A 176850-nucleotide genomic window follows, 5' to 3' on the forward strand; every position below is an offset into this window, starting at 1 on the left:
CCAGCAGCAACAAATTCGAACTGCTGCTGTTCCGTCTGGGCAGCGCAACCGGCGACGGTCCCGGCGAGCTGTTCGGCATCAACGTGTTCAAGATCCGCGAGATCGTGCCGATGATGCCGATCACCACGGCGGCCGGCACCAAGTCGCCGATGCTGGGCATGGTCAATATCCGCGGCCAGGTGATTTCGGTGATCGACTTGCCGGCGGTGACCGGCTGCACGCCCAAGACCGGGCTGAACATTTTGCTGATCACCGAATATGCACGCAACACGCAAGCCTTCGCCGTGGAATCGGTGGAAGAGATCGTGCGCCTCGACTGGAGCCAGGTGCTGTCGGCGGAGTCCAGCGCCGGCGGCGACATGGTGACCAGCATTGCGCGCCTGGACTCCGCCACCGACGGCGGCCGGCTGGTGCAGGTGCTCGACGTGGAGCAGATCCTGGACATGACCTCGCCGGTCAGGCACTCGCTCGACCGCGACCACAGCAACGAACTCAAGGATCTGATCAAGCCCGGCGCCATCGTGCTGGCGGCCGACGACTCCAAGGTGGCGCGCGCCCTGATTGAAAACGGCCTGTCGACGCTGGGCGTGCCCTATGTGATGACCAAGAGCGGCAAGGAAGCCTGGGAAAAATTGCAGTCGCTGGCCGCCGAGGCGCAACGCGAAGGCAAGCAGATCGGCGACAAGATCGCGCTCATGCTGACCGACCTGGAAATGCCGGAGATGGATGGTTTCACACTCACGCGCAACATCAAGAGCGACCAGCGCTACAAGAGCATCCCGGTGGTCATCCATTCGTCGCTGTCGGGTTCCGCCAACGAAGATCACGTCAAGAGCGTCGGCGCCAACGGCTATGTCGCCAAGTTCGCCATTGAAGAACTTGCGGCGACGCTGAAGAAGACTTTGCTGCACTGATGCCGGTTTGCGGGGTGGGATGCCGCTTGTGCGCCGGCTGCATGACGTGCATTCCACACCACCAATAAGGAATTCCCCGATACCGTACGCTCGCTCTTTTTTTTATCATTTAAACATCAGCTCAGCCCTGCCGAAGCCCACGCTGATATCTCTCCCGGGCCCCGGCGCACCACTTAGCGAGTAGCCTACACATGAAATTCCTAGCCGATCTATTGCAACAAGACATGTTCGTCGCCGTGGTGTCCTACCTCAGCATCGGACTGGTCTTCCTGGTCTTTTTCTACTATCGGGAGCGAAAGTGGGAAAGCGATCTGGCGCAATATCAGATCACTGAAATGGCGAAGATCGTCAAGGACGTGCAAGGAAAGAACAATATTTATCCCTTCAATCGCGCCATGGACGGCAGGTCGTTCCCTGCGATGCCGGCCAGCGATGAAATGCAGGTGATCGAAGGCGAAACCATCGAACCCGCCGCCGAGCCTGTCGTCGCCGAAAAATCGGCCGACAAATCGACCGGGAAAGCAGCCGGTCGCAACTGAACCCCGCAAGTCAGACTTCAACCCGATCACGACCGCCGGCCTTGGCGCGATACAGCGCCTGGTCTGCGGCCCCCACCAAACCCGCGGTTGTCGCACCGCGCCTGGCCTGATTGAATGAGCCGATGCCGAGACTGATCGTGACGATGCCGTCGGGATTGGAAGCATGCGGAATCGCTTGCCGGCGTACTTCCTGCCGGATGTATTCCGCCACAACCAAGGCGCCCGCCTCGTCGCAGTTGGGCAGGATCATGGCAAACTCTTCGCCGCCGTAACGCGCCGCCAGATCGCCGGGACGGCGCTCGCCGCTCAGGATGGACTGGCCGACCTTGCGCAGGCACTCGTCGCCGGACAAATGACCGTACATGTCGTTGTAGAGCTTGAAGTGATCGACATCGATCATGATGAGCGACAGGCTTTCGCCCTTTCTCATCGCGCGGCTCAGTTCACGCGCCAGTGCGCCGTCGAAATGGCGGCGATTGGCAAGTCCGGTCAGGCCGTCCTGCATGGCCAGCCGCTCCAGCGTGTGGTTGAGCTCCTCCACCTGCGCCCTGGCTTCATTGGCCTCGCCTTCGGCAATCGCGCGCTTGTCGATCTGCCGCACCATGCGCTGCCCGACGCCGACAAAACAGGTCACCAGAATCAGCACCCCGGCCATGTGCATGTAGGCATCGGCACGCCATTCCGCCAACACTTCATCCTTGGACAAGGCCACCGACACGAACATCGGATAGGTTTGCAGATGCGTGTAACCGTTGATGCGCAGCACACCGTCCTGCGACGATTTGATCAGCGCCACGCCGCTGGCGCGCTGCGAGGCGTGTTCGCGGTAGATCGACGCCGACGCCATGCTCTTGCCGATCGAGTCTTCGCGCAACGGCCGCCGGAACATCATGGTGGCGTCGTTGAGCGCAAGCAGAATCGCGCCCGACTTGCCGACATTGAAACTTTCATAAAAACGCTGGAAATAATCCATGTCGACTGTGGCCAGCACCACGCCGCCAAAACTGCCGTCGGCATTATCGATGCGCCGCGTGACGGTGGCGATCCACTTGCCGCTGGAACGGCTCTTGATCGGTGCGCCGATGTGCACGCCCGGGCCGGCGTGATCGCGGTGGTAGATGAAATAGTCGCGATCGGCATTGTTGAGGCTGGTATCGATCACCGGCTGCGAATTGACGATCCAGCGCCCGGTCTGGTCATAGACAAAAATGCCGCCCAGTTGCGGCAACTCTTTCACTTGCAGCATCAACAGGCGATGCAGGCGCTCCAGCGCTGCCGGCCCGGTGCCGTCATGACGGATGCGTTCGAGCAGGCCGATCAGCACGGTGTCGGCTTCCTTGAACGTATCGTCGGCGTGCTGCGCCAGCGCCCGCGCCATATTGGTCACGGCAACGCCGGCATCGCGCTCCTCCACGGCACGCGCCTGCCAGGTGCGCCAGGCGTCCAGTCCGATCAGCGAAATGCAGGCCAGCAGCACAAAGGCCGCCGCCAGGATTGCCGTGGAAGAGCGCTTGTATCCGGCATATTGGGCCATAGGTCTCCGTCTTTATTGTTCGTGCGATGAATGAACATAAATGAAGGTCATCGGGTTGCGGCAGGGCTCTTGATAAGAGTTGTGATGGCGCCTCTGCCTGCGGCTGACTGGCCGCGCAACCGGTATGTTTTTCATTTATAACATTCTTGCCGGCGGACGCCTAGTCCAGCCGATGAAAGCATCGCTCCGGAGCGCGGCAGGCACGCTAAAATGGCGGCTTGCCTGATTGGAGTCCTTCTTGTTCATCCCATTTCTCACATCATGACCGATCGCATCGATTGCGTCGTCATCGGCGCCGGCGTCGTCGGCCTGGCTATCGCGCGCACGTTTGCACTGGCCGGGCGCGAAGTCGTCATCGTCGAAGCCGACAACGGCATCGGCAACGGCATCAGCTCGCGCAACAGCGAGGTCATCCACGCCGGGATCTACTACCGGCCCGGCTCGCTCAAGGCCAGGCTGTGCGTCGAAGGCCGCGCGCTGTTGTATCGCTATTGCGAAGAACGCCACGTCGCCCATCAGCGCTGCGGCAAGCTGCTGGTCGCCACCAGCGCGGAGCAGGCCGGGCGCATGCAGGCCATCGCAGCGCACGCGGCGCAGAACGGCGTGCACGACCTGCGCGCCATCGATGCCGCCCATGCAAAGGAACTGGAACCGGCGCTGGCATGCGTCGGCGCCCTGCTTTCGCCTTCCACCGGGATCGTCGACAGCCACGGACTGATGCAGCAACTGCTGGCCGACGCCGAGGCGCACGGCGCCATGCTGGCGCTGCAAAGCCGGGTGGTCGCAGCGCGCCGCAGCGGCGACGGCATCACGCTGGATGTGGTCACGACCGACGGCGATCAGATGCAGTTGTCGGCCGGCCTGGTGATCAATGCCGCCGGCCTGGCAGCCCCGCGGCTGGCGCGCTGTTTCGAGGGACTGGCGCCGGAGCATATTCCGGCCGCCTGGTTCGCCAAGGGCAATTATTTTTCATTGAGCGGCAAGACGCCGTTTTCACGCCTGATTTATCCATTGCCTGAAGACGGCGGGCTCGGCGTCCACCTGACGCTGGATCTGGCCGGCCAGGCGCGCTTCGGCCCCGATGTGGAATGGCTGGACGTCAAGGACGACCGCGAACTGGACTACGCCGTCGACCTGCGCCGCTCGGAGCGTTTTTACGCAGCCATCCGCCACTACTGGCCGGGCTTGCCGGATGCCGCCCTGCAGGCCAGCTATGCCGGCGTGCGCCCCAAGCTCACCGGCACCGCCAGGGAAGAGGATTTCCTCATCAGCGGACCGGACCGGCACGGCTATGCCGGGCTGATCAATCTGTTCGGGATCGAGTCGCCGGGGCTGACGTCTTCGCTGGCGATTGCGCAGTACGTGCTTGAACAAAGCGAACAGGCCTGACGCCGGGACCGACTTGCCCAACGTTTCCACCAAGACAACGCGCGGTCTGACTACGCCCGGCCAGACTCTATGAACGGCCGGCAACATCGCGTTTTTCCAACACCGGAACAAGCGCCGCTTGATTTTTAAGACGACTGGTCATATTATTCGGCCATGGCTAAGCTAAACACCCGTGACCAGATCTTCGACGCCGCTCTGAAATTATTGTCAGAGCGCGGCTACAACGCCTGCAGCGTGCAGGACATCACGACCGAAGCGGGCGTGCCCAAGGGGTCGTTTTACAACCACTTCGAGAGCAAGGAAGCGCTCGGTGCGGAGATCGTTGCGTATTACGCCAGCCGCAGCAAGATGCGCGAAATCCTGGTGGACGACAGCGTGCCGGCGCTGGAGCGTTTGCACCGTTATTTCACGGCGCTCAACGACAGGCTGGTCGATCGCGGCTTTCAGCACGGCTGCATGATCGGCAACATGAGTGCCGAAATGTCGGAGCAAAGCGCGCTGATCCGCGAAGAACTGGTGAAAATTTACTCGAACTGGTCGGGCAAGCTGGCTTATGCCATCGCCGCCGGCCAGAAAGACGGTTCGATTCCGACGCAGCTGAGCCCCGAGGCGCTGGCCGGTTTTCTGCTCAATGCCTGGGAAGGCGCGGCCTTGCGCACCCGTGTGGAACGCAACAAGAACGCCTTCGATCAGTTCATGGATTTGGCCTTCAACAAGATGCTGAAGTAAGACAAAGAATTTGCAGTAAAGCCGCCTGGATGAGAACGACAAGAGGCGGCATTTTTTTCATCCGATTTAAGACGACTGGTCATTTTAAAATCCGATTGCAACTTATCAACATTTACTTTGCGAGAACGCCATGAGCACATCTTCCATTTCACCCCCTGCCCCCGCGAGCACGCAGGGTAGCAGCAACGCCCCGCTGTACTGGCTGGCGCTCGGCACCTTTGCCGTCGGCGCCGAAGGTTTCATGATTGCGGGCATTCTGCCGACCGTCGCCCGCGATCTGGGCGTCAGCGTCGCCGTGGCCGGGCAACTGGTGGTGGCCTTCACTGCCGCCTACGCCCTCAGCTCGCCGATCCTGACGGCGCTGACCGGCGCCATCAACCGCCGCGGTTTGCTGATCGGCGCGATGACCGCATTCACGCTGGCCAACCTGCTGGCCTGGCAAGCCACCGGCTACTGGTCGCTGATGACGGCGCGCATCCTGCTGGCGTTTGCCGCCGGCCTCTACGTACCCAACGCCATGGCGCTGGCCGGCGCACTGGTCGCACCGGAACGCCGCGGCAGCGCGCTGGCGCTGGTCAGCGGCGGCATCACCGTGGCAGTCGCATTGGCCGCCCCGCTGGGCACCGTGATTGCCGACAAGCTCAGCTGGCGCATGACGTTTGCCGGCGTGGCGATCCTCGCGGCGCTAGCGACCATCGGCCTGTTGCGCGGACTGCCGCGCGGCATCGGCGCCAACCTGCCGGTCGCCAGCCTGCGCGAACGCGTAATGGCGGCGCGTGACCCTGCCGTGCTGCGCGCCTTGCTGACCACGCTGCTGTGGGCCACCGGCGCTTACACCATGTACACCTATGTTGCGCTGTACCTGAATCAGGTCACCGGCATCCACGGCACCCACGTCGGTTATGTCTTGTTCGCCTGGGGCATCTCGGCCGCCATCGGCGTCATGGCCGGCGGCAAGGTCGCTGACCGCATCGGCTTCCAGCGCGTGACCGGTCCGGCGCTGATATTCCTGATCGCGGCTTTCCTGACATTGGTGGCGATTGCGTATCTGTTGCCTGTGGACTTGGCCGTGCTGCCGGTGTTCGTCTCGGTGATCGTCTGGGGCATTGCGGGATGGGCGTTTTATCCGGCGCAGCAAACCAACCTGATCCACATCGCCGGCATCAAACTCGCGCCAATCGCCTTGTCGCTGAATGCTTCGTTCATGTATCTGGGCTTTTCGCTGGGCGCCAGCGCAGGCGCGATCACGGTCGCGGACGGTTCGGTGCGCAATCTGGGACTGGTTGCAGCAGCCTTTGTAGCCGGCGCACTGCTGATGAAGCGCAGCGCCGCACGCCGCACCGCGGCGCGGGCTTCGGCGGCATAAGTCCGACGCAGGACGACAACACCGCGCTGCCGTGATTGTCCGGCAGCGCGGTTCGAGACTTTACGCCGATAGTTTCTGCATTTGCTGATACAGGTCGGCCTTGCCTTCAAACCCGATGCCCGGCAAATCGGGCATGGTGATGTAGCCGTTCTGCACCTTGACGCCATCCGGAAAACCGCCGTAAGGCTGGAACAGATCCGGATAGGATTCATTGCCGCCAAGGCCGAGACCGGCGGCGATGTTGAGCGACATCTGATGGCCGCCGTGCGGGATGCAGCGGCTGGCCGACCAGCCGTGTTGCTTGAGCATGTCGAGCGTGCGCAGGTATTCCACCAGACCGTAGCTCAATGCACAGTCGAACTGCAACCAGTCGCGATCGGCGCGCATGCCGCCGTGGCGGATCAGGTTGCGCGCATCTTGCATGGAGAACAGGTTCTCGCCGGTCGCCATCGGATTCTTGTAGTAGTTGCGCAGCGTCGCCTGCAACTCGTAATCGAGCGGATCGCCCGCCTCTTCGTACCAGAACAGATCGTATTGCGAGAGCGCTTTGGCGTATTGGATCGCGGTGTCCAGATCGAAACGACCATTGGCGTCCACGGCGAGTTTCTGGCCGTCCTGCAGCACGCTCAGGATGGAATCGATGCGGCGCAGATCTTCATCGAGCGACGCGCCGCCGATCTTCTTCTTGACCACGGTATAACCGCGATCGATGTAGCTGCGCATCTCGTCCTTGAGCTTGCCGTGATCCTGATTCGGGTAGTAGTAACCGCCCGCCGCATAGACGAACACCTTGCGGTCCGGCACGCCGTTGCCGTAACGGTCGGCCAGCAACTGGAACAGCGGCTTGCCTTCGATCTTGGCGACGGCGTCCCACACCGCCATGTCGATGGTGCCGATGGCGACCGAGCGCTCGCCGTGGCCGCCCGGCTTTTCATTGGTGAACATCGTGGCCCAGATCTTGTGCGGGTCGAGGTTGTCGCCGGCGTCGTTGACCAGCGTTGCCGGATCGGCTTCCATCAGGCGCGGGATGAAGCGCTCGCGCATCAGCTTGCCCTGGCCGTAGCGACCATTGGAGTTGAAGCCGTAGCCGACCACCGGCTTGCCGTCGCGGACGACGTCGGTGATGACGGCCACCAGGCTCAGCGTCATCTTGCTGAAATCGATATAGGCGTTGCGGATCGGCGAGCTGATCGGCATGGTTTGTTCGCGGATTTCGACGATTCTCATGAAGTTCTCCTAAGCACCGTTCGGGCGATGCATGTTGTATGGAAGCGCTAGCTTATTCGCGGAAGAGCGGCCTATACTTCACCCAAAATCAGATGATTATTAACTTTCGGTGAAAAACGACCTCGCTGCAGAACTGGAGTTTTTTGTCCTGATTGCCCGTCACGGCAATCTGTCCGCCGCTGCGCGCGCACTCGACATCACCCCGCCCGCGGCCACCAAACGCCTGTCGCAGATGGAAAGCCGGCTCGGCGTGCGGCTCGTCAACCGCACCACACGACGCATCAGCCTGACCAGCGAAGGCGAAACCTATCTCTCGCACGCGACGCGCATTCTTGCCCAATTGCGCGAAATGGAAGACGCCGTCTCCAGCAGCAGCAGCGAATTGCGCGGTCCCTTGCGCGTCAACGCCACGCTGGGCTTCGGCCGCACCACCATTGCTCCGCTGGTGTCGGAGTTCGCCAGACTGCACCCGCATGTCGAGGTGCAGGTGGAACTCACCGACCGGCCGGTCGACCTGGTTGACGGCGGTTTCGACATGGCGATCCGCTTCGGCGCCCTGCCCGACCAGCGCCTCAACGCGCGCTGCCTGATGAGCAACCGCCGTTTCCTGTGCGCCTCGCCCTTGTATCTGGCGCAATACGGCACCCCGGCCACGCTGGCGGACCTCGCCCATCACCGCTGCATCCTGCACCGCCAAAACGACGACGCCTACGGCATTTGGCGCTTCATGCACGAGCAGCACAATGAAGTCATGAAAGTACAGGGAACGCTGTCCAGCAATGACGGCGACATCGTGCTGGGCTGGGCGCTGGACGGTCACGGCATCCTGATCCGCTCGGAATGGGATCTGGCCAAATACCTGGAAAGCGGGCGCCTGAAGGTGGTGTTGCCGGAATTCAATCTGCCGTCGGCGGATTTGTTCGTCTACTACGCCGGCCGCCTCAACCAGACGGCCCGGGCGCGGGCGTTTATCGATTTTCTGGTGGAACGTTTTCGCCGGGAGAATCTCTCAGAGCAGACCACAGGTTAAGACAACGACTCAACTGTTCGCGAGCAGCAGTCTTGCCAGCGGCAGCACCCAACCTCCAGAGACAGTATTACTGGAATAACCAGCAGATCAGGACACGTAAATGTTTTCAAAAAGCTATGAAGTAGAACAAAGCCATATTGATTTTCAGGGCGTTGTCGACGGCCTTTACTATCCCTTTTACATGGAGTGGACAAGGCACGCGTTTATGAAAGAAGCCTTGAACATTGATATTGAAGAGGAGTTCAGCCAGGGGAAAATCTACATGGTGCTTGAATACTCCATACGCTTTCGTAAAAGCCTGAAAAAAGATGACCGATTGGAGGTTACCTGTCAGCTTGAGAAGAACGAAAAACGCAATCGCGTCAATTTCTTTCAGCAAATTAAAGTGGATGGGGTGACATATGCAGAGGCGACCTTTATCGCCACATGCCTCGTCAACGGCCGCCCCTCCATGCCCGACGCAGTAATGAATGCGCTGGCGCTTTAAGCAATGGGAGCCAAAAGCCGGCACCCGCACCCGGCAAGCTCAGGCTTAAGCGCATTCCGACAACACAGCCGGCCAACGATTAAATCAACCCGCTCTTGAAAAACCCCCACTCCGCCCCTATACTTAGCACTCGTTAGGGGAGAGTGCTAACAACTCCCTCTGACCTACCCACTTTTCCGATGTGGCACGGATTTCTTGCTGCAGGGCTTAAGTACACTTTGCAGCCAATGCCGCAATTTATTTATAACTTATTGAATTTTAAGGAGTTTTCATGAGCCTTCGTCCTTTGCACGATCGCGTTATCGTCAAGCGTCTCGACCAAGAAACCAAGACCGCATCCGGTATCGTGCTGCCTGACGCAGCAACTGAAAAGCCAGATCAAGGCGAAATCCTGGCAGTCGGCAACGGCAAGATCCTGGATGACGGCAAGGTCCGTCCGCTGGCAGTCAAGGTCGGCGACCGCGTTCTGTTCGGCAAGTACTCCGGCCAGGCCGTGAAGATCGACGGCCAGGAACTGCTGGTCATGCGCGAAGAAGACCTGTTCGCCGTCGTCGAAAAATAATCGACGTCCTCTGCATTGGCGCGATGTAAAGCACATTGCGCCGGCAGCGAACCAGTCGGATCGAAGCTGATCAAGCCGATTCAATCGCACTACAAACGAATTTTGGAGAATCCAACATGGCAGCAAAACAAGTAATTTTCGGCGATGACGCACGTGCAAAAATCGTCAATGGCGTCAACATCCTGGCGAACGCAGTCAAGGTAACTCTGGGTCCTAAGGGCCGCAACGTGGTTCTGGAGCGCAGCTTCGGCGCCCCGACCGTCACCAAGGACGGCGTTTCGGTTGCCAAAGAAATCGAACTGAAAGACAAGCTGGAAAACATGGGCGCGCAACTGGTTAAAGAAGTTGCTTCCAAGACTTCCGACAACGCAGGCGACGGTACCACTACCGCTACCGTGCTGGCACAAGCGATCGTTCGCGAAGGCTTCAAGTACGTTGCAGCAGGCTTCAACCCAACCGACCTGAAGCGCGGCATCGACAAGGCTGTCACCGCCATCGTCGCTGAAGTCAAGCTGCTGGCAAAGCCAACCACAACCAGCAAGGAAATCGCCCAAGTCGGTTCGATCTCCGCTAACTCCGATTCCGATATCGGCGACATCATTGCCAAGGCAATGGACAAAGTCGGCAAAGAAGGCGTCATCACCGTGGAAGACGGCAAGTCGCTGGAAAACGAACTGGACATCGTCGAAGGTATGCAATTCGACCGCGGCTACCTGTCGCCTTACTTCATCAACAACCAAGAGAAGCAAGTTGTTGCCCTGGAAAACCCGTTCGTCCTGCTGTTCGACAAGAAGGTTTCGAACATCCGTGACCTGCTGCCTATCCTGGAACAAGTCGCCAAGGCCGGCCGCCCACTGCTGATCATCGCTGAAGATGTCGAAGGCGAAGCACTGGCAACGCTGGTTGTGAACAACATCCGCGGCATCCTGAAGACTGCAGCTGTCAAGGCTCCTGGCTTCGGCGACCGTCGCAAGGCAATGCTGGAAGACATCGCTATCCTGACCGGCGGCCAAGTGATCGCTGAAGAAGTCGGCCTGACTCTGGAAAAAGCCACTCTGGCTGAACTGGGCCAAGCCAAGCGTATCGAAATCGGCAAGGAAAACACCACCATCATCGACGGTAACGGCGAAGCCATCGCTATCGAAGCACGCGTCAAGCAAATCCGCGCGCAAATCGAAGAAGCGACTTCCGACTACGATCGCGAAAAGCTGCAAGAACGCGTTGCCAAGCTGGCAGGCGGCGTTGCTCTGATCAAGGTTGGCGCAGCCACCGAAGTCGAAATGAAGGAAAAGAAAGCACGCGTTGAAGATGCTCTGCACGCTACTCGCGCAGCTGTTGAAGAAGGCGTTGTGCCAGGCGGCGGCGTTGCCCTGCTGCGCGCTCGCGCCAACGTCAAGAACCTGAAGGGTGACAACGCCGATCAGGAAGCCGGCATCAAGATCGTTCTGCGCGCTGTCGAAGAGCCACTGCGTCAGATCGTATTCAACGCAGGCGACGAACCTTCGGTCGTGATCAACGCTGTGCTGGCAGGCACCGGTAACTACGGTTACAACGCTGCCAACGGCACCTACGGCGACCTGGTTGAACTGGGCGTGCTGGATCCAGCCAAGGTCACCCGCTCCGCTCTGCAAAACGCAGCATCGGTTGCCGGCCTGATCCTGACAACCGACGCACTGGTTGCCGAGCTGCCGGAAGACAAGTCGGCTGGCGGCATGCCAGGCGGCATGGGTGGTATGGGCGGCATGGGCGGTATGGACGGCATGATGTAATTCGGCTGCGCCCGCATTCTGCGGAATGCAGGCGCACCGGAAGGCACCGCTTTCCACACCAGCTTCACGTTGTACAAAAAAAGGCCTCGAGCAATCGAGGCCTTTTTTATTGTCGCGGGTTTCTCAGCTTGCCGCCTCAGCGGTACAAGCCCTTCTCTTTCAGCCAGTTGTTGATCACGTCTGCAATCTGCTGGTTGTTCTTCTCCATCATCATCATGTGGCCATTGCCGTGAATGCCGATCTCGGGCAGGTTGATGACTTCCGGATGGCCGCCGGCCGCGCGCAGCGTTTCGTAGAACTTCATGTTGTTGGCCTTGATGGTCGGCCAGCGTGCGTCCTGCGCAATGAAGTCGCCGTAGATGGACACCAGCGGCATATCCCTGAGCGCGCCTGCCAGTTGCGGATCGCCTTGCGCCGAAGGCTCGACCAGCACCAGCGCCTTGATCTTGTCGGGGCGCGCCTGGGCCGCGCGATAGCCGAACTGACCAGCCTGCGAATGCGCCAGCACCACGCACGGGCAAACCTTGTCCACCAGCGCGATGTAGGCTTTCAGGATCGCCGCGTCGGTCGTGGTCCAGCGCGGCACGATTTGTTTGGTGAAGTTGTCGTAACCCTCCAGCGGGAACTGGCTGCCGGGCAGCAGCCTGGCCTTGGCCGGATCCTTGTTATAAGATCCCGGTCCGGCGCCGATGCGGAAACGCTCGAACGGATCGCCCTTGGTGACGAACACCGGATCGCTGGTGAAAATATCAGGATACATCGCCCAGCCGGCGCGGCCGCGCTCGACGGCATCGGCGTTGTAGACGGCCCAGCCGTGCCGGACGAACCAGTTCAGCCAGCCTTCGCGACCATCGGGCGTGGTCTCGTATTCCGCCCCGGTCAGCGCGCCGCCGTGCCAGAGCAGCAAAGGCAGCTGTCCGCGCTGCTGCGCGGGAATGAAATACTGCACATAAGCCTGCTCGACCTGATACGTGCCGTTGGGATTGACCTTGACCGGCGCGCCGCCGGGCGTGAGCAGCATTTCCTTGACCGGCTTGCCGCTGACCTCGGCTTCGCGTCCGCCGACAAAGAATGATCCCATCGATTGCAGACGTATTTCATCGGTGGTGCTGCAGCCTGCAAGGCTCGCAAAGACGCCCGCAACCAGAAAGCCGGCGGCCAGTTGCCGGACATACCCGTTTTGCAGTCGCGTCGGGCGATACGGTACCTGTTCCATGTTGTCTCCTCGATTGATGCCCTCTTGAAAAATGCCCCGGCGACCGGGGCTTTTTCTTTTACTTTGAATAGCGTTACAAGCCCTCGCTGAACAACATGCCCTGATTCGGATCCGGCTGCTTGCTGCGACGCTTTTGCGGTACACCTGTGCCGGGCTTGTTGTGCAAGGCGTGCGCGCCTTCCAGCGTGAGCAGCAATTCCTTGGCCTTGAGGCCGCCGGCGAAACCGGTCAGCTCGCCCGAGGCGCCGATCACGCGATGGCATGGCGCGATGATGGAGATCGGATTCTTGCCGTTGGCGGCGCCTACCGCGCGCACCGCCTTGATGTCGCCGAGCTGGCGGGCGATGTCGCCGTAGGAGCGGGTCTCGCCGAAGGGGATGGTCAGCAAGGCGGCCCACACGCGCTTCTGGAAATCGGTGCCGGTGAAATCCAGTTCCACCTCGAAGCGCTGGCGCTTGCCGGCAAAGTATTCGTTCAGTTGGCGCTCCGTCTCCAGCAAGACGGCGGTGCCGGTGCCGGATTCAGGCGTCAGTTCGCCGAGCTTCACCCGGGTCGGCTTGTCGTTTTCCCACAGGATGGCGGCCAGCTTCTCGCCCCGCCCGACCAGGGTCAACTGCCCGACCGGCGACTCCATCGTTTTATATACGTATGCCATGCTTCTCCCAGAATCCAGTGCGCAACACCGCTCGCGATGCCCGCCATCTTAGCGTGTGAAGACATAATTTTCAGCGCAAGGGTTCAATGGCATCGGCTTGGATAGCGGGAAACAGTATTGCTTTCTTGACAAAATCATCAAAAATCGGCCGGAAAGTCTGCCGCATTTTCGTCTTTCGCCCACAAAACCGCGTGGTTATGCCTTTTTCTCATTAGGGAATATGCAAAATGTAGTTCCTCGTGTAACGAAATCCTCATAAAATCACGCTTCTATATAAAAAATATAGGCAGCAGGTGGCCCACGAGGCCGGCCTGCTGCCTTTTTCATTGCAACATGATCGAAAGCAATATGATTGAAATACGGGGGGTCACCCAGCGCTTCCAAAGCGACAACGGTACGGTGGACGCGGTACGCGACGTCAACCTGTCCATCCGCAAGGGAGAAGTCTTCGGCATCATCGGCCGCAGCGGCGCCGGCAAGAGCACGCTGGTGCGCACCATCAACCTGCTGAACCGTCCCACCACCGGCAACATCGTCATCGACGGCAAGGACCTGACCACGCTGTCGGCCGACGACCTGCGCGATGCGCGTCGCCACATCGGCATGATCTTCCAGCACTTCAACCTGCTGTCCTCGCGCACGGTGTACGACAACATCGCCCTGCCGCTGGAACTGGCCGGCCTGTCCAAGGCCGAGATCGCCAGGAAGGTGGAACCGCTGCTGGAACTGGTCGGCCTGACCGCATTGAAGAACCGCTATCCGGCGCAAATTTCCGGCGGCCAGAAACAGCGCGTCGGCATCGCCCGCGCCCTGGCCAACGAGCCGAAAGTATTGCTGTCGGACGAAGCCACCTCGGCGCTCGATCCGGAAACCACGCGTTCCATCCTGGAGCTGCTGCGCAAGATCAACAAGGAACTCGGCCTGACGATCGTGCTGATCACGCACCAGATGGAAGTCATCAAGGTGATCTGCGACCGCGTCGCCGTGATGGAAGCCGGCCAGGTCATCGAACAGGGCGAAGTGCTGGACGTGTTCCGCGAACCGAAGCACGAAGTCACGCGCGCCCTGATCGGCGACGTGATCGCGCATGAGCTGCCCAAGGGCGTGCTGGCGCGCCTGCGTGAGCGTCTGGCCAATAGCAAGGATGGCGCAGGCACCGACCACCTGTTCCGCTTCGCCTTCACCGGCTCGGGCGTGGACCAGCCGCATCTGTCGGAAGCGGTGCGCCGCTACGACCTGGACTTCAACATCCTGCACGGCCAGATCGACGAAATCCAAGGGCAGGCGTTCGGCTCGCTGGCGATCCTCGCCAACGGCACCCCTGAGAACATTACCAATGCAATGAATTACCTGCGTGCGCAAGGCGTCGTGGTGGAGGAGCTGAACCATGTCATCTGAACTGATTGATCTCTTTATCAGCTCCTTCGGCGAAACGCTGATGATGGTCGGCATCTCCGGCCTGCTGGGCGCCGTGTTCGGCGTACCGCTGGGCATCGCCCTGCACCTGACCGAACGCAAGGGCATCCTGCCCAACCTCGCCTTCAACCGCATCGCCGGCCTGCTGGTCAATGCCGTGCGTTCGACGCCGTTCATCATCTTGCTGGTGGCGGTGATCCCGTTCACGCGCTTCTTCGTCGGCACCTCGATCGGCACTGCCGCCGCCATCGTGCCGCTGACGATTGCCTCGGCGCCGTTCATCGCACGCCTGGTGGAAACCGCGCTGCGCGAAGTAGATCACGGCCTGGTCGAAGCGGCGCAGGCCATGGGCGCAACCACCTGGCAAATCATTTATAAAGTATTGGTGCCGGAAGCGTTTGCTGGTATCGTCGCGGGTCTCACGATCACCTTCGTCAGCCTGGTCGGCTACTCGGCCATGGCCGGCGCGATCGGCGGCGGCGGCCTGGGCGACCTCGGCATCCGCTACGGCTATCAGCGCTTCCTGCCGGAAGTGATGCTGGCGGTGGTGCTGATCCTGATCGTATTTGTACAATTGGTGCAGACGCTGGGGGATGTCCTGGTGCGGCGCCTGAGCCACCGTTAGAACCTGTTCGCGATCTTACTGCGAGGCCATCAGCCGGCGTCGGGCGGTGCTCGGAATCCTCATGTACTCAAGTACATTCCGGTTCCTGTGCTCCGGCCGCCACCGGCTGATGGCCTCTCGCTACAGATCGCAAACAGGTTCAAAAATAATTAAAGCAGCTATCCGCTGTCATCTTTGAAGAGTGAAAGGGAAACAATGAATCGTCGTCAATTAATCCAGTTTTTCGCAGGCCTTGGCGTTGCTGCCAGCCTTGTCTCCGCTCCGGTCCTGGCGCAGGACAAGCCGATCAAGATCGGCGCCACCGGCGGCCCGCACGCTGAAATCCTGGAACAAGTGAAAAAGCTCGCCGAGAAAGACGGCCTGAAGCTGCAAATCGTTGAATTCAGCGACTACATCCAGCCGAACGCCGCACTGTCCGCCGGCGACCTGGATGCCAACAGCTACCAGCACCAGCCGTACCTCGATGCACAAGTCAAAGACCGCGGCTACAAGCTGGTCAGCGTCGGCACCACCATCACTTTCCCGATGGGCGTGTACTCCAAGAAGATCAAGTCGCTGAAGGATCTGAAGAACGGCGCCCGCATCGGCGTGCCTAACGATCCGACCAACGGCGGCCGTGCGCTGCTGCTGCTGCAAGCGCAAGGCGTGATCAAGCTGAAGCCGGACGCAGGCCTGAAGGCAACGCCGCTGGACATCATCGACAACCCGAAGAAGGTCAAGATCGTCGAACTGGACGCGGCCCAGCTGCCACGCTCGCTGGATGACTTCGACGCTGCCGCCATCAACGGCAACTTCGCCGAATCCGCCGGCCTGTCGCCAACCAAGGACGGCATCGCCATCGAAGCGCCCAAGGGCCCTTACGTCAACGTGATCGCCGTGCGCGTCGAAGACAAGGACAAGCCATGGGTCGCCAAGCTGATCAAGGCTTACCACAGCCCGGAAATCAAGAAATTCGTGACCGAGAAGTACAAGAACTCGGTCGTGACTTCCTGGTAATCAGGACGCTGAGCAAAAAAGCCGCCTAAGGGCGGCTTTTTTTATAGGCATTTATTGGCATCGCCTCACGCCAATTAACGCCAATGCCCCGGCTGCTCGCGGTCGAACTTGTCCTCCGCCTCGCGCAGATGCCGGATCAGGATGTGCGAAATTACATTGGTGCCGACGCCGCCCAGAAAGGCCGGCAGCAGATACAGGCACAGCGACATTTCCGAATTGAAGAAACCGTCGTCGAGCGAGGACAGCGAAGTTCGCGCCAGCCACGCCAGCTTCTTCAGCAGCACGATATCGATCCCCGCCAGCACCAGCAGCAACATGCCGAACAGCAGCACGATGGAACGCGCCAGCGCCCGCTTCAGCAGCATCGTGGCGAAGATGGCCGCCGGCACCACCAGCGAGAAAAAGATAAGAAGATAAAACTCGATCTTGAGAAAAACGCTATCGGCCATGGTTATCTCGTGTACGCGCAGTCGTTGCATGCCGGGGATATAGCCGGCAACACTGCAGATGCATCGGTTCCTGTATCGAGGGTTCGAATTCCTCCGTCACAGCAATAAGACTATCCACACCCGTTTTACCGGTAAAGAATGGAATGTTGAGTACGCCGTAATGTAAAACCGAAACATGCTCGGCGACCACGTTTTTACAACTCATTACGGCCACGCGCTATCTGATACATAGCAACAATAAAAAAAAGCCCGCCTGAGCGAGCTTTCGTCCCTGCCGAAACACGGCGCCGTTACTCCGGGCGGCCGCGGTTCCTTTCCGCTTCTTCCGCCTCGGCAGCGGCGAGTTCGGCAGCCTCTTCTGCTGCTGCAATCGCCAGTTCTTCCTTGTACGCCGCCAAGAGTTCGGCGCGTGTCTGCGGGGTTTCCAGCGTGATGCGTCCGAGCGCGCCGGTGCGGTAATCCTGCAGGAAAGTATGCGCCGCCTTTTCATAGTCGAAGTCGCCGCCCTTGAGACGGAAGCCGCGCTTGGCCGCCACACCCTCCACCACCGCCACGCCGTCCATGCCTTCGGTCTTGAAACCGTAACGCGCCGCCAGCAGTTGCGGATAACGCTTGAGCAGTTCATCGGCGAGGAAGGTCGCGACCTCTTCTTCGATCAGCGCATTGCTGCCGACCGCATGGCTGGCGGCCAGCATCAGGCCGTCGCTGGGATGCATGATCTTCGGCCAGAGCATGCCGGGCGTATCGATCAGGACCATATTGTTGCCCAGGTAAAGGCGCTGCTGGGTCTTGGTCACGGCCGGTTCGTCGCCGACGGCGGCCACGCGCTTCTTGAGCAGCGCGTTCATCAGCGTCGATTTGCCGACGTTGGGAATCCCCATGATCATCATGCGCAACGGCTTGAGCGGGGTGCCGCGATGCGAGGCCAGCGCCAGCGCCAGTTTGGGCACCTTGGCGACGTCGCTGGGCTTCTTGCAGCTCAGGGCGACGGCGTTGACGTTCTTCTGGCTGTTGTAATGCGCGATCCAGGCTTGCGTGACGGCCGGGTCGGCCAGGTCGCTCTTGTTGAGGATCTTCAGGCAGGGACGCTGACGAAACAGACGAATCTGCTCGATCATCGGGTTGCAGCTGGCCTGTGGCAGGCGCGCGTCGAGCACCTCGATGACCAGGTCGACCTTTTCCATTGCTTCCGCCGCCTTCTTGCGGGCGGCGTTCATGTGACCTGGGAACCATTGAATAGACATGCGGAATTCTTCTTTTTGCAAAATAAGCCGCTATTTTACGGCCTGCGGCCTATTTACCCTGCATTTGCTCTTAAAAAGAAGTCAATCCGACGCCTATTTCGTTGCTGACACCGCTGCCGCAGAAGTCGCCGCCGAGCGCGCGTTGACGTAACGCAACACCAGCACCAGCGCCAGTACATAGACGACGGCAATCACGCCATAGGCCAGCGCGATGCGGGTGGTCCAGCCGGTAAAGGTGTGCAGGATCGCCCCCATCAACGCCACGCCGACCAGCGCGCCGATCTGGCGATTCGCGTTGAGCGCAGCGGCAGCGCTGTTGGAATTGACCTTGCCCGCCACTTGCATCACCGCAGTGGTCATGGCCGGGATCGCCGTGCTGATACCCAGATTGGCCAGCGCGCCGGCCACGGCCACCATCCAGTAAGGCGTCTCGGGTGTCAGCGCCATCTGCAATGCCGAAAACACCGCGCCGACCGTCAGGCCAAGGCGCAACGGCAGACGCGGGCCCCAACGCGCCGTCATGCGTCCAGAATTCAGATTGCCTATGAAAATCACCGCCATCATCGGCACCATCTGCAAACCGGTTTGCAAAGCGTCCGCCCCACGCGCCTGCTGCAGGAACAGCGCCAGGAAAAAGAACTGGCCGTACACGCCGAAATTGATCAGGAAGCCGATGCCGTTGGCCGCCGCGAACTGCGGCGTGGCGAACAAGGCCCGCGGCAACAATGGCGCCGAACCGCTGCGTTCACGCTGCACCAAAGTACCCAGCGCCAGCAACACCACGATGACGGCGGTGACGATGGGCATCGAGGTCCAGCCGTAGACCGGGCCCTGGATCAGCACGAAGCTCAGCGCCGCCAACATCAGCACGCCGAGGAAATGGCTGGTGATGGTCAGCGCACGCATGTGCTTCTCCACCGCAGGAATCATCTTGACCGCCATGAACAAACCCAACAGGCCGACCGGCACGTTGATCAGGAACACGCTGCGCCAGCCGAAAGAGTGAATCAGGATGCCGCCCACCAGCGGGCCGACTGCGGCTGCACCGCCGACTGTCGCCGACCACACGCCCAGCATGCGGGCGCGCACGCGGTCGTCTTCGTAGACATGGGTCAGCAGGCTGAGCGAGCTCGGCATGAAGAACGCCGCACCGAGGCCTTGCAGCAGACGCGCCGCCACCAGCATGCCGCCGTTGGGCGCAGCACCGCACAGCAGCGAGGCGACCACGAATAGCACCAAACCGAGCAGGTAGATATTCTTGGCGCCGTAGCGATCCGCCAGTGCGCCGCCGACCAGCAGCATGGCGGCAAAGCTCAGCGTATAGCCGTCGACGATCCACACCAGCATGCTGAGCGGCGTAGCGAGGCTTTTCTCAATCGACGACAGGCCGACATTGACGACGGTCACGTCCAGCATGGCCATGACGAAGCCGATGGCGAGCGTGACCAGGGGCAGCAAACCGGTATGCGCATGCGGTTTGGCTGCAGCGGGCGCGGGTGCAGGCATCGCTGCAACGGCTGCAGTGACAGTGGCAGAGGCCGCCTGCGAGGGGCATTGTGTTGACATGGGGCACTTCTCTTTCTGTAGAGGTTGCCGGCGATATCGCTTGTGACGACAGTCCGGGCAACCGGGAATGCGAGCAAGGATGCCATTCTATGCTTCTTGCGCAATGCAATAAATAAGCATAATCTCATGACTCTGATGCAAAAATGCATCATACAATCCTCCCTCTACTCCCCTGGAGACAAGCATGGACTGGAATCATGGACTGGGATAACGCCCGTATTTTCCTGGCGATCCAGCGCGCCGGCACACTGCGCGGCGCCGCTGAACAATTGCAGATCGACCAGGCCACCGTCGGTCGCCGGCTCAATGCGATGGAAAAATCGCTGGGAGCACGGCTGTTCCTGCGCACGCCGGCAGGCTATGTCGCCACGCCGGCCGGCGATCTGGCGATTGCCGCCGTGGAAAAGATGGAGCAAGCCGCCGACCAGCTGCAGCGCCAGATGCAGGGCATCGACGAGCGCCTGTGTGGCGTGGTGCGCGTGGCGGCGACCGATACCATGGCCAAGCACATCCTGATACCCGCCATGCAACAACTGGCGGCCGAGCATCCGGCGATCCGCGTGGTGCTGACGACTTCCACCCAAGTCTCCAACCTGACCCGCCGAGAAGCCGACCTGGCGGTGCGCAGCCTGCGCCCGACCAGCCCGGATCTGATCTCGCGCCATCTGAAACGGCTGTCCCTCGGCCTGTACGCCTCAAAAGCCTACGTAAAAAAACGCGGCGTGCCGCAACCGGGAACGGCTCTGGCAGGACATGACGTCGTCATCTATCAGCGTGCCGTGTATGCCTCGCAATTCGAAAGTATCTGCGGCGAATCGACCGCCAATGCGCGCGTGGCGATGGAAGTCAGTTCGGGATTGATGCTGATGGAAGCAGTGACAGCTGGATTGGGGATCGGCGAGTTGCCGGCCTATATGGCTGACGCCTCGCCGCAACTGGTGCGGATCTGGCCGGAACGTTCCGAGCCCTATGACATGTGGCTGGTGCTGCATGACGATCTCAACCGCACCGCCCGCGTACGCGCCGTGGCGGACGCCATCGTCGCTGCCTACGAAAGACTGGAAGCGTCGTAAGGAATCGCCCCGAACCGGACTCCGGACCTCAGTCGAGATCGGCCAGCACCTTGAGATGCGCCACCACGCTGCGACCCAGCGCCGACAGGTTGTAACCGCCTTCCAGGCAACTGACGATGCGGCCGCGCGCATATTGCCGGGCGACGTCCATGATCTGTTTCGTCATCCAGGCGTAATCGGCCTCGACCAGCGCCATCTGCCCCATGTCGTCCTCGCGGTGGGCATCGAAACCGGCCGAGATGAAGATCATCTGCGGCTGATGCGCGTGCAGCGCCGGCAGCCATTTTTCCGTCACCAGCTTGCGCACCACATCGCCCGCCGTATACGCCGGCAAGGGCTCATTCAGAATATGCGGCTCGGCCGGATCGGCGCCGCTGAACGGGTAAAACGGATGCTGGAAGAAACTCACCATCAGCACCCGCGGATCGTGTTTGAAGGCTTCTTCCGTGCCGTTGCCGTGATGCACGTCGAAGTCGACCACGGCGACGCGCTCCAGCCCGTGCATGTCGATGGCGTGGCGCGCCGCTATGGCGACATTATTGAACAGGCAAAAACCCATTGGCGTGGTCGGTGTGGCGTGATGCCCCGGCGGACGCACCGAGCAAAAGGCGTTTTCCAGCTCGCCAGCGATCACCGCATCGGTCGCCGCCACCGCCGCACCGGCGGCGCGCAGGGCGGCTTTCCAGCTATGCTTGTTGATGGAAGTGTCGCCATCGAGCGGATAGTGCGCCGTGCCGCTTTCAGCCAACGCCGCGGCATTGTCCCGGATCAGCGATACCGCATTGGCGGTGTGGATGCGTTCGATGTCGGCGACTTCGGCCAGCGGGGCTTCGCGGCGCTCGATAAACTGGTCGATGCGACTGGTGATCAGTTGGTCTTCAATCGCCTGCAGGCGCAACGGCGTCTCGGGATGCCACTCGCCCATCTCGTGGCGCTGGCACTCGGCATGGGTATAGAAAGCGGTAGTCATTGTTGTCTTTTTGAATATCTGCCCGTCAGCAGGTCTCGCTCATTGTCATCTCCATCGCTTCAGGCTCTTCGCAGAACGCTGGGTGCCTGAATGTCGACCGTTTCGACTCTAGTGTACATCCACAAGGCGGGCGCGGCGTGGGCCGCCCGGTCGATCATCGCAGTGGTCATGTATACTGGCTGACTTGCCTGTCAGCCAGCTTACGAGCAGCGGCGCGATGGTGCATTCCGATTTCTCTGATTTTCTCTGACCTTGCGCTTCCTATCCATGTCGATGAAACATAGCTTCCGCTTCCGTTCACCCTCTTCCCTGCTTGGCTTGTTCGCACTTTCCCTGGCCTTCCTGAGCCCGGTGGCCGTTCATGCAGAGTCGACGACGGCCAAGGCCAAGAGCAAGGCCAGCAGCAAAACTGCCAAACAAAAAGCCAAGCCGAAGAAAAAAGCAGCAGAAACCGACGACGGCGAATTCGCCAACTTCAGCCAATGGAAGGAAGTCAACGCCTTCATCGACGAGATGGTCGAGCGCAACGGCTTCGACAAGGCTGCGCTGCAAGCGGTCTTCAGCAAGGCGCGCTATCTCGACACCGCCATCCAGCTGATCAAACCCGCGCCCAGCGGCAAGCCGAAAAACTGGCAAGCCTACCGAGCCCGTTTCGTCGAACCGAAACGCATCAACGCCGGCGTCGATTTCTGGAATGAGCACGAACTGGCGCTGTCGCGCGCCGAAGCGCAATACGGCGTGCCGGCCGAAATCATCGTCGGCATCATCGGCGTGGAAACCGTATACGGCCGCAATACCGGCAACTTCCGCGTGATGGACGCGATCACCACGCTGACCTTCGATTATCCCAAGACCGCCAACCGCGACGCACGCATGGCCTTCTTCCGCGGCGAGCTGGAAAGCACACTGCTGTTTGCGCGCGAGTCGAACATCGATCCGTTCTCATTGCTGGGCTCGTACGCCGGCGCCATCGGCTGGCCGCAATTCATGCCAAGCAGCATCCGCCAGTACGCCGTCGACTTCGACGGCAACGGCAAAATCGATCTGCGCAGCTCGCCGGTGGACGCCATCGGCAGCGTCGCCAATTTCCTCAAGATCCATGGCTGGCAGCGCGGCGAACCGACCGTGTTCCCGGCCACCGTCACCGATGCCGCCAAGGCGGAAGACCTGATCAACCAGGGCCTCGAAGCCAAGTTCTCGCCGGATGAGCTGAAAGCCGCCGGCGTGGTGCCGGGCGCGGAATTGCCGGCCGGTCTGCGCTACGGCGTGGTCGATCTGCAAAACGGCGCGGCGCCGACCGAGCACTGGCTGGCGACCAACAACTTCTTCGCCATCACCCAGTACAACCGCAGCTATTTCTACGCCATGTCGGTCATCGATCTGGCGCGCGCCGTGCGTACCGCACGCGGGCAATAGTCCGGCAGTAGTGAATAGTCAGCGACCTTCCGCTTGTATCGTCTTCAAAAAAGTAAAGCAACACCGATGAAACGTTTTTCTCCTCTCGCCATTTCCCTCACGCTGGCCAGCGCGCCGTGCGTCTTCAGCACCGGCGCCCGCGCCGAAGAGCCGGCTGAAGCCGGCTCGCTGCCGACCGTCAGCGTCACCGCCGAAAGTGCATCCGCTCCGGTATATCGCGCACGCTCGTCGAACATCGCCGGTTTCGGCGACACGCCGCTGCTCGACACGCCCGCTTCGGTCACCGTCGTCACCGAAGCGCAACTGAAAGACCAGCAAGCCCGCCTGCTCAGCGACGTCATCAAGAACGACGCCAGCATCGGTGAAAACTATGCACCGGTCGGCTATTACGAGAACATCAGCGTGCGCGGTTTTCCGCTGGATCTGGCGAGCGGTTATCGCATCAACGGCCTGTCGGTGGTCGGCGAACAGAACATCGCGCTGGAAAACAAGGAACAGGTCGAGATCATCAAAGGCTTGTCCGGCCTGCAAGGCGGCGTCGTCAATGCCGGCGGCCTGGTCAACTACGTGACCAAGCGTCCGGCGGATGTGCGCTCGGTCATGTTCGGCACCGACTCCAACGGCTCGCGCTATGTGTCGACCGACCTCGGCACGCTGTTCGGCGAGCGCAAGCAATTCGGCCTGCGCGTCAACGCCGCGCACGAAGACATCAATTCCTACGTCAACAACAGCAACGGCTATCGCGACTTCGCCTCGGTCGCGGCGAACTGGGACATCACGTCCACAGCACACCTGCAGTTCAACATCGAGTATCAGAAAAAAGCGCAAAAGTCGGTCGCCGGCTACCAACTGCTGGGCGGCAAGACCGTGCCGTCCAACGTATCGCCGAGCACCATGCTGTCGCCGCAATCCTGGGTGCAGCCGGTGCGCATCGATTCGCTCAACATGAATACGCGCTTTGACGTCGAGCTCAATGCCGACTGGAGCGCCTATGTCAACCTCGGCCGCAGCCGCGCCGTCATCGACGACTACCTGGCCTTCCCCTACGGCAGCAACGTGGCGACCAGCTTCTCGCCGACGTTCGCCGCCAACGGCGACTTTGACGTCTACGACTATCGCAGCCCCGACGACACCCGCCGCAACGACGAAGGCCAGGCGGTTTTGCAGGGCAACTTCAACACCAGCTTCGTCAAGCATAGTCTGACCGCGGGCCTGAGCATGTCGCGCCGCGTGGTGGACAAATCGGACGGCATTTCGATTCCGGTCGGCAGCGACAACATCTACAGCGCAACGCCGGCAGTTCTGCCCGCCGCCACCGATCCGATTCCGGCGTCGTACCGCAATCTGGACAGCCGCCAGCAAGCCATCTTCTTCACCGACCGTGTACAGTTCAACGATCGCTGGCAAGTGCTGGCCGGCGGACGCCAGGTCTGGCTGAAAGAAAAAACCTACAACGCAACCGGCCTCACCACGCGCGACACCGACCGCAACCAGTTCCTGCCGCAACTTGCGCTGATCTTCAAACCGCAAGCCAACATGTCGCTGTACGGCAGCTATGCCGAGACGCTGACCATGGGCACGGCGGCTGCGTTCTGGGAAAGCAATTACCCGACCACGCTGCCGCCGTCGGTGGCGCGCCAGCTGGAAGCCGGCTTCAAATACGACTGGAGCAAGGACCTGAGCTTTACCTCGGCTATCTTCCGCATGAAGAAGGCCTATGAATACCCGCAGCCGGATGCCGGCGGCACCAGCTTCACCTACGTCCAGCAAGGCAAGGAAACCCACACCGGCATCGAATTCGGCGCCTCCGGCAACGTCACCCGCCAATTGCGCCTGGCCGCCAGCGTGGCCTTCATCCAGGCGCGCGCCGACGGCACCGGCACGCCGGCCTATGACGGCAAGCAAGCCATCAACGTGCCGCGCGTGCGCAGCGCGGTGTATGCCGACTACGCGCTGGCCGCCCTGCCCGGCCTGAATCTGCAAGGCAGCTGGCTCTACAGCGGCAGCAAGGCCGCCACGCGCGACGGCAGCGCCACCGTGCCGGCTTACCATATCTTCAACGCCGGCTTGCGCTACCAGACCAGCATGAGCGGCCATCCGACCACGGTGCGCCTGACCGTCGACAACCTCTTCGACAAGCGCTACTGGAAAGACACCGGCGAATCGCTGGGCGACAGTTACCTGCACCTCGGTGCGCCGCGTCTGGCGCGCCTGACCGTGCAATACGATTTCTGAGCGGCGAGCGCCTGCATGGAAGCCGCTTCCCATCACCTGACCCGCGTCCTCAGCCACGGCATGAATGCCGACACGGTGATTTCGGACTGGCCGGCGCTGACCTCGGCCGAAGTCACGCGCGTGCTGCAGCACTATCCGCAGGCCGGGATCCCGAAGCGTCTGGTGTGGCATAGCCCGCGCCCGTTCTCGGCCGGCTGCGTGATGACGACGTCAACGATGGAAGTGTTCGTCAAGCGCCACCATAGTTCGGTGCGCGACGTCGACGGACTGAGCGAAGAACACCGCTTCATCAATCACCTGCGCAGCCGCGGCATCGCCGTGAGCGAAGTGCTGACCACCAGCGACGGCGCCACCGCCGTCACCGACGATCACTGGACGTATGAAGTGCATAGCGTCGCCTCAGGCATCGACCTGTACCGCGACGCTGTGTCATGGACGCCGTTCAGCAGCCGCGTGCATGCGCACGAAGCCGGCAAGGCGCTGGCGCGCCTGCATCTGGCGGCAGAAGGCTACGCGGCGCCCGCCCGCAAGGCGCAGGCGCTGGTGTCGAGCTTCACGATTTTTTCGCAGCAAGACCCGATGCCGGCGCTGCAAGACTATGTCGGACAGCGCCCGGCCATCGGCGATTATCTGAAGCATCGCAACTGGCGCGATGAAACCGCGACCACGCTGCTGCCCTTCCACGACCGGCTGCGTCCTTACCTGGACGAGCTCACTCCGCTGTGGACGCACAACGACTGGCATGCCTCGAATCTGCTGTGGACCGACCGCAGTGCGGCGGCCGGCGTGGAAACCATCCTCGACTTCGGCCTCAGCGACCGCACCTGCGCCCTGCACGATCTGGCGACGGCGATCGAGCGCAATATCATCGAGTGGCTGTCGATACAAGATAAGCAAAATGCGCAGGCAGGCAAGCAGAACGTGGTCCATCCCGATCTGCTCGATGCCATGCTGGACGGCTATCACCTGATCCGTCCGCTGAGCGCGCGTCAATGGCAAGCGCTGGCAGCCTTGCTGCCGCTGGTGCATGCGGAATTTGCACTGGCCGAACTGGCCTACTTCCACGGCATCACGCGCTCGGCGAAGAATGCCTCGCTGGCCTACGACACTTACTACCTCGGCCACGCGGCCTGGTTCAACAGCGAAGAAGGACAGCGACTGCTTGAGCAGATCAAGCAGCGCGCCGTCAGTCGTCAGAGCAATTCTTAATCTGGAATAACGGCAGTTGCGTCCACTTCCACCAGGTATTCCGGACGCGCAAACGCCGACACCACGATACCGGTCGATACCGGGAACACACCCTTGAGCCAGCGACCGACCACGCGATACACATCTTCGCGATAGCGTGGATCGGAGATATAAATCGTCACCTTGCAGATATGCTCCAGCTTGCCGCCGGCTTCCTTGAGCAGCATGTCGATGTTGTACATCGCCTGTTCGGTCTGGCCTTTGACGTCGCCGATACAGACGCTTTCCGAGGTGTCCAGGTTCTGCCCGATCTGACCGCGCAGGAATACGGTCGTGCCGCGCGCGACCACCGCCTGGCACAGGTCGTTGTCGATCTTTTGTTCGGGATAGGTATCTTTGGTGTTGAATCTGCGAATGCGCGTATGTTCCATGAGAGCCTCAGTGAAAGTGTGGGGTGAAGTGGTTCGGATTAATTACGCTTTGTTTTTCTTGTCGAAATAACCAGCGCGAATGGTCGCGCCGATCAGGTTGACGATCAGGCGGCCGGCGGTGACGCACGTCAGCTTGCTGGCGTTGTCCTTGACCGGTTGGATCTCGACGATGTCCATGCCGACCACGCGTCCCTTCTTCACCAGCCCGTGAATCAGCTTGCGCGCCTGCACGAAGCTCACGCCGCCCGGCGCCGGGCCGTCGACGGCCGGCATGATGGTCGGATCAAGGCCGTCGGCGTCGATGGTCAGGTAGTAGTTGCCGCCGTCGGGGATGCGCGCCAGCACCGCATCCATGCCGATGTCGTGCAGTTCATACGCCGAGATCAGATCGGCGCCCCAGGCTTTGGCGGCTTCGTAATCGGCCGGACGTCCGCTGCCCTGCGCGCGCAAACCGATCTGCACGATATGCTTCACGAAAGGCAGCTCGGACGCACGGCGGATCACGCTCGACAAACCGTCCTTCACGCCGTTGACCTCGTCGCGCCAGTCCAGGTGCGCATCGATATGCACGATGGTCACCGGCCCGACTTCATCGAAGCCGCGCAAGACCGGATTGGTGATGCCGTGATCGCCGCCCAGCACGACAGGCATGCCGCCGCCGCGCAGGATCTGGCGGATCGCCAGCTCGGCGCGGCGCTGATGATCGCCGGGTACCGCAAGATCAGGCAAGACATCGCCGCAATCGACGAAGCGGATGTCGCTGCGTCCTTGCAGCAAGGGACCGTCGATGTCGAAATCGTAATGTTCCGGCGCGCGCACGATGCGGTCGGTCACGTCGCGGATCGCTTGCGGCGCGTTGCTCTGATCGTTGGTGAATTGGCGCGGCGTGTAGGCCGAACCGAAGGGCACGCCGAGGATGGCGATGTCCGCTTTCAGATCCGTCATGTCGGTGACCAGCTCCGAATACAGCAATGTTTTGTGGCCGGTGCGGGGCGCTACGGTAAGTTGTTCCATGAACTGGGATCCTTTGGGCGGAATGTGGAAATGAGAGATAAAAACCAGGCGACATCCATGCAAGATCAACGCCAGCGCATGTGCCGACACAGCCGAGTGCGTTTGACTCTAGCAAGCAATGCAGATAATAAAAAATGATTGTTTTGCAGGTATAGTCTTGAAATTCAATACCTTTGATTTTTTGTGCTCTACCTATCTACTTACCTTCCCGGCAGGCAACCATGATCCATCTGGACTTCGATGAACGCGACCTGCGCTCCTTGCGGGTGTTTTGCAATGCGGCCCAGGCCGGCGGCTTCGCGGCGGCGGAAAAGCGCCTGCACATGTCCAAGGCCTCCATCAGCCGCCACGTGCGCGAAGTGGAAGAGCGCCTCGGCGTGCGCCTGTGCGAGCGCGGCCCGGCCGGTTTCAAGCTGACGCCCGAGGGTGAAGTGGCGCTCAAGCTGGCGTCGGACGCCTTGCGTTCGCTGGAGCGGATCCGCTCCGAGATCGACGCCGTGCATGGCGTGTTGTCCGGCTCGCTGTCGATCGGCATCGTCGAGCACACGCTGACGCATCCCGACTGCAAGATCCCGGAAGCGCTGGCCATCCTGCGCGAGCGCGCACCCAATGTGCGGCCGGAAATCAGCGTCATGACCTTCCCCGATCTCAACCAGGCTTTGCGCGAACATCGCGTCGACATCGCGATCCGCGGCAAGTATCCGCGCGAAGGGGAATTCAATTACCTGCCGCTCTTCTCGGAAACCCATCGCGTCTATAGCGCCGCAAAGAAACCGAAGCGCAGCACGGGCGATCTGCCACTGGTATACAGACAGCATCCTTACGTCGATCAGGCGCTGGCCACCGAGGGCTACGCGCGCGGGCCGGATGCCGGCGGTCTGGAGGCCATCGGCCTGCTGGTGGCGACCGGCAGCTATCTGGGCATCCTGCCGGTGCACTATGTACAACTGCTCGGCAAGCGGTATGCGCTGAAGGTGAAAAACGGCAGCCCTTCTTATCAGCATCAGATTTGTGCGGTCACCGAATCGTCGCGTCCCTCCACCTATCGCGCCGATCTCTTCCTCGGCATTCTCAGAGAACTGCATTCGGGCAACTAATTCAAACCAGGCTCACCACGTTGCAGCATCGCCGTGTCCATCGTGGCGCATTGTCGATGCTCATGACGGAGTGCGTCACTCCCGCTCCAGACAATTTGATTCACGCGGCCCGCTGTTTTTGAATCATCAAAATCAAATCTCTCCTGCGCAGCGATTTTTTCGGACGCTGAAATGCCCCGCAAAAATGATTCATTTGAATCATTTGTAAAAAATATTGGCACATATGTTGCTTGATGCCCCGCATATCCCGATTGCGGAGCATCAACGTGAATCAAGCCACATCAGCATCGCCAGAGTCACAGAAGCCGTCCGAATCCTTGCGGTCCCAGCAGGCGCTAGTGCTGCACATCAAGCAATGCTTCGACAGCCTGCCGCGCCAGGTGCGTCTGGCCGCCAGCTTCGTGCTCGATCATCCGCATGAAGTTGCCGTGATGTCCATGCGCGAGCAGGCGCGGCTGGCCGGCATCCCGCCGTCGACCATGACGCGCCTGGCCAAGTTTCTCGGCATGGAGGGTTACGACGATATCCGCGAAGTGTTCAAGAACAACCTGCGTTCACGCAGCAACGAATACAGCCAGCGTGCCCACGGCCTGGTCGAGCTGAACCAGAAGATCGGCGAGACCGCACTCGCGCTGGACGTCGCCAACAACGCCATCGCGCACATCCAGGCGCTGTGCAGCGCCGACACCCTGGCCGCCATCGTGCGCGCCGTGAAGATATTGTCGGCGTCGCGCACGATCTATTGCCTGGGACTGCGTTCATCGTTTCCGGTGGCGTTTCAGTTTTCCCACGTCTCGGAATACTTCGCCAGGAACATCACGCTCATCGACGGCGCCGGCGAAAGCGGCATGATGAAAATCATGCATCAGGCCGGCTCCAAGGACGCCTTGTTCGTCTGCTGCATCGCCCCTTATTCTCGTCGCGCGGTGTCGATCGCCGGACATCTGGCCAAGGCCGGCGTCAAGCTGATCGCCATCACCGACAGCGACAGCTCGCCGATTGCGCGCATGGCGGCAGAGACCATTCTGGTCGGCAAGCAAAACGCCTCTTTCTTCGACACGCTGGTGCCCGCCTTCCTCGTCAGTGAAATCCTGGTTGCGCTGATGGCGGCGACCTCCAAGGTCGACGTAAAGGCCTCGGTCTCCGAGACGGAAAAGAATCTGTGGAGCATGGGCGAATGGTGGGGCGCGGAAGACACCGAATTGCCCAGGGTCTCCAGAACACGCGCGCGCAAAAGCGACGACTGACGTTCAAGCACTTTTCAAGACCAAGGCAATGCAAACCGCTTCAACACTACCCGTACTTCACTACTCACTTGTGCACCACGCATATCACTGAAAGGATATCGAAATGAAACGCCACTCTCTCCTGCTTAGCCTGATTGCCGTCTCGATTGCCGCCGCTGTTTCCGGCAACGCCATGGCGGAAGACGCCCTCAGCACCATCCTCGCGCGCAAAGTCATCCGCGTGGCCGTACCGACCGACTATCCGCCCTACGGTTCGGTCGGCACCGACATGACGCCGCGCGGCTACGACATCGACATGGCGGCGCTGGTCGCAAAAAAACTCGGCGTCAAACTGGAACTGATCCCGGTCACCGGCCCGAACCGCGTCGCCTATCTGCAGACAAAGAAATCCGACCTGACCATTTCCTCACTCGGCAAGACGCCTGAGCGCGAAAAGGTCATCGACTACAGCATCGCCTATGCGCCCTTCTTCGACGCCGTCTTCGGCAAGCAGGAAATCCTCGCCAAGAACTACAACGAACTCACCGGCAAGGTGATCGCCGTGACCCGCGGCTCGATGCAGGACGAAGAACTCTCGCGTCTGGCGCCGGGCGCGGTGATCAAGCGTTTTGAAGACAACAACGGCACGGTCTCGGCCTTCCTCGCCGGGCAGGCGCAGATGTTTGCGACCGGCACCGCCGTGGCGGCCACGATCAAGGCCAAGGATCCGTCGGTCAGCATGGACCTGAAGGTCATCCTGTCCAACGCGCCGTGCTACATCGGCGTGCAAAAGGGTGAACCGCAACTGGTCGCCAAACTCAACGAGATCATCCGCGAAGCCAAGAGCAACGGCGCCATCGACGAGATGTCGAAGAAGTGGCTGGGCGCGCCAGCCGGTACGTTGCCGGAATAAGTCTGCGACGCCCTTCCCCGGCGTCCTCATTGCCTGATGCCGTGTTGTCCCGGACCAGCGCCGGCGGCAACATTGCATCGGGCAGGCACTACCTCCGTTTTCTCCTCCATGACACAACGTCACACCATGACTCACCCTACCGCCATTGAACGCCTGGCCGACTGGATCTGCGGCCTGCAGCACAACGATATTCCCGCCGCCGTCCGCAGCATCGCCGCCAACTGCCTGCTCGACACCGTCGGCGTTGCGTTCGCCGGCTCGGCGACGGCGGTGGCCCGCACCGCGCGCGCCATCGCCATGGACGGCGGTTCGCACGGCGATGCCGCCGTCGTCGGCGATCCGCATTTTTTTTCTGCGCCGGCGGCGGCATTCGTCAATGGCGCGTCGGCGCATGCGCTGGATTTTGACGACAATTGCTATGCCGGCTTCGTGCATGGCTCTGCGGTGATCGCGCCGGCCGCCATTGCGGTGGCGCAAAAGCGCAATGCTTCCGGCAGCGATCTGCTGACCGCTTTTATTGTCGGGTCGGAATGTGAATACGCCGTCGGCGCCGCCACCAACAGCATCCTTTACGACCAGGGATGGTGGACCACCGGCGTGCTCGGCCCTGTCGGCGCCTGTGCGGCGGCGGCCTGGCTGCTCAAGCTGGACCGCAAACAAACTGCTTCGGCACTGGGGCTGGCGGTGGCCGGCACGGGCGGCATGAAGGCCTGCTTCGGCACCGACGCCAAACCCCTGATGGCAGGCCGCGCCGCGGAAGCCGGCGTGGTCGCGGCGCTGCTGGCGGCACAGGGCGCCGGCGGGCCGCACGATGCCTTCGAGCATTGGAACGGATTCACCGGCTTGTTCAATCACGGCGAATTCAACGTCGCCATGATCGCGCAGCTCGGCTCACAGTGGTTCATGCAATCGCCCGGCGTCGACCTCAAGCGCATTCCGCTTTGCCTGTCATCGCACGCCGCCGTCGACGCCGCCATGGCCATCGTCGCCCGGCACGGCATTCACGCGGACGAGATTGAAGAGATCGTCTGCGACGTGCCGCAAATCGTTTTTGCCAATCTGATTTACAACAAGCCGGCGACGCGGCAGGAAGCGCAATTCAGCATGCCCTTCGCCGTCGCGGTGTCCTTGCTGTACGGCACGGTAGAGCTGGCGCATCTGGACGGCGCGGTCTTGCAGGAGCAGCGCGTCCTTGCACTGATGCAGCGTGTCAAGATAACCGTCGGTCCGCGCTGGAGCCTGGCTGGCGCCTGCGAAGCGGCGCCTGAGGGAGCGAATGTGCTGGTCAAGGCCGCAGGCCGCGACTGGGTGGAAGGATTTCAGACGTATGCGCGCGGCGCGGCGCAATGCCCGATGCGTCAGGAAGAAATCGAAGACAAGTTCGTGAAATGCGTGGCGGCAGGAAACCCGGGCGGAGGCAACAACGCTGCGCTGTTGCTGTCCCGCCTCACATCGCTCGATACGCTGCCGTCGGTGCGCGACCTGTTTGCCGGCATCTATGCATAGGCCCTAGGGCTTGATCACCTGCGGGTCGATCTGCACCATGTCTTCGTTGCTGCCCAGCCAGATCTGGCCGTCCTGGATCGTGCATTGCAGCTGCATATTTCGCTGCGCCAGCTTTTCCAGCGCCAGGCTGGTTTCGGAGGCGATGTTGACGACGGTCAGGTTCTTGGCGCGTTCGACACGGCTGCCGGTCTGGTTCCACCAGATATTGCTGACGCTGCTGTAGCTGTAGACGATCACGCGCGCGGCGCGGCCGCAGGCTTTGAAGATGCGCTTGTCGTCGGGCTGGCCGACTTCGATCCACAGGTCGATGGCGCCGGTCAGGTCCTTTTGCAAGATGTCCGGCTCTTCCACGTCCGACAAGCCTTTGCCGAAGGTCAGCGATTCGCTGGCGTTGAGCGCGAAAGCCAGCACGCGGATCATCATGCGTTCGTCGGTTTCCGATGGATGACGGGCGATGGTCAGGGTGTGGTTCTGGTAATAGTGCCGGTCCATGTCGGAGATTTGCAGATCGGCTTTGAAGATGGTTGCTTTGAGCGCCATGACGGTCTTGTTTTGTGCGTGTATTAAGTGAGAATGTGCACCGCGGGTGCCACGAGGATGTGAAGCATAGCCGATTTCCGGGCGTTGCCACCGTTTCGCTCCCCGTCTGCGCTGCCTTCTGCACAGACCTCATGAGACAATGCCGCCATGAATACCGCACCACTTCCTTCCGACGACGACGTCATTGCGCTCACGCAAGCCTGGATCAGCGAGGCCGTGATCGGCCTCAATCTTTGTCCTTTTGCCAAATCGGTATATGTCAAAAACCAGATCCGCTATGTCGTCAGCCATGCCGAGACCGAGGCCGATCTCGCGGCGGACTTGTCGCGCGAGTTGCAGCATCTGCAAGACAGCGATCCCGAGGTAATCGATACCACGGTGCTGATCCATCCGCGTGTCTTGCAAGACTTCCTGGACTACAACAGCTTCCTCGATGTTGCCGACGAGGTGCTGGAAGATGCCGGGCTGGAAGGCGAGCTGCAAATCGCCAGTTTCCATCCCGACTATCAATTCGCCGACGCCCTGCCGGACGATATCGACAACTTCACCAACCGCTCCCCCTACCCTGTTTTGCATCTGTTGCGAGAAAGCAGCATCGATCGGGCCGTCCAGGCTTTCCCCGAGGCAAGCGCCATTTTCGAACGAAACATCGCCACCATGCGGGATCTCGGCTTAAACGGCTGGAATCGGCTGTCTTTTGTCGTGTCAAAGAAACAACACCAAATGTAGAAAAAATCCTGTTAATATCTGTTACAAATTGAAGGTGATTTCTCGCAACTATTTTGTAATAGACTTTTCTCACTGAATGTACTGACGTCAACATTGACGTTTTGCCAGTACCGAAGTGAGAAACAAGGAAACGAATAGTGAAGGCTGGCAAGTCAGACCGACTGATCCCGATGGCCTTGGTTCGAGTTGTGTATGTTGCAGTGGGAAAAGAATGGCACCTCAAATGGAAACTGGTTAACCACGTTTTGCAGTTTTACCAAGAACTAATAGCACTTGCACAAACAAGGCCCTTATAAACATCTGCATAATGGAACGTCCGATCATGACTACACCTAATGGCACCAACGATACCTCTCTCTCGGATCAAGTCAACTACGATCCTAACCACCTGCTCGACGCGCTGATCGAGAAGCTGCATCTGAAAAACGATGCCGCCCTGTCCCGCGCGCTGGAAGTGGCTCCGCCGGTGATCAGCAAGATCCGTCATCGTCGCCTGCCGGTAGGTGCATCGCTGCTGATTCGCATGCATGAAGTCAGCGAACTGTCGATCCGCGAACTGCGCGAACTGATGGGCGATCGCCGTGAGAAATTCCGCATCAGCGACAAGCAATTCAAACCGAAGCCGGGTTCGCCTGCGACACCGGGCATGGAATAAAAAAACGGAGCCTCAGGCTCCGTTTTTTTTATGGTGAGCACACACGAACATGCACTCACCGCTTCTTCATCATTTGCACGCTGATGCTCACTGACTCCCGCGCTTAAGCCGGGAACACGCCCGTAGAGAGATAGCGGTCGCCGCGATCGCAGACCACGAACACGATGGTCGCATTCTCCACCTGCTGCGCAACGCGCAAGGCGACTTCACATGCACCCGCGGCGGAGATGCCGCAGAACAAGCCTTCCACCATCGCCAGCTTGCGCGCCATGTTTTCGGCTGCGGCCTGGCTGACATATTCCAGCTGATCGACACGCGGCTTTTCATAGATCTTCGGCAGATAGGCTTCCGGCCATTTGCGGATGCCCGGGATCGATGAACCTTCCTCCGGCTGGGCGCCGATGATCTGGATCTCCGGATTCTGTTCTTTCAGATAGCGCGATACGCCCATGATGGTGCCGGTGGTGCCCATGGCGCTGACGAAATGGGTGATGCGGCCTTCGGTGTCGCGCCACAGTTCGGGACCGGTGGTTTCGTAGTGCGCCAAAGGATTGTCGGCGTTGGCGAACTGGTCGAGGATCAGGCCCTGGCCTTCCTTCTGCATCTGTTCGGCCAGGTCGCGTGCATATTCCATGCCGCCGCTCTTGGGCGTGAGCACAATTTTGGCGCCGTAGGCGGCCATGCTTTGACGACGTTCTTCGCTGAGGTTTTCCGGCATCAGCAAGACCATCTTGTAGCCGCGCATCGCCGCCACCATAGCCAGCGCAATGCCGGTGTTGCCGCTGGTGGCTTCAATCAGCGTATCGCCCGGCTTGATCTGGCCGCGTTCTTCGGCACGGCGGATCATCGACAGCGCGGCGCGGTCCTTGACCGACCCGGCGGGGTTGTTGCCCTCCATCTTGCCGAGGATGATGTTGTTGCGTCGCGCGACTTCTTCGCCGCCGATACGTTGCAATTGAATCAAGGGCGTATTGCCGATGGTATCTTCGATGGTCAGGTAAGGCATGGTCGGAGGAATCCTTTCAGAAGCCTCATTTTAATATGAGTCTTTGTCATGTGCCGGGAGGCCTTAGCGACAAGATACTTATATAGTTATAGCAAATTCACCTGAAGCGCCGTTTTGTTCTCTTTCCCCAGCGGGGAATGCCTTACACTGTCCGCGCCGTCGTCTGCCCACCCGCCCACGTACAGGAGCTGCAATGAAAACGCACGAAGTCACGAATCAGGTTCCCGAGCTGAAAGATGTCAATCTGTACAGCACCGATCTGGCCCTGAACGAAGGCGTGCAGCGCGAGCAGGCCGGCTGGCATGCCGCGCCGCTGTCCAATTACGGCGCCGAACTGGGCAGCGCCGACGTGCTGCAACTGGCCGAACTGGCCAACCGTCACACTCCCGAACTGCAGACCCACGACCGCTTCGGCAACCGCATCGACCGCGTCGACTTCCATCCCAGCTGGCATGCGCTGCTGGCGCTGCTGCGCCGCGAAGCCCTACACGCGCTGCCATGGATGCCGGCTTACGAGGGCACGCCGGGCGCGCATGTGGCGCGCGCTGCGGGCTATTTCCTGCATGCGCAGGTGGAAGCGGGCTCGCTCTGCCCGACCACCATGACCTTCGCCTCGCTGCCGGTGCTGCGCAATGAAGACGCGCTGTTCCCGATGGTGCGCGACAAATTGTTTTCGCGCGAACACGATCCGCGCGACCTGCCGCTGGAGCAAAAGCGTTCGATGCTGATCGGCATGGGCATGACCGAGAAGCAAGGCGGCTCCGACGTGCGCAGCAACACCACCGCCGCGCGCCCGCTCAACGGCAGCGGACGCGGCGCGGCCTATACGCTGATCGGCCACAAATGGTTTTTCTCGGCGCCGATGTGCGATGCGCACATGGTGCTGGCGCGCACCGACAACGGCCTGTCGTGCTTCTTCGTGCCGCGCTGGCGCCCCGACGGGCAAAAGAACGGCGTGCTGATCCAGCGCCTCAAGGACAAGCTCGGCAACCGTTCCAATTCCAGCAGCGAGGTCGAGTTCGACGATGCCTACGGCGTCATGGTCGGCGATGAAGGGCGCGGCATTCCCACCATTATCGAAATGGCCAATCACACGCGCCTGGATTGCGTGATCGGCAGCGCCGGACTGATGCGCCATGCGCTGATCCAGGCGATCCACCACGCGCGCCACCGCAGCGCCTTCGGCAAACTGTTGGCCGAGCAGGCGTTGATGCGCAATGTGCTGTCCGACCTGGCGCTGGAAAGCGAAGCGGCGACGCTGCTGATGCTGCGCCTGGCGCGCGCCTTCGAATCGCCCAACGATCCGCTGCAACGGGCCTGGCGGCGCATCGTCACGCCGGCGGCCAAGTTCTGGATCTGCAAGCGCGCGCTGGAATTTACCGGTGAATGCATGGAGGTCTGGGGCGGCAACGGCTATGTTGAGACGGCGCCGATGGCGCGCATGTACCGCGAAGCGCCGGTCAATTCGATCTGGGAAGGTTCGGGCAATGTGATGTGCCTCGACGTGCTGCGCGCCATGGAGCGCGAACCGGAAGGCTGCATCCTGTTGATTGAAGAGCTGCAGCAAGTCGCCGACGGCCACGAACTCTTGCAGGCGCCGTTGAATGCACTGAAGCAATTGCTGACCACCCCGCCGGAACAACGCGAGATGCTGGCGCGCCGCCTGGTGCAGCAACTGATCCTGACGGTGCAGAGCGCCCTGATGCTGCAGCATGCGCCTGCAGCGATGGCGCAGGCTTTCGTGCTGAGCCGCGGCGATGCCGCCAACGGCCGCGTCTATGGCACGCTGCCGGCCGATTCAAGCTTGCAACAGGCAATTCTGCAGCGTGCCTGGCCCGCATAATTCGGCGGCCGTCGGAATTGGCATCCGGCAATAAGACTCAAACCAGGCGCTCCTCCCTCCAAGCTGACAGAAATGTCATATTTCCGTCAGCATCCGGTTGACCTCCCCCTCGTACAGTAATGGTGTAGAAAGGCGTCGACAGTTATCCTGCCGACGCCCACCGGCAGTTCCTTTTGATCCCATGTCGTCAGCCCATGTACGCCCAACCATGTTTCGGAATCTACCAATGACAGCGACCGCCAAATCGCCACCTCCATACGCATTCAAGCCAGCCCTGGCATTGACCGCAATCACGCTGGCCGCAGCAGCTTTGCTCGGCGGTTGCGCGGTCGGCCCGGATTACGTTCGCCCGCAGATGGATCTGCCCACTGCCTATAAAGAACAGGGGCCGTGGAAAATCGCCGAACCCGGCCAGATCGACAGCAATCACCGCTGGTGGGAAGCCTACAAGGATCCGGTGCTGAACGACCTGCTCGATCAGGCCAACAAGGCCAACCAGAATATCCGCTTCGCCGAGGCGCAATACCGCCAGGCCCAGGCCACCGCCGCCATCGCGCGCGCCAGCCTGTGGCCGACGGTCGGCGTTTCCGGCGGGCCCAGCCGCGCACGCACCAACAGCGCGACGTCAGGCAGCCGGCTGACGGATACCTACGCCGTCGGTCTGAATGCGTCGTGGGAGGCCGACATCTGGGGCCGCGTGCGGCGCTCGGTGGAAGCCGGCGACGCCACCAGCGAAGCCAGCGCAGCCAGCCTCGCGGCGGCGCGCCTGAGCATCCAGGCGACGCTGGCGCAGGATTACCTGCAACTGCGCGTGACCGATCTGCAAAAGGATTTGTATGCGCGCACCGTTGCCGCCTACACCCGCTCGCTGCAACTGACCCAGCATCAATATGACGCCGGCGTCGCCCTGCGCTCCGACGTCGCACAGGCGGAAACGCAATTGCGCTCGGCACAGGCGCAACTGATCGACCTCGACGCCACGCGCAACCAGCTGGAACACGCCATCGCCATCCTCGTCGGCAAGGCGCCTGCGGTATTTACGCTGGCGCCGGTGACCACCGACGGCGCGGCGTTGCAGGCGACCATGCCGCCGACGCCGACCGGTCTGCCGTCCGATCTGCTGGAGCGCCGCCCCGACATCGCCAACGCCGAACGCCTGGCTGCCGCCGCCAACGCCAATATCGGCGTGGCGCGCGCGGCTTACTTCCCGACGCTGACGCTGAGCGCGACCGGCGGCTATAGCGCGGTCGCCTTCTCCCAGTTGTTCGATACGCCAAGCCGGGTCTGGTCGCTGGGCGCTGCGTTGGCGACAACCCTGTTCGACGGCGGCGCCCGCAGCGCACGCAACGATCAGGCCACTGCCGCCTTCGATGCCTCGGTAGCGACGTACAAGCAAACCGTCCTCGGCGGCCTGCAAGAGGTGGAAGACAACCTCTCGACCCTGCGCGTGCTGGATCAGGAAAGCGTGGTGCAGGATCAGGCAGTCAAGGCCGCGCAACTTTCCGAGCGCCTGGCCTTGAGCCAGTATCAGGCCGGCACCACGACCTATCTGTCGGTTGTCACGACACAGGCCGCATCGCTGACCAATCAACGCACCGCAGTGACTTTGCTCGGCCGCCAGCTGGTTGCCAGCGTGGCGCTGATCAAGGCGGTCGGCGGCGGCTGGCGCGTTGGCGACATCAATCAGGCAACGGCGGCAAGCGCACCAGCTGCCGCCAACTAAGAAAAACAATCTTGCGAGTTAACGTATGACTACTTCATTCATTCAAAAACCTTCCACTCTGTTGATTTCCGCTGCGGTTGTCGTTCTCGTGGGGAGCTGCTCCTGGGCCCTGATGCATCGCACCGACGCCGTCGCCGCGCCGAATCCGCAGGCGCAGCAAGGTCCCGCGATTTCCGTGACGACAACCAAGGTAGAGGAACGCGACGTGCCGCTGTACCTGACTGGCGTCGGCACCGTGACCGCCAATGCCAGCGTCACCGTCAAGGCGCGCATCGACGGCCAGCTCGACAAAGTTGCCTTTACCGAAGGCCAGGACGTCAAGGCCGGCCAGTTGCTGGCGCAGATCGATCCGCGCGCATTGCAGGCGCAACTGGCGCAGGTGCAGGCGCAGCAGGCCAAAGATCAGGCGCAGCTGACCAATGCGAAGATCGACCTGCAACGCTACACCACGCTGCGTCAGCAAGACGCCGCCACGCAACAACAGCTCGATACGCAAAAAGCCCTGGTCGCGCAGCTGGAAGCTGCAGTCAAGACCGATGAAGCGCAGATCAACTACGCCAAGGTCCAACTCAGCTACACCACCATTACTGCGCCGATCAGCGGCCGCGTCGGCGCGCGCCTGGTGGATGCCGGCAATATCGTCCATGCCGCCGATGCGAACGGCCTGGTGGTGATCAACCAGATCGATCCGATCACCGTGCAGTTCACCCTGCCGGAAGAGGCGGTCCCGGCCATCAACCGCGCCCAGATGAGCAACCACAAGTCGCTCAAGGTGACCGCCTACGCACGCACCAACAACAAGGATCCGCTGGGCACCGGCAACCTGATTTTGCTGAACAACCAGATCGACACCACCAGCGGCACCGTACAACTGAAGGCCCGTTTCACCAATCAGCAGCACACGCTGTGGCCGGGCCAGTATGTCAACGTCAACCTGCAGATGGACGACCATGGCGTGGCGCTGACGCTGCCGGCCGCCGCCATCCAACGCAATCAGGAAGGCACCTACGTCTACCTCGTCAAGGCCGATGAAACTGCCGCCATCCAGCCGGTTGTCGTAGCACGCATCCAGGACGGCATCGCCGTCATCACCAAGGGTGTGGAGTCGGGGCAACGTGTGGTGCTTGACGGTCAGTACAAGCTGAAACCGGGCAGCCGCATCGTCGAAGGCAAGACCAACGCCGCTGCTGCGAAAGGATCCGCAAAGTGAGTGTTTCCGCTACCTTCATCAAGCGTCCGATCGGCACCACGCTGCTCGCGATCGCTATCCTGCTGGTCGGTATCGCCGTCTGGCCCTTGTTGCCGGTGGCGCCGCTGCCGCAGGTCGACTTTCCTACCATCCAGGTGTCCGCCAGCTTGCCCGGCGGCAGTCCGGAAACCATGGCGTCCAACGTGGCGCAACCGCTGGAGCGGCAGTTCTCGCTGATTGCAGGCCTGACGCAAATGACTTCGCAGAGCGCGCTGGGCAGCACCCAGATCACGCTGCAGTTCGATCTCAACCGCAACATCGACGCTGCCGCGCTGGACGTGCAGGCCGCGATCAATGCGTCTACCGGTCAGTTGCCGGCCAACTTGCCCAATCCGCCGACCTTCCGCAAGGTCAACCCGGCCGATTCGCCGATCATGATCATGTCGGTGCAGTCGGACGCCTTGCCGCTGACCCAGGTCAACGACTACGCCGACAACATCCTGGCGCAGCAGATCTCGCAGATCTCCGGCGTCGGCCTGGTCAGCGTCAACGGCCAGCAAAAGCCGGCCGTGCGCATTCAGGTCGATCCGGCCAAGCTGGCGACGATGGGCCTGAGCCTGGAAGACGTGCGCGGCGTGATCGCCACGACCACGGTCAACCAGCCTAAGGGCACGGTCGACGGTCCGCATCAGAGCTTCACTGTCTATACCAACGACCAGTTGCTGAGCGCCGAACCGTGGAACGACATGGTGCTGGCGTACAAGAACGGCGCACCGATCCGCGTGCGCGATATCGGCACCGCCATCGACGGCCCGGAAAACAACAAGATCGCCGCATGGGCCTTCGCCGGCGCGGCGGCCGCTCCCGACAACACGCTGACCAACGGTCGCTCGATTGTGCTGGCCATCACCAAGCAGCCGGGCGCCAACGTGATCGAAACCGTGGAACGCATCAAGGCAACGATGCCGCGTCTGCGCGCGGCGATTCCTGCCAGCGTGCACATCAACACGCTGATTGATCGCACCCAGACCATCCGCGCTTCGGTGGCAGACGTCGAGTTCACGCTGATCCTGACCATCGGTCTGGTGGTGATGGTGATCTTCGTGTTCCTGCGCAACGTGGCGGCGACGCTGATCCCGAGTATCACCGTGCCGCTGGCGCTGATGGGCACCGCAGGCGTGATGTATCTGGTCGGCTATAGTCTCGACAACCTGTCGCTGATGGCGCTGACGATTGCGGTCGGCTTCGTGGTCGACGATGCGATCGTGATGCTGGAAAATATTTACCGCTACGTCGAGGAAGGTATGTCGCCGATGGAAGCCGCCCTCAAGGGTTCCAGCGAAATCGGCTTCACCATCATCTCGATCTCGGTATCGCTGGTGGCGGTGTTCATCCCGCTGCTGCTGATGGGCGGCATCGTCGGCCGCCTGTTCCGCGAGTTTGCGGTGACCGTGACGCTGACCATCGGCGTGTCGGTGATCATCTCGCTGACGCTCACGCCGATGCTGTGCTCGCGCTTCCTCAAGAACAGCCATGCCGAACAGCACGGCAAGATGTACCAACTGTTCGAACGCTTCTTCGACATCCTGCTGAACGGCTACAAGCGCGGTCTCGATGTCGTGATGCGCCACCAGTTCATCACGCTGCTGACCTTCATAGGCACCGTGGCGTTCACGGCCTTCCTGTTCGTGATCATTCCGAAAGGCTTTTTCCCGCAACAGGACAACGGCGTGATCGTCGGCTTTGCGGAATCGGCGCAGGATATTTCCTCGCAAGCCATGCAGCGCCGCCTGCTGCAAGTGGCCGAGGTGGTGCGCAAGGATCCGGACGTGACCGGTTTTGCGATGAGCGCCGGCTCGACGACGTTCAACACCGGTAACTTCTTCATCGCCTTGAAACCGAAGGATGAAGGCCGTACCGCCGACGCCAGCGAAATCATCACGCGCCTGCGTCCGCAAGTGGCCAAGATCCAGGGCGTGAACCTGTTCATGCAGGCCAGCCAGGACATCAACGTCGGCGGCCGCTTGGCGCGTACGCAGTATCAATACACGCTGACCGATTCCAATCTGGACGAGCTCAATACCTGGGCGCCGAAGGTGGTGGATCGCCTGCGCAAGATGAAGCAACTGACCGACGTCGCCTCCGACCAGCAGAACAACGCGGCCACGGCGACCATCACCATCGACCGCGCACGCGCGTCCAGTTTCGGCATCTCGCCATCGCTGATCGATGCGACGATCTACGACGCGATCGGCCAACGCCAGGTGGCGCAGTACTTCACGCAGATCAACAGCTACCACGTGGTGCTGGAAGTCACGCCTGAGCTGCAGAAAGATCCGGCGCTGTTCAACAAGCTGTATCTGACCTCGCCGCTCACCGGCCAGCAAGTGCCACTGTCGACCTTCATCAAGGTCGACACGACCAAGACCGCGTATCTGTCGATCAGCCATCAGAGCCAGTTCCCGGCGGTGACGATTTCCTTCAACCTGGCGTCGGGTGTGGCGCTGGGCGAAGCGGTCGACGCCATCAATCAGGCGCAGGCGGAAATGGGCGTACCGACCACACTGACCGGCGCCTTCCAGGGTACGGCCAAGGCCTTCGGCGAATCGCTGGCGTCGCAGCCTTACCTGATCGCGGCGGCGCTGATTGCGGTGTATATCGTGCTGGGTCTGCTGTATGAAAGCTACATCCATCCGCTGACGATTCTGTCGACGCTGCCGTCGGCCGGCGTGGGCGCCCTGCTGATCCTGATGGCGGGCGGCTACGACCTCAGCGTGATTGCGCTGATCGGCATTATCTTGCTGATCGGCATCGTCAAGAAGAACGGCATCATGATGATCGACTTCGCCCTGACTGCCGAGCGCCAGCACGGCATGAAGCCGGAAGAAGCGATCTACCAGGCTTGTCTGCTGCGCTTCCGTCCGATCATGATGACCACCATGTGCGCGCTGCTGTCGGGCCTGCCGCTGATGCTGGGCCATGGCGCCGGCTCCGAGCTGCGCCGTCCGCTGGGTTATGCGATGGTCGGCGGGCTGGTGCTGTCGCAGGCGCTGACGCTGTTCACGACGCCGGTGATCTACCTGTATCTGGATCGCGCCCACTACTGGTACATGAACAAGAAAGAAGCGCGCGCAGCACGCAAGGCCGCCAGGAAAGGCGCCACACCTGTAATAGAATCGCACTAATAGCCACATGCCTATGAACGCGGTACCGGGAGCAGGAATGAAAGTTCTGATTGTCGAAGACGAGCACAAGATGGCGGAGTACCTCTGCAAGGGTCTGACCGAGCAGGGCTGCACCGTGGATCTGGCCGCCAACGGCATCGACGGCCAGCATCTGGCGATCCAGCACGATTACGACGTGATCGTGCTGGACGTGATGCTGCCCGGCCTGGACGGCTTCTCGGTGCTGCGCTCGCTGCGCACCGTCAAGCAGACGCCGGTGATCATGCTGACGGCGCGCGACCGTGTGGAAGACCGCATCAAGGGCTTGCACGACGGCGCCGACGATTACCTGATCAAGCCCTTTTCCTTCCTCGAACTGCTGGCGCGCCTGCAGGCGCTGACGCGGCGCGGCCGTGCGCAGGAGCCGGCGCAGTTGCGCATCGGCGATTTGCAGATCGATCTGCTGAGCCGCAAGGCGTTCCGCAACAACGTCCGCATCGACCTGACCGCCAAGGAGTTCGCGTTGCTGGCGATCATGGCGCGGCGCCAGGGCGAGATCCTGTCCAAGACGGCGATTGCCGAACTGGTCTGGGACATGAATTTCGACAGCAATACCAACGTGGTCGAAGTCGCGATCAAACGCCTGCGCGCCAAGATCGACGCGCCGTTCGGACAGAAGCTGCTGCATACGATACGCGGCATGGGCTATGTACTGGAGCCGCGCGCCGTGGTACCGGCACACGATGCACATGAGGCGAATGACGAAGAGGAAGACGGATGAAGCATTCCATTATCACGCGCCTGGTGATGATGTTTGCCGCTTCGGCGCTGATCATTTTTTCGTTGATCGGCGGCGTGCTGTATGCCGTGGTCAAGAACGAGCTGCTGCGCCATGAGCGCGACGGCCTAGTGACGACCTTCAACGATATCGAATACATGGTCTCGCGCATCGGCACGGTCGACCGCTGGGCCCGCGTGCAGGCCAAGCTCGACACGCTGACGCCGGCCGACGGCAAGGTGCGCTTCTGGGTGTTCAGCGACGATCCGCGCTTCAGCTACGGCAAGGATCTGGCCGAGTTGCACGAGTTCGATTACGACCCCAAGAATATCGGCAGGCTGCGCATCAAGGGCAAAGAATTTCCGCTGCATACGCTGACCAAAATCCTGCCCGCCTATCTCGACCGCCCCGCCATCCGCCTCACGGTGGGCGTCGATACCGAACCTTATTTCGAGACCCTGCGCACCTTCGTCGCGGCGATGATCGGCTTGTCGCTGATCGGCGTTTTCCTGGTGATCCTGTTCGGTTACTGGATTGCGCGCACCGGTCTGCAGCCGCTCAAGAAAATGTCGGACAAGGCGCAGACCCTAAGTCCGAAGAACCTGTCCGAACGCCTGACCGTCTCTGCCCTGCCCGATGAATTGTCCGACCTGGCGCAAGCCTTCAACGGTGCGCTGGACCGCATGGAAAATGCCTACAAGCAGCTGGAAGCCTTCAACGCCGATGTGGCGCATGAACTGCGCACGCCGCTGGCCAACCTGATCGGCGAAACCCAGGTTGCCCTGTCGCGCGAGCGCAGTGCGCCCGAATTCGAAACGGTGCTGCAATCGAATCTGGAAGAGCTGGATCGGCTGCGCTCCATCATCAACGACATGCTGTTCCTGGCCCGCTGCGATCAGGGCGAAGCCGCCACCAGCCTGGTGCATACGGTGATCGCGGATGAGGTGCAGAAGACCATCGAGTTCTTCGAGTTCGTGCTCGACGAGATGGAAATGAGCGTCGAAGTGACCGGCGATATCGAGGCAACGTCGATGATCGAAACGGCGCTGTTCCGCCGCGCCCTGACCAATTTATTGCAGAATGCGATCCAGCATTCCCCTGCCGGCGCGCGTATCAAGGTGTCCATCGATGCGCAAAACAAGGATGTGCAGGTTGCCGTCTCCAACCCCGGCGAACCGATCGAGCAACGCCATCTGCCGCGTCTGTTCGACCGCTTCTACCGCGTCGACACGGCGCGCCGCGAAGTCGACGGCATCCACGGCCACGGGCTCGGCCTGGCCATCGTCAAGGCGATTGCCCTGATGCACGGCGGCACCGCTTTCGCCGCGAGCAGAAGCGGCATCACGACGATAGGCTTTACGGTCGGCGGCAAAGCGGCCTGAGCTGACTGACTACGCAGGCTGATTTCTACGCTGCCGGGAAATAATCAAGGGATGTAAAACTGAGATGTCGGCGACGATGCGAACGCGATCGTCTGCGACTTGTTGAATGCTTCCTGAAGAAAACTTCGAAGGAAGAGGCGAGCCTTGTCTGCGGCACTTGCAGGAAATGGCTGTGGCTGCTTCGTTCCCGACCTGACCAGGTTGACCATGCCACAATGCGCAGGGGCCCGCCGGCACGAATTGTACCTCATCTGCGCCGCCGGCGCGAGCGCTGTTCTCTGCGACAGGATAAATTGCAGCCGTCGCAAAGATAGCCGCTGACTTTTGGCGGAGCGCAGCCTGCAATGTCCCGCAGGCGGCACGGCTTCCGATGCCGCCGCTCTTTATATACCGAGCTCGTCCCAGATGCTGTCCACGCGCGTCTTGACGGCATCCGTCATGGTAATGACGGTGCCCCACTCGCGGCTGGTTTCTCCCGGCCACTTGTTGGTGGCGTCGATGCCCATCTTGCTGCCGAGTCCGCTGACGGGTGAAGCGAAGTCGAGATAATCGATCGGCGTGTTGTCGACCATGACCGTGTCGCGCACCGGATCGACGCGTGTGGTAATAGCCCAGATCACTTCTTTCCAGTCGCGGATATCGACGTCCTCGTCAACCACCACGATGAACTTGGTATACATGAACTGGCGCAGGAAACTCCACACGCCGAACATCACGCGCTTGGCGTGGCCGGCGTAGGACTTCTTCATCTGCACCACCGCCATGCGGTAGCTGCAGCCTTCGGGCGGCAGGTAAAAATCGGTGATCTCGCTGAATTGCTTCTGCAGCAGCGGGATGAACACTTCATTGAGCGCCACGCCCAGTACAGCCGGTTCGTCGGGCGGTTTGCCGGTGTAGGTGGAGTGATAGATCGGATCGCGCCGCATGGTGATGCGGTCGATGGTGAAGACCGGAAACCAGTCCTGCTCATTATAGTAACCGGTGTGATCGCCGTACGGACCTTCCAGCGCATGTTCGTAGCCGGAGGGGTGCGATTCATCCGGATAGATATGCCCTTCCAGCACGATCTCGGCCGAGGCCGGCACGCGCAACTCGCTGCCGATGGCCTTGACCAGCTCGGTGCGGCTGCCGCGCAGCAGGCCGGCGAACTGGTATTCGGACAGGCTGTCCGGCACCGGCGTGACTGCTCCTAATATAGTAGCGGGATCGGCGCCGAGCGCGACGGCGATAGGATACGGCTTGCCGGGGTTGGCGATGCAGTGTTCGCGGAAGTCGAGTGCGCCGCCGCGATGCGCCAGCCAGCGCATGATGACCTTGTTGCGGCCGATGACTTGCTGCCGATAGATGCCGAGATTCTGGCGCTTCTTATTGGGGCCTTTGGTGATCACCAGGCCCCATGTAATAAGAGGAGCCACATCGCCGGGCCAGCAGTGCTGAATCGGCAGGCGATCGAGGTCGACGTCGTTGCCTTCCCAGACGATGTCCTGGCACGGCGCCGAATTGCGCTCCTTGGGCGCCATGTCCCACAGCGATTTGACCAGCGTGCCGAGCCCCATGACGTCCTTGAAACCCTTGGGCGGCTCGGGTTCTTTCAGTTTCGCCAACAGATGCCCGATGCGGCGCAATTCGCTGACGTCCTCAGCGCCCATGCCCAGCGCCACGCGGCGCGGCGTGCCGAAAAGATTGGCCAGGACCGGGATATTTTTTCCTTCGACCTTGTCGAAAATCAGCGCCGGCCCGGAAGCGCGCAGGGTGCGATCGCAAATTTCCGTCATTTCGAGGTAGGGCGAGACCGGTACGGAGACGCGTTTTAATTCCCCGGTAAGTTGTAACTGGGAAATAAAATCTCGTAAATCTGTGTATTTCATTTTTTTTCGCTGGTTTTCTTGAGTACAGCCCTTAGATGAGGTAGACCGGGCAAACGGTTGATTCTATTGATTTTTGGCGGGATACCCCCTCAAAAATAAGACTTAAAAGTTATATTAAATCGTTTTAATAGTATTGACTTGATATAAAGTGGCTTCTACAATTCGCGCACCTTGATTAAAGGAGCCGGGTCAGGAACCCGAATCAGCTCGCAAGGTTTCACGGGAACGGGGTCCCACTGGCATTTTTAAGGAGTGTTATCAAAAGGCGTCAGCCTTCTCCCCCGAACTTGGTTGTATTGCACTGCACCGGAGCCGACGGCCCTGCAGTAACCGCAAACAACCTGTAGCTTGCCGTAACGCTTTGCGACGGCAGTGTTTTGATTGTGATGCATGTAGTCCGTAATCCGGTTTTCCACTCTTGGCCGGCTTTGCCCTATGTAAGTTGCAACATTCAGGAGGTTCAATGTTAAACCAACCCATCGAGGCGCAGTTAAGCTCCGCCTCCGATATGGTTGACCATTCTGCACAATGGGCGAAGTCCATTCCAAGCAGGATCGGTCGCTTTTTTACCGCAGCGCACTACGCGCTGACTTTAGCCGGCATCGCTGCTCTGTTCGTTTTGGGCATGATGTTTTTCAATCCCGATTTCGCCGACAAGCTGATGGCTTTGTCGCCTTTCTCGGATGAGCAACCCGAAGAAGTCGTCCCGGAAGCGCCCTCGCTGGCCAATCTGATGGATGTGCCTGCACCGGCCTTGACTGCCGCGGCGCCTGTAGCGGCAGCAGCCGCAGTTCCGATGACCGATGAAGAACGCAAGATCATCGGCACGCCGCGTCAGCAGAAACTGGTGACCAACTGGCTGTCGAAGCGTTACCGCGTTGCGGGCGATGCGACTGACATGCTGGTGTCGGCCGCGTATCTGACTGCACGCGAAATCAAACTCGATCCGCTGCTGATCCTCGCGGTGATGGCCATCGAATCGCGCTTCAATCCGTTCGCGGAAAGCCCGATGGGTGCGCAAGGCCTGATGCAGGTCATGTCCAAGGTTCACCATGACAAGTTCCAGGAACTGGGCGGCGTCAAGGCGGCGCTCAATCCGGTTGCCAATATCAAGGTCGGTTCGCTGATCCTGAAGGAATACGTCACACGCGGCGGTTCGGTCGAAGCCGGCCTGAAGAGCTACGTCGGCGCAGCCGACATGGAGAACGACGGCGGCTATGGCCTGAAGGTATTGTCCGAATATCAGAACCTGAAGGAAGTCGCAGTCGGCAAGAACATCTCGATCTTCACGACCGCGCTGATCAAGGCGCCGGCGCCGATCGTACGCCCTGCCCTGCCGGCGACGCCAGCCAAGCCGACCGCTGTCGGCGACATGGCTGCCGCGGCGCCGAAGAAGCCAGGCGTGACTGCATCTGAAGAAATCGCTGCACTGTAATTCTCAGCATCGTCACTTTTGCAGATGATGAAGCCGGCTAAATAAGCGGGCATAAAAAAAGGAGCCTCCGGGCTCCTTTTTTATTTGCGACGAACTTGCGAAGAGTTTGTGCCGAATTTACGGTGAATGGTCTTCGTCTTCTTGCCGACGCAGACTCAGCCGTAAGCAGGCTTATCGCTCGGCCAGATATTTTTCCAGACGGCGAACCGCTTCCTGCAAATTGTCCATCGACGTCGCATACGACAAGCGGATATAGCGATGCGCCGTGGCCGGGCCGAAATCCAATCCCGGCACCAACACCACGCCCGCCTTGTTGAGCATGTCGATGGTGAACTGATCGGCGTCGTCGCTCAGCGCGCTACAATCCGCATACACGTAGAAGGCGCCGTCCGGCATCACCGGCACCTTGAAGCCTAGCCGTTCGAGTTGCGGCACGATGTAGTCGCGGCGGCGCTTGAATTCGGCTTTGCGTTCTTCGTACAGCGCAATCGATTCCGGCGCGAAGCAGGCGATGCCGGCATGCTGCGCAATCGACGACGCGCAGATGAACAGGTTCTGCGCGAGCTTTTCGACTTGCGGCACAAGGCTCTCCGGCAGCACCAACCAGCCGAGACGCCAGCCGGTCATGTTGAAGTATTTGGAGAAGCTGTTGATGACGATCACGTCCTCGCCCAGCGACAAGGCCGAAAACGGTGCGCCTTCGTACGACAAGCCCTGATAAATTTCATCGACGATGGTGAAGCCTTTTTTCTCGCGCACAACGTCGACGATCTTGCTCAATTCTTCCGGCAGGATCGAAGTGCCGGTCGGATTCGACGGCGAGGCCAGCAACACGCCTTTGGTTGCCGCGGACCAATGTTCCTCCACCATGCCTGCCGACAACTGGAAGCGATGTTCCGGTCCGCTTTCGATCAGTTTGGCCTTGCCTTCAAAGGCGGCGACGAAGTGGCGATTGCATGGATACGACGGATCCGGCATCAGGACTTCAGTGTCTTTTTCCACCAGGGCGGCACAGGCCAGCAACAAGGCTGCTGAGGCGCCCGCTGTGACCACAATTCGGCCCGGTACGATGTCCAACCCATACACACGCCGATAATGTGCTGAGATCGCTTCTCGCAGCGCCGGCAAACCTGTTGCCGAGGTGTATTGCATCTTGCCGTCCGTCATCGCCTGTGTCGCAGCGGCAACAACGGCCGGCGCAGCGGTGAAGTCGGGCTCGCCGATGCCCATGTGGATGATGTGCCGGCCTTGTTGCTCCAGGGCAGCAGCCATCTTGGCCAACTCCATCACATGGAAGGGTGCGATGTTGTCCAGACGTGATGCGAGATCGTGAAAGCTCATGGGGATGTGTAGGAAAGCGGAACTCGCCGCGCTGCGATCATGCCGGCAGCAGCAGCGGATAAATCAAGATCAAAAACGCCGGTGAAAAATCGGTACAGCGAAGCGGCTACGTGATTAGCGACGGCCCGCGCCGACTTCGGTTTCGCGCACCTTGGCGGCGAAACGATCGAGCACGCCGTTGACATACTTGTGACCGTCGATACCGCCGAAGGACTTGGTCAATTCAACCGCTTCGTTGATGACAACCTTGTAGGGAATCTCGATGTTGTTCTTCAACTCGAACGCGCCGATCAGCAGCGCGGCGTGTTCCACCGGCGACAGTTCGGTGATGGGACGGTCGATCAGGGGCGCAAGACCGGCGCGCAAATCGGCGACCTGCTTGATCGCGCCGTACAGCAGCACATCGAAATGCTCGGCGTCGGCCTTGTCGAAACCGTGGGCTTCACGGATATGCGCTTCAATCGCGCCGGCATCTTCGTTGTTGAGCAACCATTGATACAGGCCTTGCAGCGCGAATTCGCGTGCGCGGTGACGCGGCGTGCGATTCTTGCTGGGATTGGCGTGGAGATTTTTATTAGTCATGTTGAATAGGTCAAACCGGTTCGATACAAAATACAAAAATGGAGAGGCGCATCGCCATTTGCACGTTCACGGAACGAGCGCCGCTTCCGGGGTGCTTATTCTTCTTCCGACACTTGCGCCAGTTCATCCAGCGCCAGTGCCAGGTTGGCCATTTCAACGGCGACGCGGGCAGCGTCGGCGCCCTTGACTGCCATGCGCACTTCCGCCTGCTCGTCGTTTTCCGTGGTCAGAACCGCGTTGGCGATCGGGATGCCGGCGTCGAGGCCGACGCGCGTGATGCCTGCGCCGGATTCGTTGGACACCAGTTCGAAGTGATAGGTCTCGCCGCGGATGACGGCGCCCAGCGCGATCAAGGCGTCAAACTGATCGGTCTCGGCCATCTTTTGCAGCGCCAGCGGAATCTCCAGCGCGCCCGGCACGCTCACGTGCAGGATGTCTTCGTCTTGCACGCCCAGGTGCTTCAGCTCCGCCAGGCAAGCTGCCAGCAGACCGTGGCAGACGTCTTCATTGAAACGCGCCTGCACGATGCCGATACGCAAGCCGTCGCCATTCAGATCCGATTCGTAAGTACCTATAGTCATGGCTTTTCCTTATACGCAAACTTGCGCTTCTGTTGAGTGTGAATTGTGTTGCAGCCATCATTGCCACAGCAAGGCGACGACGCATCCGATGGAGCAAGCACAGCGATCTGACGATGCCGCTGCGACACCTTCCATCCGACACGAGCGGCCTTCATGCAACCCATGTTGCCGATGCTGTGCAGGCCCTGCTAAAAATTCTTTGCTGCTTCAGGCTTCCGGCTTGGCGCGATAGCCGGTGACTTCCAGATTGAAACCGGTCATCGACGGCATCTTGCGCGGGCTGGCCAGCAGCTTCATCTTGCAGACGTTCAGATCCTTCAGGATCTGTGCGCCGATACCGTAGGTGCGCAGGTCCATGCGATCGGCGCGCGTCGGCTTGGCCGACTGGGCGCTGTTGAGCGCGGCGAACTGGGCAAACATCTGGTCGGCCGACTCTTCGCAATTGAGCAGCACCACCACGCCGCTCGGCGCCGCCTTGATCGCCGCCATGGCCGAGGCCATGTTCCACGAGTGGGTGGTCGCTTCGGTTTCCAGCAAATCCAGAATCGATACCGGCTGATGCACGCGCACCAGCGTTTCTTCGCCGGGACGGATATCGCCATGCACCAGCGCCAGGTGGGCGCCGCCGCTTGGCTTGTCGCGATAGGCGATGGCCTTGAAGCTGCCGTGCACAGTGTGCATCTCGCGCTCGGCCACACGCTCGATGATGCTTTCGTGCTGGCTGCGATAGTGGATCAGGTCGGCAATGGTGCCGATCTTCAGTTTGTGCTCTTCGGCGAATTCCAGCAAGTCCGGCAGGCGCGCCATGGTGCCGTCGTCCTTGAGGATTTCGCAAATCACGGCGGCCGGCGTCAGGCCGGCCATCTGGGTCAGGTCGCAACCGGCTTCGGTATGGCCGGCGCGCATGAGCACACCGCCCTTTTGCGCGCGCAGCGGAAAGATATGGCCCGGCTGCACGATGTCGGCCGGCGTAGCGTCCTTGGCGGCGGCAACCTGGATCGTGCGTGCGCGGTCGGCGGCGGAGATGCCGGTGGTGACGCCTTCGGCGGCTTCGATCGAGACGGTGAAATTGGTGCCGAACTGGGTGCCGTTGCGGGTCGACATCATCGACAGGTCGAGGCGGTCGCAATGTTCTTCGGTCAGCGTCAGGCATACCAGGCCGCGGGCGTACTTGACCATGAAGTTGATGGCTTCCGGCGTGACGAAATCGGTGGCCAGCACCAGGTCGCCTTCATTTTCACGATCTTCTTCGTCGACCAGGATGACCATGCGTCCGGCGCGCAGTTCGGCGACGATTTCTTCTGTTGTTGCGATAGGCATAAAGAATTCCCTCAGTAGCCCCGTATTTTAAAGGATTTGCGCTCGGCTTATCACCTCATTCGCGCCAGAACAGGCCGGCCGCTCCGTTATTCCAGCGTGACCAGTTGCGTATGCGACAACGCTTCCATCAGCAGGGCCGGATCGCCCAGCGCCAGACGCTTGGAATCGGACAAGGTCTGGCGGAACGCACGCGCGCCGGGCATGCCGGCCATCAGGCCGAGCATGTGCCGCGTGATGCTGTTGAGGCGCAGGCCTTTGCCGCCGTCGCCATGCAATTCCAGCTGGCTGCGCGCATACGCCATCATCGCCTCGATCACTTCGCTGCGGCTGGCCTGCATGCCGCCGTCGAGCCCGGCGTAATAGCGCGCATCGAAACCGGCCATGAGGAAAGGGTTGTGATACGCCTCCCGTCCCAGCATGACGCCGTCCACGTGCCTCAGATGCTCATCGATCTCGGCCACGGTCTTGATGCCGCCGTTGATCAGGATTTCCAGTTCGGGGAAATCGCGCTTCAGGCGGTAAGCGTAGTCGTACTTGAGCGGCGGGATTTCGCGGTTTTCCTTTGGGCTCAGGCCTTTCAGGATCGCGTTGCGAGCGTGAACGATGAAGGTCTTGCTGCCGGCCTCAGCGATCTTGCCGACGAAGTCGCGCACGAAGTCGTAGGATTCGACGTCATCGATGCCGATACGATGCTTCACGGTAACGTCGATGGACACGGCGTCGCGCATGGCCTTCACGCAATCGGCGACCAGCGTCGGCTCGGCCATCAGGCAGGCGCCGAAAGCGCCCTTCTGCACGCGCTCGGAAGGGCAGCCGCAGTTGAGGTTGATCTCGTCGTAACCCCATTGTTCGCCCAGCTTGGCACTCTTGGCCAGATCGGCAGGCTCGCTGCCGCCGAGTTGCAGGGCGACGGGATGTTCTTCTTCATTGAAATTGAGATGACGCCCGACGTCGCCGTACAACAGCGCCCCGGTCGTGACCATTTCGGTGTACAGCCAGGTATGGCGCGTGATCTGGCGATGGAAGACGCGGCAGTGCCGGTCGGTCCAGTCCATCATGGGCGCGACGCTGAGTGTTCTTGGTCCGTAAGACATGCACTTTTCCTAATGAGATCCCAACGTTATGCCGGGAAGCTACACACCATAGTCATTATCGAACTTGCTTGCAGGCTGTAGTGAAAGGTCAGCAAGCGAGTTACAAATAGAAAGCCCGCAACGCTTGCACGTTGCGGGCTGGTGTCCCCTCTATCCTCTTGAGAGATAGGATTTTTATACTGCGGGGGTGATTCTGCACCACAAACCAGCATTAGTCATTTCGCATCGCACAATTTCGGTGCTCAGATAAAAATCCGGCCAAAACTGTAGGGAAATGACATCATTTTTCTACAACGACAATTCGAGAATGGTGGCGTAATGGTGGCATAAGCGCCTGCCTGCAAGAGATCGCCGTAAAAATACCGAGGCAAAAAAAAACCCGCTCACCTTGCGGTTGCGGGCTTAAATCCAATTCTTTAGGAGGAAATTGGAGGAGACAGGTGTAACTATATGGCACTGCATCATAACTGTCTGCTTTATTCTGCTGATATCAGATATTCACAAATCCAATACCAGCACGTCGCAAACTAACCAGACGCTCCTGCCTCCGCCTTTCCAGCCTGAACCGCAGCGAACTGCGTCCAGACTGCCGCACCGCTGGTATTACGCGTCGCGGGATGCCTTCTTGCGCTCGTGCTCCTTCAGGAAACGCTTGCGCAGGCGAATGCTCTTAGGCGTCACTTCAACCAGTTCGTCGTCGTCGATGAATTCAACAGCGTATTCCAGCGACATTTCGATAGGCGGCACCAGGCGCACGGCTTCGTCGGTACCCGACGAGCGGACGTTGGTCAATTGCTTGCCCTTGATCGGGTTCACGACCAGATCGTTGTCGCGCGAGTGGATGCCGATGATCATACCTTCGTAGACCGGATCGTTGTGGCTGACGAACATGCGGCCGCGGTCTTGCAGTTTCCAGATCGCGTAAGCAACGGCAGCGCCGTCGTCTTGCGAAATCAGCACGCCGTTGCGACGGCCGCCGAGTTCGCCCTTGCTGTTGTCCACCGGCGCGTAGTCGTCGAACACGTGGCTCATCAGGCCGGTACCGCGCGTCAGGGTCATGAATTCGCCCTGGAAGCCGATCAGGCCGCGCGCCGGAATGCGGTATTCCAGACGAACGCGACCCTTGCCGTCCGGTTCCATGTTTTGCAGATCGCCGCGACGGCGACCCAGTTCTTCCATGACGCCGCCCTGGCTGGTTTCTTCGACGTCGACGGTCAGGTTTTCATACGGCTCGTGGCGCACGCCATCGACCATCTTGAACACCACGCGCGGACGCGACACGGCCAGCTCGTAGCCTTCGCGACGCATGTTTTCGATCAGGATGGTCAGATGCAATTCGCCGCGACCCGACACTTCATAGGTCGAGTCGTCGTTTTCTGCCTGCACCACGCGCAGCGCCATGTTGGACTTCAGTTCGCGGTCTAGACGGTCGCGAATCTGACGTGTGGTCACGAATTTGCCTTCGCGGCCGGCCAGCGGCGAGCTGTTGACCATGAAGTTCATGGTCAGGGTCGGTTCGTCGATCTTCAACATCGGCAGGCCATCCGGCGTATCCGGTGCGCAGATGGTGGAACCGATGCTGATTTCTTCGATACCGTTGATCAGGACGATGTCGCCGGCCAGCGCTTCTTCAACCTGCACGCGCTCCAGACCGCGGAAAGTCAGCACCTGGTTGATACGCGCCTTGGTCGGCTTGTCGTCGGGACCGTTCATCCAGACCACGTCTTGCAAGCCGCGAACGCGACCGCGCAGGATACGGCCGACACCGATCTTGCCGACGTAGGACGAGTATTCCAGCGATGTGATTTGCAGTTGCAACGGACCGTCCGGGTCATCTTCACGCGCAGGAACGTGTTCCAGGATCGCGTCGAACAGCGGCTCCATGTTGCCGTCGCGGACGGTGTCTTCCAGACCGGCATAACCCTTGAAACCCGATGCGTAGACGATAGGGAAATCCAGTTGCTCGTCGGTCGCGCCGAGCTTGTCGAACAGTTCGAACGTGGCGTTGACAGCCTTTTGCGGATCGGCGTTTTCGCGGTCGATCTTGTTGACCACGACGATAGGCTTCAGGCCCAGCGCCAGCGCCTTGCGCGTCACGAAACGCGTTTGCGGCATCGGACCTTCTTGCGCATCAACCAGCAACAGCACGCTGTCGACCATCGACAGCACGCGCTCCACTTCGCCGCCGAAGTCGGCGTGGCCCGGGGTATCGACGATGTTGATGTGCGTGCCCTTGTATTCCACGGCGCAGTTCTTCGACAGAATGGTGATGCCGCGTTCTTTTTCGATGTCGTTCGAATCCATCACGCGGGCGTCAACCTGCTGGTTCTCGCGGAAAGTACCGGACTGACGCAGCAGTTGGTCGACGAGGGTGGTTTTGCCATGGTCAACGTGGGCGATGATGGCGATGTTGCGAATAGCGCGTTTATTGTTTGACATGATTGAGTTAGTTTGGTCTGCCGAATCCTGAGAGGCGCGCATTATAACATGTTGCGACGCACGAACTTAAAAAGCCTAATAATTTCAAAGAGTTGCTGTACTTTCATTCCAACTGGCGAGTACCGCAATTACTGCTGCTGCGAGCCACTAGTTCGACAAAGTCGAAATCAGCCTTTCCGGCGCCAATATGCCGAATTCCTGCATTAAACCGGTGCCCAGAAGGCGCCCGTTACTTTCCTGATAAACCCTTGCCCGGCCTGATTCTGCCGGCAATGCAATGCCTTCCTTGCCGAGCGCCAGACGCTGACCGTGCAGGAAACGCTCGCTCAGCACATCCGTCAGCATCACCGCCGGAAATGTCGTCAGCAAGCCGTCCACCGGCAGCAAGGCTTGCGTGCGCTGCCCGTCTTCCAGCGCGATGAACCGGTCGAGCGTCACGCTGCCCTCCAGCGTCAACGCACCAACGCCGGTGCGCCGCAACTGATTCAGATGGGCGCCGCAACCGAGCAGCGCGCCGATGTCTTCACCCAGCACGCGGATATAGGTGCCCTTGCTGCACAGCACGCGAATGCGCAAGAACGGCGCTTCGTAGCCCAGCAGTTCCAGCTGATGAATCGTCACCTTGCGCGCTTCGCGTTCCAGCGTGATGCCGGCGCGCGCATATTCGTACAAGGGCTTGCCGTCGCGCTTGAGCGCGGAATGCATAGGCGGCACTTGCGAAATCTCGCCGCGAAACTGCTGCAATGCCGATTCGATTTGTTCGAGACTGACATCAACAGGCTTGGTGCTCAGCACTTCGCCTTCGGTGTCGCCGGTATTGGTGACAATGCCCAGATGGACCAGGGCCTCGTACGTCTTGTCCGCTTCCAGCAAATCCTGCGAAAACTTGGTCGCCTCGCCGAAGCACAGCGGCAGCAAGCCGGTCGCAAACGGATCGAGCGTACCGGTGTGTCCGGCCTTGAGCGCGTTCAGCAAGCGCTTGGCCTTGATCAATGCGTCGTTGCTCGACCAGCCCACCGGCTTGTCCAGCAGCAGCACGCCGTGTACGGGTACGCGCGGAATCCTGGGAGGGCGAGGTTGCGAAGGCGATGAATGCGCCATGGGTGTTAAATCCGGAGAAATCGTCAATCGATGCGGCGACGGCGCGCTTCAGACGTACAGCGTCAGGCCGTCGTGGAAAACTCAGTTTTCGTCGGCATCCTTGGCACGCGTGGCATTGGCCTCGTCGATCAGACGCGACATTTCAATGCCGCGCACGGTCGAGTTATCGTGCACAAAATGTAAATCGGGCAGCGTATGGATGGTCAGACGACGGCCCAACTGGCCGCGCAGGAAACCCGACGCTTTCGACAAGCCGGTCAGCGTATCCTGGATCGCCTGCTTGTCGTCCTTCAGCGTCGTGAAGAAAATCTTGGCATGCGCATAGTCCGGCGTCACTTGCACTTCTGTGATCGTGACCATCCCCACACGCGGGTCTTTCAACTCGAATGCGATGATTTCCGACAGATCGCGCTGAATCTGATCGGCGACGCGCAGACCGCGCCCTGGAATGGATTTGCTGTGTTTTGCCATGCTGGGATACTGACCTCGGCCGCCTCGCCCAAGCGGGACGGCATAAAAATTCTGTGATGCTACTGAATGAAACAAGGCGGGTGTTTGCTGCGCAGACACCCGCCCTTGCTACGACTGTGAATGAATTACAAAGTACGTGCGACTTCCTGTACTTCGAAAATCTCCAGTTGATCGCCTTCCTGGATATCGTTGTAGTTCTTCAACGACAGACCGCACTCGAAGCCGGATTTGACTTCCTTGACGTCGTCCTTGAAGCGCTTGAGTGAATCCAGCTCGCCGGTCCACAGCACCACGTTGTTGCGCAACAGGCGCACCGAGGAACCGCGCTTGACCAGACCTTCGAGCACGTAGCAACCGGCGATCGAACCGACCTTGCTGACCACGAACACCTGGCGAATCTCGACCAGACCCAGGGCCTGTTCGCGCTTCTCCGGCGCCAGCATGCCCGACATCGCGGCCTTCACTTCGTCCACCGCATCGTAAATGATGTTGTAGTAGCGAATGTCGACGCCGTTGGCTTCGGCCAGCTTGCGGGCGGAGGCATCGGCACGGGTGTTGAAGCCGATGATGACCGCCTTCGACGCCACCGCGAGGTTGACGTCGTTTTCGGAAATGCCGCCGACCGCTGCATGCACCACCTGCACACGCACTTCGGCGTTGGACAATTTTTGCAGCGATTGCACCAGCGCTTCTTGCGAACCTTGCACGTCGGTCTTGATGATCATCGGCAGGTTCTTGACCTCGCCTTCGGCCATCTGTTCGAACATGTTTTCCAGCTTCGCAGCCTGCTGCTTGGCCAGCTTGACGTCGCGGAACTTGCCTTGGCGGAACAGACCGATTTCGCGCGCCTTGCGCTCATCGGTCATGACCAGCACTTCTTCACCCGCGCTCGGCACTTCAGTCAAGCCCTGGATTTCAACAGGAATCGACGGACCGGCTTCGGTAATGCTCTTGCCGCTTTCGTCCAGCATCGCACGGACACGGCCGTAGGCCGAACCGGCCAGCACGACGTCGCCGCGACGCAGAGTACCGGACTGCACCAGAATCGTTGCCACCGGACCGCGACCCTTGTCGAGCTTGGCTTCGATGACCAGGCCCTTGGCCGGGACGTCGATGGCGGCTTTCAATTCCAGCACTTCGGCTTGCAGCAGAACGTTTTCCAGCAGGGAGTCGATGCCTTCGCCGGTCTTGGCAGACACGGAGATGAACGGCGACTCGCCGCCGTATTCTTCCGGCACGACGCCTTCAGCGACCAGTTCCTGCTTGACGCGATCCAGATTGGCGCCCTGCTTGTCGATCTTGTTGATCGCCACGACCAGCGGCACGCCGCCGGCCTTCGCGTGAGCGATCGCTTCCTTGGTTTGCGGCATCACGCCGTCGTCGGCCGCCACCACCAGAATAACGATGTCGGTGGCCTTGGCGCCGCGGGCACGCATGGCGGTAAACGCTTCGTGGCCCGGGGTGTCGAGGAAGGTGATCATGCCGCGCGGTGTTTCCACGTGGTATGCGCCGATATGCTGAGTAATGCCGCCGGCTTCGCCGGATGCAACCTTGGCGCGGCGGATGTAATCCAGCAGCGAGGTTTTACCGTGATCGACGTGACCCATGACTGTCACGACCGGTGCACGTGGCAACAGTTCGGCGTCAGGATGTTCAGCGCCTTCTTCCAGCAATGCTTCAGGATCGTCCAGCTTGGCAGGATGAGCGCGATGGCCCATTTCTTCCACCACGATCATGGCGGTTTCCTGATCCAGCACCTGGTTGATGGTGACCATCTGGCCCAGCTTCATCAGATGCTTGATGACTTCGGAAGCCTTGACCGACATCTTGTGCGCGATTTCAGCGACAGTGATGGTTTCCGGAACGTGCACGTCCTTGATGACCGCTTCAGTCGGCGCCTGGAAATTGCTTTCGTGATCGTCGTGATGCGAATTGCGGCGGCCCTTCGGACCTGCGCGCCAGCCGTCACGGCCACCAGTGCCGGTGTTGCCGCGTGTTTTCATGCCGGTGCCGCGCTTCTTGGCAGCATCATCTTGCCAGGTCGACGAAACGTTGGCCGACTTGATCGACTTCTTGTCGACAGCGACCGGTGCTTTCTTGTCGTCCTTCTTCTCGCCAGGCTTCTTGTCAGCCGGCTTGTGCAAGGTGCCTTCGGATGTCTTGGTCGCTACAGGCGCCGGTGCCGGCTCAGGAGCCTTCACCACGCGGCGCGGCGCATTCATCATGGCCTTGATCTGTGCGACTTCGTCTTCCACGGCCTTGCGGGCACGCTCGGCTGCAGCAGCCCGATCCGTTGCTTCCTTGGTGACCTGAGCAGCCTTTTTCTTGGCTTCTTCAGCAGCAGCACGCTTCTTTTCTTCGGCAGCGGCATCTTCAGCCGCTTTGGCCGGCGCCACAGCGCCAGCAGTCGCCTTGGCTTTTTCAGCCGCTTCGGCAGCGGCCTGCCTGGCCTCTTCTTCAGCAGCTTGCTTGGCTTCGCGTTCGGCCTTTTGCGCCTCCAGCTCTGCAGCCTTGGCTTGCGCGAGCTTTTCCGCTTCGAGTTGCGCCAGACGCTCTTGCTTTTCACGCAGATCGGCTTCCTGACGAGCAATCAGCTCGGCGTGGAGACGCACCTCTTCAGCACGGCGCTCAATCTCAGCCGGATCCGATGTCGGCGCGGCGACCGGCGCCGCAGCCGCTTCTTCCGCAGCAGGCTCGTCGCGCTTGATGAAGGTGCGCTTCTTGCGCACTTCCACTTGAATCGTGCGCGACTTGCCGGTGGAATCGGCTTGCTTGATTTCGGTCGTTTCTTTACGGGTCAGCGTAATTTTTTTCTTTTCGCCTTCCGGAGCTGCTCCGCGTACGCGACGCAGATGCTCCAGGAGACGGTCCTTGTCTTCTTTTGACAAAGGATCGGACTCGGAGCTTTTTTCAACTCCGGCAGATCGCAGCTGGGTCAGTAGCAAATCCGCCGGCATTTTCAGCTCGGTGGCAAATTGGGCTACGTTGTTACTTGCCATTCAGTCCTCTTTTCTATGTGGCTCGGCAGATGATGTGGGTACGCGAAAGCTTATTGCTTAGCTTCCACGGTGGCCCATGCTTTGGCTTGCAATGCCTTGGCACGCTCGTCGTATTTAGCATCGATGAGCTTCATTTCATCGTCGGTCACATCTTCAAATTCATTTTCAATCAGTTGGCGCGCACGTTCGGCCGACAACGCCAGGATGGCGCCGAATTCGTCGTACGCCAATGCAGCGAAGGCAGGCACGGTCTTGACGCCGGCCAGGCCGAGCTTGCCGGCGACCACGCGATCCATTCCTTCGAAATTGATCAGCGCTTCGTCCATGCCTTCCAGGCCTTCTTCGGAAGCAATCGCTTCGGTCACCAGTGCATCGCGTGCGCGGTTGCGCAGTTCGTTGACGGTGTCTTCGTCGAAGGACTCGATCTCGAGCATTTCGTTGATCGGCACGTAAGCGATTTCTTCCAGGCTGGCGAAACCTTCTTCCACCAGGATGTCGGCGACTTCCTGGTCGACGTCCAGTTTTTCCATGAACAGGATGCGAATCGCTGCAGTTTCCTGCGCCGACTTATCGGCCGATTCTTCCGCTGTCATGATGTTGATCTGCCAGTTGGTCAGTTCAGCTGCCAGACGCACGTTCTGGCCGCCGCGACCGATGGCGATCGCCAGGTTTTCTTCGTCGACGACGACATCCATGGCGTGCTTTTCTTCATCCACGACGATCGAGGAAACGTTGGCCGGAGCCAATGCGCCGATCACGAATTGCGCCGGGTCTTCCGACCACAGCACGATGTCGACGCGCTCGCCGCCCAACTCGCCGGTCACAGCCTGCACGCGCGAACCGCGCATGCCGACGCAGGTGCCGATAGGGTCGATGCGCTTGTCGCTGGTGAAGACGGCGATCTTGGCGCGCACGCCGGGGTCGCGTGCCGCCGACTTGATTTCCAGTGAGCCTTGTTCGATTTCCGGGACTTCCAGTTCGAACAGCTTCATGATGAATTCAGGAGCCGTACGCGACAGGATCACTTGCGGGCCGCGTGCGTTGCGGTCGATACGCAGGATGTAAGCGCGGACACGGTCGCCGATACGCAGGTTTTCTTTCGGAATCGTCTGGTCGCGCGGCAGGCGGGCTTCGATCTTGCCGGACTCGACGATGGCGTCGCCGCGTTCCATGCGCTTGATCGTGCCGGTCACCAGCGAATCGCCGCGTTCCAGGAAGTCAGCCAGTATCTGTTCGCGCTCGGCGTCGCGGATGCGTTGCAGGACCACTTGCTTGGTGTCTTGCGCAAAGCGACGGCCGAACTCGACCGATTCAATCGGCTCTTCGATGTATTCATCGACGGCGATATCGGGAATCTGCTCTTTGGCTTCGAAGTGCAACACTTCCTGGTCAGGCAGTTGCAGACCGGCTTCGTCAGGCACCACGTGCCAGCGACGGAACGATTCAAATTCGCCGCTTTCGCGGTCGATCGACACACGGATGTCGACTTCGCCTTCGTAGCGCTTCTTGGTAGCTTGCGCGAGCGCATGCTCCAGTGCTCCGAAGACCACATCTTTATCGACGTTCTTTTCGCGCGCCAGCGCATCGACCAATAACAAAACTTCGCGACTCATGCTTTGCGACTCCTAAAATCCACTTTCGGCACCAGGCGTGCCTTATCCACATCGGCGAGTGTGAAATCCAACACCGCTGCCGACCCATCGTTTGCTTCAAATTCCAGTTTTAAGTTCTCACCTTCAGGGGCGCGCAAGATGCCTTGAAACGACTTGCGATTGGCTGCGCTCGCCATCGGCACGCGCAGCTTGATGATGGCCTCCTGATCGGCGAAACGCACATAGTCGCTCAGCTTCTTGAGCGGACGATCCAGTCCCGGCGACGACACTTCCAGTCGCTCGTAATCGACATTCTCGACCGTAAAGACGTGCAGCAACTGATGTGTGACCTTCTCGCAATCCTCGACTGTGATCGGGCCCTTGTCGGCATCTTCGAACGGGAAGTCGATAAACACACGCACCAGTCCGCGCGCCGCCTTCTCGAGGTCGACCAGTTCGTAGCCCATCCCCGACAGGGTGGTTTCAATCAAATCCAGCAATTGCAAGGAAATCTCTCCGCGCTTCTTTTCGTTTGACGCAGTCACGTCAATTTGTTCAGCAAAAAAAAAATGGGCATCTGCCCATCGTTCTTATCGTTTATTCAACTGCAAGCCGTTTCACGATGCATTATTTGCCGTGAATTACCCCGTTAACTTGCGCATTATAACCGATTACGGTATGTCCGGCAATTCAAGATTGCCGGACATACCCCAGACAGCCCGATATTTCATGAAAGAAATTCCCGAGCAATCAAAGACTTACCCGCGTCGACGACGCGGCAGGCCGCCTGCGCCCATGCCCTGACCAGCCATGCCGCCGCTGCGTTGCGGACGATTGTGGCGACGCTGGCCCGCATCCGGGAAGCCCAGTGCAGTCTGCAAAGGATCCGGCTGGCGAGGCTTGTTCTGTTGCGGACGACCGCCCTGACCCTGGCCTTGCCCCTGGCGCGGGCCCTGACCTTGACCCTGCCACGGTTCGCGGCGCGGACCTTTCTGCAGCATCGGGTTGGCGTTGGCGTTGCTGCGCGGCTGGCCGTTACTGTTGCCAGTATTGCCATTCGCATTGCCGTTGCCGCGTCCCTTGCCGTTGCCCGCCGGAGCATCGCCGCCGACCTTTTCCATACCGCAGGCCGCCAGCATGCCGCGCACGGCGTTTTCTTCCAGTTCTTCCCAACGACCGCGCTTGAGGCCTTGCGGCAACATCATCATGCCGTAGCGGGTGCGGATCAGACGCGAAACGGTCAGGCCGATGGCTTCAAACATGCGGCGCACTTCGCGATTGCGGCCTTCGCCGATCGTCACGCGGTACCACTTGTTGACGCCTTCGCCGCCGCCGTCGGCGATCTTGGAGAATTGCGCCATGCCGTCGTCCAGCTCGACGCCGTGCAACAGCTTCTGACGCATGCCCTGCTCCAGCTCGCCCAGCGTACGCACGGCGTATTCACGCTCGATGTTGTAACGCGGATGCATCAGACGGTTGGCCAGATCGCCGGAAGTCGTAAACAGCAACAGACCTTCGGTATTGAAGTCGAGACGGCCAACTGCCAGCCACTTCGCCGCCTTCATGTTCGGCAGACGATCGAAGACCGATGGACGGCCTTCCGGATCGTTGTGGCTGACGATTTCGCCAGCCGGCTTGTGATAGACCAGCACGCGCGGCGGCTTCTTGCTGACTTTGCGTTGCAGCAACTTGCCGTTGATGCGTACCTGGTCGGTCGGCAGAATGCGCTGACCGATATGCGCTGGCTCGCCGTTGACCGACACGCGGCCGGCAACGATCAGCTCTTCCATGTCGCGGCGCGAACCGAGACCGGAGTCGGCCAGTACTTTATGCAGCTTGGGCGCATCGTCCTCGGACGTCAGGTCGCGGCGACCGTTCTTGCCGCGCAGCTGATGTCCGTTGCGCGCGCCGCCCTTGGCGCCGTCTTCCTTGTCGTAAGCATCCGAGGTGACGAACGAGAAAATATCATCGCCGGCGTCATGCGAACGCAAACCCAGTTGCGGCGCCTTTGGCTTGCCGCCCTTGGCGAAAGGCTTCTTGCCCTTTTGCTGGCGATTGCGATCCTGCCCTTGGCCATCGCGACGCGATTCGGCCATCGCCTGATCGGCGACCGGAACCGGCGCATTGGCGTCGCCGGAACCGTGAACTGCAGCCACATCGGCATCAGCCTGGTTGGTCGGAGCAGCTTCACTGCTTTCCGCGGCGCGCTGTGCAGCACGGTTGTTACGCAAGGCGCGCGGACCGCGCACGCCGCGGCGGGCCGGCTTGGCGCGCGCGTTGTCGGTTGGAGCATCCAGCAAAACGGGAGCCGCAGTCACTTCTTCGCCGATGGTGACAATGACCTTCGGCGCTTCCGGCGCAGCGGCAGGCGCAACAGGAGCAGAAGCAACAACAGGCGACGGCGCGGATTCCGGCGCAGCATCGGCGGCCGGCTTCTTGGCCCGGGTGGCGCGTTTCTTCGGCGCAACGGCTTCGCCTGCAGGTGCAGCATCAGGCGCAGCAACGGCGGCCGGCGCTGCGACATCTGCCACAGCTTTCTCGGCAACAGCCTTTTTCGTTACCGTCTTTTTGACGGCGGCCTTTTTGACCGGCGCAGCTTCGGCAACCGGCTCTTCAGCCGCTACCTTTTTGGTTCGCTTGCGCGCAGCCGGCTTGGCGGCAGCGGTATCGGCGTTGTCGGCGGCAGCACCAAAAAGGTCTACCTGCTTCTCATCGTTGGAACTAGATGGTTTCATTATTTGAATCGTGGTTATTCAGACCGGGCGCGGCGTCACTTGCGTGGCCGGAGGCAGGGTCCTTGGTGTGAATTTCTTCAGCAGAAGCAGGGCTTTCGGCCTGCACTTCTTCGTAGTTGGCAACGCTTGGTGCAATCGCATCCACGTCGTTCTCGATGTCTTCCCCGGGAATTTCTTCCGTATTCGTTTCCATGCTGACGGCAGCGACATCCTTCGCCTCGCCCCCAACTTCGCCGTCGATTGTTGCTATGTCGCTTTCGACGCCGGCAAGTTCAACAGATTCCGCATGTTCAGCACTTTGTTCAGCCTGCCCGGCGTCAACAGCGGCATCGTCCTCAGCGGCTGCAACAGCCTCGCCGTCGGCGATCAGGCTGGCCTGCATCCCGGCTTCCAGCGCCTGCAGCTCAAGCAATGCGCCCGGATCGACGACGCCCTCCTTGGTGACGGTGCGCAGCGGCGGCAACTGATCCAGCGAAGTCAGGCCGAGGTCGTCCAGAAAACGCTTGGTCGTGGCAAACAGGGCCGGGCGTCCCGGTACGTCGCGGTGGCCGATGGCTTCAATCCAGCCGCGGTCTTCCAGCAAACGCACGGTTTGCGAACTCACCGTGACGCCGCGAATCTCTTCGATGTCGCCGCGGGTGACCGGCTGGCGATACGCGATGATGGCAAGTGTTTCCAGGGTTGCACGGGTGTACTTCGGCGGCTTTTCCGGATTCAGGCGGTCCAGATAGACCTTCATCTCGGCCCGACTCTGGAAGCGCCAGCCTGTCGACAAACTGACAACTTCAACACCTTTGTCAATCCAGTCTTCACGCAGTTCTTCCAGCATCTGCCGGATGGCATCCGACGTCATTTCGCTTTCGACATCCTCACCGGATACATAAAGCTTCTTCAAATCGTTGATTGATAATGGCTCGTGAGCACATAGCAATGCTGTTTCGAGGACTTTCTTGGCCTCAATAGTATTCATGTACGACTCTTGTGCGACTGTTTAACAAAAGTTTAGGGGCTCGACCAAAACGAAGCGAAGCCTGGCTGCACGGGTTGAGTTTCATCGCAGCGCCAACGGTGCTGTCAGGCTCTTGAACCTGAAATACTGCTTTGATGCTGTTGGTGCTGCTTCCCGGCGCTCGTTTATAGGAGGTTGAAGATGAGCGGGAAAATAAGGCTTGGTTGCGAACACAGAATCTTGAGTTCCCAGATTCTCGCACCATTTCAACTTTTGACCTTGCCAGCGGCGCCGAGCTGAGTTTTCGGGTGGCCGGAAGCAAAATGCAAAATATACTGCGCGGAGTTTAGCACAAAGCCCCGGGCCGATGTCGCTTCGTTGCGGGTGTCATACATTATTTACACGCTGTCGCCTGCCGGATACACCAGCGGGCATTCCGCCGCCGGCAGCCCGCCGCATCACGGCGTGAACTTCTTTTCCAGCTCCAGGCGGCGCGTAAAATCTTCCACCGGCATGGGCTTGCCAAGCAGATAACCCTGCACCTCATCGCAGCCGTTTTCCAGCAGGAAGTTGTATTGCTCCTGATCTTCGACGCCCTCGGCGATGACGCGCAGATTGAGGATATGGCCGAGCGAAATCACGGCCTTGACGATCGCGGCGCTGTCCGTATCGCGTGCAATATCGCGCACAAAGGACTTGTCGATTTTCAGCGCATCCACCGGGAAACGGCGCAGATAGCTCAGACTGGAATAACCGGTGCCGAAGTCGTCCACCGACACCTGCAAGCCCAGCCGCTTGAGCGCATTCAGGGTGGCGACGGTTTTTTCGGCGTCGCGCATGACAACGTTTTCGGTGATCTCCAACTCCAGCCACGCTGCCGCGAGACCGCTTTCCACCAAGACCTGGCGCACGAATTCGGGCAGGTTCTGATCGAGTTGCCGCGGCGACAGATTGACCGCCACCGGAATCGGCGCGAATCCAGCGTCTTGCCACAGCTTGTTTTGCGCGCAGGCCGTGCGCAACACCCATTCGCCGATAGGCACGATCAGGCCGGCCTCTTCCGCGAAGGGAATGAAACTGTCCGGCGGCACCAGGCCCTGGTCCGGCGTAATCCAGCGGATCAGCGCCTCGGCGCCGATGATGCGCCCGCTGGCCAGGCTGATCTTGGGCTGGTAATACAGTTTGAATTCGTCGCGATCCAGCGCGCGCCGCAGACTGACCAGCATCTCCAGCCGGTTGCTGACCTGCGCATCCATCCAGCCGGCAAAATACTGGAAGTTGTTGCGTCCCAACTCCTTGGCCTTGTACATGGCCGAATCGGCGTTCTTGAGCAAGGTTTCAACGTCGCGGCCGTCGGTCGGGCAGCGGCTCACGCCGATGCTGCAGGTCACGTGGAACTCGCGATCGCCGACCACCCATGGCCGCGCCACGGCGGTCAGGATACGCTGCAGGACTTCGGTGATATTGCTTTCGTCCGGCTGGTTCTGCAGCACCAGCACGAACTCGTCGCCGCCCTGCCGCGCCACCATGTCGGTTTCACGCACGCAGGACACCAAGCGCTGCGCCACGGTCTTGAGCAACTCGTCGCCGACCTGATGTCCCAGGCTGTCGTTGATGAACTTGAACTGGTCGAGGTCGACGAACACCACCGCCGTCAGCGAACCTTTCTGCCGGGAATTCTGCACCGCGCGCTGCAGGTGATTGTGCAGCATCGTGCGGTTGGGCAAGCCGGTCAGCGCATCGTGCGTGGCCTGGTGGCGGATTTCCGCCTCATACAATTTGCGCTCGGTGATGGCTTCGACCGTGCCTTCATAAAACATCAGCGTGCCGGCGTCATCATGCACGGCGCGGGCGTTCTCCGAAATCCAGATGATTTCGCCATCGCGGCGATATACGCGCGATTCAAAATTCGACACCGAATCGAACTGCTCCATCATCTTCATGAATTCGGTGCGGCGCTCCGGCTCGACATACAGTTGATGCTTGATGTCGCGCAGGCTGACGATAAGGTCTTCCGGCGACTTGTAGCCATAGATGCGCGCCAGCGCGGGATTCACCGCGATATAGCCGCCGTCCGGCGTGGACTGGAAAACGCCTTCGATGGCGTTTTCGAAGATGCTGCGATAGCGTCGCTCCGCCTCCAGCAAAGCCTGGTCGGCCTCCTTGCGCGCCGTTACGTCCTGCACATAGCCTTCGAGCGCATCGAGCGCGCCGGCCGCGTTGTAGATCCCGACGCCGCGTTCCCACACCCAGCGCACCTCGCCGTCGGCGCGAACGATGCGGTATTCCATTTCAAAACGCTTCCTGGCGAGCAGGCAAGCTTGTATGGTCTGCCGCACCGTGTCGCGATCTTCGGGATGGGTGATGCGGTCGTAGGAAATCCGGTGATTAAAAAGCAAGTCCTGCGGTTGATAGCCGGTCAGCTCAAGACAGCCTTCGCTGACAAATTCCATCGTCCATTCTGCATCGTCGCGGCAGCGATAGACCATGCCGTCCAGGTTCGCCAGCAGCGTCTCCAGCAAACGCGGCGGTCTGGCGATGGAGGTAATTGCAGCGGCATGGTCCGGCGGAATCGAGGAAGCGACAATCTTCATATAGATGGGTTTACGCAATCAATGCCCGGAGGCAATAAAAAGGAAATGCAGAAGGAGAGAAACGGACTACATGACGCCTAGGTAGTGGTGCGTGCTTTTTTGCTGACAACTAGCAATAACAATGCCACTCGACGATTTGGGGGCTGTGGGACAGGCTCGTGCGCGAATGTATCCGCACAGCAATGCAATCTTCATTCCACCCGCCCGGTGCGACGCCGTCCCGCACCGCAACAGTGCAAAACCGAATCGACCGGAATTGAAATAAACACCACTCTTTTCGCCCTATAGACGAGCAACGGCGGCAGTAGAATCCCAACACCGCCTGAGAAACAACAAAAAGGATGCTGGTATGTGGGCAACTCGTTATCTGGTTTTATGGTTTGTGGTCTTTCTGACGCTGGCGCTGAGCATTCTCGCGTCGGGACATATGGTGAGCTGGTGGTGGACCGTCGTACCGCTGGTGTTGAGCGTCATCGGCGTGCGCGACATCGTCCAGCGCCGCCATGCCGTGCTGCGCAACTATCCGCTGATGGGGCATTTCCGTTTCATGTTCGAATCGATACGCCCGGAAATCCGCCAATACTTTTTTGAAGGCGAGAACGACGGCGCGCCCTTCACGCGCAAGAAACGCAGCGTGGTCTACCAACGCGCCAAAGCCGACGTCGACAGCCGCCCTTTCGGCACCGAGCTGGATGTCAAACTCGCCGGCTACGAATGGATAGGCCATTCGCTGTCGCCGACCAAGATTGCCAGCCACGACTTCCGCGTCGTTGTCGGCGAAGGCCTTGCACAACCGTATTCGATGTCAGTCTTCAACGTCTCGGCGATGAGCTTCGGCTCGCTGTCGGCCAACGCCATCCGCGCGCTCAATCAGGGCGCCAAAAAAGGCAATTTTGCGCATGACACCGGCGAGGGATCGATCTCCGCTTATCACCGCGAATTCGGCGGCGATCTGGTGTGGCAAATCGCCTCGGGCTATTTCGGTTGCCGCCATCCGGACGGCAGTTTCGACGAAGAAAAATTCGCCGCGCAAGCCAACGCGCCGCAAGTGAAGATGATAGAAGTGAAGCTGTCGCAAGGCGCCAAACCGGGCCACGGTGGCGTGCTGCCGGCGGCCAAGATCACGCCGGAGATTTCCGCCACGCGCGGCATCCCGATGGGCATCGATTGCATTTCGCCGGCGGTGCATTCCTCGTTCTCGACGCCGATCGGCTTGCTGCAATTCATCGACAAGCTGCGCACGCTGTCGGGCGGCAAACCCACCGGCATCAAGCTCTGCGTCGGCCATCCGTGGGAATTCTTCGGCATCGCCAAGGCCATGCTGGAAACCAACATCGTGCCGGACTTCATCACCGTCGACGGCTCAGAAGGCGGCACCGGCGCCGCGCCGCTGGAATTCGTCGACCACGTCGGCATGCCGCTGCAGGAAGGTTTGCTGATGGTGCACAACACGCTGGTCGGCATCGGCATGCGCGATCGCGTCAAGATCGGCGCCAGCGGCAAGATCATCACCGCCTTCGACGTTGCCCGTACACTGGCCATCGGCGCCGACTGGTGCAACTCGGCGCGCGGCTTCATGTTTGCGCTGGGCTGCATCCAATCGCAAAGCTGCCACACCGACCGTTGCCCGACCGGCGTGGCGACCCAGAACGCGACGCGCGCCCGCGCGCTGGTGGTGCCGGACAAGGCGGAGCGCGTGCATCGCTTCCATCAAAGCACGCTGCATGCGCTGCAGGAACTGGTGCAGGCCGCCGGCTTGCCCCATACCTCGGCGCTGCGCGCCTTCCACATCGTCCATCGCATCAACGATCACGAAATCCAGCTGCTGTCGGAGATGCTGAAATATCTGGAGCCGGGCGACCTGATCACCGGCAATTACCGTTACCAGGTCTACGAAAAGTACTGGCCGATCGCACGTGCCGAGAGTTTCCATCCGGAGATCGGCAGCCGCTTTCACTGAAACGCAAGTACACGCCTTTGCACCAATAAAAAACGCCCGCATCAGCGGGCGTTTTTTTGTATCTTGATCCGGCGACTGCATGACATGCAGCATAGCCGGGAACACTTTCTCGACAATGCGTAAATTATTTACGCTTCATGAAGAAAATGAATTCCTGATTCTCTTGCGATTGCGACAGCAAGTCGTTGCCTGTCTGCTTGGCGAAAGCCTGGAAGTCGCGCACCGAACCGGTGTCCGTGGCTGTCACGCGCAATATCTGTCCGCTCGACATATCGGCCAAAGCCTTCTTGGTCTTCAGTATCGGCAGCGGGCAATTCAGACCCCGCGCATCCAGCTCTCTGTGAAATTCAATAACCATACTGTGAATCTAAAATTCCTAGTGATCGTTCGAGAATTCTACTCCAACATGAACCTTGTTGGTGCGTCGCAACATACTCTGTTGTATTTCGCGCACTAAGCTTGTGCAGGAGAAACTAGCGGCGTCGATGAACCGGCAAATTCGACGAACTGCACCGGCAAATCGTGACGCCGCATCCAGTCCGCCACCGCGTATCCCGTTCCTGCCGGCCAGGGCCGCAAGTCCGGCGGCGCCACCAGGCGGTACTCCAGCAATTCCGGAGACAGCCTGATCTCTCCCGTCGCCTTGACGTGATACGCAATGATCAATTCATTCTTGCGCATGAACTCGTAAACGCCGATCAGGGTAATCTGGTTGGCATCGAGATTGGTTTCTTCTTTGATTTCTCGCGCGATGCCTTGCTCCGGCGTTTCGTCCCGTTCCATGAAGCCGGTAATCAGTGCAAACCGGCCTTCCGCCCACGCCGCATTGCGTGCGAGCAACATCTTACCGTCGATTTCGACCAGGCCCGCCAGCACCGGCAAAGGGTTGTCCCAATGCGTCCAGTGGCCTTCGGGGCAGGCAAGCCGCAGCTTGCCCGCCTCTTGTTCGTCGGCGCGCATCACCAGCGATGCGGCGCAGACGGGACAGAACTTGAAGTCGCTCACGACGCTTATGCCTTGCTGCCGACCCAGGCCGCGACGCCTTCCAGCGCCTTCGGCAAACCGCTCGGATCGGTGCCGCCGGCTTGCGCCATGTCCGGACGTCCGCCGCCCTTGCCGCCGACTTGCTGCGCGACAAAGTTGACCAGCTCGCCCGCCTTGACCTTGGAGGTTGCATCGGCGGTCACGCCGGCGATCAGGCTGACCTTGCCGTCCTTGACCGAAGCCAGCACGATGGCGGCGGTCTTCAGCTTGTCTTTCAGCTTGTCCATGGTTTCGCGCAGCGCGGTAACGTCGGCGCCTTCCAGCGTGGCGGCCAGTACCTTGATGCCGTTGACGTCGACAGCCTGCGTCAGCAACTCATCGCCTTGATTGGCTGCGAGTTTGGACTTCAACGCCGACAATTCCTTTTCCAGCGACTTGACGTGATCTTGCACCTGAGCAATGCGCTGAATCAATTCTTCCGGCTGCGCCTTCAATGCCGCGGCAGCCTCGTTGACGCGGTTGCTGAGCGATTGCACCAACGCCAGCGCGTTTTCGCCTGTCACCGCTTCGACGCGGCGAATGCCCGCGGCAACGCCGCCTTCGGCCACGATCTTGAACAGGCCGATATCGCCGGTGCGCGACACGTGCGTACCGCCGCACAGTTCACGCGAAGAACCGATAGACAGCACGCGCACTTCGTCGCCGTACTTCTCACCGAACAAAGCCATCGCACCTGCCCCGACGGCGTCGTCAAAGCCCATCAGTTTTGCTTCCGTCGCAGCGTTGGCGAGGATTTCGCGATTGACGATTTCTTCGACGCGGCGAATCTCTTCCGCAGTCACCGGTGCATTGTGGCTGAAGTCGAAACGCGTCTTGTCGGCGTCAACCAGCGAACCCTTTTGCGCCACGTGGCTGCCCAGCACTTCACGCAATGCTTTGTGCATCAGGTGAGTCGCCGAGTGGTTGCGCATGGTTTGCGCGCGTTGCTCGGCATCAACCTTGGCTTCCACGGCGTCGCCCACCGACAGCGAGCCCTTGATCAGGTTGCCGTGATGGCCGAATACTTCCGGCTGGATTTTTTGCGTGTCGGCGACGGCAAACAGCGCGCCCGACGATTCCAGTGCGCCGGCGTCACCCGCCTGGCCGCCGGATTCAGCATAGAACGGCGTCGTGTCGAGCACGACGATGGCGTCCTGCCCGGACTCGATCTTGGTGACGGCGCTGCCGTCGACGTACAGGGCAACCACCTTGGATTGCTGCGCCAGCGCGTCGTAACCGACGAACCTGGTCTTGTCGCCGCTGTATTCGATACCGGCAGCCATCTTGAACTTGCCGGCGGCACGTGCCGTCGATTTCTGGCGTTCCATGGCGGTGGTGAAACCGGCTTCGTCCAGCTCGACATTGCGCTCGCGGCAAATGTCGGCGGTCAGGTCCAGCGGGAAGCCGTAGGTGTCGTACAGCGTAAAGGCAGTTTCGCCGTCGAGCTTGGTGGCGTTCTTTGCCAGCGCCGCTTCGAGGATCTTCATACCGTGTTCCAGCGTTTCGCCGAAACGTTCTTCTTCCTGTTTCAGGACTTGCTCGACACGCGACGCGGCTTCCGGCAGTTCCGGATAGGCGGCGCCCATTTCGGCGACCAGGTCCTTGACCAGCTTGTAGAAGAACGGCTGGGTCTGGCCCAGCTTGTGGCCGTGGCGCAGCGCGCGGCGGATGATACGGCGCAGCACATAGCCGCGGCCTTCATTGCCGGGGATCACGCCGTCGACGATCAGGAAGGACGTCGCGCGGATGTGATCGGCGATGACCTTCAGGGAATTGTTTTCCAGATCGGCGACATTGGTTTCGCGTGCAGCGGCCTTGATCAGGCGCTGGAACAGGTCGATCTCGTAGTTGCTGTGCACGTGCTGCAGGATCGCAGCCAGGCGCTCCAGGCCCATGCCGGTATCGACGCAAGGCGCCGGCAGCGGCGTCAGTGTGTACTCACCGGTTTTCGGGTCGATCTGGCGGTCGAACTGCATGAACACGTTGTTCCAGATTTCGATGTAGCGGTCGCCGTCCTGCTCAGGGCTGCCCGGAGGACCGCCCCAGACGTCGGGACCGTGGTCGTAGAAGATTTCCGAGCAAGGGCCGCACGGGCCGGTGTCGGCCATCTGCCAGAAGTTGTCGGAGGCGTAAGGCGCGCCCTTGTTGTCGCCGATGCGCACGATGCGCTCTTTCGGCAGGCCGATGACCTTGTGCCAGATATCGTAGGCTTCGTCGTCGGTTTCATAGACGGTCGCCCACAGCTTTTCAGCCGGCAGGCCGTAGACCTTGGTCAACAGCTCCCAGGCCCAGACCAGCGAGTCGTGCTTGAAATAGTCGCCGAAGGACCAGTTGCCCAGCATTTCGAAGAAAGTGTGGTGACGCGCGGTGTAGCCGACGTTTTCCAGGTCGTTGTGCTTGCCGCCGGCGCGCAGGCAGCGCTGCACGGAGGTGGCGCGCACGTAGTTGCGCTTGTCGGTGCCGAGGAACACGTCCTTGAACTGCACCATGCCGGAATTGGTAAATAACAAGGTCGGGTCGTTGCCCGGCACCAGGCTGGACGATCGGACGACGGTATGTCCCTTGGATTCAAAGAATTTCAAAAACTTGTCGCGGATTTCGGCTGAGTTCATGTTCGAGGACTGTAAAGAAAACGGTGCAAAAAAGATGTTGCAGGAAAAGCGCTTGCGAACCCGTGATTATACGTGATAAGCCCTATCACAATCATGGTCTGCAGCGCGCCTGCGGCATGTCTCCATGTGTAAACGCAAATACGGACGCAAAAAAACCCGTTCGGATTGCTCCAAACGGGTTAATGGTGATGTCAACCTGCAACCTGAATCAGACCGGCCTCATTGCCTTCCGACCTTGTCCCATCATGGCTTGCGTGGCTAAAACCCCCTCCGGTAAATCAGGCGCCTTGATACAGCTTGCTGTTCTTGTTCTTCTTGGCGTGTTTCTTGTGCTTTTTGTGCTTCTTGGCGTGTTTCTTGTGCTTGGCATGCGCCGGCTTTGCGGCCGGAGCGGGTGCGGTTGCTGCCGGAGCCCCCGGAGCTGCTGCAGGAGCGTTCTGAGCCAGAACAGGCATTGCGAAAGCTGCGACCAGGACTGCTGCCAGTAATTTATTCAGTTTCATCTTTTTCCTCTTAAGTTGGTTCTTACAAGTGCGCTGACGATTTGTTATCCAGAATTCGCCACGTCATTTCGGCGAATCCGTTCTGACATACGACCACCTGTGCGTGTTTAACGCTGTGCTTTCGATTCGCGTTGACACATTTTAAGCGCGGCACAGGCGACGTCTATTCAGGAATTACCTGATGTATTTCACTGCAGTTTTGCGGACTGGCTCCGGCTTCTTGGTGGCAGTCTTGTCTTTCTCGGACTTGCCCTTCTTCTTTGCCGGCTTGGCAGGTTTAGCCGGTTCGCCCGTCGTCGCATGATGCGACTGGGTTTTGGCCTTGCTTTTTGCGGCGTGCTGATCAGCCTTGCCGTGTTTGGCGTGCGGAGCGGTCAGATGCCTGACGGGCGCCTTGCCCGGCTTTTTGGCGCCCTTTGCAGCTTTTCCCGGCTTGGCGGCATGCGCCTTCTTTGCGGTCGATTTTGGTGCATTGGCAGACGCAGCGGCTGCCGGCACGGTCTTTGCCGCGGCACGGTCGTTACGCTCCTGCAGGATTTGGGCTTCGCGCACGGTCAGCTTGCCGGCTTTCAGATCGCGGACGATGGCGTCGTCGGTATATTTATGCTGGGTGTTTCCCTGCTGAGCGCTGGCGTTGCCGGTAATGGCAATGGTGATGGCGGCCACAGCCGCCAGCATGCTGAGCATGCTCTTGATTTTCATGATTACTGCTTCCCTCTATGTTTCGTCTTTTTGCTTATTTCGGTGTGTCGCGCTTCTTTTCATGCCGGACCGATCAGGTCGATGCGATCCGTGCAGAATCCATCCACGCCCCAGCCCAGAATTTCTTCCGCGCGCGCCGGGTCGTTGACGGTGTAGCAGAATAAACCATATCCAGCCTGTTTCACCGCCTGCGCCAGTTCCGGCGTCAAATTCTTGTGGCTGGTATGCAGCGCCACCGCGTCCAGCGCCTGCAAGCGTTGTTCCCAGTCGGCGGGAATCTTGTCGACCAGGAAGCCGCGCGGGATACCCGGCGCAGTCCGCCTGGCGGCCATCAGCGCATCGAAGGAGAACGAGGAAAACAGCGGCAAGCTGCGATCGTTCCGGCCCGGCACATGCGCCGCGATTTCATCGGCAAAAAAGCGCGCGACCGCCTCTCCCGCCACTTCGCCGGTACGCACCGCCTGGGCTTCGCCGGCCGGCTTGATTTCGATGTTCATCCAGATGCCGTTGCTGCGGCAAAACGCCAGCACCTGCGCCAGCGTGCAAACCGGCTCGCCGGCGTATTTCGGGCTGTGCCAGCTGCCGGCATCGAGCTTCTGCAACTCCTGCAGCGTGTGTTCCGCGATCTTGCCTTCGCCGGGCAAGGTACGGCCGAACACCGGGTCGTGCATCAGGATGGCTTGCTCGTCGCCGGTCAGCATGACGTCGAATTCGACCGCCCTGAAACCGTATTCCATACCGCAGCGAAACGCCGCCAGCGTGTTTTCCGGCGCGAGCGTTCCGCCGCCGCGGTGTGCTGCAACTTTGGGATAAGGCCACATGTTTTTCTCCATGCAAAAAATTGAGTGCCGCCATTCTATGCCGAGGCGCGCAGCTTGACAGCACTTCGTCCGCCAATTTCGACGCTTCGTCGCAAACTGCTGTCGTCGTCGACATCGGCAGCGGCATCATGTCGCTACACCCGCAACGAGGAAATCATCATGCCTGCATCCCCATTATCGTCCGACGCCGACCTGATCAGCGCCACCCGCCGCGTCGAGCGCAAACTCGGTTTCTTCGCCCATCTGGGCATCTATCTGCTGGTCAACGCCGGCCTGATCGCCCTGAATCTGCTGCAGACGCACAAGCCGTTCTGGGCGGCCGGGCCGTTACTGGGTTGGGGAATCGGGTTACTATTTCACGGCTTGAAAGTATTCATGCAGCTGCCTCCGGCATGGAAGCAAGGCATGATCGAACAGGAATTGAAAAATCACCGGCAATGACCACAAACGCAACAACCGTCGCTTCACGCTTACCTCTCATCGCACCGGAACTGCTACGCGGCCTGGTGCCGACCATGGTCATCAACCTGCTGTGCGCGGTGGTGGTCACCTATCTCATGCGCATCGGCGCCGGCTTTGTCGAGAACCTGGTGTTCTCGATGTGCATCGGCACCACCGCCATGCTGCTGATCGACTGCGGCCGCATTTTGTTATGGGGCAAGGATGAGCCGAACAAACCCGGCTTCTTCCTCATACTGCTGATCTTTGCGCCCTTGTCGTTTTTCATCGGCAACGTGATCGCCAGCGCACTGATCGGACGCCCGATCGAATTATTCACGCTGAGCCAGGCCAACAACACCATCGGCATCATCGTGCTGATCTTGCTGGTCTGCGTCGGCGCGACGCTGTTTTATTGGAATCGCGAAAAAATGGCCGCGCTGGAAGCCCGCAACGTCGTCATCGAAAAACAGGCCGTCCAGGCCCAGTTGCAAATGCTGCAGGCTCAGATCGAGCCGCACATGCTGTTCAACACACTGGCGACGCTGCAAACCCTCATTTCCACCGAACCCATCCGCGCCCAGCAAATGCTGGATCAGCTGATCCACTACCTGCGCGCCACCCTGTCGACCTCGCGCAGCACCCAGACTTCGCTCGGACAGGAGTTCGAACTGACCAAGGCCTACCTCGGCCTGATGTCGCTGCGCATGGGCTTGCGCCTGACCTACAGCCTGCAGCTGCCGGATCAGCTCCGGTCCACGCCGATTGCGCCGATGCTGCTGCAGCCGCTGGTCGAGAACGCGATTCGCCACGGCCTCGAACCCAAGGTGGAAGGTGGCGACTGCACCGTGCGCGTCACCATCCACGACGGCATGCTGATCGTGAGCGTGTTCGACACCGGCATGGGGCTCAGCACCACCACCAGCTACAACAAGCCGGAAAGCATACACCTGGGCCTGGAAAACATCCGCGCCCGCCTCGATGCGCTGTACGGCCCGCTGGCCGAGCTGACCCTGACGCACAATATCCCCGAAGGCACCGTGGCGCAGATTACGATTCCGCTGGCGGCGCTTGATCCCAACCCGACACGATAGAGGAAGACGCCGCGCATGACCGCCACACTTGCCGCCCGCGCCCTGATTGCCGAAGACGAAGCCCTGCTGGCTGCCGCCTTGTCAGCCGGCCTGCAGCGGCTGTGGCCGGAACTGGCGATCGTCGGCGTCGCCGCCAACGGCATCGAAGCAGTCGAGCAGGCGCTGGCAACGCTGCCGGATATCCTCTTCTTCGATATCAAGATGCCGGGAAACAGCGGACTGGAAGCCGCGCGTGAGCTGGCTGACGAATGGCCGGATCAGCGCCCGTTTCCGCTGCTGGTGTTCGTGACGGCTTATGACGATTACGCTGTACAGGCGTTCGAACAGGCCGCCATCGACTACGTGCTCAAACCCGCCAACGACGAGCGGCTGGCAAAAACCGTGGAACGCCTGCAGGCCCGGCTGGCGCAAAACAGCAGGAGCGGCAATCCCGACAGCAACATGGAACGCGTGCTGCAGCAGTTGCGCGGTATTTCAGCCAACCTCGCCCCCACCCTCGCGCCCGCAGCACAGGAACGACTGCGCACGATACGCGCCGCCGTCGGCAACCAGATCAAGCTGATTCCGATTGAAGAAGTGATTTATTTTGAAGCCACCGACAAGTATGTCAACGTCGTCACGGCCGACAGCGAATCCCTGATCCGCACCAGCCTCAAGGAACTGATTCCGCAGCTCGATCCGGATCAGTTCTGGCAGATCCATCGCGGCACCGTCGTCCGTATTGCGCAGGTGCAGTCGGCCCAGCGTGACGAAGCCGGAAAATGGTCGCTGCGGCTGCGCACGCGTCCGGAAACGCTCACCGTCAGCCGCCTGTTCGCCCATCTGTTCAGGCAAATGTAAGCGTCGACATCACACCGGTTTGACCGTCATCAGATAAAGAATCGCCAGCGGCAACAAGGTCGCCAGCGAGCCGGCCACCGCCCAGATCGCCGACAAGCGCCAATAGCGCGCCGGAATCTGCGCCTCGCGCGGCAAGGGATACAGCAGGCGCGCCTGCGCCCTCTGCACCGGAATCAGAATGCCCATCCACAACACCCCCGTCGCAATGAACAGAACGTAGGCCCAGTGCAGCCAGCCGGCTTGCATCAGGCCGCCTTCCAGCGCGGCCATGGCGTGTCCGGCAGCGGCCAGCAACACGATGCCGCCGAGAGTGAAAACGACGTCGGCCCAATTGGTTGCACGCACGGCAAAGCGAATCACGGCCAGATCGCGCGTGCGATCCGCCATGATTTTCCAGAAGGCGGTGACGATGATATTGCCGAGAAAGAGAACAACGCCGAGCAGGTGCAAGGTCTTGAGCAGGCTGAGTGACATGACTATCCTCGTGGACGAAAACAAGAGGCCAGTATCTTCAGCAGCTCTTGCGAGGCCAAGCGGAATGCGACAAAACGCATGACAGGCGGATGAAGCGGCGTTACGGCAGGACGTGCGGCAGCTGAACAAAAAAAGAAAACCCGCCGGTCGACTCACGGCGGGCGCTGCACATGTTTGCTGGCAGTTTAGTAACCGGCGTCGCGGATCGCATTCCTGGTTGCGTGCAAGGCGATGTCGACATGGCGCAAGGCATCGCGCTGCAAGCCGCGCACGCGCGGGTCGTCTTCTTCATGCGCCAGATCCTGATGCGCCTTTTCCAGCGTCGCCATCGCATCGTGCAGGCGGCCGCGGCGGTCAGGATGCACGTCGGCGCGTTCGGGGCGGAACATGTCCTTGCCGACATCCAAGCCCAGTTGCGTCACATCGCGCGCGGCCAGATCGATCTCTCTCAGGGCGACCTGCTCGCTGCGCCCCATTTGCCAGTTGTCGCCGGGACGATGATCGATCAGCCAGCGGGCCTGATCCAGATCAGCCTTGGCGTGCGCGTAGAAAGGATGGCGGCCGGGTTCGTCGGCATGCGCCGCGACCGCGGCAAACGCCGATGTGGTCATGGCCAAGGCCACCAGTGTATTTTTGATGCTCATTTTCATTATTGACTCCCTGCTGTGATTAAGCTGCCGCATTGCCGGGCATTGTCCCTGCCGGCGCCGCAACCTTGCGATTAACGACCGTAATAAGGATCGTGACGATAGTATCCGCCATGCGGCGGACCAACCGGCACGACGATGCAGGCAGACAGGGTGGTGGCTACCAGCACGCCGGCGATGGCGAGTTTAATCAGTTTTTTCATGATGTCCTCCTAGGACTTGGGAAACTTGACGATGAAGCACAGCTTGCCCCCAAAGTGAAAAACCAGGTAATTCCCATCCGTATCAGGTGTAATCAATTATTTCTGCCCCGATTTGGGCTGATTGCCCCGACGCCTGCGTCCCCGGCCGCCGGGAAACCCGTCAATGTCGGCGCGCTGCGGTAAAATGTCTGTCTATATAAATATATGTCTCCCTCAAAGCATCCATGAGCAACGAACTGAAAAACGGTCACACGCCAGCACCATCCACCAATTTCCTGCGCGGCATCATCGAAGCCGACCTGGCTTCCGGCGCCTATGCCGATCGCAGCGACAAGCAGGGCCAGGCCCTGCCGCAGGTAGTGACCCGCTTTCCGCCCGAACCCAACGGTTATCTGCACATCGGCCATGCCAAGTCGATCTGCCTGAACTTCGGCCTGGCGCGCGACTACAACGGCCGCTGCCACCTGCGCTTCGACGACACCAATCCGGAGAAGGAAGACCAGGAATACGTCGACACCATCATCGACTCGGTCAAATGGCTGGGCTTCGACTGGGACCACAGCGGCCAGCCGCACCTGTATTACGCCAGCAATTATTTCGACGTCATGTACGCCGGCGCGCAGGCGCTGATCCGCAAGGGCCTGGCCTACGTCGATGAACAAAACGCCGAGCAGATGCGCGAAACCCGCGGCACGCTGACCGAACCCGGCACCGATTCGCCATGGCGCAACCGCGCTGCCGACGAATCGCTGCGCCTGTTCGAAGAAATGCGCGACGGCAAACACGCCGACGGCACGCTGATCCTGCGCGCCAAGATCGACATGGCCAGCCCCAACATGAACCTGCGCGATCCGGCCATCTACCGCATCCGCCACGCCACCCACCACAACACCGGCGACAAGTGGTGCGTGTATCCGATGTACAGCTATGCGCATCCGATCGAAGACGCGCTGGAAAGCATCAGCCACTCGATCTGTACGCTGGAGTTCGAAGACCAGCGCCCGTTCTACGACTGGGTGCTGGAACGCCTGGCCGAAGAAGGCTTCTTCAAGAAGCCGCTGCCGCATCAGTACGAATTCGCGCGCCTGAACCTGACCTACATCATCACCAGCAAGCGCAAGCTGAAACAACTGGTCGACGAAAAGATCGTCAGCGGCTGGGACGATCCGCGCATGCCCACTATCGTCGGCCTGCGCCGCCGCGGCTACACGCCGGAAGCGATCCGCCTGATGTGCGACCGCACCGGCGCCTCCAAGAACAACAGCTGGATCGACTACAGCATCCTCGAAGGCGCGCTGCGCGACGACCTCGACCCGAAGGCGCCGCGCGCCGTTGCCGTGCTGCGTCCGCTGAAGCTGATCATCGACAATTTCCCGGAAGGCCAAAGCGTCGAATGCAGCGCACCGGTCTATCCGCCGGCGCATCCGCTGCATGACAGCGAGCACCGCCTGTTCCCGATCACCAGGAACCTGTGGATCGAGAAGGAAGACTTCATGGAAGTGCCGACCAAAGGCTACTTCCGCCTGTTCCCGGGCAACAAGGTGCGCCTGCGTTACGGCTATGTGGTCGAGTGCACCGGCTGCGACAAGGATGCCGACGGCAACATCGTCGCCGTGCATTGCAACTACTTCGAAGACAGCAAGAGCGGCACGCCGGGCAGCGCCAACTACAAGGTCAAGGGCAACCTGCACTGGGTCAGCGCCGACCACGCGCTGGAAGCCGAAGTGCGCCTGTACGACCGCCTGTTCACCGACGCCCATCCTGACGCCGGCGGCAAGGATTTCAAGCTGGCCCTGAATCCGAACTCGAAGGAAGTGATCACCGCCTACCTGGAGCCGACACTGAAGACCGCCGAAGCCGGCGCGATCTACCAGTTCGAGCGCCATGGCTACTTCGTCGCCGACCGGGTTGATTCGGTGGCCGGCAAACCGGTATTCAATCGTGCAGTAACACTGAAAGACAGCTGGGTCGCAAAGTAACAAGTCCAACAACAACTCTTACGCCGGCACTGATACAGCGCCGGCATTTTTATGCGGGTCAATGATGTTTGAAACAATGGAAATCAAGCGTTTCTCCTTCGGCACGGTCTACAAGATCCTGGCGATTGCCTCGGGGTTTTCGATGGTGCCGATCTCCGTCCTGATGGGCTTGTTCGCCTTCTTCGGCGCCGAGACCATCGTCTGGAACGGCCAGCACCTCACCGGCCTGATGGGACTGATCGCCTCGCCGTTCGTCGGCATCATGCTGGCGCTGATCTTCACCGGCTTCCTCGGTACCCTGTTCGCCTGCGGCCTGTGGCTGTACTCCAAGTTTCGTCCGCTGGAAATCGAATTTCAAAAAAGCGAATTCCAGAAATATTCATAATTCAAAGCACGACTGCATCACCTGCGTAAGCGCATCATGCGCTTACCCGGTATTCAGCAAATACACCAAAGGAAAATCATGACCATCTCTTACTACGCTGCGTCCGTCCCTGTTTTCAAGCAAGCACTGAACGCGCTCAAAGACATCCTCAAAAAAGCCGAAGCGCACGCCACTGCAAAGAGCATCGACGCCGACGTTTTCCTCAAGGCCCGCCTGTTCCCTGACATGCTGAACCTGACCCGCCAGGTGCAGATCGCCGCCGACTTCGCCAAGGGCGTGCCTGCGCGTCTGGCCAATGTCGAAGTGCCGCCGTATGAAGACAACGAAGCCAGCTTCGCCGATCTGCAAGCGCGCCTGGACAAGACCATTGCCTTCATCGACGGCCTCAAGCCGGAACAGTTCGAAGGCGCCGAAGGCCGCGAGATCGTCCTGCGCCCAGGCACACCGAAAGAGAAGCGCTTCACCGGCGAAGCCTACCTGCTGCATTACGGCGTGCAACACTTCTTCTTCCACGTGACCACTGCTTACGACATCTTCCGCCACAACGGCGTGGAAATCGGCAAGGGCGATTACATCGGTACTTACTGATCCGCTTCGGCACTCCGCGATAGCAAGCCGCAATAAAAAACGCCCGGCAAACCACCGGGCGTTTTTATTTTGCGAACCAGACGAGAATCACCAGATCTTCAGCCACTTCAGCAAGGCAACGGTCGCAACCCCCAGTCCAAGCATCACCCACATCACCATGGTGAACGAGGCTTCATCATGCAGGCCCGGCAAGCCGGCCACGTTCATCCCGAAAATCCCCGACACCAGCGTCGCTGGCATCAGCAAGGCGGTCAGAATCGACAGCGCCATCAGGTTGCGATTCATCTGCTCGGACATCTGCGAGGCGATTTCTTCCTGCAGCAGTTTGGCGCGTTCGTACAGCGCTTCCAAGGTGAGGTGCAATTCATTGAGTTCATCGAGCGCGTGGTTCAACTCTTCCAGCGCGGCAGTAGGCACCCAGACCGGGCGCAGGCGATTGAGTTGATTCAGCAGGCGCCGCTCCGGCGTGATGTGGCGGCGCAATTCCGCCAGCTGGCGGCGGATCGCGCTGAGCTCGGCGCGGTCTTCCGGACGCCGGTCCGACAGCACAGATTCTTCGATGTCGTCCACCTTGTCGTTGAGCGAGGCCACGCGCGCATCAAAGCCGTCGGCCAGACAACGCAACAGCTCGGCAAACAGTTCCATCGGATTGTCGAACAGCGCGCCGTCGAGCACCTTCTGGCGCAGCATGTTGGTGGAGCACAGCGGCTGCGTGCGCAGCGTCAGCAGGCGATTGCCGTCGAGGAAAAAATGCAGCGCGCCCTTTTCGGTGCCGGTGTCGCCGATTTCCATCTTCAGATCGGCCAGCGTGCCGTAGGCGCCGTTGGCGGTGGTGTGCAGACAAGGGTGGGTGTCGCTGCTGAGCAGGAATTCCGCGATGTGCTCGGGGATGTCGTCGCTGGTTTCCATCCAGTGGCGCACCTTGACGTCGGCGGTCTTGACGTGCAGCCAGCTGAACGCAGGAGCGGCGATTTTTTTGGCCAGGATTTCGTGCCACTTCAGCGGCGTGGCGCGTCCGTCGTCGAAACGAAATGCGCAGATAAACCCGGCAGGCTCGTAGAGCAGGTGCAAAGCCTGGGGCGTTTCTGGGGGATTATGCATGGCGCGGCGTACTCCACAGGAAAACGCCGGATTCTACCGACCGACTTTGACAATTTTGTGACAAGACCGCGGCAAACCGGCAAGGGCCGTCAGGCCGCCTGCCGGATAGCCTGCAGTTGAGACTCAATAGCTGTAATTGCGGTTGGCGTAGGCATCGCGCGCGGCGTCGCATTGCGCGATTTTGGCCTTTTCCATACCGGAAGTGCCGTTCAACTGGCACTGGTCGGCAACCGATTTGGCTTCGTCGATGTGCTGGCGAAAATAGGCGTAATCCTTTTTACCGGCGACAGCGTCGCAGCCCGACAACAAAGGTGCAGCAAGGCACAGCAGCGCCAGGGAGTGTTTGAGAGCGGTATTCATACGGCGTATTCCTGTTTTTTGAGTGATGACGGCCGGCGTTGCTGCAATCGCTGCAAATACTGACTGCTGCCATGCATCGCAGTCCCCTTCCCGGGCCTGATCCGATGCAATGCGACTGCAACACGTGAGTATAGTAAGTCCGCAAAAATTGCTCAATGGAAATTTGGCAAGTTTCAGCGTTTAAATCAATTTAAAACCACACTGTAAAGCAACCAGATGAAACCCTGATGACTCGCCTGGTTGCGCGATGCGGTAACGATAACAAAAAACGCGACCGTCGGGCCGCGTCTTTCGGTCAGTTGCTCGCCGGTCTTTTCGGGCAGTGTAATCAGCCGCGTTTTCTCAACAAGGCATAGAGGATGATCGCGCCGAAGGTGGCGGTACCGATGCCGCCCAGTGCAAAACCGCCCAGCTTCAGCGTGAAGTCGCCCGCACCCAGCACCAGCGTGACCGCCGCCACGATCAGGTTGGTGTTGTTGGAAAAGTCGACCTTGTTTTCCACCCAGATGCGCGCGCCGGACACGGTGATCAGACCGAACACCACAATCGACACGCCGCCCAGCACCGCGCCCGGAATGGTCAGGATCACCGCGCCGAATTTGGGCGAGAAGCCCAGCACGACGGCAATCACCGCCGCCACCACGAACACCAGCGTCGAGTAGATCTTGGTGACCGCCATGACGCCGATGTTTTCTGCATAAGTCGTCACGCCCGTACCGCCGACGCTGCCCGACAGAATCGTCGCCAGGCCGTCGCCGATGAAGGCGCGTCCCATGTACTTGTCGAGGTTCTGGCCGGTCATGGCGCTGACCGCCTTGATGTGGCCGAGATTCTCCGCCACCAGGATGACCGCGATCGGCGCCAGCAAGGCCATCACGTCCATCTTGAACACCGGCGATGCAAACGTCGGGATGCCGAACCACGCCGCATTGGCGACGCTGCTGAAATCGATCGGTTTGCCCAGGCCGGCGCCGTTGGTCAGGATAGCGTAAATCACATACGCCAGCAGCAGGCCGATCAGGATCAGCAGACGCTGCACCATGCCGCGCGTGAACACCGCAACCAGGCCGACGCACAGCACCGTCCCCAACGCCATCCATGCGTCGAAGTTGTTGCCGGTCACGCCCTTGACCGCGATCGGCGCCAGATTCAGGCCGATCACCGCAACCACCGAACCGGTGACCACCGGCGGCATCAGGCTCTCGATCCAGCGTGTGCCGATGGCGCTGACCAGAAAGCCGATCAGCGTGTACACCACGCCGCAGGCAACGATGCCGCCCAGCGCGACGCCGAGGTTGGCGTTCGGGCCGTGTCCGCCATAGCCGGTGACGGCGATCACCAGGCCGATGAAGGCGAAGCTGGAACCCAGATAGCTCGGCACGCGGCCGCCCACCAGCAGGAAGAACAGCAAGGTCCCGACGCCCGACATCAGAATCGCCAGGTTGGGATCGAAACCCATCAGCAACGGCGCCAGCACGGTCGAGCCGAACATCGCCACCACGTGCTGCACGCCCATGGCGACAGTCTGCGGCATCGGCAGGCGCTCATCGGTTGCGATGACCTGCCCTTGTCCGTCCGAGGTGCTGCTGCGCACGCGCCATTGTGGAAAATAAGAACCTGCCATGAGTTTCCTTCCGGATGTTATTGGAACGCGCCGCCGCCAGGGCCGCAGCACGCCTTGTTATTGGATATGGGATGACCGGGAGCTAGTGTATTGAGAGGCGGCAAAAATAACAATTGTCTGCCGGGTGGAAATCGTCGAAAAACAGCCTAAATGGATAAAAAATTTACGCCGCTGGCAAGCCTTGCTTTTTCGCAGTGCAGATTTCCCGGCATGGGGCGTCGCCTGCCCCAATTTGGCCGAGCTGACGTGAACATCCCGATTGTTGAAATCTGCTATCCACAAAATACAAACGCAAAAAAAACGCACCGGCAAGGCGGTGCGCAGGCTGACGAGAACCACTGTCAGGGGAAAACCGGAATATGCGGCTCCACACCGCGGAAGCTGGCTTCGGGATGTCGGCTTTCGATCAGATCCTCAATCGCCTCGATCCGCTTGAACGGCACATCGACCAGCAACAGCACCTTGCCGCTCGCGATATCCGCATGAAAGTTTTTCAGCCGCGAATTGGGAATCGCAGCCGCCGCCATGCCCGACATCCAGCTGCCCAGCACCGCTCCCGCGGCGGTCGTGACCAGCACCGCGAACAAGCTGAGCTGCACCCACTCGGGCGGAAACAGCACCAGCCACAAACCGCCTGCCATCCCCATCAGCCCGCCGGCCAGCAAACCCATTTCGGCGCCGTGCGTGAGATCGGTCTTGTGGAAAAAAGTCGCATCGGGCATGTCGCCCGGCAAGTCGCCGTCGCGCGCCCAGAAATGAATGTGGCGGATTTCGATGCGCGCCAGCAAGAGCTCATCGAGCATGCTGCGCGCACTGGAAACATCCGGTAACATGAAATACAGTCTTTGTCTGCCCAACATGGTCGTCTCCTTGTCTTCTTGCGCAAGGCTCCGCCGACCGCCACGAATAAAGCCCGGCCGACGACGCAGGCCTCGCTGCTTTCAGCATAGTCATTTGTACAATAAAGTACAGGCCGGCTTGAAGGCTTTTCATCCGGCGACGGAAGCCGCACGGGCGAGCCACGCAATGCCTGCGGGAAAATGTAATAATCGAGACCCGCTTCATCACCCTACCCCCATACGGAGACAACCATGATTCTGGAACTTGCCGACATCCGCATCCAGCCAGGCAAACAAGCCGAATTCGACGAAGCCATCCAGCGCGGCATCGTGCAGACCATTTCCAAAGCCAAGGGCTATCTCGGCCACAAGGTGCAAAAAGGTGTGGAAGCGCCTGAGCGCTACCTGTTGATGGTGCACTGGGCGACGCTGGAAAATCACACTGTCGATTTCCGCGAATCGCCGGCCTTCACCGAATGGCGCGGCATCGTCGGCCCATTTTTCGCCAGCGCGCCGCACGTCGAACATTTCGCCTTGCTGACCGAATCGAAATAAAACGGAGCAAGATCGGGAAGCGCACCGGCTGCTTCCCGAGCGGCCCGACCGGATCCGACCAGGTTCGATTGTGCCCGGCCATGATGGATACGGGCAGCATCCGCACTGCATGCACGCTTGTCACAGTCCTGTCATTGCAACAGGTCATCATCCTGCCGCAGCGATGATGCCGCACAGCAACTGCAGCAACATGTGGAACGCATGACGCGTTCGCCACTCTGACAGGACCGCGCGTCGTCATCTGCACATGGCGACGCACACTACAACACAACTCAGTACTGATTGACCCGGACCTTATTGCATGAAGATTTTTACCCGCATCGCCGCCTTGTTCACCGTCGCCTGTGCCACGGCGTGCAGCGAGCCGCCGGACGACACGCACTTGCAGGAGCAGGTGATTTCCGGGTTTTACCAGCAGCACCTGAAGACGCATACCCCCGGCATCCCCAATGCCGATGAGCTCAAACAGCTGCAGCCTTTCCTCTCGCAAGCCTTGTTCGCGCTGCTGAGCAAAGCCTCCGAGACCGAAGTCAAATATCACGCCGCCGCCGAAGACCCGGTGCCGCCGCTGGTGGACGGCGACCTGTTCACCTCTTTGTTTGAAGGCGCCACCTCGTTCAAGCTGGACGGCTGCGAAAGCGAAGACAATCGCGCCTCCTGCCAGGTGAAATTTCGCCACGCAGGCAGCAATGGCGGCAGCGACGAAAACTGGAAAGACAAGTTGCTGCTGATCAAAGAAAACAAGCAATGGCGCATCGACGACATCGAGTTCCTCGGCAGCGGCCAGTCTTCGCAGCGCGAATACCTGACCGACACGCTCAACAGCATCGTCCAGGACTACAACTGAGTTCTCCTGTGTCGCCGGACTGCAACTGCGGCCGGCGATACAGCGCGTTCCTTCTGTACCGCACCTGTCGCGCATATTGAAGAAATGCGCCCCTTCTTCCGATAATTTCTCCATCAGCGACGCCGGTCTGCTGCGGTACGATAGATGCATCGACGCCTCATCCGTCCCGCGCATCCTGTATTGCGCCTTGCCGGGTGTGTGATGAGGCAGGCAGTTTGATTTATCATGTCGTCTGCATTTCCTCACGGCAATCCGCACCGTTTCATCCCGGGGCCGCTGACGACATGACAACATCGCCATGCGGCGCTAAAACCAACAATGGACGCGACGGCCGGCTCAGGCATCGGGTCGCCGACGACAAGGCCAGGGAGAAAAAGATCGTGAAGCAATTCGGCAATACTCTGATTCTTGCAGCCGCCCTGCTGATGGCAGGCTGCAGCGCCAGCAGCGAACAAGAAGCCAAGGATCTGGTAAACAGTTTCTATCAGACCCATCAATCCAACCGCCCGACCGGCGCCTTGTCGCTCAAAGAACTGATCACCTTCCGCCACTTCCTGTCGGTGCCGCTGTTCGACCTGCTCAAGGATGTCTCGGTCGCCGAAGAAGCGCATCTGGCGCAGACCGACAACCAGACTCCGCCGCTGGTCGACGGCGATCTGTTTACTACGCATCCCAAGGGCGCCTCCACTTATCGCGTGCTCGGCTGCGAAGTCAAGGAAAGCAACAGCACCTGCTCGGTCGAAGTGATCTACAGCGACGCCAAACTGCAATCGCCGTTCAAGTCCACCGACCGTGTCGTCCTCGCGCGCGATGCGCGCGGCTGGGTCATCGACAACATCGAATACGGCAGCAGCCCCGCCAATAGCGGCATGCATCAGGGCGACCTGCAAAAAATCCTGCAAGCGATCCTCAACAAGAACGAGAGGCGCATCGTTCAATAAATATGCCCGGGGCCGCCGGCCCGTTCCATCGGCCTCCGGCAAAACCCGCGCAACAGTGATCGTCGGTTAAAATCGCGGAAGTTCAGGCGGGCTTCCACCGCGCCTGTTTCCTCCTTGCTTCGCAATCACCGACTCTTCACTGTCCCGATGTCCAATCACACCTTCCTCTGGCACGACTACGAAACCTTCGGCGCCCAGGCGCGCCGCGATCGCCCGGCGCAGTTCGCCGCGATCCGCACCGATGCCGAACTCAACGAGATCGGCGATCCGATCATGATCTATTGCAAACCGGCGCCGGATTTCGTGCCGGATCCGCAATCCTGCCTGATCACGCACATCACGCCGCAGGTCTGCCTTGAGCGCGGCATTCCCGAATACCAGTTCGCCGCGCAGATCGAACAAGCCATGTCCGAACCCGGCACCATCGGCGTAGGCTACAACACCATCCGCTTCGACGATGAGATCACGCGCTTCATGTTCTGGCGCAACCTGATCGATCCGTATGCGCGCGAGTGGCAAAACAATTGCGGCCGCTGGGATTTGCTGGATGTCGTACGTACGACCTACGCCTTGCGCCCTGAAGGCATCGAATGGCCGAAGAAGGAAGACGGCGTCACCCCCAGCTTCAAGCTGGAACACCTGACCAAGGCCAACGGCCTGCTGCATGAAGCGGCGCACGATGCGCTCTCCGACGTACGCGCCACCATCGCTTTCGCCAAGCTGATCCGCGACCGCCAGCCGCGCCTGTTCGACTTTTGTCTGGCGTTGCATAAAAAAGATCGCGTCGCCGCCGAAATCGGTTTGCCGGCGGCCAAGCCTTTCCTGCACGTCTCGGGCATGTTCCCCGCCACGCAAGGCTGCCTCGCCGTGATGTGGCCGCTCGCCACGCATCCGACCAACAAGAACGAAATCATCGCCTGGGACCTGAGCCGCGATCCGGGCGAACTGGCAGGACTGGACGTCGACACGATCCGCACCCGCATGTTCAGCAAGACTGACGATCTGCCGGAAGGCGTCTCTCGTTTGCCGGTCAAGACCATCCATCTGAACAAGTCGCCGATGGTGATCGCCAGCCTGAAGACGCTCACCCCGGCGCGCGCCGCCGAACTCGGGCTCGACATCGACGGCGCATTGCAAAACGCTGCTGCCGCCGCCGCCCTGCCCGAAATGAGCGCGATCTGGGCCAAGGTATTCCAGCGTCCGAAAGAAGCGGCGCCGGATGTGGATGAAGACTTGTACGGCGGATTCGTCGGCAACAACGATCGCCGCCAGCTCACGCAATTGCGCGCGCTGACGCCACAACAGCTGGCGCAGACGCGCGCAACCTTCGACGATGCCAGGCTGGAAGAATTGCTGTTCCGCTACCGCGCGCGCAACTTCCCCGACAGCCTGTCGGCGGAAGAAGCGCAACGCTGGGAAGAGCACCGCGCCGCTCGCCTGTTCGAAGGCGAAGGCGGCGCACGCACCCTGGATGCCCTGTTCGAGCAGATCGATCAGTTGTCCGAAAGCGTGGATGAACGCGGCGAAGAAATCCTCGGCGCGCTGTATGACTATGCAGAAATGATCGCGCCGGAACGGGCCTGATCAGGTGTTTGCAGCGACGGAACATGGCCTGGCTGGTTTGCTGGGTAGGTTCCTGTCGCGACATGGAGCCGGTTTATTGCGCCGGCGAGTCGCCGGCATCGCCGGACTCTGGCTGCGCTTCCATCGCCGGCAGCGATTTCAGTTTGCCGATGAAGTCGCGCAGCGGCGACTGGATGTCTTCGAACAGCGGATGCTTGCGATTCTTCAGCATGACCTCTCCGAACAGCTTCAAGCCCAGCGCCAGCGCGGCGCTGGTATCGGCGTCGAACTGATTCTTGCTGCGGATCTTGTCGATGATGCCGAAAAGATCGTCGTGATTGCCGGTTTCAAACTGCAGCGGCGCATGCTGCGTCTGCCCTTCCGAGGCGGTCGCCAGATGCTCCATGGTGATGCGGTAACGATGTTCTCTCATTTGCCTATCCTTGCTTTGCTTCGTTTACGTCATTGAGCGGCTCAGGTGCGCTCGATGGCGACGGCTGCACGGTCGATGATGTCGATGATCGCGTGCAGCTGCTGCTGATCGAGTTCGCCTTTGCCCAGCCGGGTATGCAAGGCCATCTTGAAATTCTGGATCGAGCGGCGCAGTTCCGGCGTATCGGTGCCGGCGCTGCTGGCGCGTTGTTTCATATCCAGACGCTTGAGCACGATCTCCAGCGCTTCCTTGTTCTGGTCCAGAAAATCCACGCCTTCGGCCGTTACGCGATACAGCTTCTTGCCGCCGTTTTCCGCCTCCACTGCGGCGTATCCCAACTCTTCCAGCAAGGTCAGCGTCGGGTAAATCACGCCCGGGCTCGGACTGTAATCGCCGCCGACCAGTTGCTCGATGGCCTTGATGACTTCATAGCCGTGACGCGACTTGTCCTGCAGCAAATGCAGAATCACCAGCCGCAGGCTGCCCTGCTCAAACATGCGCGGACCGCGTCCGCCTTCCCTGCCGCCGCGGCCGCGACCGCCTTCTTCAAACAAGCCGCCGCCGTGATGCGGGCGCTCATGGCGGTGATGTGCGGGACCATGGTGGCCCCCGATAAAACGTCCAAACATGATATTTCCTTTCTTTGTTAAGATATTTACTAAGATATATCTTAGAAATTACTAAGTCAATACGCAGAAAGGAATTTATTTTGTTATCAGATCGTCACCACGATCTTGCCGAACTGCGTGTTGCCTTCCAGATAGCGATGCGCATCGACGATCTGGTCGATGGCAAACACCCTGTCGATGGTCGGCCGCAACGCGCCGGAAGCAAGGCCATCCAGGATGAAGGTCTTGGCCGCTTCCAGACGAGGCGGATTGCCAATCAGCTCGTGGACCAGATAGCCGCGCAGGGTCAGCGTTTTGCTCAATACAGCCGCGAGCGGAAACGGCGTCGGCTCGCCGCTCAGGCCGCCGTATTCGATGAGGATGCCGCCCCGCGACATGGCCTCGGTGAGCGGCCCGAAGATGGGACCGCCGATCGCATCGAACACGACCCGTACGCCCCGCCCGTACGTGATGTCGGCCAGCCGCGCCGCAAGATCCTGTTCCGACGCAGCCACGACATACGCCGCGCCGGCGTCGAGCAGCGCCTGCTTTTTGGCAAAAGTTCGCGTGACCGCGACAGGAATCGCCCCCACCTTATTCGCGATCTGAATCGCCGCCAGGCCGACGCTGCTCGACGCGGCCGTGATCGCCACCACCTCGCCGCGGCCCAGTCCGGCGATATCGATCAACCCGCCATAGGCGGTGAGATAAGGCATCCACATGGCGGCGGCGTGCTCCGCGCTCAAGGACGCCGGATTGCGAACCACTCTGCCGGCCGGCACATTGATCAACCCGGCATAGGCAGGCCAGCGCACCATCGACACCGGCGGAATGATGCTGACCGCCTCGCCCGGCCTGAAACCGTCCACACCTGCGCCGACAGCGGCAACAAGACCGGCCGCTTCCAGCCCGAGGCCGGAGGGAAATACCGCTGTTTCAATGTACGTCCCTGCGCGCAGCAAGGCCTCCGCCCGGTTCAGGCCAAGCGCCTGCACGCGGATCTGCACCTCGCCGGCAGCGGGAGGCGCGACTTCCACCTCCTCGACACGCAACACTTCAGGACCGCCGTAACGGTCAAAACGAACGACTTTTGTCATCGCAACACCTCATCAGCATTAGTAACGAAAACACTGTATCAACGCAAGAATCGCCGATAAATGGGCCATAATGACGCTCACTAGTAACTAATAGTTTCGAATATGGACCGTCTTGCCAGCATGGATGTTTTCGTCAAAGCCGTCGATCTCGGCTCGTTTGCGGCCGCCGCGGATGCGCTCAGCCTGTCGGCGCCGATGGTCGGCAAGCACATTCGTTTTCTGGAAGAACGCCTGGGCGTGCGGCTGCTTAATCGCACCACGCGGCGCCAGAGCCTGACGGATTTCGGGCGGGCTTATTACGAACGCTGCAAACTGATCCTTGCGGAATCGGACGCCGCCGATAATCTCGCCGCCGATCATCTTGCGGAGCCGCGCGGCAAGTTGCGCGTCACGCTGCCGGTGCATTTCGGACGCCATTGCGCCATGCCGGTCCTGCTGGCATTTGCCCGGCGCTATCCGGCATTGGAACTGGATTTGTCGTTGAGCGACCGCTTTGCCGATCTGGCGGAAGACGGTTATGACCTGGCCATCCGCACCGGGCCGCTGGCCGACAACGCCGGCATGGTCGCGCGCCGCGTTGCCCGCCAACGCATGATCGTCTGTGCTGCACCGGCTTACCTCGATACCTACGGCAAACCGGCCACCATCGACGATCTGGCGCATCACCATGCAGTCGCTTATCGCCGCTCCGGCCCGGTGCCGCCGTGGCAGTTTCCTCATGCGGACGGATCGTCCATCGACATCGCGCCGCCGGCGCGGTTTCGCTTCGACGATCTGGCGGCGATTGCCGATGCGGTCAGTACCGGTGCTGGCCTGGGATGGCTGCCCTCATGGCTGGTGCGCGAGCGTCTTGAAGCGGGGATACTGGTGGAAGTCTTGCCGGAGCAATCCGGCTATCCCTACGATGTCTTTGCGCTCTGGCTGCAAACCCCGCATCTGCCGCTGAAGGTCAGGCTGGCGGTCGATGCATTGGTGCAAGAGCTGCCGCAGATCATGTCGGGCAAGCAAAGCGGCGACGCGTCGTGATGACGCGCGCCGCTTGTTTCTGGAACGGAATCAGAATTCAGGATTTGGGTTGCGAAGGCTGCGTCCACATCTTGTCCAGGCCGTTGTATTTCAGCCATTCTTCGCCGCCGCGCTGGCGGATGCGATCGGTCGCATCGGGGTCCGACAGATCGATCACTTCGGAGTCGATGATTTCGCCCTCGCTGTTGTAGCGGAACGCCTTCACCACCGGCTTGGTCAGCACCACCGAACTCTGGCGGATCACCAGGCCCAGACGGCCGGATTCCATCTTCAGCAAGGAGCCGATCGGATAAATGCCCAGCGTCTTGACGAACGCCGACATGATGGTCTTGTCGAAATGGCCGGTCCAGGTCGCCATGTTGGTGAGCGTTTCGGCGGGATCCCAGCCCTTTTTGTAAGGCCGTTCCGACGTCACCGCGTCGTAGACGTCGCAGACGGCGGTCATGCGCGCCAGCAGCGAAATCCCGGCGCCGCTCAAGCCGTGCGGATAACCGGTGCCGTCGACCTTTTCGTGATGGTGCATGCAGACGTCGGTCGCATAATCCGGGATATTGGAATTCTTGACCAGATGGTCGTGGCCCAGCACCGTATGACGCTTGACGACTTCGAACTCCGCCGGCGTCAGGCTGCTCGGCTTGTGCAAAATGTCCACCGGGATGAAGGCCTTGCCGACGTCATGCAGCAAACCCGCCAGCCCCGCCTCTTTACAGGCGGCTTCGTCCATTCCCAGGGTGCGGCCGAGCGCCACCATGAGGGTGCACACGGCGACCGAATGCATATAAGTGTAATCGTCGGCGATCTTCAGGCGCACGATGCTGGTCAGTGCGCTGCTGTCGCGCAAGATCGATGCCGTGACCTGATCGACCAGATGCTGGCAGCGATCCATGTCGATGACGCGGCCCAGACGCACGTCGGCGAACATGGCCTTGGCGGTGTCCTTGGCGCTTTCGCACAACAGGCGCGCCTGTTCGACTTCCGCAAAGAAAGGATCGGCGGCGGTGGCAATCGTCACCGTGACCGTAGGCTGGTCTTTCCTGTCTTCGGCGATCGACAGCACAGGCAGCGCCGGCGCCTGGTCGGCGGGGCTTGCTTCGGTCTCTTCTGCGAGCGCTTCGACCTCTTCCAGCTCGTCTTCCGCAGTCTCTTCAGGGACGTCCTTGCCCTGGTCGATATCGATCCAGCAATCCGCAATGCCGCTCGCCCGCGCCTGCTGCAGATGCGCCACGTCTTTCAGGAGGAAACGATTTCTCCAAAAAGGATGGTCGATCCAGGACGCTTCGAAGCCACAGAAGTACATTCCCAATTCGAGTTGTTCGACTTTTATTTTTTTCAGGCGGCTCATGTTTCTGCAATTAGTCAGGCTATCAGCCGAATTATCGCGTTATTTTCGGCTCACACCAAAATATTATTGCAAATATGAAAGCCGCTGCCTGATCTTTATTGCCGCACTTGCAACTTCCCGACGATAACGCGCCTGCTTATCGGGGCCGGTGCCCCGCAAGCCTGACCAGTCGCTGACTCAGGCGGTCCGATACTGGTAAGGATATTGGCTCTGCACGAACGGCAGCACCTGCTCGCCTGCCAGCGGGCGGCTGTAGTAGTAGCCCTGGATTTCATCGCAGGACAGCCGTTTGAGCCATTCGCGCTGGTCGATGGTTTCCACGCCTTCGGCGATGACGTTGATGCCCAGGGTGTGACCAAGGCCGATCACCGCTTCAACGATGGCGGAGTCTTGCGAATGCGGTTTCAGCTGGCGCACGAAAGACTGGTCGATCTTGAGTTTGTCGATGGGGAAACGCTTCAGGTACGACAGGCTGGAGTAACCGGTGCCGAAATCGTCGATCGACAGCTTCAAGCCCAACGCACGCAGCCGATGCAGCAGCGCGATGGCATGTTCGGTTTGCTCCATCACGGCGCCTTCGGTGATTTCCAGTTCCAGCGTGGCGGGATCGATCTGCGTCTGCTGCAACAGCCGTTCGATCTTGCGCAGGAAATCGGGATGCAAAAACTGGCGCGGCGAGATGTTCACTGCGATGACGAAGTCCTTGCCGGTCTGCGCGCGCAACGCCAATATCTTTGCGCAGGCGCGCTCCAGCACCCAGTCGCCGATGGCGATCACCAGGCCGGACTCTTCTGCAATCGGAATGAATTCTGCGGGCGGCACCAGCTTGTCGCCGCGGCGCCAGCGCACCAGCGCTTCGAAACCGATCAGCTCGGCATCGCGCAGGCGCTGCTGCGGCTGGAAGTGCAGTTCAAGTTCATCGCGTTGCAACGCGTGAATCAGTTGCGCTTCCAGATCCACCCGGCGTTCGGTTTCGGTATTGAGTTCTTCTGAATAAGCGACCAGCAGGTTGCCGCCGGCGGCGCGCGCCGATTGCAGCGCGGCGTCGGCGTTGCGCAGCAAGACCGCCGGTTCGGTGCCATGCCGCGGATATTCGACAGCGCCCAGGCTCAGGCTGGAAAACACTTCATGCGCACGACAGACGAACGGCGAGTTCATGTCCGCCTGCAAGGCCTTCAGCGCCGCGCCGAATGCCGGCGAATGCGCCGCATGGCGATACAGGATCACGAAATTGGCGCCGTCGAGGCGGAACACTTCGCCCTCATGCGCTGCGGCGACGGCGGTGAGGCGATTGGCGATGTCCATGGTCATCTGATCGGCAAACTCATGGCCGTAGGCGCCGATGACGCGCTCAAAGCGGTCGATACTGCCCAGCACCACCGCATGCGTGCGGCCGCGCAGACGGCGCAGGCGACGCTCCAGCGCGCGGCGATGGCCGAGCCCTGTCAGCGGATCGTGGGCCGCCTGATGCGCCAGGGCGTCTTCGGAGCGAAAGCGCGCCCAGATGTGATACATCATGAACAGCGCCGTCAGCAGCGCCAGCATGTTGAACCAGTGCACCAGATGGGCGATGCGATTGATGTTGCCGTCGACCAGGCCGCCTTCGCGCAGCAACTCATTGACGTCGTGCATGTTCTGCGAGGAAAGCTCCCACTGCACCAGCGGCGCTGCTGCGCTGCGGATGTTTTCTACCGTGCTTTGCATCACCAGCGACAGGCCTATCCCCGAACCGATCACCAGCAACAGCAAGGCATAGATGGGCCAGCGCGCATGCTTGCCGATGCGCTGTCTAACGTCGTCCATGAATCCGGGCGCAAAGCGCGACGCCAGCGTGGGCGGCATCAAGTTGACAATGCGAGCAACGAAGGAATCCGGCTTGGGACGAACAACTGCCGATGTCGCCCGAGATGCGCTCTTCGCAGCCGGCTTGAAGGATTGCAGTAAAAGGTTTTCCATATTTCCCCCGTTGTGATTCGTCGTATCGGTTTATGGCGCCGCCAGCGCCTGCTCGATGCACCGTACCATTTCATTGCCGTTGAACGGCTTGCTCATAAAATGTATGGCGCCGGCAGCCAGCGCACGTTCACGGGCGGCGGGCGACGGATAGGCGGTCACGACAATGACCGGAATCGCGCGCTGCTCTTTCCTGAGAAATTCCAGCAATTCGACGCCGCTCATGCCCGGCATCTGCACATCGGTGACAATGCAATCCACTTGTTCGTAACCGGCCCTGGCGACAAAATCGTCTGCAGATAAAAAGCCGATCGCTTCCATGCCGAGAGAGCGCACCAGGCCCGTCAATGCGTCCCGCACCGATCCGTCATCGTCCACTACTGCAATCCTGCTGATTTTTGTCACTGTGCGTCCTTGTTGCGTCTTTGCCGACCTGGCCGCCTGCAACAACAGCGCAGGCAGTGTTTATCAATCCATGGATGCAGAGTAACAAACATGAGGCCGCGAAATAACCATACGATGGTATGAGTGGACGGCAGGGGCAACCGGGACCGGAAGAAAGAGACGGCCCGCAAAAGCAGGCCGAAAAAGGAAAAAAAGAATTGTGAAAATCAGGAAGACACGGCCGCCAAGCCGGACATTTGCACCGCCGTGCGCCTCCGTGCAACCGTCAGGACGACGGCGGCTCCAGCGCCTGCACCATCCGTACCAGATCGGCAAAGGACTTGGCCTGCATTTTCTTCATGGCGTTGCCGCGATGGATCTTGACCGTGATCTCGCTGGTGCCGAGCTGGCCGGCGATCTGCTTGTTGAGCAAGCCGCTGGCCGCCAGCTTCATGACTTCCGATTCGCGCGGCGTCAGGCTGGCGTAGCGCGCCGCCAGTCCTGAACTGGCCTGGCGCGACTCGCGCGATTTGCGATCCTTGTCCAGCGCCACGCCGACGGCGTCCAGCAAGTCTTGCTCGCGAAACGGCTTGGTGAGGAAATCGATCGCCCCCGCCTTCATCGCCCGCACGCTCATCGGAATGTCGCCGTGCCCGGTCATGAGGATGACCGGCATGGTGCTGCCGGACTTGAGCAGCTCCGCCTGAAAATCCAGCCCGCTGATGCCTTGCAGGCGTACATCCAGCAACAGGCAACTGGGCGCATCGAGCGCCGCCCGCTGCAGAAAGGCCGCTGCCGAGGCATAGGCCTGCACCTGCATGCCCACCGAGCGCAGTAAACTGCCCAAGGCGCCGCGCAGGGCTTCGTCGTCGTCGACGATATAGATCATCGGCGCCGGTTGCTTGCTTGCGATCGGATCAGCCATGGATGACGCCCTCGGCGATGACCGGCAAATGGAAAGAAATCGCCGCGCCGCGCAGCGCGTTGTTTTGCGCCTGGATACGTCCGCCATGCGCTTCGATGATGGAGCGGCAAATCGGCAAGCCCATCCCCATGCCATCCTTTTTGGTGGTAAAGAACGCCTCGAACAAGCGGCCGATATGCGCAACGGGGAAACCCGGGCCGGTGTCGGACACCGTCAGCGCCACGCACTCCCCCTCTTCCGTCCGGCACAACGATGAGGTCACGCTCAGCGAGCGATCTTTGCTGTGCGCTTCGGTCATGGCCTGGATGCCGTTCATCAGCAAATTGATCACCACCTGCTGCAATTGCACGCGGTCGGCACGCACCGGCGGCAAATCGTCTTGCAGCTCAAGGCTCAGCTGAACGCCCGTACGCGCCAGCTCGCGCTGCACCAGATCGCAGCTCTCACGCGCCACTTCGCTGAGATTCAGGGCAACATAAGACGGTTCTGCCTTGCGCGCCATGGCGCGGATGCGGCGAATGATTTCACTGGCGCGGTGCGCATCGCGCAGCATGCCGTCGACCGCCATGCGCGCTTCCTCCAGATCCGGTTGCGGACGATTGAGCCAGCGCAAGCAGGCTTCGCCGTGCGTGGCGATCGCCGCCAGCGGCTGATTCACCTCGTGCGCGATGGAGGCGGCCAGCTCGCCCAGCGTGGTCACGCGGCTGGTATGCGCCAGCTGCGTCTGCGCCTGATGCAGGGCTTCTTCGCGCTGGATCAGGGCATTCGCCGCGGCCTGTCCCTTGAGCGCCAGGAAAGCGGTAATGGCGATGGCGGCCAGGCTCACCAGACAGCGCGCCAGTGCGGCGTCGTAGATGGCCAGGCCGTGCGAGGTCGCGTAAGCGACCACGGTCAGCACGATGCACAAGGACGTCATCGCCACCACGCCGCGGCGCGGCCATGCGGCGACCGACAGCAGCACCACCACCACGTACAACACGGCGATGGCGATATCCAGCGGCGTCAACGCATCGATTGCAAATATCGTCACGGTCAGAATGCCGGCGGTAATCGGCAGCAACGGTGATCGAGCGGAAATGAACATGCCAGCCCCTGTTATTGATGTTCTGTTTGTTGTTTTCAGATCTGCTTCTGCGTGCGAGTATAAGCGCGGATGAATTGTAAGAGAATGCGTATTACACTAAAGTATAAGTAGACGGCGCCGGGCGGCGCACGCCTGCCACGGGGGAAGCGAACGGCGTCGGCATACCGCGTCTCGCAACATCGTCTGGGGAAACCGGCCGGGTCTGCGCCGGCTTTCCCCTCCCCCGCTTCGAGCAAAGCGGCGCATCGCGCCGGCATCATTTCTTCGCAGAAATTACCGTTCATACCCACGTATGATTGGCGAAACACAGTCGGCGGCATAGCATAAAAAACAGCTGGTGCACCTGCGCCGGAGGGAGAACACGATGACGCTCTACGAAACACTTGCCGACACCATCAGTCAGCAAATCGAACAAGGCCTCATGCGCGAAGGCGAGAAAATTCCGTCCGTCCGGCGCACCAGCCAGTTGCACCAGCTCAGCATTTCCACCGTCATCCGCGCCTTCCTGTTGCTGGAGAGCCGCGGCATCATCGAGAGCCGTCCGCAATCGGGCTACTTCGTCCGCCAGCGCAGCAAGGAAGTTCCTCCGCGCCAGGATGGCGATAGGCAGGACGCGTCGCCATTGAACGTCAGCGGCGAACCGCCGGTCACCGCCGCCATGCCGCCCTACGCGCTGGCCCTGTCCAACCTGCGCTCGATCAACTGCAAGAACTCCCTGCCGCTGGGTTCCCCCTACCCCGATCCGTCCTTGTTTCCCTGGGCCAGGATCAGCCAGCTGGCGCGCGGCCTGTATCGCCGCCGCGAGCGCCAGGAACTCATGGGCGCATTGCCGCCCGGCAACCAGGAACTGATCCGCCAGATCGCGCGTCGCCATCTGGAAACCGGCCTGGCGATCAGCGCGTCGGAAATCATCATCACCGAAGGCGCCACCGAAGCCATCAATCTCTGCCTGCAAGCCATCGCCAAACCAGGCGACGCCATCGCGGTGGAATCGCCCACCTATTACGCCGTGCTGCACGCCATCGAACGCAGAGGGATGCTGGCGGTGCCGATTGCGACCGACCCGGAAGCCGGCATCGACGTCAATGCGCTGGAAAGCGCCATCACCGCCTCGACCGAGCGCCGCATCGTGGGCTGCATCGTGATGCCCAACTTTCAGAATCCGCTCGGCTTCAACATGCCGGAACGGCGTAAAAAAGCATTGGTCGAGATGATGACGCGGCATGGATTGCCGATCATTGAAAACGACGTCTACGGCGAACTGCATTTCGGCGAGCAGCGGCCCAAGTCGCTCAAAGCCTTCGACACGCAGGGACTGGTGTTGTACTGCGGCTCGTTCTCGAAAAGCCTGACCGCCGAATACCGTATCGGCTGGGCGCTGACCGGACGCTACCGTCAGGAAATCGAGCATCTGAAGTTCCTCAATACCGTGACCACGCCGTCCCTGCCGCAAATCGCCATCGCCGAATACCTGAAAAACGAGGGCTACGATTTTCATCTGCGCCGCCTGCGCAAGACCTATGCGCAGCAAGTCCGCATCATGACTGCGGCGGTAAAGCGCTTCTTCCCTGCAGGCACGACCACCTCCCGGCCCGCCGGCGGCTATCTGCTGTGGATCGTGCTGCCGGCCCATGTCAATGCATTGGAACTGTATTCGCTCGCACAGGCGCGCGACATCAGCATCGCTCCCGGCCCGATGTTTTCTCTCGACGGCGGCTTCACCAACTGCCTGCGCCTGAACTACAGCTTCACCTGGGACCAGGCCATGGAAACGGCGGTGCGCACGCTCGGCGAGATTGCGAAAGAACTGAGCGAAAAAGAGCCGGTCATCGAATCGGCCGAAGCACATCGGGCCCGCTTCATCGAGGCGAAAAAAGCCGCAGACGCCGCCACTCGCAATGCCACGCTGCCGGCTCCTCACGTTCAGCCGCCTCAGGCGATCGGACTCACCAAGGCCAGCTGATGTATGCGGCCGCCGGTCTGGGCCGTTCCTTCCGACGCGATGAACCAGCTTCCCAGCTCCGCAATGGGTCCCGGCTTGGCGAACAGGTATCCTTGAAAACTGCCGCATCCTATCTTCCTCAATGCCGCCCATTGCTCCGCGGTTTCAACGCCTTCCGCCACCACTTGCAGCCCCATGCTTTGCGCCAGGCTGACGATAGTCCTGACGATCGATGACGCATGCGGCGTCAGCAGCATGTCCTGCACGAAAGACTTGTCGATCTTCAACTGATCGATCGGCAGTTTTTTCAGATAGCTCAGCGAAGAGTAGCCGGTGCCGAAATCGTCGAGAGAGAAACCGACGCCGTGCGTCTTGAGCATGCTCATCTTGTCGATCAGGTCTTCAATATCGGTCAGCAGCATGCTCTCGGTCAGCTCCAGTTTCAGGCGTCGCGGGTTGGCGCCGGTGCGCTCGATGATCTGCAGGATGCGCTGGGTGAATTCCGGCTGGCGGAACTGCCGCGCGCTGACGTTGACCGCAATCGTCAGATGCTCGGTTTCATAGCTCTTCGACCAGTGCACCAGTTGTTCGCAGGCGGCTTCCAGCGCCCATTCGCCGAACTCGACGATGATGCCGGACTTCTCGGCCTGGCTGATGAAGGTGCCGGGAAACACCAGCCCGCGCAGCGGATGGCGCCAGCGCATCAGCGCTTCGACGCCGCTCAGCCGGCCTTCGGCATCGACGATGGGCTGGTAGTGCAGCAACAATTCGCGACGCGTCAGCGCATGGCGCAAATCGCTTTCCAGCATGGCGATCTCGTCGAGCGCCTCTTGCATGCCGGGATTGAAAAAACGGAAGGTATTGCGGCCGGCCGCCTTGGCTTCGTACATCGCCATGTCGGCCTGGCGCAGCAGATCGTTGACGGTATGCAACCCGGAGCCGAACATCACCACGCCGATGCTGGGCGTGCTGCGCAGTTCGTAGCCGCCCAGCGAATAGCCCGCATTGAGCGCCGAGAGCACCTTGCGGCAGACGAACTCGGCATTGTTGGCGGCCTCTTCCGGCGTCGCGCCCAGATCGTCCAGCAAGATCACGAACTCGTCGCCGCCCAGCCGCGCCACGGTGTCGGCTTCGCGCGTCACCTGCTTCAGCCGCAAGGCGACGATGCCCAGCAACTGATCGCCCATGTCGTGTCCCATGGTGTCGTTGAGCGATTTGAAATTGTCGAGGTCGACGAAGATCACGGCGCCGTGATAGCCGCCGCGACCGCTCTTGGCCACCGCATGTCCCAGCCTGTCCAGCAGCAAGCGGCGGTTAGGCAGATTGGTCAGCCCGTCGTAGAAGGCCAGGTGCGCAATGTCCGCCTCGGCCTTCTTGCGCGCGCTGATGTCCATGCGCGTGCCGACCATGCGCAGAGGACGCCCTTGCTGGTCGCGCTGCACCACCCGGCCGCGGCACTGGATCCAGACCCAGTGGCCGTCGCGATGCTGCATCTGGTACTCGGCCTCAAAGGAATTGGAACTGTCGATCAGGTGCAACCGCAAGGCCTCGTCCAAAGCTTCACGGTGTTCCGGATTGACCTGCTTGCGCCACTCGCCGGAGCCATTGTGCTGCTTCTCCGCGGTGTAGCCGAGGATGGCGTTGCTGCGCGCGTCGACGGTGCGGCAGTCGCTGGGGATGTGCCAGTCCCACAGGCCGAGGTTGGCGCTGCTCAGGGCCAGCTCCATGCGTTCCGCCGCTTCCGCCTGGCGCTCTTCCTGGATGCGCTTGAGGCTGTGCACCATGCCGCGGCGGCGCTGGATGAAAGCCAGCACCAGCGCGCCTATCAAAGCAAAGATGCTCCACCCCGCCAGGTAGGACAGGGCCAGGTCGTGCCAGCCTGCATGCAGCCGGTCGAGGTTACGCGTCAGGCTGATGACCAGGGTCTTGTCCAGTCCCATGTCGCCCGGCGTGACGGTGCGTTGCACCACCATGCGCTTTTCGCCGTTTGCGGTACGCCCGGTCAACACGCTGGTGCTGCCGCCGCTGCGCAGATGGCGCGCCAGGAAGTCGTCGTCATTGCCTGTCTGCGAACGCATCTCGGTCAGGTTGGCCGGCACGAACAGGATCCGGCGGCCGTCTTCTTCGGTGATGGCGCTGTTCATGTCTTCCGCATACAGCGCGGAACGCATCACGGCGTCGAAATATTCAGGATTGAGAATAGCGCTGATGACCCCGGCGTTGCGCCCCTCCGCATCCAGCAGCGGCACCGACAGCTTGATGTTGAACACGCCCGGCGTGTTTTCGTAAGGTTGCGACAGATACATCAGGTTGCGCGAATACATGCGCGAGATCTGCGACAGGAAATCACGATCGTCGAGATGGCGGTCCCCCATGTCGTCCGCCGACATGCGGATCTTGCCGTCGGCATTGATCACCACCATGGCGCGCACGCCCGGCATGGCGCGCTTGAGCGACTGCAGCAACAGCTGCTGGCACGCGGCGTCGCAATGCTCGGGATGGCCGATGGCGTCGCGCGCACTGTCCAGCGCATTGCGCACACCCTGAAACTGATGCGACAGGTTCTCCTCGATGATGCGCGTCTGCATCTGCATGCGCGAGGTTTCGGAAGCAGTAATGAGCCGTCGTTCGGACCAAACGAAGTTGGCAATCAGCAGCGCGGCGAAGACCAGCACGGCAACAAATGCGCCCCACTCCAGAACGGTGCGATTGAAACCCACATGATCGAACAGATGTTTACGCATGACGCCTCCAAGGCCTGATCTCGGCTCAGGCAAAACTTTCCGGCAACAACCGCGACGCCGGCGGCGCGGATTGTGTCGACAATTGCGCCGGCGACCGGATCGGCAAGGCAACAGGGAGCGGTCCAGACAGACCGGCAACCTGGGCCAGCTTGAAGCGGCCGGCAACGTGCTCCAGTTGCATCGCTTGTTCGCTCAACGCCGCAGCGGCAGCCGCAGCCTGCTCCACCAGTGCCGCGTTCTGCTGCGTGACCTGATCCATTTCCGATACGGCGTGATTGATCTGGTCGATGCCCGAACTCTGTTCGTTGCTCGCCAGCGCGATGTCGGCCATGGTCTGGCTGATGCCGCGCACCTGCACGACCACGTTTTCGATGGTGCGCCCGGCGTCTTCCACCTGGCGGCCGCCGGCCTCGACCTGCTGTATGGATTCATCGATGAGCGCCTTGATTTCATGCGATGCCGTGGCGGCGCGCTGCGCCAGGCTCCTGACCTCGGTGGCGACGACCGCGAAACCGCGTCCCGATTCGCCGGCGCGGGCGGCTTCCACCGCCGCATTGAGCGCCAGGATATTGGTCTGGAAGGCGATGCCGTCGATGATGGCCGTGATGTTGACCACTTGCCTGGATGTCTTGTCGATGGCCGCCATCGTCTCGATGACGCGGCCGACCGCCAGGCCGCCTTCATGCGCAGCATTGGCGGCGGAGCTGACCAGTTGGCTGACCTCGCGCGCATGGTCTGCGTTCTGATGCACGGCGCCGGTCAGTTGCTCCAGCGACGAAGCCGTTTCTTCCAGCGAACTGGCCTGCGCTTCGGTGCGCGCCGACAGGTCCATATTGCCGCGTGCGATTTCCTGCGAGGCCTGCAGGATGGCGTGCGCACCTTGCGCCACCTGCGCAATGATGTCGCCCAGCCCGGCATTCATGTCCTTCAGCGCCAGCAGCATCTGCCCGGTCTCGTCGCGGCTGGTCACCGTGATCTGCTGGCGCAGGTCTCCCTCGGCGACCGTGCGCGCAAAGACGACGGCGCGCGCCAGCGGCCGGGTGATGCTGCGGCTGATCCGCCACGCCAGCAGCGTCGCCAGCACCAGCGTTGCCGCACCCAGCGCAATCATGACCAGCCTGGCTGAATTGATGATGCGCTGGGACTCGCGCCGGCTCTTCTCCACGACATCGCGCTGATGCTCGACCATCACCTTGATCTCTGTCTGCAAGGCATCAAGCAGAGGCATCGTCTGTTGATGCACCAGCGAGGAGGCGGCGTCATCGTCGCCGGCATCCAGCAATTTCGACACCTCTAGATAGGACGTCGCGTACTTCTGCCGCGCCTGCTTGACGGCATCGAGATATTTTTTCCCATCGTCGGACATCACCAGCCTGTCCAGCGTGTCCACGGCCTTCAGCGACGCCGCAATGTTGCCCGTTATTTCTTCCTTGATCTTTGCGATTCCCGCTTTGTCGGTCGTGATGAACAAAGACAGAATGCGTCCCATGTTGGAGCGCGTCATGGCATCGATCGTCTGTATGGCGTCGAGCTTGGCCCAGTCCTCCTCCATCACCTGGTCCTGGATTGCAGAAATCCTCTGGACCTGCAACAGGCTGATCACGATCAGCGTCGCCATCATGAGAAGCACAAAGGCGAACGCCATGCCGAGTCGTACACGAATGGAAAAATTGCCTGGCTTCATCTGAATCTCCTGTGGGACGCGCACGCCGGAAACAGACGAGCGATGCGACGTCCATGCTTCCGGTTGAATTGTCAGGATCAAGTCTAGAAGCAAGACGCGATGCGATGGACATACAAACCGTCGCACGAACAGGGAGTACAGTTAGGCAGGAATGAGAACGCCTTGCGATCAAGGCGCTACCCTCGCAATTCCTTACCCGAAAAGGGTTTCAATGAAACTGTGCACTTCAAAAATGAAGACGGAAAGAGTACAGATGCGCGGCACCTGAGGTCGGCCGGCGATAGAGAACATGCACGCGGTACTCCCGTCTGCTATGTACAGACAAGCAGCCGGGCACGTTTCAGGCATCTGTTCAGTGCAAGGTAATCAGCGCGCGCTTGAGACCGTTCACTACCGCGCCGGTGCGCGTGGCGGCCGACATTTTGAACAGGATGTTATTGACGTGAAACTTCACGGTGCCTTCCGTGACCAGCGCCAACCGGGCGATTTCCTTGTTGCTCTTGCCCTCCGACAGCCACTGCAAGATCTCCAGTTCGCGTTCCGACAGCGCATCATGGTCGACGCGCGCGGCCAGCTTGCCGGCCATGTAGGGACTGACGTATTTATTCCCGTGCGTCACCGTGAGTATGCATTCCGCGATCTGGGACGCCGGCGCATCCTTGAGCAGGTAGCCGCGCGCACCCGCTTTCAATCCGCGAAAGACGTCTTCTTCACCGTCGAGCGAAGTCAGTATCACCACATGCGCTTTGGGAGCGATGGCGCGGATGCGGCGGATCGCTTCCATGCCGTCCATCTCGGGCATGTTCAGGTCCATCAGCACCAGGTCCGGGCGCAGCAGTTCGAATTTTTCCACCGCGACGCGGCCGTTCTCCGCTTCCCCGGCCAGCAGAAAGAGCGGCTCGTCCTCGATGATCTGGCGCAGGCCGAGACGGATCATCGGATGATCGTCGACCAGCAGGATGGAAATCGGCTCAGAAGAAGTTGCATTCGAAATGACGTTCGTCATGATGGCTCCGATCGGAAATGGCTATCTGGTGGAAATGAAAAATGCAATGCAACAGTTCAGTACAGCAGTTCAATGCGCGACAAGCGCATGGGGAAATTGCAGCCGTACGGTCACGCCGGCGGATCCGGTGCCGACCACATCCAGACTCCCGCAGAGCAATGCGGCGCGTTCTTGCATGCCGGTCAGGCCGAAGGAAGGCAGCTTGTCGCGCGTGGATTTCCCCGCCTGAAATCCGCCGCCGTTGTCGGCGATGGAGATCGTCACCACGCCGTTCATCTGATGCACCGTGCAGATGATGCGATCCGGCGAGCCGTGCTTGAGCGCGTTGGCAACGGCCTCGCCGGCAATGTGCAAGACTTCGTGCAACAACTCTCGTTTCATCGGCAGCATCAGCCCGGCGCCGGCATCGAATTCAAGCGTCACGCCGCTGTACTGCAGGGCGCGCACCAGACGCACATGCAAGGCCGTGCACAGGTCCCTCAACTCCTGTCTGTTGCGGGGCTGCGAACTTGCCTGCGTTGCGGCCGATTGGCGCAGCTCGCCGACGCGCCGGCGCATTCTGGCGACGGTGTCTTCCGTGATCAGGATGGCGCGCTCCAGATGCTGGTCCGGCATCGCCTGCGATTGCCCCTGCTCTTGCAATGCCTGCTGCAATGCCCGCTGCGCCGCGCGCAACTGCATCAGGGTCGCGGTGACGTCCTGCAAAAATCCGTCGTGCAGATCGCGCGCCAGCTTCAGTCTTTCCTGCGCTGCGCCGTCTCGTTCAGCACCGTCTGCCGGTAATGCCTGCCCGGCAGATGAGCGTTCGAACAGCTGCGCGAAGACCAGCGCAGCATCGAAACCTGGTCCCGCATCCGGAGAACCAGCAACCGGGCGACCGGACGAATGCTCCTGTGGTGCCGCAACAAGGCGAACAAGGCGGGAATGAGGTGCGGTATCCATGACATCAATGCTCCTGTTTTCTGTTCTTGAATTGTCTTGAACACATCTTAGTCGCGGCGCCATCGCAATTCCATGCCACTTTGGATTGATCCTCCTATACCAAGGTATAGATATGACGCTGTCGCAGCGAGAAAGCATGAGCAATCGCGGCACAAATGAAAAAGGACGCCGCTGCGGCGTCCTTCTCTGCCTGTTCCGCGCCATGCCGGCGCAGGAACGGACGGGTCAATAGATATCGACAGCGTGCATCCCCAGCGCCGGTCTGCGCGCACGTACCGACATGCCCGGCCTGGCCTTCTTCGCAGCGGGCACCACGACCACCTGTTGTTCCGCAACAATGGTTTCGGCCTCGAATTCGTCGAGCTTGAAGAAACCGACCGCAAGGTTCAGCGTCTCGGCTTGCGTACGCAAGGCGTTGGCCGCCACCGTGGCTTCTTCCACCAAGGCGGCGTTCTGCTGGGTCGCCAGGTCAATGCGCGCAATCGCCCGATTGACCTCGGCGATGCCGGCGCTTTGCTCGACGCTGGCGGCGCTGATCTCGCCGACCACATCGGTCACGTGGCGCACGCTGCCGACCACCTCGTTCATGGTGAGGCCGGCGCGCTTGACCAGTTCGCTGCCCAGTTCCACCTTCGCCACCGAGTCGTCGATGAGCGATTTGATTTCCTTGGCGGCGGCCGAGCTGCGCTGCGCCAGGGTTCTCACTTCGGTGGCGACCACCGCGAAGCCGCGGCCCAACTCCCCGGCGCGCGCCGCTTCCACTGCGGCATTCAGGGCCAGGATATTGGTCTGGAAGGCAATGCCGTCGATCACGCCGATGATGTCGACGATCTTGCGCGAGGACTCGTCGATGGAGTTCATGGTCTGCACCACCTCTTCGACAAGGGCGCCGCCGTCGGCCGCGATGGTCGAGGCGTTCAGCGCCAGGCGATTGGCTTCACCGGCGCTGTCGGCATTGCTTTTGACGGTGGCGGTCAGTTGTTCCATGGTGGACGCCGTCACCTGCAAGGAGCCGGCCTGGTTCTCGGTACGTTCGGACAGATCCAGATTGCCTTGCACGATTTGCCGGCTGGTGACGGCAACCTGTTCCGAGGTGCGGCGCACTTCGGCCACGGTCGCTTTCAGATTGCGGCTCATGCCGGCCAGCGCGCCCATGATGCTGGCCTGCGCGTGCGTTGTGCCCGGCACCTCGGCCTGGTGATAAAGTTCGCCGCGGTCGACCGCACGCGCCAGCGCCGTCACTTCCCACGGCTCGGCGCCGACGATGCGTTTGACACGGCGCACGACCAGCATCGCCACCACCGATCCGATGCCGATGGCGATCAGGCACAACAACACCATGAAGGCTTCAAAGCCGGCGGCGCGGCGTCTGGCCTGGTCGGACTCGACCTGGTTCTTGTGCTCTTCGGCGGCGACGAAGTTATTGATGGCTTGCAGCCAGTTGATGAACTCAGGTTTGACGCGGCTCAGCAAGAATTCGCGCGCCTGGTCGGCCTGGCCGGCCTGACGCATGGCGACCGCCTGCATCACCAGCGGCATGGCGCGCCCTTCGACGGCGTCGATGGCCGAAAACAACTTTTGCTCGCCGGCGTCGGCATGCCTGCTGTCGCTGACCTCCCGCGCCAACGCCGCCTGCGATTCGCGATACTGAGCGTCCAGGCGCGTGACGGCGCTCAACGCATCGGACAATCCGGCCTGATCGACCAGCGTCATGTCGCGCAGGGCGATGGCGCGTTCATGGATGCTGCTGCGCATGGCGACGGCGTAGTTTTGCTTGACCGAGTTGATGTCATTGATGGTGCGCAGGTGGTTTTCGATCGCGTTGACTTCGACGATGCTCAGGACGGTCAGCCCGATCATCAGCAGGAACACCAGCGAAAAGCCGATGCCCAGGCGCGCTCCTATAGTTATTTCCCGACGTTTTGCAGTAGTTTTCATCATGCCTCCGGAAGGTGTCTGTCCAATCAAACTTGCTGAGGACAGAATGAGGCATCCGGATCTGTAAAACACTAGTCGAAAGGTGAGGCGCAATGCGGCTGATCGGCAGGCAAATACTTGCTGCAAATCAGCAGATCGAAGGAAAAACAGATCAAGGCTGACGAGAAGGCGCACTTTCAAACCGGTGGTCGGGAATGAACCAGAGCGCGGCCAGCACGACATAGATCACCGTACCGGAGAGAGGACTCCAGACCGACAAGGGAATCGCCAACCCATACAGCACAATCGAGGCGCAGTTTTTCAAGCCTTTGCCGGCGGTTTTCGCCAGCCGCGAATCGCTGCCTTCGCTGGCGATCAAGGCCCGTCGCAGCAACAGGAACGCCACCGAGCACATCAGCAGCACCGCACCGTAGGAAGCCACCGGCACCGGGTCGCGGTGATGCTCGGCGACCCAGTTGGTGACGAAGGGGATCAGCGACAGCCAGAACAGCAGATGCAGGTTGGCCCAGAGAATGCGGCCGTTGACCCGGCTGACCGGTTGCAGCAGGTGATGATGGTTGACCCAGTAGATGCCGACATAGGTAAAGCTGAGCACGTAGCTCAGCAGTTGCGGCACCAGCTTGAGCAGATCCGCCAGGCCGGCGCCATGCGGCATTTGCAGGCCCAGCACCATGATCGTGATGGCAATGGCGATCACGCCATCGCTGAATGCTTCGAGTCGCGCTTTGTTCATGGGGCGACAGCATCGTCGGAAACTCGTCCGGCGTCAATCCTGTCGAGCACGATCAGGCCCGACAGAATCAGGATGGGTGCGAGCAAGGCGATGAAACCGTAACCGCGATAGGCAAACGCTGCGGCGATGGCGCCGATGCCGAACGCCAGAATGGTCCAGAAAAATTTCATGCAACGCGCCGCCGTGCCGCTGTCGGCAACGCCGCGCAGCACATCGATGCTGTCGATGACGATCTGCGTGACGTTGCCGGTCATCATGGAAGTCGGGGCCAGCTGGGTCAGCAGCAAACGACTGATCGCGCTGTGCACGCCCATGGCCGCCGTGCCCAATAATCCCGCCGTCATCGCATACGGCGAGACTGCCGCGCCGACCGGCGCCGCCAGCATGCCGAACACCATGAAGCCGGCCAGCAGCAGCAATTGCAAGGACAAGGCCAGCGCCAGCGCCGGTCCGCCGCGCCGTTCTATCGCAACAATGAACAGACGCGCCCCCGCCACGCCGGCAATGAACGCGGGAAACGCCAGGAACTTGAGCAGGATGGACATCTGCGAGGCATCCGCCAGCGCCGCGCCGATGAGGATGAAGTTGCCCGTCACGTGCGCAGTGAACAAACCGAACAAGGCAACGAAGCCGAGCGTATCCACATAGCCGGCAAGGAAGGCGAGACCGGTCGCTTGCTGCAGATTGCGTCGAGGGGTAGTCATGTGGCGAGTCTCCTGTGCAGCGGCACGACCGACAGGACCGGCGTGGCTGTTGTGATGGGAATGAAATGGCGAAGAAGAGCTTCATAACATAGCAGCTGCCGGTCGCTTCGATAATTATCCGAACAGATAGTTGTCGGTCCGGCATCCCTGTCTTTGCAGCGATTGTCAGGGTTTCCTGACAGCCAGCTTGCAAAGCCTACGCCGGCGCGTTTTGTACAAAAAAAAGCAGATTCGTACAATAAAAAAAGATGACGGATGAACATCATGGCGTTTGTTTATCTCGTATTGCTTCTTGCACTTGCCGGCAATGCGCGTTAATGTTTCTCCCGTAAAAATCAATGCACACCCCGTGCTCGTGGTGCAACAACTGTGACAGGAATACACCATGGAAAAAATTGTTTTTGTCGTCGATGACGATGACAAGGTCAGAGATTCCTTAGTCCGCCTGCTGTCGTCCGCCGGCTATGCCGCGACGGGGTTCGCCTCGGCCGGATTGTTCTTCGGCACGCCGCTTCCCGCCTCGCCGTGTTGCCTGATCCTGGACATGAAGATGCCGGGGTCGAGCGGATTTGACGTGGTCAAAAAGCTGGAAGAAAAAGGCGACGCCATCCCGGTGATTTTCATTTCCGGCTACGGCACCATCCCGGACACCGTGCAGGCCATGAAAGCCGGCGCCAGGGAATTCTTCACCAAGCCTGTCCATAGCGACCAGTTGCTCAACGCGGTGGAAGAGGCGCTGAGCGCCGCCGAAAAAAATATCGCCTCGCGCACCGAACACGCGGCCTCGACCATGCGTCTTGAAAAACTGACGCCGCGCGAGCGCGAGGTCCTTGAACTGGCCATCGGCGGCCTGCTCAACAAGCAGATCGCCACCGAACTCGGCATCAGCGAAATCACCGCCAAGGTGCACAAACGCCGGGTCATGGATAAAATGGAGGCGAAGACGCTGGCCGACCTCGTACGGGCGGCGGAGCGGCTGCACATCTCCAGGGCCAGAAGCCGCTGAAGGATTGCCAGGCTTGCTTGCGGCAACGTCCAACATACATTTCCAGAAAGATCGCATGAACGTCACCGACGACACCCGCAACCGTTCGCAACTTGAGCAGCTCGCCAGGGAACTGCGCAAGATGCACAAGCAGCTGATCGATCATCAGTCGAAGAACTTTGGCGATGTCGGCAATCCTTTCGAACATCTCCAGCTGGTGACGATGCATCCCGATTTCGCGTGGTTGCGCATCCTGTCCGAATTCATGGTGGCGCTGGATGAGCGGCTGGACGACAAGGAGCCGATTGACGATGCCTCGGTGACAGCCTTCAGGCAGGCAGTGGAAGGCCTGATCGGCCCGGCGGAAGCGAGTCAGCCGGAATTCAGGCAGAAGTATCTGGCGGCATTGCACGACTCGCCCGATACCACCATGGTCCACGGCGGACTGCGTCTGGCGTTGGGACGGCTGGCGCGTCCGGCCGCGTCATAACTCTGCGCCCTCCCGAATCGGCAATCGCCGATAAAAAAAGCGCGCCTGCAACAGGCGCGCTTTTTTTCCTCAAGACCAGACTTGTGCTTCAGCTGTGCCGTCCTGATTCGAACAGGAACCACGCGCGCTGCTCCGCCTCGTCTATCCAGTTCTCCAGCAGGCTCGCCGTCGCCACGTCGCCATGCTCATCGCAGACGCCGTGCGTGGCGCGCATATAACTGACCAGTCGCATGTTGTCCTGGTGCAGCTCGGCCAGCATGTCGGCGGGAGTGACGTAGTCGCTGTCGTTATCGGACAGGCGCTGCAGGTCGCAGATCTGTCCGGTTGAGCGCAAGGTCGTGCCGCCGATCTTGCGCACGCGTTCCGCCACAGGATCGGTGATCGCCAGTATCTGATCGGCCTGATCGTCCAGCAGCAGATGGTAGTCGCGGAAGTACGGACCGGACATATGCCAGTGAAAGTTCTTGGTCTTCATGTACAAGGCGAAGATATCCGCCAGCAGGATGTTCAGCCCGCCGGAGATATCCTTCGTTGCCTCTGCAGACAAGGCGCTGGGTGTAGCCAGCGGCGCCATGCGTCGTTTTTCTGCATCTTTCTTGTCCATGTCTGTTCCGATCAGGCTTGCAGGAAGCCGAGCAGGTCAAGGTTCAGCTGATCCTTGTGGGTAAAGCACAGCGCATGCGGCGCGCCCGGATACACCTTCAGTTGCGAACCCGGCACTGCTGCTGCAGCGAGCTTGCCTGTTGCTTCCAGCGGCACGACCTGGTCGTCGTCGCCGTGGATCACCAGCGTCGGCAAGGTGAATTTCTTCATGTCTTCGCGGAAGTCGGTTTCGGAAAACGCGGTGACGCAGTCGATGGTGCCCTTGAGCGATGCCAGCAGTGCGATGTTCAGCGTCTGCGCCAGGACGCCGGCCGAGACCTTGCTGTCGGGACGGTTGGTGCCGTAGAACACCGCGCTGAAATCGCTGAGGAACTGTGCGCGGTCGGCGCGCAGGCCGTCCTTGATGCCGTCGAACACTTCCTTGGGCACGCCTTCCGGATGATTGTCGGTCTTGATGAAGATCGGCGTGACGGCGCCGACCAGCACCGCCTTGGACAGCCGCTTGACGCCGTGGCGACCGATATAGCGCGCCACATCGCCGCCGCCCATGGAGAAGCCGACCAGCACGGCTTCCTTCAGGTCCAGCGCTTCGATCAGTTCCGCCAGGTCATCGGCAAAGGTGTCGTAGTTGTAGCCGTCCCACGGCTGACTCGAACGGCCGAAACCGCGGCGGTCGTAGGCAATCACGCGATAGCCTTTTTCGGCCAGGAAATTCATCTGGTATTCCCACATGTCGGCGTCCAGCGGCCAACCATGGCTGAAGATCACCGGCTGTCCCTTGCCCCAGTCCTTGAAGTAGATTTCCGTGCCGTCGCGCGTGGTAATTGTAGCCATGGTGTTGCTCCTGTAAAGAATTGCGATAGTGCCCGGTGCCGGGCGCGATAAAAATATGCCGGCGTTCAGCTTGCCTTGATGCTTGCGCCGGACGACAGCAGACGCCAGCGACCGGGGCCGCACAGCGCGATGGAAATGAAGATCACCAGCAGCAGCCAGCCGAACTGCCCGTCCGCGATGCTCCAGTCCGGATGCACCGCCAGCATGGCGATCAACAGCACGCCGATGATGGGCAGGCAGGCCAGGCGCGTGAACAGGCCGGCGGCTATCAGGATCGGGCAGACGAATTCCGCCAGGATGGCGGCCCACAGACTGAGCTGAGGCCCGAAGCCGAACGGGTCTTCGATCTTGGTCAGCTCGCTGCCGTAATGCAGGATCTTGGGCAAGCCGTGCACGTAGAACAGCATGAAGCTGCCGGCCACGCGCAGGAACAGCAAACCCAGATCGATCTGCGGAAGGAACAGGAGGGACTGCAGGAGAGATTTGTTTTTAGTCATGATGTCAGAAGGCAAAGCAACTGCAACCGAGGGCGCCCCAGAAACCGGCGTAATTCGACACCGGCACGGATGAACCGCGCGCGGTGTCGTGCGCGTGGCCGTGCACGCCGCAGGAACCGGCGCAGGCGTGCGGCAGCGCAGGCGCCTTTGCCTTCTTCGCCGCCGGACGATAATGTCCCGGCACCAGCGAAACCGGCGACCAGTCCGGCAATACCGGAATCGGCGCAGGGCCGTGCGAAGAAAACTCGTCGTCCGCGTACACCACCTTGCCGCCGACAATGGTCATGACCGACTCGATCGCCTTGATGTCGTCTTCGTGGACGCTGAAGAAATCCTTGCTCAGCACCGCCATGTCGGCCAGCTGGCCGGCCTTGATGCGGCCCTTCTTGTCCTGCTCGCTGGAGAACCAGGCGCTGCCGGCTGTCCACAGTTCGATTGCGGTTTCGCGCGGCAGGCGGCCGGCGGTGTCGTACAGCTTCATGCCGCCGACCGTGCGGCCCGACACCAGCCAGTACAGCGCGGTCCACGGGTTGTAGCTGGCCACGCGCGTGGCATCGGTGCCGCCGCCGACGGGTACGCCCATCTCCAGCATCTTGGCTACCGGCGGCGTGTGGCTGGCGGCGTCGGCGCCGTAACGCTCGGTGAAGTATTCGCCCTGAAACGCCATGCGGTGCTGGATCGCAATCCCGCCGCCCAGCGCACGTACGCGTTCGATGTTCCTGGTGCTGATGGTTTCGGCATGGTCGAACATCCAGTGCAGGCCGTCGAAAGGAATCTCGCGATTGACCTTTTCAAAGACATTGAGCATGCGCTCGATGGATTCGTCATAGGTCGCATGCAGGCGGAACGGCCAGCGCTTGCTGACCAGATGGCGCACCACGCGCTCCAGCTCGTCTTCCATGCCGGGCGCCAGGTCGGGACGCGGTTCGACGAAATCCTCAAAGTCGGCAGCCGAGAACACCAGCATCTCGCCGGCGCCGTTGTGACGATAGAAATCGTCGCCCGTGCCGGGCGAGACCATATCGGTCCATTTCTGGAAATCTTCCAGCTCCGCGCCCTTGCGCTGGGTGAACAAGTTATAGGCGATGCGCAGGGTGAGTTGTCCATCCTTGGCCAACTGATCGACCACGGCGTAGTCTTCCGGATAATTCTGGAAGCCGCCGCCGGCGTCGATGGCGCTGGTCAGGCCCAGGCGATTGAGTTCGCGCATGAACTGACGCGTGGAGTTGACCTGATAGTCCAGCGGCAGCGTCGGCCCCTTGGCCAAGGTGGCGTACAGGATCATCGCGTTCGGCCGCGCGATCAGCATGCCGGTCGGATTGCCGGCCTTGTCGCGCTGGATTTCGCCGCCCGGCGGATTCGGCGTGTCCTTGGTGTAGCCCACCGCCTGCAACGCGGCGCGATTGAGCAAGGCGCGGTCGTACAGATGCAGCACGAACACCGGGGTGTCCGGCGCGGCGAGATTGAGTTCTTCTATGGTCGGCATGCGGCGCTCGGCGAACTGGAACTCGGTCCAGCCGCCGACCACGCGCACCCACTGCGGATGTGGCGTGCGATCGGCCTGCGTCTTCAGCATGCGCAGCGCATCGACGACGGAAGGCACGCCTTCCCAGCGCAGCTCCAGGTTGTAGTTCAGGCCGCCGCGGATCAGATGCAGGTGCGAATCGTTGAGGCCCGGCACCACGGTGCGGCCGCCGAGATCGATGACCTTGGTGTCGGCTTTCTTGTGCCGCATCACCGATTCGACATCGCCGACTTCGACGAATTTTCCATTGCTGATGGCGACGGCGCTGGCGATCGGATTTTGCCGGTCGACGGTGTGAATTTTTCCGTTGATAAGAATCAAATCGGGTGCGGCGGTTGCGGTCATGGCTGACTCCTGACGGTGCGATGGCATGGTCCCGGCGCCGGCGCTCTCCATGGTTTGCAAAAGCAAAAAAAGAAAATGCGCTAACCGGGATCAAGAAGAATGGAAGGAGTGTGCAAAATCGCGCAAGCGGCGTCTAGCTATACAAACAGATAATGGCGTGCCGGTTTGCTGCGACCTATGATGCGTCCCATGATGGCCGCTCCGTCTCCCCACAGGCATGTCTCGCGCCTCGGGATGGCATCTTGTTGACAGGCCGGCAACCGGATTTCCCGTTCGCCGTCTTGTTCAATTGTCATGAGCGGCCATCGTTTGCGACACCGCATTCCCTGCCTCACCCACCTCACCAAGGATTAGACATGACGAACCCGAAACTCGAAGTATTGACCCCGACCAACTGTCAGATGATCTTCATCGACCAGCAGCCGCAAATGGCTTTCGGCGTGCAATCGATGGACCGCCAGGTGCTCAAGAACAATACCGTGGCGCTGGCCAAGGCCGCCAAGGTATTCGGCATTCCGACCATCATCACGACGGTCGAAACGGAAAGCTTCTCCGGACACACCTATCCGGAATTGCTCAACGTCTTCCCCGACAGCGACATCCTGGAACGCTCGTCGATGAATTCCTGGGACGACCAGAAAGTACGCGATGCGCTGGCCGCCAACGGCAAGAAGAAGGTCGTGGTCTCCGGCCTGTGGACCGAAGTCTGCAACAACAGCTTTGCGCTGTGCGCGATGGCCGAAGGCGGCTATGAAATCTACATGGTGGCCGACGCCTCCGGCGGCACTTCAAAGGAAGCCCACGACTACGCCATGCAGCGCATGATCCAGGCCGGCGTGGTGCCGGTGACCTGGCAACAAGTGATGCTGGAATGGCAACGCGACTGGGCCCGCAAGGAATCCTACAACGCCGTGATGGACATCGTGCGCGAACACTCGGGCGCCTACGGCATGGGCGTGGATTACGCCTACACCATGGTGCACAAGGCGCCGGCACGCGACGTCGGCAACCACAAGACGCTGGCGCCGGTTCCTGCGAAATAAACGCAACGATATCGTTGCTTCATCGTCCGCCGGTTGCGGTCCGGCCGGCGGACGGAATCGAATGTTGAGTCCATGCAGGACATGCGCAGATCATGACAATTTATCTTTTATCGCTGGGTGCGGGAATACTGATCGGCGTGATGTACGCGCTGTTCAAGGTCCGCTCGCCGGCGCCGCCGGGCATCGCCCTGATCGGCCTGCTGGGCATGGTGCTGGGCGAACCGCTGCTGCCGATGCTGCGCCACTGGTTTGCCGGCTGATGGTCCGGCTGACTGCCCGGCTGATTGTCCGGTTGATATTGCGCTTCAGGAAAACCATATGAAACCTTATCTGATCTCTCTGTTGATGGGCGTGCTGGCAGGCGTGGTCTATGCACTGCTGGAAGTACGTTCGCCGGCGCCGCCCGTCGTTGCCTTGCTCGGCCTGCTCGGCATGCTGATCGGCGAACAGCTGGTGCCTGCCTTCAGGCGCAAGTTGTCGGGCGAGCCGCTGACGGCGGCATGGTTCCGCAGCGAATGCGTGCCGAAGATCACCGGTGCGCCGCCCAGGGATCGCGCTGCGGAAAAAACCGGCGACAAGCGAACGCCGCAATAATCGGGGCAGGACAATCAAGGCAAGGACACCCGCAAGACAACAACAAGAGTGAGACGGTCAGGCGACCAGAACCGACAATAACAAAGCGCCTGCTTTCCCGCCAACAGCTTCCGGATGCAAAACCGCCCGATTGGCAGCGACGAGAGACGAAGGAAGAGAACTTCCGATCCGATGTTTGTCGCTACAATCGTGCTTTTCCAAAAAAATCTGCGCGGCAGGATAGGTCATCCCGGCGTCATCCGATCCGGGTCGTCAGATAAGTCAGCGGTGGAGGCACCATGCACAACGGAGAGCATCACCACGCGGCGCAATCGCTGATCGCCGTCATCGACGACGATCATGCCGTCAGGACCGCCTTGCGCAATCTGCTTCATTCCGCCGGCTATGAAACCTGCAGCTTCGAGTCGGCCGAAGAATTCCTGGCCGGCGACTGCCTGCACACGGCCAAGTGTGCCATCATGGACGTCAGGCTCAGCGCCATGAACGGCTTCGAACTGCAACAACACCTGACCGGCCTGCAGGTCGTGCTGCCGGTGATTTTCGTTTCCGGCAATGCCTCTCCGGCCGAGCGGGCGCGCGCAATCGAGCTGGGCGCCGTGGCGTTTTTGTGCAAACCTATCAATGCCGATATTTTGTTGACCTATATCAAGCGCGTCGTCGCAACTTCCGGAGAACAAGAGTGAGCAAGTCGCGCGCCCTGTCCCTGGACAACACGCCCATCCCGGCCGCCGGCGACGCCGAGCTGCGGTTTCGCATCACCGATTATTCTTATGCGCCCATCAGCGAGACCGGCGCCGTGGCCTACCTGCGGGCATGGCGGCAAAATGCCCGCCCCGACGCCCATGCGCATCCGCTGACGATTGCCAGGGCGAAGTCCGATACGCAGGCTGCCGAGGCGGCGCGCCAGTTGCGCAACGAGCTGGCCTTATGCGCCGCCATCGACGACGCATGGGCGCTCAAGCCGACCGGTTCGGTAGTCGGCGCCGGCGCCGTGGTGCTCTTGTACGACGACGCCGATATCCTGTCGCTGGACAAGGTCGCGCCGCACGCACTGACGACGGCATGTTTCATCAAGCTGGCGCCAAAACTGGCGCGCGTGATGGAATCCATGCATGCCAACGGGCTGGTCCACCGCAACGTCAATCCTTCCTGTTTTTTTATCGGTATCGACACGGCGGTCGACGAAGCCGCGCATTTCCGCGTCAAGATCGGCGGCTTCGGCCTTGCCGCCACCGTCGCGGAGATGTCCGGCGACGATGACGCTGCCGCTGCACTGCTGTGCGGCGAGCTGGCTTATATGTCGCCCGAACACAGCGGCCGCACCCAACGCGCTATCGACGCGCGCAGCGATCTGTATTCGCTGGGCGTCATCTTTTATCGCCTGCTGACGGGGCATCTTCCCTTCGGCATCAGCGGCGTCGACAGCGATGCCGCCGAGTGGATACATTTCCACATCGCCTCCGAAGCCGTCGCGCCGCATCTGCTGAGCGATACGATTCCACCGATGCTGTCGAACATCGTGATGCGTCTGCTGGAAAAAAATCCCGACCGCCGCTATCAGGATGCCACGCAATTGCATGCCGACCTGGAGTACTGCCAGCACGCACTGTCTGCGGAATCGAAAGACGGCGGCGCTGTCCGCGGCGACATCACCGCCGCGCCTCCGCTCCCTGTCCCTGCTACGCTTCACAGCCTGCTTCACAGTACGGAGCATGCCTCGCCGTCGATCACCTCTGCCGCCGTGCATGCAAGGAACCGGATGCAAGAGGCGGTGCTGCACTATCACGCGGGAGAATATGCCCAGGCCGGCACATGCATGGCCTTGATCGAAGAGCCGGAGCTCCTGTCGGAACTGCACGCCGAATTCCATTTTTTCAGCGCCCTCATTCTCGCCGCCGGCGACGCGCCTCCCGCCCAAAAGGAACAGCGGCGGCATGCGCTGACACAACACTGCGAGAAGATCTTCTTCCCCAGCGTCGCCAGCACACCGGTGCTGTCCGTGCAGACCACCGTCTTGCTGGGAGAGATTGCCCGTCTGAATGCGGACCCCGGCACGGCGCAGCGGCATTACGAACAGGCTGCGAGCCGCGCGGAAGAAAATCAGCTGTGGCACTACGCCGGCATCTCGCATGAACTGGCGGCGCGCGTCTGCCAGGAACAAAGCCTGCCGACCTCGCTGCTCGCCCATCTCAAATCGGCGCGCCGCGCTTACAGGAAATTCGACGCGCCGGAACTGGCGGAGCAACTGGCGCGCCGCTTCCCGGAAGCGATGGCGTCGCTGCCGCGCAGCCAGGATGCGGCGCCTCTGTCCGAGACTGCCAATATCCGCGATCTGGAAAGCGTCATCCGGGCGGCGCGTGCGCTGTCGGAAGAAATCCGGCTGGATGAACTGATGCAAACCATCATGTCGGTCACGCTGGAACACGTCGGCGCCGAACGCGGCCTGCTGATCCGTCTCGACGAACAGCTTGCCTACATCGATGCCTGTGCGCGCACCACTACGTCCGGTATTGCGGTCACGCTGGGGCATACGCCGGCAACAGAAAACGACATGCCCATGGCCATGCTGCACCAGGCGCTCAACACAGGTCATCAGGTCTATGCCGGCGACGACGGCGTGCTGCAGACATTTCAATCCGGCCTGAACAGCCGTTCGCATCAGACCGGCGGCCCGGCGCCTGCAGCGCGTTTCAACGCCATCTGCGTGCCGATGCTCAAGCAAGCGCGCGTTGTCGGCGCGCTGTATCTGGAAAACCGCGTGCTGCCCGACGCCTTCACTGTCGAGCACACGCAAATCCTGCAGCTGCTGGCGTCGCAGGCGGCGATCTCGCTCGAGACCGCGCGGCTGTATGCCGCCCTGCTGGCGGAAAACGCCCAGCGCAAAACGGCGGAGAAGGCGCTGAGATCCAGCCAGACCTCGCTGATTCAAGGCGAGCAGTTCAACCACATCGGCAGCATGCGCTACGTGCTGGAAGAAGGGCTGATGTACTGCTCCGCCGAGCTGTGCCGCATCTACGAGCTGGAAGCCGGCAAGGACGTCATTACCTACGAAGAATTTTCGGCCCTGCTGCATCCGGACGACCGCCATGGCGTGCTCGATACCGTCGAGGCCGCGGTCGCGGTGGGCGGCGTCATCCGCGTGGAACACCGCATCTGCCGCAAGAGCGGCGAAGTGCGCTATATCTCCGGCATCGGGAAACCGTTTTACGTCGACGGCAAGTTCACCGAATATGTCGGCACCGCCACCGACATCACCAGCCGGCGCCAGGCGGAAGATGCGCTGCGCGTCGCCCAGGCCGACCTGGCGCGGGTGTCGCGCGCCACTACCGTCGGACAGCTGACGGCGTCTATCGCGCATGAAATCAACCAGCCGCTGATGTCGATCGTCTCCAACGCCGGCGCCAGCCTGCGCTGGCTGGACCGCACGCCCATGCATCTGGAAAACGCCCGCGCCGGGCTGCGCGACATCGTCGCCGAAGGACAGCGCGCCGGCGACATGATCCAGAGCCTGCAGCGGCTCACGCGCAATACCGAGGCGGTCTTCGAGCGCATCAACCTGAATGCGGCGATACGTCATATCCTGGCCATCTCGCGCAGCGAGATCGAGCGCCACGGCATCTCGCTGGTGCTCAACCTGACGCAAGAAAACTTGTATGCGATGGGAGACTTCGTACAGATTCAGCAAGTGCTGCTCAATCTTGTGATCAACGCGATTGAAGCCATGGCGGAGATCGCCACACGTACACGCATCCTGTCGATATCATCGGCGAACGCAGACGGCGCGTTCATCAGGGTGATCATTGCAGACACCGGGGAAGGCATCGCTGCCGACGCCGCCGAACGGGTCTTCGAAGCCTTCTATACCACGAAGAAAAACGGCATGGGCATGGGGCTGGCGATTTGCCGCTCGATCATCGAAACCCATCGCGGGCGGCTGCAAGCGGCGGTCAGGCAGCCGTTCGGCAGCACGTTTTCGTTCGAGCTGCCGCTGGCGCAATAGACAGTGATCGGCAGGCAGCCATTGCGCTAGCCTTGCGCATTGCGCCGCCAGTTGCCCGGCGACGTCCCCGTCAACTGCGAGAAAACCCGGCTGAAATGGCTTTGGTCCGAGAAGTAGCACACGATGGCGATCTCGGCCAGCGGCAGGTCGGAGTGCAGCAGCAGCTCGCGCGCCTGCTGCACGCGCTGCATGAGCAGCCATTGATGCGGCGTGTGTCCGGTCGTCGCCTTGAAGGCGCGCAGGAAATAACTGCCGGACATATTGCATTCCTTGGCGATCTCGGCGACCGAGATGTTTCCCCGCACCTTGTTCATCAGCATCTGCTTGGCGCGGTCCTCATGCAGGCGCGACAAGCCCCGGCTCTTGCCCGGCATCGTGAGCGTGGCGCCGCCGTAGTGCTGGATCAGATAAGTGCCGATGGCCGTGCCCAACTGATCGACAAACAGCATGCTGGCTTCGCGCGGCCGGGCCAGTGCCGGCGCGAGCGCCTGCGCCAGATGCGCCAGCACCGGATCACGTTGCCCGGTCACGGTTTTCAGGCCGTTGATGCGCACACTGCTGATGCCCTCGCCGACACACGCAAGAAAAGCGCGCGGCAGTTCGCACAGCAGGAAATCGAAGCCGCCGTGCAGATCGGCGCGATAGTCTTCGGAGAAATCGCGCACGTACACGGCGCCGGCGGCGAAGTCGTGCCGCGACGCCTGCCTGCCGCGGAATATGCTGCGGCGATGCCCGTCGGACATGGAAATGCCGACCAGGAAGCCGCGGTCCGACGCCGAGGTGCTCACTTGCGAAGTGTGTGTCGCCTCGACATGCTTGCGGTAGAAGGCGATGCCGCCGCCATGCAACTCCTGATCCTTGTGCAATTTGCTGGCGACGCAACCCAGGGAATCCCTCGCCCGGACCGGCACCAGAGGCGGGGTCGCGCCATCGATAAATGTAGCTTGCATGGTCGGGACCTTTTCCGGAAATAAAACGCAGGGGCAATAACAATTGCACATTGCCAGTCATGAAATAGACGACGCTGCCACATCATGACTCGCCACCGGAAACTGCTAGCAAGACTGATACCCGCACCTGTCCGGATACCGCTTGCATGCATGTTTTTCTTCAGCGCAACAGGATATCCGGTATCAACTGTCTTTGCAGCCGCTGCAGCCACCACTTCTTCGCTTCGCCCATCGCCTCCGGCTTCCACGCCAGCCAGAACGACTCGTCGGGACGCGACTCTTCCGACTCCACCTCCACCAGCGCACCGCTTGCCAGCTCCTTGCGGATACAGGCGCGCGGCAAGAATCCGTGACCGATGGCTGCCAGCTGGCAAGCGATCTTGGCTGACATCGAGGGCACGGTGATGCGCTTTTGCCCCGCCAGCAGACCGATGGTCCGGTCCGACATGGTGCGCGCACCGTCGCCGACCACAATCGCATTGTGTTCCAGCAGATCGGCCCGCGTCACGGCGCGGCGCAGCCTGGCCAGCGGATGCGTGGGCGCCACGCAAAACACGAACGCCAGCTTGCCCACTTCAACCGCACGGTAACCGCCGCCGGACGGGCCGTCGCCGGCGGCGACGATCATGTCGGCGCGACCGTCGCGCAAGGCTTCCCAGGTTCCCATCAGGGTTTCACAGGCGATGCGCAACCGGGTGCCGCAGTGCAGATCTTCAAAGGCGCAAATGTCTTTGGTGAACGAATCGGTCGCGATCAGCGAGTCATGCACCAGCCGGAACTCGGACTCGAAGCCGGTCGCGATCTGGCGCAGGCGCGATTCCAGCTCGGCGGCCGCAATGACCAGCCAGCGCCCTTCCTTCAGCAATTCGCGTCCTGCCGCCGTAAGGTGCACGCGCTGCCCCTGCCGCAAGAACAAGGCCAGGCCCAGTTGCTCTTCCAGCTTGTTGATGGCGTAGGAGATGGTCGACGGCACCTTGTGCAGACGCTCGGAGGCCGCGGCGAAGGAGCCGTAGCGGTCGATGGCGTCCACCAGTTCGATGGCTTCCAGACTGAGTTTGAGCATGGCGATTCTCCGCAATCCGACTTGATCGAAAATTTCGATCATTAGAACACAAAAGCTTCAATCCGAAGCACCTTTGAAACGCGCAAACTTCTTTCCATGGCGCGATGGTACAGGCAGGAAATCTTGCGGTGTGCAATCAGCCCGGCAAATAACTTGCTGAATTTAATCGAATTGAAACGAAAAAAAGGCGCACATCATGATCGAACTACGCAAAGCAAACCAACGCGGCATCGCCGATCACGGCTGGCTGCATTCGCATCACACATTTTCGTTCGGCCACTACCGCGATGCCAAGCAACAAGGCTTCTCGGACCTGCTTGTCATCAACGACGACCGCGTCACCAAAAGCCAGGGCTTCGGCACGCATCCGCACCGCGACATGGAAATTTTTTCCTACGTCCTGGAAGGCGCGCTGGCGCATCAGGATTCGATGGGCACCGGGTCGGTAATCCGTCCCGGCGACGTGCAGATGATGAGCGCCGGCACCGGCGTGAGCCACAGCGAATACAACCACTCGAAAGACGAGCCGGTGCATTTCCTGCAGATCTGGATCGTGCCGAACGTACGCGGCGTGCCGCCCCGCTATCAGCAAGTGCATTTCAGCGAAGAAGAAAAGCGCGGCAAGCTGCGCCGGATCATCTCGCCTGACGGTACGGACGGCTCGCTGTCGGTCTATCAGGACGCCACGGTCTACGCCGGCCTGTTCGACGGCGCGGAAACCGCCGCACTGAACATCGCGGCAGACCGTTATGCCTACGTGCACGTGGCGCGCGGCAAGATCAAGGTCAACGGCGTGCAGTTCGGCGCAGGCGACGGCGCACGCATCCGCAACGAAACCCTGCTGCAACTGAGCGACGGCGAACAGGCGGAATTGCTGGTGTTCGACCTGCGTCCCAACGAACTGCCGCAACCGGTTTGAAATTGAACCCGCGCCGTCACCAGAAAAACAAGCCGCTGATGGGACACTCAGGACGCAGAGCATGAATGCGAAGAATTCTGCTCCGGACTATACGTTCAGATAATGGTTTTTCGCGGCGACGGCTTCTACCATCACGTCAGATTCCGGCATGCCGAAGAAGAATCGGGCGAGACAAAAGAGCAACAATAAATAGTAACTGCAGTCCCTGCAAACCATCTCCTCCACCTCACCACAACACAAGAGAAAAATCATGTCAAAAGATCAGCAAGATTCCGAAATCAGCAACTCCCGCCGCAACGCCCTGAAGGGCGCGAGCCTGGTCGCCGCAGCCGTGCTGCCGACGGCATCGTTCGCCGCCGACAAGAAAGCTTCCGCGCACAAGCAGCACAAAGCCGGCCTGACCGAAAACACCTTCGTCACCAAGGACGGCACCCAGCTCTATTACAAGGACTGGGGCTCGGGTCAGCCGGTGGTGTTCAGCCATGGCTGGCCGCTGAGTTCGGATAGCTGGGAATCGCAGATGTTGCATCTGGCGTCGAACGGTTTCCGCGTCATCGCCCATGATCGCCGCGGCCACGGCCGTTCGAGCCAGCCATGGAGCGGCAACGACATGGACACCTACGCAGACGACCTCGCCGGCCTGGTCGAAGCGCTGGATCTGAAGAACATGATCATGGTGGGTTTCTCCACCGGCGGCGGCGAAGTTGCCCGCTATATCGGCCGCCACGGCACCAGGCGCGTCGCCAAGGCTGCGCTGGTGTCGTCGGTGCCGCCGCAAATGCTGAAGACCGCCGCCAATCCGGGCGGCCTGCCGATTGAAGTATTCGACGGCATCCGCGCCGCATCGCTGGCCAATCGCGCCCAACTGTACAAAGACCTGGCTGCCGGCCCGTTCTTCAACTTCAACCGTCCGGGCGCCAAGGTGTCGCAGGGCTTGATCGACTGGTTCTGGGCGCAAGGCATGCAAGGCGGCCACAAGAACACCTACGACTGCATCAAGGCGTTCTCGGAAACCGACTTCACCGAAGACTTGAAGAAGTTCGACGTGCCGACGCTGGTCATCCATGGCGACGACGACCAGGTGGTGCCGATCGCAGCTGCCGGCATGATGTCGGCCAAGATCGTGAAGAACGCCAAACTCATCGTCTATCCGGGCGCGCCGCACGGCCTGACCGATACGCACAAGGACAAGCTGAATGCCGATTTGCTGGCGTTTGCAAAGTCCTGAGCGATGCCGGCTTGAGCGCTGATTGACGCAAAAAAAACGGCGGACACCCTGTGTCCGCCGTTTTTCATTGACGCACTTCAGCGTCGGCGGTCTTCACTTCATCAGGCCGCCGCCCACTGCCCGGCGATCGCTGCCAGTTCCGCCTTCGCGCGCAGCAGCGCCGCTTCACGTTCTTCGACCGCGCTGAACGTCAGCGGCTGGGCGTCAACAAAAGTTGGCGCCGCGACGCCGATGAAACCGAATGCCGCCCGCAATGCCGGCGTCAACGCATCCATCGCGCTGAACGGCGTACCGGGCCGCAGATCGGCGCCGCGCGTGGTGATGAACAGCACCTTGCCCGTCATCTGCCCGACATAGCTGCCGTCTGCGGCTATCTTGTAAGTCAGGTTGGTGCGAATGATGTTGTCGATGAAGGCCTTGAAGGACGACGGCATCGAGAAGTTGTACATCGGCATGGCGAACAGATAGGCGTCTGCCGCCAGCAGACGTGCGCACAAGGCGTCGGAGGCTTGCAGCGCCTGCTTCATGGCCGGCGTGCGATCCGCCTCGGGCGTGTAGGTGGCGATGGTGAAGAGTTCATCGACGTGGGCCGGCGTGTCCACGCTCACATCGAGATAATCAACCTCGACATCGGGACGCTGCTGCTGCAGCAAGTCGATGAAGTGACGCGACAGCGCGCGCGAATTGGACCATTCGCGCTTGGCGCTGGCGTCGACGTGAAACAATTTCATGAAACATTCCTTTGAAAATAATAGTGAATAAGACGCTCAGGCTGTCGCCGCTGCTGAAGCAAGCGCAGGCGTAATCGGCTTGCCGAAACGCATCGATCCGGTCAGCAATCCCTGGCGGAAATAGAAGCGCTGTGCCAGCGCATTGGCCAGACCGGTATCGAGCACCAGCCGCACGCAGCCCGCCTGCTCCGCCACCGCCGTCAGCGCATCCAGCAAGCGTGCGCCCCAGCGGCTTCCGCGCGCGGTTTCCGCCGTGACCAGATCGTCGACATAGAGAAACTTTCCATACACCAGGTTTTCCTGGAAACGGTAACCGGCCAGCGCGACCGCCTGGTCGCCGTCCCATGCCGCCAGCAGGCGGTAGGACTGCGCCTGCTGGCGGGCAATGCGCTCAAGGAAATCGTCTTCGCCCTGCAGATGCGGCCGCAACTGGCGCATCACGGCATAGCAGGCGCGCAGGGATTCTTGCGTGTCGGCATGGCGCAGGGCGGCGTCGTTTATCCCTGCCGGTTGTTCAACGGCATGCGGGTTCTGTTGCATGGTTGCTCTCCTTCTGTACACAAGCTTATCGAGCCTGCATCTTAGCGATCCGATGGCATAATGCACAGATCCAAGAAATAACATATGGACTGGTCCATGATCAAATCCTCCCTGCATGAGCTGTTGCCGCTGAACCTGTCGACCGGCGAGCCCTTCTATCGCCAGATCTACACCCGCTTTCGCAATGCCATCGCCGACCGGCTGCTCAAACCCGGCGACCGCATTCCGTCGGCGCGTGCGCTGGCCGAAGAACTGGGCGTGGCGCGCGGCACCATCGAAGCGGCCTATTCGCTGCTCAGCGCGGAGGGTTATGTGGAAACACGCGGACAAGCCGGCACCATCGTGACGCTGGGGCTGAAGCCCGGCTTGCACGCCGGTCCTGCGCAACAAGAAGCGGCTGCACCGACAGCACGCCCGCGCACTGCGGCGGCGCCCGTGCTGCACCTGCCTACGCCGCAGCCGTTGCCGTTCCAGATGGGGTTGCCGGCGCTCGACGCCTTTCCGCGCAAGCTGTGGTCGCGGCTGGCGGCGCGCACGATACGCGCCACGGCGCACAGCGACATGACTTATCCGCCCTACGCCGGCGTCGCCGCGCTGCGCAACGAAATCGCCACCTATCTGCAATTGTCGCGCGGCGTGGCCTGCACCCCGGAACAGGTGTTCGTCACCTCCGGCTACCGCGAGACGCTGCAATTGATTACCGGCGCGCTGTTCAAGGGCGGCGACAAGGTCTGGACCGAAGATCCCGGCTACCTGCCGACCGCCAACGCCCTGGCGCAGGCAGGCGTGACGCCGGTGCCGGTGCCGGTTGACGGCGAAGGTATTCGGGTGGAGTTGGGCGTGCAGGCGGCGCCGCGTGCACGCGCGGCCATCGTCACGCCGGCGCATCAGAGTCCGCTGTGCGTGTCGCTGTCGCTGCAGCGCCGTTTCGCCCTGCTCGACTGGGCTGCGCGCGCCAATGCCTGGATCGTGGAAGACGACTACGACGGCGAATACCGTTACGTCGGCCGCCCCCTGCCGGCGCTCCAGAGCCTGGACCGCGACGGCCGCGTGCTGTATGCGGGCACTTTCAGCAAGGTGCTGTTTCCCGGCATCCGGCTCGCGTATCTGGTGGTGCCCGTGTCGCAAATCGAACGCTTCGCCGCCGTCAGCCAGACCATGTTCAGCGGCAGCCCGGCGCTGACGCAAAGCATCGTCGCCGACTTCATCGCCGACGGCCATTTTGCGCGCCACGTGCAGCGCATGCGCAAGCTCTACGGCGAACGGCGCAAGATTGCGGCGGAGGGCCTGGACAGCCTGCTGGGAAAATACCTGCGCGTGGATCCGCAACCCGGCGGCATGCACCTGATCCTGCGCATGCGCGGGCGGCGTTCGGACAAACCGCTGGCGGACGCCATGCGCAAGGACGGCATGTATGCGCACACGCTGTCGCAACGCACCGTCCGGCATCAGACTCAGCCGGGATTGCTGCTGGGATTCACCAATATCGACAGCGCCGCGACCATGGAAAACCTGGCGCAGCGCATGCTGAAATTGGTCAGCAGCTAACTTACATCGACGTCGCCGAACGCGCCGCCTGCTCGTACAAGCCGGACAGGATGCGCAGGAAGCGCGCCAGCTCGGCCAGCTCGAAACTCTCCGCATCGTCGCCCGTCAAGCCCGAGACCAGCAGGCGCTCGCGGATTTCGTAGTAGCGCTTGCACAGATCCTGCCCGGCCTCATTGGTGGAATACAGCACTTCCTTGCCGCGCCGTTCGGTGTTGACGAGGCCCTGCGAGTGCAGCTTCTTGAGCGAATAATTGACGATGTGCGCATCCTCGATGTTGAGTATGAAGGCGATGTCGGCCAGCTTCTTTTCGCGCGCGCGGTGGTTGATGTGATGCAGCACCAAGACGTCAGTGGCGGTCATGTCCTTCATGCCGGCGGCGGAGATGCAGCGCACTATCCAGCGGTTGAAGGCGTTGTTGGCGATGATCATGCCGAATTCGAATTCGCTCAATTCCTTGCTTCGCCCCGAAGCCAGGTGCAGCGACGACACGATGGGCACCTTGCGGGCGCTGCCTGGCTGGGCGAAATTGGCCTTTACACTTTTCTTTTCGGTGGGCATGGTGAGTATTCAGTCTGTTTTCAAAAATCGACAGGGGACAAGCGGATAGGCGGATAGGCGTCAGCCGTGCAGGCGGCGCGCCGACGCCATGCGCAACAAGCCGCGCTTGCCGCCTTCGGAAATTTCCAGCGTCTTCAATTCCAGCGGCGCCGCGCCGTCGGCAGATGCTTCACTGCCCAGGTCGGTCTTGAAAATCGCCACGGCGCGGCCCAGCGCCACCGACTGGTCGTGCATGCTTTGCGCGGCAGCCGCGGCCTGCTCCACCAGCGCCGAGTTCTGTTGCGTCATGTCATCGATCTGCTCGATGGCGTCGTTGATCTGGCGGATGCCGGCGCTCTGCTCTTCACTGGCGGCAGAGATTTCCACCATGATGTCGGCCACATGCTTCACGCTGCGCACGATGTCCTGCATGGTGTTGCCGGCGGCATCAACAAGTTCGCTGCCGGCGTCGACCTTCTTGACCGAGTTCTGGATCAGGCCGGCGATTTCTTTCGCCGCCGAAGCGCTGCGCTGCGCCAGTCCGCGCACCTCCGCCGCCACCACCGCAAAGCCGCGGCCCTGTTCGCCGGCGCGCGCCGCTTCGACGGCGGCGTTCAGCGCCAGGATATTGGTCTGGAAAGCGATGCCGTCGATGACGCCGATGATCTCGACGATCTGGCGCGAACTGTCCTTGATTTCCTTCATGGTGCTGACTACCTGCGTTACTACCGCGCCGCCCTGCATCGCCACTTGCGACGCGTTCAGCACCAGCTGGTTGGCCTGGCGCGCATTGTCGGCGTTGTGGTTGACGGCGTCGGTCAGCTCCAGCATGGAACTGGCGGTTTCTTCCAGCGTGCTGGCTTGCAGCTCGGTGCGCGCCGACAGGTTGGCGTTGCCGTCGGCGATTTCGCGCGCAGCCACGGAGATGGCGTCGGAGCCGTCGCGCACTTGCGTCACCGCGCTGACCAGGCCGTCGCGCATGTTTTGCAGCGCTGCCAGCAACTTGCCGGTTTCGTCCTGCGCGGTGCTTTCGACACGCACCGACAAGTCGCCGCCGGCCACGCGTTCGGCGATATTGATGGCGGCATTGAGCGGACGCGTGATGCTGCGCATGACCGAGTAGCCGACCAGCACCGCCAGCAAGGTGGCGATGCTCGCCATGGCGATCATCAACACGCTGGCTGCGCCGGAGACCTGCTCCGCCTCTTGTCCGGCCTGTTCCATGCCGCGGCCCTGGAAGGCGATCAGGTTGTCCAGCGCCTTGAAGTAGGCTGCCTGATAGGGAGCGATCTCGGGCAGGATCAGGTCGCGCGCCTGCTCGACCTGGCCGTCCTTGACCGCGGCCAGGAAATTGTTCAGCACCGGCGTGTATTGGCCGCGTGCGGCGCCGACGGCGTCGAGCATGCGCTTTCCTTCCACGGAACGGGCGTCTTTTGCGAGACGTCTGAGCGTCTCGTCGATCACGCCGCCGGCGCGCGCGATGGTGTCCAGCTCGCCCTTGATCTCGTCGACGGTGCTCATGAACAGCAGGTTGCGCATGCTGCGCGCAGTCTCGTCGAGCGCGCCCTTGACGGCGTTGGCCATCACGGTGCGCGGATAAATGTCGTTGGCGATGCCGCGGATGTTGCCGTTGATCTGGTTCAGGCGATAAACCCCGATCACGGTCAGCGCCAGCATCAGCAGGATGACGATGCCGAAGCCGAGGCCCAGGCGCCGTCCTATGTTCAGGCGAGTCAGTTTTTTCATTTGCTACCCCTCATGTTCCATGATTCACAAATACAGAGATACGGAGATGCAAGCACACAGCACTCACCTGGCCGGCGGCTTCCCTCAAGAAAGAATCTATCCGTCGCATTCGGGATACCGGCCCGAACACAATGGACAACTCTCAAAGCCGCCGGCAATCAGGCCCGGAACGCGGCGCCGGGGGAAGAGTGTTTTTCCAGGAACCACTCCCCGCCCCTGCGCAGCCTCCGGAGAGACGCCTAGAACGTGTGGCGGATGCCCAGGTTCCAGGCGCTGTTGCCGCTACCCGCTTCGATCGAACTGCCGACGGTGTAAGGCGCACCGTTCTTGTTCTTGATGTGGGCATACATGGCGTACAGGTCGGTGCGCTTGGACATCGCGTAGCGATAGCCCAGCGCGAACTGATCCGCATCCTGGTTCAGCTTGGTCTTGTCATCCTTGTGGATGTAGGACGCCAGGAAGGTATGCTGCACGCCGAACGGCACAGTCACGCCGACCAGCATGTCGGCGCTGTCGGTGGACGCGACGATGGCGCTGGTGCCGTAAGGGTTGGTGGTGTTGCGCAACGGCGAGCTGTTGAGACCCTTGTTGATACCGTAGGCGGCATGCAACTTGACCGGACCGAAGTTGTAGGTTGCGCCCAGCAGCGTGCTGCGGCCCGATCCCGTTTCGGTGGTGGTCGTGTCGTTGTTGCGACCGTGAAAGCCGAGGCGGACATACAGCGGACCGTTGGCGTAACCAACGGCTGCACCGATCTGGCTGGCGGCCTTGGTGCTGCCGGCGGTTTCGCCGAAGCCGTAAGCCAGTTCGCCCGTGACGCCGCCAAAGCTCGGCGACGCGTACTTGACGGTGTTGTCCATGCGGCTGGCGCCGTTGCCGGTATTCGGCATCAGGTTGGCGGCATCGCCGGCATAGCCGGTGCCGAAAGGATCGACGGCCGACAGCACCAGGTATTGCGGCGTGTACTGGCGACCGGCGGTCACCGTACCGAAGCCGCCGCCCAGGCCGACATAGCTTTGACGGCCGAACAGCAAGCCGCCCTGACCCAATGCGCCGGTGTCGTTCTGGAAGCCGGTTTCGAGCAGGAACAGCGCAGACATGCCGCCGCCCAGATCTTCCGTTCCCTTGAAGCCGATGCGCGAACCGCCGCTGATGCCGCTGGTCAGTTTGGTGACATGACCTGCCGCGCCGCCGCTCTCCACCACCAGACCGGTGTCGATCAGACCGTAGATCGTGACCGACGATTGCGCCAGCGCAGGTACTGCCTGGATGCCGACTGCGGCAAACGCCGCTGCAGCCAAGACTTTATGTTTCATTGAAACTCCCCGATTAAATGAAATTGCGTCAAACCCAAAAACCGCTTACCGGCCAAGCTTTGTGCGCGCCCTTCCTCTTTGCCGATATGCGCCTGCTCTCCTCCGGCGACGACAATGGCCGTTGTCTTGTCGCCTTCAAAGAGAACTCCCGGACGCGCAGCGATGTCTCGTTCTGCGCGCCGCTATTCTTTTCCTACGCCGCCAGCTACACAGCTAGGCCGACAGTCGCTCGCGCGGCAGCTCGAACTTGTTGCTCCTGAATTCGTTCAGAAAGGCGAACGACGGATTGCTGTCGCCGATGAAGCCGAAGGACGAATCCAGCACGCGCGACGGCAGCCACGGATAGGGCAAAAACGATTGCAGCGTCTGCAGCAGGTCGCCGGCGATGTCGGCGATGAGCATCATGTGATCGATGCGGATATGCATCTCACTGGCGCGCCAGAGTTGTTCCGGATGCTGGTTGAGCTGCCAGTTGTAGTAGCCGCGCCCGATGCGCAGCGACGCCGTTTCTTCTTCGCGCATCAGCACCAGCCACGGCAGTTGCTCGATGCGGCCGTTGCGCACGTCGAACCCGTCGCAGACGTAATAGGTGCGGCAGTGCGTAAAGCGCCTGGCGAAATCGGTGACCAGCGTCTGCGCGATGCCGTCCGCGCCCACCACCAGCGGCGGGAAAGCCACCGCGCTGACCGAGGTCGAAATGCTCAGCACCGCGTTGGGTTCATAGATGTCGTGAATCAGTGAAGGACAGCATTTGTCTTTTGCATGGACGTAGGCTTCCAACAGGGATTTATGCGTCAACATAAAATTCCTCGGTTCTTGGCGGGCGAACCCGCCGCTGGGGTGGATGGACGATCAGCCGATCTGGCGATCGCCGTTGCGCTTGTGCTTAGCTCATTCGTTCAGCCGGTCGGTCACGAACATCTTGCCGGGTGCGTGGGTGATGCAAAACGGCAGCCGGCTGAGTTCGGCCACATACTGAGGCGTCACGCCGCAGGCCCAGAACACCGGCAATTCGTCATCCATGAGCTCGACCGCGTCGCCGAAGTCGGGACGCATCAGGTCGGCTATGCCGATGGCTTGCGGATTGCCGATATGCACCGGCGCGCCGTGCACCTGCGGCAACCGCGCAGTGATTTCCACCGCACGCGCGACGTCGCGGCTCTTGACCGGACGCATGCTGACCACCGCATTGCCGGTAAAGCGCCCGGCCGGCACGCATGGCATGCTGGTCTTGTACATGGCGACGTTGCGTTGCTGCTCGATGTGGCGCAAGGGAATCCCACCCTCGATCAACGCGCTCTCGAAGGAAAAACTGCAGCCGATCAAAAAGCTCACCAGATCGTCGCGCCAGTAGGCGGAGATGTCAGCGACTTCTTTGGTCATCACGCCGTTTTCAAAGATGCGATAGCCGGGCAGGTCGGTCCGCAGATCGGCGCCGGGCGCCGTACGCGGTTCGACCGCGCCGGCTTCCAGCACTTCCACCAGCGGGCAAGGCTTGGGATTGCGCTGGCAGAACAGCAGGAAATCGAACGCATATTCCTTCGGCACGATCATCAGGTTGGCCTGGACGTGGTTGTCGGCGTAGCCTGCGGTCGGTCCGTCGAATTCGCCGCTGCGGCACAGTGCACGCAGGTCGGCGGCAGACAGCGCATCGTCGAAAATCGCCATATCCATTTTCATGTTGCTCATCTCACAGTCCTCCGAGGTAGGCCTTCTTGATGTCTTCGTTATGCAGCAGCTCGTCGCCGGTGCCCTGCATCACGATGCGGCCGGTCTGGATCACGTAGCCGTAGTGCGCAATCGCCAGCGCCTTGTGCAGGTTCTGCTCCACCAGCAGGATCGACACGCCCTTGGCGTTGACCTGCTGGATGGTGTCGAGCACCTTGGTCACGAACTTGGGCGCGATGCCCCAGGACGGTTCGTCCAGCAACAGCAGGCGCGGCTTCGCCATCAGGCCGCGCGCAATCGCCAGCATCTGCTGTTCGCCGCCGCTCATGGTGCCGGCCAGCTGGTGGCGGCGCTCCTTGATGATGGGAAAGGTGGCGTACATGTCTTCGATCGACTCGGCGATCTCGTGCTTGTCGCTGCGCGTGTAAGCGCCCAGCTCCAGATTGCGTTGCACGGTCAGACGACCGAACAGGCGGCGTCCTTCCGGCACCAGCGACAGGCCGAGGCCGACACGATCAAATGGCGGTATTTTTCCGATGTCGACGTTGTCGAACATGATGCTGCCGGCGTCGACCTTGTTGAGACCGGCAATCGCGCGCAGCGTGGTCGACTTGCCGTTGCCGTTGCCGCCCACCAGCGCCACCAGGCTGCCCGGTTTGACGTCGATATCGACTTTGGACAGGGCCAGTACGCCGTCGTAGCTGGCTCGCAGATTTCTCACCTGTAGCATCATTCATCTCCCAAATAGGCGGCGATCACATGCGGATCGTTGGATACATCCTGCGGCGAACCGTCGGCAATCTTCTTGCCGTAGTCGAGCACCACGATCTGGTTGGCGATCGGCATGATGCCCTCCAGCACGTGTTCGACGATCAGGCAGGAAATGCCCTGGTCGCGGATCTTCAGCACCACGTCGACGGTCTCGCGCACTTCGGTCGGGTTGAGGCCGGCCATGACTTCATCCATCAGCAGCAACTTCGGTTTGACCGCCAGCGCACGCGCCACGGCAAGGCGGCGCTGTTCGCTGATGGTCATGCTGCCGGCCGGCTTGTCGGCGAAGCGGCCGAGGTTGACGAAGTCCAGCAGCTCCTGCGCGGTGCGGCGTGCGGCGCCGACGCTGCGCTCGTTGAGGAAGACGCCGACCATCACGTTTTCCAGCGCGCTCATGCTGGTGAAGGTGCGCGCCACCTGGAAGGTGCGGCCGATGCCGACGCGCGCGCACTGCTCCGGCGTCATGCCGGAAATCTTCATGTCCTCCAGCCAGATGTCGCCGGTGGTCGGCGGCGAGTAGCCGGCGATGCAGTTGAACATGGTGGTCTTGCCGGCGCCGTTGGGGCCGATCAGGCCGACGATCTCGCCGGCCTGGACCGTGAAGGAAATATCCTGGTTGGCGGTCAGGCCGCCGAATTTCTTGTAGACGTTTTCTACGCGTAGCAGACTCATTTGGATTCCTCCCGGGCGGCGTTTTCCGCTTGCGCCTTGACGGCCTTGCGGCGTGCGAACGTGCTCTTCAGATAACCGAGGATGCCGTTCGGGTAGTACACCGCGATCACGATGATCAGCGCGGCGTAGATGATCAGGTCGGTGCCGCGGCCGGAGCCGCCGAACATGGTGCGCGTACCTTCTTCAATCGCGGTCAGCAAGCCGGCGCCGACCAACGGGCCGAACAGGGTGCCGATGCCGCCGAGGATGGCGACCAGCGCCATCTTGATCGACATGCCGGTGCCGAGCACCGAGGCCGGATCGATGTACAACTCCTTCTGCGCATACAGGCTGCCGCCCATCGCGGTGAAGAAACTGCTGACGGCGAACGCGATCTGCTTGTAGCGCGACAGGCTGACGCCAAGGCTGCGCGCCGCATCCGGTTCATCCTTGATGGCCCGGAAGTAGTAGCCGAGGAAGCTGCGCTCGATGATGAAATTGGCCAGCAGCGTGATCAGCAGCAAACCCAGCGCGATGTAGTAGTAAGGCTCCTTGCCGGCAAAGATCATGCTGGCCCAGCCGCCCTCGCCCATCGGAATGGTCAGGCCGACGGCGGCGCCGGCGAAGTCCCAGTTGGTGAAGACGATCTGGATGATTTCCGCCACCGCGATCGTGGCCATCGCAAAGTAGTGGCCCTTGAGGCGGAAGCAAGACCAGCCGATCACCAGGCTGACCAGCGCAGCGAGCACGCCGCCGACGACCATGGCGAGCCAAGGATTGACACCGTAGACCGAGAACAGGATCGCCGAGGTGTAGGCGCCGATGCCGTAGAAGGCGACGTGGCCGAGCGACACCTGGCCGGCATAGCCGCCGACGATGTTCCAGGACACGCCGATCTGCGCCGCCATCAGGATCAGGATCGCCAGGTTCTGATGCGACGGGCTGGTGATGTAGAGCGGCAAAGCCAGCGCGAGTACGAGCAGCGCGACCAGCAAGGCGTGGATTTTGTTGAAGCCGCCGGCTGACGCACCCGGCGTCAGCGGCAGACTGGAAGTAGTTTTGAGCATGGATTCCTCTTTCATGTAGTTGGCGTTCAGGCTCAGGTCTTGCCCATCAAACCTTGCGGGCGGAACATCAGCACCGTCAGGAACAGCACCAGCACGATCGCCATCTTGTATTGCGGCCCGAGAAAGAGACCGCCCATCACTTCGATCACGCCCACCAGCACGCCCGCAATCAGGGCGCCGACCACGCTGCCGAAGCCGCCCAGATTGACCACCACGAAGGCGATCAGGATGAAGTTGGCGCCGACTTCCGGAAAGATCGGAAAGAAAGTCGACAGCAGCGCGCCCGCCACGCCGGCACAGGCGGCGCCGACGCCCCAGGCCAGGGCGAACATTTTTTGCGAATCGATGCCCATGAGCTGCGCCGCTTCCTTGTCGGCGGCGGTCGCTTCCAGTGCGGCGCCGAGCTTGGTGCGGGTCAGGAAGGTATAGATCACGCCGGTGACCACAATGGCGCCGATGCCGGCAGTCAGTTGCGGCGAGCCGATCTGGATGCCGCCGATAGCGACATGGCCGGCGACCATCGAGTTTTCGATGGTGCGAAAATCCGCCTTCCAGAAGAACTGGGCGATGCCGCGGAACAGGATCATCAGCCCGAAGGTGGTGAAAATCTGCGACACCATCGGCGCATTGGTGATCTTGCGGATCACCAATTTGTACAGCAAGGTACCGAGCGCAAACAGGAACAAGGCCGTCAGCGGCAAGGTGAAAATCGGATCCAGCGCATACAGCGCGAACAGCCAGAAGCTGGAATACATGCCGAACATCAGGAATTCGCCGTGTGCGAAATTGACAATGTCCATGACGCCGAAGATCAGCGTGAGACCAATCGCTACGAGCGCATAAATCAGTCCGATCAACAAACCGGACGCCAGGGTCTGCACCAAAATTTCCCAAGTCATAAATTTCCCCTTAACGATATTTACGCGCCGTAAATACCTGCGATAAAAATTGAATCTGAGAGGAAGGCCGCAATGCTGCGGGCGTTGCCAATATTGCCGATGCTGCGGGCATTACTGCGGCCTTCCGTCGACTGCCTGAAGCTGATTACTTGCGTTGATCCCACTTCGGCATCGGCCACACGATGTCGCGCGTGGCCATGTCGAACGGCCAGACGGTGTAGTACTTGCCGTTGATGACCTGCAGCAGGATGCCGGAGCTCAGCGTGTTCTGGCCGTGCTCGTCGAACTTGACGCCCTTCCACGGCATGATCAGTTTGTTGCCGGGGATGCTGGTTTCCGACAGCGCCTTGCGGATCGCTTCCGCATCGGTGGAACCGGCGCGGTTGATTGCGTCGGCCAGCGTCATCAGACCGGTGAAGGTGCGCGACGAGTTGCCGGTGAAGTTGATCTTGAAGCGTGCATTGAACAGGTCGTTGACTTGCTTGATCAGCGGATTCTTGCCGGCCAGGTCGAGCGACCAGACGTCGCGGGTGATGATGTAGTCGGCGTCCTTGCCCAGGGTCTTGACGAATTCCGTGTCGATGAAACCGGCGTCGTTGGCCAGGATCATGTCAGGCGTGAAGCCCAGTTCCTTGTAGGTCTTCATCGACAGGATGGCGTCGCCCAGATAAGAGGACTGCAGCACGACTTGCGGCGCGGCGGCTTTGAGCAACTGCACTTCCGAGGTCAGCTGTGTGCTCTTGGCCGGATAGACGATGGTCTTCACCAGGTCGTAGCCGCGGTCCTTGGAGAGCTTGGTTTCCAGCTTGGTGGTCTCGTTGCCCCACAGGGTATTTTCGTTGAAGGCGCCGAGCTTGCTGATCTTGATGTTCTTCTTGGCTTCCAGCTCCTTGAAGAATTCGTAGAAGTTGGTGACGAACAGATCGTCATGCGCCGTGGTGCGGAAGAACCACTTGAAGCCGCGCTGGGTCAGCGACGCCGACGACGATTCCGGATTCAGGTAAGGCACCTTGTAGCGTTCCGCAACCTGGCTGGTGGTGGCGGTGACGTTGCTGAAATAGGCGCCGACCACGGCGACCACTTTCTCTTGCGTGATCAGGCGTTCGGCTTCGGTCGCGCCGACTTGCGGGTTGCCTTGCGAATCGGCGAACACCAGTTTGATCTTGGCGCCCTTCAGGTTGGGCAGACCGCCGCCGGCCGAGAACGGCAGGTTGGGCACGCTCTTGGCGCCGTTGTTGATGATGTCGGCGGCCAGTTCCAGCGCGTCTTTCATTTCTGCGCCGGTAGATGCCGCGGCGCCGCTGAGCGGATAGATGACGCCGATCTTGATTTCCTGTTGCTGTGCATGCGCCGAATAGGCAGCCATGCAAAAAGACACGGCGAGGCCGGCTTTTGCGAGATGTTTAGCGTGTTTGAAGACGAGACCTAACATGATGAGACGCTCCTTGTTGTATCGATGAATGACATCTAAAAATTCCCCCCACTGCTTGAAGCCTGAAGCGGGAGCTACCCAAAAATCACCACGGTTGCTGCCAATCCCCATCCCTCGCAAAAGCGAAGGATGTGTTGATCCACTCCAGTCCGGTAAGCCGGCTGGACTTGTTTGCGCTGCTCAGCACGCGCAGTACGGATGCGATGCGGCCGCCTGCAAAGGCTGACCGGCACGCAGGTGCACGACAGACCGTGCACGGCGCTGCTGAAGCTGCTGACTCTTTTCGATATTGCTGACGCTACTGGTGCTGCTATTGACTGCCCGACTCAGGATTCATCGAACTTGCCCGCTCTTGCCTCGTTCTTGCGCTACTGCTCGCCGGCATTTCGCCGGCGTCGAGGGCACGTTCAAAAATGGCGGCGGTGTGTGCAGTGATTTGCGGCCCGCTCTTTTTTGCTTGGTTCTTGTCCATTTTTTGTCTCCTTGATTTTTTTCTTGAATCCTATATGTTTCATCGATAATATGTCAATAAATTATTAATATTAAAAACAATAAATGATCGCCAAATCATTGACGAGTTATTAGCAAAGCGCGTGCCAGTTTTCTACCGCGATCGCCACTTCAGACGCAAACACAGACGCAGCAAGGCTTTAAGGAGGATTTGACGGGTTTCCCCGATGTTTCCTCAGCAAAACGTTCGGCCCTTACCGCACGGTTTATGTGCAAAGTGTCGATAATTCATCAACAAAAATGCACCTGAAAGTTCATTCAAGAAAGGCAATGCACCATGAATCAAGAGCAGACAAAACTGGGGGAACAACGCTGGCAGTTCTGGATTGACCGCGGCGGCACGTTTACCGACATCGTTGCGCGCCAGCCGGACGGCACCTTGCTGACGCATAAACTGCTGTCAGAAAATCCCGAGCAATATAAAGACGCGGCCGTGGCCGGCATCAAGCGCCTGCTCGGCCTCAAACCTGACGAAGCGATCTCGCCGCAACAGGTGGAAGCCGTCAAGATGGGCACCACCGTCGCCACCAATGCACTGCTGGAGCGCAAGGGCGATCCGACCGTGCTGGTGATTACCAAGGGTTTCCGCGACGCCTTGCGCATCGCGTATCAGAATCGCCCGCGCCTGTTCGACCGCAATATCGTCTTGCCGGAACTGCTGTTTGAAAAAGTCGTGGAGGTCGATGAACGCCTGAGCGCGCACGGCGACGTGGTGCAGCCGCTCGATACCGTCTCGGTGCGTAGCCAACTCGCCGCTTTATATAAGGAAGGCTATCGCGCCGTCGCGATTGTGCTGATGCACGGCTATCGCTTCACGGCGCACGAAGAAAAGCTCGCCGAAATCGCTGCCGAACTCGGCTATACGCAAGTCTCGGTGTCGCATGAAGTCAGCCCGATGATGAAGCTGGTCTCGCGCGGCGACACCACCGTGGTCGATGCTTACCTGTCGCCTATCCTGCGCCGCTATGTCGATCAGGTCGCCGGCGAAATGGACGGCGTGCGCCTGCTGTTCATGCAAAGCAACGGCGGCCTGACCGATGCGCATCGCTTCCAGGGCAAGGATTCGATCCTGTCCGGCCCGGCCGGCGGCATCGTCGGCATGGTGCGCACGGCGGAAACGGCCGGCTTCGACAAGATCATCGGCTTCGACATGGGCGGCACCTCGACCGACGTGTCGCACTATGCCGGCGAGTTCGAACGCGAGTTCGAGACCCAGGTGGCCGGCGTGCGCATGCGGGCGCCGATGATGAGCATCCATACGGTGGCGGCAGGCGGCGGCTCCATCCTGCATTTCGACGGCTCGCGCTATCGCGTCGGCCCGGACAGCGCCGGAGCCAATCCGGGCCCGGCCAGCTATCGCCGCGGCGGCCAGCTGGCGGTCACCGATTGCAACGTCATGCTGGGCAAGATCCAGCCGGCCTATTTTCCCAAGGTGTTCGGCCCGGCTGCCGATGAAGCACTGGACCGCGACGCCGTGGTGCAGAAGTTCACCGAACTGGCCGATCGCATCTTTGCCGAAACCGGCAATCGCCGCACGCCGGAAGAAGTCGCCGAGGGCTTCATCGATATTGCCGTCGGCAACATGGCCAACGCGATCAAGTTCATTTCGGTGCAGCGCGGCCATGACGTCACCGATTACACGCTGACCACCTTCGGCGGCGCCGGCGGCCAGCATGCCTGCCTGGTGGCGGATGCGCTGGGCATGACGCGCGTCTTCGCCCATCCGTTTGCGGGCGTGTTGTCGGCCTACGGCATGGGACTGGCGGATCAGACCGCGATGCGCGAACAGGCGATGGAACTGGCCCTGTCAACCGGTTCGGTCGGCACGCTGGACGTGGAACTGAACAAGCTCGCCACGCAAGCCGCCGACGACCTGTTGTCGCAAGGCGTGATGCCGACCCAGATCGACGTCATCAAGCGCGTCCACCTGCGCTACGACGGCACCGATTCGGTGATCGTGGTGGCCTTCGGCGATATCGCGAGCATGGTGGCGCAATTCGAGTCGGCCTACAAGAAACGATACTCTTTCCTGATGCCGGACAAGAGCATGATCATCGAAGCCATCTCGGTGGAAGCGATCGGCGTGTCCAACGACCGCGAAGAAAAAGCCGAGCTACTGCCGCCGCGCGCCGGCGCCTTGCAATCGACCGAAACCGTGAAGCTGTTCTCCGGCGGCCAGTGGCACGACACTGCACTGTATCGCCGCGAAGACATGCGCCCCGGCGACGTCGTGCACGGCCCCGCGATCATTGCGGAAAAGAACGCGACCAACATCGTCGAACCCGGCTGGCTGGCCGAAGTCACGCCGCTGAACCATCTGGTGATGCAGCGCTATCAGGCGCGCGTGCAGCGCAAGGCCATCGGCACCACGGCCGATCCGGTGATGCTGGAAGTGTTCAACAACCTGTTCATGAGCATCGCCGAACAGATGGGCCTGCGCCTGCAGAACACCGCCTTCTCGGTCAACATCAAGGAGCGCCTGGACTTCTCGTGCGCGCTGTTCGATGCACAGGGCAACCTGATCGCCAATGCGCCGCACATCCCGGTGCACCTGGGTTCGATGGGCGAAAGCATCCGCACCATCATCCGCGAGAACGCCGGCAAGATGCAGCCGGGCGACGTCTTCATGCTCAACGATCCCTACCACGGCGGCACGCACTTGCCGGACATCACGGTGATCACGCCGGCCTTCGACAAGGACGGCAAGGACATCCTGTTCTACGTTGGTTCGCGCGGCCATCATTCCGACATCGGCGGCATCACGCCGGGTTCGATGCCGGCCAACAGCACGGTGGTGGAAGAAGAAGGCATCCTGATCAACAACTTCCAGCTGGTGCGCGCGGGACGCTTCCTCGAACAGGAAACCGTGTCCCTGCTCGGCTCCGGCCCCTACCCTGCGCGCAACATTGCGCAGAACCTGGCCGACCTGCAGGCCCAGATCGCCGCCAACCAGAAGGGCGTCGACGAATTGCTGAAGATGGTCGATCACTTCGGCCTGGAGGTGGTGCAAGCCTATATGGGCCACGTGCAGGACAACGCCGAAGAAGCCGTGCGTCGCGTCATCACGCTGCTGAAAGACAGCAGCTACGACTACCCGCTCGACAACGGCGCGGTGATCAAGGTGGCGATCCGCGTGAACCACGCAGACCGCACCGCCGACATCGACTTCACCGGCACCTCGCCGCAGCTGAACAACAACTTCAATGCGCCCAGTGCAATCTGCATGGCGGCGGTGCTGTACGTGTTCCGCACACTGGTGGACGACGAGATCCCGCTCAACGCCGGCTGCCTGAAACCGCTCAACGTGATCATCCCGGAAGGCTCGATGCTCAATCCGCGCTATCCGGCGGCAGTGGTCTCGGGCAACGTCGAAACCTCGAGCTGCATCACCAATGCACTGTATGGCGCGCTCGGCGTGCTGGCCTCGGCTCCGGGCACGATGAACAACTTCACCTTCGGCAACGGCGAGTATCAGTACTACGAAACCATCTCGGGCGGCTCGGGCGCGGGCCAGGGTTTCAACGGCACCGACGTGGTGCAGACCCACATGACCAACTCGCGCCTGACCGATCCGGAGATTCTGGAATGGCGTTATCCGGTTCGTCTGGAGAGCTACGAGATCCGCGAACACTCCGGCGGCGCCGGCCAGTGGCATGGCGGCAACGGCGGCGTGCGCAAGATTCGCTTCCTGGAAGCGATGACGGCCTCGATCCTGTCGAACAACCGTATCGTCCCGCCCTTCGGCGCGGCCGGCGGCGAACCGGGCCAGTGCGGGCGGAACATGGTGATCCGTAACGACGGCACGCAGGAAGAGCTGGGTTTTGTCGCCAGCACCGAGATGCAGCCGGGCGACGTGTTCGTCATCGCCACGCCGGGCGGCGGGGGTTTTGGCAAGCCGCAGTGAAGCCCTTGCATCGTTATAAATAGTTTTTCCTGAGCAAGTCGTCCCTTTGCGGTATTGCCGTTCTTTCCGAACAGCAATACCGCTTTTTTTCAGGAAAAGACTGAGGCTTTACCCGTCAATTCGACGCTTACAAAGACCTGCGCCGTGCTAAGATTTTTTCATCACAAGTACGACCCGGTATCTTCGGTGAACGTCATTCAGAAACAATAACCAGCCTGGTGTGGGAAGCATTTGCTCGTCGCAAGACATCTTAAAAAGGGGAACACGCAGTGAACAATTTGTCTCTGAAGCAGAAGCTCTGGCTTCCGCTGATTTTCTCCTGGGTCGCGCTGTTTGCGCTGTCGCTCTGGAACATCTACGAAACCCGCAATCTCCAGATCGCCGACCGCCAGCACGCGCTGGTGGATATCACGGAGATGTCCTATTCCATCGTCAGCGGACTGGCGCAGCAAGCTGCCGACGGCAAGATGTCGGTCGACGATGCCAAGAAAATGGCGATCGCCCGCGTCGCCGACCAGCGCTATACCGGGAGCGGCTACATCACACTGGTCGGTGCCGATTCGGTCGTAGTGATGCATCCGACCAGCCCCAAGCTCAACGGCAAGAACATGTACGACTTCAAGGACGCCAAGGGCAATGAGCTCTACAAGATGATCGCCGCCACCGGCTCGTCGGCAGCCGGCGAAGGTTTCCTCGAATACTGGTGGCCGCGTCCCAAGGAAGAAAAGGCCAGCTCCAAGATGGGCTTCGTCAAACGCTTCAAGCCGTGGAACTGGGATTTCATCGCCAGCGTGTATCAGGATGACATCCAGGCCGACTTTTACCGCTCGCTGATCAAGGCCGGCGTCGTGCTGCTGATCCTCGGCGCGGTGATGTCGGGCATTGCCGTGCTGGTGGTGCGCAATATCTACCGTTCCATCGGCGGCGAACCGAGCGAAGCGTCGCAGATCGCGCGCAAGATCGCCGAGGGCGACCTGACCGGCGTGATCGCCGTGCGCAAGGGCGACGAAGCCAGCCTGGTATCGTCGATCGCCTATACCCGCGACCGCATGGTCGACACCGTCAACAGCATCCTGAGCGCAACCGGCTCGATCAAGCAATCGGTCGACGAAATCGCCAGCGGCAACATGGACCTGTCCAACCGCACCGAAGAGCAGGCGAGTTCACTCGAAGAAACCGCCTCGGCGATGGAGGAAATCACGTCCACCGTGAAGCAGAACGCCTCCAACGCCAGACAGGCCAGCGAACTTGCGGTATCGGCTTCCGAAGTCGCCGAGCAAGGCGGCAACGTGGTGCAGCAAGTGGTGAAGACCATGGACTCGATCAACGCTTCATCGAACAAGATCGTGGAAATCATCAGCGTAATCGACGGCATTGCTTTCCAGACCAACATCCTGGCGCTGAACGCCGCGGTGGAAGCCGCCCGCGCCGGCGAACAGGGCCGCGGCTTTGCCGTGGTGGCGTCGGAAGTGCGCAGCCTGGCGCAACGCTCGGCGGCCGCGGCCAAGGAAATCAAGTCGCTGATCGACGGCTCGGTGCAGGAAGTGCGCGCCGGATCCGACCTGGTCGGCCAGGCCGGCAAGACCATGGGCGAAGTGGTCGACAGCATCCGCAAGGTCAGTGAAGTGATCAAGGAAATCGCCGTCGCCAGCCACGAACAAAGCGAAGGCATCGATCAGGTCAACCTCGCCATCACGCAGATGGACGAAGTCACGCAGCAGAATGCCGCGCTGGTGGAAGAAGCCGCCGCCGCATCGAAGTCGATGCAGATGCAGGGCGACAATCTGGTGAAGGTGGTCAGCGTGTTCAAGCTGTAAGCACGCGTTTCATTGAAAAAGCCCACGGTCTTGCGGCCGTGGGCTTTTTGTTTTTGTACTGCCAATCTTTACTCTCTACTGCTGATTCATTCCGCCAACTCAGTAAGGTCCGCGAATCGCCGCATGAATCTTGTCGCGATACAGCGCCGCCAGTTTCTCGTGCAGCTCCGCCGGCAAGCGCGGCAAGGCCGATGCGCTGGCATTCGACAACACCTGCGCCGGCGAGCTGGCGCCGGGAATGATCACCGACACGGCGTCGTGATCGAGGATCCAGCGCAAGGCCATCTGCGCCATGTTCATGCCGGCAGGAACCAGCGCGGCAATCTCTTGCGCCAGGTCGACGCCGGTGGCGAACTCCAGGCCGGCGAAGGTTTCGCCGACATTGAATTGCTGGCCGTCGCGGTTGAAGTTGCGATGATCGTCCGGCTTGAAGGTGGTGGCGCGCGTCATCTTGCCGCTCAACAGGCCGCTGGCCAGCGGCAGGCGCACGATGATGCCGACGCCCTTCTCTTTCGCCTTCGGCAGCAACTCCGCCAGCGGCTTCTGGCGGAAGATGTTGAAGATCACTTGCAGCGAGGTCATGCCTTCCTGCTCCAGGCAGAGCAGGCCTTCTTCCACGGTCTCGACGCTGGCGCCGAAACGGCTGATCAATCCATCCTGGCGCAGCTCGCGCATCCAGTCAAAAATCTTGCCGTCCTTGAGCACAGCCGGCGGCACGCAATGCAGCTGCGTCAGGTCGAGCTTGTCGACGCCGAGACGTTCCAGCGAGCGCTGGGTCGCGGTACGTACGGCCTCGCGGCTGTAGCCATCCGGATAAATCGCGCCGCGTCCGAGCTTGGTGGCGACGGTGAGATCCTTGTGCGAGGTCAGGAACTGGCCGATGGAACGTTCGCTGGCGCCGTCGCCGTAGACGTCGGCCGTATCGATGAAGCGCACGCCGGTGGCATAAGCTTGCGCCAGCGTTTGCTGGGCGACGTCGTTGTCCCAATGATCGCCCCAGCCGCCGCCGAGTTGCCAGCATCCGAGGCCGACTTCAGGAACGGTAAGGCCATCGCTGGCGAGCTTGCGTGTTTGCATGTGTTGTCCTTGTTGTTGAAACCACTGAATGCGCCGCCGATGTGCAGTCAGCGCGGAGGCGGCTATGGTATGCCTGCTGCGGCGCGCTTTCCAATGAATTATTTACTGCGGCGAATACGTTTTTTGACATCACTTGCATGACACACCGGTCACCCGCAAACAGATTCCTCACCGCAAGTCGGCATGGTACATTTATCGGAAGAATTTTGCAGACGGCAGGGACAACTACATAAAAATGAACAGGGGAAGTCAGATGGCATTTTTCAATGCAAGGTGTTTTTCACGTTCGTTCACCCTCGGCATTCATGCACTACTGATCGCCGCGAACGGCCTGATTTCAGCACCGGCAGTGGCCCAGGATACAAGTGGATTCAGCGTGCCATATGACGCAACCTTGTTTACGCAGCAGGCGGCGACCAAAGGCGTTGTGCTGATGTCTGCCGACTGGAGCAGACACTGGGGCTGCGGCCGCTACGAGAATGCGCAACTGCAATTCCTGGCGTTCGATAAAAACGGTGTGCAGAAAGCATCCGCCGACGGGCAATGGGATGTCATGATCAAGGATGGATCGATTTTGCCGTCGAAGAAGAATTACGGAAATTATGCCTATATCATCGAACCCGGCGAATATTTACTGACCGGCTTCCGCATCAAACTCGGCAAGTCTGTCAGCAATGTCGGCAACTTTTACGGCGACCGCAAGAACATGCTGGAAAACGGCAAATCGAAGGGCGGCAGCTTTACCGTTGCAGCGGGAGAAATCGTCTACATCGGACATTTCAGTCTCGATTGCGCCAAGGCGCCGATGCCCTGGCGCTTCTATCCCGAGACCCGCGACGATTTCGACAAGTATCTGGATGAGATCGGGCAGGAATATCCGGGCATCGAAAAGAACAAGGTGCAATTCCGCTTATTCGATACCCAGATCATGGGATATCCGTTCAGCTTACCTTGATAGGGGACGAAGCTGTCACCAATAAAAAAAGGCCGGTATCGCTACCGGCCTTTTTCAATCTGATGTGCTCCTGCTCAGCGCGCAAAGAACGCAATCACGCCATACACAAAACCGGCAAACGGGCCGACCACGACAATCGTGACCAGCAGCACTTCGGCCAGCACGTAGGCGATGGCGCCGGCGGCGATGCTCGACAGATAGGCTGTCGCATCGAGCGCGCCCGGCACGAACAGGTTGATCAGCGCCAGCACGATGGCGGCGATGCCGAGGCCGACGATGACGCGGAATTTGGTCGGACGGTAGGGGTTCAGCCAGCGGAATGCCGGCGCGGCGGTTTGCGAATTGGGAGACAAGCTGTTGGATGTAGTCATGGCAGTACCGGATTCAGACAGAAAACAGATAGAACAGATTAAAGCGGCGGCGTCATTTCATACGTCGAATAAAACGCCGGACAGACGATCATGGTCGCCATTATAAGCCTTTGCGGCGTATCGACAAAGACGGCCGGCCGTGACGTACTGTCAAGTTAATCAGAACAAAGGACTGTCTTCAGAGGCAGTACAGCAAAAAATGTTGCTGAGTTTGCAATCGATATCGCTTGCACCAGAGGCCAAATAACTGTCGTCCTGACGAACGTCAGGACCCAGCGTCGTATCGACCGTCTTTACGACGTTTTACGACACTGGATCCCCGCGTTCGCCGGGACGACGGCAGGAGACGAAACAGCATTGCCGTCGCCGATTCGCGCTTTGTTTAAGCGCTTCTGATCAGCACCGGCTCTTGCGTTTTTTGCAATGCCGCGCCCATGTCCAGATCGGCGCCGAAGTCATCCACCTGCACCGTAATGTTGCCGTAGTGGGCGAAGTCGTCCAGCACCACCCGCTCGTCGGCGCTGATCAGGCCTTGCTCCATCGCGCGCGCATTCCAGCGCCGCATCTCGATCAGGCTTTGCGGTACGGGCGGCAAGACGCCTTCCTTGATGGATGGCTTGAGGCGCGTTTCGATTTCATGCACTTGCGGGAGCAAATTGAAGGCGCGCTCGCCGCTGCCCAAGGGATCCGTCCCGGCGTCGGGCTGGTAAATGTCCGCCACCAGACGGTCGCGCGACGCGCCCGGGGTCTGCATCGCCACGGCGACTTCGCTCGCCAGCCGGTCCGACGGTTTGCGATACGACAGACCGAGCGGGAACATCCAGATGCGCAAGGCCAGCGCGATGAAGGGATTGGGGAAGTTGTCGAGCACTTCGAGCATGGCTTCCTGCGCGCGGTACAGCGCGTCCTGCACCGACCATTCCAGATACGGCAGGTCGTTGCGCTGGCGGCCGTCGTCTTCATAACGCTTGAGCGTGGCGGAGATCAGGTACAGCTGCGACAACACGTCGCCCAGCCGCGCTGAAATACGCTCGCGGAATTTGAGCGAGCCGCCCAGCACCAGCATCGACACATCCGTCAGCAACGAGAAACAAGCCGACATGCGCGACACGGCGCGGTAGTAGACGCGCGTCTCTTCCGCTGCCTGGGCCGGCGCGCCGGCCAGCAAACCCGCGCTCAGGCCGAAAACCAGCGAGCGCGCCATGTTGGCGGCGACGAAGCTCAGATGGCCGAAGAAGGCCTTGTCGAAATCTTCCAGCGCGCGATCATGGTCAGGATCGTTGGCCGCCGCCATTTCCTTGAGCACGTAGGGATGGCAGCGAATCGCGCCCTGCCCGAAAATAATCAGGCAGCGCGTCAGGATGTTGGCGCCTTCGACCGTGATGGCGATCGGGATCTGCTGATACACGCGCGCCAGGAAATTACCCGGCCCCATGCAGATGCCCTTGCCGCCGATGACGTCCATGCCGTCGTTGACGACGATGCGGCCGCGTTCGGTGACGTGGTATTTGGAGATCGCCGAAATCACCGACGGCTTCTCGCCCGCATCGACGGCCAGCGAGGACATGCGGCGCGTCGCATCCATCATGTAGAGATTGCCGCCCATGCGCGCCAGCGCTTCCTGTATGCCTTCGAACTTGCCGATGGCGATCTTGAATTGCCGGCGCATGGCGGCGTAGGCGCTGGTGCCGCGCACCGCCATCTTGGAAAAACCGACGCTGGACGACGGCAGCGAAATGGCGCGGCCGGCGGCCAGACATTCCATCAGCATGCGCCAGCCCTTGCCGACCTGCGCCTGCCCGCCGATGACCCAGTCGAGCGGGATGAAGACATTCTCGCCCGAGGTCGGGCCGTTCTGGAACACGGCGTTCAGCGGCCAGTGGCGGCGACCGGTGACGACGCCCGGATGCTTGGTCGGAATCAGCGCGCAGGTGATGCCCGGTTCTGCACTGCCGCCCAGCAGATGGTCGGGATCGAGCGCGCGGAACGCCAGGCCGAGCACGGTGGCGACCGGCGCCAGCGTGATGTAGCGCTTGTTCCAGGTGACGCGGAAGCCCAGCACTTCGCGGCCTTCGTGCATGCCCTTGCAGACGATGCCGACATCGGGAATCGCCGCCGCGTCGGAACCGGCATAGGGGCTGGTCAGGGCGAAGCAGGGAATTTCCTCGCCGCGCGCCAGGCGCGGCAGGTAGTGGTTCTTCTGTTCTTCGGTGCCGTAGTGCAGCAGCAATTCCGCCGGTCCCAGCGAGTTGGGCACCATCACCGAAATCGCCGCGACCGAACAGCGCGACGACAGCTTCATGATCACCTGCGAATGCATGTAGGCGGAGAACTGCTTGCCGCCGTATTGCCTGGGAATGATCATGCCGAGGAAGCCCTTGTCCTTGACGAATTGCCAGGCTTCGGGCTGCAGGTCTTGCCAGGCGACGGTGGTGTCCCAATCGCTGACCATGGCGCACAGTTGCGTGACTTCGTTGTCGAGGAAGGATTGCTCTTCCGCCGTCAGTGTCGGCGGCGGCAGCTGCATGAGCTTGTTCCAGTCGGGCTTGCCGGAGAACAGGTCGGCATCCCACCAGACCGTGCCAGCTTCGATGGCGTCGCGCTCGGTGTCGGACATGCTGGGCAAAATCTTGCGGAAGACATCCAGCGCCGGCCGCGTGATCAGGGTCTGGCGTATCGACTTGATGGCGATCAGCAAGGTCGGCACGCACAGCAGAATCGCCAGCAGCACGCAGACCACGGCGTTGGCCTGGTCGGTGACGCCGCCTATCCATATCCAGGCCAGTTCGGCCACCAGCCAGGTCCACGCGCCGACACGCATCATCATCAATGCCAGGGCGCCCGCTACGAAAACAATGAGCCACAAAATCATGAGAGTCTCCCGTTCGAAATTGCTGTTATCTGCGTGACAACACTGCAACATGCAAAGTGCAAAGTGCAGGCTTCACGCTGCTTATGATGCAAAGAACGATGCAAACGAGGATGCGGTAAGAACGCTCAGTCCCGGGCATGCCAGGCACTGAGCGTATTGAGATCTTCCCACAGAAGTTGCGATTGTGAAAACCCTCGCACCAGTTCCATGTGCGATGTTTGCCGCTTCCTTCCTGCGCTTATCCTTGATGACCGCATTTCTCCGCAGAAATTCATTCTTTCCCGGTTTCCGGCGATCTGGATGTGCGGAAACCATCCCGCCGGGCCCGCGTCCATTACAATCTCGCTTAATCCGCTTATTCAGCAGAAACTCGGCAGAACTTCAGCAGCAATCAAGGAAACGATCATGAAATGGGAAGGCAATCGCGAAAGCGACAACGTGGAAGACCGCCGCGGTGAAGACAGTAGCGGCGGAGGCGGCGGTTTCTCCTTCGGCGGCGGCCGCTCGATCGGGCTGGGCGGCATCGCGGTGGCGCTGGTGGCGTCCTACTTCCTCGGCATCAATCCGCTGACCGTCATCAACATGCTCAGCGGCGGTGGCGGCCAGGTGGCTCCCGTGCAGCATTCGGCGCCGGCGCACAAGCCGCCGCCGGACGATCAGATGGCGCGCTTCGTCTCGACCGTGCTGGCCGATACCGAAGACACCTGGGGCGAAATCTTCAAGGCCGGCGGTGCGACTTACGTTCGTCCGAAGCTGGTGCTGTTCTCCGGCAGCACGCCGACCGCCTGCGGCACCGGCCAGACCGCCACCGGCCCGTTCTACTGTCCCGGCGACCAGAAAGTCTATATCGACCTGAGCTTCTACAAGTTGATGCAGCAGCGTTTCAACGTCACCGGCAATTTTGCGCAAGCCTACGTGATCGCGCATGAAGTCGGCCATCACGTACAAAACCTGCTCGGCATTTCCGGGAAGGTCGACAAGGCCCGCCGCAACATGTCGGAGAAACAGTCGAACGCGCTGTCGGTGCGGCTGGAACTGCAGGCCGATTGTTTTGCCGGCGTCTGGGCCTACCACGCCAATGAGGCGCGCCACATCATCGAGCAAGGCGACATCGAAGGCGCGCTCAACGCCGCTTCGGCCATCGGCGACGATGCGCTGCAACGGCAGGCGCGCGGCGAAGTGGTGCCGGACTCGTTTACGCACGGCACCTCGGCGCAGCGCGTGAACTGGTTCAAGCGCGGCATCACGCAAGGCAAGGTCAGCGCCTGCAATACCTTCGAAGCCAAGACGCTTTAAGAGCGGGACATCCATGCATATTTCCTACTGGTGCATTCTGGTCGCCGGCCTGCTGCCGATGCTGACGGTTGCGGTCGCCAAATACGGCAAAAGGGATTTCGACAATTCCGAACCGCGCGCCTGGCTGGACAAGCAGACCGGCCTGCGCCGCCGCGCCGATTATGCGCACCGCAATCATTTCGAGGCGCTGCCCTTCTTTGCCGCCGCCGTGCTTGTCGCCCAGCAGACCGGCGCCGCGCAGCAATGGATCGACGGCCTGGCGATGGCTTTCATCGCTGCCCGCCTGATCTACACTGCGCTTTATCTGAACGACTTGCCGAGCCTGCGCTCGCTGTCGTGGACCGTCGGCTATGCCTGCGTGATCGGCTTGTTTGCCGTTTCCGCCCTACACTCTTGATATTCCATCCGCCATGAGCAACGCCAGCATCCAAAACCTGCACGACGCCCTCAACGCCCTGCGCGACGGCGACATCAACGTCGCCGCTTTCTGCACCGCCTGGCGCGCGCAGAGCGACTTGCTCAAGCGCCTGCCGCCGCGCTACGAAGAAGTCGCCGAAGACCTGCTCGGCCGCCTGGAAGCAGGCAGCCTGTTTACCGAAGAAAGCTGTTCCTTCAGCCAGGAAGACCTGCTGAATAATCTGGCCGTGTGGTTGCACAAGGCTGAGAAGACGCTGGTTTGATTTTTTGAGTTTTGAAGTCTGTTATTGATATTGAAGTACCCACGATAAGGTTGATATGCAACACCTGGAATTCCAACTGCAAGGCCCCTACGTTGAACTGAACCAGTTGCTGAAGCTGGTCGGACTGTGCGACAGCGGCGGCGCCGGCAAAGCCATCGTCGCCGACGGTCACGTCAAGGTCGACGGCAAACAGGAGCTGCGCAAGACCTGCAAGATCACCGCCGGCCAGACCGTGGCGCTGGGCGACGTGCGTATCCGCGTGCTGGCAGAATGAGCGCGACGGAAAATATCGACGCCATCCTGGCGTTCTGGTTCGGCGCCGACGGCAGCGGAACCGATACCGATGTCGCTACCATCGCTGCCCGCCAGTCGGCGTCGTGGTGGGGCAAGGACGCCGCCGTCGACCGGGACATCCAATCGCGCTTTGAAGCCGACCTGCTGGCCGCGGCCGACAACCAGCGCGACGACTGGGCCGACACGCCGCAAGGCATGCTGGCGCTGATCCTGCTGCTGGACCAGTTCTCCCGCAACATGTACCGCGATACCGCCAAGGCCTTCGCCTTCGACGCGCTGGCCCAGCAATGTTGCCATCTCGGGCTGGCGCAGGGTTTCGACCAGCAACTGTCGCTGCTGCAACGCGTTTTCTTCTACCTGCCGCTGGAGCATTCCGAAGACCTCGACGATCAGGAATATGCGGTGCAACTGTTCCGCGCGCTGGCCAAACAGGGCGCCAAGGACGATCCGGCCGGCAAGGCCAGTTTCGACAACTACCTGAAATACGCCGACCGGCATCACGCCATCATCGAACGCTTCGGCCGCTTCCCGCATCGCAACGCCATTCTCGGCCGGCCTTCCACTGCCGAAGAAACCGCGTTCCTGAAAGAGCCGGATTCGTCCTTCTGACATTCTTCTGTCGCTCCCACGCCTGCCCTCGCCTTGAATATCGACATTATCGACATTCAAGGCGAAATATCACCAAGAGGCATCAGCAAAAATTTTAGGTAGCGGAGAAATTGCGCCTTGCCGCCCTGATAGCGCACGGCGGCATGTTTTTGGCTGCTGAAATTCCCTCACAATCGAGGCTTTTTTACATGAACACGCCATGCGATTCCATGTGAACGAAGTCCGCCGACAATCCCCTCAACACGGTTTCACCCTCATTGAAGTCTTGGTCGCTATCGTCATCCTGACGCTGGGTGCAAGCGGTGTCGCCGCGATGCAATTGCACGCTTTGCGCATGGCGCAGCAAAGCGGTTTTCAAACGGCGGCAACCCAACTCGCCGTCACGCTGGCCGAACTCATGCGCGCCAATCCTGCACTGGCGCGCTCCGGCAGCAGCCCCTATCTGTTTGCCTACGACGCAAGCGCAAGCTCGGCCACCACATCGGCTTCCTGCCTGCAACACGCCTGCGACAGCGTCGCCATGGCTGCTGTGGAAGTGCAAGGCTGGCAACAGCAATTGCAGCAGGCGTTGCCGCGCGCCAGGGCGGTGGTTTGCCGCGACGGCAAACCGGCAACGGCGGACAGGCTGCAATGGTCCTGCGATCATGCCGGCGATGCCGCCATCGTGATCAAGATAGGCTGGTCCGCCAGGGAGGCATCGCCGTCGGCGGATACCCTTGTGCCGGCGGAATCGGCGCCCATGATTGCCGTCGCCGTCGCCATCTGAATGCGATACGCCTGCCACCACCCACATCTGCCGCATCTGCCTCGATGCCGGCAAACAGGCCTGAGCCTGATCGAACTGATGATCGCCATGGCGCTCGGCATGGGTGTTGCGCTGGCCTCGCTGGCATTGCTCAACGCTGCGAAATCCAGCTATGTGGCGGTCCATGACGGCGCGCTGGTGCAGGACACGGGCCGCTATGCGATCGACGTGCTGAGCCGCGCCATCCGGCAAGCCAACTTCGTCCCTTATGACCATCCGGCATTCACGGATTTCGCATCGCTCGACATGCGCTTGCTTGCTCCCGGCATCGCCGGACTGGACAACGCCAGACTGGGCGATCAGACGGACGCTCTCACCCGACCGATAGAGAACACTGCCAACTACAACAGCGATGTGCTCGCGATCCGTTATTTCGGTTCCGGCGCCGGCAACAAGGCCGACGGCAGCATCCTCAATTGCGCCGGCTTCGCCGTGGCGGCGCCTGCCGATGCAACGGCGATCGCCACGTCCACCGAGGCGGAGAAGAAACGCGGCTGGAGCATTTTTTACGTCGCCGCCGACAGCCGCGGCGAACCGGAATTGCGCTGCAAATACCTCACCAGAAGAAACAGCTGGGATGCCGAACCCATCGCGCGCGGCGTCGAAGCCTTCCAGGTGCTGTACGGCATCGGCGACCGCATCGACGGCCCCGTCACGCAATACCGCCATGCCTCGCACATGACGGAGCAACAATGGCGGCAAGTCGTCGCGGTGCGCATCGCCATGCTGGTGCGCGGCGAACAGCACAGCGGCAATGACGCGCCGAAAGCAGCATACGAACTCTTCGGCCCGGCCTATCGCAACAGCCTCGATCCCGGCGTCGTCATCACCGAACTCAAACAGCCGCACAGGATGCGCAAACTGTTCCAGACCACCGTTCGCCTGCGCAACGTGACGCCATGATGAAACACCATCGCCAGTCCGGCGCGTCCCTGCTGATCGCTCTGGTCATGCTGGTCGTGGTCATGCTGCTGGGCGTCACGGCGGCGCGCATGTCGCTGACGAATGAAAAATCCTCACGCAGCGATCGCGACCGGCAGATCGCCTTTGAAGCGGCAGAGGCCGCCTTGCGCGATGCGGAGCTGGATGCTTCCGGTCCCCGGGGACGAATCGATGCGTTTCCGGAATTGCGCGGCGCCTGCCATGAAAGCGGCGCGTCCACAGGACTTTGCCGTGCCGGCGCTACGCCGCTCTGGAGCGCATTCAGCATGCTGGCGCCGACGCCCTGGGTGGAATACGGCCGCTATTCGGGACAGCATTTCCCCTACGGCGCAGCGTCGCTGGCCTCGCGGCCGCCGCGCTATCTGGTCGAACTGATTGCGGTCGGCAAGCCGGGCTCTGCTGCTGCGCCCGTGCTGCAACGCTTGCGCATCACCGCAGTGGGCTTCGGCACGCGAGAAAGCACGCAAGTCGTCCTGCAATCCATCTACGCCATCGACACCGACCCCGAGCGCGCGAGCAAGCGGCCCGTCAGGCTCAGCTGGCGCGAACTCGGCAACTGGCAGGAAACCTCCCGCACCACACCATGAAAGAAAGCCTGATCCCCATGACATCGCGCCTGCGCGGCTTCACCCTGATCGAACTGATGTGCGTCGTCAGCATCATTGGCCTCCTCTCGCTGGCGGCCTATCCGTCCTACCGCGGCGTCATCCTCAAGGGCAAACGGGCCGAGGCCCGCGCCGCGCTCATGCAGGCCATGCAGCAGCAAGAGCGTTTCTTTTCCCGCTACAACAGCTATCAGGCCTATACCGCCGGCGATGCAGGCGTGTTCATCTGGCATTCCGCCGGCACGGCGGCAGGCAGCGGCTATCAGATCAGCGCGGCGGCCTGTCCCGGCGACCTCATCCGCCATTGCGTGCTGCTGTCGGCAACGCCAGGCGGCCCGCAAGTCGACATCCGTTTCCGGGATGAGATCTGCGGCACGCTGACCCTCAACAGTCTCGGCGAAAGAAGCGCCGCCGGCTTGCCGGCCGCATCGGCGCCGGCGGCGTGCTGGTGAAAGGAGCTACGCGACATGCCCGCCCATCCAGTCCGCCATAAGGGCTTCACCCTGCCCGAATTGCTGGTCGTGCTCTCCATCGTCGGCATCCTGCTGGCCGCCGGCGTTCCCAGCTTTCGCTCCTACCTGCAAACCCAGCAAGTCGTCACGGCATCGAGCCAGTTCCTGTTTGCACTGAACCTGGCGCGCAGCGAAGCCATCCAGCGCAGCGCGCGCGTCGACCTGGCGCCGCGCGACGGCCTGCACTGGGAGAACGGCTGGGTAGTGTTCGTCAACAAGAACGGCGACAGTCGCCCGCAGTTCGATGCCGGCGACGAGCTGATCTACAGCCACGACGATCTCGCGACCGGCTTGCAAGTCGCCACCACGCTGAGCGACAAGTCTTATCCCTACATCGCTTACAATGGCAACGGCAGACCGCGCAGCAATCTCAATGCGCTGACGTCGCAGTGGGGCTCCTGGCAGTTTTCGCTCAACGGCAAGGCAAGAGTCGTGCGCCTCACCCTCGCCGGCCGCGCCCGCCTGTGCAATCCGTCCGACGACGCCGGTTGCCGGTTCAGCGGCAGCAGCACTGGTGTCAGCACCGGCGCCGGTACCGAGACGGAAAGCAACTGACCACGATCACCAATCCAGACAACGCAACCATTTAACGTGTCCACCAACTTGTCCCTCTATTCCATCGATATCGACAGCGACCGGCAAGCCATGACGCTGGCGCTGGAGCAAGCCGCACTCGGCATGTTCACCACCACCCCCAATCCGCGCGTCGGTTGCGTGATCGTCAAGGACCGCCGCATCATCGGCGCCGGCTACACCCAGCCGCCCGGCGGCAACCACGCCGAAATCCAGGCCATGAAAGATGCGCAGGAACGCGGCAACGATGTGCGCGGCGCCACCGCCTACGTCACGCTGGAACCCTGCAGCCACTTCGGCCGCACGCCGCCCTGCGCCGATGCCCTGGTCAAGGCCGGGCTCGGCAAGGTGGTCTCCGCCATGACCGATCCCAACCCGCTGGTCGCCGGCAAAGGCCTGGAAAAACTGCAGGCCGCCGGCATCGCCGTGGTCTCCGGCCTGCTGCAGGAGGCCGCTTATGAAATGAACATCGGCTTCTTCAAACGCATGCAGCACGGCACGCCGTGGATACGCATGAAATCGGCCGCCAGCCTCGACGGCAAGACCGCCCTGCACAACGGCAAAAGCCAGTGGATCACCGGACAGGCGGCGCGCGACGACGGTCATTTCTGGCGTGCGCGCGCCTGCGCCATCGTCACCGGCATCGGTACCGTCAAGGACGACAACCCGCAGTTGAACGTACGCGCAGTCGACACGCCGCGCCAGCCGCGCCGCATCGTCATCGACAGCAAGCTGGCCGTCTCGCCTGCCGCCAACATCCTGGCCGGCGGCGGCACCTGGGTATTCACCGCCAGCGAAGACCGCGCAAAAATTTCCGCATTGGAAGATCAGGGAACCGAAGTTATCGTCCTGCCCAATGCCAATAACAAGGTCGACCTGCCGCGCATGATTGCCGAACTGGGCAAACGCCAGCTCAACGAAGTCCACATCGAAGCCGGCTCCAAACTCAGCGGCTCCCTGATTCGCGAAGGCTGCGTGGACGAACTGCTGCTGTATTTCGCGCCCACCCTGCTCGGCGACGGCCGCGGCATGTTCGACCTGCCGGCGCTGGAGGATCTGTCCGGCAAGATCCCGCTGCGCTTCCACGACGTCAAGCAAATCGGCGAAGATTTGCGTATCCTTGCACGATTCCGTTAATTTATCTGGGCTTCAACATGTTTACAGGCATCGTCGCCGCTGTCGGCAAAATCACTTCCGTTCAACCCCTGGGCAACACCGCCGACGCCGGCGTGCGCCTCGACATCGATGCCGGCGCGCTGCCGATGGACGACGTCGCGCTGGGTGATTCGATTGCCCTCAACGGCGCCTGCATGACCGTGGTCGAAAAGACCGCCAAAGGCTTCACCGTCGACGTCTCGCGCGAAAGCCTCAACCTCACCGCCGGTCTCGATGCCGCCGGCGAAGTCAACCTGGAAAAAGCCCTGACCCTGGCCGAACGCCTCGGCGGCCATCTGGTGTCCGGCCACGTCGACGGCCTCGGCGTGGTGCGCAAGTTCGAACCGGTCGGCGAATCCTGGGAACTGATCGTCGAAGCGCCGGCGGCGCTCGGCAAGTACCTGGCCTACAAAGGCTCGATCGTCGTCAACGGCGTCTCGCTCACCGTCAACCGCGTGGAAGACGTCGCCGGCGGCTGCCGCTTCTCCATCAACCTGATCCCGCACACGATCCAGGTCACCACGCTCAAGCACCTGAAGGTCGACAGCAAGGTCAATCTGGAAATCGATCTGATTGCGCGTTATGTCGAGCGCATGCTGTCCGCCGCCAAGTAATTCCCATCAAATGAATCCGGACAGGCTGCGGTCTGTCCGGCTACATCCTCTTTTTCCGCTCGCTCCTGCTGCTCCCTGCCCTCATTACCTTCTGCAGGGTTGAAAATACAGACCCCGTCTCCACATAGCTCATAGTTCCACAAAGCAAGAATCCGCATTTAGACGACCGGTCTAATTTTAAGGTATGATGAAACTCAGTCGCGATGCCGCGATCCGGATTTCCAGGCTTCCGTTTTAAAGACAGTGATACCCCCACTGTCTTTTTCATTTTCAAAAAAGGATATGTTCATGACATCTTTATTCGATCCCATCAAGTTCGGCGACATCGCCCTTGCCAATCGCGTCGTCATGGCGCCGCTGACACGCAGCCGCGCTATCGACGGCCTCAAGCCCGGTCCAATGACGGTCGATTATTATCGCCAGCGCGCGACTGCCGGCCTGATCATTGCGGAAGCGACCCAGATCTCGCCGATGGCCCAGGGCTATATCGGCACGCCGGGCATTCATTCCGAAGAACAAGTCGCCGCATGGCGCGAAGTCACCAATGCCGTGCATGCAGCCGGCGGCAAGATCGTGCTGCAACTGTGGCACGTCGGCCGTATCTCGCACAGCTCGTTGCTGCCGGACGGCGCAGCGCCGGTTTCCTCGACCAACCGCGCCGCCAACGCCAAGACCTTCACCGCCGACGGCTATTCCGACGTGTCGACGCCGCGTGCGCTGCGCGACGACGAACTGCCGGGCCTGGTGGAAGACTATCGCAAGGCTGCACGCAATGCGATCGAAGCCGGCTTCGACGGCGTTGAAGTGCATGCCGCCAATACGTATCTGCTGGAGCAATTCCTGCGCGACAGCGTCAACGACCGCAGCGGTCCTTACGGCGGCAGCATTCAGAACCGCGCGCGCCTGCTGATCGAAGTGATGCAAGCCGTCACCAAGGAAATCGGCGGCGGCCGCACCGGCATTCGCCTGAGCCCGATGACCACCTTCAACGACACCGCACTCGACAGCGCGCCGCAAGCGCTCTACAACTATGTGGTGGAACAGATCGCACCGCTGGGTCTGGCTTACCTGCACGTGGTCGAAGGTGAAACCGGCGGCGTACGCCAGCCGGCCGGCACCAGCTTCGACTACGCCGTGCTGCGCAGCCGCTTCCCGGGCGCCTTCCTCGTCAACAACGGCTTTAGCGGCAGCGAAGCGCAATCGGTGCTGAGCGACAAGCTGGTCGATGCCGTGGCGTTCGGTCGTTTGTTCATCGCCAATCCGGATCTGGTGCGTCGTTTGCGCGAATCCAAGCCGCTCAATACGCTGCGCGAAGAAGGCATGTACGGCGGCGGCGCGGAAGGCTATATCGACTATCCTGCGCTGCCTGCATAAGAAGCCTCAGGCGTATGAAAAACTCCGCGGCATCACGCGGAGTTCGCAGTAAAAAAATAAAACGCCGTCGGTATCATCGACGGCGTTTTTATTTGCTTTTTTCTTTCCCCACATCCAGATCCAGATGATCGCGCGCGGCCAGCTGACCGGCCCAGAGCGATTCCAGGCTGGGCAGGTTCCAGCGTTCGCGCGACTCCCTGCCGACGATGCTGTCCTTCACCGCAGGGTCGGACAAGTCCACCAGCTCCACATCGATCGGTCCCGGCGGTTCTTCGCGAAAGAATACCCTGACAATCGGCTTGGTCAGCGAGGCCTTGGTTTGTTCGACGACGACGGCGAGCCGCCCTGAACTCAGCTTGACCAGCGCGCCGGTCGGATAGATGCCGAGACTCTTGACGAAGGCCGACAACACGGTCTGGTCGAAATGCCCCTTCCACGACGCCATGCGCGCCAGCGACTCGGCGGGATCCCAGCCGTCCTTGTAGGGACGATTGGAGGTGATGGCGTCATACACGTCGCACACCGCACCCATGCGCGCGAGCAGCGAGAGTTTGCCGCCGCTCACGCCTTCCGGATAGCCGCCGCCGTCGATGCGTTCGTGATGATGCAGGCAAACTTCGCCGGCCGCCGCGGGAATGCTCCGGTCGCCCGTCAGAAAAGCATGGCCCAGCACCGTATGCCGTTTGATGATGGTGAATTCTTCGTCGCTCAGCTGGCTGGGCTTGTTGAGGATTTCAGCCGGCGTCAGCGCCTTGCCGATGTCGTGCAGCAAACCCGCGATGCCGGCCTCCCGGCAAGCCTCTTCGTCGAACCCCAGCGTGCGGCCGAGCGAGACCATCAGCGCACAGACAGCGACGGAATGCATATAGGTGTAATCGTCGCTGGTCTTCAGGCGCGCCAGGCTGATCAGGGCGCCGGGGTTGCGCAACACCGATGCAGCGATGTCGGCCACCAGCGGCAGGCAACTGTCGACGTTGATGGCGTTTCCCAGACGGACTTCATTGAACATCGAGATCGTTGCCGCGCGCGCGCTTTTGCACAGGATGGCGGCGCGTTCGAGTTCTTCGTCGAAGCTTGTCGCTTCCGGTTCCGCCTCCGTTTCAGGCAATTCGAAGGCCTCTTCCTGCGCCTTCTTGCTGACGTCGCGCCCCTTGCTGAGATCGATCCAGCAAGTCTCGATGCCGGATGTCCAGGCCGCCTGCAGATCGGCATAATCGCGCAGCAGGAATTTGCTCTTCCAGAACGGATTCTTGATCCAGGCTTCATCGAAACCGTGCAGATACATTCCCAATCGAAGATCGGCGACATTGATTTTCTTGAGATGGCTCATCTTTTCCTGCGGCAATGCAACCGTATTGTCCCCGCGCCTGCATCCTGCGCTGCCGCCGGAACCGCCGCAGCAACCAGGAGAATGCGCAACCATGTGGCCGATATGTCCACGATATAAGCATTACATGGAAGACAATATCGCAACAATAGGAAAATCCCCTAAATACAAATGTCCCATCGGGAAACGCGCTGCAAAATGATGCCGGGGGATGTACGAAAAAGAAGAAAACACGCGCTCGCCAAGGGACCGCAGGTGCAGCACCCATTGGACGCAAAGCCATCAGCCGGATGTAAAGCGCCGCCGGAGTGTGGCTTATTTGCTCGTGATTTTCGGCAACGAAAAACTGGCGACCTGATTGTGCCCGCGTTGCTGTGCGGTGTTCAAGGCATGGTCGGCCGACCGTATCAGGTCGGCGCCAATATCGTTCGCATCCACCGGGTCCAGGCAACTGACGCCGATGCTGACGGTCACCACGCCCTCGTCGCTTTCCCAATGCGGCACCGCCAGATCGCGCACCGCCTCGCAGAGTTTTTCGGCAAAGCCGACTGCCGCCAGTTGCGTGCAATTCGGCAAGATGACGCAGAACTGCTCTTCCCCGTAACGCGCGGCCAGATAAGGCGATTGTCGCAGGCTCGTCTTGATTGCCGCAGCGATGCTGCGCAGGCATTGGTCGCTGTTGGTATGACCGTACAGATGGCTGAACACTTTGAAACGATCGATATCCAGCATCATGATCGAGAGCGCCGTCTGTCCGTCCCTGGCGTGTTCGAGTTCGCTCTTTAGCAGCGCATCGAATTGCCGACGATTCGGCAAGCCGGTCACCTCATCCTTCAAGGCCAGTTGTTCGAGCGACTGGTTCAGGCGCTCGGCCTTTGCCTGCGCATCCAGCGCATCGATCTCGGCCTTGGAGCGGCGGCTTACCTGCGTGATCAGTTTATTGCCGGCAAACAGCAAGGCGACCAGCAGCAGCGCCACACTGCCGCCATGCAACAGCGACTCGCGCCACCAGCCGGCCAGGACTTCATCCTCGGATTTTGCGACTGCGACAAACAGCGGGTAACTGGCGACGCTGCGATACACGTTGATACGCGTAACGCCGTCCTGGGATGACTTGATCAGCGCCGTGCCGGTCAGCGGATTGGCCTGGTATTCGCGAAACAGGACGGTGCCGCTCATGTTTTTACCGGCGAATTCGTCGCGCATCGGGCGGCGGTACAGCAAGATGCCGTCCGCACGGACCAGCACGATGGCGCCGGCGCTGCCGATGTCGAAGGTGCGATAGAATTTTTCGAGATAGGCCATATCGATGTTGGCGACGACCACGCCGCCAAAACTGCCGTCAGGCCGGTTGTAGCGCCGACTGATGGTGAAGCCCCAGCGGCCGCTGGATCTGCTGAGTATGGGCGCGTCGATATGGGGATCGAGATCCGCATGGTTGCGGTGATAAAGAAAATAGGCGCGGTCGCGCCCGTTCAATTCCTTGTCCAGCTTTTCCTGCGATGTCAGGATCAGATTGCCGTCCTGATCCAATACATACACGCCGTCGATTTGCGGCAACGAACTCAGCCGCGCGCGCAATGCCTGGTGCGTGCGTTGCGCCCCCTCGGGCGATCCGCCGTCGCGCGGCCAGCGTTCAAGCACACCGCCGATGACGATGTCGGCTTCTTTCAGCGTATCTTCAGCATGCTGCGCCAGGGCGCGCGTAACGTTGGAGATGGATGCCCGGCTTTCTTCTACCTGCGCCTTGCGGCTGTAGGTGATTCCCCACATTTCAAGAACCACAATCGCCAGTGCAATGGCAGCAATGAAAATTCGTGCTCGCGTTCCTGTTGCAACGTCATTTTTGTCTGACATGGTTCTTGAGTGAAATAAAAAGTGGCTCCAGCAGCATAGTATTTTGAAAACATCGGCAGCGATACAACTATTAGCAGCGCCTGTCCGCCCCGCCCGGCCAGGGCATAAGATGAGCGCCGCGTGATAAAGTTAATAAAAGGAAACGCGATCCGATAGCGCTCCTTGTCTTGTCAATCCCATCATTCCAGAGGCCTTCCCCTTGTCGAGTCAACCAGAACCCCGGCGCCAAACCAATCAAGTGGCAGGCATCCTCGGCACGGCGACCGTACTCGCCCTGCTCTACTTCGGGCGCGACGTACTGATCCCGATTACGCTCGCCATCATCCTCAGCCTGCTGATCACGCCCTTCATCCATCGCCTGCGCCGGATCGGCCTGGGCCAGACCCTGTCGGTCGGCGTCGCGGTGGTGACGCTGGCCCTGTCGCTGGCGGCGGTCGGCCTGGTCATCGGCGTGCAGGTGGTGCGCATCGGCGGCAGCCTGCCGCAATATGCCGACACCATTCGCAGCAAGGTCAATGTGCTCGATCAGCTGACGCTGGGCAAGCTCGGCGAACTCAACGGCCAGGCCGGACGCTGGATCGATCATCTCTCCGATGAAAAGGATGCCAAGGCGACCGCCTCTGTCGGCGCCGCCCCGGCATTGCGCGCCGGCAGCAACGTCCCCATTCCGGTCGAAATCCATGCGCCGCCGCAAAAGCCGCTGCAACTGCTGACCCGCATCGCATCGTCGGTATGGGCGCCGCTGGAAACGGCCGGCATCGTCTTCGTGGTACTGATCTTTGTCTTGCTGGAACACGAAGCCTTGCGCGATCGCTTCATCCGCCTGGCCGGCGGCAATGACCTGCGCGCCACGACGATTGCAGTCAACGACGCCGGCGAGCGCTTGTCGCGCTTCTTCGTATCGCAGTTCGCGGTCAACATCGGCGTCGGCGTGCTGGTGTGGCTAGGCCTGAGCATCCTCGGCCTGTCGCAGGCTTTGCTGTGGGGCGCGATGGCGGCGATCCTGCGTTTCATCCCCTATGTCGGCGTGTGGATCGCGGCCTTCTGCGCGACCTTGCTGGCGGCGGCGATTTCGCCGGGCTGGTCGCTGGCGGTGATGACGCTGATGCTGTTCCTGGTGATCGAAGTCGTGTTCGCGCAACTGGTCGAGCCCAAGCTGTACGGCCACACCACCGGCTTGTCGCCGTTGTCGGTCGTGATTGCGGCGATTTTTTGGAGCTGGATCTGGGGGCCGGTCGGGCTGGTGCTGTCGACGCCGCTGACCTTGTGCCTGGTGGTCGCGGGCAGATATTTCCGCGCGCTCAACATGTTTGAAATCCTGCTCGGCGAAATTCCCGCGCTGACCTTGCCGCAGAATTTTTATCAGCGCGCGCTCTCCGGCGATACGCAGGAAATCATCGCCAGCGCGCGCCAGATCCTCAAGCGCAAATCCTTTGCCGCCTATTGCGACTCGGTACTGGTACCGGCGCTGCATCTGGCGCGCGCGGACCTGGACGCCAATGCCATCAGCAAGGGCGAACAACTGAAAGTCGGCACCGCCATCGCCTCCGTCATCGAAGCGCTCGGCGAGAATCCGAAGTGGTGGCGGCAGTACACCCGCATCTCCATGCTGGAAGACGTCAACATCGGACGCCAGCTGCGCCGTCGCCGCGAAGCCGTCATCGGCGGCACGCAAGGTTCTTTCGACGTGCCGGCCGGCACCATCGTGCTGGGGATCGGCGCCGGCTCCGGCGGCGACGAGCTGGCCGCGGAAATCCTGGTGCGCATCCTGCGCAAACAGAATGTAGACGGTCGCCACGTCACGCTCGGCGAAATGGGCGATGCGCCGCCGCCCGACGTCAAGCCCGGCATCGTTGCGATGTTCTGCCTGGTCAGCATCGAGCCGGTCAAGGAACAGGCGCAGATCGAAGCTGCACTGATGCAGATGACGCAGCGCCTGCCGCATGTCAAGCAGCTGGTGCTGCAGATCGCCAGCCCGTTCGAGCAATTGCAGCTGCAGGACAATGCCATCGACGGCGCGCATGAAGTCGTGCATTCGTTTGAGGAAGCGGTGCAGAGCTGCCTGCGCAACTTGCACGTCTATGACAAGCCGGGACTCATCAGCAAGATCTGAAACCTCTCAGCCTGAACAGGATGGCCGCCGACGACTTTTGCCGGCGGCTTTTTTTGCGTATTTTCAAAACTGACTATGTGCTGACAAAAAAGCGAATTACTTATTTTCAATATCGCTTATAGCCTTTTATTCTGGAACATTTATTGCATTTAGAAAGCAAGTCGATACCCAGTCAACTCTGCAAACCCAAGCCCATAGCGACTTTCAGATACTGACAAATCGCTGAAGAAATGCCGCACAGCAAACAGATCCACGCGATTCTATCTATAATTGCGCTGCAATTTTGAGAACTCATTTCGCCAATATCCGTGAGATGCGTTCTTGTCCAAAGAGGCGCTGGCAAGGCGTGCGACGCGTCGCGTAGCGGTGCTACGCGCAAGGAGCACAACGCCGCCAGCGCCTCTTTGGACAAGAACCCTTCGGGAACGTCCTGTTTGGGTGTATTGCTGCGTTGCGCCGCTTGCCAAGGGAACCACCCTTGGCTGCGCGACGCGCCTTGCACTACCTCCCAAACAGGATCGTTCGCACTCGCGGCTATTGGCGAAATGAGTTCTATAACAATCCTTCCACCAAAAGTTTGAGGAGAATTTCTATGCGGCTCTTACTCCTGTTGCCGTTCATTGGTCTATTGTGGGTCCCGTTTTACAACGACGAATTGCCCGCACTGTTCGGCTTTCCGTTTTTCTACTGGTATCAGTTCATGTGGGTTCCGCTCACCGCGCTGATCATCTGGATCGTCTATAAAGACGGTCTCAAGAAGGGAGTCGAATAATGAATTCCTCTTCCATCAACTGGACGGCGCTCGGCGTCTTCATCTTCTTCTTCGCACTGGTCACCGTGATGGGCTTCTGGGCCTCGCGCTGGCAAAGCGGTGGCAAGGCCAACAAGGGCGCGCACCTCGACGAATGGGGTCTGGGCGGCCGCAACTTCGGCACCTGGATTACCTGGTTCCTGGTCGGCGGCGATTTCTACACGGCCTATACCGTGATCGCGGTGCCGGCGCTGGTGTATGCGGTCGGCGCTTACGGCTTCTTCGCGCTGCCGTACACGATCCTGGTCTACCCTATCGTGTTCCTGATCATGCCCAAGCTGTGGCACGCCGCGCACAAGGCCGGTCACGTGACTGCTGCCGACGTGGTGTTCGGCCGCTATAAATCGCGCAAGCTGGAACTGGCGATCGCCCTGACCGGCGTCGTGGCGACCATGCCTTACATCGCGCTGCAACTGATCGGCATGGAAGTGGTCATCAAGGCGCTCGGCGTCACCGGTGAACTGCCGCTGCTGGCGGCTTTCGTGATCCTGGCGCTGTACACCTACTCGGCCGGCCTGCGCGCACCTGCGCTGATCGCCTTCGTCAAGGACCTGATGATTTATATCGTGGTGCTGGTGGCGGTGGTGCTGGTGCCGATGAAGCTCGGCGGCTATGGCATCGTGTTCAACTCGGCGCGCGAGGCGTTTGCAGCCAAGGGCGGCATGACCGGCCTGACGCTCAAGCCTGCACAGTTCCTGCCGTTTGCGACGCTGGCGCTGGGTTCGGCGATGGCAGCCTTCATGTATCCGCACACCCTGACCGGCATCTTCGCGGCCAAGAGTGCCGACACGATCCGCAAGAACGCCGTGTTCCTGCCTGCGTATACCGTGCTACTGGGCCTGATCGCCTTGCTGGGCTACATGGCCTACGCGGCGGGCGTCAAGGTCGAAGCCAACAACGACATCGTTCCTGCGCTGTTCAACGCCATGTTCCCAAGCTGGTTCAGCGGCTTTGCGTTTGCTGCGATTGCCATCGGCGCGCTGGTGCCGGCGGCGGTGATGTCGATCGGCGCGGCCAACCTGTTCACGCGCAACTTCTGGAAGCCCTACGTGAATCCGAACGTGTCGGCCGAAGGCGAGGCCAAGGTCGCCAAGATGGTGTCGCTGGTGGTCAAGTTCGGCGCGCTGGTGTTCATCCTGTTCCTGCCGACCAAGTTTGCGCTTGATCTGCAGTTGCTGGGCGGCGTGTGGATCCTGCAAACCTTCCCGGCGCTGGTGTTCGGCCTGTTCATCGGCTGGTTCGGCGCGAACGCGTTGCTGAGCGGCTGGGCAGTCGGCATCATCGGCGGCAGCTGGCTGGCGTACGCCGACGGCATCAAGCCGGTGCACACCTTCCACATCGGCGCCGACGCGTACACCATGTACACCGGTCTGATCGCGCTGGCCTTGAACATTGCGGTGGCGGTCGTGGTGCAACTGGTGTTCGGCAAAGGCGGAGCGAAAGCGCCGGCCTTGAAACATTGATGTTGTAGCCTTACCCGCAACAAGAAAAAGCCACGTTCTCCGGAACGTGGCTTTTTTATTTGCGACGCCTGCCGAAATTCAATGATTCAGCGATTTACGATCTTGGCCGGAATGAAGCACAGCACCAGCACCGCCGTCACCACGCCCATGGCGCCCTGTCGAACATGGGCCGGATTATATTGACGCCATATCTATGGAGATATAGCGAAAAACCCTTATCTGCATCATTACAACAAGCTGACAAGCATGTTTTCGACTTGCCTTTCTGATCCCGATTACCCGCTGCGCGCATAAAAAAAGCCGCTCTGGCGAGCGGCTCTTTCACAGCTTGAACAGCTTCTCAGCCGAAGCTCAGTTGCACCTTCATCATCTTCGAACGGTCGCCGGCGATCTCGAACGCTTCTACCGATTTCTCGAACGGATAAGTTGCTGAGATCAGCGGCTTCACGTCGACCAGCTTCTTGTTCATCAACTCCACCGCCAGCGCGAACTCTTCATGGAAGCGGAAGGCGCCGCGCCACTCCAGCTCCTTGCCGACCAGCAAATTCGCCGGGAAGTTGATGTCGCCGCCCAGGCCGACTTGCACGATCACCGCACCGGGGCGCAAGGTATCGAGCGCGCCGCGCAAGGCTTGCTCGTTGCCGCTGGCTTCGAACAGCACGTCGAAAGTACCCTTGTCTTGCGTGAAGGCCTTGAGCGCATCGGCGTCCGTCGCCACGTTGATGGCCTGGTCGGCGCCGACGGTCAGCGCACTTTCCAGCGGCATCTTGGCGACGTCGGTGACGACGATCTGCAAGGCGCCGGCGCGGCGTGCGGCGATCACGGTCAGCGCGCCGATCGGGCCGCAGCCGGTGACCAGCACGCGTTTTCCGAACAAGGGGCCGGCGCGGCGCACGGCATGCAGCGCGACCGACAACGGTTCCGCCATGGCGGCTTCGCCGTCGGTGACGTGATCGGCGACCACATGCGCCTGGGCGCGTTCGATGATGATCTCCTGACGGAACGCGCCCTGCACGTGCGGCATGCGCATCGCGCTGCCGTAGAAACGCATGTCGAGGCAGTGGTTGTGTTTGCCTTCCTGGCAGTATTTGCACAGGCCGCAGGGATTGCTCGGGCTGATCGAAATACGCGTGCCCGGCTTGATGTCGCCGATGGCGGAGCCGGTTTCGGCGATCACGCCGGAGACTTCATGGCCGAGCACCATCGGTTCCTTGATGCGCACGGTGCCGAAGCCGCCGTTGTGATAGTAGTGCAGGTCCGAGCCACAGATACCGCCGGCCTTCACTTTGACCTTGAGCTGATGCGGTTGCAGTTCAGCGGTTTGCAATTCTTGTACGCGCAGATCGTGCGGCGCGTGAATGACGATGCCTTGTTGCATGATGTTGTCCCTTATCTCTTATAAAGTTGCGGTCACGCCGCCATCGACGTACAGGATGTGGCCGTTGACGAATTTCGAAGCATCGCTGGAGAGGAACACCGCCGCGCCGACCAGATCTTCCACATCGCCCCAGCGGCGCGACGGCGTGCGGCCGATCAGCCACTCGGAGAATTTTTCATCGGCCACCAGCGCCATGTTCATTTCGGTCTTGAAGTAGCCGGGGCCGAGGCCGTTGACTTGCAGGCCGTACTTGCCCCAGTCGATCGCCATGCCCTTAGTGAACATCTTCACCGCGCCCTTGGTGGCGGTGTACGGCGCGATGTTGGGACGACCCAGTTCGCTTTGCACCGAGCAGACGTTGACGATCTTGCCGCGGCCGCGTTTGATCATGCCTTGCGCAACCGCTTTGGCGGTGAAGAAAACGCTGTTGAGATTGGTGCTGATCAGGTCGTTCCAGTCGGACTCCTTGAAGTCTTCCAGCGGTGCGCGGCGCTGGATGCCGGCGTTGTTGAACAGGATTTCGATCGGGCCGATGTCGGCCTCGATCTTCGCCACTGCCGCTTCCACCGATGCCGACGAAGTCGCATCGAAAGACGACTCGTGGATGGTATAGCCCTCTGCGCGCAGCTTCGCGGCAACGCCGGCCAGCTTGGCGGCATCGCGGCCGTTGAGCACGATGGACGCGCCCGCAGCCGCCAGGCCGCGCGCCAGCGCCAGACCGATGCCGCCGCTGGAGCCGGTGATCAATGCCAGTTTGCCGGTCAGCGAAAAACTCTGCAGACCTGCGGGTAGTGTTGCGCTCATTCTGTCTCCTTGTTTGTTATGCGTTGCGGTATTGGTTATTTGACGCTCAGCCGCTGGAACTCGGACAACGCCCGGTATTCATCGGCCAGCTTGTTCGGGATAGCCAGGAAAATCGGACGCAGGCGCTCGTAGATCGCGACGTTTTTCGCTATCGGTACATGGCGGTTGGTCGAACCGACCATATCGGAAATCACATCCAGCGAGCGGATCATGCCCAGTGCAAACAGGCCGAGCACGGCGGCGCCGAGGCAGGAGGATTCGACGCTTTGCGGCACCACCACTTCGCGGTTGAAAATGTCGGCCATCATCTGACGCCACAAGGCCGAACGCGCAAAGCCGCCGGTGGCCATCATGCGCTGGGTCGGGCCGATGAGGTCTTCGACCGCCGGCAGGATGGTGTAGAGGTTGAAGATCACGCCTTCCAGCGCGGCGCGGATCATGTGTTCCTTGCGGTGGTGCAAGGCCAGGCCGAAGAAGGAGCCGCGCAAATCGGCATTCCACAACGGAGCGCGCTCGCCCGCCATGTAGGGATGGAACAGCAGGCCTTCGGCGCCCGGCGAGACTTTTTCGGCGATGTTGGTCAGGGCGTCATAAGGATCGACACCTGCCTTGCGCGCTGCGTCGGCTTCGGCCGTCGCCAGCTCGTCGCGCACCCAGTGGAAAATGTTGCCGCCATTGTTGACCGGACCGCCGACGACCCAGTGTTTTTGCGTGAGCGCATAGCAAAAGGTACGGCCGGAAGGATCGGTTATGGGGCGGTCGATCACGGTGCGCATCGCGCCGGAGGTGCCGATGGTGACCGCGACCTGGCCCGGGTGGATGGCGTTGACGCCGAGGTTGGACAAGACGCCGTCATTGGCGCCGAGGACGAACGGCGTGTCGCTGTTCAAGCCCAGCTGCGCGGCGACGTCGGCCGGCAATCCGGCGATGTGATGCGTGGTCGGCACCGGTTCGGACAATTGCGCGGCGTCGATGCCGAGCAAGGCCAGCGCGCCCTTGTCCCAGTTCAGTTCCTGCAGGTTGAACAGGCCGGTTGCGGAGGCGATCGAATAGTCCACCAGCCAGCGGCCGAACAGACGGAAGAACACGTATTCCTTCACGCCGACGAAACGTTCGGCGCGGGCAAAGATATCGGCATGGTCATAACGCAGCCACATCAGCTTGCACAGCGGCGACATCGGGTGGATCGGCGTGCCGGTGCGCTGATAGATGGCCTGGCCGTCATGCTCTTCGCGGATGCGGCGCGCCCACAGGCTGGCGCGATTGTCGGCCCAGGTGATGCTGTTGGTGATCGGCCGGTTGTCGTTACCGATGGCGATGACGCTATGCATCGCGGCGCTGAAGGACACCAACGCGATCTCGCCGGCCGTGGCCTTGGCGGCTTTCACGGCCTGAGCGATGGACGCCAGCACGGCGTCGTAAATCTGCAAGGGATCCTGCTCCGCCATGCCGGGCACGGTGCAGAGCAAGGGGTATTCGACTGCATGCTGGGCAACGACCTGGCCGTCCAACGTGAACACGACAGTTTTGGTGCTGGTGGTGCCGATATCGACGCCGAGCATGAAGTGCGACATGAGTATTTCCTTTGTTTCCTTGTGCTTCTTCCCGTCGTACAACGGAACTGCTTTACACCACGAGATTCAGCAACATGATGAAGATCAGCGCCACCACCGAGATGATGGTTTCCATCGCCGTCCAGGTCTTGAAGGTTTCGCCGACGCTCATGTTGAAGTATTCCTTGACCAGCCAGAAGCCTGCATCATTGACGTGCGACAGGATCAGTGAGCCGGCGCCGGTGGCCAGCACCAGCAGTTCGCGGTTGGTGCCGGGGATCAGTGCCACCAGCGGCGCCACGATACCGGCGCCGGTGATGGTCGCCACCGTGGCCGAACCGGTCGCCACGCGAATCACGCCTGCCACGAACCAGGCCAGCAGCAAGGGCGAAATCTGCGCATGCACGGCCAGTTGACCGATGGCCGTACCGACGCCGCTATTGACCAGCATTTGCTTGAAACCGCCGCCGGCGCCGATGATCAGCACGATGGCCGCGGTCGGCGCCAGGCTTTGATCGACGAACTTCAACACTTGCTGACGCGTAAAACCGCGCGCCACGCCAAAAGTGTACAGCGACAGCAGCAACGCCGCCAGCAAGGCCACGATCGGGTTGCCGATGAAATCCATCAGGTCGCGCATGGCGCTGCCTTCCGGCAAGGTGACGTCGACGAAGGTTTTCAGCAACATCAGGAATACCGGCGACAACACCGTGATGAGCGTGATGACGAAGCCCGGCAGTTCCTTGGTTTGCGGTTCGCGCGCCAGTTGCTCCATCAGTTCATCCGACGGCTTGATGTCGACATACTTGGAGATGAAAGCGCCGAACATCGGACCGGCGATGATCACGGTCGGCAGGCCGACGATGAGGCCGTAGAAAATGGTCTTGCCGATATCGGCGCCGAAGATGCCGATCGCCAGCAACGGCCCCGGATGCGGCGGCACCAGGCCGTGCATCACCGACAAGCTGGCCAGCATCGGCATGCCGATCTTGAACAGCGGCACACCGGAGCGGCGCGCGACGATGAAGACCAGCGGGATCAGCAGCACGAAGCCGATTTCAAAGAACAGCGGGATGCCGACCAGGAAGGCGCCGATCATCATGGCCCAGTGCACGCGCTGCTTGCCGAAGGCGCGCACCAGCGTCTGCGCGATCTGGTCGGCGCCGCCGGATTCGGCCATCATTTTGCCCAGCATGGTGCCCAGGCCCAGCACGATGCCGACGAAGCCGAGCACGCCGCCGAAGCCGTCCTGGAAGGACTTGACGATCTTGGGCAATGGCATGCCGGAGATCAGGCCGAGGAAGCCGGAGGTGATGATCAGGGCGATAAAGGGGTGAATACGCAGGCGCGTGATCATGACGATCAGCACCACAATGGCGAGGAAGGCGTTCAACAGCAGACTTGCTTCGTTACTCAATCCGAACATGGGGATGTCTCCAGGGTCAATAGCGCACACGGGCGTTCAGAAGCAAAAGCCGCCATTGCCACGCCGTCAACACCATGCCTGCCATCCACTACGGAGTCTTTACATTGTCTCGACGACGCGCCTTGCCGCTCAGTGCTGCATCCAGGCTGCCGTGCCACTATCTGTGTAGTGTTTATAAGGTTTATTTACTAAGAGAAATTTTTTGTTAAACGCTATCCGTACACCGACTACATTTCTGGATGTTAGCGTTAACATTGGCCGCGATGATAACGCTACCAAAATTTATGTGTCAAATCATTTGTATGAATATCTGCACGTGGAGAAGCCCGCGGCAACTGCCATGCGGCGGCGCAGCATGATTGGCGACGGCGACTGAATCGTCTGCAGAAAGAGCGCTCGGGTATGATGTCGGCAATAGAAAAATCCGCCCCGTCATGAACAAAAAATCCGCCGCCGAAAAAACCGTCAAAACCGCTAAAGGAAGCCGCGCCACCGGTCGCGTGACGATTGTCGACGTCGCCGCCGAAGCCAGGGTCAGCCCGATGACCGTTTCGCGCGCGCTGAAGACGCCGGAGCTGGTGCAGCAGGAAGCGCGCGACCGCATCGCCGCGGCCATCAAGAAACTCGGCTACGTCCCCAACCAGGCCGCCAGCACGCTGGCTTCGGCGCGCTCGCAGGTCATCGGCGTGCTGGTGCCGTCGCTGACCAATGCGGTGTTCATCGAGACGCTCAGCGGCATTCGCGATTACCTGTCGCAGGCAGGCTATCAGTTCCTCATCGGCGAGACCGGCTACTCGAAAGAGAAGGAAAGCCGGCTGATCTCCACCTACCTGGCGCATGCGCCCGCCGGCTTTTTGCTGTCGAGCTCGGATCAGCACGACATGCTGCGCCAGCAACTGGCGAACAGCAATATCCCCGCGGTCCGCATGTTCGACCTCGGCAAAAGCAACAGCGACATGTCGGTCGGATTTTCGCAAACCAAGGCCGGTTATGCGGTGGCGCAGCATCTGATCGAACGCGGTTATCGCCGCCCTGCTTTTCTTGCCGCGCAGCTCGATCCGCGCATGATGAAGCGCCGCGAAGGTTTCCGCAAAGGCCTGTCCGAAGCAGGATTGGATCCGAACGTCGAAGTCTTGCTGCCGACGCCGACCACGGTGGACATGGGGGCGCAATTGCTGGCGCGCGTGCTGGAGATGTCTCCCGATTGCGATGCGGTTTTTTGCTGCAACGACGATCTCGCGCTGGGCGCACTCTTCGAATGCCAGCGACGCGGCATCAAGGTGCCGCAGCAGATGGCGATTGCCGGTTTCAACGACTTGTCGTGGGCGGCCTGCGCTACGCCCTCGATCACTACCATCATCACGCCGCGCTACGACATCGGCTACAAGGCGGCGGAATTGCTGATCCGTCAACTCAAGGGCGAGCCGGTCGAAAAGGCGCGCCTCGATCTCGGCTTCCAATTGGCCGTACGTGAAAGTACGTAGGACTGAGGCATCTGCCGGCTGTCCGTCTCGTGCAACTCATCAATGATGGTGCCTCGCAAAAGATTGATGAAAGGCCTGCAACGCATGCTGTACCGCACCGAAAATTTATCCATAAATTCTATGGACACGACACCTCCTGAGGCTACAATCGTCGGGTGCAAAAGCACGTGTAGCACCATAACTAGATAACCTCAGGAGAATCACCCATGCGGAAAATCAACGGCTTGCTCAAGCCGGCCACCATGGCATTGCTGCCCCTCTGTACTTCCCTCGCCTTCCTGCCTGCCCACGCACAGACCGCTGCACCAGCGGCCGCGCCGGTAGTCAAGTACGACCTGACCTACGACATCATCAGCCCGGTGATGGCGAAAAACGGCATGGTCGCTTCCGAGCAGGAACTGGCGACGCAAGTCGGCCTCGACATTCTCAAGCGCGGCGGCAATGCGATCGACGCCGGCGTTGCCGTCGGCTTCGCGCTGGCGGTCGTGCTGCCGAACGCAGGCAACATCGGCGGCGGCGGCTTCATGATGATTCACGATGCGAAGACCGGCAAGAACGTCGCGCTCGATTTCCGTGAAATGGCGCCTGCCAAGGCCAGCCGCGACATGTACCTGGACGACAAGGGCAACGTCGCGCCGGGCCGCTCGCTGTACACCCACCTGGCGATCGGCGTGCCGGGCACGGTCGCGGGTCTGACCCACGCGCTGCAAAAATACGGCACGATGAAACTGTCCGACGTGATCGCTCCGGCTGTGAAGCTGGCGGAAAAAGGTTATCCGGTCAGCCCAAGCCTGGCGCTGATCCTGGCGGCAGAACGCGACCACCTCGGTCAATGGGAATCCAGCAAGGCGATTTTCTTCAAGAACGGCCGTCCGCTGGAAGCCGGCGACAAACTGGTGCAGAAAGACCTCGCCAAATCGCTCAAGCTGATCGGCAAGAAAGGCCCGTCCGTGTTCTATGAAGGCGAGATCGGCAAGAAGATCGTCGCTGAAATGGACAAGCACAACGGCCTGATCACCGCCGCCGACCTAAAGAACTACAAGGTCGTCGAACGCGAACCTGTGGTCGGCAATTATCGCGGCTATCAAGTGATGTCGATGCCGCCGCCAAGCTCGGGCGGTATCCACATCATCCAGATGATGAACATCCTGGAACGCTATCCGCTGAAGCAATACGGCGCCGACAGCGCACAGACCATCCACCTGATGGCCGAAGCGATGAAGCTGGCCTATGCCGACCGCGCCGAATACCTGGGCGATCCGGATTTCAACAAAGTGCCGGTCAAGGGCCTGACCTCGCGCGGCTATGCCGACGAACTGGCGAAGAAGATCAATCCCGATCGCGCAACGCCATCGTCGGAAATCAAGCCGGGCAAGCCGCAACCGTATGAAAGCGACCAGACCACGCACTTCTCGGTCGCCGACAAGGAAGGCAACCTGGTCGCCACGACCTACACGCTGAACCTGAACTTCGGCAGCGGCATCGTCGCCACCGGCACCGGCATCACGCTCAACAACGAGATGGACGACTTCTCCGCCAAACCGGGCGTACCGAACGCCTTCGGCCTGGTCGGCGGCGAAGCCAACGCCGTCGGCCCGGGCAAGCGCCCGCTGAGCTCGATGTCGCCGACCTTCGTGCTAAAGGACGGCAAGCCTTTCCTGGTCACCGGCAGCCCGGGCGGCAGCCGCATCATCACGACCACGATGCAGACCATCCTGAACGTGATCGAGCATGACATGAACGTCGCCGAAGCGACCATCACGCCGCGCATCCATCATCAGTGGGCGCCGGATCAGTTGCGCATCGAAAAGGGCATCAGCGCCGATACGATCAAGATCTTGCAGGACAAGGGTCAGAAGATCAGCGTGCAGCCTTCGATGGGACGTACGCAAACGATCCAGATCAAGGATGGCGCTTTCTACGGCTATTCGGATCCGCGTAATCCGGATGGACGTACGCTGGGGTTCTGATGGGTTAGCAGCTTTACTTGATGGAATGAAAATGCCGCCTGGTGAGAATCAGGCGGCATTTTTTATTGTTGAGCAGATTTTGTGTTTTTGGCTGTCAGGGCCTTCTTGTCAGCCTTCTTGTGTTTTGTTCCGACTGGTTTTCTTTGGTTGCCGATTCTTTTCTTTCTTCGATCAACCCTG

157 protein-coding genes and 2 other RNA genes (1 of these 159 cut by a window edge) are annotated in these 176850 nt (G+C 60.8%); 74 read left to right on the plus strand and 85 right to left on the minus strand.

Annotation, left to right across the window (positions count from 1 at the left end):
- Both AKL25_RS11700 and AKL25_RS11705 read left to right on the plus strand, forming a co-directional pair.
- Window positions 1-914: the 3' portion of a chemotaxis protein gene (locus AKL25_RS11700; RefSeq protein ID WP_050477849.1), read on the plus strand. 43 nt of this gene lie to the left of the window's left edge; the window shows 914 of its 957 coding nt (coding positions 44-957); its start codon lies off the left edge, out of view; the stop codon is at window positions 912-914.
- A gap of 191 nt (window positions 915-1105) precedes the next feature.
- Window positions 1106-1453, plus strand: a complete 348-nt coding sequence (locus tag AKL25_RS11705; protein ID WP_157050603.1) for a hypothetical protein — start codon at window positions 1106-1108, stop codon at window positions 1451-1453.
- A 10-nt stretch (window positions 1454-1463) separates the two neighbouring features.
- Here the strand turns inward: AKL25_RS11705 and AKL25_RS11710 are convergent, their stop codons facing one another.
- A complete protein-coding gene (locus tag AKL25_RS11710; protein ID WP_050477851.1) occupies window positions 1464-2987 on the minus strand; it encodes a GGDEF domain-containing protein in 1524 nt (507 codons plus the stop codon).
- Between the two features lie 261 nt (window positions 2988-3248).
- On the opposite strand from AKL25_RS11710, the gene AKL25_RS11715 reads away from it, so the two are divergent.
- The 3 genes from AKL25_RS11715 (at window position 3249) to AKL25_RS11725 (ending at window position 6471) form a co-directional block, all read left to right on the plus strand.
- The gene (locus tag AKL25_RS11715; protein WP_050477852.1) at window positions 3249-4376 is read left to right on the plus strand and encodes an NAD(P)/FAD-dependent oxidoreductase; all 1128 of its coding nucleotides are present in this window, start codon (window positions 3249-3251) and stop codon (window positions 4374-4376) included.
- 153 nt (window positions 4377-4529) lie between these two features.
- On the plus strand, window positions 4530-5105 hold the full coding sequence (locus AKL25_RS11720) for a TetR/AcrR family transcriptional regulator (RefSeq protein ID WP_050477853.1): 576 nt from the start codon (window positions 4530-4532) through the stop codon (window positions 5103-5105).
- A gap of 130 nt (window positions 5106-5235) precedes the next feature.
- Window positions 5236-6471 (plus strand): MFS transporter, encoded by a 1236-nt coding sequence (locus tag AKL25_RS11725; protein WP_050477854.1) that lies wholly within the window; start codon window positions 5236-5238, stop codon window positions 6469-6471.
- A gap of 60 nt (window positions 6472-6531) precedes the next feature.
- On the opposite strand, the gene AKL25_RS11730 is transcribed toward AKL25_RS11725, so the two are convergent.
- Window positions 6532-7698 carry a mandelate racemase/muconate lactonizing enzyme family protein gene (locus tag AKL25_RS11730; RefSeq protein ID WP_050477855.1) on the minus strand — a complete coding sequence of 389 codons (1167 nt, stop codon included), beginning with the start codon at window positions 7696-7698 and terminating at the stop codon, window positions 6532-6534.
- A gap of 109 nt (window positions 7699-7807) precedes the next feature.
- On the opposite strand from AKL25_RS11730, the gene AKL25_RS11735 reads away from it, so the two are divergent.
- The 4 genes from AKL25_RS11735 to groL all read left to right on the plus strand — a co-directional run bounded on the left by AKL25_RS11735 (window position 7808) and on the right by groL (window position 11546).
- Window positions 7808-8728 (plus strand): LysR family transcriptional regulator, encoded by a 921-nt coding sequence (locus tag AKL25_RS11735; protein ID WP_050477856.1) that lies wholly within the window; start codon window positions 7808-7810, stop codon window positions 8726-8728.
- A 100-nt stretch (window positions 8729-8828) separates the two neighbouring features.
- Window positions 8829-9215: an acyl-CoA thioesterase gene (locus AKL25_RS11740; RefSeq protein WP_050477857.1), complete on the plus strand. Its 387-nt coding sequence runs from the start codon at window positions 8829-8831 to the stop codon at window positions 9213-9215.
- Between the two features lie 271 nt (window positions 9216-9486).
- Window positions 9487-9777: a co-chaperone GroES gene (gene groES / locus AKL25_RS11745; RefSeq protein WP_007882171.1), complete on the plus strand. Its 291-nt coding sequence runs from the start codon at window positions 9487-9489 to the stop codon at window positions 9775-9777.
- A 116-nt stretch (window positions 9778-9893) separates the two neighbouring features.
- Window positions 9894-11546, plus strand: a complete 1653-nt coding sequence (groL, locus tag AKL25_RS11750) for a chaperonin GroEL (protein WP_007882170.1) — start codon at window positions 9894-9896, stop codon at window positions 11544-11546.
- A gap of 136 nt (window positions 11547-11682) precedes the next feature.
- On the opposite strand, the gene AKL25_RS11755 is transcribed toward groL, so the two are convergent.
- Together AKL25_RS11755 and AKL25_RS11760 are read right to left on the minus strand one after the other, a co-directional pair.
- Window positions 11683-12762: an alpha/beta hydrolase gene (locus AKL25_RS11755; protein WP_240475719.1), complete on the minus strand. Its 1080-nt coding sequence runs from the start codon at window positions 12760-12762 to the stop codon at window positions 11683-11685.
- Window positions 12763-12835: 73 nt separating this feature from the next.
- Window positions 12836-13417: a methylated-DNA--[protein]-cysteine S-methyltransferase gene (locus tag AKL25_RS11760; RefSeq protein ID WP_050477858.1), complete on the minus strand. Its 582-nt coding sequence runs from the start codon at window positions 13415-13417 to the stop codon at window positions 12836-12838.
- Window positions 13418-13765: 348 nt separating this feature from the next.
- Here AKL25_RS11760 and AKL25_RS11765 point away from each other — a divergent pair, with 348 nt between their 5' ends.
- From AKL25_RS11765 to AKL25_RS11775, 4 genes are all read left to right on the plus strand, one after another.
- A complete protein-coding gene (locus AKL25_RS11765) occupies window positions 13766-14815 on the plus strand; it encodes a methionine ABC transporter ATP-binding protein (RefSeq protein ID WP_050477986.1) in 1050 nt (349 codons plus the stop codon).
- Window positions 14805-15458: a methionine ABC transporter permease gene (locus AKL25_RS11770; RefSeq protein ID WP_050477859.1), complete on the plus strand. Its 654-nt coding sequence runs from the start codon at window positions 14805-14807 to the stop codon at window positions 15456-15458. Before AKL25_RS11765 ends, AKL25_RS11770 begins: the two co-directional genes overlap by 11 nt.
- A gap of 61 nt (window positions 15459-15519) precedes the next feature.
- Window positions 15520-15594, plus strand: a non-coding RNA gene (locus AKL25_RS23730) — sX9 sRNA.
- A 59-nt stretch (window positions 15595-15653) separates the two neighbouring features.
- Window positions 15654-16454 (plus strand): MetQ/NlpA family ABC transporter substrate-binding protein, encoded by an 801-nt coding sequence (locus tag AKL25_RS11775; RefSeq protein ID WP_050477860.1) that lies wholly within the window; start codon window positions 15654-15656, stop codon window positions 16452-16454.
- 74 nt (window positions 16455-16528) lie between these two features.
- Here AKL25_RS11775 and AKL25_RS11780 read toward each other — a convergent pair whose 3' ends face one another.
- From AKL25_RS11780 to AKL25_RS11790, 3 genes are all read right to left on the minus strand, one after another.
- Complete coding sequence (locus tag AKL25_RS11780) at window positions 16529-16903, minus strand: hypothetical protein (protein WP_050477861.1); 375 nt, start codon at window positions 16901-16903, stop codon at window positions 16529-16531.
- Window positions 16904-17193: 290 nt separating this feature from the next.
- Complete coding sequence (ylqF, locus tag AKL25_RS11785) at window positions 17194-18147, minus strand: ribosome biogenesis GTPase YlqF (protein ID WP_083444677.1); 954 nt, start codon at window positions 18145-18147, stop codon at window positions 17194-17196.
- Between the two features lie 93 nt (window positions 18148-18240).
- A complete protein-coding gene (locus AKL25_RS11790) occupies window positions 18241-19653 on the minus strand; it encodes an MFS transporter (RefSeq protein WP_050477863.1) in 1413 nt (470 codons plus the stop codon).
- Window positions 19654-19910: 257 nt separating this feature from the next.
- Between AKL25_RS11790 and AKL25_RS11795 the strand changes: the two genes are divergently transcribed.
- A complete protein-coding gene (locus AKL25_RS11795) occupies window positions 19911-20786 on the plus strand; it encodes a LysR family transcriptional regulator (RefSeq protein ID WP_050477864.1) in 876 nt (291 codons plus the stop codon).
- 28 nt (window positions 20787-20814) lie between these two features.
- On the opposite strand, the gene AKL25_RS11800 is transcribed toward AKL25_RS11795, so the two are convergent.
- Window positions 20815-21756 carry a histone deacetylase family protein gene (locus AKL25_RS11800; protein ID WP_050477865.1) on the minus strand — a complete coding sequence of 314 codons (942 nt, stop codon included), beginning with the start codon at window positions 21754-21756 and terminating at the stop codon, window positions 20815-20817.
- 267 nt (window positions 21757-22023) lie between these two features.
- Here AKL25_RS11800 and mltB point away from each other — a divergent pair, with 267 nt between their 5' ends.
- The 3 genes from mltB (at window position 22024) to AKL25_RS11815 (ending at window position 26616) form a co-directional block, all read left to right on the plus strand.
- Entirely contained in the window at window positions 22024-23172 is a 1149-nt protein-coding gene (gene mltB, locus AKL25_RS11805) for a lytic murein transglycosylase B (RefSeq protein ID WP_157050605.1), read from the plus strand.
- A 66-nt stretch (window positions 23173-23238) separates the two neighbouring features.
- Entirely contained in the window at window positions 23239-25407 is a 2169-nt protein-coding gene (locus tag AKL25_RS11810) for a TonB-dependent siderophore receptor (RefSeq protein WP_050477866.1), read from the plus strand.
- Between the two features lie 15 nt (window positions 25408-25422).
- Complete coding sequence (locus tag AKL25_RS11815; protein ID WP_050477867.1) at window positions 25423-26616, plus strand: phosphotransferase enzyme family protein; 1194 nt, start codon at window positions 25423-25425, stop codon at window positions 26614-26616.
- On the opposite strand, the gene AKL25_RS11820 is transcribed toward AKL25_RS11815, so the two are convergent.
- Both AKL25_RS11820 and AKL25_RS11825 read right to left on the minus strand, forming a co-directional pair.
- The gene (locus AKL25_RS11820; RefSeq protein ID WP_007882150.1) at window positions 26613-27026 is read right to left on the minus strand and encodes a RidA family protein; all 414 of its coding nucleotides are present in this window, start codon (window positions 27024-27026) and stop codon (window positions 26613-26615) included. The two genes, AKL25_RS11815 and AKL25_RS11820, sit on opposite strands and share 4 nt — an antisense overlap.
- Before the next feature lie 42 nt (window positions 27027-27068).
- Window positions 27069-28040 carry an agmatinase gene (locus tag AKL25_RS11825; RefSeq protein ID WP_050477868.1) on the minus strand — a complete coding sequence of 324 codons (972 nt, stop codon included), beginning with the start codon at window positions 28038-28040 and terminating at the stop codon, window positions 27069-27071.
- 221 nt (window positions 28041-28261) lie between these two features.
- Between AKL25_RS11825 and AKL25_RS11830 the strand changes: the two genes are divergently transcribed.
- Window positions 28262-29137, plus strand: a complete 876-nt coding sequence (locus tag AKL25_RS11830; RefSeq protein ID WP_050477869.1) for a LysR family transcriptional regulator — start codon at window positions 28262-28264, stop codon at window positions 29135-29137.
- Here AKL25_RS11830 and AKL25_RS24435 read toward each other — a convergent pair.
- Window positions 29134-29412 (minus strand): hypothetical protein, encoded by a 279-nt coding sequence (locus AKL25_RS24435; RefSeq protein ID WP_167541874.1) that lies wholly within the window; start codon window positions 29410-29412, stop codon window positions 29134-29136. The two genes, AKL25_RS11830 and AKL25_RS24435, sit on opposite strands and share 4 nt — an antisense overlap.
- A 63-nt stretch (window positions 29413-29475) precedes the next feature.
- Here AKL25_RS24435 and AKL25_RS11835 point away from each other — a divergent pair, with 63 nt between their 5' ends.
- The 3 genes from AKL25_RS11835 to AKL25_RS11845 all read left to right on the plus strand — a co-directional run bounded on the left by AKL25_RS11835 (window position 29476) and on the right by AKL25_RS11845 (window position 32782).
- Window positions 29476-30384 carry a MurR/RpiR family transcriptional regulator gene (locus AKL25_RS11835; protein WP_240475720.1) on the plus strand — a complete coding sequence of 303 codons (909 nt, stop codon included), beginning with the start codon at window positions 29476-29478 and terminating at the stop codon, window positions 30382-30384.
- Window positions 30385-30487: 103 nt separating this feature from the next.
- Window positions 30488-31276 carry a transporter substrate-binding domain-containing protein gene (locus tag AKL25_RS11840; RefSeq protein ID WP_050477871.1) on the plus strand — a complete coding sequence of 263 codons (789 nt, stop codon included), beginning with the start codon at window positions 30488-30490 and terminating at the stop codon, window positions 31274-31276.
- 126 nt (window positions 31277-31402) lie between these two features.
- The gene (locus tag AKL25_RS11845; RefSeq protein WP_050477988.1) at window positions 31403-32782 is read left to right on the plus strand and encodes an MmgE/PrpD family protein; all 1380 of its coding nucleotides are present in this window, start codon (window positions 31403-31405) and stop codon (window positions 32780-32782) included.
- 3 nt (window positions 32783-32785) lie between these two features.
- Here AKL25_RS11845 and AKL25_RS11850 read toward each other — a convergent pair whose 3' ends face one another.
- Window positions 32786-33322: a YaeQ family protein gene (locus AKL25_RS11850; RefSeq protein WP_050477872.1), complete on the minus strand. Its 537-nt coding sequence runs from the start codon at window positions 33320-33322 to the stop codon at window positions 32786-32788.
- 147 nt (window positions 33323-33469) lie between these two features.
- Between AKL25_RS11850 and AKL25_RS11855 the strand changes: the two genes are divergently transcribed.
- Both AKL25_RS11855 and AKL25_RS11860 read left to right on the plus strand, forming a co-directional pair.
- Window positions 33470-34051, plus strand: coding sequence for a DUF1415 domain-containing protein (locus tag AKL25_RS11855; RefSeq protein WP_050477873.1), 582 nt, complete (start codon window positions 33470-33472; stop codon window positions 34049-34051).
- Between the two features lie 322 nt (window positions 34052-34373).
- Window positions 34374-34706, plus strand: a complete 333-nt coding sequence (locus tag AKL25_RS11860) for a hypothetical protein (protein ID WP_050477989.1) — start codon at window positions 34374-34376, stop codon at window positions 34704-34706.
- 103 nt (window positions 34707-34809) lie between these two features.
- Here the strand turns inward: AKL25_RS11860 and cysM are convergent, their stop codons facing one another.
- The gene (gene cysM / locus AKL25_RS11865; RefSeq protein WP_050477874.1) at window positions 34810-35712 is read right to left on the minus strand and encodes a cysteine synthase CysM; all 903 of its coding nucleotides are present in this window, start codon (window positions 35710-35712) and stop codon (window positions 34810-34812) included.
- Window positions 35713-35905: 193 nt separating this feature from the next.
- On the opposite strand from cysM, the gene AKL25_RS11870 reads away from it, so the two are divergent.
- The 6 genes from AKL25_RS11870 (at window position 35906) to AKL25_RS11895 (ending at window position 45791) form a co-directional block, all read left to right on the plus strand.
- A complete protein-coding gene (locus AKL25_RS11870; protein ID WP_050477875.1) occupies window positions 35906-37555 on the plus strand; it encodes an isovaleryl-CoA dehydrogenase in 1650 nt (549 codons plus the stop codon).
- Between the two features lie 226 nt (window positions 37556-37781).
- Entirely contained in the window at window positions 37782-39278 is a 1497-nt protein-coding gene (locus AKL25_RS11875) for an efflux transporter outer membrane subunit (RefSeq protein WP_157050607.1), read from the plus strand.
- Between the two features lie 25 nt (window positions 39279-39303).
- Window positions 39304-40488, plus strand: a complete 1185-nt coding sequence (locus AKL25_RS11880) for an efflux RND transporter periplasmic adaptor subunit (RefSeq protein WP_050477876.1) — start codon at window positions 39304-39306, stop codon at window positions 40486-40488.
- The gene (locus tag AKL25_RS11885; protein WP_050477877.1) at window positions 40485-43652 is read left to right on the plus strand and encodes an efflux RND transporter permease subunit; all 3168 of its coding nucleotides are present in this window, start codon (window positions 40485-40487) and stop codon (window positions 43650-43652) included. Before AKL25_RS11880 ends, AKL25_RS11885 begins: the two co-directional genes overlap by 4 nt.
- A gap of 37 nt (window positions 43653-43689) precedes the next feature.
- Window positions 43690-44412, plus strand: a complete 723-nt coding sequence (locus AKL25_RS11890) for a heavy metal response regulator transcription factor (RefSeq protein WP_050477878.1) — start codon at window positions 43690-43692, stop codon at window positions 44410-44412.
- Window positions 44409-45791, plus strand: a complete 1383-nt coding sequence (locus tag AKL25_RS11895) for a heavy metal sensor histidine kinase (protein WP_050477879.1) — start codon at window positions 44409-44411, stop codon at window positions 45789-45791. Before AKL25_RS11890 ends, AKL25_RS11895 begins: the two co-directional genes overlap by 4 nt.
- 133 nt (window positions 45792-45924) lie before the next feature.
- On the opposite strand, the gene ffs is transcribed toward AKL25_RS11895, so the two are convergent.
- Both ffs and ubiD read right to left on the minus strand, forming a co-directional pair.
- An RNA gene (gene ffs, locus AKL25_RS23735) (signal recognition particle sRNA small type) lies at window positions 45925-46023 on the minus strand.
- Between the two features lie 151 nt (window positions 46024-46174).
- Window positions 46175-47659 carry a 4-hydroxy-3-polyprenylbenzoate decarboxylase gene (gene ubiD / locus AKL25_RS11900; RefSeq protein ID WP_050477880.1) on the minus strand — a complete coding sequence of 495 codons (1485 nt, stop codon included), beginning with the start codon at window positions 47657-47659 and terminating at the stop codon, window positions 46175-46177.
- Between the two features lie 463 nt (window positions 47660-48122).
- Here ubiD and AKL25_RS11905 point away from each other — a divergent pair, with 463 nt between their 5' ends.
- Entirely contained in the window at window positions 48123-49094 is a 972-nt protein-coding gene (locus AKL25_RS11905; RefSeq protein ID WP_050477881.1) for a transglycosylase SLT domain-containing protein, read from the plus strand.
- A gap of 171 nt (window positions 49095-49265) precedes the next feature.
- On the opposite strand, the gene AKL25_RS11910 is transcribed toward AKL25_RS11905, so the two are convergent.
- From AKL25_RS11910 to AKL25_RS11975, 14 genes are all read right to left on the minus strand, one after another.
- Entirely contained in the window at window positions 49266-50435 is a 1170-nt protein-coding gene (locus tag AKL25_RS11910) for a pyridoxal phosphate-dependent aminotransferase (RefSeq protein WP_050477882.1), read from the minus strand.
- A 114-nt stretch (window positions 50436-50549) separates the two neighbouring features.
- The gene (gene nusB, locus AKL25_RS11915) at window positions 50550-51017 is read right to left on the minus strand and encodes a transcription antitermination factor NusB (protein WP_050477883.1); all 468 of its coding nucleotides are present in this window, start codon (window positions 51015-51017) and stop codon (window positions 50550-50552) included.
- 95 nt (window positions 51018-51112) lie between these two features.
- A complete protein-coding gene (ribH, locus tag AKL25_RS11920; protein WP_050477884.1) occupies window positions 51113-51598 on the minus strand; it encodes a 6,7-dimethyl-8-ribityllumazine synthase in 486 nt (161 codons plus the stop codon).
- 207 nt (window positions 51599-51805) lie between these two features.
- The gene (gene ribBA, locus AKL25_RS11925) at window positions 51806-52918 is read right to left on the minus strand and encodes a bifunctional 3,4-dihydroxy-2-butanone-4-phosphate synthase/GTP cyclohydrolase II (protein ID WP_050477885.1); all 1113 of its coding nucleotides are present in this window, start codon (window positions 52916-52918) and stop codon (window positions 51806-51808) included.
- An 86-nt stretch (window positions 52919-53004) separates the two neighbouring features.
- Window positions 53005-54012 carry a tRNA dihydrouridine(20/20a) synthase DusA gene (gene dusA, locus AKL25_RS11930; protein ID WP_050477886.1) on the minus strand — a complete coding sequence of 336 codons (1008 nt, stop codon included), beginning with the start codon at window positions 54010-54012 and terminating at the stop codon, window positions 53005-53007.
- A gap of 603 nt (window positions 54013-54615) precedes the next feature.
- The gene (typA, locus tag AKL25_RS11935) at window positions 54616-56451 is read right to left on the minus strand and encodes a translational GTPase TypA (protein ID WP_050477887.1); all 1836 of its coding nucleotides are present in this window, start codon (window positions 56449-56451) and stop codon (window positions 54616-54618) included.
- Window positions 56452-56598: 147 nt separating this feature from the next.
- On the minus strand, window positions 56599-57552 hold the full coding sequence (gene truB / locus AKL25_RS11940) for a tRNA pseudouridine(55) synthase TruB (protein WP_050477888.1): 954 nt from the start codon (window positions 57550-57552) through the stop codon (window positions 56599-56601).
- 81 nt (window positions 57553-57633) lie between these two features.
- The gene (gene rbfA / locus AKL25_RS11945; RefSeq protein ID WP_007876149.1) at window positions 57634-58023 is read right to left on the minus strand and encodes a 30S ribosome-binding factor RbfA; all 390 of its coding nucleotides are present in this window, start codon (window positions 58021-58023) and stop codon (window positions 57634-57636) included.
- 125 nt (window positions 58024-58148) lie between these two features.
- Window positions 58149-61022 carry a translation initiation factor IF-2 gene (gene infB / locus AKL25_RS11950; RefSeq protein WP_050477889.1) on the minus strand — a complete coding sequence of 958 codons (2874 nt, stop codon included), beginning with the start codon at window positions 61020-61022 and terminating at the stop codon, window positions 58149-58151.
- 50 nt (window positions 61023-61072) lie between these two features.
- Window positions 61073-62635: a transcription termination factor NusA gene (gene nusA, locus AKL25_RS11955; protein WP_050477890.1), complete on the minus strand. Its 1563-nt coding sequence runs from the start codon at window positions 62633-62635 to the stop codon at window positions 61073-61075.
- A complete protein-coding gene (gene rimP / locus AKL25_RS11960) occupies window positions 62632-63120 on the minus strand; it encodes a ribosome maturation factor RimP (RefSeq protein ID WP_050477891.1) in 489 nt (162 codons plus the stop codon). The genes nusA and rimP overlap by 4 nt, the downstream gene beginning before the upstream one ends.
- A gap of 252 nt (window positions 63121-63372) precedes the next feature.
- Window positions 63373-65349 carry a 23S rRNA pseudouridine(2605) synthase RluB gene (rluB, locus tag AKL25_RS11965; RefSeq protein WP_050477892.1) on the minus strand — a complete coding sequence of 659 codons (1977 nt, stop codon included), beginning with the start codon at window positions 65347-65349 and terminating at the stop codon, window positions 63373-63375.
- Window positions 65336-66319, minus strand: coding sequence for an SMC-Scp complex subunit ScpB (gene scpB / locus AKL25_RS11970; RefSeq protein WP_050477893.1), 984 nt, complete (start codon window positions 66317-66319; stop codon window positions 65336-65338). The genes rluB and scpB overlap by 14 nt, the downstream gene beginning before the upstream one ends.
- A 437-nt stretch (window positions 66320-66756) precedes the next feature.
- Window positions 66757-68892 carry a putative bifunctional diguanylate cyclase/phosphodiesterase gene (locus tag AKL25_RS11975; protein WP_050477894.1) on the minus strand — a complete coding sequence of 712 codons (2136 nt, stop codon included), beginning with the start codon at window positions 68890-68892 and terminating at the stop codon, window positions 66757-66759.
- A gap of 349 nt (window positions 68893-69241) precedes the next feature.
- On the opposite strand from AKL25_RS11975, the gene AKL25_RS11980 reads away from it, so the two are divergent.
- Entirely contained in the window at window positions 69242-70852 is a 1611-nt protein-coding gene (locus AKL25_RS11980; protein WP_050477895.1) for an FMN-binding glutamate synthase family protein, read from the plus strand.
- Between the two features lie 124 nt (window positions 70853-70976).
- Here AKL25_RS11980 and AKL25_RS11985 read toward each other — a convergent pair whose 3' ends face one another.
- From AKL25_RS11985 to ugpQ, 6 genes are all read right to left on the minus strand, one after another.
- The gene (locus AKL25_RS11985; RefSeq protein ID WP_050477896.1) at window positions 70977-71210 is read right to left on the minus strand and encodes a sulfurtransferase TusA family protein; all 234 of its coding nucleotides are present in this window, start codon (window positions 71208-71210) and stop codon (window positions 70977-70979) included.
- Window positions 71211-71305: 95 nt separating this feature from the next.
- Entirely contained in the window at window positions 71306-71857 is a 552-nt protein-coding gene (locus AKL25_RS11990) for an NUDIX domain-containing protein (protein ID WP_050477897.1), read from the minus strand.
- 5 nt (window positions 71858-71862) lie between these two features.
- Window positions 71863-74487, minus strand: coding sequence for an alanine--tRNA ligase (alaS, locus tag AKL25_RS11995; RefSeq protein ID WP_050477898.1), 2625 nt, complete (start codon window positions 74485-74487; stop codon window positions 71863-71865).
- Window positions 74488-74765: 278 nt separating this feature from the next.
- Entirely contained in the window at window positions 74766-74990 is a 225-nt protein-coding gene (locus AKL25_RS12000; protein WP_050477899.1) for a hypothetical protein, read from the minus strand.
- A 174-nt stretch (window positions 74991-75164) separates the two neighbouring features.
- Window positions 75165-75692, minus strand: coding sequence for a hypothetical protein (locus tag AKL25_RS12005; RefSeq protein ID WP_050477900.1), 528 nt, complete (start codon window positions 75690-75692; stop codon window positions 75165-75167).
- 59 nt (window positions 75693-75751) lie between these two features.
- On the minus strand, window positions 75752-76513 hold the full coding sequence (gene ugpQ, locus AKL25_RS12010) for a glycerophosphodiester phosphodiesterase (RefSeq protein WP_050477901.1): 762 nt from the start codon (window positions 76511-76513) through the stop codon (window positions 75752-75754).
- Between the two features lie 159 nt (window positions 76514-76672).
- Between ugpQ and AKL25_RS12015 the strand changes: the two genes are divergently transcribed.
- The 3 genes from AKL25_RS12015 to AKL25_RS12025 are packed head-to-tail and all read left to right on the plus strand — an operon-like array spanning window position 76673 to window position 78885.
- Window positions 76673-76954: a 2TM domain-containing protein gene (locus tag AKL25_RS12015; RefSeq protein WP_050477902.1), complete on the plus strand. Its 282-nt coding sequence runs from the start codon at window positions 76673-76675 to the stop codon at window positions 76952-76954.
- Window positions 76951-78045: a sensor histidine kinase gene (locus tag AKL25_RS12020; RefSeq protein ID WP_050477903.1), complete on the plus strand. Its 1095-nt coding sequence runs from the start codon at window positions 76951-76953 to the stop codon at window positions 78043-78045. The genes AKL25_RS12015 and AKL25_RS12020 overlap by 4 nt, the downstream gene beginning before the upstream one ends.
- A 15-nt stretch (window positions 78046-78060) precedes the next feature.
- Complete coding sequence (locus AKL25_RS12025; RefSeq protein ID WP_050477904.1) at window positions 78061-78885, plus strand: LytR/AlgR family response regulator transcription factor; 825 nt, start codon at window positions 78061-78063, stop codon at window positions 78883-78885.
- 9 nt (window positions 78886-78894) lie between these two features.
- Here the strand turns inward: AKL25_RS12025 and AKL25_RS12030 are convergent, their stop codons facing one another.
- From AKL25_RS12030 to AKL25_RS24760, 3 genes are all read right to left on the minus strand, one after another.
- Entirely contained in the window at window positions 78895-79359 is a 465-nt protein-coding gene (locus AKL25_RS12030; protein ID WP_050477905.1) for a DUF2269 family protein, read from the minus strand.
- A 185-nt stretch (window positions 79360-79544) separates the two neighbouring features.
- A complete protein-coding gene (locus AKL25_RS12035) occupies window positions 79545-80003 on the minus strand; it encodes a hypothetical protein (RefSeq protein WP_157050609.1) in 459 nt (152 codons plus the stop codon).
- A 77-nt stretch (window positions 80004-80080) separates the two neighbouring features.
- Window positions 80081-80209 (minus strand): hypothetical protein, encoded by a 129-nt coding sequence (locus tag AKL25_RS24760; protein ID WP_007876107.1) that lies wholly within the window; start codon window positions 80207-80209, stop codon window positions 80081-80083.
- A gap of 224 nt (window positions 80210-80433) precedes the next feature.
- On the opposite strand from AKL25_RS24760, the gene AKL25_RS12040 reads away from it, so the two are divergent.
- The 3 genes from AKL25_RS12040 (at window position 80434) to AKL25_RS12050 (ending at window position 83161) form a co-directional block, all read left to right on the plus strand.
- Window positions 80434-82188, plus strand: a complete 1755-nt coding sequence (locus AKL25_RS12040) for a glutamine--tRNA ligase/YqeY domain fusion protein (protein ID WP_050477907.1) — start codon at window positions 80434-80436, stop codon at window positions 82186-82188.
- Between the two features lie 61 nt (window positions 82189-82249).
- Window positions 82250-82573 (plus strand): hypothetical protein, encoded by a 324-nt coding sequence (locus tag AKL25_RS12045; protein WP_050477908.1) that lies wholly within the window; start codon window positions 82250-82252, stop codon window positions 82571-82573.
- A gap of 78 nt (window positions 82574-82651) precedes the next feature.
- Complete coding sequence (locus AKL25_RS12050) at window positions 82652-83161, plus strand: DUF1993 domain-containing protein (RefSeq protein ID WP_050477909.1); 510 nt, start codon at window positions 82652-82654, stop codon at window positions 83159-83161.
- An 87-nt stretch (window positions 83162-83248) separates the two neighbouring features.
- On the opposite strand, the gene AKL25_RS12055 is transcribed toward AKL25_RS12050, so the two are convergent.
- The 4 genes from AKL25_RS12055 to AKL25_RS12070 all read right to left on the minus strand — a co-directional run bounded on the left by AKL25_RS12055 (window position 83249) and on the right by AKL25_RS12070 (window position 87106).
- The gene (locus tag AKL25_RS12055; RefSeq protein WP_050477910.1) at window positions 83249-84262 is read right to left on the minus strand and encodes a transporter; all 1014 of its coding nucleotides are present in this window, start codon (window positions 84260-84262) and stop codon (window positions 83249-83251) included.
- 123 nt (window positions 84263-84385) lie between these two features.
- Complete coding sequence (locus AKL25_RS12060) at window positions 84386-84622, minus strand: EexN family lipoprotein (protein ID WP_050477911.1); 237 nt, start codon at window positions 84620-84622, stop codon at window positions 84386-84388.
- A 328-nt stretch (window positions 84623-84950) separates the two neighbouring features.
- Complete coding sequence (locus tag AKL25_RS12065) at window positions 84951-86246, minus strand: solute carrier family 23 protein (RefSeq protein WP_050477912.1); 1296 nt, start codon at window positions 86244-86246, stop codon at window positions 84951-84953.
- A 341-nt stretch (window positions 86247-86587) separates the two neighbouring features.
- A complete protein-coding gene (locus AKL25_RS12070; RefSeq protein WP_083444664.1) occupies window positions 86588-87106 on the minus strand; it encodes a DUF1269 domain-containing protein in 519 nt (172 codons plus the stop codon).
- 231 nt (window positions 87107-87337) lie between these two features.
- Here AKL25_RS12070 and AKL25_RS12075 point away from each other — a divergent pair, with 231 nt between their 5' ends.
- The 4 genes from AKL25_RS12075 (at window position 87338) to sbcB (ending at window position 91012) form a co-directional block, all read left to right on the plus strand.
- Window positions 87338-87640 carry an antibiotic biosynthesis monooxygenase family protein gene (locus AKL25_RS12075; RefSeq protein ID WP_050477913.1) on the plus strand — a complete coding sequence of 101 codons (303 nt, stop codon included), beginning with the start codon at window positions 87338-87340 and terminating at the stop codon, window positions 87638-87640.
- Window positions 87641-87941: 301 nt separating this feature from the next.
- Window positions 87942-88487, plus strand: coding sequence for a DUF3828 domain-containing protein (locus AKL25_RS12080; RefSeq protein WP_050477914.1), 546 nt, complete (start codon window positions 87942-87944; stop codon window positions 88485-88487).
- A gap of 284 nt (window positions 88488-88771) precedes the next feature.
- Window positions 88772-89428, plus strand: a complete 657-nt coding sequence (locus AKL25_RS12085) for a YqhG/Tai3 family protein (protein ID WP_240475721.1) — start codon at window positions 88772-88774, stop codon at window positions 89426-89428.
- Window positions 89429-89575: 147 nt separating this feature from the next.
- A complete protein-coding gene (sbcB, locus tag AKL25_RS12090; protein ID WP_050477915.1) occupies window positions 89576-91012 on the plus strand; it encodes an exodeoxyribonuclease I in 1437 nt (478 codons plus the stop codon).
- Window positions 91013-91085: 73 nt separating this feature from the next.
- Here sbcB and AKL25_RS12095 read toward each other — a convergent pair whose 3' ends face one another.
- The 3 genes from AKL25_RS12095 to AKL25_RS12105 all read right to left on the minus strand — a co-directional run bounded on the left by AKL25_RS12095 (window position 91086) and on the right by AKL25_RS12105 (window position 93129).
- Window positions 91086-91424, minus strand: coding sequence for a DUF3861 domain-containing protein (locus AKL25_RS12095; protein ID WP_050477916.1), 339 nt, complete (start codon window positions 91422-91424; stop codon window positions 91086-91088).
- 41 nt (window positions 91425-91465) lie between these two features.
- Window positions 91466-92053, minus strand: a complete 588-nt coding sequence (locus tag AKL25_RS12100) for a PadR family transcriptional regulator (RefSeq protein ID WP_050477917.1) — start codon at window positions 92051-92053, stop codon at window positions 91466-91468.
- A gap of 86 nt (window positions 92054-92139) precedes the next feature.
- The gene (locus AKL25_RS12105) at window positions 92140-93129 is read right to left on the minus strand and encodes a zinc-dependent alcohol dehydrogenase family protein (RefSeq protein WP_050477918.1); all 990 of its coding nucleotides are present in this window, start codon (window positions 93127-93129) and stop codon (window positions 92140-92142) included.
- A 120-nt stretch (window positions 93130-93249) separates the two neighbouring features.
- Between AKL25_RS12105 and AKL25_RS12110 the strand changes: the two genes are divergently transcribed.
- Complete coding sequence (locus AKL25_RS12110) at window positions 93250-94155, plus strand: LysR family transcriptional regulator (protein WP_240475722.1); 906 nt, start codon at window positions 93250-93252, stop codon at window positions 94153-94155.
- Between the two features lie 37 nt (window positions 94156-94192).
- Here the strand turns inward: AKL25_RS12110 and AKL25_RS12115 are convergent, their stop codons facing one another.
- From AKL25_RS12115 to AKL25_RS12135, 5 genes are all read right to left on the minus strand, one after another.
- Window positions 94193-95497 (minus strand): HD-GYP domain-containing protein, encoded by a 1305-nt coding sequence (locus AKL25_RS12115; RefSeq protein ID WP_050477920.1) that lies wholly within the window; start codon window positions 95495-95497, stop codon window positions 94193-94195.
- A gap of 177 nt (window positions 95498-95674) precedes the next feature.
- Window positions 95675-97300, minus strand: a complete 1626-nt coding sequence (locus AKL25_RS12120; RefSeq protein WP_240475723.1) for a putative bifunctional diguanylate cyclase/phosphodiesterase — start codon at window positions 97298-97300, stop codon at window positions 95675-95677.
- Window positions 97301-97483: 183 nt separating this feature from the next.
- The gene (locus AKL25_RS12125) at window positions 97484-97855 is read right to left on the minus strand and encodes a response regulator transcription factor (RefSeq protein ID WP_050477993.1); all 372 of its coding nucleotides are present in this window, start codon (window positions 97853-97855) and stop codon (window positions 97484-97486) included.
- A 265-nt stretch (window positions 97856-98120) separates the two neighbouring features.
- Window positions 98121-98759 (minus strand): response regulator transcription factor, encoded by a 639-nt coding sequence (locus AKL25_RS12130; RefSeq protein WP_050477922.1) that lies wholly within the window; start codon window positions 98757-98759, stop codon window positions 98121-98123.
- On the minus strand, window positions 98752-99843 hold the full coding sequence (locus AKL25_RS12135; protein ID WP_083444665.1) for a sensor histidine kinase: 1092 nt from the start codon (window positions 99841-99843) through the stop codon (window positions 98752-98754). Before AKL25_RS12135 ends, AKL25_RS12130 begins: the two co-directional genes overlap by 8 nt.
- A 364-nt stretch (window positions 99844-100207) precedes the next feature.
- On the opposite strand from AKL25_RS12135, the gene AKL25_RS12140 reads away from it, so the two are divergent.
- The gene (locus tag AKL25_RS12140) at window positions 100208-101806 is read left to right on the plus strand and encodes an aminotransferase-like domain-containing protein (RefSeq protein ID WP_083444666.1); all 1599 of its coding nucleotides are present in this window, start codon (window positions 100208-100210) and stop codon (window positions 101804-101806) included.
- Here the strand turns inward: AKL25_RS12140 and AKL25_RS12145 are convergent.
- From AKL25_RS12145 to AKL25_RS12180, 7 genes are all read right to left on the minus strand, one after another.
- Entirely contained in the window at window positions 101776-104529 is a 2754-nt protein-coding gene (locus tag AKL25_RS12145; RefSeq protein ID WP_050477924.1) for a bifunctional diguanylate cyclase/phosphodiesterase, read from the minus strand. The two genes, AKL25_RS12140 and AKL25_RS12145, sit on opposite strands and share 31 nt — an antisense overlap.
- Window positions 104530-104554: 25 nt before the next feature.
- A complete protein-coding gene (locus AKL25_RS12150; RefSeq protein WP_083444667.1) occupies window positions 104555-106213 on the minus strand; it encodes a methyl-accepting chemotaxis protein in 1659 nt (552 codons plus the stop codon).
- A gap of 352 nt (window positions 106214-106565) precedes the next feature.
- Window positions 106566-107219 carry a response regulator gene (locus tag AKL25_RS12155; RefSeq protein WP_050477925.1) on the minus strand — a complete coding sequence of 218 codons (654 nt, stop codon included), beginning with the start codon at window positions 107217-107219 and terminating at the stop codon, window positions 106566-106568.
- Window positions 107220-107288: 69 nt separating this feature from the next.
- Window positions 107289-108161: a sensor histidine kinase gene (locus AKL25_RS23740; protein ID WP_167541877.1), complete on the minus strand. Its 873-nt coding sequence runs from the start codon at window positions 108159-108161 to the stop codon at window positions 107289-107291.
- A gap of 225 nt (window positions 108162-108386) precedes the next feature.
- On the minus strand, window positions 108387-110099 hold the full coding sequence (locus tag AKL25_RS24765) for a methyl-accepting chemotaxis protein (protein WP_083444669.1): 1713 nt from the start codon (window positions 110097-110099) through the stop codon (window positions 108387-108389).
- A 151-nt stretch (window positions 110100-110250) separates the two neighbouring features.
- A complete protein-coding gene (locus tag AKL25_RS12175; RefSeq protein WP_050477929.1) occupies window positions 110251-110832 on the minus strand; it encodes a TMEM175 family protein in 582 nt (193 codons plus the stop codon).
- Window positions 110829-111536: a YoaK family protein gene (locus AKL25_RS12180; RefSeq protein WP_050477930.1), complete on the minus strand. Its 708-nt coding sequence runs from the start codon at window positions 111534-111536 to the stop codon at window positions 110829-110831. Before AKL25_RS12180 ends, AKL25_RS12175 begins: the two co-directional genes overlap by 4 nt.
- A gap of 385 nt (window positions 111537-111921) precedes the next feature.
- Here AKL25_RS12180 and AKL25_RS12185 point away from each other — a divergent pair, with 385 nt between their 5' ends.
- Both AKL25_RS12185 and AKL25_RS12190 read left to right on the plus strand, forming a co-directional pair.
- Window positions 111922-112542 (plus strand): response regulator transcription factor, encoded by a 621-nt coding sequence (locus AKL25_RS12185; protein WP_050477931.1) that lies wholly within the window; start codon window positions 111922-111924, stop codon window positions 112540-112542.
- A gap of 55 nt (window positions 112543-112597) precedes the next feature.
- Entirely contained in the window at window positions 112598-113011 is a 414-nt protein-coding gene (locus AKL25_RS12190; protein ID WP_050477932.1) for a hypothetical protein, read from the plus strand.
- Between the two features lie 88 nt (window positions 113012-113099).
- On the opposite strand, the gene AKL25_RS12195 is transcribed toward AKL25_RS12190, so the two are convergent.
- The 4 genes from AKL25_RS12195 to AKL25_RS12210 form a co-directional block, all read right to left on the minus strand.
- Window positions 113100-113615 carry a Dps family protein gene (locus tag AKL25_RS12195; RefSeq protein ID WP_050477933.1) on the minus strand — a complete coding sequence of 172 codons (516 nt, stop codon included), beginning with the start codon at window positions 113613-113615 and terminating at the stop codon, window positions 113100-113102.
- Between the two features lie 11 nt (window positions 113616-113626).
- Window positions 113627-114448: an alpha/beta fold hydrolase gene (locus AKL25_RS12200; protein ID WP_050477934.1), complete on the minus strand. Its 822-nt coding sequence runs from the start codon at window positions 114446-114448 to the stop codon at window positions 113627-113629.
- Window positions 114449-114513: 65 nt separating this feature from the next.
- The gene (locus tag AKL25_RS12205; protein ID WP_050477994.1) at window positions 114514-114945 is read right to left on the minus strand and encodes a DoxX family protein; all 432 of its coding nucleotides are present in this window, start codon (window positions 114943-114945) and stop codon (window positions 114514-114516) included.
- 4 nt (window positions 114946-114949) lie between these two features.
- On the minus strand, window positions 114950-116815 hold the full coding sequence (locus AKL25_RS12210; protein ID WP_050477935.1) for an amidohydrolase: 1866 nt from the start codon (window positions 116813-116815) through the stop codon (window positions 114950-114952).
- A 356-nt stretch (window positions 116816-117171) separates the two neighbouring features.
- Here AKL25_RS12210 and AKL25_RS12215 point away from each other — a divergent pair, with 356 nt between their 5' ends.
- From AKL25_RS12215 to AKL25_RS12230, 5 genes are all read left to right on the plus strand, one after another.
- Window positions 117172-117858, plus strand: coding sequence for a hydrolase (locus tag AKL25_RS12215; RefSeq protein ID WP_050477936.1), 687 nt, complete (start codon window positions 117172-117174; stop codon window positions 117856-117858).
- A gap of 92 nt (window positions 117859-117950) precedes the next feature.
- Window positions 117951-118118: a DUF1427 family protein gene (locus tag AKL25_RS23745; RefSeq protein WP_083444670.1), complete on the plus strand. Its 168-nt coding sequence runs from the start codon at window positions 117951-117953 to the stop codon at window positions 118116-118118.
- Window positions 118119-118176: 58 nt separating this feature from the next.
- A complete protein-coding gene (locus tag AKL25_RS12220) occupies window positions 118177-118452 on the plus strand; it encodes a DUF1427 family protein (protein ID WP_050477937.1) in 276 nt (91 codons plus the stop codon).
- A 278-nt stretch (window positions 118453-118730) separates the two neighbouring features.
- Window positions 118731-119135, plus strand: coding sequence for a response regulator transcription factor (locus AKL25_RS12225; RefSeq protein ID WP_050477938.1), 405 nt, complete (start codon window positions 118731-118733; stop codon window positions 119133-119135).
- Window positions 119132-122452, plus strand: coding sequence for an ATP-binding protein (locus AKL25_RS12230; RefSeq protein ID WP_050477939.1), 3321 nt, complete (start codon window positions 119132-119134; stop codon window positions 122450-122452). Before AKL25_RS12225 ends, AKL25_RS12230 begins: the two co-directional genes overlap by 4 nt.
- A gap of 26 nt (window positions 122453-122478) precedes the next feature.
- On the opposite strand, the gene AKL25_RS12235 is transcribed toward AKL25_RS12230, so the two are convergent.
- Entirely contained in the window at window positions 122479-123402 is a 924-nt protein-coding gene (locus AKL25_RS12235) for a helix-turn-helix transcriptional regulator (RefSeq protein WP_050477940.1), read from the minus strand.
- Between the two features lie 160 nt (window positions 123403-123562).
- The gene (locus AKL25_RS12240; protein WP_050477995.1) at window positions 123563-124465 is read right to left on the minus strand and encodes a LysR family transcriptional regulator; all 903 of its coding nucleotides are present in this window, start codon (window positions 124463-124465) and stop codon (window positions 123563-123565) included.
- A 196-nt stretch (window positions 124466-124661) separates the two neighbouring features.
- Here AKL25_RS12240 and AKL25_RS12245 point away from each other — a divergent pair, with 196 nt between their 5' ends.
- Together AKL25_RS12245 and AKL25_RS12250 are read left to right on the plus strand one after the other, a co-directional pair.
- Window positions 124662-125384, plus strand: coding sequence for a pirin family protein (locus tag AKL25_RS12245; RefSeq protein WP_050477941.1), 723 nt, complete (start codon window positions 124662-124664; stop codon window positions 125382-125384).
- 250 nt (window positions 125385-125634) lie between these two features.
- A complete protein-coding gene (locus AKL25_RS12250) occupies window positions 125635-126612 on the plus strand; it encodes an alpha/beta fold hydrolase (protein WP_083444672.1) in 978 nt (325 codons plus the stop codon).
- Between the two features lie 101 nt (window positions 126613-126713).
- Here AKL25_RS12250 and AKL25_RS12255 read toward each other — a convergent pair whose 3' ends face one another.
- Together AKL25_RS12255 and AKL25_RS12260 are read right to left on the minus strand one after the other, a co-directional pair.
- Window positions 126714-127343, minus strand: coding sequence for an FMN-dependent NADH-azoreductase (locus AKL25_RS12255; RefSeq protein WP_050477942.1), 630 nt, complete (start codon window positions 127341-127343; stop codon window positions 126714-126716).
- A gap of 36 nt (window positions 127344-127379) precedes the next feature.
- Window positions 127380-127883, minus strand: coding sequence for a GNAT family N-acetyltransferase (locus tag AKL25_RS12260; protein WP_050477943.1), 504 nt, complete (start codon window positions 127881-127883; stop codon window positions 127380-127382).
- Window positions 127884-127979: 96 nt separating this feature from the next.
- Here AKL25_RS12260 and pdxR point away from each other — a divergent pair, with 96 nt between their 5' ends.
- Entirely contained in the window at window positions 127980-129431 is a 1452-nt protein-coding gene (pdxR, locus tag AKL25_RS12265; RefSeq protein ID WP_050477997.1) for a MocR-like pyridoxine biosynthesis transcription factor PdxR, read from the plus strand.
- A gap of 1 nt (window position 129432) precedes the next feature.
- Here pdxR and AKL25_RS12270 read toward each other — a convergent pair whose 3' ends face one another.
- From AKL25_RS12270 to AKL25_RS24190, 11 genes are all read right to left on the minus strand, one after another.
- Entirely contained in the window at window positions 129433-129990 is a 558-nt protein-coding gene (locus AKL25_RS12270; RefSeq protein ID WP_050477944.1) for a winged helix DNA-binding protein, read from the minus strand.
- A gap of 60 nt (window positions 129991-130050) precedes the next feature.
- On the minus strand, window positions 130051-131715 hold the full coding sequence (locus AKL25_RS12275; protein WP_050477945.1) for a methyl-accepting chemotaxis protein: 1665 nt from the start codon (window positions 131713-131715) through the stop codon (window positions 130051-130053).
- Between the two features lie 239 nt (window positions 131716-131954).
- Window positions 131955-133031 carry a porin gene (locus tag AKL25_RS12280; protein ID WP_050477946.1) on the minus strand — a complete coding sequence of 359 codons (1077 nt, stop codon included), beginning with the start codon at window positions 133029-133031 and terminating at the stop codon, window positions 131955-131957.
- A gap of 213 nt (window positions 133032-133244) precedes the next feature.
- Window positions 133245-133832, minus strand: a complete 588-nt coding sequence (locus AKL25_RS12285; RefSeq protein WP_050477947.1) for a hypothetical protein — start codon at window positions 133830-133832, stop codon at window positions 133245-133247.
- A 90-nt stretch (window positions 133833-133922) separates the two neighbouring features.
- Window positions 133923-134711: a putative hydro-lyase gene (locus AKL25_RS12290; RefSeq protein ID WP_205627242.1), complete on the minus strand. Its 789-nt coding sequence runs from the start codon at window positions 134709-134711 to the stop codon at window positions 133923-133925.
- Between the two features lie 10 nt (window positions 134712-134721).
- Window positions 134722-135429, minus strand: coding sequence for an ABC transporter ATP-binding protein (locus AKL25_RS12295; RefSeq protein ID WP_050477948.1), 708 nt, complete (start codon window positions 135427-135429; stop codon window positions 134722-134724).
- A complete protein-coding gene (locus tag AKL25_RS12300) occupies window positions 135429-136142 on the minus strand; it encodes an ABC transporter ATP-binding protein (RefSeq protein ID WP_050477949.1) in 714 nt (237 codons plus the stop codon). The genes AKL25_RS12295 and AKL25_RS12300 overlap by 1 nt, the downstream gene beginning before the upstream one ends.
- Window positions 136139-137188, minus strand: a complete 1050-nt coding sequence (locus tag AKL25_RS12305; RefSeq protein WP_083444680.1) for a branched-chain amino acid ABC transporter permease — start codon at window positions 137186-137188, stop codon at window positions 136139-136141. Before AKL25_RS12305 ends, AKL25_RS12300 begins: the two co-directional genes overlap by 4 nt.
- A gap of 32 nt (window positions 137189-137220) precedes the next feature.
- On the minus strand, window positions 137221-138087 hold the full coding sequence (locus AKL25_RS12310; RefSeq protein ID WP_050477950.1) for a branched-chain amino acid ABC transporter permease: 867 nt from the start codon (window positions 138085-138087) through the stop codon (window positions 137221-137223).
- Between the two features lie 145 nt (window positions 138088-138232).
- Window positions 138233-139519 carry an ABC transporter substrate-binding protein gene (locus tag AKL25_RS12315; protein ID WP_050477951.1) on the minus strand — a complete coding sequence of 429 codons (1287 nt, stop codon included), beginning with the start codon at window positions 139517-139519 and terminating at the stop codon, window positions 138233-138235.
- 310 nt (window positions 139520-139829) lie between these two features.
- A complete protein-coding gene (locus tag AKL25_RS24190) occupies window positions 139830-139991 on the minus strand; it encodes a hypothetical protein (protein WP_157050613.1) in 162 nt (53 codons plus the stop codon).
- Window positions 139992-140306: 315 nt separating this feature from the next.
- Between AKL25_RS24190 and AKL25_RS12320 the strand changes: the two genes are divergently transcribed.
- Both AKL25_RS12320 and AKL25_RS12325 read left to right on the plus strand, forming a co-directional pair.
- On the plus strand, window positions 140307-143933 hold the full coding sequence (locus tag AKL25_RS12320) for a hydantoinase B/oxoprolinase family protein (protein WP_050477952.1): 3627 nt from the start codon (window positions 140307-140309) through the stop codon (window positions 143931-143933).
- Window positions 143934-144202: 269 nt separating this feature from the next.
- Complete coding sequence (locus AKL25_RS12325) at window positions 144203-145750, plus strand: methyl-accepting chemotaxis protein (protein ID WP_050477953.1); 1548 nt, start codon at window positions 144203-144205, stop codon at window positions 145748-145750.
- A 99-nt stretch (window positions 145751-145849) separates the two neighbouring features.
- Here the strand turns inward: AKL25_RS12325 and AKL25_RS12330 are convergent, their stop codons facing one another.
- Window positions 145850-146827 (minus strand): aldo/keto reductase, encoded by a 978-nt coding sequence (locus tag AKL25_RS12330; protein WP_050477954.1) that lies wholly within the window; start codon window positions 146825-146827, stop codon window positions 145850-145852.
- Window positions 146828-146960: 133 nt separating this feature from the next.
- Between AKL25_RS12330 and AKL25_RS12335 the strand changes: the two genes are divergently transcribed.
- Window positions 146961-147782, plus strand: a complete 822-nt coding sequence (locus tag AKL25_RS12335; protein WP_157050614.1) for a hypothetical protein — start codon at window positions 146961-146963, stop codon at window positions 147780-147782.
- Window positions 147783-147856: 74 nt separating this feature from the next.
- On the opposite strand, the gene AKL25_RS12340 is transcribed toward AKL25_RS12335, so the two are convergent.
- Together AKL25_RS12340 and AKL25_RS12345 are read right to left on the minus strand one after the other, a co-directional pair.
- Window positions 147857-148153 carry a hypothetical protein gene (locus tag AKL25_RS12340; protein ID WP_050477956.1) on the minus strand — a complete coding sequence of 99 codons (297 nt, stop codon included), beginning with the start codon at window positions 148151-148153 and terminating at the stop codon, window positions 147857-147859.
- Window positions 148154-148535: 382 nt separating this feature from the next.
- Window positions 148536-151025 carry an acyl-CoA dehydrogenase gene (locus tag AKL25_RS12345; protein WP_050477957.1) on the minus strand — a complete coding sequence of 830 codons (2490 nt, stop codon included), beginning with the start codon at window positions 151023-151025 and terminating at the stop codon, window positions 148536-148538.
- Window positions 151026-151430: 405 nt separating this feature from the next.
- Here AKL25_RS12345 and ypfJ point away from each other — a divergent pair, with 405 nt between their 5' ends.
- The 13 genes from ypfJ to AKL25_RS12410 all read left to right on the plus strand — a co-directional run bounded on the left by ypfJ (window position 151431) and on the right by AKL25_RS12410 (window position 160484).
- Complete coding sequence (gene ypfJ, locus AKL25_RS12350; protein ID WP_050477958.1) at window positions 151431-152321, plus strand: KPN_02809 family neutral zinc metallopeptidase; 891 nt, start codon at window positions 151431-151433, stop codon at window positions 152319-152321.
- A gap of 13 nt (window positions 152322-152334) precedes the next feature.
- Window positions 152335-152718, plus strand: a complete 384-nt coding sequence (locus tag AKL25_RS12355; RefSeq protein WP_050477959.1) for an MAPEG family protein — start codon at window positions 152335-152337, stop codon at window positions 152716-152718.
- A 13-nt stretch (window positions 152719-152731) separates the two neighbouring features.
- The gene (locus tag AKL25_RS12360) at window positions 152732-153001 is read left to right on the plus strand and encodes a hypothetical protein (RefSeq protein ID WP_050477960.1); all 270 of its coding nucleotides are present in this window, start codon (window positions 152732-152734) and stop codon (window positions 152999-153001) included.
- A gap of 55 nt (window positions 153002-153056) precedes the next feature.
- Window positions 153057-153275, plus strand: coding sequence for an RNA-binding S4 domain-containing protein (locus AKL25_RS12365; protein WP_050477961.1), 219 nt, complete (start codon window positions 153057-153059; stop codon window positions 153273-153275).
- Window positions 153272-153904, plus strand: a complete 633-nt coding sequence (locus AKL25_RS12370; protein WP_050477962.1) for a DUF924 family protein — start codon at window positions 153272-153274, stop codon at window positions 153902-153904. Before AKL25_RS12365 ends, AKL25_RS12370 begins: the two co-directional genes overlap by 4 nt.
- Window positions 153905-154103: 199 nt before the next feature.
- Window positions 154104-154670, plus strand: a complete 567-nt coding sequence (gene pilV, locus AKL25_RS12375) for a type IV pilus modification protein PilV (protein WP_083444673.1) — start codon at window positions 154104-154106, stop codon at window positions 154668-154670.
- Entirely contained in the window at window positions 154671-155612 is a 942-nt protein-coding gene (locus tag AKL25_RS12380) for a PilW family protein (RefSeq protein WP_083444674.1), read from the plus strand.
- On the plus strand, window positions 155609-156238 hold the full coding sequence (locus AKL25_RS12385; protein WP_050477965.1) for a pilus assembly PilX family protein: 630 nt from the start codon (window positions 155609-155611) through the stop codon (window positions 156236-156238). The genes AKL25_RS12380 and AKL25_RS12385 overlap by 4 nt, the downstream gene beginning before the upstream one ends.
- On the plus strand, window positions 156235-156708 hold the full coding sequence (locus AKL25_RS12390) for a type IV pilin protein (protein WP_050477966.1): 474 nt from the start codon (window positions 156235-156237) through the stop codon (window positions 156706-156708). The genes AKL25_RS12385 and AKL25_RS12390 overlap by 4 nt, the downstream gene beginning before the upstream one ends.
- Window positions 156709-156723: 15 nt before the next feature.
- Window positions 156724-157323, plus strand: a complete 600-nt coding sequence (locus AKL25_RS12395; protein WP_050477967.1) for a GspH/FimT family pseudopilin — start codon at window positions 156724-156726, stop codon at window positions 157321-157323.
- A gap of 36 nt (window positions 157324-157359) precedes the next feature.
- On the plus strand, window positions 157360-158478 hold the full coding sequence (gene ribD, locus AKL25_RS12400) for a bifunctional diaminohydroxyphosphoribosylaminopyrimidine deaminase/5-amino-6-(5-phosphoribosylamino)uracil reductase RibD (protein ID WP_276203012.1): 1119 nt from the start codon (window positions 157360-157362) through the stop codon (window positions 158476-158478).
- Window positions 158479-158495: 17 nt separating this feature from the next.
- Window positions 158496-159110 (plus strand): riboflavin synthase, encoded by a 615-nt coding sequence (locus tag AKL25_RS12405; protein WP_050477968.1) that lies wholly within the window; start codon window positions 158496-158498, stop codon window positions 159108-159110.
- A 288-nt stretch (window positions 159111-159398) separates the two neighbouring features.
- Window positions 159399-160484 carry an alkene reductase gene (locus AKL25_RS12410; RefSeq protein WP_050478001.1) on the plus strand — a complete coding sequence of 362 codons (1086 nt, stop codon included), beginning with the start codon at window positions 159399-159401 and terminating at the stop codon, window positions 160482-160484.
- Between the two features lie 88 nt (window positions 160485-160572).
- Here the strand turns inward: AKL25_RS12410 and AKL25_RS12415 are convergent, their stop codons facing one another.
- Both AKL25_RS12415 and AKL25_RS12420 read right to left on the minus strand, forming a co-directional pair.
- Complete coding sequence (locus tag AKL25_RS12415) at window positions 160573-161814, minus strand: HD-GYP domain-containing protein (RefSeq protein ID WP_050477969.1); 1242 nt, start codon at window positions 161812-161814, stop codon at window positions 160573-160575.
- 312 nt (window positions 161815-162126) lie between these two features.
- The gene (locus AKL25_RS12420; RefSeq protein ID WP_050477970.1) at window positions 162127-163584 is read right to left on the minus strand and encodes a sensor domain-containing diguanylate cyclase; all 1458 of its coding nucleotides are present in this window, start codon (window positions 163582-163584) and stop codon (window positions 162127-162129) included.
- Window positions 163585-163867: 283 nt separating this feature from the next.
- Between AKL25_RS12420 and AKL25_RS12425 the strand changes: the two genes are divergently transcribed.
- The 3 genes from AKL25_RS12425 (at window position 163868) to mctP (ending at window position 168055) form a co-directional block, all read left to right on the plus strand.
- Window positions 163868-165781, plus strand: coding sequence for an AI-2E family transporter (locus AKL25_RS12425; RefSeq protein WP_050477971.1), 1914 nt, complete (start codon window positions 163868-163870; stop codon window positions 165779-165781).
- A gap of 592 nt (window positions 165782-166373) precedes the next feature.
- The gene (locus tag AKL25_RS12430; protein WP_007877740.1) at window positions 166374-166553 is read left to right on the plus strand and encodes a DUF3311 domain-containing protein; all 180 of its coding nucleotides are present in this window, start codon (window positions 166374-166376) and stop codon (window positions 166551-166553) included.
- Entirely contained in the window at window positions 166553-168055 is a 1503-nt protein-coding gene (gene mctP, locus AKL25_RS12435) for a monocarboxylate uptake permease MctP (protein ID WP_050477972.1), read from the plus strand. Before AKL25_RS12430 ends, mctP begins: the two co-directional genes overlap by 1 nt.
- 340 nt (window positions 168056-168395) lie before the next feature.
- On the opposite strand, the gene AKL25_RS12440 is transcribed toward mctP, so the two are convergent.
- Genes AKL25_RS12440 through AKL25_RS12455 form a run of 4 tightly spaced genes read right to left on the minus strand, consistent with a single transcriptional unit; the run spans window position 168396 to window position 173216 of the window.
- On the minus strand, window positions 168396-169433 hold the full coding sequence (locus AKL25_RS12440) for an L-idonate 5-dehydrogenase (RefSeq protein ID WP_050477973.1): 1038 nt from the start codon (window positions 169431-169433) through the stop codon (window positions 168396-168398).
- Between the two features lie 18 nt (window positions 169434-169451).
- Window positions 169452-170237 carry an SDR family NAD(P)-dependent oxidoreductase gene (locus AKL25_RS12445; RefSeq protein WP_050477974.1) on the minus strand — a complete coding sequence of 262 codons (786 nt, stop codon included), beginning with the start codon at window positions 170235-170237 and terminating at the stop codon, window positions 169452-169454.
- A gap of 35 nt (window positions 170238-170272) precedes the next feature.
- Complete coding sequence (gene gntK, locus AKL25_RS12450; protein WP_050477975.1) at window positions 170273-171811, minus strand: gluconokinase; 1539 nt, start codon at window positions 171809-171811, stop codon at window positions 170273-170275.
- A gap of 52 nt (window positions 171812-171863) precedes the next feature.
- Window positions 171864-173216: a GntP family permease gene (locus AKL25_RS12455; RefSeq protein WP_050477976.1), complete on the minus strand. Its 1353-nt coding sequence runs from the start codon at window positions 173214-173216 to the stop codon at window positions 171864-171866.
- Between the two features lie 434 nt (window positions 173217-173650).
- On the opposite strand from AKL25_RS12455, the gene gntR reads away from it, so the two are divergent.
- Window positions 173651-174700, plus strand: a complete 1050-nt coding sequence (gene gntR / locus AKL25_RS12460) for an HTH-type transcriptional regulator GntR (protein WP_050477977.1) — start codon at window positions 173651-173653, stop codon at window positions 174698-174700.
- 206 nt (window positions 174701-174906) lie between these two features.
- Window positions 174907-176670, plus strand: a complete 1764-nt coding sequence (gene ggt / locus AKL25_RS12465) for a gamma-glutamyltransferase (protein WP_050477978.1) — start codon at window positions 174907-174909, stop codon at window positions 176668-176670.
- Window positions 176671-176850 lie beyond the last annotated feature (180 nt).

Source organism: Herbaspirillum rhizosphaerae, assembly GCF_001189965.1.
In the GTDB taxonomy this organism is placed as follows: domain Bacteria; phylum Pseudomonadota; class Gammaproteobacteria; order Burkholderiales; family Burkholderiaceae_D; genus Herbaspirillum; species Herbaspirillum rhizosphaerae.

What these genes read in the sequence shown, in the direction of transcription:
- AKL25_RS11705 (WP_157050603.1), top strand. Translation starts at nt 1,106, where the DNA reads ATGAAATTCCTAGCCGATCTATTGCAACAAGACATGTTCGTCGCCGTG.
- AKL25_RS11710 (WP_050477851.1), bottom strand. Translation starts at nt 2,987, where the DNA reads ATGGCCCAATATGCCGGATACAAGCGCTCTTCCACGGCAATCCTGGCG.
- AKL25_RS11715 (WP_050477852.1), top strand. Translation starts at nt 3,249, where the DNA reads ATGACCGATCGCATCGATTGCGTCGTCATCGGCGCCGGCGTCGTCGGC.
- AKL25_RS11720 (WP_050477853.1), top strand. Translation starts at nt 4,530, where the DNA reads ATGGCTAAGCTAAACACCCGTGACCAGATCTTCGACGCCGCTCTGAAA.
- AKL25_RS11725 (WP_050477854.1), top strand. Translation starts at nt 5,236, where the DNA reads ATGAGCACATCTTCCATTTCACCCCCTGCCCCCGCGAGCACGCAGGGT.
- AKL25_RS11730 (WP_050477855.1), bottom strand. Translation starts at nt 7,698, where the DNA reads ATGAGAATCGTCGAAATCCGCGAACAAACCATGCCGATCAGCTCGCCG.
- AKL25_RS11740 (WP_050477857.1), top strand. Translation starts at nt 8,829, where the DNA reads ATGTTTTCAAAAAGCTATGAAGTAGAACAAAGCCATATTGATTTTCAG.
- groES (WP_007882171.1), top strand. Translation starts at nt 9,487, where the DNA reads ATGAGCCTTCGTCCTTTGCACGATCGCGTTATCGTCAAGCGTCTCGAC.
- groL (WP_007882170.1), top strand. Translation starts at nt 9,894, where the DNA reads ATGGCAGCAAAACAAGTAATTTTCGGCGATGACGCACGTGCAAAAATC.
- AKL25_RS11755 (WP_240475719.1), bottom strand. Translation starts at nt 12,762, where the DNA reads ATGGAACAGGTACCGTATCGCCCGACGCGACTGCAAAACGGGTATGTC.
- AKL25_RS11760 (WP_050477858.1), bottom strand. Translation starts at nt 13,417, where the DNA reads ATGGCATACGTATATAAAACGATGGAGTCGCCGGTCGGGCAGTTGACC.
- AKL25_RS11765 (WP_050477986.1), top strand. Translation starts at nt 13,766, where the DNA reads ATGATTGAAATACGGGGGGTCACCCAGCGCTTCCAAAGCGACAACGGT.
- AKL25_RS11770 (WP_050477859.1), top strand. Translation starts at nt 14,805, where the DNA reads ATGTCATCTGAACTGATTGATCTCTTTATCAGCTCCTTCGGCGAAACG.
- AKL25_RS11775 (WP_050477860.1), top strand. Translation starts at nt 15,654, where the DNA reads ATGAATCGTCGTCAATTAATCCAGTTTTTCGCAGGCCTTGGCGTTGCT.
- AKL25_RS11780 (WP_050477861.1), bottom strand. Translation starts at nt 16,903, where the DNA reads ATGGCCGATAGCGTTTTTCTCAAGATCGAGTTTTATCTTCTTATCTTT.
- ylqF (WP_083444677.1), bottom strand. Translation starts at nt 18,147, where the DNA reads ATGTCTATTCAATGGTTCCCAGGTCACATGAACGCCGCCCGCAAGAAG.
- AKL25_RS11790 (WP_050477863.1), bottom strand. Translation starts at nt 19,653, where the DNA reads ATGCCTGCACCCGCGCCCGCTGCAGCCAAACCGCATGCGCATACCGGT.
- AKL25_RS11795 (WP_050477864.1), top strand. Translation starts at nt 19,911, where the DNA reads ATGGACTGGGATAACGCCCGTATTTTCCTGGCGATCCAGCGCGCCGGC.
- AKL25_RS11800 (WP_050477865.1), bottom strand. Translation starts at nt 21,756, where the DNA reads ATGACTACCGCTTTCTATACCCATGCCGAGTGCCAGCGCCACGAGATG.
- mltB (WP_157050605.1), top strand. Translation starts at nt 22,024, where the DNA reads ATGTCGATGAAACATAGCTTCCGCTTCCGTTCACCCTCTTCCCTGCTT.
- AKL25_RS11810 (WP_050477866.1), top strand. Translation starts at nt 23,239, where the DNA reads ATGAAACGTTTTTCTCCTCTCGCCATTTCCCTCACGCTGGCCAGCGCG.
- AKL25_RS11815 (WP_050477867.1), top strand. Translation starts at nt 25,423, where the DNA reads ATGGAAGCCGCTTCCCATCACCTGACCCGCGTCCTCAGCCACGGCATG.
- AKL25_RS11820 (WP_007882150.1), bottom strand. Translation starts at nt 27,026, where the DNA reads ATGGAACATACGCGCATTCGCAGATTCAACACCAAAGATACCTATCCC.
- AKL25_RS11825 (WP_050477868.1), bottom strand. Translation starts at nt 28,040, where the DNA reads ATGGAACAACTTACCGTAGCGCCCCGCACCGGCCACAAAACATTGCTG.
- AKL25_RS11830 (WP_050477869.1), top strand. Translation starts at nt 28,262, where the DNA reads ATGATCCATCTGGACTTCGATGAACGCGACCTGCGCTCCTTGCGGGTG.
- AKL25_RS11840 (WP_050477871.1), top strand. Translation starts at nt 30,488, where the DNA reads ATGAAACGCCACTCTCTCCTGCTTAGCCTGATTGCCGTCTCGATTGCC.
- AKL25_RS11845 (WP_050477988.1), top strand. Translation starts at nt 31,403, where the DNA reads ATGACTCACCCTACCGCCATTGAACGCCTGGCCGACTGGATCTGCGGC.
- AKL25_RS11850 (WP_050477872.1), bottom strand. Translation starts at nt 33,322, where the DNA reads ATGGCGCTCAAAGCAACCATCTTCAAAGCCGATCTGCAAATCTCCGAC.
- AKL25_RS11855 (WP_050477873.1), top strand. Translation starts at nt 33,470, where the DNA reads ATGAATACCGCACCACTTCCTTCCGACGACGACGTCATTGCGCTCACG.
- AKL25_RS11860 (WP_050477989.1), top strand. Translation starts at nt 34,374, where the DNA reads ATGACTACACCTAATGGCACCAACGATACCTCTCTCTCGGATCAAGTC.
- cysM (WP_050477874.1), bottom strand. Translation starts at nt 35,712, where the DNA reads ATGCCTTACCTGACCATCGAAGATACCATCGGCAATACGCCCTTGATT.
- AKL25_RS11870 (WP_050477875.1), top strand. Translation starts at nt 35,906, where the DNA reads ATGAAAACGCACGAAGTCACGAATCAGGTTCCCGAGCTGAAAGATGTC.
- AKL25_RS11875 (WP_157050607.1), top strand. Translation starts at nt 37,782, where the DNA reads ATGACAGCGACCGCCAAATCGCCACCTCCATACGCATTCAAGCCAGCC.
- AKL25_RS11880 (WP_050477876.1), top strand. Translation starts at nt 39,304, where the DNA reads ATGACTACTTCATTCATTCAAAAACCTTCCACTCTGTTGATTTCCGCT.
- AKL25_RS11890 (WP_050477878.1), top strand. Translation starts at nt 43,690, where the DNA reads ATGAAAGTTCTGATTGTCGAAGACGAGCACAAGATGGCGGAGTACCTC.
- AKL25_RS11895 (WP_050477879.1), top strand. Translation starts at nt 44,409, where the DNA reads ATGAAGCATTCCATTATCACGCGCCTGGTGATGATGTTTGCCGCTTCG.
- ubiD (WP_050477880.1), bottom strand. Translation starts at nt 47,659, where the DNA reads ATGAAATACACAGATTTACGAGATTTTATTTCCCAGTTACAACTTACC.
- AKL25_RS11905 (WP_050477881.1), top strand. Translation starts at nt 48,123, where the DNA reads ATGTTAAACCAACCCATCGAGGCGCAGTTAAGCTCCGCCTCCGATATG.
- AKL25_RS11910 (WP_050477882.1), bottom strand. Translation starts at nt 50,435, where the DNA reads ATGAGCTTTCACGATCTCGCATCACGTCTGGACAACATCGCACCCTTC.
- nusB (WP_050477883.1), bottom strand. Translation starts at nt 51,017, where the DNA reads ATGACTAATAAAAATCTCCACGCCAATCCCAGCAAGAATCGCACGCCG.
- ribH (WP_050477884.1), bottom strand. Translation starts at nt 51,598, where the DNA reads ATGACTATAGGTACTTACGAATCGGATCTGAATGGCGACGGCTTGCGT.
- ribBA (WP_050477885.1), bottom strand. Translation starts at nt 52,918, where the DNA reads ATGCCTATCGCAACAACAGAAGAAATCGTCGCCGAACTGCGCGCCGGA.
- dusA (WP_050477886.1), bottom strand. Translation starts at nt 54,012, where the DNA reads ATGTCTTACGGACCAAGAACACTCAGCGTCGCGCCCATGATGGACTGG.
- typA (WP_050477887.1), bottom strand. Translation starts at nt 56,451, where the DNA reads ATGTCAAACAATAAACGCGCTATTCGCAACATCGCCATCATCGCCCAC.
- truB (WP_050477888.1), bottom strand. Translation starts at nt 57,552, where the DNA reads ATGGCGCATTCATCGCCTTCGCAACCTCGCCCTCCCAGGATTCCGCGC.
- rbfA (WP_007876149.1), bottom strand. Translation starts at nt 58,023, where the DNA reads ATGGCAAAACACAGCAAATCCATTCCAGGGCGCGGTCTGCGCGTCGCC.
- infB (WP_050477889.1), bottom strand. Translation starts at nt 61,022, where the DNA reads ATGGCAAGTAACAACGTAGCCCAATTTGCCACCGAGCTGAAAATGCCG.
- nusA (WP_050477890.1), bottom strand. Translation starts at nt 62,635, where the DNA reads ATGAGTCGCGAAGTTTTGTTATTGGTCGATGCGCTGGCGCGCGAAAAG.
- rluB (WP_050477892.1), bottom strand. Translation starts at nt 65,349, where the DNA reads ATGAAACCATCTAGTTCCAACGATGAGAAGCAGGTAGACCTTTTTGGT.
- scpB (WP_050477893.1), bottom strand. Translation starts at nt 66,319, where the DNA reads ATGAATACTATTGAGGCCAAGAAAGTCCTCGAAACAGCATTGCTATGT.
- AKL25_RS11975 (WP_050477894.1), bottom strand. Translation starts at nt 68,892, where the DNA reads ATGAAGATTGTCGCTTCCTCGATTCCGCCGGACCATGCCGCTGCAATT.
- AKL25_RS11980 (WP_050477895.1), top strand. Translation starts at nt 69,242, where the DNA reads ATGTGGGCAACTCGTTATCTGGTTTTATGGTTTGTGGTCTTTCTGACG.
- AKL25_RS11985 (WP_050477896.1), bottom strand. Translation starts at nt 71,210, where the DNA reads ATGGTTATTGAATTTCACAGAGAGCTGGATGCGCGGGGTCTGAATTGC.
- alaS (WP_050477898.1), bottom strand. Translation starts at nt 74,487, where the DNA reads ATGAACTCAGCCGAAATCCGCGACAAGTTTTTGAAATTCTTTGAATCC.
- AKL25_RS12000 (WP_050477899.1), bottom strand. Translation starts at nt 74,990, where the DNA reads ATGAAACTGAATAAATTACTGGCAGCAGTCCTGGTCGCAGCTTTCGCA.
- AKL25_RS12005 (WP_050477900.1), bottom strand. Translation starts at nt 75,692, where the DNA reads ATGAAAATCAAGAGCATGCTCAGCATGCTGGCGGCTGTGGCCGCCATC.
- ugpQ (WP_050477901.1), bottom strand. Translation starts at nt 76,513, where the DNA reads ATGTGGCCTTATCCCAAAGTTGCAGCACACCGCGGCGGCGGAACGCTC.
- AKL25_RS12015 (WP_050477902.1), top strand. Translation starts at nt 76,673, where the DNA reads ATGCCTGCATCCCCATTATCGTCCGACGCCGACCTGATCAGCGCCACC.
- AKL25_RS12020 (WP_050477903.1), top strand. Translation starts at nt 76,951, where the DNA reads ATGACCACAAACGCAACAACCGTCGCTTCACGCTTACCTCTCATCGCA.
- AKL25_RS12025 (WP_050477904.1), top strand. Translation starts at nt 78,061, where the DNA reads ATGACCGCCACACTTGCCGCCCGCGCCCTGATTGCCGAAGACGAAGCC.
- AKL25_RS12030 (WP_050477905.1), bottom strand. Translation starts at nt 79,359, where the DNA reads ATGTCACTCAGCCTGCTCAAGACCTTGCACCTGCTCGGCGTTGTTCTC.
- AKL25_RS12035 (WP_157050609.1), bottom strand. Translation starts at nt 80,003, where the DNA reads ATGAGCATCAAAAATACACTGGTGGCCTTGGCCATGACCACATCGGCG.
- AKL25_RS24760 (WP_007876107.1), bottom strand. Translation starts at nt 80,209, where the DNA reads ATGAAAAAACTGATTAAACTCGCCATCGCCGGCGTGCTGGTAGCCACC.
- AKL25_RS12040 (WP_050477907.1), top strand. Translation starts at nt 80,434, where the DNA reads ATGAGCAACGAACTGAAAAACGGTCACACGCCAGCACCATCCACCAAT.
- AKL25_RS12045 (WP_050477908.1), top strand. Translation starts at nt 82,250, where the DNA reads ATGATGTTTGAAACAATGGAAATCAAGCGTTTCTCCTTCGGCACGGTC.
- AKL25_RS12050 (WP_050477909.1), top strand. Translation starts at nt 82,652, where the DNA reads ATGACCATCTCTTACTACGCTGCGTCCGTCCCTGTTTTCAAGCAAGCA.
- AKL25_RS12055 (WP_050477910.1), bottom strand. Translation starts at nt 84,262, where the DNA reads ATGCATAATCCCCCAGAAACGCCCCAGGCTTTGCACCTGCTCTACGAG.
- AKL25_RS12060 (WP_050477911.1), bottom strand. Translation starts at nt 84,622, where the DNA reads ATGAATACCGCTCTCAAACACTCCCTGGCGCTGCTGTGCCTTGCTGCA.
- AKL25_RS12065 (WP_050477912.1), bottom strand. Translation starts at nt 86,246, where the DNA reads ATGGCAGGTTCTTATTTTCCACAATGGCGCGTGCGCAGCAGCACCTCG.
- AKL25_RS12070 (WP_083444664.1), bottom strand. Translation starts at nt 87,106, where the DNA reads ATGTTGGGCAGACAAAGACTGTATTTCATGTTACCGGATGTTTCCAGT.
- AKL25_RS12075 (WP_050477913.1), top strand. Translation starts at nt 87,338, where the DNA reads ATGATTCTGGAACTTGCCGACATCCGCATCCAGCCAGGCAAACAAGCC.
- AKL25_RS12080 (WP_050477914.1), top strand. Translation starts at nt 87,942, where the DNA reads ATGAAGATTTTTACCCGCATCGCCGCCTTGTTCACCGTCGCCTGTGCC.
- AKL25_RS12085 (WP_240475721.1), top strand. Translation starts at nt 88,772, where the DNA reads ATGACAACATCGCCATGCGGCGCTAAAACCAACAATGGACGCGACGGC.
- sbcB (WP_050477915.1), top strand. Translation starts at nt 89,576, where the DNA reads ATGTCCAATCACACCTTCCTCTGGCACGACTACGAAACCTTCGGCGCC.
- AKL25_RS12095 (WP_050477916.1), bottom strand. Translation starts at nt 91,424, where the DNA reads ATGAGAGAACATCGTTACCGCATCACCATGGAGCATCTGGCGACCGCC.
- AKL25_RS12100 (WP_050477917.1), bottom strand. Translation starts at nt 92,053, where the DNA reads ATGTTTGGACGTTTTATCGGGGGCCACCATGGTCCCGCACATCACCGC.
- AKL25_RS12105 (WP_050477918.1), bottom strand. Translation starts at nt 93,129, where the DNA reads ATGACAAAAGTCGTTCGTTTTGACCGTTACGGCGGTCCTGAAGTGTTG.
- AKL25_RS12110 (WP_240475722.1), top strand. Translation starts at nt 93,250, where the DNA reads ATGGATGTTTTCGTCAAAGCCGTCGATCTCGGCTCGTTTGCGGCCGCC.
- AKL25_RS12115 (WP_050477920.1), bottom strand. Translation starts at nt 95,497, where the DNA reads ATGAGCCGCCTGAAAAAAATAAAAGTCGAACAACTCGAATTGGGAATG.
- AKL25_RS12120 (WP_240475723.1), bottom strand. Translation starts at nt 97,300, where the DNA reads ATGGACGACGTTAGACAGCGCATCGGCAAGCATGCGCGCTGGCCCATC.
- AKL25_RS12130 (WP_050477922.1), bottom strand. Translation starts at nt 98,759, where the DNA reads ATGGCTGATCCGATCGCAAGCAAGCAACCGGCGCCGATGATCTATATC.
- AKL25_RS12135 (WP_083444665.1), bottom strand. Translation starts at nt 99,843, where the DNA reads ATGTTCATTTCCGCTCGATCACCGTTGCTGCCGATTACCGCCGGCATT.
- AKL25_RS12140 (WP_083444666.1), top strand. Translation starts at nt 100,208, where the DNA reads ATGACGCTCTACGAAACACTTGCCGACACCATCAGTCAGCAAATCGAA.
- AKL25_RS12145 (WP_050477924.1), bottom strand. Translation starts at nt 104,529, where the DNA reads ATGCGTAAACATCTGTTCGATCATGTGGGTTTCAATCGCACCGTTCTG.
- AKL25_RS12150 (WP_083444667.1), bottom strand. Translation starts at nt 106,213, where the DNA reads ATGAAGCCAGGCAATTTTTCCATTCGTGTACGACTCGGCATGGCGTTC.
- AKL25_RS12155 (WP_050477925.1), bottom strand. Translation starts at nt 107,219, where the DNA reads ATGACGAACGTCATTTCGAATGCAACTTCTTCTGAGCCGATTTCCATC.
- AKL25_RS23740 (WP_167541877.1), bottom strand. Translation starts at nt 108,161, where the DNA reads ATGGATACCGCACCTCATTCCCGCCTTGTTCGCCTTGTTGCGGCACCA.
- AKL25_RS24765 (WP_083444669.1), bottom strand. Translation starts at nt 110,099, where the DNA reads ATGAAAACTACTGCAAAACGTCGGGAAATAACTATAGGAGCGCGCCTG.
- AKL25_RS12175 (WP_050477929.1), bottom strand. Translation starts at nt 110,832, where the DNA reads ATGAACAAAGCGCGACTCGAAGCATTCAGCGATGGCGTGATCGCCATT.
- AKL25_RS12180 (WP_050477930.1), bottom strand. Translation starts at nt 111,536, where the DNA reads ATGACTACCCCTCGACGCAATCTGCAGCAAGCGACCGGTCTCGCCTTC.
- AKL25_RS12185 (WP_050477931.1), top strand. Translation starts at nt 111,922, where the DNA reads ATGGAAAAAATTGTTTTTGTCGTCGATGACGATGACAAGGTCAGAGAT.
- AKL25_RS12190 (WP_050477932.1), top strand. Translation starts at nt 112,598, where the DNA reads ATGAACGTCACCGACGACACCCGCAACCGTTCGCAACTTGAGCAGCTC.
- AKL25_RS12195 (WP_050477933.1), bottom strand. Translation starts at nt 113,615, where the DNA reads ATGGACAAGAAAGATGCAGAAAAACGACGCATGGCGCCGCTGGCTACA.
- AKL25_RS12200 (WP_050477934.1), bottom strand. Translation starts at nt 114,448, where the DNA reads ATGGCTACAATTACCACGCGCGACGGCACGGAAATCTACTTCAAGGAC.
- AKL25_RS12205 (WP_050477994.1), bottom strand. Translation starts at nt 114,945, where the DNA reads ATGACTAAAAACAAATCTCTCCTGCAGTCCCTCCTGTTCCTTCCGCAG.
- AKL25_RS12210 (WP_050477935.1), bottom strand. Translation starts at nt 116,815, where the DNA reads ATGACCGCAACCGCCGCACCCGATTTGATTCTTATCAACGGAAAAATT.
- AKL25_RS12215 (WP_050477936.1), top strand. Translation starts at nt 117,172, where the DNA reads ATGACGAACCCGAAACTCGAAGTATTGACCCCGACCAACTGTCAGATG.
- AKL25_RS23745 (WP_083444670.1), top strand. Translation starts at nt 117,951, where the DNA reads ATGACAATTTATCTTTTATCGCTGGGTGCGGGAATACTGATCGGCGTG.
- AKL25_RS12220 (WP_050477937.1), top strand. Translation starts at nt 118,177, where the DNA reads ATGAAACCTTATCTGATCTCTCTGTTGATGGGCGTGCTGGCAGGCGTG.
- AKL25_RS12225 (WP_050477938.1), top strand. Translation starts at nt 118,731, where the DNA reads ATGCACAACGGAGAGCATCACCACGCGGCGCAATCGCTGATCGCCGTC.
- AKL25_RS12235 (WP_050477940.1), bottom strand. Translation starts at nt 123,402, where the DNA reads ATGCAAGCTACATTTATCGATGGCGCGACCCCGCCTCTGGTGCCGGTC.
- AKL25_RS12240 (WP_050477995.1), bottom strand. Translation starts at nt 124,465, where the DNA reads ATGCTCAAACTCAGTCTGGAAGCCATCGAACTGGTGGACGCCATCGAC.
- AKL25_RS12245 (WP_050477941.1), top strand. Translation starts at nt 124,662, where the DNA reads ATGATCGAACTACGCAAAGCAAACCAACGCGGCATCGCCGATCACGGC.
- AKL25_RS12250 (WP_083444672.1), top strand. Translation starts at nt 125,635, where the DNA reads ATGTCAAAAGATCAGCAAGATTCCGAAATCAGCAACTCCCGCCGCAAC.
- AKL25_RS12255 (WP_050477942.1), bottom strand. Translation starts at nt 127,343, where the DNA reads ATGAAATTGTTTCACGTCGACGCCAGCGCCAAGCGCGAATGGTCCAAT.
- AKL25_RS12260 (WP_050477943.1), bottom strand. Translation starts at nt 127,883, where the DNA reads ATGCAACAGAACCCGCATGCCGTTGAACAACCGGCAGGGATAAACGAC.
- pdxR (WP_050477997.1), top strand. Translation starts at nt 127,980, where the DNA reads ATGATCAAATCCTCCCTGCATGAGCTGTTGCCGCTGAACCTGTCGACC.
- AKL25_RS12270 (WP_050477944.1), bottom strand. Translation starts at nt 129,990, where the DNA reads ATGCCCACCGAAAAGAAAAGTGTAAAGGCCAATTTCGCCCAGCCAGGC.
- AKL25_RS12275 (WP_050477945.1), bottom strand. Translation starts at nt 131,715, where the DNA reads ATGAAAAAACTGACTCGCCTGAACATAGGACGGCGCCTGGGCCTCGGC.
- AKL25_RS12280 (WP_050477946.1), bottom strand. Translation starts at nt 133,031, where the DNA reads ATGAAACATAAAGTCTTGGCTGCAGCGGCGTTTGCCGCAGTCGGCATC.
- AKL25_RS12285 (WP_050477947.1), bottom strand. Translation starts at nt 133,832, where the DNA reads ATGTTGACGCATAAATCCCTGTTGGAAGCCTACGTCCATGCAAAAGAC.
- AKL25_RS12290 (WP_205627242.1), bottom strand. Translation starts at nt 134,711, where the DNA reads ATGAAAATGGATATGGCGATTTTCGACGATGCGCTGTCTGCCGCCGAC.
- AKL25_RS12295 (WP_050477948.1), bottom strand. Translation starts at nt 135,429, where the DNA reads ATGCTACAGGTGAGAAATCTGCGAGCCAGCTACGACGGCGTACTGGCC.
- AKL25_RS12300 (WP_050477949.1), bottom strand. Translation starts at nt 136,142, where the DNA reads ATGAGTCTGCTACGCGTAGAAAACGTCTACAAGAAATTCGGCGGCCTG.
- AKL25_RS12305 (WP_083444680.1), bottom strand. Translation starts at nt 137,188, where the DNA reads ATGCTCAAAACTACTTCCAGTCTGCCGCTGACGCCGGGTGCGTCAGCC.
- AKL25_RS12310 (WP_050477950.1), bottom strand. Translation starts at nt 138,087, where the DNA reads ATGACTTGGGAAATTTTGGTGCAGACCCTGGCGTCCGGTTTGTTGATC.
- AKL25_RS12315 (WP_050477951.1), bottom strand. Translation starts at nt 139,519, where the DNA reads ATGTTAGGTCTCGTCTTCAAACACGCTAAACATCTCGCAAAAGCCGGC.
- AKL25_RS24190 (WP_157050613.1), bottom strand. Translation starts at nt 139,991, where the DNA reads ATGGACAAGAACCAAGCAAAAAAGAGCGGGCCGCAAATCACTGCACAC.
- AKL25_RS12320 (WP_050477952.1), top strand. Translation starts at nt 140,307, where the DNA reads ATGAATCAAGAGCAGACAAAACTGGGGGAACAACGCTGGCAGTTCTGG.
- AKL25_RS12330 (WP_050477954.1), bottom strand. Translation starts at nt 146,827, where the DNA reads ATGCAAACACGCAAGCTCGCCAGCGATGGCCTTACCGTTCCTGAAGTC.
- AKL25_RS12340 (WP_050477956.1), bottom strand. Translation starts at nt 148,153, where the DNA reads ATGACTACATCCAACAGCTTGTCTCCCAATTCGCAAACCGCCGCGCCG.
- AKL25_RS12345 (WP_050477957.1), bottom strand. Translation starts at nt 151,025, where the DNA reads ATGATTTTGTGGCTCATTGTTTTCGTAGCGGGCGCCCTGGCATTGATG.
- ypfJ (WP_050477958.1), top strand. Translation starts at nt 151,431, where the DNA reads ATGAAATGGGAAGGCAATCGCGAAAGCGACAACGTGGAAGACCGCCGC.
- AKL25_RS12355 (WP_050477959.1), top strand. Translation starts at nt 152,335, where the DNA reads ATGCATATTTCCTACTGGTGCATTCTGGTCGCCGGCCTGCTGCCGATG.
- AKL25_RS12360 (WP_050477960.1), top strand. Translation starts at nt 152,732, where the DNA reads ATGAGCAACGCCAGCATCCAAAACCTGCACGACGCCCTCAACGCCCTG.
- AKL25_RS12365 (WP_050477961.1), top strand. Translation starts at nt 153,057, where the DNA reads ATGCAACACCTGGAATTCCAACTGCAAGGCCCCTACGTTGAACTGAAC.
- AKL25_RS12370 (WP_050477962.1), top strand. Translation starts at nt 153,272, where the DNA reads ATGAGCGCGACGGAAAATATCGACGCCATCCTGGCGTTCTGGTTCGGC.
- pilV (WP_083444673.1), top strand. Translation starts at nt 154,104, where the DNA reads ATGCGATTCCATGTGAACGAAGTCCGCCGACAATCCCCTCAACACGGT.
- AKL25_RS12380 (WP_083444674.1), top strand. Translation starts at nt 154,671, where the DNA reads ATGCGATACGCCTGCCACCACCCACATCTGCCGCATCTGCCTCGATGC.
- AKL25_RS12385 (WP_050477965.1), top strand. Translation starts at nt 155,609, where the DNA reads ATGATGAAACACCATCGCCAGTCCGGCGCGTCCCTGCTGATCGCTCTG.
- AKL25_RS12390 (WP_050477966.1), top strand. Translation starts at nt 156,235, where the DNA reads ATGAAAGAAAGCCTGATCCCCATGACATCGCGCCTGCGCGGCTTCACC.
- AKL25_RS12395 (WP_050477967.1), top strand. Translation starts at nt 156,724, where the DNA reads ATGCCCGCCCATCCAGTCCGCCATAAGGGCTTCACCCTGCCCGAATTG.
- AKL25_RS12405 (WP_050477968.1), top strand. Translation starts at nt 158,496, where the DNA reads ATGTTTACAGGCATCGTCGCCGCTGTCGGCAAAATCACTTCCGTTCAA.
- AKL25_RS12410 (WP_050478001.1), top strand. Translation starts at nt 159,399, where the DNA reads ATGACATCTTTATTCGATCCCATCAAGTTCGGCGACATCGCCCTTGCC.
- AKL25_RS12415 (WP_050477969.1), bottom strand. Translation starts at nt 161,814, where the DNA reads ATGAGCCATCTCAAGAAAATCAATGTCGCCGATCTTCGATTGGGAATG.
- AKL25_RS12420 (WP_050477970.1), bottom strand. Translation starts at nt 163,584, where the DNA reads ATGTGGGGAATCACCTACAGCCGCAAGGCGCAGGTAGAAGAAAGCCGG.
- AKL25_RS12430 (WP_007877740.1), top strand. Translation starts at nt 166,374, where the DNA reads ATGCGGCTCTTACTCCTGTTGCCGTTCATTGGTCTATTGTGGGTCCCG.
- mctP (WP_050477972.1), top strand. Translation starts at nt 166,553, where the DNA reads ATGAATTCCTCTTCCATCAACTGGACGGCGCTCGGCGTCTTCATCTTC.
- AKL25_RS12440 (WP_050477973.1), bottom strand. Translation starts at nt 169,433, where the DNA reads ATGCAACAAGGCATCGTCATTCACGCGCCGCACGATCTGCGCGTACAA.
- AKL25_RS12445 (WP_050477974.1), bottom strand. Translation starts at nt 170,237, where the DNA reads ATGAGCGCAACACTACCCGCAGGTCTGCAGAGTTTTTCGCTGACCGGC.
- gntK (WP_050477975.1), bottom strand. Translation starts at nt 171,811, where the DNA reads ATGTCGCACTTCATGCTCGGCGTCGATATCGGCACCACCAGCACCAAA.
- AKL25_RS12455 (WP_050477976.1), bottom strand. Translation starts at nt 173,216, where the DNA reads ATGTTCGGATTGAGTAACGAAGCAAGTCTGCTGTTGAACGCCTTCCTC.
- gntR (WP_050477977.1), top strand. Translation starts at nt 173,651, where the DNA reads ATGAACAAAAAATCCGCCGCCGAAAAAACCGTCAAAACCGCTAAAGGA.
- ggt (WP_050477978.1), top strand. Translation starts at nt 174,907, where the DNA reads ATGCGGAAAATCAACGGCTTGCTCAAGCCGGCCACCATGGCATTGCTG.